This window comes from Amycolatopsis balhimycina FH 1894, assembly GCF_000384295.1.
Taxonomy (GTDB): Bacteria; Actinomycetota; Actinomycetes; order Mycobacteriales; family Pseudonocardiaceae; genus Amycolatopsis; species Amycolatopsis balhimycina.
This window is the reverse complement of sequence record NZ_KB913037.1, coordinates 7,623,315-7,849,730: the sequence shown is the minus strand read 5'-3', so window position 1 is coordinate 7,849,730 and position 226,416 is coordinate 7,623,315. Positions and strand designations below refer to the sequence as shown.

Annotated in this window: 201 protein-coding genes and 1 pseudogene (2 of these 202 running past the window's edge); 76 read left to right on the top strand and 126 right to left on the bottom strand. The window is 71.1% G+C overall.

The genetic code is table 11. From position 1 onward, the window contains the following. Positions 1-822 carry the 5' portion of an FAD-binding protein gene (locus A3CE_RS0136235; protein WP_020645001.1) on the bottom strand. Its footprint begins 780 nt before the window's first position, so 822 of the gene's 1,602 nt are visible here — the first part of the coding sequence; its start codon is at positions 820-822; its stop codon lies off the left edge, out of view. Positions 823-922: 100 nt separating this feature from the next. Between A3CE_RS0136235 and kstD the strand changes: the two genes are divergently transcribed. Genes kstD through A3CE_RS0136205 form a run of 6 tightly spaced genes read left to right on the top strand, consistent with a single transcriptional unit; the run spans position 923 to position 6,374 of the window. Then, on the top strand, positions 923-2,587 hold the full coding sequence (kstD, locus tag A3CE_RS0136230) for a 3-oxosteroid 1-dehydrogenase (protein WP_020645000.1): 1,665 nt from the start codon (positions 923-925) through the stop codon (positions 2,585-2,587). Next, a complete protein-coding gene (locus A3CE_RS0136225) occupies positions 2,584-3,720 on the top strand; it encodes a 3-ketosteroid-9-alpha-monooxygenase, oxygenase component (RefSeq protein WP_020644999.1) in 1,137 nt (378 codons plus the stop codon). The genes kstD and A3CE_RS0136225 overlap by 4 nt, the downstream gene beginning before the upstream one ends. Beyond that, a complete protein-coding gene (locus A3CE_RS0136220; RefSeq protein ID WP_020644998.1) occupies positions 3,717-3,992 on the top strand; it encodes a hypothetical protein in 276 nt (91 codons plus the stop codon). The genes A3CE_RS0136225 and A3CE_RS0136220 overlap by 4 nt, the downstream gene beginning before the upstream one ends. After that, positions 3,985-5,016, top strand: coding sequence for a ferredoxin--NADP reductase (locus A3CE_RS0136215; RefSeq protein WP_020644997.1), 1,032 nt, complete (start codon positions 3,985-3,987; stop codon positions 5,014-5,016). Before A3CE_RS0136220 ends, A3CE_RS0136215 begins: the two co-directional genes overlap by 8 nt. Before the next feature lie 8 nt (positions 5,017-5,024). After that, entirely contained in the window at positions 5,025-5,870 is an 846-nt protein-coding gene (locus A3CE_RS0136210) for a MaoC/PaaZ C-terminal domain-containing protein (RefSeq protein ID WP_020644996.1), read from the top strand. A gap of 51 nt (positions 5,871-5,921) precedes the next feature. Then, a complete protein-coding gene (locus A3CE_RS0136205) occupies positions 5,922-6,374 on the top strand; it encodes a riboflavin kinase (RefSeq protein ID WP_020644995.1) in 453 nt (150 codons plus the stop codon). Positions 6,375-6,592: 218 nt separating this feature from the next. On the opposite strand, the gene A3CE_RS0136200 is transcribed toward A3CE_RS0136205, so the two are convergent. The 6 genes from A3CE_RS0136200 to A3CE_RS0136175 form a co-directional block, all read right to left on the bottom strand. Beyond that, complete coding sequence (locus A3CE_RS0136200) at positions 6,593-7,156, bottom strand: DUF5134 domain-containing protein (protein ID WP_020644994.1); 564 nt, start codon at positions 7,154-7,156, stop codon at positions 6,593-6,595. Positions 7,157-7,242: 86 nt separating this feature from the next. Continuing rightward, a complete protein-coding gene (locus A3CE_RS0136195; protein ID WP_020644993.1) occupies positions 7,243-8,412 on the bottom strand; it encodes a lipid-transfer protein in 1,170 nt (389 codons plus the stop codon). Beyond that, positions 8,409-8,795: a MaoC family dehydratase gene (locus A3CE_RS0136190; RefSeq protein WP_020644992.1), complete on the bottom strand. Its 387-nt coding sequence runs from the start codon at positions 8,793-8,795 to the stop codon at positions 8,409-8,411. The genes A3CE_RS0136195 and A3CE_RS0136190 overlap by 4 nt, the downstream gene beginning before the upstream one ends. Further along, positions 8,792-9,700: a bifunctional MaoC family dehydratase N-terminal/OB-fold nucleic acid binding domain-containing protein gene (locus A3CE_RS0136185; RefSeq protein ID WP_020644991.1), complete on the bottom strand. Its 909-nt coding sequence runs from the start codon at positions 9,698-9,700 to the stop codon at positions 8,792-8,794. Before A3CE_RS0136185 ends, A3CE_RS0136190 begins: the two co-directional genes overlap by 4 nt. Continuing rightward, entirely contained in the window at positions 9,697-10,851 is a 1,155-nt protein-coding gene (locus A3CE_RS0136180; RefSeq protein ID WP_020644990.1) for an acyl-CoA dehydrogenase family protein, read from the bottom strand. The genes A3CE_RS0136185 and A3CE_RS0136180 overlap by 4 nt, the downstream gene beginning before the upstream one ends. A gap of 4 nt (positions 10,852-10,855) precedes the next feature. Beyond that, the gene (locus A3CE_RS0136175) at positions 10,856-11,905 is read right to left on the bottom strand and encodes an acyl-CoA dehydrogenase family protein (protein ID WP_020644989.1); all 1,050 of its coding nucleotides are present in this window, start codon (positions 11,903-11,905) and stop codon (positions 10,856-10,858) included. Between the two features lie 86 nt (positions 11,906-11,991). Between A3CE_RS0136175 and A3CE_RS0136170 the strand changes: the two genes are divergently transcribed. Next, positions 11,992-12,828 carry an alpha/beta fold hydrolase gene (locus A3CE_RS0136170; protein ID WP_020644988.1) on the top strand — a complete coding sequence of 279 codons (837 nt, stop codon included), beginning with the start codon at positions 11,992-11,994 and terminating at the stop codon, positions 12,826-12,828. 15 nt (positions 12,829-12,843) lie between these two features. Beyond that, a complete protein-coding gene (locus A3CE_RS0136165) occupies positions 12,844-13,341 on the top strand; it encodes a nitroreductase family deazaflavin-dependent oxidoreductase (protein ID WP_020644987.1) in 498 nt (165 codons plus the stop codon). On the opposite strand, the gene A3CE_RS0136160 is transcribed toward A3CE_RS0136165, so the two are convergent. Then, positions 13,325-14,710 (bottom strand): WS/DGAT/MGAT family O-acyltransferase, encoded by a 1,386-nt coding sequence (locus tag A3CE_RS0136160; RefSeq protein WP_020644986.1) that lies wholly within the window; start codon positions 14,708-14,710, stop codon positions 13,325-13,327. The genes A3CE_RS0136165 and A3CE_RS0136160 overlap by 17 nt on opposite strands. Positions 14,711-14,878: 168 nt before the next feature. On the opposite strand from A3CE_RS0136160, the gene A3CE_RS0136155 reads away from it, so the two are divergent. Next, positions 14,879-16,114, top strand: coding sequence for an alpha/beta hydrolase (locus A3CE_RS0136155; protein ID WP_020644985.1), 1,236 nt, complete (start codon positions 14,879-14,881; stop codon positions 16,112-16,114). A 54-nt stretch (positions 16,115-16,168) separates the two neighbouring features. Here the strand turns inward: A3CE_RS0136155 and A3CE_RS0136150 are convergent, their stop codons facing one another. The 3 genes from A3CE_RS0136150 to A3CE_RS0136140 form a co-directional block, all read right to left on the bottom strand. Then, a complete protein-coding gene (locus tag A3CE_RS0136150; RefSeq protein ID WP_020644984.1) occupies positions 16,169-17,329 on the bottom strand; it encodes an SWIM zinc finger family protein in 1,161 nt (386 codons plus the stop codon). Continuing rightward, on the bottom strand, positions 17,329-20,181 hold the full coding sequence (locus tag A3CE_RS0136145) for a DEAD/DEAH box helicase (RefSeq protein ID WP_026469197.1): 2,853 nt from the start codon (positions 20,179-20,181) through the stop codon (positions 17,329-17,331). Before A3CE_RS0136145 ends, A3CE_RS0136150 begins: the two co-directional genes overlap by 1 nt. A gap of 186 nt (positions 20,182-20,367) precedes the next feature. Next, a complete protein-coding gene (locus A3CE_RS0136140; RefSeq protein ID WP_020644982.1) occupies positions 20,368-22,425 on the bottom strand; it encodes an acyl-CoA dehydrogenase family protein in 2,058 nt (685 codons plus the stop codon). Between the two features lie 140 nt (positions 22,426-22,565). On the opposite strand from A3CE_RS0136140, the gene kstR reads away from it, so the two are divergent. Further along, positions 22,566-23,192, top strand: a complete 627-nt coding sequence (kstR, locus tag A3CE_RS0136135) for a cholesterol catabolism transcriptional regulator KstR (protein ID WP_020644981.1) — start codon at positions 22,566-22,568, stop codon at positions 23,190-23,192. An 8-nt stretch (positions 23,193-23,200) separates the two neighbouring features. Here kstR and A3CE_RS0136130 read toward each other — a convergent pair whose 3' ends face one another. Together A3CE_RS0136130 and icmF are read right to left on the bottom strand one after the other, a co-directional pair. Beyond that, entirely contained in the window at positions 23,201-24,031 is an 831-nt protein-coding gene (locus A3CE_RS0136130) for an LLM class F420-dependent oxidoreductase (protein WP_020644980.1), read from the bottom strand. A gap of 124 nt (positions 24,032-24,155) precedes the next feature. Beyond that, on the bottom strand, positions 24,156-27,389 hold the full coding sequence (icmF, locus tag A3CE_RS0136125) for a fused isobutyryl-CoA mutase/GTPase IcmF (RefSeq protein ID WP_020644979.1): 3,234 nt from the start codon (positions 27,387-27,389) through the stop codon (positions 24,156-24,158). 137 nt (positions 27,390-27,526) lie between these two features. Between icmF and A3CE_RS0136120 the strand changes: the two genes are divergently transcribed. Genes A3CE_RS0136120 through A3CE_RS0136110 form a run of 3 tightly spaced genes read left to right on the top strand, consistent with a single transcriptional unit; the run spans position 27,527 to position 28,951 of the window. Next, a complete protein-coding gene (locus A3CE_RS0136120; RefSeq protein ID WP_020644978.1) occupies positions 27,527-27,862 on the top strand; it encodes an ArsR/SmtB family transcription factor in 336 nt (111 codons plus the stop codon). Continuing rightward, a complete protein-coding gene (locus A3CE_RS0136115; protein ID WP_020644977.1) occupies positions 27,855-28,295 on the top strand; it encodes an SRPBCC family protein in 441 nt (146 codons plus the stop codon). Before A3CE_RS0136120 ends, A3CE_RS0136115 begins: the two co-directional genes overlap by 8 nt. After that, positions 28,292-28,951 (top strand): DUF899 domain-containing protein, encoded by a 660-nt coding sequence (locus tag A3CE_RS0136110; protein ID WP_020644976.1) that lies wholly within the window; start codon positions 28,292-28,294, stop codon positions 28,949-28,951. The genes A3CE_RS0136115 and A3CE_RS0136110 overlap by 4 nt, the downstream gene beginning before the upstream one ends. Positions 28,952-29,096: 145 nt before the next feature. On the opposite strand, the gene A3CE_RS0136105 is transcribed toward A3CE_RS0136110, so the two are convergent. The 4 genes from A3CE_RS0136105 to A3CE_RS0136090 are packed head-to-tail and all read right to left on the bottom strand — an operon-like array spanning position 29,097 to position 34,650. Next, positions 29,097-29,660: a GTP-binding protein gene (locus tag A3CE_RS0136105; protein WP_013224365.1), complete on the bottom strand. Its 564-nt coding sequence runs from the start codon at positions 29,658-29,660 to the stop codon at positions 29,097-29,099. A gap of 28 nt (positions 29,661-29,688) precedes the next feature. Further along, positions 29,689-30,411, bottom strand: coding sequence for a DUF742 domain-containing protein (locus tag A3CE_RS58895; RefSeq protein ID WP_020644975.1), 723 nt, complete (start codon positions 30,409-30,411; stop codon positions 29,689-29,691). 7 nt (positions 30,412-30,418) lie between these two features. Beyond that, positions 30,419-30,871, bottom strand: coding sequence for a roadblock/LC7 domain-containing protein (locus tag A3CE_RS0136095; protein ID WP_020644974.1), 453 nt, complete (start codon positions 30,869-30,871; stop codon positions 30,419-30,421). After that, positions 30,868-34,650 carry a sensor histidine kinase gene (locus tag A3CE_RS0136090; protein ID WP_020644973.1) on the bottom strand — a complete coding sequence of 1,261 codons (3,783 nt, stop codon included), beginning with the start codon at positions 34,648-34,650 and terminating at the stop codon, positions 30,868-30,870. The genes A3CE_RS0136095 and A3CE_RS0136090 overlap by 4 nt, the downstream gene beginning before the upstream one ends. Before the next feature lie 1,010 nt (positions 34,651-35,660). On the opposite strand from A3CE_RS0136090, the gene A3CE_RS0136085 reads away from it, so the two are divergent. Both A3CE_RS0136085 and A3CE_RS0136080 read left to right on the top strand, forming a co-directional pair. Beyond that, positions 35,661-36,158, top strand: a complete 498-nt coding sequence (locus tag A3CE_RS0136085) for a DUF485 domain-containing protein (protein WP_020644972.1) — start codon at positions 35,661-35,663, stop codon at positions 36,156-36,158. Further along, on the top strand, positions 36,155-37,747 hold the full coding sequence (locus A3CE_RS0136080; protein ID WP_020644971.1) for a solute symporter family protein: 1,593 nt from the start codon (positions 36,155-36,157) through the stop codon (positions 37,745-37,747). Before A3CE_RS0136085 ends, A3CE_RS0136080 begins: the two co-directional genes overlap by 4 nt. Before the next feature lie 7 nt (positions 37,748-37,754). On the opposite strand, the gene A3CE_RS0136075 is transcribed toward A3CE_RS0136080, so the two are convergent. Then, complete coding sequence (locus A3CE_RS0136075; protein ID WP_020644970.1) at positions 37,755-38,321, bottom strand: TetR/AcrR family transcriptional regulator; 567 nt, start codon at positions 38,319-38,321, stop codon at positions 37,755-37,757. 132 nt (positions 38,322-38,453) lie between these two features. Here A3CE_RS0136075 and A3CE_RS0136070 point away from each other — a divergent pair, with 132 nt between their 5' ends. Further along, complete coding sequence (locus tag A3CE_RS0136070; protein ID WP_020644969.1) at positions 38,454-39,887, top strand: MFS transporter; 1,434 nt, start codon at positions 38,454-38,456, stop codon at positions 39,885-39,887. Here the strand turns inward: A3CE_RS0136070 and A3CE_RS0136065 are convergent. The 5 genes from A3CE_RS0136065 to A3CE_RS57550 form a co-directional block, all read right to left on the bottom strand. Continuing rightward, the gene (locus tag A3CE_RS0136065) at positions 39,865-40,209 is read right to left on the bottom strand and encodes a DUF3817 domain-containing protein (protein WP_020644968.1); all 345 of its coding nucleotides are present in this window, start codon (positions 40,207-40,209) and stop codon (positions 39,865-39,867) included. The two genes, A3CE_RS0136070 and A3CE_RS0136065, sit on opposite strands and share 23 nt — an antisense overlap. Positions 40,210-40,219: 10 nt before the next feature. Beyond that, a complete protein-coding gene (locus A3CE_RS0136060; RefSeq protein WP_020644967.1) occupies positions 40,220-40,603 on the bottom strand; it encodes a hypothetical protein in 384 nt (127 codons plus the stop codon). A 240-nt stretch (positions 40,604-40,843) separates the two neighbouring features. Next, positions 40,844-41,761: a lytic transglycosylase domain-containing protein gene (locus A3CE_RS0136055; RefSeq protein ID WP_020644966.1), complete on the bottom strand. Its 918-nt coding sequence runs from the start codon at positions 41,759-41,761 to the stop codon at positions 40,844-40,846. A gap of 116 nt (positions 41,762-41,877) precedes the next feature. After that, positions 41,878-42,360: a hypothetical protein gene (locus A3CE_RS0136050; protein ID WP_026469195.1), complete on the bottom strand. Its 483-nt coding sequence runs from the start codon at positions 42,358-42,360 to the stop codon at positions 41,878-41,880. Positions 42,361-42,720: 360 nt separating this feature from the next. Further along, positions 42,721-42,888 (bottom strand): hypothetical protein, encoded by a 168-nt coding sequence (locus A3CE_RS57550; protein WP_020644964.1) that lies wholly within the window; start codon positions 42,886-42,888, stop codon positions 42,721-42,723. Positions 42,889-43,003: 115 nt separating this feature from the next. Here A3CE_RS57550 and A3CE_RS0136040 point away from each other — a divergent pair, with 115 nt between their 5' ends. Together A3CE_RS0136040 and A3CE_RS0136035 are read left to right on the top strand one after the other, a co-directional pair. Next, positions 43,004-43,777, top strand: a complete 774-nt coding sequence (locus A3CE_RS0136040) for a crotonase/enoyl-CoA hydratase family protein (RefSeq protein WP_020644963.1) — start codon at positions 43,004-43,006, stop codon at positions 43,775-43,777. Between the two features lie 212 nt (positions 43,778-43,989). Continuing rightward, positions 43,990-44,520 carry a GNAT family N-acetyltransferase gene (locus A3CE_RS0136035; RefSeq protein WP_020644962.1) on the top strand — a complete coding sequence of 177 codons (531 nt, stop codon included), beginning with the start codon at positions 43,990-43,992 and terminating at the stop codon, positions 44,518-44,520. Here A3CE_RS0136035 and A3CE_RS0136030 read toward each other — a convergent pair. Beyond that, positions 44,517-45,653, bottom strand: a complete 1,137-nt coding sequence (locus A3CE_RS0136030; protein WP_020644961.1) for a CaiB/BaiF CoA transferase family protein — start codon at positions 45,651-45,653, stop codon at positions 44,517-44,519. The genes A3CE_RS0136035 and A3CE_RS0136030 overlap by 4 nt on opposite strands. Before the next feature lie 11 nt (positions 45,654-45,664). Further along, entirely contained in the window at positions 45,665-46,816 is a 1,152-nt protein-coding gene (locus A3CE_RS0136025) for an acyl-CoA dehydrogenase family protein (protein ID WP_020644960.1), read from the bottom strand. A gap of 94 nt (positions 46,817-46,910) precedes the next feature. Here A3CE_RS0136025 and A3CE_RS0136020 point away from each other — a divergent pair, with 94 nt between their 5' ends. The 3 genes from A3CE_RS0136020 (at position 46,911) to A3CE_RS0136010 (ending at position 50,315) form a co-directional block, all read left to right on the top strand. Next, positions 46,911-47,528, top strand: coding sequence for a TetR/AcrR family transcriptional regulator (locus A3CE_RS0136020; RefSeq protein ID WP_020644959.1), 618 nt, complete (start codon positions 46,911-46,913; stop codon positions 47,526-47,528). 82 nt (positions 47,529-47,610) lie between these two features. Further along, positions 47,611-48,594: a hypothetical protein gene (locus A3CE_RS0136015; RefSeq protein WP_026469194.1), complete on the top strand. Its 984-nt coding sequence runs from the start codon at positions 47,611-47,613 to the stop codon at positions 48,592-48,594. A 110-nt stretch (positions 48,595-48,704) separates the two neighbouring features. Beyond that, entirely contained in the window at positions 48,705-50,315 is a 1,611-nt protein-coding gene (locus A3CE_RS0136010; protein ID WP_020644958.1) for a succinic semialdehyde dehydrogenase, read from the top strand. 105 nt (positions 50,316-50,420) lie between these two features. Here A3CE_RS0136010 and A3CE_RS0136005 read toward each other — a convergent pair whose 3' ends face one another. From A3CE_RS0136005 to A3CE_RS0135975, 7 genes are all read right to left on the bottom strand, one after another. Next, the gene (locus A3CE_RS0136005; protein WP_020644957.1) at positions 50,421-53,435 is read right to left on the bottom strand and encodes a helix-turn-helix transcriptional regulator; all 3,015 of its coding nucleotides are present in this window, start codon (positions 53,433-53,435) and stop codon (positions 50,421-50,423) included. A gap of 62 nt (positions 53,436-53,497) precedes the next feature. Further along, the gene (locus A3CE_RS0136000; protein WP_020644956.1) at positions 53,498-53,707 is read right to left on the bottom strand and encodes a hypothetical protein; all 210 of its coding nucleotides are present in this window, start codon (positions 53,705-53,707) and stop codon (positions 53,498-53,500) included. Between the two features lie 159 nt (positions 53,708-53,866). Next, positions 53,867-54,070, bottom strand: coding sequence for a DUF397 domain-containing protein (locus A3CE_RS0135995; RefSeq protein ID WP_020644955.1), 204 nt, complete (start codon positions 54,068-54,070; stop codon positions 53,867-53,869). Positions 54,071-54,082: 12 nt separating this feature from the next. Then, positions 54,083-54,985: a helix-turn-helix domain-containing protein gene (locus tag A3CE_RS0135990; protein WP_020644954.1), complete on the bottom strand. Its 903-nt coding sequence runs from the start codon at positions 54,983-54,985 to the stop codon at positions 54,083-54,085. A 380-nt stretch (positions 54,986-55,365) separates the two neighbouring features. Next, entirely contained in the window at positions 55,366-56,262 is an 897-nt protein-coding gene (tesB, locus tag A3CE_RS0135985) for an acyl-CoA thioesterase II (RefSeq protein WP_020644953.1), read from the bottom strand. A 36-nt stretch (positions 56,263-56,298) separates the two neighbouring features. Further along, positions 56,299-57,723, bottom strand: coding sequence for a pyruvate kinase (gene pyk, locus A3CE_RS0135980; protein ID WP_026469193.1), 1,425 nt, complete (start codon positions 57,721-57,723; stop codon positions 56,299-56,301). 91 nt (positions 57,724-57,814) lie between these two features. After that, positions 57,815-58,480 carry a DUF2461 domain-containing protein gene (locus A3CE_RS0135975; RefSeq protein WP_026469192.1) on the bottom strand — a complete coding sequence of 222 codons (666 nt, stop codon included), beginning with the start codon at positions 58,478-58,480 and terminating at the stop codon, positions 57,815-57,817. Between the two features lie 94 nt (positions 58,481-58,574). Here A3CE_RS0135975 and A3CE_RS0135970 point away from each other — a divergent pair, with 94 nt between their 5' ends. Next, positions 58,575-58,883: an ArsR/SmtB family transcription factor gene (locus tag A3CE_RS0135970; protein ID WP_020644950.1), complete on the top strand. Its 309-nt coding sequence runs from the start codon at positions 58,575-58,577 to the stop codon at positions 58,881-58,883. Between the two features lie 88 nt (positions 58,884-58,971). Here A3CE_RS0135970 and A3CE_RS0135965 read toward each other — a convergent pair whose 3' ends face one another. Continuing rightward, positions 58,972-59,304 (bottom strand): winged helix-turn-helix transcriptional regulator, encoded by a 333-nt coding sequence (locus tag A3CE_RS0135965; protein WP_020644949.1) that lies wholly within the window; start codon positions 59,302-59,304, stop codon positions 58,972-58,974. Positions 59,305-59,372: 68 nt separating this feature from the next. Between A3CE_RS0135965 and A3CE_RS52165 the strand changes: the two genes are divergently transcribed. Both A3CE_RS52165 and A3CE_RS0135955 read left to right on the top strand, forming a co-directional pair. Continuing rightward, a complete protein-coding gene (locus A3CE_RS52165; protein ID WP_020644948.1) occupies positions 59,373-60,011 on the top strand; it encodes a group II truncated hemoglobin in 639 nt (212 codons plus the stop codon). A 34-nt stretch (positions 60,012-60,045) separates the two neighbouring features. Then, positions 60,046-61,479 carry an aromatic amino acid ammonia-lyase gene (locus tag A3CE_RS0135955; protein ID WP_020644947.1) on the top strand — a complete coding sequence of 478 codons (1,434 nt, stop codon included), beginning with the start codon at positions 60,046-60,048 and terminating at the stop codon, positions 61,477-61,479. A 75-nt stretch (positions 61,480-61,554) separates the two neighbouring features. Here the strand turns inward: A3CE_RS0135955 and A3CE_RS0135950 are convergent, their stop codons facing one another. Next, on the bottom strand, positions 61,555-62,580 hold the full coding sequence (locus tag A3CE_RS0135950; RefSeq protein WP_020644946.1) for a 6-phosphofructokinase: 1,026 nt from the start codon (positions 62,578-62,580) through the stop codon (positions 61,555-61,557). 282 nt (positions 62,581-62,862) lie between these two features. On the opposite strand from A3CE_RS0135950, the gene A3CE_RS0135945 reads away from it, so the two are divergent. Then, complete coding sequence (locus A3CE_RS0135945; RefSeq protein WP_020644945.1) at positions 62,863-63,945, top strand: 3-deoxy-7-phosphoheptulonate synthase; 1,083 nt, start codon at positions 62,863-62,865, stop codon at positions 63,943-63,945. Between the two features lie 214 nt (positions 63,946-64,159). On the opposite strand, the gene A3CE_RS0135940 is transcribed toward A3CE_RS0135945, so the two are convergent. After that, on the bottom strand, positions 64,160-64,648 hold the full coding sequence (locus tag A3CE_RS0135940) for a polyadenylate-specific 3'-exoribonuclease AS (protein WP_020644944.1): 489 nt from the start codon (positions 64,646-64,648) through the stop codon (positions 64,160-64,162). A 73-nt stretch (positions 64,649-64,721) separates the two neighbouring features. Further along, positions 64,722-65,483: a lysophospholipid acyltransferase family protein gene (locus tag A3CE_RS0135935; RefSeq protein ID WP_020644943.1), complete on the bottom strand. Its 762-nt coding sequence runs from the start codon at positions 65,481-65,483 to the stop codon at positions 64,722-64,724. A 212-nt stretch (positions 65,484-65,695) separates the two neighbouring features. On the opposite strand from A3CE_RS0135935, the gene A3CE_RS0135930 reads away from it, so the two are divergent. The 3 genes from A3CE_RS0135930 to A3CE_RS0135920 are packed head-to-tail and all read left to right on the top strand — an operon-like array spanning position 65,696 to position 68,134. Next, positions 65,696-66,463, top strand: coding sequence for an alpha/beta hydrolase (locus A3CE_RS0135930; protein WP_020644942.1), 768 nt, complete (start codon positions 65,696-65,698; stop codon positions 66,461-66,463). Then, on the top strand, positions 66,460-66,984 hold the full coding sequence (locus tag A3CE_RS0135925; RefSeq protein ID WP_020644941.1) for a hypothetical protein: 525 nt from the start codon (positions 66,460-66,462) through the stop codon (positions 66,982-66,984). Before A3CE_RS0135930 ends, A3CE_RS0135925 begins: the two co-directional genes overlap by 4 nt. A gap of 10 nt (positions 66,985-66,994) precedes the next feature. After that, complete coding sequence (locus A3CE_RS0135920; RefSeq protein ID WP_020644940.1) at positions 66,995-68,134, top strand: glutamate--cysteine ligase; 1,140 nt, start codon at positions 66,995-66,997, stop codon at positions 68,132-68,134. Here A3CE_RS0135920 and A3CE_RS0135915 read toward each other — a convergent pair. The 7 genes from A3CE_RS0135915 to A3CE_RS0135885 form a co-directional block, all read right to left on the bottom strand. Further along, positions 68,131-68,973 (bottom strand): NUDIX domain-containing protein, encoded by an 843-nt coding sequence (locus A3CE_RS0135915; protein ID WP_026469189.1) that lies wholly within the window; start codon positions 68,971-68,973, stop codon positions 68,131-68,133. The two genes, A3CE_RS0135920 and A3CE_RS0135915, sit on opposite strands and share 4 nt — an antisense overlap. 123 nt (positions 68,974-69,096) lie before the next feature. Continuing rightward, positions 69,097-70,035: an ROK family protein gene (locus A3CE_RS0135910; RefSeq protein ID WP_020644938.1), complete on the bottom strand. Its 939-nt coding sequence runs from the start codon at positions 70,033-70,035 to the stop codon at positions 69,097-69,099. A 15-nt stretch (positions 70,036-70,050) separates the two neighbouring features. After that, a complete protein-coding gene (locus A3CE_RS0135905; protein ID WP_020644937.1) occupies positions 70,051-70,515 on the bottom strand; it encodes a hypothetical protein in 465 nt (154 codons plus the stop codon). After that, positions 70,512-71,639 (bottom strand): ArsA family ATPase, encoded by a 1,128-nt coding sequence (locus A3CE_RS0135900; protein ID WP_020644936.1) that lies wholly within the window; start codon positions 71,637-71,639, stop codon positions 70,512-70,514. Before A3CE_RS0135900 ends, A3CE_RS0135905 begins: the two co-directional genes overlap by 4 nt. Before the next feature lie 4 nt (positions 71,640-71,643). Then, positions 71,644-72,081 (bottom strand): SRPBCC family protein, encoded by a 438-nt coding sequence (locus A3CE_RS0135895; protein ID WP_020644935.1) that lies wholly within the window; start codon positions 72,079-72,081, stop codon positions 71,644-71,646. Positions 72,082-72,108: 27 nt separating this feature from the next. Further along, positions 72,109-72,903, bottom strand: coding sequence for a metallophosphoesterase family protein (locus A3CE_RS0135890; RefSeq protein ID WP_020644934.1), 795 nt, complete (start codon positions 72,901-72,903; stop codon positions 72,109-72,111). Between the two features lie 11 nt (positions 72,904-72,914). Then, complete coding sequence (locus tag A3CE_RS0135885; RefSeq protein WP_020644933.1) at positions 72,915-73,340, bottom strand: hypothetical protein; 426 nt, start codon at positions 73,338-73,340, stop codon at positions 72,915-72,917. Positions 73,341-73,467: 127 nt separating this feature from the next. Between A3CE_RS0135885 and A3CE_RS0135880 the strand changes: the two genes are divergently transcribed. Further along, entirely contained in the window at positions 73,468-75,264 is a 1,797-nt protein-coding gene (locus A3CE_RS0135880) for an AMP-dependent synthetase/ligase (protein ID WP_020644932.1), read from the top strand. A gap of 59 nt (positions 75,265-75,323) precedes the next feature. On the opposite strand, the gene A3CE_RS52160 is transcribed toward A3CE_RS0135880, so the two are convergent. Genes A3CE_RS52160 through A3CE_RS0135860 form a run of 4 tightly spaced genes read right to left on the bottom strand, consistent with a single transcriptional unit; the run spans position 75,324 to position 79,872 of the window. Further along, entirely contained in the window at positions 75,324-76,751 is a 1,428-nt protein-coding gene (locus A3CE_RS52160; protein WP_084641901.1) for a GH1 family beta-glucosidase, read from the bottom strand. A gap of 17 nt (positions 76,752-76,768) precedes the next feature. Further along, entirely contained in the window at positions 76,769-77,653 is an 885-nt protein-coding gene (locus tag A3CE_RS0135870) for a carbohydrate ABC transporter permease (protein ID WP_020644930.1), read from the bottom strand. Positions 77,654-77,662: 9 nt separating this feature from the next. Then, positions 77,663-78,592, bottom strand: a complete 930-nt coding sequence (locus A3CE_RS0135865) for a carbohydrate ABC transporter permease (RefSeq protein ID WP_020644929.1) — start codon at positions 78,590-78,592, stop codon at positions 77,663-77,665. After that, complete coding sequence (locus A3CE_RS0135860) at positions 78,592-79,872, bottom strand: ABC transporter substrate-binding protein (RefSeq protein WP_020644928.1); 1,281 nt, start codon at positions 79,870-79,872, stop codon at positions 78,592-78,594. Before A3CE_RS0135860 ends, A3CE_RS0135865 begins: the two co-directional genes overlap by 1 nt. 160 nt (positions 79,873-80,032) lie before the next feature. On the opposite strand from A3CE_RS0135860, the gene A3CE_RS53705 reads away from it, so the two are divergent. Beyond that, complete coding sequence (locus A3CE_RS53705) at positions 80,033-81,082, top strand: LacI family DNA-binding transcriptional regulator (protein ID WP_051183808.1); 1,050 nt, start codon at positions 80,033-80,035, stop codon at positions 81,080-81,082. 56 nt (positions 81,083-81,138) lie between these two features. Here A3CE_RS53705 and A3CE_RS52155 read toward each other — a convergent pair. From A3CE_RS52155 to A3CE_RS0135835, 3 genes and pseudogenes are all read right to left on the bottom strand, one after another. Then, positions 81,139-82,242 (bottom strand): annotated as a pseudogene (locus tag A3CE_RS52155) (FAD-dependent oxidoreductase); the annotation flags it as partial. Between the two features lie 78 nt (positions 82,243-82,320). Further along, on the bottom strand, positions 82,321-83,298 hold the full coding sequence (locus A3CE_RS0135840; protein ID WP_020644924.1) for a ferritin-like domain-containing protein: 978 nt from the start codon (positions 83,296-83,298) through the stop codon (positions 82,321-82,323). Between the two features lie 116 nt (positions 83,299-83,414). Then, positions 83,415-84,656 (bottom strand): aspartate aminotransferase type Ic, encoded by a 1,242-nt coding sequence (locus A3CE_RS0135835; protein ID WP_020644923.1) that lies wholly within the window; start codon positions 84,654-84,656, stop codon positions 83,415-83,417. Between the two features lie 63 nt (positions 84,657-84,719). On the opposite strand from A3CE_RS0135835, the gene A3CE_RS0135830 reads away from it, so the two are divergent. After that, a complete protein-coding gene (locus A3CE_RS0135830) occupies positions 84,720-85,199 on the top strand; it encodes a hypothetical protein (protein WP_020644922.1) in 480 nt (159 codons plus the stop codon). A gap of 9 nt (positions 85,200-85,208) precedes the next feature. Here the strand turns inward: A3CE_RS0135830 and A3CE_RS52150 are convergent, their stop codons facing one another. Continuing rightward, positions 85,209-86,129 (bottom strand): hypothetical protein, encoded by a 921-nt coding sequence (locus A3CE_RS52150; protein WP_020644921.1) that lies wholly within the window; start codon positions 86,127-86,129, stop codon positions 85,209-85,211. Further along, entirely contained in the window at positions 86,104-86,514 is a 411-nt protein-coding gene (locus A3CE_RS52145; RefSeq protein WP_020644920.1) for a peptidase inhibitor family I36 protein, read from the bottom strand. The genes A3CE_RS52150 and A3CE_RS52145 overlap by 26 nt, the downstream gene beginning before the upstream one ends. A 409-nt stretch (positions 86,515-86,923) precedes the next feature. On the opposite strand from A3CE_RS52145, the gene A3CE_RS0135815 reads away from it, so the two are divergent. From A3CE_RS0135815 to A3CE_RS0135805, 3 genes are read left to right on the top strand one after another with little or no spacing between them, the layout of a single operon-like run. Continuing rightward, positions 86,924-87,340 (top strand): helix-turn-helix domain-containing protein, encoded by a 417-nt coding sequence (locus A3CE_RS0135815; RefSeq protein ID WP_020644919.1) that lies wholly within the window; start codon positions 86,924-86,926, stop codon positions 87,338-87,340. Further along, positions 87,337-87,807, top strand: a complete 471-nt coding sequence (locus A3CE_RS0135810) for a hypothetical protein (RefSeq protein ID WP_020644918.1) — start codon at positions 87,337-87,339, stop codon at positions 87,805-87,807. Before A3CE_RS0135815 ends, A3CE_RS0135810 begins: the two co-directional genes overlap by 4 nt. Beyond that, entirely contained in the window at positions 87,800-88,891 is a 1,092-nt protein-coding gene (locus A3CE_RS0135805) for an MAB_1171c family putative transporter (protein WP_020644917.1), read from the top strand. The genes A3CE_RS0135810 and A3CE_RS0135805 overlap by 8 nt, the downstream gene beginning before the upstream one ends. Before the next feature lie 7 nt (positions 88,892-88,898). Here the strand turns inward: A3CE_RS0135805 and A3CE_RS0135800 are convergent, their stop codons facing one another. The 13 genes from A3CE_RS0135800 to A3CE_RS0135740 form a co-directional block, all read right to left on the bottom strand. Then, positions 88,899-89,381, bottom strand: a complete 483-nt coding sequence (locus tag A3CE_RS0135800; RefSeq protein ID WP_020644916.1) for a hypothetical protein — start codon at positions 89,379-89,381, stop codon at positions 88,899-88,901. Continuing rightward, the gene (locus A3CE_RS0135795) at positions 89,378-89,866 is read right to left on the bottom strand and encodes a hypothetical protein (RefSeq protein ID WP_026469187.1); all 489 of its coding nucleotides are present in this window, start codon (positions 89,864-89,866) and stop codon (positions 89,378-89,380) included. The genes A3CE_RS0135800 and A3CE_RS0135795 overlap by 4 nt, the downstream gene beginning before the upstream one ends. Then, complete coding sequence (locus tag A3CE_RS0135790) at positions 89,863-91,092, bottom strand: MCE family protein (protein ID WP_020644914.1); 1,230 nt, start codon at positions 91,090-91,092, stop codon at positions 89,863-89,865. The genes A3CE_RS0135795 and A3CE_RS0135790 overlap by 4 nt, the downstream gene beginning before the upstream one ends. Next, entirely contained in the window at positions 91,089-92,252 is a 1,164-nt protein-coding gene (locus A3CE_RS0135785) for an MCE family protein (RefSeq protein ID WP_020644913.1), read from the bottom strand. The genes A3CE_RS0135790 and A3CE_RS0135785 overlap by 4 nt, the downstream gene beginning before the upstream one ends. Next, positions 92,249-93,442: an MCE family protein gene (locus A3CE_RS0135780; protein WP_020644912.1), complete on the bottom strand. Its 1,194-nt coding sequence runs from the start codon at positions 93,440-93,442 to the stop codon at positions 92,249-92,251. Before A3CE_RS0135780 ends, A3CE_RS0135785 begins: the two co-directional genes overlap by 4 nt. Next, positions 93,439-94,440: an MCE family protein gene (locus tag A3CE_RS0135775; RefSeq protein ID WP_020644911.1), complete on the bottom strand. Its 1,002-nt coding sequence runs from the start codon at positions 94,438-94,440 to the stop codon at positions 93,439-93,441. The genes A3CE_RS0135780 and A3CE_RS0135775 overlap by 4 nt, the downstream gene beginning before the upstream one ends. A gap of 95 nt (positions 94,441-94,535) precedes the next feature. Then, positions 94,536-95,573, bottom strand: coding sequence for an MCE family protein (locus tag A3CE_RS0135770; RefSeq protein WP_026469185.1), 1,038 nt, complete (start codon positions 95,571-95,573; stop codon positions 94,536-94,538). Continuing rightward, positions 95,570-96,892 (bottom strand): MCE family protein, encoded by a 1,323-nt coding sequence (locus tag A3CE_RS0135765; RefSeq protein WP_020644909.1) that lies wholly within the window; start codon positions 96,890-96,892, stop codon positions 95,570-95,572. The genes A3CE_RS0135770 and A3CE_RS0135765 overlap by 4 nt, the downstream gene beginning before the upstream one ends. After that, positions 96,889-97,740 carry an MlaE family ABC transporter permease gene (locus A3CE_RS0135760; RefSeq protein WP_020644908.1) on the bottom strand — a complete coding sequence of 284 codons (852 nt, stop codon included), beginning with the start codon at positions 97,738-97,740 and terminating at the stop codon, positions 96,889-96,891. The genes A3CE_RS0135765 and A3CE_RS0135760 overlap by 4 nt, the downstream gene beginning before the upstream one ends. Further along, positions 97,740-98,528 (bottom strand): MlaE family ABC transporter permease, encoded by a 789-nt coding sequence (locus A3CE_RS0135755; RefSeq protein ID WP_026469184.1) that lies wholly within the window; start codon positions 98,526-98,528, stop codon positions 97,740-97,742. Before A3CE_RS0135755 ends, A3CE_RS0135760 begins: the two co-directional genes overlap by 1 nt. A 98-nt stretch (positions 98,529-98,626) precedes the next feature. Continuing rightward, the gene (locus A3CE_RS0135750; protein ID WP_026469183.1) at positions 98,627-99,388 is read right to left on the bottom strand and encodes a glucose 1-dehydrogenase; all 762 of its coding nucleotides are present in this window, start codon (positions 99,386-99,388) and stop codon (positions 98,627-98,629) included. Next, a complete protein-coding gene (locus A3CE_RS0135745) occupies positions 99,382-100,239 on the bottom strand; it encodes a 3-oxoacyl-ACP reductase (RefSeq protein WP_020644905.1) in 858 nt (285 codons plus the stop codon). The genes A3CE_RS0135750 and A3CE_RS0135745 overlap by 7 nt, the downstream gene beginning before the upstream one ends. 82 nt (positions 100,240-100,321) lie before the next feature. Further along, complete coding sequence (locus A3CE_RS0135740; RefSeq protein ID WP_020644904.1) at positions 100,322-100,513, bottom strand: ferredoxin; 192 nt, start codon at positions 100,511-100,513, stop codon at positions 100,322-100,324. A gap of 70 nt (positions 100,514-100,583) precedes the next feature. Here A3CE_RS0135740 and A3CE_RS0135735 point away from each other — a divergent pair, with 70 nt between their 5' ends. After that, a complete protein-coding gene (locus A3CE_RS0135735; protein WP_020644903.1) occupies positions 100,584-101,747 on the top strand; it encodes an acyl-CoA dehydrogenase family protein in 1,164 nt (387 codons plus the stop codon). A gap of 9 nt (positions 101,748-101,756) precedes the next feature. Next, positions 101,757-102,776, top strand: a complete 1,020-nt coding sequence (locus A3CE_RS0135730) for an acyl-CoA dehydrogenase family protein (protein WP_020644902.1) — start codon at positions 101,757-101,759, stop codon at positions 102,774-102,776. A 52-nt stretch (positions 102,777-102,828) separates the two neighbouring features. Here the strand turns inward: A3CE_RS0135730 and A3CE_RS0135725 are convergent, their stop codons facing one another. The 4 genes from A3CE_RS0135725 to A3CE_RS0135710 form a co-directional block, all read right to left on the bottom strand. After that, positions 102,829-103,965, bottom strand: coding sequence for a serine hydrolase domain-containing protein (locus tag A3CE_RS0135725; protein WP_020644901.1), 1,137 nt, complete (start codon positions 103,963-103,965; stop codon positions 102,829-102,831). Between the two features lie 2 nt (positions 103,966-103,967). Continuing rightward, entirely contained in the window at positions 103,968-106,649 is a 2,682-nt protein-coding gene (locus A3CE_RS0135720; protein ID WP_020644900.1) for a bifunctional acetate--CoA ligase family protein/GNAT family N-acetyltransferase, read from the bottom strand. Positions 106,650-106,651: 2 nt separating this feature from the next. Beyond that, positions 106,652-107,821 (bottom strand): acetoin utilization protein AcuC, encoded by a 1,170-nt coding sequence (locus tag A3CE_RS0135715; protein WP_020644899.1) that lies wholly within the window; start codon positions 107,819-107,821, stop codon positions 106,652-106,654. Between the two features lie 181 nt (positions 107,822-108,002). Next, positions 108,003-108,848 (bottom strand): sulfurtransferase, encoded by an 846-nt coding sequence (locus tag A3CE_RS0135710; RefSeq protein ID WP_020644898.1) that lies wholly within the window; start codon positions 108,846-108,848, stop codon positions 108,003-108,005. 214 nt (positions 108,849-109,062) lie between these two features. Between A3CE_RS0135710 and A3CE_RS0135705 the strand changes: the two genes are divergently transcribed. The 3 genes from A3CE_RS0135705 (at position 109,063) to galE (ending at position 112,049) form a co-directional block, all read left to right on the top strand. Then, positions 109,063-109,779, top strand: coding sequence for an iron-dependent transcriptional repressor DtxR (locus tag A3CE_RS0135705; protein ID WP_020644897.1), 717 nt, complete (start codon positions 109,063-109,065; stop codon positions 109,777-109,779). Beyond that, positions 109,776-110,960 (top strand): galactokinase, encoded by a 1,185-nt coding sequence (gene galK, locus A3CE_RS0135700; protein ID WP_026469181.1) that lies wholly within the window; start codon positions 109,776-109,778, stop codon positions 110,958-110,960. The genes A3CE_RS0135705 and galK overlap by 4 nt, the downstream gene beginning before the upstream one ends. 99 nt (positions 110,961-111,059) lie before the next feature. Then, complete coding sequence (gene galE, locus A3CE_RS0135695; protein WP_020644895.1) at positions 111,060-112,049, top strand: UDP-glucose 4-epimerase GalE; 990 nt, start codon at positions 111,060-111,062, stop codon at positions 112,047-112,049. 98 nt (positions 112,050-112,147) lie between these two features. Here the strand turns inward: galE and A3CE_RS0135690 are convergent, their stop codons facing one another. Continuing rightward, complete coding sequence (locus A3CE_RS0135690; protein ID WP_020644894.1) at positions 112,148-113,221, bottom strand: DUF4192 domain-containing protein; 1,074 nt, start codon at positions 113,219-113,221, stop codon at positions 112,148-112,150. 158 nt (positions 113,222-113,379) lie between these two features. Continuing rightward, positions 113,380-114,234: a M23 family metallopeptidase gene (locus tag A3CE_RS0135685; protein ID WP_020644893.1), complete on the bottom strand. Its 855-nt coding sequence runs from the start codon at positions 114,232-114,234 to the stop codon at positions 113,380-113,382. A gap of 108 nt (positions 114,235-114,342) precedes the next feature. Here A3CE_RS0135685 and A3CE_RS59400 point away from each other — a divergent pair, with 108 nt between their 5' ends. Both A3CE_RS59400 and A3CE_RS0135675 read left to right on the top strand, forming a co-directional pair. Then, the gene (locus A3CE_RS59400) at positions 114,343-115,455 is read left to right on the top strand and encodes a sensor histidine kinase (protein ID WP_020644892.1); all 1,113 of its coding nucleotides are present in this window, start codon (positions 114,343-114,345) and stop codon (positions 115,453-115,455) included. Beyond that, positions 115,452-116,093 carry a response regulator gene (locus tag A3CE_RS0135675; protein WP_020644891.1) on the top strand — a complete coding sequence of 214 codons (642 nt, stop codon included), beginning with the start codon at positions 115,452-115,454 and terminating at the stop codon, positions 116,091-116,093. The genes A3CE_RS59400 and A3CE_RS0135675 overlap by 4 nt, the downstream gene beginning before the upstream one ends. A gap of 4 nt (positions 116,094-116,097) precedes the next feature. On the opposite strand, the gene A3CE_RS0135670 is transcribed toward A3CE_RS0135675, so the two are convergent. Together A3CE_RS0135670 and A3CE_RS0135665 are read right to left on the bottom strand one after the other, a co-directional pair. Then, positions 116,098-117,495, bottom strand: coding sequence for an FAD-binding oxidoreductase (locus tag A3CE_RS0135670; protein ID WP_020644890.1), 1,398 nt, complete (start codon positions 117,493-117,495; stop codon positions 116,098-116,100). Positions 117,496-117,569: 74 nt separating this feature from the next. Beyond that, the gene (locus tag A3CE_RS0135665; RefSeq protein WP_020644889.1) at positions 117,570-119,375 is read right to left on the bottom strand and encodes a Xaa-Pro dipeptidyl-peptidase; all 1,806 of its coding nucleotides are present in this window, start codon (positions 119,373-119,375) and stop codon (positions 117,570-117,572) included. Between the two features lie 85 nt (positions 119,376-119,460). Between A3CE_RS0135665 and A3CE_RS0135660 the strand changes: the two genes are divergently transcribed. After that, positions 119,461-121,029 (top strand): DUF4139 domain-containing protein, encoded by a 1,569-nt coding sequence (locus A3CE_RS0135660; protein ID WP_020644888.1) that lies wholly within the window; start codon positions 119,461-119,463, stop codon positions 121,027-121,029. A 124-nt stretch (positions 121,030-121,153) separates the two neighbouring features. After that, positions 121,154-122,380, top strand: a complete 1,227-nt coding sequence (locus A3CE_RS0135655) for a helix-turn-helix domain-containing protein (protein ID WP_020644887.1) — start codon at positions 121,154-121,156, stop codon at positions 122,378-122,380. Here A3CE_RS0135655 and A3CE_RS0135650 read toward each other — a convergent pair. Continuing rightward, positions 122,377-123,039: a sigma-70 RNA polymerase sigma factor region 4 domain-containing protein gene (locus A3CE_RS0135650; protein WP_043791268.1), complete on the bottom strand. Its 663-nt coding sequence runs from the start codon at positions 123,037-123,039 to the stop codon at positions 122,377-122,379. The two genes, A3CE_RS0135655 and A3CE_RS0135650, sit on opposite strands and share 4 nt — an antisense overlap. A gap of 234 nt (positions 123,040-123,273) precedes the next feature. On the opposite strand from A3CE_RS0135650, the gene A3CE_RS53700 reads away from it, so the two are divergent. Then, entirely contained in the window at positions 123,274-126,831 is a 3,558-nt protein-coding gene (locus A3CE_RS53700; RefSeq protein ID WP_020644885.1) for a toll/interleukin-1 receptor domain-containing protein, read from the top strand. A 60-nt stretch (positions 126,832-126,891) separates the two neighbouring features. On the opposite strand, the gene A3CE_RS0135640 is transcribed toward A3CE_RS53700, so the two are convergent. The 3 genes from A3CE_RS0135640 to pdxR all read right to left on the bottom strand — a co-directional run bounded on the left by A3CE_RS0135640 (position 126,892) and on the right by pdxR (position 129,347). Continuing rightward, complete coding sequence (locus A3CE_RS0135640) at positions 126,892-127,323, bottom strand: CBS domain-containing protein (protein WP_020644884.1); 432 nt, start codon at positions 127,321-127,323, stop codon at positions 126,892-126,894. 102 nt (positions 127,324-127,425) lie between these two features. Beyond that, positions 127,426-127,935, bottom strand: a complete 510-nt coding sequence (locus A3CE_RS0135635) for a hypothetical protein (protein ID WP_020644883.1) — start codon at positions 127,933-127,935, stop codon at positions 127,426-127,428. Further along, a complete protein-coding gene (pdxR, locus tag A3CE_RS0135630) occupies positions 127,932-129,347 on the bottom strand; it encodes a MocR-like pyridoxine biosynthesis transcription factor PdxR (RefSeq protein WP_020644882.1) in 1,416 nt (471 codons plus the stop codon). The genes A3CE_RS0135635 and pdxR overlap by 4 nt, the downstream gene beginning before the upstream one ends. Positions 129,348-129,429: 82 nt before the next feature. Here pdxR and A3CE_RS0135625 point away from each other — a divergent pair, with 82 nt between their 5' ends. Further along, positions 129,430-130,002, top strand: a complete 573-nt coding sequence (locus tag A3CE_RS0135625) for a TIGR03086 family metal-binding protein (protein WP_020644881.1) — start codon at positions 129,430-129,432, stop codon at positions 130,000-130,002. Here A3CE_RS0135625 and A3CE_RS0135620 read toward each other — a convergent pair. Next, positions 129,995-130,975, bottom strand: a complete 981-nt coding sequence (locus A3CE_RS0135620) for a neutral zinc metallopeptidase (RefSeq protein WP_026469179.1) — start codon at positions 130,973-130,975, stop codon at positions 129,995-129,997. The two genes, A3CE_RS0135625 and A3CE_RS0135620, sit on opposite strands and share 8 nt — an antisense overlap. A 112-nt stretch (positions 130,976-131,087) precedes the next feature. Here A3CE_RS0135620 and A3CE_RS0135615 point away from each other — a divergent pair, with 112 nt between their 5' ends. Further along, complete coding sequence (locus tag A3CE_RS0135615; RefSeq protein WP_020644879.1) at positions 131,088-133,100, top strand: prolyl oligopeptidase family serine peptidase; 2,013 nt, start codon at positions 131,088-131,090, stop codon at positions 133,098-133,100. Here A3CE_RS0135615 and A3CE_RS0135610 read toward each other — a convergent pair. From A3CE_RS0135610 to A3CE_RS0135590, 5 genes are all read right to left on the bottom strand, one after another. After that, complete coding sequence (locus A3CE_RS0135610; RefSeq protein WP_020644878.1) at positions 133,090-133,788, bottom strand: ferritin-like domain-containing protein; 699 nt, start codon at positions 133,786-133,788, stop codon at positions 133,090-133,092. The two genes, A3CE_RS0135615 and A3CE_RS0135610, sit on opposite strands and share 11 nt — an antisense overlap. A gap of 64 nt (positions 133,789-133,852) precedes the next feature. Next, positions 133,853-135,043 (bottom strand): hypothetical protein, encoded by a 1,191-nt coding sequence (locus A3CE_RS0135605; protein ID WP_125592052.1) that lies wholly within the window; start codon positions 135,041-135,043, stop codon positions 133,853-133,855. 150 nt (positions 135,044-135,193) lie between these two features. Next, a complete protein-coding gene (locus A3CE_RS0135600) occupies positions 135,194-139,075 on the bottom strand; it encodes a vitamin B12-dependent ribonucleotide reductase (RefSeq protein ID WP_020644876.1) in 3,882 nt (1,293 codons plus the stop codon). 32 nt (positions 139,076-139,107) lie between these two features. Continuing rightward, the gene (nrdR, locus tag A3CE_RS0135595) at positions 139,108-139,602 is read right to left on the bottom strand and encodes a transcriptional regulator NrdR (protein WP_026469178.1); all 495 of its coding nucleotides are present in this window, start codon (positions 139,600-139,602) and stop codon (positions 139,108-139,110) included. Positions 139,603-139,879: 277 nt separating this feature from the next. Continuing rightward, a complete protein-coding gene (locus tag A3CE_RS0135590; protein ID WP_020644874.1) occupies positions 139,880-140,353 on the bottom strand; it encodes a LysM peptidoglycan-binding domain-containing protein in 474 nt (157 codons plus the stop codon). 360 nt (positions 140,354-140,713) lie between these two features. Here A3CE_RS0135590 and lexA point away from each other — a divergent pair, with 360 nt between their 5' ends. Next, positions 140,714-141,373: a transcriptional repressor LexA gene (lexA, locus tag A3CE_RS0135585; protein ID WP_051183807.1), complete on the top strand. Its 660-nt coding sequence runs from the start codon at positions 140,714-140,716 to the stop codon at positions 141,371-141,373. A 222-nt stretch (positions 141,374-141,595) separates the two neighbouring features. On the opposite strand, the gene A3CE_RS0135580 is transcribed toward lexA, so the two are convergent. The 3 genes from A3CE_RS0135580 to A3CE_RS0135570 are packed head-to-tail and all read right to left on the bottom strand — an operon-like array spanning position 141,596 to position 144,658. Then, a complete protein-coding gene (locus tag A3CE_RS0135580) occupies positions 141,596-142,615 on the bottom strand; it encodes an SdiA-regulated/phytase-like domain-containing protein (RefSeq protein ID WP_020644873.1) in 1,020 nt (339 codons plus the stop codon). Between the two features lie 53 nt (positions 142,616-142,668). Further along, complete coding sequence (gene hflX, locus A3CE_RS0135575) at positions 142,669-144,111, bottom strand: GTPase HflX (protein ID WP_020644872.1); 1,443 nt, start codon at positions 144,109-144,111, stop codon at positions 142,669-142,671. A 43-nt stretch (positions 144,112-144,154) separates the two neighbouring features. Beyond that, the gene (locus A3CE_RS0135570) at positions 144,155-144,658 is read right to left on the bottom strand and encodes an ArsR/SmtB family transcription factor (protein ID WP_020644871.1); all 504 of its coding nucleotides are present in this window, start codon (positions 144,656-144,658) and stop codon (positions 144,155-144,157) included. Between the two features lie 63 nt (positions 144,659-144,721). Here A3CE_RS0135570 and A3CE_RS0135565 point away from each other — a divergent pair, with 63 nt between their 5' ends. Together A3CE_RS0135565 and valS are read left to right on the top strand one after the other, a co-directional pair. Continuing rightward, entirely contained in the window at positions 144,722-145,975 is a 1,254-nt protein-coding gene (locus tag A3CE_RS0135565) for an MFS transporter (protein ID WP_020644870.1), read from the top strand. Between the two features lie 9 nt (positions 145,976-145,984). Beyond that, positions 145,985-148,501 carry a valine--tRNA ligase gene (valS, locus tag A3CE_RS0135560; RefSeq protein WP_020644869.1) on the top strand — a complete coding sequence of 839 codons (2,517 nt, stop codon included), beginning with the start codon at positions 145,985-145,987 and terminating at the stop codon, positions 148,499-148,501. A 53-nt stretch (positions 148,502-148,554) separates the two neighbouring features. Here valS and A3CE_RS0135555 read toward each other — a convergent pair whose 3' ends face one another. The 4 genes from A3CE_RS0135555 to miaA are packed head-to-tail and all read right to left on the bottom strand — an operon-like array spanning position 148,555 to position 152,575. Next, positions 148,555-149,766: a radical SAM protein gene (locus tag A3CE_RS0135555; RefSeq protein WP_020644868.1), complete on the bottom strand. Its 1,212-nt coding sequence runs from the start codon at positions 149,764-149,766 to the stop codon at positions 148,555-148,557. Next, positions 149,763-150,854 carry a CHAT domain-containing protein gene (locus A3CE_RS53695; RefSeq protein ID WP_020644867.1) on the bottom strand — a complete coding sequence of 364 codons (1,092 nt, stop codon included), beginning with the start codon at positions 150,852-150,854 and terminating at the stop codon, positions 149,763-149,765. The genes A3CE_RS0135555 and A3CE_RS53695 overlap by 4 nt, the downstream gene beginning before the upstream one ends. After that, entirely contained in the window at positions 150,833-151,663 is an 831-nt protein-coding gene (gene dapF, locus A3CE_RS0135545; protein ID WP_020644866.1) for a diaminopimelate epimerase, read from the bottom strand. The genes A3CE_RS53695 and dapF overlap by 22 nt, the downstream gene beginning before the upstream one ends. 9 nt (positions 151,664-151,672) lie before the next feature. After that, the gene (gene miaA, locus A3CE_RS0135540) at positions 151,673-152,575 is read right to left on the bottom strand and encodes a tRNA (adenosine(37)-N6)-dimethylallyltransferase MiaA (RefSeq protein WP_020644865.1); all 903 of its coding nucleotides are present in this window, start codon (positions 152,573-152,575) and stop codon (positions 151,673-151,675) included. Positions 152,576-152,792: 217 nt separating this feature from the next. Between miaA and A3CE_RS0135535 the strand changes: the two genes are divergently transcribed. Further along, positions 152,793-154,106, top strand: a complete 1,314-nt coding sequence (locus tag A3CE_RS0135535) for a DUF349 domain-containing protein (protein ID WP_020644864.1) — start codon at positions 152,793-152,795, stop codon at positions 154,104-154,106. 177 nt (positions 154,107-154,283) lie between these two features. Further along, positions 154,284-154,730 carry a hypothetical protein gene (locus A3CE_RS0135530; RefSeq protein ID WP_020644863.1) on the top strand — a complete coding sequence of 149 codons (447 nt, stop codon included), beginning with the start codon at positions 154,284-154,286 and terminating at the stop codon, positions 154,728-154,730. A 19-nt stretch (positions 154,731-154,749) separates the two neighbouring features. On the opposite strand, the gene A3CE_RS0135525 is transcribed toward A3CE_RS0135530, so the two are convergent. The 4 genes from A3CE_RS0135525 to A3CE_RS0135510 all read right to left on the bottom strand — a co-directional run bounded on the left by A3CE_RS0135525 (position 154,750) and on the right by A3CE_RS0135510 (position 158,815). Then, positions 154,750-155,223 (bottom strand): Rv2732c family membrane protein, encoded by a 474-nt coding sequence (locus tag A3CE_RS0135525; RefSeq protein WP_020644862.1) that lies wholly within the window; start codon positions 155,221-155,223, stop codon positions 154,750-154,752. After that, a complete protein-coding gene (gene miaB, locus A3CE_RS0135520) occupies positions 155,220-156,713 on the bottom strand; it encodes a tRNA (N6-isopentenyl adenosine(37)-C2)-methylthiotransferase MiaB (RefSeq protein ID WP_020644861.1) in 1,494 nt (497 codons plus the stop codon). Before miaB ends, A3CE_RS0135525 begins: the two co-directional genes overlap by 4 nt. Positions 156,714-156,743: 30 nt before the next feature. Next, a complete protein-coding gene (locus A3CE_RS0135515; RefSeq protein ID WP_125591457.1) occupies positions 156,744-157,043 on the bottom strand; it encodes a hypothetical protein in 300 nt (99 codons plus the stop codon). Between the two features lie 617 nt (positions 157,044-157,660). Beyond that, entirely contained in the window at positions 157,661-158,815 is a 1,155-nt protein-coding gene (locus A3CE_RS0135510) for a helix-turn-helix domain-containing protein (RefSeq protein WP_020644859.1), read from the bottom strand. Positions 158,816-159,330: 515 nt separating this feature from the next. On the opposite strand from A3CE_RS0135510, the gene A3CE_RS0135500 reads away from it, so the two are divergent. Both A3CE_RS0135500 and A3CE_RS0135495 read left to right on the top strand, forming a co-directional pair. Next, entirely contained in the window at positions 159,331-159,822 is a 492-nt protein-coding gene (locus A3CE_RS0135500; protein ID WP_020644857.1) for a glycine-rich domain-containing protein, read from the top strand. Further along, entirely contained in the window at positions 159,819-160,718 is a 900-nt protein-coding gene (locus A3CE_RS0135495; protein WP_020644856.1) for a phosphotransferase, read from the top strand. The genes A3CE_RS0135500 and A3CE_RS0135495 overlap by 4 nt, the downstream gene beginning before the upstream one ends. Positions 160,719-160,921: 203 nt before the next feature. Here A3CE_RS0135495 and A3CE_RS0135490 read toward each other — a convergent pair whose 3' ends face one another. The 3 genes from A3CE_RS0135490 to A3CE_RS0135480 all read right to left on the bottom strand — a co-directional run bounded on the left by A3CE_RS0135490 (position 160,922) and on the right by A3CE_RS0135480 (position 163,560). Further along, positions 160,922-161,239 (bottom strand): hypothetical protein, encoded by a 318-nt coding sequence (locus A3CE_RS0135490; RefSeq protein WP_020644855.1) that lies wholly within the window; start codon positions 161,237-161,239, stop codon positions 160,922-160,924. Between the two features lie 94 nt (positions 161,240-161,333). Continuing rightward, positions 161,334-162,347: a Rieske 2Fe-2S domain-containing protein gene (locus A3CE_RS0135485; protein ID WP_026469172.1), complete on the bottom strand. Its 1,014-nt coding sequence runs from the start codon at positions 162,345-162,347 to the stop codon at positions 161,334-161,336. Between the two features lie 97 nt (positions 162,348-162,444). After that, positions 162,445-163,560, bottom strand: a complete 1,116-nt coding sequence (locus A3CE_RS0135480) for an FAD-dependent oxidoreductase (RefSeq protein ID WP_020644853.1) — start codon at positions 163,558-163,560, stop codon at positions 162,445-162,447. Positions 163,561-163,632: 72 nt separating this feature from the next. On the opposite strand from A3CE_RS0135480, the gene A3CE_RS0135475 reads away from it, so the two are divergent. Beyond that, on the top strand, positions 163,633-164,301 hold the full coding sequence (locus tag A3CE_RS0135475) for a TetR/AcrR family transcriptional regulator (protein ID WP_020644852.1): 669 nt from the start codon (positions 163,633-163,635) through the stop codon (positions 164,299-164,301). Here A3CE_RS0135475 and A3CE_RS0135470 read toward each other — a convergent pair. From A3CE_RS0135470 to A3CE_RS0135460, 3 genes are all read right to left on the bottom strand, one after another. Continuing rightward, positions 164,298-166,049 carry a cellulase family glycosylhydrolase gene (locus A3CE_RS0135470; protein ID WP_020644851.1) on the bottom strand — a complete coding sequence of 584 codons (1,752 nt, stop codon included), beginning with the start codon at positions 166,047-166,049 and terminating at the stop codon, positions 164,298-164,300. The two genes, A3CE_RS0135475 and A3CE_RS0135470, sit on opposite strands and share 4 nt — an antisense overlap. An 80-nt stretch (positions 166,050-166,129) precedes the next feature. Continuing rightward, entirely contained in the window at positions 166,130-167,563 is a 1,434-nt protein-coding gene (locus A3CE_RS0135465; protein ID WP_245589638.1) for an RICIN domain-containing protein, read from the bottom strand. 21 nt (positions 167,564-167,584) lie between these two features. Then, a complete protein-coding gene (locus tag A3CE_RS0135460) occupies positions 167,585-168,937 on the bottom strand; it encodes a glycoside hydrolase family 43 protein (protein WP_020644849.1) in 1,353 nt (450 codons plus the stop codon). A gap of 289 nt (positions 168,938-169,226) precedes the next feature. Between A3CE_RS0135460 and A3CE_RS52125 the strand changes: the two genes are divergently transcribed. Both A3CE_RS52125 and A3CE_RS0135450 read left to right on the top strand, forming a co-directional pair. Next, positions 169,227-173,276, top strand: a complete 4,050-nt coding sequence (locus A3CE_RS52125) for a family 43 glycosylhydrolase (protein WP_020644848.1) — start codon at positions 169,227-169,229, stop codon at positions 173,274-173,276. Positions 173,277-173,376: 100 nt separating this feature from the next. Further along, entirely contained in the window at positions 173,377-174,123 is a 747-nt protein-coding gene (locus tag A3CE_RS0135450; RefSeq protein WP_020644847.1) for a protein kinase domain-containing protein, read from the top strand. Positions 174,124-174,144: 21 nt separating this feature from the next. Here A3CE_RS0135450 and A3CE_RS0135445 read toward each other — a convergent pair whose 3' ends face one another. The 5 genes from A3CE_RS0135445 to A3CE_RS0135425 all read right to left on the bottom strand — a co-directional run bounded on the left by A3CE_RS0135445 (position 174,145) and on the right by A3CE_RS0135425 (position 182,773). After that, positions 174,145-178,329 (bottom strand): glycoside hydrolase family 38 N-terminal domain-containing protein, encoded by a 4,185-nt coding sequence (locus A3CE_RS0135445; RefSeq protein ID WP_020644846.1) that lies wholly within the window; start codon positions 178,327-178,329, stop codon positions 174,145-174,147. Between the two features lie 7 nt (positions 178,330-178,336). Beyond that, a complete protein-coding gene (locus A3CE_RS0135440) occupies positions 178,337-179,647 on the bottom strand; it encodes an ABC transporter substrate-binding protein (protein ID WP_084641895.1) in 1,311 nt (436 codons plus the stop codon). A gap of 31 nt (positions 179,648-179,678) precedes the next feature. Further along, positions 179,679-180,518: a carbohydrate ABC transporter permease gene (locus tag A3CE_RS0135435; protein ID WP_020644844.1), complete on the bottom strand. Its 840-nt coding sequence runs from the start codon at positions 180,516-180,518 to the stop codon at positions 179,679-179,681. Positions 180,519-180,543: 25 nt separating this feature from the next. Then, positions 180,544-181,500, bottom strand: a complete 957-nt coding sequence (locus A3CE_RS0135430; protein ID WP_020644843.1) for a carbohydrate ABC transporter permease — start codon at positions 181,498-181,500, stop codon at positions 180,544-180,546. 163 nt (positions 181,501-181,663) lie between these two features. Next, positions 181,664-182,773: an ROK family protein gene (locus A3CE_RS0135425; protein ID WP_020644842.1), complete on the bottom strand. Its 1,110-nt coding sequence runs from the start codon at positions 182,771-182,773 to the stop codon at positions 181,664-181,666. A gap of 228 nt (positions 182,774-183,001) precedes the next feature. On the opposite strand from A3CE_RS0135425, the gene A3CE_RS0135420 reads away from it, so the two are divergent. The 3 genes from A3CE_RS0135420 (at position 183,002) to A3CE_RS0135410 (ending at position 187,133) form a co-directional block, all read left to right on the top strand. Further along, entirely contained in the window at positions 183,002-184,975 is a 1,974-nt protein-coding gene (locus A3CE_RS0135420; RefSeq protein WP_020644841.1) for a hypothetical protein, read from the top strand. Between the two features lie 78 nt (positions 184,976-185,053). Continuing rightward, on the top strand, positions 185,054-186,799 hold the full coding sequence (locus tag A3CE_RS0135415; RefSeq protein WP_026469167.1) for a hypothetical protein: 1,746 nt from the start codon (positions 185,054-185,056) through the stop codon (positions 186,797-186,799). Position 186,800: 1 nt separating this feature from the next. Beyond that, positions 186,801-187,133: a hypothetical protein gene (locus A3CE_RS0135410; RefSeq protein WP_020644840.1), complete on the top strand. Its 333-nt coding sequence runs from the start codon at positions 186,801-186,803 to the stop codon at positions 187,131-187,133. An 18-nt stretch (positions 187,134-187,151) separates the two neighbouring features. On the opposite strand, the gene A3CE_RS0135405 is transcribed toward A3CE_RS0135410, so the two are convergent. Further along, positions 187,152-187,733 (bottom strand): hypothetical protein, encoded by a 582-nt coding sequence (locus A3CE_RS0135405; protein WP_020644839.1) that lies wholly within the window; start codon positions 187,731-187,733, stop codon positions 187,152-187,154. 274 nt (positions 187,734-188,007) lie between these two features. Between A3CE_RS0135405 and A3CE_RS0135400 the strand changes: the two genes are divergently transcribed. After that, a complete protein-coding gene (locus tag A3CE_RS0135400; RefSeq protein ID WP_020644838.1) occupies positions 188,008-188,928 on the top strand; it encodes a TAXI family TRAP transporter solute-binding subunit in 921 nt (306 codons plus the stop codon). Here the strand turns inward: A3CE_RS0135400 and A3CE_RS0135395 are convergent. After that, positions 188,925-190,322, bottom strand: coding sequence for a sensor histidine kinase (locus A3CE_RS0135395; RefSeq protein WP_020644837.1), 1,398 nt, complete (start codon positions 190,320-190,322; stop codon positions 188,925-188,927). The genes A3CE_RS0135400 and A3CE_RS0135395 overlap by 4 nt on opposite strands. 5 nt (positions 190,323-190,327) lie before the next feature. After that, a complete protein-coding gene (locus tag A3CE_RS0135390; protein ID WP_020644836.1) occupies positions 190,328-191,002 on the bottom strand; it encodes a response regulator transcription factor in 675 nt (224 codons plus the stop codon). Positions 191,003-191,280: 278 nt separating this feature from the next. Here A3CE_RS0135390 and A3CE_RS0135385 point away from each other — a divergent pair, with 278 nt between their 5' ends. From A3CE_RS0135385 to A3CE_RS0135365, 5 genes are all read left to right on the top strand, one after another. Next, on the top strand, positions 191,281-192,009 hold the full coding sequence (locus A3CE_RS0135385; protein WP_185839777.1) for an amino acid ABC transporter ATP-binding protein: 729 nt from the start codon (positions 191,281-191,283) through the stop codon (positions 192,007-192,009). A 53-nt stretch (positions 192,010-192,062) separates the two neighbouring features. Beyond that, entirely contained in the window at positions 192,063-192,917 is an 855-nt protein-coding gene (locus A3CE_RS0135380) for a glutamate ABC transporter substrate-binding protein (RefSeq protein ID WP_020644834.1), read from the top strand. Positions 192,918-193,023: 106 nt separating this feature from the next. Further along, entirely contained in the window at positions 193,024-193,710 is a 687-nt protein-coding gene (locus A3CE_RS0135375) for an amino acid ABC transporter permease (protein WP_020644833.1), read from the top strand. Continuing rightward, a complete protein-coding gene (locus tag A3CE_RS0135370) occupies positions 193,707-194,612 on the top strand; it encodes an amino acid ABC transporter permease (protein ID WP_020644832.1) in 906 nt (301 codons plus the stop codon). The genes A3CE_RS0135375 and A3CE_RS0135370 overlap by 4 nt, the downstream gene beginning before the upstream one ends. Before the next feature lie 124 nt (positions 194,613-194,736). Further along, positions 194,737-195,474 carry an SDR family NAD(P)-dependent oxidoreductase gene (locus tag A3CE_RS0135365; RefSeq protein WP_020644831.1) on the top strand — a complete coding sequence of 246 codons (738 nt, stop codon included), beginning with the start codon at positions 194,737-194,739 and terminating at the stop codon, positions 195,472-195,474. A gap of 57 nt (positions 195,475-195,531) precedes the next feature. Here A3CE_RS0135365 and A3CE_RS55555 read toward each other — a convergent pair whose 3' ends face one another. Together A3CE_RS55555 and A3CE_RS0135355 are read right to left on the bottom strand one after the other, a co-directional pair. Continuing rightward, entirely contained in the window at positions 195,532-195,678 is a 147-nt protein-coding gene (locus A3CE_RS55555) for a DUF1275 family protein (RefSeq protein WP_020644830.1), read from the bottom strand. Continuing rightward, the gene (locus A3CE_RS0135355; RefSeq protein WP_020644829.1) at positions 195,671-196,711 is read right to left on the bottom strand and encodes a DUF4037 domain-containing protein; all 1,041 of its coding nucleotides are present in this window, start codon (positions 196,709-196,711) and stop codon (positions 195,671-195,673) included. Before A3CE_RS0135355 ends, A3CE_RS55555 begins: the two co-directional genes overlap by 8 nt. A 170-nt stretch (positions 196,712-196,881) precedes the next feature. On the opposite strand from A3CE_RS0135355, the gene A3CE_RS0135350 reads away from it, so the two are divergent. Both A3CE_RS0135350 and A3CE_RS52120 read left to right on the top strand, forming a co-directional pair. Then, positions 196,882-197,733 carry a helix-turn-helix domain-containing protein gene (locus tag A3CE_RS0135350; RefSeq protein WP_020644828.1) on the top strand — a complete coding sequence of 284 codons (852 nt, stop codon included), beginning with the start codon at positions 196,882-196,884 and terminating at the stop codon, positions 197,731-197,733. 3 nt (positions 197,734-197,736) lie between these two features. Beyond that, positions 197,737-197,922, top strand: coding sequence for a DUF397 domain-containing protein (locus A3CE_RS52120; RefSeq protein WP_043791261.1), 186 nt, complete (start codon positions 197,737-197,739; stop codon positions 197,920-197,922). A gap of 48 nt (positions 197,923-197,970) precedes the next feature. Here the strand turns inward: A3CE_RS52120 and A3CE_RS0135340 are convergent, their stop codons facing one another. From A3CE_RS0135340 to A3CE_RS0135320, 5 genes are read right to left on the bottom strand one after another with little or no spacing between them, the layout of a single operon-like run. Continuing rightward, positions 197,971-198,273, bottom strand: coding sequence for a hypothetical protein (locus A3CE_RS0135340; RefSeq protein WP_020644826.1), 303 nt, complete (start codon positions 198,271-198,273; stop codon positions 197,971-197,973). Between the two features lie 26 nt (positions 198,274-198,299). Beyond that, positions 198,300-199,052: a succinate dehydrogenase/fumarate reductase iron-sulfur subunit gene (locus tag A3CE_RS0135335; RefSeq protein WP_020644825.1), complete on the bottom strand. Its 753-nt coding sequence runs from the start codon at positions 199,050-199,052 to the stop codon at positions 198,300-198,302. Next, complete coding sequence (locus A3CE_RS0135330; RefSeq protein WP_020644824.1) at positions 199,049-200,965, bottom strand: fumarate reductase/succinate dehydrogenase flavoprotein subunit; 1,917 nt, start codon at positions 200,963-200,965, stop codon at positions 199,049-199,051. Before A3CE_RS0135330 ends, A3CE_RS0135335 begins: the two co-directional genes overlap by 4 nt. A gap of 47 nt (positions 200,966-201,012) precedes the next feature. Then, positions 201,013-201,837 carry a hypothetical protein gene (locus tag A3CE_RS0135325; protein ID WP_020644823.1) on the bottom strand — a complete coding sequence of 275 codons (825 nt, stop codon included), beginning with the start codon at positions 201,835-201,837 and terminating at the stop codon, positions 201,013-201,015. Continuing rightward, positions 201,834-202,121 carry a hypothetical protein gene (locus A3CE_RS0135320; protein ID WP_026469165.1) on the bottom strand — a complete coding sequence of 96 codons (288 nt, stop codon included), beginning with the start codon at positions 202,119-202,121 and terminating at the stop codon, positions 201,834-201,836. Before A3CE_RS0135320 ends, A3CE_RS0135325 begins: the two co-directional genes overlap by 4 nt. Positions 202,122-202,373: 252 nt before the next feature. Here A3CE_RS0135320 and edd point away from each other — a divergent pair, with 252 nt between their 5' ends. From edd to A3CE_RS0135300, 4 genes are all read left to right on the top strand, one after another. Further along, complete coding sequence (gene edd / locus A3CE_RS0135315) at positions 202,374-204,263, top strand: phosphogluconate dehydratase (RefSeq protein ID WP_020644821.1); 1,890 nt, start codon at positions 202,374-202,376, stop codon at positions 204,261-204,263. After that, positions 204,260-204,880, top strand: a complete 621-nt coding sequence (gene eda, locus A3CE_RS0135310) for a bifunctional 4-hydroxy-2-oxoglutarate aldolase/2-dehydro-3-deoxy-phosphogluconate aldolase (RefSeq protein WP_020644820.1) — start codon at positions 204,260-204,262, stop codon at positions 204,878-204,880. The genes edd and eda overlap by 4 nt, the downstream gene beginning before the upstream one ends. 216 nt (positions 204,881-205,096) lie before the next feature. Beyond that, entirely contained in the window at positions 205,097-207,064 is a 1,968-nt protein-coding gene (locus A3CE_RS0135305) for a PEP/pyruvate-binding domain-containing protein (RefSeq protein WP_020644819.1), read from the top strand. Positions 207,065-207,084: 20 nt separating this feature from the next. Then, positions 207,085-208,347 carry an MFS transporter gene (locus A3CE_RS0135300; RefSeq protein ID WP_020644818.1) on the top strand — a complete coding sequence of 421 codons (1,263 nt, stop codon included), beginning with the start codon at positions 207,085-207,087 and terminating at the stop codon, positions 208,345-208,347. 51 nt (positions 208,348-208,398) lie between these two features. Here A3CE_RS0135300 and A3CE_RS0135295 read toward each other — a convergent pair whose 3' ends face one another. The 4 genes from A3CE_RS0135295 to A3CE_RS0135280 form a co-directional block, all read right to left on the bottom strand. Beyond that, complete coding sequence (locus A3CE_RS0135295; RefSeq protein ID WP_026469164.1) at positions 208,399-208,926, bottom strand: regulatory protein RecX; 528 nt, start codon at positions 208,924-208,926, stop codon at positions 208,399-208,401. An 80-nt stretch (positions 208,927-209,006) separates the two neighbouring features. Beyond that, the gene (gene recA, locus A3CE_RS0135290; protein ID WP_020644816.1) at positions 209,007-210,053 is read right to left on the bottom strand and encodes a recombinase RecA; all 1,047 of its coding nucleotides are present in this window, start codon (positions 210,051-210,053) and stop codon (positions 209,007-209,009) included. Positions 210,054-210,289: 236 nt separating this feature from the next. Next, positions 210,290-210,484 (bottom strand): DUF3046 domain-containing protein, encoded by a 195-nt coding sequence (locus A3CE_RS0135285; RefSeq protein ID WP_020644815.1) that lies wholly within the window; start codon positions 210,482-210,484, stop codon positions 210,290-210,292. A gap of 45 nt (positions 210,485-210,529) precedes the next feature. Further along, a complete protein-coding gene (locus A3CE_RS0135280) occupies positions 210,530-212,362 on the bottom strand; it encodes an Hsp70 family protein (RefSeq protein WP_020644814.1) in 1,833 nt (610 codons plus the stop codon). A 195-nt stretch (positions 212,363-212,557) separates the two neighbouring features. On the opposite strand from A3CE_RS0135280, the gene pdxA reads away from it, so the two are divergent. The 3 genes from pdxA to def all read left to right on the top strand — a co-directional run bounded on the left by pdxA (position 212,558) and on the right by def (position 219,109). After that, positions 212,558-213,583 carry a 4-hydroxythreonine-4-phosphate dehydrogenase PdxA gene (pdxA, locus tag A3CE_RS0135275; protein ID WP_020644813.1) on the top strand — a complete coding sequence of 342 codons (1,026 nt, stop codon included), beginning with the start codon at positions 212,558-212,560 and terminating at the stop codon, positions 213,581-213,583. 201 nt (positions 213,584-213,784) lie between these two features. After that, a complete protein-coding gene (locus A3CE_RS0135270; protein ID WP_185839778.1) occupies positions 213,785-218,458 on the top strand; it encodes a DEAD/DEAH box helicase in 4,674 nt (1,557 codons plus the stop codon). A gap of 150 nt (positions 218,459-218,608) precedes the next feature. Further along, positions 218,609-219,109 carry a peptide deformylase gene (gene def / locus A3CE_RS0135265; protein ID WP_020644811.1) on the top strand — a complete coding sequence of 167 codons (501 nt, stop codon included), beginning with the start codon at positions 218,609-218,611 and terminating at the stop codon, positions 219,107-219,109. Between the two features lie 7 nt (positions 219,110-219,116). Here def and A3CE_RS0135260 read toward each other — a convergent pair whose 3' ends face one another. From A3CE_RS0135260 to A3CE_RS59970, 5 genes are all read right to left on the bottom strand, one after another. Next, entirely contained in the window at positions 219,117-220,178 is a 1,062-nt protein-coding gene (locus tag A3CE_RS0135260) for a GNAT family N-acetyltransferase (RefSeq protein ID WP_020644810.1), read from the bottom strand. A gap of 74 nt (positions 220,179-220,252) precedes the next feature. Then, positions 220,253-220,456 carry an alpha/beta fold hydrolase gene (locus A3CE_RS53690; RefSeq protein ID WP_020644809.1) on the bottom strand — a complete coding sequence of 68 codons (204 nt, stop codon included), beginning with the start codon at positions 220,454-220,456 and terminating at the stop codon, positions 220,253-220,255. A 46-nt stretch (positions 220,457-220,502) separates the two neighbouring features. Then, positions 220,503-221,234 (bottom strand): VOC family protein, encoded by a 732-nt coding sequence (locus tag A3CE_RS0135245; RefSeq protein WP_020644808.1) that lies wholly within the window; start codon positions 221,232-221,234, stop codon positions 220,503-220,505. 71 nt (positions 221,235-221,305) lie between these two features. Continuing rightward, positions 221,306-222,073, bottom strand: a complete 768-nt coding sequence (locus A3CE_RS0135240) for a maleylpyruvate isomerase family mycothiol-dependent enzyme (protein WP_020644807.1) — start codon at positions 222,071-222,073, stop codon at positions 221,306-221,308. Beyond that, positions 222,063-222,797, bottom strand: a complete 735-nt coding sequence (locus A3CE_RS59970; protein WP_020644806.1) for an SAV_6107 family HEPN domain-containing protein — start codon at positions 222,795-222,797, stop codon at positions 222,063-222,065. Before A3CE_RS59970 ends, A3CE_RS0135240 begins: the two co-directional genes overlap by 11 nt. 221 nt (positions 222,798-223,018) lie before the next feature. On the opposite strand from A3CE_RS59970, the gene A3CE_RS0135230 reads away from it, so the two are divergent. Next, positions 223,019-223,531 carry a YbaK/EbsC family protein gene (locus tag A3CE_RS0135230; protein WP_020644805.1) on the top strand — a complete coding sequence of 171 codons (513 nt, stop codon included), beginning with the start codon at positions 223,019-223,021 and terminating at the stop codon, positions 223,529-223,531. Further along, positions 223,528-224,100 carry a GNAT family N-acetyltransferase gene (locus A3CE_RS0135225; protein ID WP_020644804.1) on the top strand — a complete coding sequence of 191 codons (573 nt, stop codon included), beginning with the start codon at positions 223,528-223,530 and terminating at the stop codon, positions 224,098-224,100. Before A3CE_RS0135230 ends, A3CE_RS0135225 begins: the two co-directional genes overlap by 4 nt. A gap of 4 nt (positions 224,101-224,104) precedes the next feature. Here A3CE_RS0135225 and A3CE_RS0135220 read toward each other — a convergent pair whose 3' ends face one another. Then, complete coding sequence (locus A3CE_RS0135220; protein ID WP_020644803.1) at positions 224,105-224,977, bottom strand: DMT family transporter; 873 nt, start codon at positions 224,975-224,977, stop codon at positions 224,105-224,107. Between the two features lie 389 nt (positions 224,978-225,366). Next, a protein-coding gene (locus tag A3CE_RS0135215) for a DUF885 domain-containing protein (protein WP_185839776.1) crosses the window boundary here: on the bottom strand, positions 225,367-226,416 show its 3' portion. The gene runs 639 nt beyond the window's last position; 1,050 of the gene's 1,689 nt are visible here — the last part of the coding sequence; its start codon lies off the right edge, out of view; the stop codon is at positions 225,367-225,369.

The following is a 226,416-nucleotide window of genomic DNA, read 5'->3' as shown; positions in this document are numbered from 1 at the left end:
GGCGTGCTCGCGCACCATCTCGCGGTCGGCGATGAACCCGCCCGCGGCGAGCACGACCCCGCGCCGCGCGGAAATCCGCAGCTCACGGCCGTGCGCGCGCTCGAAGCGCTCGACCCGGCGGTGCAGCGACTTGCGCAGCGACGGGATGTAGATCCCGGGCTTCGCCGCAAACTGGGCGAAGCGCTGGTGCTGGGCCCGCACCCCCGCGGGGGCGTCGCCGAGGGTGTCGACGACGAGCCCGGTGACGCGGCCTTCGGCGTCGCGGATCAGGGTCCGGGCGGTCGTCTGCGTCAGCACGCGGATGCCGCGGGCGCGCACGGCCGCCTTGAGCCGGGCCATCAGCATCTTCCCCGAGGTCCCGGGGCCCTTGACGCGGTGGCCGCGCGGGGCCGGCTTCGCCGCGTCGCGGAACCCGCCGGCGGACTCGCTGCCGGAGTAGTAGAGGTAGTGGTCGTCACTGGGGTACGACGTCTTGTACGGGCAGAGGCTGCCTTCGAACGGCACGCCGTTGTCCTCCAGCCAGGTGATCATCTCCCGGCTGCCCTCGCAGAACCGGCGCAGCGTCGCTTCGGAGACGACGTCACCGGTTTCGAGCCGCAGGTAGGCGTACATCGCGTCGACGGAGTCATCGACGCCGGCGTCGAGCTGCTGGCGGGTTCCGCCGCCGGCGTAGACGACCCCGCCGCTGACCGCGCTGGCGCCCCCACCGGCGAAGCGCTCGACGACGACGACGTCGGCGCCCGCGTCGGCCGCCTCGAGAGCAGCACAGGCGCCGGCCGCCCCGAACCCCACGATGACCACGTCCGCGACGAGTGCGTCCATGGTCGCTACCCTAGAACTGAAACACGTTCTCGTCTATGGTGACCGAAAGCGGCTCTCAACTGGCTACTCAGTCAGTGGAACACGTTATAGGTGAGGTGAGATGACGGAGCAGTTCGACGTCGTCGTGGTCGGCAGCGGCGCCGCCGGGATGACTGCCGCGCTGGCTGCGGCCCACCATGGCCTGAGCGTAGTGGTCCTCGAGAAAGCAGCCTGCTTCGGCGGCTCGACCGCCCGCTCCGGCGGCGGCGTCTGGCTGCCCGGCAACCACGCGCTGCGCGCCGCCGGGATCGACGAGCCGCCCGAGCGGGCGCGCGAGTACCTGGCCTCGATCGTCGGCGACGTCGTCCCGGCCGTCCGGCGCGAGACGTTCCTCGCGCACGGCCCCGAAGTGCTGCGGTTCGTCTGCGACCACACGCCGCTGAAGTTCCGCTGGGTCCGCGACTACAGCGACTACCACCCCGAAGCCCCCGGCGGGCGCAGCGGCGGCCGGTCCGTCGAGCCGGTCGCCTTCGACGGCAACCTGCTCGGCGCCGAGCTGGCCCACCTCGAACCGCCGTACAGCGCTCCCCCGCTGGGCGTGCCGATCACCCAGGCGGACTACCGCTGGCTGAGCCTGCTGGCCCGCCACCCCCGCGGCGCCGTCCGGATGCTGTCGCTGGGCCGGCAGTGGCTCGTCGGCAAACTCCGCGGGCAGCGGCTGCTGAGCATGGGGCAAGCGCTTGCGGCCGGGCTCCGGGTCGGGCTCGCCCAGGCCGGCGTCGAGGTCCGGCTCAACACCGCGCTGACCGACCTGCGGGTCGACGACGACCGCGTGACCGGCGTCGTCACCGAAAACGGCGTCATCCACGCGCGGCGAGGCGTGATCCTCGGCAGCGGCGGCTTCGAGCGGAACCTGGAGATGCGCGAGAAGTACCAGCGCGCGCCGATCGGTGTCGACTGGACCGTCGGCGCTGAGGCCAACACCGGCGACGGCATCACCGCCGGCCTCAAGCTGGGCGCCGCTCTCGACCTGATGGACGACGCCTGGTGGGGGCCGTCCCTGCCGCTCACCGGCGGCCCGTGGTTCGCGCTCGCCGAGCGGTCGCGGCCGCGCTGCATCATGGTCGACGCGCACGGGAAGCGGTTCGCCAACGAGTCGGCGCCGTACGTCGAGGCCGTGCACGCGATGTACGGCGACGGCGACGGGCCGGGCGAGCACATCCCCACCTGGCTGGTGTTCGACCAGCGCTACAAGGACCGGTACATGTTCACCGGCATCGGGCCGCGCCAGCCGCTGCCCGGCCGCTGGTTCAAGGCCGGGATCGCGGCGAAGTCGTCGTCACTGGCCGGGCTGGCCGCGAAGATCGAGGTCCCGGCCGAAGCCTTGGAAGCGACCGTCGAGCGCTTCAACGGCTTCGCACGCAAGGGCGTCGACGAAGACTTCCACCGCGGGGTCAGCAAGTACGACCACTACTACGGCGACCCGCGCAACAAACCCAACCCCAGCCTCGGTCCCCTGGACAAGGCGCCGTTCTACGCGGTGAAGATCGTGCCCGGCGACCTGGGGACCAAGGGCGGGCTGCGCACCGACGAGCACGCGCAGGTACTGCGCGAAGACGGTTCGGTGGTGCCCGGGCTCTACGCCGCGGGCAACGCCAGCGCGGCCGTGATGGGCCGGACGTACGCCGGGCCGGGCGCGACCATCGGTCCCGCCATGGTGTTCGGCTACCTTGCGGCGACGCGGCTGGCGCACGAAGATCAAGGGACCACGGGAGGGCAGCGATGACGCAGGACTCGGTACGCACCATCTACGCCGGCGAGCCGCCGACCCGGTACGCCCGCGGCTGGCACTGCCTCGGCCTGGCGCGGAACTTCCGCGACGGGAAACCGCACGCGATCACGGCGTTCGGCACGAAGCTCGTCGTGTTCGCCGACTCGCGCGGCGAGCTGCACGTGCTCGACGGCTACTGCCGGCACATGGGCGGCGACCTCACCCAGGGCACGGTCAAGGGCGACGAAGTCGCCTGCCCGTTCCACGACTGGCGCTGGAGCGGCACGGGCAAGTGCGTCTCGATCCCCTACGCCAAGCGGGTTCCGCTGCGGGCGCGGACGCGGTCGTGGACGACGGAGGAGCGCAACGGGCAGCTGCTCCTGTGGCACGACCCCGAGGGCAACCCGCCGCCCGAGGAGCTGGCGATCCCGCGGATCGAAGCCGACGGCAGCGCCGAGTGGAGCAACTGGACCTGGGACGAGATCTTCATCGACGGCTCCAACTGCCGGGAGATCATCGACAACGTCGTGGACATGGCGCACTTCTTCTACATCCACTACGCCTACCCGACGTACTTCAAGAACGTGTTCGAAGGCCACATCGCCACGCAGTACCTCAACACCAAGGGCCGCCCGGACATGGGCATGGCGTCGAACTACGGCGGCGAGGAAAACCTCCTGCGGTCGGAAGCGTCGTACTTCGGGCCGTCCTACATGATCAACAAGCTGGTGAACTCGTTCCAGGGTTACGAGATCGAGAGCGTGCTGATCAACTGCCACTACCCCGTCACGCCGACGTCGTTCGTGCTGCAGTACGGGATGAAGGTGCGCAAGCCGCCGGGCATCTCCGACGAGCACGCGGACAAGATCGCCGCGAAGCTGGCCCGCGGGATCGGGGCCGGGTTCCTGCAGGACGTCGAGATCTGGAAGCACAAGACGCAGATCGACAACCCGCTGCTGTGCGAAGAGGACGGTCCGGTCTACCAGCTCCGCCGGTGGTACCAGCAGTTCTACGTCGACGTCGCCGACGTCAGCGAGGACATGACCCAGCGCTTCGAGTTCGAAGTGGACACTTCCAAGGCGAACGAGGCTTGGGCGGCGGAGGTGGCCGAGAACCTGGCGCGGCAGAAGACCGAGGCGGAAGTGTGACCACCGCCGAACGGGCTGCCTTCTCGGATGCGGCGGAGTTCCTGTCGGGCGGGCTGCGGCCGCACGAGTGCCGCAGCTGCGGCACGTGCGTGCTGGTGAAGAAGAACAGCATCCAGCACACGAGCATCCAGTGGACGTCCCGCCCCGCCGACACCTGCCCGGTGTTCGCGGATGTGGACGGCCCTTCGGCGTTGCTCGACACGTGCCCGAAGCTGGCCGACAGCATCTCCGACGCCGTGCGCGAGGGCACGCTGGCGGTGGCCGATGGCTGAGCGGTTCTACACGCTGACGGTCGCCGACGTCGTCGTCGAGACACCGGACGCGCGGTCGGTGGTGTTCGAAATTCCCGACGAGCACGCTGACGCGTTTTCCTATACGGCGGGCCAGTTCCTGACGTTGCGGATCCCGAGCGACCGGACGGGTTCGGTGGCGCGGTGCTACTCGCTTTCGAGCGCGCCGCACGAGAACCGCGTGCAGGTGACGGTCAAGCGGACCGACGGCGGTTACGGCTCGAGCTGGATCTGCTCGTCCTTGAAACCGGGGATGCAGGTCGACGTGCTGGCACCGGCAGGCGTGTTCTGCCTCACGTCGGTGGACGAGGACTTCCTGCTGTTCGCCGCCGGCAGCGGCATCACGCCGGTGATGGCGATCCTCAAGACGGCCCTGGAGGAGGGCTCCGGCCGGGTGGTCCTGGTCTACGCGAACCGCGACGAACGCTCGGTGATCTTCGCCGACGAGCTGCGGTCGCTGGCGAAGCGGTACGGCGACCGCCTGGTCGTCGTGCACTGGCTGGAAAGCGTCCAGGGGCTGCCGGACGTCGCGCAGCTGCGGGGGCTGGCCTCGGCGTACACGTCGCACGAGGCGTTCCTGTGCGGGCCGGCGCCGTTCATGGCCGCCGTCCGGGAAGCGCTCGGGCAGCTCGGCGTGCCGCGGGAACGGGTGCACGTCGAGAAGTTCACGTCGCTGACCGGGAACCCCTTCGAGTCCGGTGAGCCGGAGCCCGAGGTCGAATCCGATGAGGCACCGGCGTCGCTGACGGTGACCCTCGACGGGGACACGCGGTCGTTGGCGTGGCCGCGGCGGCGGAAGCTCCTGGACCGCCTCCTGGACGAAGGCATGGACGCGCCGTACTCGTGCCGCGAGGGACAATGCAGTGCGTGCGCGTGCCGGATCGTCTCGGGCGAGGTGAAGATGCTGCACAACGAGGTCCTGGACGCCGAGGACATCGCCGACGGCATCGTGCTGGCCTGCCAGTCCCTGCCGGTCACCGACGAGGTCTCGATCAGCTACGAATAGGAGCCCGCGTGCCCATCAACCCGGACGTCGCGATCGGCGCCGAGATCGGCGAGGTGAGCTTCGCCTGGACGTCGTCGGACGTGCTGCTCTACCACCTCGCGCTGGGCGCGGGGCCGGACGAGCCGCGGTACACCTACGAACAGGACCTCGTGGTGCTGCCGACGTTCGCGACGGTCGCGGCGAACCTGCGCGTGTTCGACCCGCCGGCGGTGTCGTTCCCCGGGGTGGAGATCGACCTGGCGAAGGTGCTGCACGGCAAGCAGGAAGTCACGCTGCACCGGCCGATTCCCACCGAGGGCAAGGCGGTGGCCCGGTCGCGGATCGCCGACGTCTTCGACAAGGGCAAGGCGGCGGTGGTGGTCCAGGAGGTCGCGGTCACGTCGTCGGCCGGCGATCCACTGTGGACGGCCCGGTCGAGCATCTTCGCCCGTGGTGAGGGCGGTTTCGGCGGGTCGCGGGGGCCTTCGGACCGGATCGAGTGGCCTACGCGTTCGCCTGATCTTGTTCTCGAGACGCCGACCTTGCCGCAGCAGGCCCTGCTGTACCGGCTGTGCGGCGACCGGAACCCGCTGCACGCCGACCCCGCGTTCGCCCGTGCGGCCGGGTTCGAGCGGCCGATCCTGCACGGGCTGTGCACGTACGGGATCGTGGCGCGGGTGCTGGTGAACGAGTTCCTGGACGGCGACCCGGCCCGGGTGGCGTCCTTCGCGGCGAAGTTCGCCGGCGTGGTGTTCCCGGGCGAGACGCTGCGGATCCGGGTGTGGCGCTCGGAGGACCGGCTGCTGGTCACGACGTCGGCGGTCGAACGGGACGACGCGCCGGTGCTGGCGGACACGGTGCTGTCCACGATCTGATCAGGCCGGCGCGCGCCCGCTACCGTAGGAGGCAGAACCTCGGGAGGACGGATGCCGGAATACTTCGTGGTGCGCGGAGCGGTCGAATCGGGCGACCAGCGGGGCCGCGAGCTGGGCTTTCCCACGGCCAACATCGCCCTGCGCGACCAGGACGGCTCCCTCGGCGACGGCGTCTGGGCGGGCTGGGTCCGCCGGGCGGACGGCACGCACGTGCCGGCGGCGATCTCGGTGGGCAGGCGCCCGACGTACTACGGCGCGGACGGGTACCGCCTGCTGGAGGCCCACCTCCTGGACTTCACGGGTGACCTGTACGGGGAGACGCTGGTGGTGTGGCTCGGGACACACCTGCGGCAGCAGGAGAAGTACGCCTCGGCGGAGGACCTGATCACGGCGCTGAAGAACGACATCGCGGCGGCCACCCGCTGGACGGCGGACCACCCGGCCGCTTCCCTCCCGGAGGCCGGCGAGAGCGCCTTGGGCGAGGTCCGGCGGATCACGGACTGAAGGGGCTTTGCGCGCTCGATCCAGTGGTCCTGAATGAGTCATTCAGGGCACCGGAGGTCCTGAATGACTCATTCAAGACGTCCAGGCTGCCCGCTTCCCGCCTACCCCGGCCGCCGCGTAGCGGGCTTCACCCAAGTCCGTGAATGGCACATTGAGGGACTTAGAGTCCCTCAATGTGCCATTCACGGACTTGCAGCGGACGTACGAACCGGCCGCGCTCACAGGGCCGAGGCCAGCAGCAGGTAGCCCATGCCGGCTCCCATCGCCGCCCGGCACACCGCGCGCGAAGCCTGCCCGGAACCAGAGCCCGAGACCGCTCCCGCGATCGGCGAGCCTCGCACCACCAGCACTCCGGACCACGCGGCGTCGACCACGAAGTACCCCGCCGCCGCCACCGCGATCAGCGGCAACGCCAACCGCGAGTCCATTGTGGACATGTTCAGCCACGGCCCGTGGCCCGCTCCGCCGTGGGGCATCGCCGTCACCATGTAGAACATCGCCGCCGCCGACAGGGCGTGGTGGGCGCAGCACGACCGGCCGCGCCACCAGGCGACGGCGAACCAGCCCGTCGTCAGCGCCAGCACCGCCTGCCAGCCCGCCGCCGGGATCGGGCCGCCAACCGGGGAGACCATCGCCACCATCGCCACCACCAGCAGCAGCTCCGCCAGGTCGCCGTGGCGCACTCCGTGGCCCAGCCGCGCGTAGTCGAGGCGGACCAGGCGCAGCACGCACGGCAGCACCAGCGCCGCGAACACCGCCGTGAGCGCCCAGTCGACCACCATCACAGCCGGCCTCACTCTCCGTCGTGGGTCATGTCTCTACCGTGACACCCACGCCGGTCGCGCACCAGCCGTCAATGAGGTGACACTCAGTCACCCGTCAGGACGAGTCCGCTCGTCGGCACGCCCGTCCCCGCCGTGACCAGCACCCGGGCCGCGTCCGGCACCTGGTTGGCCGCCGTGCCGCGGATCTGGCGGACACCCTCCGCGATGCCGTTCATCCCGTGGATGTACGCCTCGCCGAGCTGGCCGCCGTGCGGGTTGAGCGGCAACTTGCCGTCGAGCTCCAGCGCGCCGTCGGCGATGAAGTCCTTCGCCTCGCCGCGGCCGCAGAAACCCAGTTCCTCCAGCTGCATCAGCACGTACGGCGTGAAGTGGTCGTACAACACGGCAACGTCCACATCGGACGGTCCCAGCCCCGACTGTCCCCACAGCTGCCGTCCCACGACGCCCATCTCCGGCAGCGCGGCCAGGTCGTCGCGGTAGTAACTGGTCATCACGTACTGGTCCGGCCCGCTCCCCTGCGCCGCCGCCGCGATCACCGCCGGCCGCGCGGCCAGGTCACGCGCCCGTTCGAGGCTGGTGACGACCAGCGCCACCCCGCCGTCGCTCTCCTGGCAGCAGTCGAGCAGGTGCAGCGGCTCGGCCACCCAGCGCGACGCCTGATGCTCCTCGAGGGTGATGGGCCGCCCGTGAAACCACGCGTTCGGGTTGGTCGCCGCGTGCTTGCGGTCGATCACCGCGACGCGCCCGAAGTCCTCGCTCGTCGCGCCGTAGTCGTGGAGGTACCGCTGCGCGACCATGGCGACCGTCGCCGCCGGCGTCGCGATGCCCATCGGGTAGTGGAAGCCGTTGTCGACCCCGGACGAGTTGACCTGGCCCGCGGCCGCGGACGACACCTGCCCGAAGCGGTGCCCGGACCGCTCGTTGAACGCCCGGTAGGCGACGACGACGTCCGCGACGCCGGTCGCCACCGCCATCGCGGCCTGCTGCACGGTCGCCGCGGCCGCGCCACCGCCGTAGTGGATCCGGCTGAAGAACTTCAGTTCGGGGATCCCCAGTTCACGCGCCACCGCGATCTCCGCGTTGCCGTCCATCGTGAACGACACCAGACCGTCCACATCGGACGGCGAGAGTCCCGCGTCGGCGAGCGCGTGGGACACGCATTCGGCCGCCAGCCGCAGTTCGCTCCGGCCCGAGTCCTTCGAGAACTCCGTCGCGCCGATCCCGGCGATGGCCGCCTTGCCCGAGAGCGTCACGGAAGGGTCACCTCCACGGTGCCGGCGACGTGCTCACCGAGACTGTCCACACCGGACACGGACACCACGACGTCCTGCCCCGCGCGGGAGACCACCCGGCCGGTGAACGTCAGCGTGTCGTAGGCGTAGCACGGCACGCCGAGCCGGATCTTGATCGACCGGATCAGCGCCTCCGGCCCCGCCCACGCCGAGACGAACCGCTGCACGAGGCCGGTGTCGGTGAGGATGTTGAGGAAGATGTCCTTCGAGCCGCGCTCGACGGCCGCGTCGCGGTCGTGGTGCACGTCCTGGAAGTCACGGGTGGCCAGCGCCGTGCTGACGACGAACGTCGGCGTCGCCTCGATCGTCAGCGGCGGCAGCTCGGTCCCTTCGGCGACGGTCATCGGGCCACCTTCCACGCGGGCAGCGTCAGTTCGTCGTCGACGCGGACGAACGCGGCGACCACCGGCAGTCCGATGTGGACTTCGTCCGGGGACGCTTCGAGCAGCTCGGCCATCACGCGGACCCCTTCCTCCAGTTCGACCAGGGCCACGACGAACGGGAGCTCCTTGCCCGGCACCGGCGGGTGGTGGTGCACGACGTACGAATACACCGTCCCCCGGCCACTGGCCACGACGTAGTCGGGCTTGGTGTCCAGCGAACCGTCCGGCGGCATCGGGCCGGGCGGGTGGCGCAGCGTCTCGCCCCAGCGCTGGATCCGCAGTTCACCCTCGCGAAGGCCGTCCCAGAAGAACTCGGTGTCCCGGCTGATCACCGGCCGGAGCACCGGCGCCGGCGGCGGTTTCGGGGCCGGTGGCCGGAACTTGAGGACCCGGAACATCATCTCCGCGACCGCTTCGGACCCGACGGACCAGGTCGTCCGGGTGGTGACGAACCAGCCCTCCCCCAACGCCGTCTTCTTCGGGCCGACGACCTTCTCCAGGCGGGTCGCCGCCGCCACGTGCTCACCCGGCCGCAGGTACCGGTGGTAGGTCTGCTCGGAGTTCGTGGCCACCACGGAGGTGAACCCGGCCTCGTCGAGCACGGTCATCATCGCGCCGAGCGGGTCGTCGTCCGGCCGGGTGCCGTGCAGGCCGTTCATCGTCCACACCTGCGCCATCGCGGGCGGCGCGACCAATCCCTTGTGGACGCTCGAAGCGGCGTACCCGGGGTCGGTGTAGACCGGGTTGGCGTCCCCCATCGCCTCGACCCAGTTGTTCACCATGGCCTGGTTGACGGGGTCACGGGCGAGCCGCGGCGAGGACTCCCCGTTGGCGGCGATCTCCGCGGCGGCTTCTTCGATGGTCATCGCGGCACCCTCGGCAGGCCCAGGCCGATCGACGCGATCAGCTCCCGTTGGATTTCGCTGACCCCGCCGCCGAAGGTCAGCACGATGTTGCGTTTCGCGGCGATGTCCAGCCATTCCGCCAGCTCCGCGGTGTCCGGATCGGCCAGATCGCCGTGACGCGCGACGACTTCCTCCAGGTTCCGGCCGATCCGCTGGATGGCCTCGGAGCTGAACACCTTCGTCGCCGACGCGTCGGCGACGACCACGGGCGCGGCCGTCGAGGACACCGCGACCTGCCAGTTCAGCAGCTCGTTCACCCGCGTCACGGCGAGCGCGTCGGCCAGCACCGCCCGGACGTCGGCGAGGTCCAGCAGGCCGTGGGCGGCCGCCCAGGCGTGCACGCGGTCGTACAGCCCGCCGATGCGCCCGGCCGGGCCGAGCATCACGCGCTCGTGGTTGAGCTGGGTGGTGATCAGCCGCCAGCCGCCGTTTTCCTGGCCCACCAAGCGGTTCGCGGGGACGCGGACGTCCGAATAGTACGTCGCGTTGACGTGGTGGGCGCCGTCGCAGGTGATGATCGGCGTCCACGAGTACCCGGGATCGCTCGTGTCGACGACGAGGATCGAGATGCCCTTGTGCTTCGGCGCGTCGGGCGCCGTCCGCACGGCGAGCCAGATGTAGTCCGCGTCGTGCCCGCCGGTGGTGAAGATCTTCTGCCCGTTGACGACGTACTCGTCGCCGTCGCGCACCGCGGTCGTCCGCAGGGACGCCAGGTCGGTGCCGGCTTCCGGCTCGGTGTAGCCGATCGCGAAGTGGATCTCCCCCGCCAGGATCTTCGGCAGGAAGAAGGACTTCTGCTCGTCCGTGCCGAACTCCTGCAGCGTCGGGCCGACCGTCTGCAGTGTCACCGACGGCAGCTGAACATCGGCGCGGGCGGCCTCGTCGACGAACAGGTGCTGCTCGATCCCGCCGAACCCCTGCCCGCCGTACTCGACCGGCCAGCCGACGCCGAGCCTGCCGTCGCGGCCCATCCGCCGGACGATCTCGCGGAACACCGGCCCGTGCCGTTCGCGGCGCATCGCGCGCCGCTCCTCGGGACTGATCAGCCCCGAGAAGTACTCGCGCAGCTCGGCGCGCAGTTCCCGTTGCGCCGCGGTCAGTTCGACGTGCATCCGCTCACCCCGCCACTCGTTCGCCGAGCCTGCCGAGCCGGTGCGCGGCGCCGCCGAGCGCCCGGCCGAGATCCTTGACCGCCGACGAATACCGGTGCAGCGGATAGGTTTCGTCGACGCCGACGCCGCCGTGCAGGTGGTGGCAGGTCGCGAGCGCCTTGGGGGCCTCTTCGGCGAACCAGTAGGCGGCGACGTCCAGTTCGGCGTCCGCGTCGAGGCCGGCGGCCAGCCGCCACACCGCGGACGTCACGGCGAGGTGCACGGTCCGCGCGGCCACGTAGACGTCGGCGATCTGCCCCGCCACGGCCTGGAACGTCGCCAGCGGCCGGCCGAACTGGGTCCGCTCGCCGACGTGCTTCACGGTCAGCGCCAGGGCCCCGGCGAGGAGACCATCGCCCTGCGCGAGGGTCCCGGCCAGGGCGAACCGGTGCAGGACCGCGACGGCGCCCCGGTCGAACAGGAGGTCGGCCTCTTCGACGGCGACGTCTTCGAGCCGCACGGTGCACTCGGGCGTCCCGGCCGAGTTCCGGGTGGGGACCAGCGTGACGCCGTCGGCGCGCGGGTCGACCAGGTAGACGGCGGTGCCGTGCGGAGTGCTCACGGGCGTCAGGATCCGGGTGGCCTGTTCGGCGTACGGGACGGCGGTCTTCACGCCGTTGAGCAGCCACTTCCCGTCGGCCGCCCGTGCGGTCGTGGCCGGTTCGCCGACGAGCGGGGCGGACGGCTCGTGCAGGGCCGCGGTGAGCAGCGCCTCCCCCGCGGCGACCGGCGGCAGGAGTTCCGCGCGCTGCGCCGGGGTCCCGAGGGACTCGACCGGCAGGACGCCCAGCGCCAGGGCCGCGTAGGCGGGGACCGGCGCGGCGGCGCGGCCGACCTCGGTGAGGACCTGCGCGACCTCGGCGACGCCCAGGCCGTCGCCCTCCAGGTCCGGGGGCAGGGCCAGGGCGAGGAGGCCCGAAGACGCGAGGGCGCGCCAGGGGTCGTCTTGCGACCCGAGCACCTTCGCGGCGAGAGCGGCGATCTCGGTCTGCGTATCGTCAAGGGCGAAGTCCACGCCTGTCCTCCGGATCGGCGCAATAGTGAAACATGTTCTAGTCTTAGCCGGAAAGGACCCGCTCGGCAACCCCCGGAGGAGGCTGGATGGCGGCGACGCGGCGGCTGGTCACCGTGCCGCCGACCGCCGGCGTACCCGACCCGGTCCCCCTCGACCTGCCCGGCCGCGGCCGCACCGTGGTCACCGACGTCGGCCCGCGTGACGCGCCCGCCCTGCTCCTGCTGCATTCGGTGGCCTGCACCGGCCTCCTGACCTGGTACCCCGCCCTCGACCTGCTGGCGCGCCACCACCGCGTCGTCGTGTTCGACCAGCGCTGGCACGGCCGGGGCATCCGCTCGCCCGAGTTCCGGCTCGCCGACTGCGCCGCCGACGTCACCGCGGTCGCCGACGCGCTCGGTATCGGGCGGTTCGCGCTCGCCGGGTACTCGATGGGCGGCATGGTCGCCCAGCTCGTCGCCCGCGCCGAACCAGAACGTGTTACCGGACTGGTGCTCTGCTCGACCGCGAGCACCTTCCGCCGCGGGCTGCGCCAGCGGGTCGCCCTCGACGTGTTCGGCCGGACCCTGCGGCAGCTGCGCGAGCGCGTGAAACCGCCGGCCGCGCCGATCGCGGTACCGCGCGCACGCGTCGAAGACCACCGGTGGGGGCTGCGGGAGTTCCGGTCGACCAAACCGTGGGAGATCGCGGTCGCCGTCGACGAGATCGGCCGGTTCGACTCGACGCCGTGGCTGCACACGCTGCGGCTGCCGGCCGCGGTCGTCGTGACCACCCGGGACCGGTTCATCGCCCCCGGCCACCAGCGGTCACTGGCCCGCCGGATCCCCGGCGCGGCGACCTACGAGGTCGCGGCCGGGCACGCGGCCTGCGTCCTGGCCGCCGGCCGCTGGGTGCCCGCCCTGCTCGCCGCGGTCGGATCCCTTTGAGGAAAGGAACTCACGATGGGACGGTTCAGCCTGCCCGACCAGAAACCCGGCGGCCTGGACTCGCCCGTGACGGCGAAGGCCATGAAGTACCTGGCGAAGGCCCAGGTGGCGGTGTTCCGGCTGACGAACGGCCGCGTCGGCAGCACCTGGCGCGTCGGGGCCGGGTTCCGCAAGCCGGTGCCGACACTGCTGCTGGACCACCGCGGACGCAAGTCGGGCCGGCTGTTCACGACTCCGCTGCTGTACCTGGAATCCGGCGGCGACGTCGTCATCGTCGGTTCCCAGGGTGGCCTGCCCCGGCACCCGCAGTGGTACTTCAACCTGCTGGCGCACCCGGAGACCCGCATCCACCTCAAGGGCCGTCGCGACGTCCCCGTCCAGGCGCGGGTCGCCGGACCTTCGGAGCGCGCCGACCTGTGGCCGCGGCTGGTCGAGCTGTACGCCGATTTCGCGAAGTACCAGGCCTGGACCGAGCGGGAGATCCCGGTGGTGGTGCTCAGCCCGCGGCCTTGACCAGCTCGGCCATGACGTCGGGCAGCGCGTCGGCGAGCGGCCACAGGTCCTTGACCAGTTCGCGGGCGCCGAGCAGGCCGACGTGCACCTTGCCCGCGTTGGACAGCACGGTGACGTTCAGCCCGGCGCCGTGGAAAACCGGGCCGAGCGGGTAAAAGCCGGTGATCCGCGCACCGAGGAAGTACAGCGGCATCGGCGGCCCGGGCACGTTCGAGACGACCAGGTTGTGCACCACCGGGTGCTTCTCCGCCAGGCGCAACGCGGAGTACGCGCGCACGGCGAGCCCGAACGCCGTCGCCGCGGAGAACTGGGCCCAGTCCTGCAGCATGTCGGCGTCGATGTCGTAGTGGTGGTCCTTCGACCGGCGGTTCGCCTCGGCGAGGAAGAACACCCGCGCGGCCGGGTCGGCCAGGTGCGTCGGCAGGGAGGCGAAGAACGCCGAAACCTTGTTGCTGCCGTGCTCGCGCGCGGTCCGGTCGTGCACCGACACCGGGACGGTCGCCACCAGCGGGTCCTGCGGCAGTTCACCGCGCGCGGCGAGGAACTCCCGCAGCGCGCCGGCGACGAGCGCGAGCACGACGTCGTTCACCGTGACCCCGAAGGCGTTCTTGACGTTCTTGATCTCGGCGAGGTCGAGCTGGGCGAAGGCGACGCTGCGGTGCCCGGTGATCGTGCCGTTCAGCGACGTCCTCGGCGCGGTGAAGGGCACCGGCATCCCCTTGCCGCGCATCGCCTTCCCGAGCCACCGCGGCACCAGCCCCAGCAGGTCCGGCAGCAGCCGGACGACCTCGCCGGGCCGCTTGGCGACGCTCTCGACGCTCGCACGGACCAGGTCCAGCATCGACGGTGTCGGCCAGGTGCGGCCCTCGTCGATCTCCGGCATCGGGCCGTCCGGTTCCAGGCCGGCCAGGTAGGTGATCAGGCTGGCGCCGCTCACGCCGTCGACGCTCGCGTGGTGCATCTTCAGCAGCACGGCGATCTGGCCGTCGGCCAGGCCTTCGATGACGTACAGCTGCCACAGCGGGTGCGCGCGGTCGAGCTGCTGCCCGGCGATGTGCGCGCACAGCGCGGCCAGCTCGGCGCGGTCGCCGGGGGCGGGCACGCCGATGCGGTGCACGTGGTGGTCGAGGTCGAAGTCCTCGTCCTCGATCCACACCGGATGACCGATGTTCCAGAGCGGGTTGTGCAGTTTGCGGCGGAATGCCGGGATCCGCCGGACCCGTTCGTCGAGCTTTTCCGCGAGTTTCGCGAAGGTGTAGCCGCCGGGGACGGTCGAGCCGTCGAGGACGAGCAGCCCGCAGACGTGCAGGACCTGCGACGACGTCTCGAGGTAGAGGAAGCTCGCGTCGAGGCCGCTCAGTCTCTGCATGGCGCCCAGGGTACTGATCCGGCCAAAAGCAGGCCGCCCTCCGCGCGGCACGTAACCGTCCCACGAAGTCATGCGGCCGTGGCTGTGGTCGGATTAGTACCGACCAGCGCAGCGCAAGCCACTTCCGGTGAGCGGCGCGTCATCCTACTCGCCGGTATCATCGCGCTGGTGCAGCCGAACTTCCTGATCCGCCGCGCGGTCCAGCTCGGGCTCACGGCCAACGCGCTCCGCCCGCTGAGGGCTCGGTCCACGACGATTCCGGCGTTCTTCGCCGGCTGGCTGACCGGCGAGCTGGCGCCCCAGTTCCTGGCGCTGACGGCGGCGGACGCGCTGGTCCACACGGCCCGCCACGGCGTCGGCGACCGGTCGACGAAGGCGGGTCTGGCGATGGCGGCCGCGTCCGCCGCCGGCCTGGCCACGCTGATCCGCACCGGGCACGGCGCCCGCGACGAGATCGAGAAGGCGCTGACGTCGGCGTTGGGCGAGGACTACGCGTCGGAGCTGGGCCGTTCCGACCTGGGCCTGCCGTGGAGCGAGCTGGCCCTGCCGTTCCGGATGGGCGCACCGGACGTCCGCGTCGACCGCAACATCGCGTACGCGCCGGGTGGCAAGCGGTTCCTCCTGGACGTGTACCGGCCTTCGACGCCGGTCTCGGGCGCGCCGGTACTGCTGCAGGTCCACGGCGGCGCGTGGGTGATCGGCAACAAGGAGGAGCAGGGCAGGCCGCTGATGCGCTACCTGGCCCGCCGCGGCTGGGTGTGCGTCGCGATCAACTACCCGCTGTCGCCGGCGCACCGGTGGCCGGCGCACATCGTGGCGGCGAAGCAGTCGCTGGCGTGGATTCGCTCTTCGATCGCTTCGTACGGCGGCGACCCGCGTTTCGTGGCGGTGACGGGCGGATCGGCGGGCGGACACCTGTCGGCGTTGCTGGCGTTGTCGCAGAACGACCCGGCGTTGCAGCCATCGTTCGAGGACGTGGACACGAGCGTCCAGGCGTGCGTGCCGCACTACGGCGTGTACGACTTCGCGGCGACTTCGGGATCGCAGGCGAGCAAGTACCGGCTGGAGAGCCTGATCGCCCGGCGGGTGTTCGCGCCGGGCCGGGACCCGGTGCAGCACCTGGACGACTACGTCGCGGCCTCGCCGTTGGACCGGATTTCCTCGGAGGCACCGCCGTTCTTCGTGATCCACGGCCGCGACGATTCGCTGGTCCCGGTCCGCGAAGCCCGCGAGTTCGTCGGGCGGCTGAGGGAGAAGTCCCGGCAGCCGGTGGCCTACGCGGAGCTGGCGGGGGCTCAGCACGCGTTCGACGTGTTCACGTCCGTGCGGAGTGCGCACGTGGTGCGCGGGGTGGCGCGGTTCCTGGACTTCACGTACAACGCCTGGAAGGCCGAGAACCGGTAGCCGGGCGGGGCCGCGGCTCCCACCTCGAGATTCGCTCGGGCCGGCGACCGCTGGTCAGTAGGCCAGGTCCACCGGGCTTGCCGAAGGTGGGCCGTCGAGGCGCCACTCCGTCCCCGCGCGCACGAAGCGGTACCAGCGCGCGTCGCGGCCGTAGCGCAGTTGCAGCTCCCCCTGTGTGAGGCGGTTGCGCCAGACCTTCGGCTTCCCCGGGAGACCCGCGTCGGCCAGGACAGCCTGGGCTTCCGAGAGGGGGCCCGGTCCCGGCTGCCAGCTCTCCCGCAGCGCCGCCAGGCCGCCCCGGCCGGCTTCGCGCCAGGACTCCGCCCAGCGAGCCAGGTCTTTCGGGGACACCCCCGCCGCCGTGGCCAGCGTGGTGATCTCCGCGCCGGAACGGCCGGCCGCGCGGCGGGCGAGGTCTTCCTCGAACGTCAGCTCCGCCGCCGTCACTCCGCCGACCAGGAGGTCGCGAGCGAGCGAGGCCGCGTCCGCCGCGAGAACGGACAGTGCCGCCGCCGTCCAGCCCGTGGCCGGTGGCGGGTCGAGGTCCAGGACCGCCGGTGGCCCGGCCACCCGCGGCGGCGGTGGCAGCGCCGGGATCGCCCCCGGCCGCCGGGCATAGGCCGCGCGCGCGGACAGCCCCTCGTCCGAGGGCTTCGGCAGCTTCGGTTTCTCGCCGCGCGCCGGCGAGCGGCGAGCCCGCAGCTCCGCCAGGACGTCCGCCCGCGGGCGCCCGCGCAGCAGGAACAGCGTGAACGGGTCGCGGTCCACCTCGTCGGCGACCAGGTAGTACACCGCGGCGACGTGCTTGCACGGGTTCGCCGAGTCCGGGCACGAGCACCGCGGCCGCAGGTCGCCCGGCCCCGGCAGCAGGTCGGCGCCCGCCTCACGAGCCTGCTCGGCGAGCGCGCCCGGCAGCTCGCCGTCGAGCAGCGCCGCCGCGTGCCCGAGCTGCGTGCCGACCACGCCCAGCAGCGTGTCCCACTCGCCGTCGCTGAACGTGCGCATCGTGATCGACACCTTGTAGGGCTGCGGCCGGCTGCCGCGCACCCGGGCGGTCACGGCCCCGGCGCCGACGTGCAGCTCGCTGACCGTGCCCTGGCGCGCGTACGTCCGCCCGCGGGGCAGCCGGTTCGGGTCGAGTTTCGCGCGCTGCTCCAGCGCGTCGACCCAGGCGCGGCCCCACCACGTCGTGCCGAAGTTCCGCCTCGGGGGCATCAGCCGCTCCCGAGCCGGACCAGGTCGGCGAGCGCGTCGTCGGACAGTTCGGTGATCCAGTCCTCCCCCGCGCCGACGATCGACTCGGCCAGCCCGCGTTTCTTCTCGAGCACCTGCGCGATCCGCTCCTCGAGGGTGCCCTCGGCGATCAGCCGGTGGACCTGGACCGGCCGGTCCTGCCCGATGCGGTAAGCGCGGTCGGTGGCCTGGTCCTCCACCGCCGGGTTCCACCAGCGGTCGTAGTGGATGACGTGGGTGGCCCGGGTCAGGTTGAGCCCGACCCCGCCCGCCTTCAGCGAAAGCAGGAACACCGGGATCTCGCCGGCCTGGAACCGGTCGACCATGTCCTGCCGCTTCGCCGGTGAGCTGTCGCCCGAGAGCAACTCCGTCGGCAGGCCGCGCTCTTTGAGACGCCGTTCGAGCAACCGGCAGAGCTGGACGTACTGGCTGAACACGAGCACGCTGTCGCCCTCGTCGAGGATCACGTCCAGGAGTTCCTCGAACGCCGCGAGCTTGCCGGACCGGCCGGTGAGCGCGCCGTGCGGCTCCTTCAGGAACTGTGCCGGGTGGTTGCAGATCTGCTTGAGCTCGGTCAGCAGCTGCAGCACCTGCCCACGCCGCTGGATGCCCCGCGTCTCCCGGATCTCGGCGAGGTTCTCCCGAACCACGGCCTCGTAGAGCGTGGTCTGCTCGGCGGTGAGCGGGACGAACCGGTCGGTCTCGGTCTTGCGCGGCAGCTCCGGGGCGATGTCCGGATCGGTCTTGCGGCGCCGCAGCAGGAACGGCCTCACGGTGGCGGCCAGCCGTTCGGTGACGGCCTTGTCGCGGTCGCGCTCGATCGGCCGCGCCACCGTGCGGCGGAAGCGGTCGAGCGGGCCGAGCAGCCCGGGTGTCGTCCAGTCCACAATGGACCACAGTTCGGTGAGCCGGTTCTCCACCGGGGTGCCGGTGAGGGCGACCTTGGCTTGCGCGGGGATCTTGCGCAGTTCCTTCGCCGTGGCGGACAGCGGGTTCTTGACGTGCTGCGCCTCGTCCGCCGCGACGAGTCCCCAGTCCACTTCGGACAGCGTTTCGCGGTCGCGCCGGAGGACGCCGTAGGTGGCGAGCACGACCTCGTCCGGCGCGAGGTCGTCGAGGTGGCGGCCGCCGCCGTGGAAGCGGCGGACCGGGATGTCCGGCGCGAACCGGGCGAACTCGCGCTCCCAGTTGCCGAGGAGGGAGGTCGGGCAGAGCACCAGGGTGGGACCGCCGCCGGCGCGCGTGGGCTCGGTGTCGGCAACCGGAGCCGCACGGTCGGCGGAGAGAGGCGCCGCCCCGGCGGCCGGCAGGCCGGCCCCGGGCTCGGGCCGCGAGCGGGCCGCCCCAGCCAGTGCGTGCCGATGCAGGTGGAGGGCGATCAGCTGGATCGTCTTGCCCAGGCCCATGTCGTCGGCCAGGCACGCACCGAGGCCGAGCCCGGTCATCGTCGCCAGCCAGGCGAGCCCGGCCTGCTGGTACGGCCGCAGGGTCGCGTGCAGCCCCGGCGGCGGCGCGACCGAAGCCTCCGCCCGGTCGCGGATCCGCTCGGCCAGCCCGCCCAGCACCGGTGGCGCGGCGAACTCCACACGTTCGCCGTCCAGCTCCAGCTCGCCGGTGAGCGCGGCGGCCAGGGCCTCGCCGGCGTCGAGCTTGCGGGTGCGGCCGCGTACCCGGGCGAGCAGCGCCGGGTCGACGCGCACCCACTGGCCGCGCAGCCGGACCAGCGGCCGCTTCGCCTCGGCGAGCGCGGCGACCTCGGCCTCGGTCAGCTGCTCGCCGCCCAGGCTGAGCTGCCAGCGGAACTCCAGGAGGCTCCGCAGCGCGAACTCCGGCCCCGCGACGCTCGCCGGCGCCTGGGTCGCGCTCGCCTTCGCCTTCACCTCGCCGGCGAACAGGCCCTTCGCCCACAGCACCTCGATCCCGGCGCCGCCGAGCTCGCGCGAGCCGTCGGTGAGGAGGTCGACGACCTCGTCGTCCGACAGCGGCAGCTCCGCCGGCGCGGGCTCCGCCAGCACCCGGCCCAGCGGTGCCCAGGCCCGCGCGCCACGGCGCAGGCCGAGCAGCAGCTGCGTCTCCACCTGGTCGCCGAGCCGGTTCAGCACCGCGTCCGGCGCGTCCCACAGCGTCGCCGCCTCGACCACCAGGCTCGGCTCCGCGATGCTGCGCACCGCGAGGACGCCGGCGAACGAGTCGTCACCCCGGCCTTCGACGCGGAGCAGCACCTGCACGCCACGCGGTTCGCGGGCCTCCAGCTCGGCGAGCCAGGCGGCGCCGTCCGGACCCAGCAGCGCCGGTTCGCGTGCCGCGAACGCCGGGTCACCGGCCCCGACGGGCGCCGCCGGGCTGCGCACCAGCAGATCGGCGGTCGCGTCCCAGAGCGCGCGCACCAGGGAGTCCGGCGAGTGCAGCCGGATGCGTTTCAGCCCGGTCAACGGCAGCGCGTACGCCTCCGGCGGCAGGGCACCGGCCAGACCCCGCAGCAGTTCCTCGTCCGCGGCGTCGAGCGGGCCGATCCGCCACGCCGCCGCGCCCGCCGGGGACGCGGCAGGCCGCAGCCGCCCCCGCGCGACGAGGTTCACCCCGGCGTTGACGGCGGCCGACCAGGCCGCGACGGCCGGGCTGGCCTCCTCCCCCACCGCCAGCAGGCGGGGCAGCGCGCGTTCCAGCGGGACGAGCTCTGCGTCGACCTTCGTCCGCGCGAACTTGGCGCCGCGGGGCAGCACGAGCTCGATCGTGGTCCCGCCGGCCACGTCGTCGCCCCACAAGGCCAGTACCCCGTCCCGCGGGGGATCCGCGGGGAGGTACGTGGCTTGGGTGTCTGCGCTGAACTCCACGACCGCAACGCTAGAACACGACCCCGACAGTTTTGCCCGCGGCGGCACGAACGGTCCTTTCGCACCGCGTCCGCCGCCCGCAGCCGCGTGCTCAGACCCGGATCTCGCGTGCTCGAAAACGTAACTCGCGTGATCAGACCCGGATCTCGCGTGATTGGACGCGTAACTCGCGTGATGGGCGGGGCGTCAGCCGCGGGGGAGGCCCAGCAGGCGTTCCGCGGTCAGGGACCGCAGGACCTGGGTCGTGCCGCCCGCGATCGACAGGCAGCGTGTCACGAGGAACTCGTGCTGGGCCGGGCCGTCCGCGGCCAGAGCTCCGGCGCCGGCCAGCTCCAGCGCGAACTCGGCCACGTCCTGCCGGTGCTGGACCCCGAGCAGCTTCCGCACGCTCGACTCCGCGCCCGGGTCCTGCCCGCCGAGCCGCCGCAAAGCCGCGCGCAGGTCCAGGACCGAACCCGCGACCCCGTCGGCCACCAACGCGCCGAGCCGGTCCAGGGCGACTTCGCCCAGCGAAGCAGCGTCCACTGTGGACACCAACGACTGCACGCTCTCCCCGACCGCCGACCCGCTCCCGATGGCCACCCGCTCGTTCGCCAAGGTCGTGCGCGCGAGCCGCCAGCCAGCGCCCGGTGCCCCGACGACGTCGGCGTCCGGCACGAACACGTCGTCGAGGAACACCTCGTTGAACACCGCCTCGCCGGTGATCTCCCGCAGCGGCCGCGTCGTGATGCCCTCGGCGCGCATGTCGACCAGGAAATACGTGATGCCCTTGTGCTTGGGCGCGTCCGGGTCGGTGCGGGCCAGGCAGATGCCCCAGTCGGCTTCGCGGGCGAGCGACGTCCACACCTTCTGCCCGGACAGCCGCCAGCCGCCCTCGACGCGCCGGGCCGCCGTCCGCAGCGCGGCCAGGTCGGACCCGGCGCCGGGCTCGCTGAACAGCTGGCACCACGTGAGCTCGCCCCGCAGGGTGGACCGGGCGAACCGCGCCCGTTGCTCGTCGCTGCCGTGCTCGAGGATCGTCGGCACCGCCCACGCGCCGATCACCAGGTCGGGACGGCGGACGCCGGCCGCCGTCAGCTCGGCGTCGATCCGCAGCTGCTCCGCGGCATCGGCGCCGCGGCCGAACGGCGCCGGCCAGTGCGGCGTCAGCAGGCCGGCGTCGGCCAGCGCGACACGCCGCCAAGCCTCGGGCAGCGCGGCGATCCGCTCGACCTCGTCGCGCAACGCCGGGTCGTCCCCGACGTCGACACCCATCGTGCGTTCGGTCCCGGCGAGAGCCAGCGACGCCGCCTGCCGCCGCCACGGCGCCGAGCCACCGAGCCACTGCCGCAGGGCCACCGCCCGGCGCAGGTACAGGTGCGCGTCGTGTTCCCAGGTGAACCCGATGCCGCCGAGGACCTGGACGCAGTCCTTGGCGTTGGCGACGGCCGCGTCGAGGGCGACGACGGCGGCGCTCGCGACCGAAAGCGGGTCCTGCCCGCGCGCCGCGTCCCAGGCCAGCGCTTCGGCGGCTTCGGCCCGGCAGAGCATCTCGGCGCACAGGTGCTTGATCGCCTGGAACGCGCCGATGGGCTTGCCGAACTGCTCGCGGACCTTGGCGTATTCGACGGCGATGGTGAGACACCGCCGGGCCACGCCCGCCGCCTCGGCCGCGGCCAGGGTCGCGGCCAGCGGCCGGACCGGCGGCAAGGTGAGCAGGTCGGCACGGACACCCGAGAACCGGATGCGCGCCAGCGGTCGCGAGAAGTCGAACGGCGCGAGGGGCTCGACGGTCACCCCCGGCGTGCCCGGTGCGAGCAGGACGTGGCCGCCGTCGGCCGGCACCAGCAGCCAGGCGCCCGGGTGCGCGCCGGGGACGGGTCCGGTGACGCCGTCCTCGAGCGACGGCGCGTCCAGCAGGACCGCGACCGTGGCCTCCCCCTCGGCGAGGGCGGGGAGCAGTTCCTTCGCCGCGGGAACGTCCGCCAGCAGGAGTCCGCCCAGCGCGGTGCCGAGCACCGGTCCTGGAACGAGTTCTTCGGCCGCCGCGGCGAGCCCGGCGGCGAGATCGGCGACACTGCCGCCACCACCGGTGGTATCGGGCAGGGCGACGCCCATCAGGCCGAGGTCGGCGAAGCCCGCGGGAATCCCCGCGCCGGACCCGGTTTCCGCCGCCCGCACCGCCTTTCGCGGGTGGTGCGCGGCCGACCAGGCGTGGATCGCCTCGGCCAGCGCGGCCTGTTCCTCGGTGAGCGCGACCGGCATGAGGCCTCCTCGCATAGCTGGACGCTACTCGCGAGTGTAGAACGTGTTATAGTTTTTCGGCCAGTGGGTCGATCGTTGAACGTTTCGCCAGGACAGGTATTCTACGTCGTGAACTGGAACAAGTTCCGAAGGACGGGGGAATGCCGATGCCAGGCAAGACCAAGGCCCGCGGCAACGGCCTGAGCGCGATCGGCGCCGACGAACTCGGCTCCGCCGCGCAGCGTGACCGCCGCCGCCGGATCATCGACGCGACCCTCGCCCTGGCCTCGAAGGGCGGCTACGACGCCGTGCAGATGCGCGCCGTCGCGGAGAAGGCCGACGTCGCCCTCGGCACGCTGTACCGGTACTTCCCGTCGAAGATCCACCTGCTCGTCTCCGGGCTGGCCCGCGAGTTCGAGCGTGCGCAGGAGAAGCTGGAACGCCAGGCCATCCCCGGCGACACGCCCGCCGAACGGCTGATGTTCGTGCTCGGCCGCAACACCCGCATGATGCAGCGCGACCCGCACCTGACCGAAGCCATGGTGCGGGCCTTCATGTTCGCCGACACCTCCGCCGCGGCCGAGGTCGAGCAGGTCGGGCTGCTGATGGAGAACATGTTCGCCAAGGCGATGGGCATCGCCGAGCCGACCGAGGCCGACCGCGACATCTTCCACGTGGTCGCGGACGTCTGGATGGCCAACCTGGTGGCCTGGGTGACCCGCCGCGCCTCGGCCGCCGACGTCGCCAACCGCCTCGAACTGTCGGTGCACCTGCTGCTGGACAAGTAGCCGCCGGCTCAGCGGTGGGCGGTGGCCACCTTCGCCAGTTCGTCGAGCGCCTTCAGCGTCTCCGCTTCCGGCAGCGTGTCCAGCAGGAACGTGTACCGCTCGACGCCGGCCTCGCGGAACCCGTCGATCACCTTCGGCGTCGTCGGCCCGCCGAAGACCGCGAACTGGACGTCTTCGCGGCCCTGTTCGGCCAGCCAGCGACGGACCCGCTGAGCCTCCTGGTACTTCGTGTAGCCCCGGAGCAGCCAGCCGTCACCGTACTTGGCCAGGCGGTTCAGAGCGGCCTCGCTCTCGCCCCCGATGTAGATCGGGACGTGCGGCTTCTGCACCGGCTTCGGCCAGCTGAAGATCGGGTCGAGGTCGATGTGCTCGCCGTGGAACTCGGCCTCGTCTTTCGTCCAGATCTCCTTGAGCGCGGCCAGCTGCTCGTCGATCAGCGCGCCACGCGTCGCCGGGTCGGCGCCGTGGTTGCGCATCTCCTCGCGGTTCCAGCCGACGCCGACGCCGAACAGCGCGCGGCCGTCCGAGATGAGGTCCAGCGACGCGACCTCCTTGGCGGTGTGGATCAGGTCGCGCTGGATCAGCAGCGCGATCCCGGTGCCGAGCAGCAGCTCGGACGTCGCGGTCGCGGCGGCGGCCAGCGCCACGAACGGGTCGAGTGTGCGGTAGTAGACGCGGGGCAGGTCGCCCCCGCCCGGGTAGGGCGTCTCCCGGCTCACCGGGATGTGCGAGTGCTCGGCCAGGAACAGCGAGTCGAACCCGCGCTCCTCCAGCGCCGCGCCCAGCACGTCCGGCCGGATGCCTTCGTCGGTCACGAACGTCGAGATCCCGAATTTCATACCCCACGTCTACCACCCGGGTCGCCCCCCGGCCACGAGTACCACGCCGATCAGGAGGACGGCGCCGGCCTGACCGGCTGGACACCGACGCGAACGGCCGTGTCCTGGCGCCGAAAGCCGGCCGCTAGACGTTGCGCCGGTATTGACCCCCGACCTCGAAGAACGCCTCCGTGATCTGGCCCAGCGAGCACACGCGCGCGGCATCCATCAGCACCCCGAACAGGTTGCCGCCGCGGGTGGCCGCTTCGCGCAGGGCCTTCAGGGTCTGCTGGGCCTCCTCGTGGTGGCGGTGCTGGAAGTCCGCCAGCCGGTCCAGCTGGGACTTCTTCTCGTCCTCGGTCGCGCGGGCCAGCTCGACCTCGACGTCGTCCTCGCCCGCGCGCGGGTTGCGGAACGTGTTGACGCCGATGATCGGCAGCGAGCCGTCGTGCTTCTTGCGCTCGTACAGGATCGACTCGTCCTGGATCTTGCCGCGCTGGTAGCCGGTTTCCATCGCACCGAGGACGCCGCCGCGCTCGGAGATCCGGTCGAACTCGGCCAGCACGGCCTCCTCGACCAGGTCGGTCAGCTCGTCGATGACGAACGAGCCCTGCAGCGGGTTCTCGTTCTTCGACAGGCCCCACTCCTTGTTGATGATCATCTGGATGGCCATCGCGCGGCGCACCGACGACTCCGACGGCGTCGTGATCGCCTCGTCGAACGCGTTGGTGTGCAAGGAGTTCGCGTTGTCGTACAACGCGCAGAGCGCCTGCAGCGTGGTGCGGATGTCGTTGAAGCTCATCTCCTGCGCGTGCAGCGACCGGCCCGACGTCTGCACGTGGTACTTGAGCTTCTGCGACCGCTCGTTCGCGCCGTAGCGCTCGCGCATCGCCACCGCCCAGATCCGCCGCGCCACCCGGCCGAGCACCGTGTACTCCGCGTCCATGCCGTTGGAGAAGAAGAACGACAGGTTCGGCGCGAAGTCGTCGATGTCCATGCCGCGCGCCAGGTACGACTCGACGTAGGTGAAGCCGTTGGACAGCGTGAACGCCAGCTGCGAGATCGGGTTCGCCCCGGCCTCGGCGATGTGGTAGCCGGAGATCGACACCGAGTAGAAGTTGCGGACGCCGTGCTCGATGAACCACTCCTGGATGTCGGCCATCATCCGGAGGCTGAACTCGGTGGAGAAGATGCAGGTGTTCTGGCCCTGGTCCTCCTTGAGGATGTCGGCCTGCACCGTGCCCCGGACGTTGCGAAGCACCCACTCGCGCAGCTCGGCGGCTTCGGCGTCGGAGGGTTCGCGGCCGTGCTCGCCGCGGAACTCCGTCAGCTTCTGGTCGATCGCCGTGTTGAGGAAGAAGGCGAGGATCGTCGGCGCGGGGCCGTTGATGGTCATCGACACCGACGTGTTCGGCGCGGTCAGGTCGAAGCCGTCGTAGAGGACCTTCATGTCGTCGAGCGTCGCGATGGACACGCCCGAGGTGCCGACCTTGCCGTAGATGTCGGGGCGGGTGTCGGGATCGTGGCCGTAGAGCGTCACCGAGTCGAACGCCGTCGAGAGCCGCTTGGCCTCCGAGTCGGCCGACAGCAGCTTGAACCGCCGGTTGGTGCGGAACGGGTCGCCCTCGCCGGCGAACATCCGCGCCGGGTCCTCGCCGTCGCGCTTGAAGGGGAAGACGCCCGCGGTGTAAGGGAAGTAGCCCGGCAGGTTCTCGCGGCGCAGGAACGACAGCAGCTCGCCGGACTCGGTGTACCGCGGCAGGGCGACGCGCGGGATCCGGTTGCCGGACAGCGTGTCGCGCCACAGCTGCGTACGCAGCTCCTTGTCGCGGACCTTCACGACGAGTTCGTCCTGACGGTATTCCTCCGCCAGCGAGCGGAACCGCGACAGGAGCTTTGCCGACTCGCCGTCCACATCGGACTCGGCCGCGGCGAGCAGGCCGTCGAGCGCGTCGGTCGAGGCGTCCACCTTGGACAGTTCTTCGCGCGCGACAGCCAGCGCGTCGCGCTTGCGGATCGCGGCGACCTGCGCTTGCGTCTTCGCGTGGTAACCGCGCACGGTCTCGGAGATCTCGGCCAGGTACCGCGAGCGGTTGCCCGGGATGATCGTCGACGCGTCGGTCGAGACCTTGCCCTCGACCCGCGGCAGCGTCCCCGCGGACACGCCGAGGCCCCGCTCGGCGAGCAGGCCGCGCAGGTGCTGGTAAAGCGCGGTGACGCCGTCGTCGTTGAACTTCGCCGCGCTCGTGCCGTACACCGGCATGTCCTCCGGCGCGGACGAGAAGGCTTCACGGTTGCGCACGAGCTGCCGCGCGACGTCCCGGCGGGCGTCCTCCGCGCCGCGGCGCTCGAACTTGTTGATCGCGACGACGTCGGCGAAGTCGAGCATGTCGATCTTCTCCAGCTGCGACGCGGCGCCGAACTCCGGCGTCATCACGTACAGCGACTCGTCCACGAAGTCGACGATCCCGGCGTCGCCCTGGCCGATGCCCGGCGTCTCGACGATCACCAGGTCGAACCCGGCGGCCTTGCAGGCCAGGATCGACTCGCGCAGCCCGGCCGGGATCTCCCCCGACGTCGTGCGCGTGGCCAGGGAGCGGAAGTACACCGGGGAGCCGTCGAGGCAGTTCATCCGGATGCGGTCGCCGAGCAGCGCGCCGCCGCCCTTGCGCCGTGACGGGTCGACGGCGAGCACCGCGATCCGCAGCTTGTCCTCCTGGTCGAGGCGGAAGCGGCGGATCAGCTCGTCGGTGAGCGACGACTTGCCCGAGCCGCCGGTGCCGGTGATGCCGAGGACCGGCACCTCGCGCTTGCCCGCTGCGTCGGTGATGCCGCCGAGCAGGTCACCCGGCAGCCGCTCCGCCTGCAACTGGGTGATGACGCGCGAGAGCGCGGCGACGTCGCCGGAGAGCACCTTGTCCAGCGAAGGCGCCTCGGCCGCGAGGTCGACGTCGCAGGCCTCGATCATCAAGTTGATCATGCCCGGCAGGCCCAGCTCGTAGCCGTCCTCGGGCGAGAAGATGCGGGCGACGCCGCGCGAGTGCAGCAGCTCGATCTCCTCGCGCACGATCACCCCGCCCCCGCCGCCGAAGACCTTGATGTGCCCGGCGCCCCGCTCGCGCAGCAGCTCGACCAGGTACGAAAAGTACTCGACGTGCCCGCCCTGGTAAGCGGAGATGGCGACACCCTGGACGTCCTCGGCGATGGCCGCGGTGGCGACCTCGTCGACCGACCGGTTGTGGCCGAGGTGCACGACCTCCGCGCCCTGCGACTGCAGGATCCGCCGCATGATGTTGATCGACGCGTCGTGGCCGTCGAAGAGGCTCGACGCGGTGACGAACCGGACGGGGTGCCCAGGGCGGTACAGCTCGCTGCTCATCCCTCCAAAATACTTTGCCTTCCTACTATTGGAAACCCGAGGACCAGTGACGCGGCTCTCAGGACAACCCGGGAGAACTTGACAAGCCGCAGCTCGCACCTATATTTAACGACTACGTTAATTAACAGGATGGTGAAATGACGGACACGCTGAGCCGGACGTTCTCGGCCCTCGCCGACCCCACCCGGCGCGCCATCCTCGCCCGCCTGTCCGCGGGCGAAGCGACGGTGAACGAGCTCGCCGAACCGCTCCCGATGAGCCTGCCCGCGGTTTCCCGGCACCTGAAGGTGCTGGAACAGGCCGGGCTGATCACCCGCGGCCGCACCCGTCAGTGGCGGCCCTGCCGGCTGGAGGCGAAACCCCTCGAAGACGTCGCCGGCTGGGTCGCGGCCTACCGCCGGTTCTGGGACGACGGGTTCGACCGCCTCGAGGAGCACCTGCGGACCCTGACCGGGGGCCCCGGCGATGCCTGAGCTGGCCATCACGCGCGTGTTCGACGCCCCGCGCGAGCTCGTCTTCGCCGCGTGGACCGACCCCGGCCAGCTGGCGAGCTGGCTGGGGCCGCACGGCTACACCGGCGCGGCGGTCACCCTCGCCACCCGGCCCGGCGGCGCCTGGCGGGCGTGCATCCGCTCCCCCGAGGGCGACGAGCACTGGATGCACGGCGTCTACCGCGAGGTCAGCGCGCCCGAACGGCTGGTGTTCACCTTCGCCTGGGACACCGAAGGCGACCTGCGCACCGAGACCGTCGTGACGATCGACTTCGCCGACCTCGGCGGCAAGACCGAGATGACCTTCGTCCAGACCGGCTTCCCCACCGTCGCGGACCGCGACGGCCACCACGAGGGCTGGACCTCCAGCTTCGACGACCTGACCGGCTTCATCCGAGGAAAGGACGACCGATGACCGCCACCCCGCACACCCTGCCCGAGGTCGTTTCGCCGGAAGAGTGGCAGGCCGCGCGCGACGCGCTGCTCGCCAAGGAGAAGGCGCACATGAAGGCGGCCGACCACCTCGCCGCGGAACGCCGCCGGCTGCCGATGGTGCCCTTCACCAAGCCGTACGAGTTCGATTCGGCCGACGGGAAGAAGAGCCTGCTCGACCTGTTCGACGGCCGCCGCCAGCTGATCGTCTACCACTTCATGCTGCACCCGGGCGACGACGCGGGCTGCCCCGGCTGCTCGCTGATCGTCGACAACCTGCCGCACCTGGCGCACCTGCACGCCCGGGACGTCACGCTCACGGTCGTCGCGCCCGCCACCCTCGGCGAGATCGGGCGGTACCGGACCCGGATGGGCTGGGACGTGCCGTGGGTGTCCGCGCACGGCACCGGCTTCACCGAGGACTGCGGGGTCGGCCGGGGCTTCGGCGTCAGCGTCTTCCTCCGCGACGGCGACGACGTCTACCGGACGTACTTCACCTCCGGCCGCGGCGGCGAGATGTTCCTCGCGTCACACCGCTACCTCGACATCACGCCGCTGGGCCGCCAGGAGGCGTGGGAAGAGGAGAGCCGCGGCGACGACGCGCCGAGCTCCTGGTGGCGGCGGCACGACGAGTACTGAAGAAATCGACGGCTGCGTCCAGGGCACCGCGCGGCTCGGCCTGGAGCTGGTGGAGTCGCGCACGTTCGACGGACAGGCCGTGCTGCTGCGCTTCCGCCGCGCGTGAGCGGCGCCGGGCCCGGGCGATCCCCGGGCCCAGACGGCGTCAGCGCGCGTTGGCCGCCCGCAGCGCGATCCACTGCCGCATCGCGTACTCGACCAGCGTGATCAACGTCTGCTTCGTCGACTCGCGGTCCCGCGCGTCACAACGGACGATCGGGATGTTCGGGTCGATCGACAGCGCCTCTCGGACGTCGTTGATGTCGTGCTCCAGCACACCATCGAACGTGTTGACCCCGACGATGTACGGCAGGCCCCGGTCTTCGAAGAAGTCGATCGGGGCGAACGAGTCGGCCAGCCGGCGCGTGTCGGCCAGCACCACCGCCCCGATGGCGCCGCGGACCAGGTCGTCCCACATGAACCAGAACCGCTGCTGCCCGGGCGTGCCGAACAGGTAGAGGATCAGGTCCGCGTCCAGCGACACCCGGCCGAAGTCCATCGCCACCGTTGTCGTCGACTTGTTCGGGGTGTGGTCGAGGTTGTCGACGCCGACGCTGGCGTCGGTCATCATCGCCTCGGTGGTCAGCGGCACGATCTCCGACACCGACCCGACGAACGTCGTCTTCCCCGCACCGAACCCGCCCGCCACCACGATCTTGGCGGAAGTCATGGTGGGGGGCGCGGTGTCCCGCGGTGCCTTAAAGCCGACGGAGTCCACTCAAAACCCTTTCCATCAACACCAGATGTGCCTCGGCGCCGTCATTGCCCGTAACCGTCTTGTGCACCGTGACCAGCCCCGCGTCGGCCGCGTCGCTGATCAGCACCCGGGCCACGCCCAGAGGCACCCGCAGGGCCGCCACGATCTCGGCGACCGAACGCGGGGTCCGGCACTCTTCCATGATCGAGACGCACTCGATCTGCTCCGCGGCCACCTCGGGGAAGCCACCGGTGGCAGCGTAGTCCTTCGCGGAGATCAGTGTCTCCAGCTCCAGGGCATAATTGGCCCGGGTTCGCCCGCCGGTCAGCGCGTACGGCCGGACGATCGCCGTCTGGTCCTCCAGCGCGGCCGGCTGCTCGAACACCGCGGGCATCACGAACTCGCCGCTGGGCGGGCCCGGGTCGAACAATCCCCCTGGCCGGGGACCGTCGGAGTCGGTACTGCCGGGTGGCGAGACTAAAGAGGTCACACGATCTCCTTGGTCGGCCGACGGCGCGGACGCCGGCGGTTCCGCGGCCGGGTACGCACCGGCGGCCGGGGGTGGCGGGGACTCCTTGCTCTTCTTGCGCTTCCGGCGGGCACGGCCGGAATCCAGGGTGAAGCCGTTGAGGACGTCGGCGAACGTGCCGTCGTCCCGCTGACCGAAGGCGGCGTCGTGCGCCGTCTCCGGTGGCTCACCGAAAGATCCGGACCCCGTGCTCATCGCGCCATCATCCCACCGGTTCACCGATCAGCGACCCACCCGATCCCTGCAGCTGGGCGCGCAGCTCCGGGGTCAGGATCTGGCCGACCCGGTCGACGAGCATCGTCATCTCGTAGGCGACCTGGCCGATGTCGCAGTTGGGGGCGGCGAGCACGGCCAGGCACGAACCGTCGCTGATCGACATCAGCACCATGATGCCCAGCTCCATCTCGACGACGGTCTCGTTGACCGCCCCGGCCTCGAAGCAGCGGGCGGCGCCCTGGGTGAGACTGACCAGGCCCGAAGCCACCGCGGCGAGCTGGTCGGCCCGGTCCAGCGGAAGCCGGTTCGACGCGGTCAGCAGCAGGCCGTCCGCCGAGACGACCACGGCGTGCGCCACACCCGGCACCCGCTCCGCGAAGTCGTTCACCAGCCAGCCGAACTGATTCTGCGTCGGCTGAGCGTTACTCGGCGAGGTCATTCACCCTCCAGTGTCTCGTGGTTGGTCTCGGCCGCCTGTGCGGTGCGGTGGCGTCCGCGCTCGATGCCCTGCTGGAAGCTCCGCAGGCGGCCCCGCACGTCGTGTGCGTCCCGTTGTGGTCGGGGGGCCGTGGCCCCGGTGGACGGTCCGGCGCTGCCCGGGAGCAGCTGCTCCCCGCGACGGCGACGGGGCAATCCTGCCGAAGTGAATGTCGCGGGTGCCGACTGGGACACCGCTTGCACCGCGCGCCAGCCCTCGTCCGTGCCGAAGTTCCACTCCGCGGTGGCCTCCACCACGGACTCTTCGCTGCGCGGCGCGGGGGTTTCCGGAGCGGCGGGCCGGCGGGAGGGCAACGCGGACGGCGGGGTGGCGGGACGGCCGTCCGCGACCGGCAGCCGGCCCGACCAGGTCTGCTGGAGGGGATCCGGGGCGTGCGGGCCGTTCGGCGACCCGGCGTCGCCCGGCTGGGGCAGGACACCGGACTCGGAACCGGTCTGACCACGACGCGGAAGGACGCCGGACTCGGCCTGCCGGCGCTGCGGCAGGACGCCGGGCTTCGCCTCGGCCTGGCCGGGCTCGGGCAGGACACCGGACTCCGAACCGGCCTCAGGTGACTCCTGCTCCGGCGGCCCGGACGTCTCCGGCGCAGCCTGATCCGCACCCGGCGCCCGCGTGTCCGGCTCCTGCGCGGAAGCAGTCCGCGATGCCTCAGGAGCGCTCGATCCTTGAGGTGTCTCAGCCTGCTGCGAGGCTTCGGACGCTCCCGCGGCCTGACCGGCACCCGGCGCCGGCGTGCCCGGCTCCTGGCCGGAACCGGCCTGCTGCGGCTCGAACGGGGTCTGGCTGGTGCCCAGCCCGGGCACGCCGGGCTGCTGAGTACCCGGCTGCCCCACCGCCGTCCGGGGGGCCTGCGGCTTGGCCGGCCGGCTGGTCTGGCGGCGGCCGCGGGTCACGCCCTGCTGGAAGCTGCTGAGCCGGCTGCGGACGTCCGCCGGGTCGCGGGCCGGGAGCTCCTGGCCCGCCGGGGCCGGCTCGGGGGCCACCGGCGCCGGGATCGCGCTGCCGGGCAGGAGCTGCTCGCCCCGGCGGCGGCGCGGGAGCCCGGCCTCGGTGAACGTCGTCGGCGCGGCTTGCGTGACCGCCTGGACCGTGCGCCAGTTCTCGTCGCTCGCGAAGTCCCAGCTGCGCCGCTCCTGCGGCCCGGCTTCCGCGGCCTTCTCGTCCGTCGCCGCTTCTGCTTCCGAAGCAGCGGGCTTCTCCTCGGCGGCCGGCTTGTCCTCGCGGAACCACGCCGAAAGCATCTCGTCGAAGATCGGCGTCGTCTCCGAGCGGTCCGGGGCCGGGGCGGGCGGAGCCGACGCCGGGTGCGCCGCGGTCGTCGCCTGCTGCCACCAGTCGCTGAGCGTGGTCTCGTTGGCGGAGAACAGGTCCTTGCACGCGGGCAGGTCGCCCGCCCGCGGCGGCGGCTCCGGCTGCCGGTCCGGCTGCCGCTGGGGCAGTGGCAGCACCGCGGGCACCGGCGGCACGGCGGGACGCTGCGGCGGGACGTCGCCGTCCTTCGGGAGGGGGGCGAACAGCGCCGTCCCGGAGATCTCCAGGTCCGACGGCGGCCGCGCGGCGGGACCGCGCCCGCCCGACAGCCCGGCGAGATCGCTCGCCGACGGCCACCGCTCCTCCCCCATCGCCGGCTGCGGGGGCACCATCGGCCGCGGGCGGGTGCTGCCGTTGACCGGACGGCGCGGCAGCTGGTTGCCGGCCGCGGGACTGGTCGGGTGCTGCTGCACCGCGCCGATCGGGCCGGTCACCGGGCCGTCGGTCACCGGCATCACCAGCTCCGCCGGGACCACGACGGTGGCGCGGACGCCGACGATGTCCTTGCCGCCGTGCAGCGACACCCCGATCCGGTGCCGGCTGGCCAGCCGGCCGACGACGAACAGGCCCATCCGGCGCGAGGTGACCAGGTCGACCGACCCGGCCTCGGTCAGCCGGGTGTTCGCCTCGATGACCTCGCACTCGTTCATCCCGATGCCCTTGTCCAGGATGTCGATGTGGAGCGAGCCGTCCTCGCCCAGCCGCGACGCCACGGTCACCGACGTCTCCGGCGCGGAGAACGCGGTGGCGTTGTCCAGCAGCTCGGCGACCAGGCGCATCAGGTCGCTCGCGGCGTACCCGACGATCCGGGCCGGGGGCGGCGGCTGGACCTGGACCCGCTGGTACTGCTCGATCTCCGACACCGCGGCGCGGAGCATGTCGGTCGTGCCGACCGGCTTCCCGGACCGGCGGCCCGGCTCGGCGCCCGAAAGCACCATGAGGTTTTCGTTGTTGCGCCGCATCCGGGTGGCGAGGTGGTCGAGCTGGAACAGCGTCGCCAGCTGGTCGGCGTCCTCTTCGTCCCGCTCGAGCTGCTCGATCAGCTGCAGCTGCCGCTGCACCAGGCTCTGGCTGCGCCGCGAGAGGTTGACGAAGACGCTGCCGTAGCCGGTGCGCATCGCCGCCTGCTCGGTCGCCAGCCGCAGCGCCTGGTGGTGCACCTTGTCGAAGGCCCGGGCCACCTCGCCGATCTCGTCGTCGGTCTGCACCGGGACCGGCCGGACGTCGGTGCCCTGCGCGCGGCCCTCCTGGATGTTGCGGACCGCCTCCGGCAGCGCGGTCTCGGCGACGTCGAGGGCACTGCGGCGCAAGACCTTCAGGGAGCGCAGCAGCTGGCGGGTGATGAGGAAGACGACCGCGACCGCGAGCACCATCGTGGCGAACAGCAGCACCGCGAGCAGGCCGGCACCGCTGCTGGACTCGTCGACCAGCTCCGCCGACCGCTGCGCCGCCGACGCGCCGAGCCGGTCGGCGACCTGGCCGATCTGCGTGCGCAGCGCCGCGGAGGCGGCGTTCCAGTCGGGGGCGGACAGCGCGCGGAACGCGTTGTCCGTCGCGCCGCCCGGCGCGTTCAGCACCGTTTCGACCATCCGGGCCCGGCTCTGCGCCTGGGTGCCCTCGGCGATCGCCGCGAAGTCACGCTGCAGCGTGTCGCCCGCCGCGGACCGGAAGTCCACGAGCCGGTCGGCGAGCCGCAGCTCGGCGGCCCGCAGCGTGGCGAGCTCGCTCGGCGTCAGCCCGGCGCGCCCGATGCCGTAGGAGACCAGCGCCTGGCTGAGCGACACCTGTTCGCCCGCGACGAGGAGTTCGTGCAGCCCGGCGGGGGTGCCGCCGAGGGTGCCGTCGCCGGCGCCCGCGGTGGCCGCGGTGTCGAGGCTGATGAGGGAGCCGGTGAGGGCGGCGTACGCCGTGACGGCCTGGCTGGGGCCGAGCTGGCCGCCGTCGACCTGGCGGCGCAGGAAGGCGAGGTTGCCGACCTGCGCGGTGACCGCGCCCGCCGCCCCGGCCACGCCGGGCTCGGCTTCGGCCGCCCGGGCCTGCTCGGCGGTGAACGGGCCGATCGCGGTGTCCGTGGCCTTGCGGGCCGCGGCCAGTTCGGGGGTGCCGCCGACGGTGCCGTCGGTCAGCATCGCCGAGGTGACCGTGCGCTCCTGCTGCAGCGCGCCGGTGAGCGCGCGCACCCCGCCGCCGAGCGCGACGAGCCGGTCGAGCCGCTGGTAGTCGTCCGAGCGGCCGACCTGCGCGGCGATCGTGGTGATGCCGAGCACCAGCGCGAGGGCGATGGGTACGACCGTGACGGCCGAAAGCTTGACGGGCAGGCTCCAGTCGCGCCATTGCACGAGCGCGCGCCACAGGGCCTTCCCCTTCGACCGCCGGGGTGCTCGGCCGAGCAGTTCCCCGACGGGCACCTGACCTTCTCCTGCAACGGTCACGTAAGTGACTCCCTGTCCGGCGTCATGGATCCGCGTCGGCGGCGCGGCGTCCCGGCTCGCGGCGTGCGGGCGGACGGCCGTGCCGTCCCCACCCTGCCGCTTCCCGCGCGCTCGCGCTCGTCCCCGGCTGCCCCGCCGTCCACGCGCCCGTCGCCGGGCGAACACCACCTCGCCGTCCCCTGCCCGGGACTCTGCACGTGCATGTCGCAAGTTGCGTTGTGCACGGGGGTCGAGATCAACTTAATCGGTGCCAATCGATCGCTGCGGTCAGCTGGGCCAAAGAATCGTACCCCCGGAGCACGGCCGGTCAATTGCGTTCCCCATCCGGGCGCTGACCTGCGAAAAGTGCTTTCGCGACCGGACACGGGCCATGCCATTCCGCCTCACCGCGCCCGAAGAGGGAATTCCGGTTACCGGACGCGTGGGCCAGGAGCATCCGGTCGTCACCCGATTAGTCCATCAAGCGTAGCAGCATCCCTCGGACGATCTACCCTCCGTACCTCCAACGAGTGGGTCAAGTCCCAAGGTGTGCCCGATGTTGTGGCGTTGCGCCACAACCCGCCCCGACCCGGTGATTTCTTTCGAAACCCGGCGTTGACCAGTGGATCTTCCCCCATTTACCCGCGTTGGGCAACCCTCATGGCCGCCACCCGGGAGCGAATTCGGACACCCTCCGTGACCAGCCGAAGAGGCCAAACGGCGCAACTAACCCATTCGTCGCAGTACGCACCGCTTCCGGCGACATCCCGTCACAATTCTTTTCGCATTGCCGGTGTTCCGCTCACAGTCTTGCCGCCGGGTGCGCATTCGACGGGGCCGACAGGAAAACGAATACCACCTTTCGGCCCGGACGGCACGGCCAAGGGCGCCTTCGGTACCCGCCAACCGGCGTAGTTACGATGTTCCCTCGCAGTCCGCAAGGGCGGCCCGCGGCCCTGTCCGCAGGTGCCGGGCCCGCCGCCACGGAGGCACCTGCCGGAGGCACCATGTACGACGTCGCGCGCCCCGCGACGGGCAACGCCCTCGAGGAGACCGGCCAGCTGCCGGCCCTGTTCACCGGGGACCGCCCGTCCGGCGTCCAGTACCGCCAGCCAGCCGCCCGCACGGGCCCCGACTACCCGGCGATCCAGGCCAGCCCCGAGTTCGCCGCCCTGCGCCGCCGGTTCCGGTGGTTCGTCTTCCCGATGAGCTTCGCCTTCTTCGCCTGGTACATGACGTACGTGCTGCTGGCCGCCTACGCGCACGACTTCATGAGCCGCAAGGTGTTCGGCGAAGTCAACGTTGCCATCCTGCTGGGCCTCGGCCAGTTCGTCAGCACCGCGCTGGTCACGTGGCTCTACCTGCGCTACGCGCGCCGCCGCCTCGACCCGCGAGTCGCCGAGCTGCGGGTCCGCGCGGACAGTGACAACCGAGGCTTCGCCTCGGGCCAGGGGCTTCGCCACCCGGACCCCCGAAAAGCAGGCCTGCCGAAAGAGCGCCGATGACCGCGCTCGCGGCCGGCGGGGCGTCCGTGAGCGACCCGATCATCAACACCGTCGTGTTCGCCCTGTTCGTGGCGATCACGCTGTTCATCGTCTACCGGGCCGGCGCCCGGAACTCCTCGACGGCGGACTACTACGCCGCGGGCAGCGCCTTCACCGGCCGCCAGAACGGGATCGCCCTCTCCGGGGACTTCCTGTCGGCGGCGTCGTTCCTCGGCATCGCCGGCGCGATCGCCGTCCACGGCTACGACGGCTTCCTCTACTCCATCGGCTTCCTGGTCGCGTGGCTGGTCGACCTGCTGCTGATCGCCGAGCTGCTGCGCAACACCGGCCGGTTCACGATGGGTGACGTCATCAGCTTCCGGATGAACCAGCGCCCGGTCCGGGCCGCGGCGGCGACGTCGACCCTGGTGATCTCGCTGTTCTACATGCTGGCGCAGATGGCGGGCGCCGGCGGCCTGGTCGCCCTGCTGCTGAACATCCACACCCGGCTGGGGCAGGCGCTGGTGATCGGCGTGGTCGGCCTGGTCATGGTGCTGTACGTGCTGGTCGGCGGGATGAAGGGCACCACGTGGGTGCAGATCGTCAAGGCCGGTGTGCTGATGCTGGCCGTGGTGCTGATCGCGGTGTTCCTGATCGGCAAGTACGGCTTCAGCTTCTCGAACCTGCTCTCGGCCGCGACCGAGAAGAGCCCGCTGGGCGAGCACCTCCTGGAACCGGGCGGCTCGTACGGCAAGGACGACACAACCAAGCTCGACTTCGTGTCGCTCGCGCTGGCCCTGGTGCTGGGCCTGTCCTCGCTGCCCCACCTGCTGATGCGCTTCTACACCGTGCCGAACTCCATGGAGGCGCGGCGCTCGGTGGTCTGGGCGACGGTGTGCATGCTCATCTTCTACCTGTGCACGCTGGTGATCGGCTTCGGTGCGGCCGCGCTGGTCGGCTCGGACGAGATCAAGAGCGCGCCGGGCGGGGAGAACTCGGCGGCACCGCTGCTGGCCCTGCACATCGGCGGGACGCTGCTGCTGGGCGTCATCGCGGCGGTGGCGTTCGCGACGATCCTCGCGGTGGTGGCCGGCCTGACGATCACCGCGTCGGCCTCGTTCGCCCACGACGTGTACGCGAACATCTTCAAGCGCGGCAAGGCCGAACCGGAGGACGAGGTCCGGGTGGCGCGGCTGACCGCGGTCGTGGTCGGCGCGCTGGCGATCGTCGGCGGGGTGCTGGCGAACGGGCAGAACGTCGCGTTCCTGGTGGCGCTGGCGTTCGCGGTGGCGGCGTCGACGAACCTCTCGACGCTGCTGTACTCGTTGTTCTGGAAGCGCTTCAACACGACGGGCACGCTGTGGGGCATGTACGGCGGCCTGATCGCATGCCTGGTCCTGGTGCTCTTCTCGCCGGTCGTCTCGGGTGCCCCGGACTCGATCCTCAAGAGCGTCGACTTCGCCTGGTTCCCGCTGAAGAACCCGGGGCTGGCGTCGATCCCGTTCTCGTTCCTGTGCGGGTTCGTCGGCACCCTGGTCGGCAGGCCGAAGGCGGACGCGGAGAAGCAGGCGGAGATGGAGGTCCGGTCGATGACCGGCATCGGGAGCTGAGCCGCGGTCAGGCGCGCAGGCCGTCCAAGATCACGTTCAGCACGCGCTTGCCGTCTTCGGGTGTGCAGTTGCGGACCGCCATGCCGGCGCCGTGGCCCAGGCGCAGGACGTCGGTGCCCGTGACGTCCTTGCGGACCAGGCCGGCGTCCTGCGCGGCCTCGACGAGCGTGCCCGTCGCCTCCCGCAGGCTTTTCTGGCAGTAGAGGAAGGTCTCGGAGCCGGCGTCGATGGACTCCTTGAGGATCGTCGCCAGCTTGTGCCGCTCGACCACCCAGGTCACCTGGGCGAGCAGCCAGGCTTCGAGTGCCTCCCACGGGCCCAGCTCGTCGTGCAGGACGAACGCGCGGTCGGCGAGCACCGTGATCTCTTCGCGGTAGACCGCTTCGAACAGCTTCTCGCGCGTCGGGAAGTGCCGGTAGAGCGTGCCCGCGCCGACGCCGGCCTTCTTGGCGACGTCGTCCAGCGGCACGTCGGCGCCGTGCGTGGTGAAGAGGTCCTTCGCCGTCGCGACGATCCGTTCGTAGTTGCGGCGCGCGTCCGCCCGCATCGGACGCTCCGTGGTCCCACCCGGCATCCCGGCCTCCTCGCCACTAACCGGAGAGATTCTCCGAATTAACTTGCGCATCCGGAGACACTCTCCATATTATCGGATCGCACGCAAGCGGAGAACATCTCCGCTTCTTCTTACTCCGTGGGGGAGTATCCCTTGTCGCACCAAACGCTCGACCGTGCGCCCGCACCGGCCGCACCCAGGCGCAGCGGGCTGGTCCTCGCGATCATCCTGACCTGCCAGCTCATGCTCATCCTCGACGCGACGGTGATGAACGTCGCGCTCCCGCGCATCCAGTCCGACCTGGGCTTTTCCGCCACGGGCCTGTCCTGGGTGATGACCGCCTACAGCCTGGTCTTCGGCGGCCTCCTGCTGCTCGGCGGCCGGGCGGGCGACCTGTTCGGCCGGCGCCGCATGTTCGTCGCGGGCACCGCGCTGTTCACCCTCGCCTCACTGGCCGGCGGCCTCGCCGACTCGGCCACGCTGCTCATCGCCGCCCGTGCCCTGCAGGGCGTCGGCGCCGCCTTGGCGGGCCCGAGCACCCTGGCGCTGGTCACCACGACGTTCACCGAGACCAAGGCCCGTGTCCGGGCACTGGCGCTGTTCTCCGCCATGTCCAGCGGCGGGTTCGCGATCGGCCTCATCGTCGGCGGCCTGCTCACCGAGTGGATCTCGTGGCGCGCCGCGCTGTTCATCAACGTCCCGTTCGGCCTGGCGATCGTCCTGCTCGCGCCGCGTTTCGTCCCCGAACCGCAGCGCCGCCGCGCACACCTCGACCTGCCCGGCGCGATCACCGGCACGCTCGGCGTCGGCTCGCTGGTGTTCGCCTTCACCCACGCCGCGTCCGACGGCTGGGGCAACCCCGTGACGCTCGGCTCGCTCGCCGCCGGCCTGGCGGTGCTGGCCGGGTTCGTCGCCATCGAAGCGCGCAGCGAGATGCCGCTGGTCCCGCTGCGGCTTTTCGCCGACCGCAACCGCAGCGCGGCCTACGTCAACTTCTTCCTCGGCCCGATGGCGATGATGTCGATGTTCTTCTTCCTCACCCAGTTCATGCAGGACATCCGGCACTTCGCAGCGCTGGCCACCGGGTTCGCGTTCCTCCCGATGGCGGCGCTGATCTTCACGATGAGCCGGCTCGTGCCGCGGCTGCTCCCCCGCTACGGGCCGAAGCCGCTGGCCATCACCGGGTCCCTGCTGATGGTCACCGGCCTCGCCTGGCTGGCGCTGCTCACCACGGACAGCGCGTACTTCCCGGCACTGTTCGGGCCGCTGCTGCTGATGGGACTCGGTGTCGGGCTGTCGTTCGCCCCGCTCAACGTGATCGTGATGGCCACCGTGCCCACCGACGACGCGGGCGCCGCGGGCGGCGTCCTGCAGACCATGCAGCAGGTCGGCAGCACGCTCGGGCTGGGCGTCCTGATCACGGTGTTCGGCTCGGTGACCCGCTCGTCGGGCTCGACCGGGGCTCAGCTCACGGTCGACGGGATGACCGCCGCGTTCACCACGTCCGCGGTGTTCGCGGTGTGCACGGTCCTGGTGGCCCTGACCTTCCGCCGTCAGATCGCGGCTACAGCTTCTGCCCGGCCTTGACCTTGTGCGTCACCCGGCGCTCGACGAGGAACGAGACGAACGGGACACAGCCGGCCAGCAGCACGAGCACGGTGCCCTTGATCGACCAGCGGGCCTTGATCGCCAGGTCGATGGTCAGCACCAGGTAGATCATGTACAGCACGCCGTGGATCGGCGAGTAGATCGCCGACGGCGTCGGGTTGCCGAACGCGTAGCGAAGCACCATCACGAAGCACAAGCCGAGCAGGCCGACGCCGGTGACGTAGGCGGCGGTGCGGAACCGGACCAGGGGGCCGGAAAGCGGCACCGCGGTCTGCGCGGCACCTTCGGTGCTGGTGGTCATCGGGTCGTCCTCACTCTGCGGCCTGCTGGTCGCGGGCGTTCAGCTCGCGCAGGTAACGGTTGTACGCGGCCAGCTCCTCGTCCTCGTCCTGTTCCTGCTTCGGAACATCGGGACGGGGACGGGGGGCGGGCACCTCGGCGACGGGGACCGGGGCCGGGCGTTCGTTCGCGGTGCCGTCGGCCTCGGCCTTCTGCCGGAGCTGGCGGATCCGCCAGAACATGAAGGCGGGGAACAGCCCGAACAGCGGCCACTGCAGGACGTAGCCGAGGTTCTGGAAGGTGCCGTTCGCCGAGGTGAAGCGGTCCCACTGCCACCAGGCGAGCCCGCAGCAGACGAGCAGGCTCACCAGGCACGTCGCGACGATCGCGATCCGGCGGCCCCAGGGGGATCCCACGGGCGGAGGGGATGCTGGCACGGCTTTGACGCTAGCACTGAGCGGCCGAGCGGACCCCGGCCCCCGCCCTCTCCGGGGGGCGTCCCCGAGTCCAGTCTACCGGCGGCTGCCGACAACCCGGGCCTCGGCGACCGGGCAGCGCCGAGTTGTCCACATTCGACCCCGCCTGTGGATGGACTGTGCCGCCTGGGCACAACCGTCGGCCAGGTCGCCGGCATCCGGCCACCCGCGAAGAACCGCTCAACCCTGTTTGCGCACCGACTGGGCCGCCTTGGCATACCCGTCCGCCAGGCCGAACACCTTCTGCGCGTACTCGGTCGAGTTGTTGTACGACAGGATGCCCGCCCACCAGCCCGACGAGCTCGCCATGTCCCGCCCGCCCGCGCAGAGGTAACGGGCCGCCGCCAGGGCGGCGTCGTCGATCTGCTGGGGGTCGCCGAGGCCGTCGCCGTTGCCGTCGGAGGCCCACTTGCGCCACGTACCGGGAATGAACTGCATCGGCCCGACCGCCCGGTCGACGCCCGCGTCGCCGTCGTAGCGGCCGCCGTCCGTGTCGCCGATCGCCTGGACGCCCGCGGAGCCGTCGAGCGGGACGCCGACGATCGGCTTGGACGGCCGCCCGTCCGCGCCGAGCACCGCGCCGGCGTACTGGCCGTGGTTGGACTCGATCCGGCCGATGCCGGCCAGCGTCGCCCACGAGATCCGGCAGTTCGGCTGGCCCGCGCGCATCGCCAGCTCGGCGTTGCCGTAGGCCGACAGCGCCCGCGCCGGGACGCCGGTGACCGCGGCGACCCGGCTCGCCCACTGCGCGAGCGTCGCCGGGCCGGTGTCACGCGAGCGGGCCTGCTGCGGGGCGGTCTGCTGGTCGGCTCCACCGGCCACCGCGCCGCCGGCCGGGGCGACCGACCCCGGGCGGACGTCGGCCGCCTTGACCTGCAAAGCGGGGATCTCGGTGGTGGTCGGGCTCGCCTCCGGCGTCGATGCGCGGGTGACGAGCCAGACGCCGCCGCCGGCGACCGCCAGCACGGCGAGGACGACGATCAGCCGGGTGAGGACGGCCACACCCGCGGAGCGCGGCGACGGTGCCGGGGCGGCGGGGGCGGCTTGGTCGACGGCGTCGATCCGGTCGTCCTCGGTCTTTCCGGTACTCCTGCGCACGAAACTCCGGTCCTCCGGCGTGATTGTCGACGAATGCTCAACGAGCCCGCGCAGGTTAGCGTTACGCGGGACGTCGAGATCCTCTCACCACGCCGGTTCACCCGGCCGTGCCGAACTCAAGCGGACTTCTGCTGGCGCGAAAGCCGCGCCACGCACCAGGCCGGGGCGCTGCCTCGGCGCAGGTGCTGCAGGACGGTCATCGGCCCGAGCCGGCGGCTCAGGTCGGACGGCGCGAGCCCGGCCGCCCGGTAGTCGAGGGCCCGCTGGTCGAGCGGGCTGATGCCGGCGTCCCACCACTCCTCGGCCTCGGCGACGCCGCCGACCATCTGCCACCAGCCCGCGGCGGCCGTGAGGAGCTCTTCGGGCACCTCCGGCAGCCGGCTGCGCATCGCGGCGAGGTAGCCGGGGTCGGCCGACTCGACGGGGACGAACCGCGACGATCCGGTCCGGGCGCGCTGGCCGGGGATGCCCGGGGCGGCTGGGGGAGCGTCGGCCAGCCACGCGGACGCGATGCGGTCGACCTCTTGCTCCTCCGGGGTCCTCTCGCGCTCGGCGGCCCACTGCCGGATCAACGCGTCCACTCCGGGATCTCCGGTCATCCCTGCCTCCTTGGTAGGTCCCCGACGGACAGGCCCTGACGCCTGTCCCACGCGGTGGTGCCGCACGCACCAACCTGCACCTTGCTGAGTGGAAACTGCCTGCGTATCGGGGTTCTCCGAGGGGGTGGCGAACCACCCGATCACGCAATGTGAGCACCGTAGGGCCGGGGTGGTCTTCTTCGCCAGACCCCGGCTGCCACGAATTCGCCGACCTGCGCGTTTTGGGGCGCAATCCACCCGGATGGTCGAGCGTGGAGTCCGAAATCCGAGATCGGTGACGCTGGGTGATTTACCGTCCGCTAACACGCACGGTAGCCACCGGCGCCGCCCGAAGCGGGGCCGGCGCGCGGGTCCGGCAGGTCAGGAGAAGAGCGCCCGGACGAACGTGACGATCGCTTCGGCGCCGTCCTTGAGCCAGCCGAGGACGCGGTGCACGAAGTCGGCGGACTGGTGGGGCTGGGTGATGAGGAAGAACAGCACGAGCGCGACCACACCCACGATGAAGATCTTCTTCACGCCGCCCGACATGTGCGTCCTCCCCGGCTCGCCGTCCCCGTCCTGGGAGTGGCCACCCCAATACTCTAGGGAAGGCTTGCCCGGAAGACACCTCGATCAACCCCGGTCGATCAACCCAGGAGCGGCGATGGCCCCCAACGTGCTGGTCCGGCGCGACGGCGTGGTGACCACGATCACCATCGACCGGCCGTCCGCGCGCAACGCCGTCGACAGGCCCACCGCGGCGGAGCTGGCCGCCGCCTTCCGCGCCTTCGACGCCGACCCGGACGCCGCGGTGGCGGTGCTGACCGGGGCCGCCGGCACGTTCTGCGCGGGCGCGGACCTCAAGGCGATCGGCACTGACCGGGTGAACCGGACCCACCCGGACGGGGACGGCCCGATGGGGCCGACCCGGATGACGCTCGGCAAGCCGGTGATCGCGGCGGTGCACGGGCACGCCGTCGCGGGCGGGCTCGAGCTGGCCTTGTGGTGCGACCTGCGCGTCGCGGACGCCACGGCCGTGTTCGGCGTGTTCTGCCGGCGCTGGGGCGTCCCGCTGATCGACGGCGGGACGGTGCGGCTCCCGCGCCTGATCGGCCAGTCCCGGGCGATGGACCTGATCCTCACCGGCCGCCCGGTCGAGGCCGCCGAGGCCCTGGACATCGGCCTGGCGAACCGGCTCGTGCCGGCGGGCGAAGCCGTCTCGGCGGCGCAGGAGCTGGCTCGGCAGCTCGCGGCGTTCCCGCAGGCCTGCCTGCGCGGCGACCGGCTTTCGGCACTCGGCCAGTGGGGAAAGTCCGAAGAGGACGCCCTGGCCGCGGAGTTCGGCGCGGCGATGGGCACCGGGACCCTGGCCGCGGAAGCGGTCGACGGCGCGGCCCGCTTCGCCGGCGGCGAAGGCAGGCACGGCAGTTTCGCGTGACGAAAGAGGCATCACGCGTGATCAGCGGGTCATCTCGCGTGATTGAAGAGGCATCACTCGTGCTTGAGGGGTCGACACGGCGAAACCTGTGGGCCCGGTCGTGTCGTCGCCTCAATCACGCGTGTCGACCCCTGAATCACGGGTGATGCCTCTTTCGGCGCGGGTTCCGCGTGGCGTCGTGGTTCCGGTCAAGCGGCCGATAAGGTCTCCGGATGGACGACGAGGTCTCCGGAGTCGTGCTCCGGCCCGTGGCCGAGGCCGATCTCGACCTGCTCGAACGGCTGACCAACGATCCCGCCGCGACGGGCGAACACCAGTGGTTCGGCTGGCACGACCCCGGTTACCTGCGCCGCCGGTGGCAAGAGACCGGGATGCTCACCACCGAGAACGGCATGCTGGTGCCGACGCTCGGCGGCCGCGTGCTCGGGCTGGTCTCCTGGTACCGCAGCCGCACCGGGCCGACGTCGTTCTGCTGGACCATGGGCCTGGTCCTGGCGCCGGAAGCCCGCGGCCACGGCTACGGCACCGCGGCCCAGCGGCTGCTCGTCGAATACCTCTTCGCGCACACGCAGCTGAACCGCGTCGAAGCGACGACCGAGATCGGCAACCGCGCCGAACAGCGCTCGCTCGAAAAGGCCGGCTTCACGCGCGAAGGCGTTCTTCGCGGTTACGGCTTCCGTGACGGCGAGTGGCGCGACAGCGTCGTGTACTCGGTCGTGCGCTCCGACCTCGCGAAGAGCTAGGCGATCACCCCGGCTTCGCGCAGCGCTTCGAGGTCCGTGACGCCCAGTTCCGCGAGCACCGCCTCGGTGTCGGATCCCTTGGCGCGCGGGGCTTCCGGCGTGCCCGGCGGCGTCCGGTCGAACCGCGGCGCCGGCGCGGGCTGGACCATGCCGCCGATTTCGACGAACGTGCCGCGGGCGGCGTTGTGCGGGTGGGACGGCGCTTCGGTGGGCGAGAGCACCGGCGTGAGGCACGCGTCGGTGCCTTCGGCGCGCGCGACGAGGTCGTCCCGGGTGTGCTGGGCAATGGCCTCGGCGACTATTTCGCGCAGCTTCGGCCACTGCGTTTTGTCGACGTGCAGCGGCAGTTCATCGCTGTTGAGCCCCAGCACGCGGACCAGGTCGCCCCAGAACCGCATCTCGATCGCGCCGACGGCGACGTACTTGCCGTCCGCGGTTTCGTAGGTGTCGTAGAACGGCGCACCGCCGTCGAGCATGTTTTCGCCGCGCTCTTCCGACCAGAGACCGGCCGCCTTGATGCCGTGCAGGCTCGTGGTGAGCAGCGCGGCGCCGTCGACCATCGACGCGTCGACCACCTGGCCGCGGCCCGAGGTGTTCCGTTCGTACAGCGCGGCCAGGATGCCCATCGCGAGCAGCAGCCCACCGCCGCCGAAGTCGCCGACGAGGTTCAGCGGCGGCACCGGCCGCTCCCCCGCGCGGCCGATGGGTTCGAGGGCGCCGGCGATGCCGATGTAGTTGATGTCGTGCCCGGCGGCACGGGCCAGGGGGCCGTCCTGCCCCCAGCCGGTCATCCGGCCGTAGACGAGCCGCGGGTTGCGGGCGTGCACGACGCCGGGACCGAGCCCGATCCGCTCGGCGACGCCCGGGCGGAAGCCCTCGATGAGCACGTCGGCGGTGTCACACAGCTTCAGCACCAGCTCGACGCCCTCGGGCGTCTTGGTGTTGATGCCGACGGACCGGCGGCCGCGCGCCAAGGGGTCGGCGCCGATGCCGAGGATGTCCTCTCCCGGCGTCGCGCGGTCGACGCGGACGACGTCGGCGCCGAGGTCGGCGAGGATCATCGTGGCGAAGGGCCCGGGCGCGAGCCCGGCGAGCTCGACCACCTTCAGGCCGCTGAGCGGACCTGCCTTCATGAGCGCACCTTTCAGAGCGAGCGGGAGATGATTTCCTTCATGATCTCGCTGGTGCCGCCGAAGATCCGGGAGATCCGGACGTCGGCCCAGGCCCGCGCGATCGGGTACTCGGTCATGTAGCCGTAGCCGCCGAAGAGCTGCACGCAGTCGTCGATGACCTTGTTGACCCGCTCGGTGGTCCACAGCTTCGCCATCGCCGCGCCCTGGACGTCGAGCTCGCCCTTGAGGTGCCGTTCGAGGCACTGGTCGAGGAACGCCCGCGCCACCGCGGCCTCGGTCGCCGCCTCGGCGAGGGTGAACTTGGTGTTCTGGAAGGAGAAGATGGGCCGGCCGAACGCCGTGCGCTCCTTGGTGTACTCGAGCGTGAGGTCGATCGCCGCCTCCATCCCCGCCACCGCCGTGACGGCGATGATCAGCCGTTCCTGAGGCAGCTGCCGCATCAGCTGGACGAAGCCCTGGCCTTCGGCGTCGCCGAGCAGGTTGGCGACCGGCACGCGGACGTCGTCGAAGAACAGCTCGGCGGTGTCCTGGCCCTTCATGCCGACCTTGTCGAGGACGCGGCCGCGGCGGAAGCCCGGCGTGGCGGTCTCGACCACGAGCAGCGAGACGCCCTGCGCGCCGGCGTCCGGGTCGGTCTTGCAGGCGACGATCACCAGATCGGCGTGGAAGCCGTTGGTGATGAAGGTCTTCGCGCCGTTGAGGACGTAGTGGTCGCCGTCGCGCACCGCGCGCGTCTTGATCCCCTGCAGGTCGGAGCCGGTGCCCGGCTCGGTCATCGCGATCGCGCCGACCATCTCTCCGGTGGCCAGCTTCGGCAGCCACTCCCGCTTCTTCTCTTCCGAAGCGTAGGCGAGCAGGTAGTGCGCGACGATTCCATTGTGGACGGTGACGCCCCACGCGCTGTCGCCGGCGCGCGACTGCTCTTCGTAGAGCACGGCCTCGTGCGCGAAGGTGCCGCCGCCCCCGCCGTACTCCTCGGGGATGGACAGGCAGAGCAGGCCGACCTCGCCGGCCTTGGTCCACAGCTCGCGGTCGGCCTTCTTCTCCGCCGCCCAGCGTTCCTGGTGCGGGACGACCTCCTTCTGCAGGAACGACCGCGACAGCTCGCGGAGGTCTTCGAGCTCGGTCGTGCTCCACGAGCTCTTCGGGAGTTGCAGCGGCACGGGACCCTCCTGCTGGAAAACATGACGATCGGCATGTAAGTTCTGATCGGAATGTACATCCGTTCCGGCCGGTAGGTAAAGCAGGGAGGCCGCGGTGACCGAGACGGCGCACCGGACGCAGGCGCAGCGGCGCGAACAGACCCGCACGGCGCTGCTGGACGCGACCATCGACTCACTGGTCGAGGTCGGCTACGCGCGCACCTCGGTCCAGGAGATCTGCGCCCGCGCGGGCGTGTCGAAGGGCGCGGTGCAGCACCACTTCACCGCGAAAGCCGAGCTGATGGCGGCCGCGGTCGAGCACCTGACGACGAAGCTGCGCCGACGGCTCGCGGCCTCGCTGGACGATCTGCCCGGCGGCGGCACGGGCGTCGCCGCGGCGATCGACCTGCTGTGGGCCGGCTACTCCGGCACGCTCTCGACCGCCGTCACCGAGCTGTGGGTCGCCGCCCGCACCGACCCCGAGCTGCGCGCGGCCATCCGCCCGGTCGACCGCGCGCTCGGCCGCGCCACGCTCGAACACGTCACCCAGGTCGCCGGCGAGCTGCCGCCCGAACGCGCCGAACTGCTGTTCTGGCTCACCGTCAACCTGACTCGCGGGCTGGCCCTGGACGCCGAACTCGGCGGCGACCCGGCCCGGCGCCGTCAGCTGCTGGACGAGTGGAAGCGCATCGCCGTCCTGCTCTACCAGGACGCCGTCACTGAGCCGAGTTGACCAGCACGGCAGCACAACGCTGTTTTGCCCCTTATCCCGCGGGCGGATTCGTGGTCCAATCCCCCGGAACGAGGGGAGTTCCATGACTGCCACGCCGTATCCGTACCCTTACGGCCCGCCCCCGGCGCAGCCGCGGCAGCCGGCGCCCGCCGACCCGGGCGCACTCTTCCGGCTGCTCGCCGGCATCCTCGGCATCCTCGCCGCGGCCCTCGTGGTGGCCGGGTCGTTCCTGCCCCAGACGTCCTTCGAGCAGATCATCAACGGCAAGACCGACAGCAAGCAGACGATCAGCGCGTGGTCGCGCTCGTTCGACGTCGAACCCGGCGACGAGGCGAAGAAGTTCTACGACAACACCCACGTCGCGCGCTACGGGATCCCGCTGACCACCGGCGCGGTGGTGCTGCTGGCCGGCGCCGGGCTGGCGTTCGCCGGCGCCCGGCGCTCGGCGGGGAGCAGGGTGCGCTCCGGTGCGCGGACGGCGCTGGTCGCCGGCGGCGCCGGGGTCGCCGCGGCGGTGTGGATGCTCGGCATGGACGTCTCGGCGACGTTGAGCTACGAGTCCGACGACGGCGGGCTGAAGTCGCACTACGCCACCGGGACCGGGTTCTGGGTGCTGCTCGGCGGCGGGGTCGTCGCCCTGCTGACGCTGGTGTTCGCGGTGCTGGCCGGACGGCGGGCGCCCGCCGCGGCCCCGCCCGGGCCGTACCAGCAGCAGCAGTCGCGCCCCTACCCTGGACCGCCCCAGCAGTTCGCGGGGGCGCAGCCGTACCCGGGCGCGCAGCCTTACCCGCCGTCGCAGCCCTTCCCCGCGCAGGCCGGCGGGGCGCCGTACCCCGGTGGGACGCCGCCCTACGCCGCACCGCCGTCCCAGCCGTTCCCGGCGCAGTCCGGCGAGGCGGCACCGCCGTCGCAGCCTTTCCCCGCCCAGCCCGGCAGCGTGTCGCCGCGGCCCGACGACCCCTACGGCGGCGTCACGCAGGCGCAGTCGCCGCCGGCGCAGCAGCCGCCCACGTCGCCGACCGAACCGAACTACCAGCTGCCGCCCCTGCACCCACCCAATACGTGAATCTTATTCACATCAAGCTGGACATCTGACGTACCGACGGTATGGTGAACTCGTCGGTAACCCCTGCGCGGCGTTCGCGCGGACTCCGGACGCCGCGGAACGGAGACGTCATGACCAGCACGACCCCCGCGAACGCGAGCGAAACCACCCCGTTGCCGCCGACCGTCGGCGGAGTCGCCGGGGCGCCGGACTCGGCGCGGGCGGCCCGGCTCGTCGCCCGCGTGGCGGGCGGCGCCGACTCGGCGCCGATCCGCATGCGCGCGCCCTTCACCGGGCAGCCGATCGCGACCCTGCCCCAGGCCACCGACGCCGACGTCCGCGCGGTGTTCGGCCGCGCGCGGGCCGCCCAGCGGGCGTGGGCGGACCGCTCCCCCGCCGAGCGCGCCCGGGTGCTCACGCGCCTGCACGACCTCGTGCTCGACCGGCAGGACGAGGTGCTCGACCTGGTCCAGGTCGAAGCGGGCAAGGCCCGGCTCGACGCGTTCGACGAAGTCAGCGCGACCGCGCTCGTCGCGGCCTATTACGGCAAGCACGCCGCGAAGATCCTCGCCCCGCGCCGCGTCGCCGGCGTCATCCCCGGCCTGACCCGCGCGGGCGAGATCCGGCACCCGAAGGGCGTCGTCGGGATCATCTCGCCGTGGAACTACCCCTTGGCGCTCACCGCGATGGACGTCCTCCCGGCGCTGGCCGCCGGCAACGCCGTGGTGCAGAAGCCGGACAACCAGACCGCGCTCTCGGCGCTCTGGCTGCACGAACTCGCCGAGGAGGCCGGGCTGCCGGCCGGGACCTGGCAGATCGTGCTCGGCCGCGGGTCCAAGATCGGCACCGCGCTGATCGAGGAGTCGGACTACCTCTGCTTCACCGGCTCGACGCCGACCGGCAAGGAACTCGCCGGGCAGGTGGCGAAGCGGCTGACGTCGTACTCGCTTGAGCTCGGCGGCAAGAACCCGATGGTCGTGCTGCCCGACGCCGACGTCGCGAAGGCCGCGACGGGCGCGGTGACGGCGTGCTTCTCCTCGGCCGGGCAGCTGTGCGTGTCGGTCGAGCGGATCTACGTCCACGAGGACATCCGCGACGAGTTCACCCGGGCGTTCGTGGCCCGCACGGCCGCGCTGAAGCTCGGCGGCGCCCTGGACTACCAGGCCCAGATGGGCTCGCTGACGTCGGAAGAGCAGCTCGCGGCGGTGTCGGCGCACGTGGAAGACGCCCGCGCGAAGGGTGCTTCGGTGCTCACCGGCGGCCGCCCCCGGCCGGACCTCGGCCCGCTGTTCTACGAACCGACAGTGCTTTCGGACGTCACCCCGGACATGCTGCCGTTCGCGGCGGAGACGTTCGGGCCGGTCGTGTCGATCTACGGCTACACCGACGTCACCGACGCCATCGACCGCGCCAACGACACGCCGTTCGGGCTCAACGCCAGCGTCTGGTCCCGCAACGGCCGCGCGGGCTGGGAGGTCGCGGCCCGCCTCAAGGCCGGCACGGTCAACGTCAACGAGGGCTACGCGGCGACGTTCGGCAGCGTCGGCGTCCCGATGGGCGGGATGAAGGACTCCGGCGTCGGCCGCCGCAACGGCGCCGAGGGCCTGCTGAAGTACACGGAGTCCCAGTCCATCGCCCTGCAGCGCGGCCTGGCCCTGCGGCCGCCGCGCGCGATCCCGGGCTCACTCTGGTCCCGCGGCATGACATTCGGCCTCAAGGCCCTCCGCCGCCTCCCCCGCTGACGTAACCCGTAACTCGCGTGATCCGGGCCGGATCTCGCGTGATTGAAGCCGTAACGGCTTCAATCACGCGAGTTACGGCTTCAATCACGCGAGTTACGGATCTGATCACGCGGTGGGGGCGGTCAGGAGGCCGCGGTCGTAGGCGATGGCGACCGCTTCCGCGCGGCGGCTCGCGCCGAGTTTCGCCATCACGCGGGACAGGTGCACGCTCACCGTTTTTTCGCTGATGTACAGCTCTTCGCCGACCTGGCGGTTCGTGCGGCCCAGGGCGACGCGCTCGAGGACGTCGCGCTCCCGGTCGGTCAGCGGGTCGGTGACCGACCGGACCGGGGCCTGCGGTTCGGCGCCCGCCAGCTCGACGCGGGCGCGGTGCGCCAGGTCCCGGACGGCGTCGCGCAGCGGGATCGCGCCCAAACGGACCGCGACCGCGTGGGCCGACTCCAAAGCCTCGCTCGCGTCGGCGTCCGCGCCCAGCAACGCTTCGGCCTCGTGCCAGCGGCAGATCGCCTGCTCGTACACCGCGCCGTAGCCGAACGCCTCCGCCGCGGCCGCCCACTTCGCCGGGTCACCCCGGCCGGGCAGGCAGGACGCCGCCGCTTCCAGGCGGGCCAGCCACGCCCGGCCCTCCGGCCCGAGCGTGCCCGACCGCGGCTGCCCGACGACCGAACACATCCGGCCGTGCGCCAGCATCCGCTCGCCCGCCGCCACCGCGGCGTCGGCCCCGGCCTGGTCGCCGCGGACCCGGGCGTCGGCGGCCAGCGCGGCCGCGGCGGACACGCCGAGCGCGGCGGCCCGGATGCCGGCCAGCAGGGCGGGTTCGATGCGCTCCAGCCAGCCGATCAGGTCTTCGGCCTGGAGCACGGCCTCGGCGTGATTCCCTCGCCAGTACGCCAGCTCGATGCCGGCACCCCCGGCCGACAGCGGGATCTGCATGTCCGCCGCCCAGTGCTGCCGCAGTCCGACGAGCAGCTTCGCGGCCTCGTCGAACCGGCCGCGGGCGACGACGAACAGCGACCAGATGGCCAGGATCCGCGCGGCGACCGCGCTGGACACCCCGCGCCCGGCCCGGCCGGCGCTCTCGTCGGGCCAGTCGCCGATCAGGTAGCGCAGCAACAGCTGCCGCGCCCGCAGCTCCAGCCCGTAGACGCTCCAGCTCAGCCCGGCTTCTTCGGCTCGCGCGACGCCTCGCCCGGCGTGCTCCAGGGCTTGGGTGAACTCGGCCTGGTCGTCGTAGCTCAGTGCGAGGAAGTAGACCGCGCGGATCTCGGTGTTCGGCGCCTCGGCTTCCCGCGCCGTGCTCTCGGCCTGGCACAGCCGCTCCCGCGCCTCGGCGGCGTTGCCCGCGGAGTCGGCCAGCGTGCCCAAGGTGACCAGCGCCGAAGCCTCCGCACCCGCCGCGCCGACCGCCTGCGCGTCGGTGACCGCGGTGAGCGCGCTGTCGAGCGCCGCTTCCGGCTGGTCGAGCACCCGCAGGAACCCGGCGCGGCTGGCCAGCACCCACGCCCGCGTCCCGCTCGGCTCGGCGTCCTTCACCAGGTCCCAGGCACGGTCGATGGCCGCGGTCGCCTCGTCGAGCGTGCCCTCCAAGGCGAGCAGCGCTTCCGCCAGCCGCCGCCACGTCCTCGCCGCGCGGTCGGCCGGGGTGTCCGGCCGCAGGGCCTGGGTGGCCGACCGCGCGAACGCGGCGGCGCGCTCGGGCTCGCCGGACGTCCCCGCGAAGTACGACGCCTCGTGCAGCAGCCGCAGCTCGTCGAAGCCTTCGGGCCGGTCCGCCGGGGCGACGGCGTCCCAGATGGACAGTGCCTGTTCGACGTGCTGCAGCGCCGACCCCGGCGCGCCCAGCTTCTCGGCTTCGGTCATCGCGCGCAGCAACGCCGGCAGCGCGGTGACCAGGTCGCTGCTCTGCAACGAGTGGTAGGCCAGCTTCGCGTCGTGCCCGCGGCCCTGCGGCCGCGCCTTGATGCGGGCGGCATAAGCCGCGTGCGTGCGCGACCGCTCCCCCGGCAGCAGGTCGCCGTACACCGCTTCCTGCAGCAACGCGTGCCGGAACGTGTAGGAGCCGTCGGAGAGCACCACCAGGACGTGGTGCTGGACGGCTTCGCGCAGTGCCTCGTCGAGTTCGAGGTCGCCCAGCCCGGAGACGTCGGCGAGCGCGGCGTGCATGACCGGCTCGTTGGCCACCGAGATCACCCGCGCCACCCGGCGGGCGTCCGAGGAGAGCCGCTCGAGCCGGGACAGCAGCACCTCGGCGAGCCCGGCGGGCAGGTCGTTGCACTCGGTCTTGGTGGCGAGCAGCTCTTCGGCGAAGAACGGGTTGCCCTCGGAGCGGCTGACGATGTCGGCCACGACGTCCGGCGGCAGCGGCTCGTCGGCCAGCGCTTCGACGAACTTGCGGGCGTCGACGGCGCCGAAGGGGTGCAGGTCGACGCGCTCGACCGTGGCGAGCCGGACCAGTTCCGAGAGGAGCCCGCGCAGCGGATGGCGCCGGTGGACGTCCTCTTCGCGGTAGCTGCCCACGACCAGGAGCCGCTGCGCCCGCAGCCTGCTGAGCAGGAAGGACAGCAGGTTGCGGGTCGAGGCGTCGGCCCAGTGGAGATCCTCCAGGAGGATCACCACCGGGCGTGACTCCGCGACCTCGGTCAGCACCCCCAGTACCGCGTCGAACAACTGCAGCTGACCGAGATCCTGCTCCAGCCGGGGACGCACCATGGTCTCCCGGTCGTTGGAGGTCATCGGCGGGTGTTCGGCCGCCCGGGGCTCCTCGAAGCCTTGCCCCTGCGGCAGCAGCCGCCCGAGCGCGGGCCGGGCGCGCACCGCGGCGGCGATCACCGGGTCCGCCGAGCTGCCCAGCGGGGCGAGCGCTTCGGCGAACGGAAGATAAGGAAGACCGCCCTCGCGGACGTCGATGCAGCGGCCGGTGAGCACCAGCCCACCGCCCGCCTCGGCGTGCTCGCCGAGCGCGGTCAGCAGCCGGGTCTTGCCGACCCCGGCGTCCCCCGAGAGCAGCACCGCGCCGGCTTCGCCACGTTCTGCCCTGGCGAAGGCGGCGCGGAGCCGCCGCATCTCGTGGGTACGGGCGACGAGCGGGATTCCGGAGCCGAGTCGGGGCACGAGGAGCATTGTTGCCTACCCCACCGACAGTTTCCGACCGCTTATCGCCTTCGACACCATCACCGGCCCCCTTACCGGGCGGTCTCGCCGACGCCCGCGGCCTCCCGCGCGGCTTCGCGGCGCTGCTGCGCCGGTACCTCGACATCCGTCCTCGCGGCCCTGAAGTGGCGGGCGGCGCGGCGGGCGCGGACGGCCCAGGCGCTGCGCCCGGCCTTCCGCATTTCCTCGGCCCGGTAGGCGGCTTCGGCCCGGACCGCGTCCAGAAGCAGATCGCTGTGCATCGTGTTCCCCTGTCCCTGAGTTCTCTTGTTCGGTAGCACTCAGGTTCGTCCTGAGGGGGCACCTCAGGCATCGGGTGATCACGTAGGCCTGACCGCGAAAAGACCCCTTACTCCCGGCCGAGCCCAGCTCGGCGGGGGTAAGGGGTCTTTTCAAAGGCCTCAGTCGTGCGCCGGGCCGCCGGTCCGCACCGCGGCCAGCAGCCCCCGCCAGCCCGACGAAGGCAGGCGGAACGCACCCCCTTCGGGGTCCTTCGAGTCGCGCACCGCGGCACCACCGGCGACGAACGCGACTTCGACGCAGTCGTTGCCGCCGCCGCTGTGGCTGCTCTTGCGCCACCGCGCCCCGGACAGTTCGGCTTCCATGGTCCCCACTCCTTACTGTGTCCTCGGTTCCAGTTGGTGCACCGGAGCCGGTACGGCCGCCTGTTCGGCGAACCGTCCGGCGGCCTCGGCGATCAGTGCCACCGAGTCGTCCGGCTTCAGTGCGGCCGCGCGCAGATGGTCGAACATCAGCCCGTAGCGCCGGACGTCTGTGGGTTCTTCCAGGTAGAGGCCGCTGGACGTGCTGTCGTCGACGTAGACGACGTCCGGGTCGGCCTGCTCGGGGAAGCCCATGATCAGGAAGGGACCTTCCATGCCGGGGTGGGCGCCGGCCCCGAACGGCACGACCTGGACGGTCACGTTCGGCTTCTCGGCGACCGCGACCATGCGGTAGAGCTGCTCGGCCATCACCTCGGGGCCGTCGACCACCCGGCGCAGCACGGCTTCGTCCATCACCGCCCAGTACTCCGGCGGCGGTGTGTCGGACAGCAGCTCCTGGCGCGCCATCCGGGCGGCGACGCGGCGCCGGATCTCGGCCTCGTCGGCGTCCGGTCGCAGCGCGCGGATCACCGCGCGGGCGTACCGCTCGGTCTGCAGCAGCCCGGGCACCAGCAGCGCCTGGAAGGCGCACAGTGAGCTCGCGTCGGCTTCCAGCCCGACGAAGGTGCCGGTGAAGACCTCGTTGTAGGCGTGCCACCAGCCACGCTTGCGGGCCTCCCTGGCCAGCTGGACGAGCGCCTCCTGCTCGTCACCGGTGATCCCGTAGAGGGCCAGCATGTCCCGGGCGTCGCGGGGGGTGACCCCGACGTGGCCGGTCTCGATGCGGCTGATCTTCGAGGCGGAGCACTCGAGCTTCTCGCCCACCTCGTCGATGGTGAGGTCGGCGGCTTCGCGGAGCCGGCGCAGCTCGCCGGACAGCCTCCGGCGGCGGACCGTGGGGCTCTGTCCCCTTGCCATCGCGGTACCTCCGGATGTCGACGGCGTCGTGGCCGTTCGCTTGCTTCCTGCATCTAACCAGCCGGGCGCGAACCCGGTGGAGCATTAACGGGCGTCGATTCCCGGGTCGGATCTGCAATTTGCAGAATGCTTCTGTATCCTCGCAGCCTGCACTGCGAAGGACGGCGTGACCACAACGGACAGTTTTGTCCCCTGTGGTCACGACCGGCCTCTGAGCAGGGTAGACGATGATCGCCGGAAGTGCCGTCCGGTCATTCGGCGAAGGGGTCCGGGGCTGTCCCCCGATCGGTCCCGGCCCCCGACGCCCGAGCCGGATGCCCTATTCCGGTCATGAATATGCTCGGTATTCGTCGCACGAAAGGGTGATTACCCGGCGAACTTCACAAGACGCGCAGCAGTCCTTCTTGGACGACCGTGGCGATGAGCGTGCCGTCCTCGGCGAAGAACCGGCCGGTGGCGAGACCGCGGGCCCCGGACGCGGTGGGTGACGCGCTGTCGTAGAGGAACCACTCGTCGGCGCGGAACGGCCGGTGGAACCACAGCGCGTGGTCGAGGCTCGCGCCGAGCACCTTGTCGGTGTCCCAGTAGACGCCGTGGCGCGCGAGCACCGAGTCCAGCAGGGTCATGTCCGAGGCGTAGGTGAGCACGCAGACGTGCAGCAGCTGGTCCGCGGGCAGCTTGCCGTCGGCCCGCATCCACACCTGGTTGCGCGAGGGCCGCTCGCCGGTTTCGCGGGTGACCCACGGCGGCTCGTTGACGTACCGCAGGTCGATCGGCCGCGGCCGGGCGTGCGCGCCGATCGCGTAGCCCTCGGCGCGTTCCATCAGCGTCGGCAGCGTCTCCGGCGCCGGCACGCCCTCCGGCATGGCTTCGGCGTGCTCGATGCCCGGTTCGTCCTTCTGGAACGACGCCGAGAGCGAGAAGATCGCCTTGCCGTGCTGGATGGCGACGACCCGGCGGGTGGTGAACGACCGGCCGTCCCGGATCCGGTCGACCTCGTAGACGATCGGCACGCTGGGGTCGCCGCCGCGGATGAAGTAGGCGTGCAGCGAGTGGACGCGGCGTTCCTCGGGGACCGTGCGCCCGGCCGCGACCAGCGCCTGGCCGGCGACCTGTCCGCCGAACACCCGCACCGGCGAGTGGGCGGGCGAGACGCCGCGGAAGATGTTCTCTTCGATCTTCTCCAGGTCGAGCAGCGCGATCAGGCGGTCCAGCACGGGCTGGCCGCCACCGGGGAGCTCCAGTTCGGTGGCGGCCGTCCTGGCCAATTCAGTCATGCCAGGACCTTACGTCCATACTGAGCGGTCGGTCTCTCAAGCGTGGTCGTCTTCACCGAGCCGGTGCACCCGGATCAGGTTGGTCGACCCGACGGTGCCCGGCGGGGAACCGGCCACGATGACGACCAGGTCGCCCTTCTGGTACTTGCCCATCTCCAGCATCGCGTGGTCGACCTGCTGGATCATCTGGTCGGTGGACTCCACCCGCGGCACGATGTGGGTGTTCGTGCCCCAGGTCATCGACAGCTGGCTGCGCACGCAGTCCTCCGGCGTGAACGCCAGGAGCGGCAGCCGCGTGTGCAGCCGCGCGAGGCGGCGCACGGTGTCACCGGACTGCGTGAACGCGACCAGGGCCTTCGCGTTGAGCCGCTCGCCGATGTCGCGGGCGGCGTAGGAGATGACGCCGCGCTTGGTGCGCGGGACGTGCGAGAGCGGCGGCACGATCGGCGAGTCGGTCTCGACCGCCTCGATGATCCGGCCCATGGTCTCGACGACCTCGATCGCGTACCGGCCGACCGAGGTCTCACCGGACAGCATCAGCGCGTCGGCGCCGTCGAGCACCGCGTTCGCGACGTCGGAGGCCTCGGCGCGGGTCGGCCGGGAATTGTTGATCATCGACTCGAGCATCTGCGTCGCGACGATGACCGGCTTCGCGTTCTCGCGGCAGATCTGGATGGCGCGCTTCTGCACCAGCGGGACCTGCTCGAGCGGCAGCTCGACGCCCAGGTCGCCGCGGGCGACCATCACCGCGTCGAAGGCCAGCACGATGGCCTCGAGGTTGTAGACGGCTTCGGGCTTCTCGATCTTGGCGACGACCGGCAGCCTGCCCTTGCCGACCCGGTCCATCACCTGGTGGACCAGGTCGATGTCGGCCGGCGAGCGGACGAAGGACAGGGCGATGAAGTCGACGCCCAGCGCCAGCGCGAACTCGAGGTCCTCGATGTCCTTTTCGGACATCGCGGGCACCGAGACGTCCATGCCGGGCAGCGAAACACCCTTGTTGTTGCTGACCGGGCCGCCTTCGGTCACCTCGCAGACCACGTCCGGGCCCTCGACGCCCTTGACCACCAGGCCGACCTTGCCGTCGTCGACGAGCAGCCGGTCGCCGGGCTTGGCGTCCTTGGCCAGGCCCTTGTAGGTCGTCGAGACGCGGTCGTGGGTGCCGGCGACGTCTTCGACGGTGATCCGGACCACGTCGCCGTTGTGCCACTCGACCGGCCCGCCGGCGAACGTGCCCAAGCGGATCTTCGGGCCCTGCAGGTCGGCGAGGATGCCGACCGCCCGGCCGCTCTCGGCGGCCGCGGCCCGGATGAGGTCGTAGACCTCCTTGTGGTCACTGTGGCTGCCGTGGCTGAAGTTCATTCTGGCCACGTCCATGCCCGCGTCCACGAGCGCACGCATCTTCTCGGGCGTGGCAGTGGCGGGGCCCAGGGTACAAACGATCTTCGCGCGTCGGCTCACGTCCGCACAGCGTAGTCTCTCTTCGCGCGTTCGTCTGTACCGATACCGAATGTTCAAGAAAGTGTTCAGAGAGTCCCCAGGTCAACTCACACTAACGGCGCGGCCGTTCACTTGGCCCGATCCGGTCGCGGGCCCATTCGTTGAACTCGCGCAGCTGCCGCCAGGCCTTGCGGACCCGGTCGAGGGCGGCGCGCTCGTGGAGCACGTCGTCGGGCTCCCAGCCGCGCACGGCGTAGACCGACCGGTGCCGCAGCAGGTCGAGCCGGGGGTGGCCGGCGTCGAACCCGCGGGGCTTCGACTTCAGCCGGTCGCCCTTGACCTCCCAGCCGGCGCGTTCGAGCTTCGCGAGGATCTTCCGCAGCGCCTCGCCGTGCAGCTCGGTGTCGACGGCCTGCCGGAACCGGATGAGCTGGTCGGACTCCAGGTGGAAGCAGCCGCCGCCGACGCGCAGGCCGTCCGGGCCGACCTCGACGTAGTACGCGCCGCCGCCGCGGCCCTGCTCGATCACCGCGCCGCAGTGCGTCTTGTACGGCGTCTTGTCCTTGGCGAAGCGGACGTCGCGGTAGGGGCGGAACACCTTGGGGTCGCCGAAGCCGTCGGAGAACTCGGGGGCCAGCTCGGCCAGCAGGGCCTCCATGGGTGCCCGGACGTCGTTCTTGTACGTCTCGACGTGGTCGTCCCAGTAGGGCTTCGAGTTGTCCTCCACGAGGCCGTCGTAGAAGTCGATGGCGTACTCGCCGAATCCGCTGAACTTCACGCCCGCGACCATAAACGGAGGCACCGGCAAGTTCCGCCGCGGAGGTCGACATTCCTTGACAGGAATATGCCCCGCGGAGCACATTCCAGGGGTGATGCGGACCTTCGACGTGCTGGCCGAACCCCGGCGCCGGACCATCCTGGACCTGCTGCGGGACGGCGAGCGCTCGGTGGGCGAGCTGGTCGACGAGCTGAACCTGAGCCAGCCGGCGGTGTCGAAGCACCTGCGCGTGCTGCGCGAAGCGGGGCTCGTCACGGTGCGGGTGGCGGCGCAGCGCCGGTGCTACGCGCTGCGGCCGGAGCCGCTGGCGGAGGTCGACGCCTGGCTGGCGCCGTACCGCCGCTTCTGGTCGGACCGGCTCGACGCGCTGGAGCGCCGCCTGGACGCCACCGACCCGCGCTGACGGGCCCGGGATGTCATGAACGACTCTTTCCTGTCATCCGACGACAGGAAAGAGTCGTTCATGACGTTCGGAGAGCCGCTGGTCGCGCTCAGGGGTGGTCGAAGGTGATGCCGCGGTCCGCCGCGCGACGCTCGCCCCATTCGTACAGCGCCTGCAGGGCCGGGCGGAGCTCCTCGCCGACCTCCGTCAGGTGGTACTCCACGTGCGGGACCCGGCCGTCGAACTCCTCGCGGCGGACGATGCCGTCCGCCGCCAGCTCGCGCAGCTGCTGGGTCAGCATCTTCTCGCTCACACCCGGCATCCGGCGCCGCAGTTCGCCGTAGCGGTGGGCGCCTTCCTTGAGGTGCGCGAGGATCACCGGTTTCCACTTGCCGCCGATCAGGTCGACGGCCAGCTCGGCCGCGCAGTGGTAGCGCTTCATCCCGTTCTCCCCTACGCACCGGAAAGTACGTGGTTGCCCGGCCGGGCCGCCGCTGGTTGCCTGGACCGGTGATCGTCGAATACCTCCGCTACACCGTGCCAGAAACCGCGCGGGCGGACTTCGAAAAAGCCGCCGCCGGGCACCGGTTCGAGCGGGGCGCCGGCCGGTACCTCGTGCGAGCCGAAGCCCCCTTCGCCGACATCGAGGGCTTCACGCCCGACAGTGAACCCGAGCGGTACGAGACCACCACTCCCACGCTCTACGAGTGGGCAGGCGGCCGCGAGGCCCTCGTCAGGCTGCTGACGATCTTCTACGGCCACGTCCTCGAAGACCCGCTGCTCGAACCGGTGTTCCGCCACATGGACGCCCACCACGCCGAGCACGTCGCGGTCTGGCTCGGCGAGGTCTTCGGCGGGCCGTCCGGCTACTCCGCGGGTCACGGCGGGCACGCCCACATGATCGGCCGCCACCTCGGCCGCGGGATCACCGAGCAGCAGCGCCGCCGGTGGGTGAGCCTGCTGCTCGACGCCGCCGACGAGGCCGGCCTGCCCGGCGACCCGGAGTTCCGGGCCGCGTTCGCGGGCTACCTCGAGTGGGGCAGCCGGCTCGCCGTGCTCTTCTCGGCGCCCGGTGCCGAGCCCGACCTGCACGAACCCGTGCCGCACTGGGACTGGACGGTACCGCCCTGGCAGCCACCGGCGCCCTAGCCGCATAGTGAGGGCAGTCGGAAGGAGGCTGCCCTTGATCCGGGTCGACGGCCGGACCCTGCGGTGCGCGGACGTGGTGACCGCCGCGCGCACCGGTCCGCTGGATATCGACGTCTCGATCGCCGCCCTGCGCGCGGCCGAGCACGCGTGGAAGCTCGCGGACGAACTCAGCACCCGGCGGGTGGTCTACGGCCGGACCACCGGCGTCGGGGCCAACAAGGACGACACCGTCGCGCACTCGACCGAACACGGGCTGCGGCTCCTGCGCAGCCACGCGGGCGGCAGCGGAGACCCGATGCCGGACGGCCAGGTGCGGGCGATGATGCTGATCCGGCTCAACCAGCTGCTGACCGGCCGGTCGGGGATCAGCCCCGAGCTGATCGGCGCGCTGGCCGACGCGGTCCGGACGGGCGCGCTGCCGCTGGTGCACCGGCTCGGCTCGATCGGCACCGGTGACCTGGCGCCGCTGGCCGAGACCGCGCTGGCGCTCACCGGCGAGCGGCCGTGGGTGACCGGGCACGTGCCGCCGGTCCCGGTGCAGGCGGGTGACGCGCTGGCGTTCATGAGCAGCAACGCCGCCACGCTCGCCGAAGCGACGCTCGCGGCGATGCGGCTGAACACGCTGACCCGGGCGAGCCACGCCGTCGCGGCACTGACGTACGTCGCGCTCGACGGCAACCCCGAGGCGTACGCGACTCCGGTGCACGAAGCGCGTCCGCACGCGGGGCAGGTCGCGTGCGCGGCGGAGATGCGGCGGCTGCTGGGCATGCACCACACGCCGAAGCCGGGACGCCGGGTCCAGGACCCCTTCGGGTTGCGGGCGTTCCCGCAGGTGCAGGGCCCGGCACTGGACGCGATCCACTACCTGCGGGACGTCCTCGCCGTGGAGATCAACGCGAGCACCGAAAACCCGATGATCTCGACGGTGCACGGCGACGCCTACCACCACGCGCACTTCCACACGGCGTACGTGTCGACGGCGCTGGACCAGGCCCGGGCGACCGTCCACCAGGTGGCGGAGCTGTCGGTGGCGCGGCTGGGCGACCTGGTCGAGCCGGAGTTCACCGGGCTGCGGCCGTTCCTCGCGGCGGGCCCGCCGGGCAGTTCCGGCGTGATGATCCTGGAGTACGTCGCCCACGACGCCCTGACGGAGCTGCGGCAAGCGGCCCTGCCGGCGACGCTCGGCACGGCGGTGGTGTCCCGCGGCATCGAGGACCACGCGAGCTTCTCGACGCAGGCGGCCCGCGCGGCGACGGCGGCGTGCTCGGCCTACCAGCAGGTGCTGGCGTGTGAACTGGTGGCGGCGGTCCGCGCGCTGCGCATGCGGGAGGCCGATCTGGTGGACCTCCCGGTGCGCGACGCTTTCGAAGCGGCGTCGGCGGTGCTGGACGGGAGCGTCGACGACCGTCCGCTGACCGGCGACATCGCCGCCGCGGTCGGCATCCTCGACCGGCTGGCCCGCATTTAGCGCCCTGACCGGAAAGACGTGAAGGCCACCTTGAGGAACTTCAAGTTCCTCAAGGTGGCCTTCACGAACCTTGGCTCAGCCGAAGAAGACTTCGGCTTCCTGGTAGCGCTCGACCGGGACCGTCTTCAGCTCGGCCGTCGCCTCGGACAGCTTCACGCGGACGATGTCCGTGCCCTTGAGGGCGACCATGACGCCGAAGTCGCCGTCCGCGACCGCGTCGACGGCGTGGAGGCCGAAGCGCGTGGCCAGGACGCGGTCGTAGGCAGTCGGGGTGCCGCCGCGCTGGACGTGGCCCAGCACGACCGCACGGGACTCCTTGCCGGTGCGGTGGGCGATCTCGTCGGCCAGCCAGGTGCCGATGCCGCCGAGGCGGACGTGCCCGAAGGCGTCCTTCTCGCCGGTGAGCAGCTTCTCCTCGCCACCCTCGGGCAGCGCGCCCTCGGCGACGACGATGATCGGCGCGAACTCCTTCTCGAAGCGGCGCTCGACCCAGGAGACGACCTGGTCGACGTTGAAGTGCCGCTCCGGCACCAGGATGACGCTCGCGCCGCCGGCCAGGCCGGAGTGCAGCGCGATCCAGCCGGCGTGCCGGCCCATGACCTCGACCACGAGCGCGCGGTGGTGCGACTCGGCCGTGGTGTGCAGCCGGTCGATCGCCTCGGTCGCGATGGAGACCGCGGTGTCGAAGCCGAAGGTGTAGTCGGTGGCGCCGAGGTCGTTGTCGATCGTCTTGGGTACACCGACGACGCCGATGCCGTCGTCGGTCAGCCGCTTCGCGACGCCGAGGGTGTCCTCGCCGCCGATCGCGATCAGCGCGTCGACGCCCTGGTCGGCGAGGACCTGCTTGATCTTGTCGACACCGCCGTCGACCTTGTACGGGTTGGTGCGCGAGGACCGCAGGATGGTGCCACCGCGGGTGAGGATGTCCTCGACGTCGTTCAGGCCCAGCGGGCGGCTGTCGCCGGTGAGCGGGCCGTTCCAGCCGTTGCGGAAGCCCACGAAGTCCCAGCCGTGCACCTCGATGCCCTTGCGCACCACCGCGCGGATCACCGCGTTGAGCCCCGGGCAGTCGCCGCCGCCGGTCAGCACACCGACACGCATGAGAAGCCTCCGTCTGTTCTCGGGAGATGACAGTCACATTTCGTCGTCCGCCAGCGTAGCGGCTCCCGTCTTGATCGGTGCAGGCCGTACCACCTGCCGGATCGGTCCCCGGTGACCCTGTGCTACGTTGAGCCCGTGCAGCGCTATTTCTGGTTTACGAAGCCGGCCCCGGGTGGGCACGGCGGCGTGAACCTGCGCTGACCACCACCCCCGAGCCGGATCTCGAAACCGGCTCGGCGAGTCCCCCGCGGGTCGGTGTCCACCAGGAAGGACCACCCCGCGATGACACTCTCCGTCGGACCGGCCACCATCGGTGACCTCGACGCCGCGCGCACGAAGTCGATCAGTCCGCTCATTTCGCCCGCGCTGCTGCGCGAAGACCATCCGGCCGACGCCGCCGTCGCCAAGGTCGTGCGGCAGGGCCGCGCCGACACCGTCGACATCCTCGAAGGCCGGGACGACCGGCTGCTCGTCGTGGTCGGCCCGTGCTCGGTGCACGACCCCGAAGCCGCGCTCGACTACGCCCGCCGGCTGGCGTCCAAGGCCGACGAACTGCGCGACGACCTGCACATCGTGATGCGCGTGTACTTCGAGAAGCCGCGCACGACGCTGGGCTGGAAAGGCCTGATCAACGACCCGGACCTCGACGGCACCTTCGCCGTCAACAAGGGCCTGCGGATGGCACGCAAGCTGCTGCTCGACGTCTCGGAGCTGGGGCTGCCGGTCGGGTGCGAGTTCCTCGACCCGATCACGCCGCAGTTCATCTCCGACATCGTGACGTGGGGCTCGATCGGCGCGCGGACGGCGGCGAGCCAGGTGCACCGCCAGCTGTGCAGCGCGCTGTCGATGCCGGTGGGGATCAAGAACTCGACGGAGGGCGACGTCCAGGTGGCGGTCGACGCGACCCGCGCGGCGGCGGCGAGCCACGTGTTCCCGGGCATCAACACCGACGGCCTCGCGGCGCTGCTGACGACGTCGGGCAACCCGGACTGCCACGTGATCCTGCGCGGCCACAACGGCGGCCCGAACTACGACACTTCGACTGTTGCCGGCACGCTGGCCCGGCTGGCGAAGGCGGGCCTGCCGGAGCGGGTGATCATCGACGCTTCGCACGGGAACAGCGGCAAGGACCACGTGCGGCAGGGTGCCGTGGTGCGGGAGCTGGCTTCGCGGATTTCCGCTGGTGAGCGCGGGATTTCCGGGCTGATGATGGAGAGCTTCCTGGCCGGTGGGCGGCAGGAGCTTTCGCTGGGGAACGCAGCGCAGCTCACTTACGGGCAGTCGATCACGGATGCGTGCCTGGCGTGGGATGACACCGCGCCGCTGCTGGACGAGCTGGCCTCGGCCGTGCGGGCGCGCCGCTGAGAGGTCCCCGGCCTGGGGGTCCCCCGGTTTTCACGTTACCGGGGACCCCCGACAGTTCCGGGGCTTGCGGCAGGACCGGCTGGCGCGAATGACTCATTGGGGACGTGCGAGGTCCCGAATGAGTCATTCGCGACGTTCGAACCGGGGCAAGCCGCGGGAAGTGTCGGTACCTGCCGGTAGCGTGGATGACGGGGGCGCCCCCGCGGCCCGCAGGTCAGCGGCGCGGGAAGTAGCTCTCGATGACGTCCCACCGCGCCAGGTTGTGCTTCGCGTCGGCCAACGCGTCGTGCTGGTCGGTCGGGGCCGCCGGGAGCTTCGGCTTCCCCGCGTCCTCCCAGCGCTGACGCAGGTCGCGCGTGAAGCGCGGCAGCTGCCTCGGCAGGGCCGGCATCGGGCCCCACAGCTGGGCGAGCGCGACGTGGTCGTACGCGGCGAACCAGGCCCACAGCTCGATGCCGCCCGGTGGCTTGCCGAAGAACTCCAGCAGGTCGGTGCGGATCTTCTCGCGGCTGCGCCAGGCCGGGTCCGCCGGCGAAGGCAGCTTGTCCAGGACGTGGTCGCGGACCCACGCTCCCGCGCGGGCCGGGTCGAACTCGGTCGAAACCGCGTAAAACTCGCGGCCCCGCTCGTCCACCACTCCGATCGACACCAAATCGATCGTCACGCCGTCTTCGATGAACTCGGTGTCGTAGAAAAAACGCACTTCGGGAAGGTAGCAGCGGCGCGAAGCGCCTCCGTTGAGGGTGGTGGCGGGGAGGAAGGCGGAGCGTAGTCGGTCAGCCGACCTTCGAGTCCGGCACCCGGGCGGCGTCACGCGCGGCGGGCTGCGAAGGCACTTCGGGCTTCACGCCCGCGGCCTCGGCGGCGAGGAGTTCCTTCGCCTTCGCCGCGTAGATGTCGACGTACTCCTGGCCCGACAGCTCCATCAGGGCGTACATGATCTCGTCGGTGATGGACCGCTCGATGAAGCGGTCGCCCGCGAGGCCCTCGTAGCGCGAGAAGTCGAGGGGCTTGCCGAACCGGACCTCGAGACGGCGGGGCCACCACATCTTCGAGCCGATCGGGTTGACCTTGTCCGTGCCGATCATCGCCACCGGGACCACGACGCCGCCGGACTCCAGGGCGATCCGGGCGACGCCCGTCTTGCCCTTGTACAGCCGTCCGTCCGGGGACCGGGTGCCCTCCGGGTAGATGCCCAGGAGGTGGCCCTCGCGCACCAGGCGGGTCGCCGTGTCGAGGGCGGCCTGCGCGGCGTTGCCGCCGGACCGGTCGATCGGGAACTGGCCGACGCCGGTGAAGAACCACTTCTTGAGCGTGCCCTTGAAGCCGGGCTCGGTGAAGTACTCGGACTTGGCCGGGAAGGTCACCTTGCGCTTGACCCGCAGCGGCATGAAGAACGAGTCCGCGACCGCCAGGTGGTTGCCGGCCAGGATCGCACCGCCGGTCTCGGGGATGTTCTCCGCGCCGACGACCTTGGTCGGCCAGAGCGCCTTGAGCAGCGGTCCGAGGAACACCCACTTCATGAGCAAGTACAGCACCGGTGCCTCAGTCCTCCATCGCAGCCGCAGCCCCTGTTCACCCGCGTCGGACAGCCTACGAAGCCGGGTGGCCGCCGCACAACGCAGACCACCCGGTTACCACTTCGGCAGCGATCGATCTCACAGCGAATTCCGGGCCCGGGCGGAGCCCCACAACGCTCGCCGGGCGTGAGAGCATGGACAGATCCACCGCTCACACGGAAGGCGATCGCATGGGCGTGCTCGCCGGCGCGGAACCGTTCGGCCACACCGGTTCGGCCGAAACCGGGTTCCTGCTCTGCCACGGGTTCACCGGTACCCCGGCGAGCATGCGGGCCTGGGGTGACCACCTGGCCGGGGCCGGGTTCACGGTGCGCTGCCCGCTGCTGCCCGGCCACGGCACCCGGTGGCAGGACCTCAACCGCACGACGTGGGAGGACTGGTACGGCGCGGTCCGGGAGGCGCTGCTCGCGCTGCTGGCGACGTGCAAGAACGTCTTCGTCGGCGGCCTGTCGATGGGCGGCACCCTCACGCTGCGCCTCGCCGAGGAGTTCGGCGACCGGATCGCCGGGATCGTGCTGGTCAACCCGTCCGTGACGCGGCTGAAGTGGGACACGCGGCTGCTGCCGGTGCTGGGCCGGGTGGTGCCGTCGGTGCCGGCGATCGCGAACGACATCAAGAAGCCGGGCGAGACGGAGCTGGCCTACCCGCGGACCCCGGTGCGCGCGGCGGCGAGCCTGGCGAAGCTGTGGGCGATCGTGCGCGCCGACCTGGCCAAGGTGACCCAGCCGGTACTGCTGCTGCACTCGTCGGTCGACCACGTCGTCGAGCCGGTGAACTCGCAGCTGGTGGCCGGCGGCGTCTCCAGCACCGACGTCACCGAGGTCGTGCTCGAAAACAGCTACCACGTGGCGACGCAGGACAACGACGCCGAGGTGATCTTCACGCGCAGCGTCGAGTTCGCGAAAGCACACGCCACCCAGCCGGAGGAGACCGCATGAGCCGCGGGAAGGACGGGCCGGAGGACGTCGACGCGACGTTCGCCGAGATCGTCGCCGACCTGCGGGCCGGCGGGTTCGGGCTGCCCGAAGAGGACACCGCGGACACCGGCACCGGAGCCGCCACCGCGCCCGGGGTGGGCGCGGAGAACGAGTCGCGGAAGACGCCGGAGCGGCCCGCCGAGCCGCCGGTCGTGGACACCCCGCCGGAGCCCGGCTGGCGGTCCGGCGGCACGTCGTGGGACGCCACGATGTTCTCCGACGACCCCGCGGACGACGACGAGCACTACGTCCCGCCGGAGCCGCCGCCGCTGCCGCGGCCGAAGATGGGCGCGTTCCTCATCCTGCTGCTGTTCCTGGCCGGGCTGTTCCTGCTGATCCTGCCCGGCGCGATCGGGGTCGGCCCGACGGTGGCGACACCGCTGGGCATCCTCGCGCTCGCGACGTCCATTGCGCTGCTGCTGCTCCGCGTCCGGCAGGGACCGCCGCCCGGCGCCGACCCCAGCAACGGCGCCCAGGTCTGACGCGCACGCGATGCACATCGAGTTCAGCCCTTCGCGGCGATCGACCGTCGGCGCGGAGTGGGAGCTCGGCCTGGTGGACCGGCGCAGCGGCGAGCTGTCCTCGGTCGCCGAGCAGATCCTCGACGCGGTCCGCCCGGACGGTGCGGCCGAGCACCCGAAGATCAAGCAGGAGCTGCTGCTCAACACGATCGAGATCATCACCGGCGTCTGCGACACGATCGCCGAGATCAAGGCCGACCTGAACGACTCGCTCGACGTCGTGCACGGCGTCGCCGACCCGCTCGGCGTCGAGATGTTCTCGGCCGGGACGCACCCGTTCTCGAACTGGTACCAGCAGAAGGTCACGGACAAGGAGCGCTACGCCAAGCTCATCGACCGGACCCAGTGGTGGGGACGGCAGATGCTGATCTACGGCGTCCACATCCACGTCGGGGTCGACCACCGCGAGAAGGTGCTGCCGATCCTCGACGCGCTGCTCAACTACGCGCCGCACCTGCAGGCGCTGTCGGCGTCGTCGCCGTACTGGGGCGCCGAGGACACCGGGTACGCGTCGAACCGGGCGCTGATGTTCCAGCAGCTGCCGACGGCCGGGCTGCCGTTCCAGTTCCGGAAGTGGGCGGAGCTGGAGAGCTACGTCGAGGACATGTTCACCACCGGCGTGATCGACCACTTCTCGGAGATCCGCTGGGACATCCGGCCGTCGCCGAAGCTCGGCACGATCGAGATGCGCGTCTGCGACGGGCTGCCGACGCTGGAGGAGGTCGGCGCGATCGCGGCACTGACGCAGTGCCTGGTCGACGACTTCAGCGAGCGCCTCGACGACGGCGAAATCCTGCCGTCACTGCCGCCGTGGCACGTCCAGGAGAACAAGTGGCGCGCGGCCCGCTACGGCACCGACGCGATCGTCATCCTGGACGCGGCGGGGCGCGAGCGGCTGGTCACCGACGACGTCGCCGGCCTGCTGGACCGGCTGGAGCCGGTGGCGCGGCGCCTCGACTGTGTGGCCGAGCTGCGCGACGTCGAGACGATCCTGCGGTACGGGCCGAGCTACCGGCGGCAGCGGGCGGTTCGCGAACGGCACAAGGGCAGCCTCAAGGCCGTGATGGCGTCGCTGGTCGCCGAGATGCGGGACGGGATCGCGAAGGACTAAAGCTCGTCGAGCCGGGTCCGGAGCGTGCCGGGGCCGAGGATCGACGCGCCATGCGCTGCCACGCGGCGGCGCAGCTCGCGATCGGCCGTCGCCACCAGGACCTTGGCCTTCTGCCGCGCGACGACTTCGACGATCTTCGAGTCGCCGTCGGTGTCCGCCGCGACGACCTCGACACCGGGGACGGACTGGACGTTCCTGGCCCGCCCTTCGACGACCAGGATGATCCGGGGCCACCAGGTCACGGCCGGGTCGTCCGGGTCCGGCACGCCGGCTTCGGCGAGCTTCGCGAGCTGGTCGCGGAGGCGCTCGGCGGCACCGTGCCGATCGCGCCACCAGCCGTCCGGCCGCGAGCCGACGACGTTGGCCGCGTCCACGACGAAGACCAGCTCCTGCCCCACCCGGTCGCGCAGGTCCGGCCAGGCGGCCGCGAAGTCGCGGTGCAGCCGGTACCCGGGCACGTCGTCGGGGTCCACCCAGCGCACCTCCGCACTTTCGGTGTTGGCGGCCCGCGCTTCGGCTCCGTCGGCGAGGGCGAGCACGGTCGTGTAGCTCCAGTCTCCATGGTCCACCACGGACGCGGCGACCGCGCGGAAGGCGTCGACGGGGACAGCGGCCTCTTCGAGCGCTTCGCGGGCGGCCGCGTTTACGGCCGTCTCCCCGGCTTCGATGGCGCCGCCGGGCAAGGCCCAGGTGCGGCCGTGGTGCACCCACCAGGCGCGTCTTTGCAGCAGGACGCCGCGCGCGGGGTCGGCGAGCAGCAGGCCGGCGGCGCCGTAGCGGCCCCAGTGCAGCCGCCCGCAGGAGCAGCGGACGAACACGCTCGCGGACGCCTGGCTCACCCGCCCAGCCTGGCACAGTTCGAGGCCGGGAGCGGCGCGCTCGGTGGCCCGCCGGAACGCCGTGAACGACCCTTTCCTGACGTCCGGCGACAGGAAAGAGTCGTTCATGACGTCCGGGGCCGGTCAGACCGGGGTTTTGGCTGCTTCCAGGGCGAGGGCCGCCGCGCCGACGATTGCCGTGTCGTCGCCGAGGTGGGCCGTGCGGATCCGGGCCAGGGGCCGGTGGCGGGCTCCCGTGATCGCGCCCGCGTAGTGCTCGCGGGCCTCGTCCAGGAACAGGGGCGCCGACTCCGACACGCCGCCGCCGATCACGATGATCTCCGGGTCGAACACGTCCGCCACCAGGGCCAAGCCTTCGCCGAGCCACTTCGCCAGCTCCGCCATCGCCAGCTGGGCGATCGGGTCGCCGTCGCGGGCCGCTCCGGCCACCCGGCGGCCCGTCACCGAGCCCGGGTCGCCCGCCACCTGCGGGGCCAGCACCGTCGACCGGCCCGGGTGCCGCGCGAGCAGCTCCACCGCCGTCGCCGCCAGGGCCGTTCCGCTGCAGTACCGCTCCCAGCAGCCGTACTTGCCGCACGGGCAGGGGCGCCCGCCCCGGACCACCGTCAGGTGGCCCAGCTCCGGCGCCACGCCGTAGGCGCCCCGGTAGAGCTTGCCGTCCAGCAGGAGGCCCGCGCCGATGCCCGTGCCCAGCGCGACCAGCGCCGCCACCTGGGCGCCGCGGGCCGCGCCGAAGCGGTGCTCGCCGACGATCGCCGAATTGACGTCGTGCTCCAGCAGCACCGGCAGGCCGACGCGCTTCTCGATCCGGTCGGCGACCGGTGCGCCACGCCACGCCAGGTGTGGCGCGAACATCACCGACCGGCGGTCGCGGGCCACGAACCCGGCCACGGCCAGGCCGACCCCGGCCACGTCGTGCCGGTTGCGCAGGTCCTCGACCACGCCGGCGATGGCGTCCTCGAGGGCGCCTTCCTCGCTCGGTGTCGCGACGCGGGCCGTGTCGAGCAGGGAGCCGCGTTCGTCCACCACGCCGGCCCGGATGCTCGTCCCGCCGACGTCCACCCCTATCGTCCGCACTCAGCTCTCCCACTCGTCGCGCCTGCGGACGGCGATGTGCTGCACCCTGGTCGGCACCGTGGCGTCCGCCGCCGGCCGCGCCGCGGGCCGGAACCCGGGCATGTGCACGCCCTCCTCCGGCTCCCAGCGGTCCGCCAGCACCGCGCGCAGCAGGGCCACCAGCTGCGCGAGCTGCTCGGCCAGCCGCGCGACCAGCTCGGGCCGTTCACCCCGCACCACCGCGACGATCGCACAGAGCGGACACCAGCCGCACGCCGAGCCGTCCGGTTTCGCCTCGTCAGGGGTCCCGTAACCACCGGTGCTTCGCCCCGGGCCGGGGGCTTCGCCACCCGGAACCCCCGAAAAGAAGCTTCCGTGGCCGGCCGCGAGCACGCCTTCGAGCCACGGCGCCGCCTTCTCCGCGACCATTTCGGCGAGCAGGCGGATCTCCTCCGTCAGGCGCGGCCCGTGTTCCTCTTCGCTCACCCGCGTCCCCGGTTCCCGGCCAGGCTCACGACCAGGCCGTCGGCGTCGGATTCCGCGCCGGTGATCCGGCACGGCCGCAGCGACTCCGGCAGGGCGATCAGCCTGCGGAAGCCGTCCACGGTGATCGCCAGGTCGTCGTCGACGCGGGCGAGATCGACCTCGGCGTCCCGCGCGAGCGGGATCGCGACGCGCAGGGTGTACCCGTCCGGGGCGCGCCGCACGCGCAGCAGCGGGGTCACGGGCATCCCGTTGCCGTCCAAGGGATCGCCGCCGCGGTACAGCTCGGCGGCGATCTCCAGCAGCGCGGGCAGCCCGACCGGTTCGGCGGCGCGGTGCTCGACCCGGGCGACCGGCGCGATCCCGGTGGCGGCGAGTTCGGCGAGCACGGCGTCCTGCTGCGCGCGGCGCGTGCGCAGCCACGTCGCGGCGCCGCCGCGCCAGAACCCGGGCGCGGGCATCAGCCGGTTCGCGATCAGGCCGTCGACGGCGATGCCGCGCAGGGCCAGTGAGCTGAGCGTGCGCCGCGCCTCGGCGACGACCACCCGTTCCGGCGTCAGCACCAGCCGGACCGTCGTCACCGACGGGTCGGTGAGCAGTGCGCGCAGGCCGTCGAGGTGGACGCCGAGCCGGCGCACCGGCTCGGCGACGCGGCGCCCGAACACGCGGGGCAGGTAACCCGACACGGCCTCGGGCAGGGCGAGCAGCCGCAGCGTCTCGGCCGTCGGCCCGCAGTCGACGACGAGGGTGTCCCACCGGCCGTCCTCGGCCAGCCGGCGGACCTCGGTCAGGGCGAGCAGCTCGTCGACGCCGGGCAGCACGGTGAGCTCTTCGGCGTCCAAGGTATCGAGTCCGGCGCCGGCCAGGACGGCCTGCAGCTCCACGCGCAGCCGGTGCCAGGTGGTGTCGACCAGCGTCCGCGCGTCGACCTGCACACCGGCGAGCAGAGTGTCCACTTCGGACGGTTCCGCGCCCAGCGGGTGCCCGTACGCGTCGGCGAGCGAGTGCGCCGGGTCGGTGGATACGACGAGCGTCTTCCTGCCGCGGGCGGCGAGGGCGGCGCCGGTGGCCGCGGCCAGCGTGGTCTTCCCGACACCCCCCTTGCCGGTGAACAGCAGGATCCGCACCCGCCTACCCCTCGGCCCGCTTCTTGAGCTCCTTCAGCGCGGTGTCCATGACCATCTTTTCGGCCTTGCGGCGCAGCAGGCCGATCATCGGCAGCGCCAGCTCGACCGACAGCGTGTACGTCACGCGGGTGCGGCCGCCGCCGAGGTCCGCCAGCGCGTACCGGCCGTTCTGCGCCTTCTGCATCTGACCCTTGACCAGGTGCCAGCTGACGCCGAGGCCGTCGTCGTCCCAGTCGTATTCAAGGGTGTAGACGTCCTTGATCGGGCCCGCGTCGAGGGTCAGCTTGACCTGCTTGGCCCGCCCGCCGTCGTCGGTGTCGAGGACCTCGGTCTGCCGGACGGCCTTGGCCCATTCCGGGTACGCGGGGAAGTCGGCGATCACGGCCATCACCCGGCTGGGCTCGGCGTCGACCTCGATGGACTGTGTGGACTGCTCGGCCATGGGTCGAAGCGTAGCCGCCGCGGTTGGTCACCAGCGCAGCACGTAGGGCTGCCCGGTCTCCTTGAAGTGACCCACGTTACGGCACTCGGTCAGGCCGACCCGGGCGCGGGCGGCCAGGGGCTGGTGCACGTGCCCGAACACCGACCAGCGCGGCCGCTGCGCCCGGATCAGCTCCAGCAGCGCCGTCGAACCGATCTCGCTGCGGCGCGCCACGACGTCGTAGGTCAGCTCCGGCAGGGCGGGCGGCCCGTGCGTGCAGAGGACGTCGACGTCGGTGAGCGCGGCCACTCCACGGTCGTAGTCCTCGCGATCCCGCAGGTAGGGCCGCCAGGCGGCGCCCTTGCGGCGGCGCGGGACGACGCCGTCGGGCAGCAGCGCGCCGCCGACGAACCCGAACCGCAGGCCGCCGATCTCGGCCACCTCGCCGTCCAGCACCCGGACGCCCTCGCCGGCGAACTCCGGCCACAGCGCCGGGGTGTCGACGTTGCCGGGAGTGGCGTAGGTGGGCGCGGTCATCGCCGCGAACAGCGTCGCGTACTGGGCCCGGATGGCCTCGTCGACCGCGGCGCCCGGGTCGTCGAGGGTCGCCCAGAGCGTCCGCGAGTAGGCAACGGTTTCGTCACGGGTGCCCTCGCGGCGCAGGCGCGCGAACTCGCCGACCTTCTCTCCGCCGAACAGGGCGCCCATGATGCCCTTTTCGTAGTCGTGGTAGTCGACGAAGTCGATCAGGTCGCCGAGCACGACCAGGGCGTCGGCCCCCTCCCCCGCCCGCTTCAGCGCGTCGGCGTTGCCGTGCACGTCCGAGACGACGTGAACTCGCACCCCAGGTCCCCCTAGCTTTCGACCGAACTGCCCTCGCCGCGCGGAGGAACGCCGGGCTCGCGCCCGTCCTCCAGGATCTCCTTGAGCCCGAGGGCGATCGCCTTCGCCGCACGGGCCCGCCGGTCGAACTCCCGGCGCAGGTCACGCGGCGCCAGCGCGCAGGGCGTCCCCGCCGCGTCAGCGGGCGTCGCCCGCAGGAAGTAGTGCAGCAGGGTGCCGTCGAGCACCGGCTCGAGCCAGACCTCCATCGTACCGACGAGGGCGCCCCGCACCGTCCAGCGCAGGCCCCGGTCGCCGCGGTCGGTGTAGACCTCGAGGACCAGGTCGGGCCAGTAGCGCGTCCAGGACGCGGGATCGGCGAAAGCGGCGGCCACGGTCGACGGCGGAACCACGAGGAACGTCTCGTCGACGATGTCGAGTGAAGGTGGCGCGTTCACGTGCGAAGAATGTCACGCCCTCGCCGTGCGACGGCGATCAGCATGGTCTTAAGGTGCTCACCACGCTAAGTTGACTGGCGGGTAACAGCGGTGTCACCTGCCGCACGCGTTGAACACGGAGGTCCACGTGCGCGAATACAGCGCTCCCGCCGGGAAGCCGGTGGCCGACGACGAAAACATGTCCGACGTCGTCTGGGCGAATGCCGAGCGGTTCTCCGACGTGGTGAGCTTCCGCCGCCAGGTCGAGGGCAGCTGGCTGGACGTCACCGCCAAGGAGTTCGCGGCCGAAGTGCTGGCCGTGGCCAAGGGGATGGCGAAGGCCGGGATCGGCCGCGGCGACCGCGTCGCGATCATGTCGAAGACCCGCTACGAGTGGACGCTGATCGACTTCGCGATCTGGGCGGCCGGCGCGGTGACCGTCCCGATCTACGACACGTCCTCGCCCGAACAGGTGTGCTGGATCCTCTCCGACTCGGCCGCCAAGGCCGTCTTCGTCGAGACGAACGGGCACGTCGGCGCGGTGGAGCAGGTCCGGGACCGGCTCACCGACCTGAAGAACACCTGGCAGATCGAGGGCGACAACCCGGCCGTCGAGATGCTCGCCGCCCTCGGCGGTGAGCTGTCCGACGACGAGCTGCACGACCGGCGGCGCGAGGTCACCGCGGACGAGCTCGCCACGATCGTCTACACCTCGGGCACCACCGGCCGCCCCAAGGGCGTCGAGCTGACCCACCGCAACCTGCTGGCCGAGATCCGCGCCGACATCGAGGCGTTCCCGCAGCTCATGGAGCAGGGCAACTCGCTGCTGTGCTTCCTGCCGCTGGCGCACGTGCTGGCCCGCGCGATCGCCGTCACCGCGCTGACCGCCCGCGTCACCCTCGGGCACACCCCCGACGTCAAGAACCTGGTCGCCGACCTCGGCACGTTCCGGCCGACGTTCGTCGTCGCCGTGCCGCGCGTGTTCGAGAAGGTCTACAACTCGGCGAAGCAGAAGGCCCACAGCGAAGGCAAGGGCAAGATCTTCGACGTCGCCGAGGCCACGGCGGTCGCCTACAGCGAGGCGCAGGACAAGGGCGGCGCCGGGCTCGGGCTGAAGCTCAAGCACCTGGTCTTCGACAAGCTCGTCTACGGCAAGCTGCGCGCGGCCCTTGGCGGCCGCTGCGTCGCGGCGGTCTCGGGCGGCGCCCCGCTCGGCGCGCGGCTGGCGCACTTCTTCCGCGGCATCGGCGTCCCGGTGTTCGAGGGCTACGGCCTGACCGAGACGTCCGCGGCGGCGAACGTCAACACGCAGACGGCGTTCCGCGTCGGCACGGTCGGCAAGCCGGTCAACGGCACGTCGGTCCGCATCGCCGGCGACGGCGAGGTCATGCTCAAGGGCGACGTCGTGTTCCGGGCGTACTACAACAACCCGCAGGCGACGAAGGAAGCGCTCACCGACGGCTGGTTCCACACCGGCGACATCGGCGAGCTCGACGCGGACGGGTTCCTGAAGATCACCGGCCGCAAGAAGGAGATCATCGTGACGGCGGGCGGCAAGAACGTCGCCCCGTCCGGCCTCGAGGACACGATCAAGGCGTCCCCGCTGGTCAGCCAGGCGATGGTGGTGGGCGACCAGCGACCGTTCATCGCGGCGCTGGTGACGGTGGACGAGGAGTACTTCCCGTCCTGGAAGTCCCAGCACGGCAAGCCCGCTTCCGCCACGGTCGCCGACCTGGCCACGGACACCGACCTGCTCGCGGAGATCCAGGCGGCGGTCGACGAGGCGAACAAGTCCGTGTCGCAGGCCGAGGCGATCAAGAAGTTCACGGTCCTGGCCAACGACTTCACCGAGCAGGGCGGCGAAATCACGCCGAGCCTGAAGCTGAAGCGCAACGTGGTGACGAAGAACTACGCCAACGACATCGAAGGCCTGTACAAGAAGTAGCCCAAGTCCGTGAATGGCACATTGAGGGACGTAGAGTCCGTCAATGTGCCATTCACGGCTTAAGAGGTGTGCTGGGCGGCGATGAAGTCGCGGTACCAGCGGTAGCTGGCTCGCGGGGTGCGCTGCTGGGTCTCGTAGTCGACGTGGACCAAGCCGAAGCGGGGCTTGTAGCCGTGGGCCCACTCGAAGTTGTCCAGCAGGGACCAGCAGAAGTACCCGCGTAGGTCGACGCCCGCCGCCGCCGCTGTGCGGGCCGCCTCGATGTGCTCGTTCAGGAAGTCGATGCGCTCGTGGTCCGCGAAATCGCTGCGGTCCGGGTACACGCAGCCGTTCTCGGTGACGTACACCGGGGGGAGCGACGGATAGCGGTTGTGCAGGCCGACGAGGGCTTCGGTCAGGCCCTCCGGCTCGACCGGCCAGCCCATTCCCGTGCGCGGGACGTCCGGCAAGCGCGAAGTGTCCACCCCGATGTCGGCCGCGGTCCGCAACGCCGGGTCCGGCTCGCGGTACGGCGCCTCCGCCACGTGCAGCCGGTAGTAGTAGTTGACGCCCAGGTAGTCGAGGGGCGCCCCGATGATCTCGAGGTCGTCGTCGTGGCGGAACGAGAAGTCCGAGACGCCGTCGAACATCGCGGCGAGCCCGGGTGCGTACCGGCCGCCGAACAGCGGGTCGGTGAACTGGCGGCGCAGCAGCGTGTCCTGCCGGGCCGCCGCGGCGGCGTCCGCGGGCGACGGCGACACCGGCACGACGGGCGACTGGTTGAGCACGATGCCGAACTGGTGCGGCAGCGCCGCCCGCTCGCACATCGCCCGCACTGCCAGGCCGTGTCCGAGCAGCAGGTGGTGGGCGGCCGCCAGCGCGCCGTGCCCCTCCCGGGCTCCCGGCGCGTGGCGGCCTTCGCCGTAACCCGCGACCGCGCACGGGTACGGCTCGTTCAGCGTCGTCCAGTGGTCGACGACGTCGCCCAGCTCCTCGTGCACCAAGGCCGCGTACTCGGCGAACCGGAACGCCGTGTCGCGGGACCGCCAGCCGCCCGCGTCCTCCAGGGCCTGGGGCAGGTCCCAGTGGTACAGCGTGAGGAACGGCTCGATCCCCCGCTCCCGCAGCCCTTCCACCAGCCGCCGGTAGAAGCCGAGGCCCCGGTATTCGACACCGCCGCGGCCGGAAGGCTGGATCCGCGGCCACGACACCGAGAACCGGTACGAGTCGACGCCCAGTTCGGCGAGCAGGTCGAGGTCGGCGTGCCAGCGGTGGTAGTGGTCGGCCGCCGGTTCCCCGGTGTCGCCGCCGGCCACCGCGCCGGGCTGCGTCGCGAACGTGTCCCAGATGGACGGTCCGCGCCCGTCGGCAGTGGTGGCACCCTCGATCTGGAACGCCGAGGTGGCCACGCCCCAGCGGAAACCGGGTGAGAAGCCCGCTTTTCGGGGGTCCGGGCGGCGAAGCCCCTGGCCCGGGGCGAAGCCCCGGTTGTCACAGCTGGAAGTCACGGTGAGCTCCGGGTGGTTCAGCCCTTGAGCGCGCCCTGCATGATGCCGCCGACGATCTGGCGGCCGAACAGCAGGAACACGAGCAGGACGGGGACGGTGCCGATGGTCGCGGCGGTGAGCACGAGCGTGTAGTCGGTGGTGTAGCCACTGGCCAGAGTGGACAGTGCGGTTTGGACGGTCGGGTTCTCCGGCACCAGCACGACCAGTGGCCAGAAGAAGTCGTTCCACGCCTGCATGAAGGTGAACAGCCCGAGCACGGCCGCGGCCGGGCGGGCGGCGGGCAGGGCCACGTGCCAGAACAGCCGCAGCGACCCGCAGCCGTCCATCCGCCCGGCCTCCAGCAGCTCGAGCGGCAGCGCCCGCTCGAAGTACTGGCGCATGAAGAACACGCCGAACGCGGTGACCAGGCCGGGCACGATCACCGCCTGCAGCTGCCCGGCCCACCCGAAGTCGGCCATCATCATGTACAGCGGCACGACACCCAGCTCGGTCGGGATCGCCTGGGTGGCGACCACGAGGAGCAGCAACGCCGTCCGCCCGCGGAACCGCATCTTGGCGAAGGCGAACCCGGCGAGCGTCGAGAACAGCACCACCGAGACGGTGATCGTGCCCGCGACGATCAGCGAGTTGCCCAGCGCCAGCGCGAAGTCCGTCTCGTCGAAGACGCGGGCGATGTTCTCGAACAGGTGCCCGCCGGGCACCAGGACCGGCGGCACGCTCCCGACCGCCTCCGTCGTCTGCGAGGAGACGACGAACGACCAGTACACCGGGAACGCCGAGCCGGCCAGGATCGCGATCAGCGCGGCGTAGGTCCATGGGCTCGCGACCCGGCGCACGATGCGCCGGGCCCGCCCGGGGGCCGCCGGCGGCGCGGGCGCGGCCGGGGTCAGCACGGTGGTCATGTCCGCTCCTCAGTCCGTCTGGATGCGCCGGGTGACCAGGTACGACAGCCCCGCGACGAGCATCGTGGCCACGGCCAGGATCAGCGCGATCGCCGAGCTGTAGCCGAAGTCGTACTTGGTGAAGCCCTGCTCGTAGAGGTAGAGCGCGGCGGTCTGGAACTGCCGGTCCGACCCGCCGGTGGCGGCCGCGGTGCCGGGGTTGAACAGCAGCGGCTCGGCGAGCAGCCGCATGTTCCCGGTCGTCGCGATCACCGTGGAGAAGATGATCTGCGGCCGCAGCAGCGGCACGGTGATCCGCCAGAACTGCTGCCACCCCTTGGCACCGTCGAGGGTGGCGGCCTCGTACATGCTCGACGGGATCGCCTGCATCGACGCCAGGAAGATCAGCGCGTGGTAACCGGTCCAGCGCCACACCACCATCGACGCGATGGCGGTGTGCGAGCTGGCCGTGCCGGCCTGCCAGTCGACCTGCCCGGCGCCGAACCAGCTCAGCACCCAGTTGATCAGCCCGAAGTCCCGGCCGAACAGCTGCGCGAAGATGATCGTCACCGCCGCCACCGAGGTGATGTTGGGCAGGATCATCCCCATCCGGAACATCGTCCGCCCGCGCAGCCGCCGGTTGAGCAGGTGCGCGATGCCGAGCGCGAACAGGATCTGCGGGATCGTGGTCAGCAGCCACAGGCTGACCGTGTTCCCCATCGCGTTCCAGAAGTACGGGTCGTGGAACAGCAGCTGGTCGTAGTTGCCGAGGCCGATGAACGTGGCCGCGTCGGCGTCGATGAGGTTCCGCTTCTGCAGCGACACGAACGCCGTGTAGAGCAGCGGGAACAGCCCGAAGACGCCGAAGATCAGGAAGTACGGGCTGATGAAGCCGAACGGCGACAGCTTGACGTCCCACTTCTGCCGCCGCTCGGCGAAGGTCAGCGTTTCGACCGCCATCACTTGATCTTCGCGACGTCACCGACCAGCTGCTGCCACGCCGCCGCGCCGTCCTGCTTGCCCTGCTCGACGCGCTGCATCGCGTTGCCGAACTCCGTCTGGACGTCGCCGGCCTTCGGACCCTGGTACTGCGGGTTCAGCTTCTTCGCCGCTTCGGTGAAGAGCTTGCCGACGGGAGCGTTGTTGAAGAACGGGTTCGTGTAGCCGGTGATCTTCGGGTCGTCGTAGAGCGACGGCGTCGAGGGCAGCAGGCCCTTGCTGGTGAAGACCTTCGCCTGCTGTTCGGGCGCGGTCAGCCACGCGGCGAGGTCCGCGGCTTCCTTGGTGTGCTTGCCCTGCTTGGGCACGGTCAGGTAGGAGCCGCCCCAGTTGCCGCCCCCGCCGGGCACGCTCGCGATGTCCCACTTGCCCGCGGTGTCCGGCGCCTGGTCCTTGATCTTGGTCATCATCCACGCCGGGCACGTGACGGTCGCGAACTGTCCCTTGGTGAAGCCGGTGTTCCACGGCGGCGTGCTGTAGAGCAGCCCAGCGCTCAGGTTCGCCTTGACCGCGTCGGCCACGAGGTCCCAGCCCTGGCGCAGCGCCGGGTTGGTGCCCACGACGATCTGGTCGCTCTGGTCGTAGTACCCGACCGGGGCCTGGCCGACGATCGCGTTGAGCACGGTCGGGCCGCCGTCCATGAACTTGACGCCGTTCGGCGCCTTGGCCTGGAAGCGCTTGCCGGTCTCGAAGAACGCCTGCCAGGTGGGCCAGAGCGCGGAGACGGCGTCGCGGTCCGCGGGCAGCTGGGCCTGCTCGAACAGGTCGCGGCGGTAGCAGATGGCCAGGCCGCCGACGTCGGTGCCGTAGCCGATCTGCTGCCCGCCCTTGCCCAGCGACGCGGCCCACTTCCAGTCCAGCCAGCGGTCCTTGAGCTTGTCGCCGCCCACGGTGTTGAGGTCGACGAACTTGTCCGGCGTCGCCTTGAACTGGGCGACGTACCCGGTGTCGACGGCTTCGATGTCGGCGGCGCCGGCGCCGGTGGCCAGGTGCGCGGCGATGTTCTTGTGGTGGTCGGAGTAGGCGGCGGTCCGCTCGGTGATCTCGATGTCCGGATGTGCCGCCTGGTACTCCTTGATCAGGTCGGTGTAGCCGAAGTTGCCGAACAGGCCGAGGCTCAGCTTGATCTTGCCGCCGGCGGCGCCGCTGTCCCCGCAGGCGCTCAGCGCGGTGAGCGCGACCAGGGTGGCACCCACCCCGGCGAGCAGGCGGATCCGGCGGTTTCTCGTTTTCGGGCGCATGAGATCTCCGTTGTTCTGCTGGCCGGTCGGAAAACGCGGGTCCCATGAGAGCGCTCCCAGCACGGTGTCGTCAAGTAACGAAGTGATAACGCAGTTTGCCGTTTACGCAGTCAGAGGTCGTGTGCTAGAGATGTAACCGGTTACAAGAACGGAGGTCGCCATGGTCACCGCCCGCGAGGTCGCGCAGCTCTGCGGGGTTTCCGTCGCCACCGTGTCACGGGTCTTCAACCGCCCCGCCACGGTCAGCGCGACGACGCGCGAACGCGTCGAACGCGTCGCGCGGGACCTCGACTTTTCGCCGAACGAATCGGCGCGGGCGCTGTCGCGGCAGCAGTCGGCGATGGTCGGGCTGGTCTGGGACACCGACCACCGGCGGCCCGGCTGGCGACACCCGTTCCTGCAGGACCTGTTGCTGGGCCTCAAGTCCGCGTTGAGCTCGCACGGCTACCACCTGCTGCTGCTCGCCACGAGCGACGACGCCCGCGACCGTCGCCCGGGCGTGTCGCTGGCCGACCCGATCGGCTACGTCAGCATGACCCGCCGGCACCACCTGGCCGGGCTGGTGCTCATCGACAGCGGGACGGACGCCGACGCCTTCACCGCGTTCGCCCAGTCCGGGTTGCCGTGCGTCGCGCTCGACGTGGCCCTGTCCGGCCCGCGGGCGACGCACGTGACCTCGGACAACGCCGGGGGCGCGGCGGAGGCCGTCCGGCACCTGGCCGCCCTCGGTCACCGCCGGATCGCGACGATCACCGGCCCGCGCGGCAACGCGCCCGCCGCCGCCCGCACCGAGGGTTACCTGCGCGGCCTGGCCGAAGCGGGGTTGACGGCACGGGAGGACCTCGTGATCACCGGGGACTACTACCGCGAGAGCGGGTTCGTCGGCATGCGGCGGCTCCTGGCCCGCAAGGACCCGCCGACGGCGGTGTTCGCGGCCAGCGACGAGATGGCGGTCGGCGCGCTGCTCGCGGCCCGCGCGGCCGGCCTGCGGGTGCCCGGCGACCTGGCGGTGGTGGGCTTCGACGACATCGAGGTGGCGTCCCTGGTGGACCCGGCACTCACGACGGTGGCCCAGGACAAGCCGGGCTTCGGCACGGCGGCGGCCGGCGCGATGCTGGCGATGATCGAGAACGCGGGGGCGCCGGAACCGGTGCTGCTGCCCACGAAACTGGTGGTCCGCGACTCCTGCGGCGGGCACCCGCGTCGCTGATCGCCCAGGCGGTCATGCGCCCCACAGTGGGGCGTTTGGGGCCCGGGTCGACGTCCGGCGGTGATCTTGGCGGTCCAGTCGATGTGGTGCGAGTACAGCCAGTCGCGTTCCTCGCCGACGTCTCCGCCCGCGCTCGCCGCCACCAGCTTTTCGACGCGTTCGCGGCGAAGTCCTTCGTACGCAGCGAAAGCCGACGCCGGGTCCGGCAGATCGCGCAGGCACTGGGCGAGGATCACGCTGTCTTCGAGGGCCATCGACGCGCCCTGGCCGGCGGCCGGGGACGCGGCGTGGGCGGCGTCGCCGGTCAGGACCATCTCGGGCGTCGACCAGACCCGGGTTTCCGGGACGTCGTAGGAGTGGCCGCCGAAGACCTCGTCGCCGGTGGCGGCGACGATGTCCGCGCAGGGCAACGGATCGCCGTCGAACGCCGCGTGCGCGAACGCCCGCCAGCCCGCCGGTGTGACCGTGGCGATCTCCTCGCGCGACCGCTCGGGGTCCGGGATGCGGGCGAACCAGAACGTGGCTCCGCCGGGGTCGGTGGTGAAGCCGAAGGCCGCCTTGCTGCCGCGGATCATCCGGTAGATCCCGGGCGCCGCGGGCAGGCCGCCGGCCCGCGTATAGCCGTAGACCACGGTCAGTCCGGTGTAGCGCGGTTCGTCCGCGGCCGGGTCGATCAGCCGCCGGACGGTCGAGCGCAGGCCGTCGGCGCCGACCAGGACGTCGCCGGTCGCGGTGGTCCCGTCGGCGAACTCCGCCGTGATGCCGTCCGGACCCGTCGTGGCGCCCACCAGCTGCCGCCCGCGCTCCAGCGGAACGCCTCGGCGCGCGGCCGCGTCCTGCAGGACGCGGTAGAGCGTCGCGCGGGTCAGGGTGCGCGGCCCGTCGAGGCCTTCGGTGTCGAACTCACGCCGCCCCACGGTTTCCCCCGTAGGGGCGACGAGCTCGACACCGTACGCGGCGAAGGACGCGTCGATCACCGGCCGGTCCGCGTCGATCGCCCGCAGCGCGTCCATGCCGTTGTGCATGATCGTGAGGAACGCCCCGATGTCGTCCCCGCCGGCGGGATAGGCCTCGAACACGCGGGGCTCGTGCCCGGCGAGTCTCAGCGCCATCGCCGTGACCGTGCCGGAGATCCCGCCACCCGCGACCAGTACCCGCATCTCGCGTCCCCCACCCCACACCCCATCGACTCCGCGTGCCGCCGCCTGTGACGTTACCGTGGCGGCGGCACGCGGTGCCTACTTCTCCTTCGCACCGCTCGTGGCGATTTCGCCGTTGAGGCCGCGCGGGTAGAAGCCACCCGAGGTCACCTTGTCCGGGTTCAGGTAGGCGATGTTGAGCACGCGGTCAGCCGAGCGGCCGAACGCGATGCCGTTGGCGTCCGCCGGCACGAGGTTCGCCTTGCCGTCCTTCAGCACGCCTTCGTCGTCGTCGGCCTTGCCGTCGAGGCTGTCGCGGGCGTCGGAGATCTTGTTCGTGATGTCGCCGAGGCCGCGCTCGAACAGCTGGCTACGCACGATGCCCGCGTGGTAGGCCTCGACCGCGAGGATGCCCGCCGCCGCGTCGAGGAACGTCTTGTTGTTCACCAGCGGCGCCGCGCCCTTGTAGGCCGACACGCCGACGTCCTCGAACAGGAACGCGGCGAGCAGGAAGTTGTTCTCGCTCGCGAACGGGTCGAACGTCTGACCCTTCTGGATCACCCCGGCCGCCTGCATGGCCGCGGTGAAGCTGTTCTGGAAGTCGATCTCCGGCTGCGCGACGGCGGCCTTGTCGAGCGCCTTGCGCAGGAAGGTGACGTGGGCGACCTCGTCGCCGGCGATCTCCTGGACGATCTGCTTGGTGTGCTCGCTCTTGAACTTCACCGCGTGCCCGCCGGAAACCTTGCCCAGGTTGCCGATGCCGTTGACGTACTTCTCGTTCAGCCCATAGCCGGAGACGGCGAACGAGTACAGGTTCGCCTCGAGGTACTCGAGGTTCAGCGCGAAGTTCAGCACGGCGGCATCGCTCGCCGCCTCCTTCGCCTTGTCACCTCCCTGCGCACCGTACTGCGATGTGGCACCAGCCGAGCCGAGGCCCAGCGACAGCGCCGTGCCAAGCGCGCCGGCACCCGCGACGCCGAGCCCCGCCGCTCCCGCAGCCTTGAGGAAGCGGCGGCGGTCGGTCGCGTTCTCCGCGCTGCGCTCGATCAGCTGCTCTGTGTAGCGTTTTCCGAACACCGGGGGACGTCCTCTCGTGACGAGTTCGTCCACCTCACCCACCGGTCATACGTATCTCGACGGCCCCCGGCTCGGTCAAAACGGAAGAATTTTTGATCGACTTCCGTTTTCCCAGGTCAGCTGCGCTGCGCAACCGCGAGCCGGACGCACACGGCGAGTGCGCGCACGGCCTCTTCGACCTCTTCCAGCTTCGGGAAGGTCGGCGCGATGCGGATGACGGCGTCGGCCGGGTCGTCGCCGTGCGGGTGGGTCGCCCCGGCGGGGGTCAGCGCGACGCCGGCCTCCTTCGCCAGCCGCACGACCTCCTTCGCGGTGCCCTGCGGGACGGTCAGCGTGATGAAGTACCCGCCGGTCGGCTTGGTCCAGGACGCCAGGTCCGCGAGCTCCTCGGTGAGGATGCGGTCGACGGCCGCGAACTTCGGGCCGATGATCTCGGCGTGCTTGCGCATGTGCGTGCGGACGCCGTCCTCGTCCTTGAGGAAGTGGGCGTGCCGCAGCTGGTTGACCTTGTCCGGGCCGATCGTGCGCTTGCCGATGTTCCCGGTCCACCAGGCGAGGTTGGCTTCGGACGCGCCGAAGAAGCCGACCCCGGCGCCGGCGAGGGTGATCTTCGACGTCGAGCCGAACACGAACACGCGGTCGGCGTTCCCCGCCTCGGTCGCCAGGGCGAGGAGGTCGGCCAGCTCCGGCTCGTCGTCGGTGAGGTGGTGCACGGTGTAGGCGTTGTCCCAGAAGATCCGGAAGTCGGATGCCGCGGTGCGCATGGTGGCGAGCCGCCGGACGACGTCGTCACTGAACGTGACGCCGGTGGGGTTGCTGTACTTCGGCACGCACCAGATGCCCTTGACGGCGGGGTCCTCGGCGACCAGCGTCTCGACGGCGTCCATGTCGGGGCCCTCGTCGGTCATCGCGACCGGGACCAGCTCGATGCCGAAGCGCTCGGTGAGCGCGAAATGGCGGTCGTAGCCCGGGACGGGGGCGAGGAACTTCACCTGCGGCTCGTCGGCCCAGCGGCGCTCGGCGCCGGGCAGCTTGCTCAGCAGGGCCTGGACGACGGCGTCGTGCATCAGCTCGAGGCTGGAGTTGCCCGCGGCGAGCAGCTGCCCGGCGGGCACCTGCAGCGCGCCGGCGAAGATGCGGCGCAGTTCCGGCAGGCCCTGGAGGCCGCCGTAGTTGCGGACGTCGGTGCCGTCCTCCGCCTTGAACGTGCCGTCGCCGGGGAGGCTCAGCAGCGCGTTCGAAAGGCCGAGCTGCTCGGGGGACGGCTTGCCGCGGGTGATGTCCAGGGAGAGGCCTCGGCCGACCAGGGCCGCGTAGTCGCTGCGGGCCGTGTCGACGTCGACGGAAGCAGTGGTCATGGCGTCAACGCTAACCCCGGTGTCGATACCATTTCGGGGCGGGTCCTGGCTAGGGTGGTTCGTGTGCATCTCGTCGTCCACGCCGACCAGCGGCAGTTCTCCGTGCGGGACGCCGCTTCCCGCCTGACGGGCAGCGGCTGGACCCCGGAAGCCGTGGAAACTCACCGGATCGGGGCAGAGCCGTCCGGGATCGCGATCGCGACGGCGCGCTCGGACGTGGTGGAGTCGTCGGTGACGCTGCTGCCCTCGGCGCCGGCCCTGGCACCCGACGCCGAGCACGTGGTGGAAGCGGATCTTCCGGTTCCGAGCGGGAAGCTCGTGATTTCCGGGCCTTCGGACTACCCGTCGCAGGAAAGGTTCTTCTCGGTGCTTCCCGGGCTCTACCGGGCGCGGGTGTCGTACGTGCCCGCCGATCCGCCCCCGACCACCTGGAACGAGCACGAATTCGGCGAGCACTACCGGTATGTGGTCGAGCTGTGGCCGGTCGCCACACCGTCCGATGTGGAGGTTCTCCGCCAGGGCGCCGCGGTCTGGGACGGCTAGCTCCGGAGCTCAAGGCGCCGCCAGGGTTTTCCGTGCGAGCGCGAGCTGATCGTTCTTCACGCGTTGGGCGACGGTCAAGGCGCTCTGGTTTCGTTCGACCAGCTTCCGCTGCACGGCGACTTCGGCCGCGTACCAGATCCCGGTGGTGTTCGTGGCCGTCTTGCACGCCACGTCCGCCCGGGCCACGCCGATTTCCCGCGGTGCCGGCACTCCGGTGAACCGCCGGTCGTTCATCGCGGCCATCGGGTCCGGATAGTCGGCGCCGGCCTTCTTCATGCAGGCGGACCATGCCCGGAACGCGGCGGTCACCACCGGATGCGTCCGGGACAGCTCCCAGGACCGGATGTTGATGTCCTGAACCAGATCGGCTGCCCCGGGTTTCGCCCCAGCCCCGAGTTCGGCGGCGGCTTGTCCCGCACAGCCACCGGCTGGGACCACGCGTCCCCTGACCCGGCCGGTCGAGCCGTGCAATGCCGCCGCGACATCGGGATCGGCCGGTGGTGGTGCCGGCCGGGGACCGGCGTCCATCGCCGCCTTGAGCCGGTAGCCGCTCGCCGCGGCCTCGGCCGCGGAGGTCAGGCCGTACCGGCGCGCGGTCACCGACGCCGGTCCGACGTCGGGCATCGCCGGCACGACCGGCATGGCCAGCCCGAACCCGGCGAGGCAGCGCCCGGCCGCCCGGTCCAATGCCCGGCCCATCGCCCGTGTGTCGCTGTCGCTCCACTGGTAGGGATCGATCGGCAGCGTCAGGTTCGTGCTGTCGCCGATCTGCCGGATCCCGTCGACCACGATCGAGGCCGGCGAAGGCAGCGCGAGCGGGTCGGCCGCGGGCGGCGTGGCGGAACAGGCGGTCAGGAGGACCAGCAGGCCCGCGGAGGCGAGGCGCCTCCGCGAGCCCGGCCGGTCAGCTGTGCCAGTCGAACGAGGCATTTTCGTTGTACGTCGCGGTCAGGTTGCGCCAGTTGCTGCGGAGCACGACGTCGTGCGCACCACCGAAGTTGCTGTTGAACCACACCCACGCCTCGAGGCCGGTCTGGTTGTTCTGCGCCGAGGCCGCGTTGTTCTTCACGACCTGCCCGCGTCCGGCGCCGCTCCCGGCGAAGTAGTCATCGGCGAAGTTGGCGTCCCGGTTGAAGAAGGTCGCGATCGCGCCGGCGCGGTTCGAGTTGTAGTACAGGCAGAAGTACAGGCGCGGACAGGTGTTGTCGATGGTCTCGGTCGCGCCGGCGGTCCCGGCGGTGGCGACCAGCCCGGTCGCGACGGCGGCCAACGCGGCCCCCGCCGCGACGGTCTTGCGCAAGAAATGTGCGGACATGGTTTTTCCTCCCTCTGACTAATGCTGACTAATGCTGACTAATGCTGACTAATGCTGATGAATGACAAATCCGGCCATTCCCCGGAATTTCCGCGCACGCCCGGCCCCCGCCCGGCGAAAACGCCGGGCGGACGGGGAACACGCGAGGAATGACGCTGCTTGCTCCCAGGCGGCGTCTCGGCGTAAGCCGGCCGCCCGGCCGGTGTCAGACGATGGGCGCGCCTCCAGCGCCCACAACCGGCTCAGGCTGAACTACGAGCTCCACGAGGCCCCCTCGTCGTCGCGGTCACTTCATATCAGCTGATGAAGACGAGCATGAGCATAAGCTGACCTGAAAGAACCGTCAACTCCGGTGCTCCTTGTGGTGCTTACCGGCTTCACGTCAGCTGATGACCGGTAAACTGGCCCCATGCCGGAGACGCTCGCCGCGAAGGTGGACCACCTGTTCAGCACCGTGCGGCCGCGCACGGGCAACGAGTACTCCTTCGAAGAGGTCGCCGAGGCCATCCGCGCCAAGGGCGGCCCCACCATTTCGGCGACCTACCTCTGGCAGCTGCGCAAGGGCCTGCGGGACAACCCGACCAAGCGGCATCTGGAGGCGCTGGCGAGCTTCTTCGGCGTCCCGGCCGCCTACTTCTTCGACGACGCCGAAGCGGAGCGCATCAACGCCGAACTCGCGGTGCTCAGCGTCCTGCGCGACGCGCCGGTGCGGCAGATCGCCCTGCGCGCCAACGGGTTGTCGCCGAAGAGCCTGGAGGCCATCGCGGAGATGGTCGACCGCGTGCGCGAACTGGAAGGGCTGCCCGATCCGGACGCGCGGCAGTGAGCGACCGGCGACTGCGCAAGCGCTGTGAAGCGCGCCTGCGCGACCTGCCGATGCCGGTCCCGTTCGACGCCCGAACCCTGTGCGAGCAGGTCGCCCGCGAGCGCGGGCGGCCGATCCGGCTGTTCCCGATGGCCGGGCTGAGCGGGGTCTGCGGGCTCTGGGTGGCGACCGCCACCACGGACCTGATCTTCTACGAAGAGGTGACCACGCCGCCGCACCAGGAGCACATCATCCTGCACGAGCTGAGCCACGTGGTGTGCGACCACTACCCCGGGTCGCTGTCCGCCCAGGCCCTGCTCCCCAGCCTGGATCCCGAGATGGTGCGCCGGGTTCTCGGCCGGTCCGGCTACTCGACGGCGGAGGAGCGCGAGGCCGAGATGCTCGCGTCGCTGATCCAGCAGCGGGCACGCGGGGGCGCGGGCCCGCTCGACCGGCTCCGCGACGCGCTGGGGGACGGCGATGGGTGAATGGCTGGTCCGGTACGGGCCGCCGATCCTGGCCTGGAGCCTGTTCGCGGTCCGGCGGGGCGGGCAGGACCGCGGCCGCCGGTCGGTGCGGTGGGTGTTCGGCGGCCTGGCCGTCTCGCTGACGGCGTTGACCCCGGCCGGGCACGCGGTGATCAAGGAGCTGACCGGTGCCGTCGACCTGCCGCGGCTGGTGGGGCACGCGGGCGTGCTGTTCGCGGCATGGGCGGCGCAGCGGTGCCTGGCGCACCTGAACGGGACGCCGGCCGGATTTCGCCGGCAGAGCTGGTGGATCGCCGGGATGTTCGTGGTGATGTGCGTGTTCTTCGCGCTCACGCCGAACCTGATGCCACAGTCGCCGTGGGTGATGGAGTACTGCTTCGCCTACGCCGCCGCGCAGATCCCGGCGTTCGCCGGGGTGATCGTGCTGTGCCTGCGCTACGCCCGGATCGCCGGTGACCCGGCGTTGCGGACCGGCCTGTGGCTCGTCGTCGCGGGTACCGCCGCGGCCATGCTGTATCTGGTCAACAAGACGATCCTGGCGGCGTCCCCGCGGTGGGACTTCGACTATCCGCTGGGCCGCGAGTTCCTGGTCGGCAAGATCCTCCCGATGGTGGCCCACGTGCTGGTCCTGTCCGGCGTCGCACTGCCCGCGGTGGCCGGCTGGCTGTCGCGCTACCGCCTCTACCGCCGCCTGAGCCCGCTGTGGACGGACCTGTACCGGGCCGACCCGGAGATCGCCCTCGACCCGCCCGGCGCGGTGGCGCTCGGGAACCTGAAGCTGCGCCTGTACCGGCGGGTGATCGAGATCCGCGACGGGCTGCTGGCGCTCCACCCGTACCGGGACCCCATGGTGGCCGTCGCGGCGAGAAGAGGGGCGCAGCGAGCGGGGCTGGCGGGCCGGAGCTTGGAAGCGGAGGTCGAGGCCGCGGTCGTCGCCGAGGCCCTGCTTGCCCGTGCCCGCGGGGCGGCACCGAGGGAGCCGGCGGCCGTGGTGTCCGGCGGCGGCGACCTCGCCAGTGACACGACCTACCTGCGTGACGTCGCGGATGCCTACCGGCGGAAGATCGGTGACCGGAACGGCTGACGCGGCACTAGAGCGCCGTCAACGTCGCCAGTTTCCAGCGGCCGTCGACCCGTTTCGCCGTCACCGACAGCTGGGCCACCGACGACGACGGCGCTCCCCCGCCCTGGGCCACCGTCTGCTGGTCCAGAAACAGGAGCAGATCCGCGGAGTCGCCCCGCAACGATCGGACCCCGATCGCCCGGACCGTGGTCGTGCGGATCAGCTTTTCCGACGTCGCCCGGGTTCGGGCCGACGCGAACTGGGCCTGGTACTGGCGGACCGCGTCGCCGGTCAGGACCTCCGCGGCCGCCCGCTCGGTGCGGGCCAGGTTCGCGTAGTCGTAGGAGAACACCGCCTTCACCGCGTCACTCACCTCCGACGTCACTTCGGAAGTCGCCGCCGGGTCCACCAGGGCCTGGTTGTCGCCCGGGGACAGGGACGCCGTCTCGATGCCGAGCCACACCGCGCACCCCAGGGCCAGCACCACCACCGCCGCCAGGACGCGCGTCATGAGCCCGCCGCCTGGACGCCGGCGATCTTCCACCCCGCGTCGGACCGGGCCACGTCCACGGTCAGCCGGTTCATCTTCGGGGTGACCGCGCCGCCTCCAGCGGAAACCCGGACGTCGAGCACCGCCAGGAGGCGCGCCGTCCCGTGGGAAACGTCGATCTCCGTCACCGCCGCCTGCACCAGCGAGGCCGAAGAAACCGTGCGAGCTGTGGAAGCACGGTCGATCTGCAGCTGGCGGTCGCCTTCGAGGTCCTTCCCGTACTGCCCCGTCGTCGCCGCTATCCAGCGGTCCACGTCCGCCGCCGCCGTGCGGTAGTCGATCGTGTTCAACGTGACGAGTGAAGGCCCCGCCGCCGCCAGCACCGCGTCCCGCTCGCGTCCGCGCGCCGACGCGTCGTCGGTGGCCGCGCGCCACCACGACCAGCCCGAGAAAGCCGCCGCCAGCACGGAAACCACCGCGGCCGCCACCAGGAGACGGAACCTCACGGCGCGCCCAGCAGCTTGCCCAGTCCGCCCGCCGACGGCCCGGTGAGCAGGCTCAGCATCCCCGGAAGCTGCTGAGGAGCCGACGCGGCCTGCTGCTGCGGCGCCGCGGGAACGGCCGGCGGCTTGCCCGCGTAGGGCGCGTTCTGCGCCCCGCGCACACCGGTCGGGCTGCCCGGCGGCTCGGCGCAGTAGGCCTTCGTGTTCACCGGCGCTTCGGTGGTGTCGTTGGCCGGACGCTCCTTCGTGCCTTCGTAGCCCTTCGTGCACGAAGCCGGGTCGAAGAAGTTGAACACCACGCCGAGGTGACCCGTGCCGTCCGGGGACGTCGACGGCGAGAACGCCGAGATGATCGGGTACGCCACCAGCAGTTCCTCGATGGAGTCCTTGCGGGACGTCGTGATCTGCGCGGTCGTCAGCAGGTTGGCGAACAGCACGCCCAGGTCGGTCCCGGACGCGGCGAGCACGTCGCTGATCTGCCTGCTCAGCCGCGGTGCCTGCGCGATCACGCGCCGCAGGTCCGGATCGGACTTCTTGAGCTGACCCGCGATCGCGCGAAGGCCGGAGGCGAAGTCGGTGATGTTCGCCGCCTGCCGTTCCTGGGTGCCCAGCACGATCCGCGAGTTCGCCAGCAGCCCCTGCGTCTGCGGCACGTACTGCGCGGCCACCGCGGTCAGCGAACCCGTGCTGTCGAGCAGCTGCTGCAGCTCCGGTCCCGCGCCCGCGAACGCGTCGTACGTCTCGTCGACGACCGTCCGCAGCGAATCCGGGTGCACACTCGCGACGAGGTCGTCGAGGTGGCTGAGCACCGTGTCCGGCGACGGCGGCAGCGACGTCTTGTCCGCGGTGATCACCGAGCCGTCCGTCAGGAACGGGCCGCCGTTGTGCTGGGGCAGCAGGTCGACGAACTGCTCCCCCACCGCCGACCGGTTCGCCACCTGCGCGTGCGCGTCGGCCGGGATGTCCGGCGCGCCCGCGTCGATGTCGAGGGCGACGTCGACGCCGTGCTCGGTGAGCGTCATCGACGTCACCCGGCCGACCGTGACCCCGCGGTAGGCGACCTCGGAGTTGACGAAGATGCCGCCGGAGTCGGTCAGCTGCGCGGTGACGACGTAGCCGCGGTTGCCGAAGAGCCGGTCCAGCCCGGCGTAGTGGCCGCCGGCGTAGACGACGGACACCACCGCGATGACGACGAACGCGAGCAGCTGGACGCGGATCTTGCGGGTCACCGGCCACCCCCGATCAGGCCGAGCAGCCCGCCCAGCAGGTCGGGGCCCGCGGCCTGCGGACCCGAGCCGAGGTCGGGCAGCGGCAGCGGCGGCGCGAGCGGGGTCTGCTGACCGCCGATCCCGGACGGCAGCGCGATCGGCGGCTGCGACGAGTTCGTGAAGTTCTGGATCAAGACGTCCAGATCGAGGTTCACGTTCGCTTCGACGTTCGCGTAGTCGCCCTTGATCACATTGCCCGCGTAGTCCGGGAACGGGTAGGTCAGCAGGATCTGCAACGCGTTCGGCAGGTTCTGGCCCGCCTCGCCGAGCTTCGTCAACGTCGGCTGCAGCGCCTTGAGGTTCGCCACGAGCTGGTCGCGGCTCTTCGTCACGGTCTCGACCGCGACGCCGGACAGCGTGTTCAGCGCGTTGAGCATGCTCACGAGCTGGTCGCGCTGGTCGGTGACGATCTTCAGGCCCGGCGCGAGGTTGTCGAGCGCGTTCGTCAGGTTCTGCGTCTGCCCCGTCAAGGTCTTCGAGAGCTTTCCGAGCCCGTCGATCGCGCGCAGGATCTCCGTCTTGTGCCCGTCGAGCTGCGTCGCCAGTTCGTCCACCCGGGACAGCAGCGCCCGGATCTCCGGCTCGTTGCCCGACAGCGCGTCGTTCAGTTCGTGGCTGATCTTCTGGATCTGCTCGACGCCGCCGCCGTTGAGCAGCAGGGAAAGCGCGCCGAGCACCTCTTCGACCTCGGGGTTGCGGTTGGTGCGCCCGAGCGGGATCTGCGCACCGCCGGCCAGTTTCCCGGTGGCCGGTTCGGTCGTGGGCACGCTCAGCTCGACGAACTTCTCCCCCAGCAAGCTGGACTGCTTCAGCTCGGCGCGGGCGTTCGCGGGCAGCGCGATGTCGCCGTTGACGGTCATCGCCACCAGCGCGGACCGCGTGTCCGGCGTCAGGGTGATCTTGTCGACCCGGCCGACCGCGACGTCGTTGACCTTGACGCTCGACTGCGGCACCAGGTCCAGCACGTCGGTGAACAGCGCGGTGACGTGGTACGGGTGGTCGCCGACGTCGGCGCCGCCCGGCAGCGGCATGCCGTAGAGGCCGTTGAACCCGCCGTCGCTGCAGCCGGCCAGGACGAGCACCCCGGCCAGCGCGCCGGCGATCCGCTGCCGCCGGTTCACTTCGCACCACCGGAAAGCTGTTCCATCACGTCGACCAGCGGGAGCGGCAACGGCGGGAGTGTCCCGTTCTGCAGGGAGTTGAGCACCTGCGGGATCGTCGGCAGCTTGAGCGCGCCGTCCAGGATCGGCGCGAGCTGCTTGCAGATGTTCCCGAGCGCGTCGGGGACTTCCTTCGGCGTGACCGCGCTGATCAGCCGGCACACGGTGAGGATCGGCGGGTTGGTCAGCTCGTTCAAATTGTCGCGGACGGCGATGGTGCCCGACGCCGCGTCGTAGGAGTTGATGAAGTTGGTGGCGCCGGTCGGGGCGATGTCGAGCACCTCGGCGAGCGCGGCGCGCTGGTCGACGAGCACCTTCGACAGCGACGCCAGCTTGTCCACATTGGACTCCAGCGCGGCCTTGTTGTCGTTGACGAACTGCTGGACGTCGCCGAGCGCGCCACCGAGGGACTGCAGCGCGGCCCCGACGTCGGCGGAGTCGGCGGCGAGGAACCGGCTGACGTCGGCGACGCGGCCGTAGAACTCGTTGAGCTGCTGGTCGCTCTGGGCCAGGGCGCCGGTGAACGAGTTCAGGTTCCGCACGGTCGAGAACAGGTCGTCCTTCGAACCGTCGAGGGTCTTCGCGAGCTGGGCGAGCTGCCCGACCGTCGAGTTCAGCGAAGCACCGTTGCCCTTCAACGTGTTCGCCGCGGTGTCGAGCACGCCGGACAGCGCGCCGTTCTTGTTGGCGCCGTTCGGCCCCAGCGCCGTCGAGAGCTTGTCCAGGCTCGAGTAGAGGTCGTCCAGCTCGACGGGCGTCGCCGTGCGCTCGCGCGGCAGGACCGTGCCCGTCGCCAGGACCGGCCCGCTGTCGTAGGCCGGCGTCAGCTGGACGTACCGGTCGCTGACCAGGCTCGGCGCGACGACGACCGCGCCGACGCCGGCCGGCAGCGGCACGTCGTCGACCCGCATGTCGACGCGGACCGCGTCACCCTCGGGCGTGACGTCGGTGACCCGGCCGACCGGCACGCCGAGCACCCGCACCGACGAACCCGCGTACAGCCCGACGGTCTTGCCGAAGTACGCGGAAAGCTTGGTGCCGCTCGACGACCGGAACACCAGGTAGAGCCCGGCGGTGACGATCAGCGCGAGGACGCACGCGAACGCCAGCCACGTCACGAGGCTCCGGCCGCGGTAGGTGCGGATGGTCATCGGCCGCCCACCCCCTGGTTCGGCGCGGCGATCGGCGGGGTGCAGCCTTCGGGGTTGATGTGCAGCCCACCGATGGTGATCGTCGGCGGCAGCAGCCCGCACAGGTAGCCCTCGAACCAGCGGCCGTTGCCGGTGGCGTTGGCGCCGACGCGGGCGAACGGCGCCATCAGCCGCAGGCTCTTGTCGAGGTTGCCCTGGTTGCGCTGCAGGATGTCGGTCACCTTCCCGAGCTTCTCCAGCGTCGGCCTGAGCTGGTCGCGGTTGTCCTGGACCAGCCCGGTCAGCTGCTGCGACAGCTGCCGGGTGCCGGTGAGCAGGGCGTTGATCGCGGCCTTGCGGTTCTGCAGCTCGGTGAGCAGCAGGTTGCCGTCGCTGATCACGCGTTGCAGCTGGGCGTTGCGGTCGGACAGTGTCTTCGAGACCTGACTCGTGTTCGCCAGCAGCGTGTGGAGGTCGGCGTCGCGGTAGGACACCGTCTTCGCCAGGGACGACAGCCCGTTGAGGGTGTCCTTCAGGTACTGCGGGCTGTCCTTGAGGCTGTCGGAAAGCGCGTTGAAGCTGTCCGCCAGTTGTTTCGTGTCGATGTCGCCGACCGTCGTCGACAGCTGCTCGAAGGCGTCCTGCAGCTGGAACGGCGTGCGCGTGCGGGCCTGGGGAATGGCCGAGTTCGGCTCCTGCGCGCCGCCGCCCTTCGGGTCGAGCGCGAGGTACTTCTCCCCCAGCAGCGTCTTGATCTCGATGGACGCCGTCGTCGCGTCGCCGACCCGGACGTCCTTGACCCGGAATCTGACCAGGACCTGCTTGCCCGCGAGCTTCACCGACGACACCGTGCCGACCTTGACGCCGGCGACCTCGACCTCGTTGTCCGGCGCCAGCCCCGCGGACTCGCCGAAGTACGCCGAGTACGTCGTGCCGTTGCCGAAGAACGGGAGCTGGTCGGAGAAGTACGTCGTGGCCGTGACGAGCACGATCAGCACGAGCGCGACCGCGCCGACCATCGCTTGATTGCGTTCCTTCAGCGGCTTCCATGTCTTCTGGGGCCGAGCCCCAGACCCCGGCCGGGGGACAAGCCCCCCTGGACCCCCCAAACGGCTCATGGCCCACACCTCTCCGCGCGCTGGGTGCCGGGGATCGGGATGATCGGCAGCGTGATGTCGAGCGAGGAAATGCCGATGGTGCCGGTGATCCCGCACAGGTAGTAGTTGAACCAGCTGCCGTAGCTCAGCGTCCGGGTGAACTTCTGCAGGTTGCCCGGCAGCACCTCGAGGAGGTGGTTGAGCAGCACGCCGGAGTCGCCGAGGTTCTGCGAGAGCGTGCCCAGCTTCGCGACGTCGTCCTTCAGCGCCGGGCGCGCGTCGGCGAGCAGGCCGGTGGTCGACACCGCGAGGTCGCCGAGCGCGCTGACCGCGTCCCCGATCGGCTTGCGCTGCTCGGCCAGGCCGCTGACGAGTTTCTGGGTCTGTTCGATGAGGTCGCCGAGCTGGGCGCCGTGGGCGTTGACCGTGCCGAGCACGGTGTTGAGGTTGGCGATGACCTGGCCGATCACCTGGTCCTTGCTCGCGATCGCGGTCGTCAGTGACGCGGTGTGCTGGAGCAGGCTGGTGATCGTGCCGCCCTCGCCCTGGAAGACGCTGATGATCTCGGCCGAGAGCTGGTTGACGTCCTTCGGGCTGAGCGCCTTGAACAGCGGCTTGAAGCCGTTGAACAACACCGTGAGGTTCAACGCGGGCTTGGTGCGCTCGGGCGGGATCGTGCCGCCGTCCGGCAATGTCTTGTCCCCTGGGACGTCGGTACCGAGCGCGAGGTAGCGCTGCCCGACGAGGTTGCGGTACTTGATCGTCGCGGTCACCGTCTCGGGCAGCCGGTAGGCGTGTTCGATGTCGAACCGGACCTGCGCGAGGTTCCGCTCCCCCTCGACGACCTCGATCGTGTCGACCTGCCCGACCTTGACGCCGGCGATGCGGACGTCGTCGCCTTCCTTGAGGCCGGACGCGTCGGTGAACTTGGCCAGGTAGCCGGAGGTCTCGCCGAAGTTGGTGTTCGCGATGGTGGCCGCGAGGATCCCGGTGAGCAGCACGGTGACCACCGCGAAGATGCCCAGCTTCACCAAGGACGGGACGAAACTCCTCACTTCAGCTCCACCTCCGCCCCGCGGTAGAGCGGCCCGACGAGCAGGCCGGCCCAGCCGGGCACGTCGCCGGGCGAAGTGCCGAGGGCGGGCGAGGCGAGCAGGTCGATCAGGTCGTCCTCGTAGGCCGACCCGACGATCGTGCCGTTCCCACCGACGGCCCCACTGCCCGCGGGCAGTGTCTCGGGCGGGTTCTTCGGCGGCGCGGGCTTGCTCGAGCCGTCCTTGATGGCGCCGTCGGGCGGGTATTGCGGCCACACTCCCGGCTTCGGGACTTGCGGGTAGCAGCGCGGGCCGCGCTTGTCCTCGTACTTCGGCTCGTCGACGCCGGGCAGGTACTTGCCGCGGCTGGCGGCGAACTCGATGGTGACCCGGCTGACCTCGGGGTGCGCGGTGCCCTTGCCGAAGGCCAGCTCGGCCGGGGCGACCTCGCCGGCCAGCTGCTTCAGCAGGCACGGGTACTCGGGCGCGTACTTGGCCAGGACGTCGAGCGTCGGCTGGATCGCCGTGGTGAGCCGGATCAGGTTGTCCTTGTTGACCTGCAGGAAGTTCGTGAGGTCGACGGAAGCGGCGGTGACCGTCGCGTAGAGGTCGCTCAGCTGGGCGCGCTGGTCGACGATCGTGCGGCTCGTGGTCGTCAGGTCGGACAGCGCCTGCAGCAGGTCGGGCGCCGCCTTGTCGTAGGTGTCCGCGACGTTCGCCAGGCCGGTGATGTCGGCCTTGATGTCCGGGAGCGACGGGTTGAGCTTGCCGAGGTAGCCGGACAGGCCGGCGAGGGTCTGGCCGAGTTGCTTGCCGCGGCCGTCGAGCGCGGTCGCCACCGCCGTCAGCGTGCTCGACAGCTTTTCCGGCTGGACCGCCTGCAGCAGCGGCATCACGTCGTCGAGGACCTTCTGCAGCTCGATCGCGGCGCTGCTGCGGTCCTGCGGGATGACGTCGCCGGCCTTGATCGGCCGTTCCTTCGTGGCCGGCAGCTGCAGGGCGACATAGCGCTCGCCGAAGAGCGTCTTCGGGAGCAACCGCGCCGACACGTTCGCCGGGATGACGGCCGTCTTGTCCGGGTCCAGGGCCAGCTCCAGCTCGGCGTGGTCGCCCTTCGCGAGCACCGACCGGACTTCGCCGACGAGCATGCCGCGGACCTTGACGTCCCCGCCGGTGCGCAGCTGGCTGCCGACGCGGTCGGTCTCGAGCTTCACGAGCGTCACGGGCGTGAAGGCCTTGTTGTAGACGGCGAGCGTGGACGCGATGAACAAGGCGGCGACGAGCAGGAAGGCCAGCCCCAGCACCTGGTACCGGAGCCGCTGCCAGAGCTCGCGCCTCATCCCGAGATCCTCACCGTGGTGTTCGCGCCCCAGATCGCCAGGCTGAGGAAGAAGTCCAGCACCGAGATCAGCACGATCGACGTCCGCACCGCGCGGCCCACCGCGACGCCGACGCCGGCCGGGCCGCCGCTGGCGTTGAAGCCGTAATAACAATGGGAAAGGATCACGAGCACGCTGAACACGATCACCTTCCCGAACGACCAGAGGACGTCGCCGGGGGGCAAGAACAGCGTGAAGTAGTGGTCGTAGGTGCCCGCGGACTGGCCGTAGAGCCAGATGGTGATCTGCCGGGACGCGAGGTAGCTCGACAGCAAGCCGACCGCGTACAGCGGGATCACCGCGGCGACGCCGGCGAGCACCCGCGTCGTCACGAGGTACGGCATGCTCGGCACGCCCATGACTTCGAGCGCGTCGATCTCCTCGGAAATCCGCATCGCGCCGAGCTGCGCGGTGAAGCCGCAGCCGACGGTCGCGGACAGCGCGAGCCCGGCCGAAAGGGGCGCGACTTCGCGGGTGTTGAAGTAGGCGGAGATGAACCCGGTGAGCGCGGCCGTGCCGAGCTGGTTGAGCGCGGAATAGCCCTGCAGGCCGACGATGAGCCCGGTGAACAGCGTCATCCCGATCATCACGCCGAGCGTGCCGCCGATGACCGCGAGGCCGCCGGTGCCGAAGCAGACCTCGGTGAGCAGCCGCAGGGTTTCCCGGCTGTAGCGGCGGATCGTCCGCGGCGACCAGGCGAGCGCCTTGGCCGCGAACGAGAGCTGCTTGCCGAGGCCTTCCAGGCTCTGCCCCGGGCGCGCGAGGTACTCGAGCGTCCGGTCGGTGGTGTCCAGGGGTTCCGCCGTCATCACATGGCCTTCGGCGGGACGATCCGCAGGTAGATCGCGGTGAGCACGACGTTGATCAGGAACAGCAGCAGGAACGTGATGACGACAGCTTGGTTGACCGCGTCGCCGACGCCCTTCGGCCCAGGCGGCGGGTTCAGCCCGCGGAACGCCGCGACGACCCCGGCGACGAAGCCGTACAGCAGCGCCTTGATCTCGCTGACCCAGAGGTCCGGGACCTGCGCGAGCGCGTTGAAGCTGGCCAGGTACGCCCCCGGCGTGCCGCCCTGCAGGACGACGTTGAAGAAGTAACCGCCGAGCACGCCGACGACGCTGACCAAGCCGTTGAGCAGCACCGAAACCACCATCGCGGCGAGCACCCGCGGCACGATGAGGCGCTGGATCGGGTTGACGCCGAGGACTTCCATGGCGTCGATCTCTTCGCGGATCTTGCGCGCGCCGATGTCCGCGCAGACCGCGCTGCCGCCGGCGCCCGCGACCAGCAGCGCGGTGATCAGCGGGCTGGCCTGCTGCACGATGGCCAGCGCGCTGGCCGCGCCGGTGAACGACTGGGCGCCGATCTGCGCGGTCAGCGAGCCGAGCTGCAGCGCGATCACCGCGCCGAACGGGATGGCCACCAGCGCCGTCGGGAGAATCGTGACGCTCGCGAAGAACCAGCACTGCTGGATCCACTCCCGCGCCTGGAAGGGGCGCTTGAAGATCGCGCGCAGGACTTCCCAGGAAAGCGTCGCCAGGCGGCCGACCTGCGTCAGGGCCGCGGTTCCCGGGAGCGTGCCAGTGCTGTCGCTCACCACACCTCCCAGTACGTCGTCATTGACTCCCGAGTCTTGCGCAACCCCGATATCCGCTTTTGTTAGCGGTGTTCACTCAGCTCTTCGGCAGTGCTCCTTCAGAAGTTGAGGGCGTGCGTCGCCGTGGCGCCGCCGTCCGCGACGAACTCCGCTCCCGTGCAGTACGCGCTCTCGTCGCTGGCCAGGAACAACACCAGCTTGGCGACGTCCTCGGGCTGCCCGACCCGCCGCAGCGCGACCTTCTTCCCGACGTACGACATGTCGACTTTCTGGCCGCCCGCCGCGGTCTCGACCATCTTGGTGTCGATCGCGCCGGGGTGCACCGAGTTGACGCGGATGTGCTTCTTGCCCAGCTCCATGGCCGCGACCTTGGTCATCCCGCGGATGGCGAACTTGCTCGCGGTGTAGGCGACGAGGTAGGGCATCCCGGCCAGTCCCTCCACAGAGGACACGTTGACGATGGAGCCACCGCCGGCGGCGGTCATCGGTTCAACGACCGAACGCATCCCGAGAAACGCCCCGATCTGGTTCACCCGGATCACGCGCTCGTAATCGGCCAGCGTCGTCTTGCCGAGCTCCGAGAAATGGAGGATGCCCGCGTTGTTGACCAGCACGTTCGGGGCGCCGAACTCGGTGGTCGCGCGCTCGACCGCGGCCGTCCAGCCGTCCTCGTCGCCGACGTCGAGGTGCTGGTAGACGGCCTGCTCGCCGAGTTCGGCGGCCAGCTGCTTGCCCTCGTCGTCGAGGATGTCGGCGATGACCACCTTCGCGCCCTCGGCGACGAACGCGCGGGCGGCGGCCTCGCCCTGCCCGCGGGCGGCCCCGGTGATCAGGGCGATCTTCCCGTCCAGCCTCACGATTCCTCCACGATCTCAGAGACGGCGAACATCCGTGCGGGATCGCGTTCGGCGAAGAACGCGCTCACGGTGGTTTCGAGTTCGTCGAGCCCCCAGCGGCGCTCGATCCGCGGGGGTTCGACCAGGGCGACCTCCCCGCCGTGCACCACGAACACCTGGCCGTTGACGTGCTCGGCCGCGGGTGACGCGAGGTAGGCGACGAACGGGGCGACGTGCTCGACCGAGAGGGGATCGGCGCCGTCGGCAGGGGCAGCACCGAACACGCCTTCGGTCATCGCCGTCCGCGCGCGCGGACAGATTGCGTTCGCGCGGACGCCGTATTTGGCCAGGCCGCGGGCGGCCGAGACGGTGAGCGCGACGATGCCCGCCTTCGCGGCGGCGTAGTTGGGCTGGCCCGGCGAGCCGAAGAGGAACGCCTCGGACGCCGTGTTGACCAGGCGCCCGTACACCGGCTTCCCGTCCGCTTTGGACCTGTCGCGCCAGAACTTCGTGGCGTTGCGGGACAACAGGAAGTGCCCGCGCAGGTGGACCCGGAGCACGGTGTCCCAGTCGTCGTCGGACATCGAGAACAGCATCTTGTCGCGCAGCACGCCCGCGTTGTTGACCACGATGTCGAGCCCGCCGAGGTCCAGCGCGGCCTGCACGAGCGCGTCGGCCGTGGCCCGCTCCCCGACGTCGCCGGCCACCGCGACGGCCCGGCCGCCCGCCGTCTCGATCTCGTCGACGACGTCCTTCGGCTCGCTGATGTCGTTGACGACGACGGTGGCGCCCCGCGCGGCCAGTGCGAGCGCTTCGGCCCGCCCCAGCCCGGCGGCCGCCCCCGTTACGATCGCTGTCCTGCCGGTCAGGCTCACCGCGGGACCTCCTCGTCGAGTCCTGGATCTGGCCTACAGTAGAATCTGTTCTCGTTCAGAGCAACCCTCTGAGTGAACACTGCTAACTAGTAATGAACAGGGCGTTCTTCGGGCAGCCCTTGATCGCGTCGGAAACACGTTCTACCTGGTCGTCGGGTACCGCGCCCGGCCGGATGACGAGTTCTTCGTCGTCGTCCAGGTCGAAGATGTCCGGCGCGAACCCCAGGCACACCGCGTTCGCCTCGCAGAGCGAGCGGTCGACCCCGATCTCCATGCTTCCTCCGCCACGTGAGTCCTGGTACAACTAGAACAGGTTCTAGTGTAACGCCGGATCGGGGTGACGGGTGCGGATCGACTACACGCCGGAGCAGCGCGCGCTGGCGGCCGAGCTTCGGGAGTACTTCGCCGAACTGATGACGCCCGAACGCCGTGCGGGCCTCCGCTCGGGCGGCGGCGAATACGGCGACGGCCTGGCGTACAAGGAGATCGTCCGGCAGCTGGGCAAGGACGGCTGGCTCGGGCTGGGCTGGCCCCGCGAGTACGGCGGGCAGGGCAGGCCGATGCTCGACCAGCTCATCTTCACCGACGAGGCGGCCGTCGCCGGGGTGCCGGTCCCGTTCCTCACGGTCAACACCGTCGGGCCGACCATCATGCGCTACGGCACCGACGAACAGAGGGCGTTCTACCTGCCGAAGATCGCCGCCGGCGAGCTGCACTTCTCGATCGGCTACTCCGAGCCGGAGGCCGGCACCGACCTGGCGTCGCTGCGGACGCGCGCCGAGCGCGACGGCGACGAGTACGTCGTCACCGGGCAGAAGATGTGGACCAGCCTGATCGAGTACGCCGACTACGTCTGGCTGGCGGTGCGGACCGATCCGTCGGCGAAGAAGCACCGCGGGCTGTCGATCCTCATCGTGCCGACGTCGGCACCCGGGTTTTCGTGGACCAAGGTGCACACGGTCGCGGGTGCCGGGACCAGCGCGACGTACTACGACAGCGTGCGTGTGCCGATGTCGGCGCGCGTCGCCGAGGAGAACGCGGGCTGGCCGCTGATCACCAACCAGCTCAACCACGAGCGCGTCGCGCTGACGTCGTCGGCGCCGATCCGCAAGGCGCTGGCCGACGTGCTGGACTGGGCGAAGGAGACCGGCGCCATCGACCACGAATGGGTGCGGCTGCATCTCGCGCGGGTGCACGCGGGCGCGGAGTACCTGAAGCTGCGGAACTGGCGGATCGCCTGGGCGGCCGCGGCCAGCAACCTCGGCCCGGCGGAGGCGTCGGCGACGAAGGTGTTCGGCACGGAGTTCGCGATCGAGGCCTACCGGCTGCTGATGGAGGTGCTCGGCGCGGCCGCCGTCGTCCGCGAAGGTTCACCGGGTGCGCTGCTGGCCGGGCGCATCGAACGGCTGCACCGCTCGGCGCTGATCCTCACCTTCGGCGGCGGCACCAACGAGATCCAGCGGGACATGATCGCCGCCACCGCCCTCGGCCTGCCCGTCACGCGCTAGGAGCGTCCAGTGGACTTCACCCCTTCCGAGGCGTCGGCCGACCTCGCCGCGCTGACCCGGCGGATCCTCGCCGACAAGATCACCCACGAGCCCCACGGCACCGGCGGCTTCGACGCTCCCTTGTGGACGGCACTCGGCCAGGCGGGCGTGCTGGACGCAGCCCTGCCGACGTCGCTCGGCGGTGGCGGGTTCGGGCTGCTGGAGCAGTGCGCGGTGCTCACCGAGATCGGCCGCGCGGTGGCGGCCGTCCCCTACCTGTCCTCGATCACGATGGCGGCGTCGGCGCTGGCCGAGTTCGGGACGCCGCAGCTGGTGGACCGCTGGGTGCTGCCGGTGCTGCGCGGAGAACGTGTTCTCGCGGTGGCCCTGTCCGGGTTCACCGCCTCGGACGGCCGGGTGTCCGGCAGCCGGCCGGCGGTGGCGGCCGGCGCGTTCGCGCACGGCTTCCTGGTCGCCGCGTCCGGAGAGGTGTTCCTGGTCGACGCGGCCGCTTCGGGTGTGTCGGTGCGGCCGGAGCAGACGACCGACCACGCGGACGCCTGTCTGCTGGAACTGTCCGACGTCCCCGGGATCTCGCTGGGCGACATCGGCGAGTGGCTGCGCCTGCGCGGGACAGTCGGAGTCTGCGCGCAGCAGCTCGGCGTGGTCGAGCGGTCTCTCGAGCTGACGGCGGCGTACGCGGCCGAGCGGAAGCAGTTCGACCACGTCATCGGCGGGTTCCAGGCGGTGCGCCAACGCCTCGCGGACGCCTACCTCGACGTCGAAGCAGTCCGGCTGACGACGCTCCAGGCCGCGTGGCGGCTGTCGTCGGACCTCCCGGCCGCGGAAGCCGTCGCGACGGCGAAGTTCTGGGCGGCCGAGGCGGGCCACCGGGTGGCCCACACGACGGTCCACGTCCACGGCGGCGTCGGCATCGACGTCGACCACGTCGTGCACCGCTACTTCGCGGCGGCGAAACGCCTGGAGTTCGAACTCGGCTCCGCAACTCCCCAGCTCCTGGCCCTGGGCAACCTCCTCGCTCTCGACTAGGCGAAGTCCGTGAATGGCACATTGAGAGACTTCAAGTCCGTCAATGTGCCATTCACGGCTTTGCCGCGTAGGTCCAGAAGTCCTGCATCAGCGGGGTCGGGCCGGGGCTGGTCAGCTCGACCTGGGTCAGCAGCACCGTGGCCGTGCCCGTCGAGGGGACCAGGTGCCAGGCCGTTCCCGCGCCGCCGATCCAGCCGTAGCGGCCGGGCACCTCCCAGGGCTCCTCCGCCTCGACGTCGACCGAGCCACCGAACCCCCAGCCCTGGCCCTGCAGGAACGTCCGCCCGGCTTCGCGCTGGGCCGGCGTCAGGTGGTTGGTGGTCATCCGGTGCACCGACTCCGGCGTCAGCAGCCGACGGCCACCCACCGTGCCTTCGTTCAGCAGGAACCGGGCGAACGCGAGCAGGTCGTCCGCCGTCGAGACGAGCCCGCCCGCCCCGGACGGGAACGGCGGCGGGTTGCTCCATCGCCCTTCAGGCGAGTCGATCAGCCGGAGCCCCTCCTCGCCGCGGCGGTACGCGCTGGTGAACCGGCCCAGGGCGGCGGTGGGCACGGCGAACCCGGTGTCGGCCATGCCGAGTGGCTCGAACAGCCGCTCCGCCAGGAACTCCGGCAACGGACGGCCCGCCACCCGCGCGACCAGCACGCCCTGGAGGTCCGAGCCGGTGTCGTAGAGCCACGCGTCGCCCGGCTGGTGCAGCAGCGGCACCTGCGCCAGCGCCGCGAGCCACTCGTCCGGCGCCATCGCCCGGGGTGCCGCGGCCGGGTGGCCGAGGACCTGGAGCAGCAGGTCGACCGCGGGCAGCGTCATGTCCGCCGTGAGGCCGTACCCGCAGCGGAAGGTCAGCAGGTCCGCCACCGTGATCGGGCGGAGTGCCGGCACCACGTCGTCGACCGGCCCGGACGGCGTCCGGACGACCACCGGCGAGGCCAGCTCCGGCAGCCACCGCGCGACCGGGTCGGCCGGCGCCAGTTCGCCTTCGTCGACGAGCAGCAGGACCGCCGCGGCGGTGATCGGCTTGGTGAGCGACGCGATGCGGAACAGCGAATCCCGCGCCATCGGCACGGTCCCCTTGGCGTCGGCCGAGCCGGCGGCCGCGGCTTCGACCTGGTCGCCGTGCGCCACCAGCGCCACCGCACCCGGCACGTCGCCGATGTGCCGGGCCAGCACCTCGTTCAGCACGGTCATGATCAGTCCTGGGGGTTGATCGCGCGCAGCCGGCGCGGGCCGGTGTCGGGTCGCGACGGCGGCGCCCCCAGCACCAGGCGCGCGTTGGCGACGAAGGCGCCGTCCGGCGACGCCAGGATCGGGTCCAGCACGAGCGAGCGCACCTCGGGGTTGTCCTCCGCGAGCGTGGCCACCCGCAGCACCGTGTCCTGCAGCGCGGCGAGGTCGGCGGGCTCGTCACCGCGGTAGCCGGTGAGCAGCGGCGCCGTCCGCGGCTCGCGCAGCAGGGTCGCGGCGTCGACGTCGGTGAGCGGCACCGCCCGGTAGGCGCGGTCGCCGAGCAGCGTGCTGACCAGCCCGGACAGCCCGAACGACACGAGCGTGCCGAACGACGGGTCGTCCTGCAGCCCGATCACGCACGACAGGCCCTTCGGGGCCATCCGCTGGACGTAGACGTCGTCGTCGCCGGAGACCTCGCGCAACATCTCGTACGCGGTGCGCACGGCGTCCTCGGAGGCGAGGTCGAGCCGTACCCCCGCCAGGTCGGGCCGGCCGCGCAGCCGTTCGTCGACCGCCTTGAGCGTCACCGGGTAGCCGAGCTCGCCCGCCGCCGCGACCGCGTCGTCCACAGTGGACACGATGCGGAACGGGACGACGTCGATGCCGTAGCAGCCCAGCAACCGCACGACGTCGGCGTCCGAGAGCAGCGTCGTCTTGCCGCTCTCGCTTTCCAGCAATTCGCGCACGAGTCCCTGCGCCTGTTCGGTGTGGATCCCGGCGGGCCGGACCAGCGTGCCCTGCGGGCGCTGCCGCCAAGCCGCGTACCGGATGACCCGGGCGAGGGCGATCACCGCGCGTTCCGGGCTGGGGTACGACGGGATCGATCCGCGCGTCGGGACGCCGTCGCCGGACAGCACGGCCAGTTCGTCCGGAACGCCTTCGGCGGCGAGGAACGTCGAGACGATCGGCTTGCGCTGCCCCAGTTCCACGACGGTCTCCCGCAGGGCGCGCGCGTACGCGGTGCCGGGGATCGCCACCGGCGGCGCGAACACGACGACCAGCGCGTCGGTGTCCGGCGAGGTCAGGGCCTCGCCGACGGCCTTGGCGAACTCTTCCGGCGCGGCCTGCGGGCCGACGTCCACCGGGTCCGAAGCCAGCCGCAGCCCCTGCATCCGCGCGGTGTCGGCGGCCAGCAGCCCGATCGCGCTGGAGTTGCCGACGATGCCGACCCGCGGCCCGGCGGGCAGCGGCTGGTGGGCGAACACGAGCGCGGTGTCGAACAGCTGCGCCAGCGACTCCACCCGCACGACGCCGGCCTGCTCGAACAGCGCCTGGACGCTGGCCTCGTCGATCTCGGTCGACGTCGCGGCCAGCTGCGGGCGGACCGCGTGCCGCCCCGACTTCACCGCGACGATCGGCTTCGTGCGGGCCAGCCGGCGGGCCAGCCGCGCGAACTTGCGCGGGTTGCCGAAGGACTCCAGGTACAGCAGCACGAGATCGGTGTCCGGGTCGGTCTCCCAGTACTGCAGCAGGTCGTTGCCGGAGACGTCGGCGCGGTTGCCGGCCGAGACGAACGTCGACAGGCCGAGGCCGCGTGCTTCGGCGTCGGCGAGGATCGCCGTGCCGAGCGCGCCGGACTGGCAGAAGAACCCGGTGCGGCCACGGGCGGGCAGCCGCGGCGCGAGCGTGGCGTTCAGCCGGATGCCGGGCGCGGTGTTCAGCACACCGAGCGCGTTCGGGCCGACCACGCGCATGCCGTGCGCCCGCGCCTCCCCGACCAGCCGCAGCTCGGCGTGCAGGCCGTGCGCGCCCGCCTCGGCGAACCCGCCCGAGACGATCAGCAGGGTCTTCACGCCCTTCGCCAGGCAAGCGTCCAAAACGGACTCGACGGCCTCGGCCGGCACCGCGACCAGCGCCAGGTCGACCGGGTCCGGGATGTCCAGCACCGACGGGTACGCGCGGACCCCGCGGACCGAGTGGTGCTCCGGGTTGACCGGGTAGACGGTGCCGGTGAACGCGGCGGCCAGGAGGTTCACGAAGGCGACGTGGCCGACCTTGCCCGGCTCGGTGGAGGCACCGATCACCGCGACCGAGGAGGGGTGCAGCAGGTTGTGCACGCTGCGTGCCTCGGCCGCCTGCTCCCGCGAGCGCGCGACGGCGAGGGACTCCTCGGTCGGGTCGATGTCGAACTCCAGGTGCAGCACGCCTTCCTCGATCTCGCGGCTGACCTGGTAGCCGGCGTCGCGGAAGACGCGCACCATGGCGGCGTTCTCGGCCAGGACCTCGGCGACGAACCGGCGCAGCCCGCACTCCGACGCGGCCGCGGCGAGGTGCTCGAGCAGGATGGAGCCGAGCCCGCGGCCCTGGTGCGCGTCGCTCACGACGAAGGCGACCTCCGCCGACGGCCCGTGGTCGAGCCGTTCGTACCGGCCGACCGCGACGATGTCGTCGCCCAGGAACGCGGCGAACGCGACCCGGTCGTGGTGGTCGACCGTGGAGAACCGCTTCAGGTCCCGCTCCGGGATCCGCGGGTAGGCACCGAAGTAGCGGAAGTAGCGCGTGCGCTCGGAGAGTTTCGCGTGGAAGGCGACGAGGCCGTCGGCGTCGGTGGGCACGACCGGGCGCAGGTGGACGGTGCCGCCGTCGGACAGCACGACGTCGGCCTCCCAGTCGCGGGGGTAGTCGAAGGGGTCCCGTCCGGCCATGGTCAGTCCCTGGGATCGTCCGGGTCGAGGCCGTGCAGGGGGAAGACGGCGCGGCGCGTGTCCCGGACGGCGATGTCGACCGGGTCGTCCTCGCCGTCGCCCCACGGCTTGAACTCCGTGTCGCGGTCGTCGGTCATCGCGCGCGGCAGCTCTGCGTGCGGAGCCGCCTTGCTCACGGTCGAAACCCAGCCGGGCGGCAGTGGCGTCGCGGGGTCGACGTCCCGGTCGAGGACGGTGGCGATCAGGTGCGTCCACGACCGCGGCACGACGCGGATCAGCTGGTAGCCCCCGCCGCCGACGGCGATCCACTTGCCGCCCGCGTAGGTCTCGGCGAGGTCGCGGAGGGTGGCGTAGATGGTGCGGTGACCGTCGACGGACAGCGACAGGTCGGCCAGGGGGTCTTCTTCGTGCGAGTCGACACCGCACTGGGTGAAGAGCAGTTGCGGTTCGAAGTCGGCGAGCAGCGAGGGGACGACGGCGTTGAACGCGCGCAGCCACCCGGGGTCCCGGGTGCGCGGCGGCAGCGGGACGTTGACGGCGGTGCCGTCGGCCTTCCCGCGGCCGGTCTCGGCGGAGTAGCCGGTGCCCGGCCAGAGCGTGAAGGGGTGCTGGTGCAGCGAGATGGTGAGGACGCGCGGGTCGTCGTAGAAGGCGGCCTGGACGCCGTCGCCGTGGTGGACGTCGGTGTCGAGGTAGGCGATGCGGTCGAAGCCGTGGTCGAGCAGCCACGAGATGGCGACGGCGCAGTCGTTGTAGACGCAGAAGCCGGACGCCTGGTCGCGCATGGCGTGGTGCAGGCCCCCGGCGATGTTGACCGCCCGGCTGGCCTCGCCCTCGGCGACCTTCCGGGCGGCGAGCAGCGTGGAGCCGACGACGAGCGCGGACGCGTCGTGCATGTCGGAGAAGACGGGGTTGTCGGCGGTCCCGAGCCCGTGCCCGACATCCCACCCGACGAGCGGCGCCTCCCGCACGGCGGCGAGGTATTCGGGGGCGTGGATCCGCAGGAGCTCCTCGTCCCCGGCGCTCGTGGGAACGAGCAGCTCGACGCCGTCGAGCACGCCGAGCTCCGTGGCCAGCCGGACGGTGAGCTCCAGCCGGACGGGGTTGAACGGGTGCTCCCCACCCAGGTCGTAGCCCAGCAGGGCACGGTCCCAAACAACGGCCGGCGACATACCGTCCGACTGTAGTGCCGATCGCGCGGATGCGTGGACTCGAAAGCCCGGCCGGGTGGCGGCGGTCTGGCGTGAAGGCCACCTTGAGGAACTCTATGTTCCTCAAGGTGGCCTTCACGGACCTCGAAACCGGGTCGGCCGAGGTGTCGGCCGGGGCCGGGAGCCGGCGTGGCGGTGGCGGTCAGCCGGGGAGGGCGCCCGTCGCCGCCGGGCGGCCGGGGTTGCGGGACCAGTGGGACCACGAGCCCGCGTACAGGCCCGCGCCCGGGTGGCCCGCCAGCTCCAGGGCCAGCACGACCGAGCTGGCCGTGACCCCCGAGCCGCAGTACGCGCCGACCGGCTCGCCCGGACGCAGGCCCAGGTCCGCGAACCTCGCCGCCAGCTGCTCCGGCGTGCGCCAGCGGCCGTCGTCGTCCGTGTGCCCCGCGAACGGGGCGTTCACCGCGCCCGGGATGTGCCCCGCGCGCGGGTCGACCGGCTCGGTCTCGCCCGTGTAGCGCGGGTTCGCCCGGGCGTCGAGCAGCAGGCCGTCGCGGGCCAGCGCGGCCGCCTCGTCCGCGTCGAGGACCGGCATCCCGCCCGGCCGGACCGTGAGGTCGCCCGGCTCCGGCCGCGCCGGTTCGGTGCTCACCGGGTGACCGCCGGCCGTCCACGCCGCGTAACCGCCGTCGAGCACCGCCACCTCGTCGTGGCCGGCCCAGCGCAGCAGCCACCAAGCCCGCGCGGCCACCGAGCCGTCGGCGTCGTCGTAGGCCACCACCGGCGCCCCCGCGCGCACTCCGGCCGCGCGGAGGTCACGCTGCAGGGCGGCCGGGTCGGGCAGCGGGTGCCGGCCGCCCTCGCCCGGCTCGCCGGCGAGCACCCGGTCGAGATCGGCGAACACCGCGCCGGGCACGTGTCCCTCCCGGTAGGACTCGGCGCCGGGCGGGCCGGCGAGCCGCCAGCGGACGTCGAGGACGACGGGCCGGTCCCCGGCCGGGCCGGCCAGTGCGGCGGCGAGGTCGGTGGTGCTGATCAGCGGACGCATGCCTCCCATCTTCCAGCGGCCGCGCACCCGGCCGCGCCGGGGTGCGGACATATCCCCCACCGGCGAGTTGTCACCGATCCGGCCAAAAGCGGGCCGTCCCCCGCTCGGCAGGTAACCGTCGCCACGAAGTCTTCGGCCGTGGCTGTGGCCGGATCGGTAACCATCGGCGCGGTATCCCCGGCGCCCGCCGCCGCAGCCAGGCGCAACGACTACGATGAGCAACGCGGACGAAGGGGACAGCGTGAACGATCTCATCGACACCACCGAGATGTACTTGCGTACGATCTACGAGCTCGAAGAAGAGGGTGTCGTCCCGCTGCGTGCCCGCATCGCCGAGCGCCTGCAGCAGAGCGGCCCGACCGTGAGCCAGACCGTCGCCCGGATGGAGCGCGACGGGCTGGTGGTGGTGGCCGACGACCGGCACCTCCAGCTGACCGACCACGGCCGCGAACTGGCCATCGCGGTGATGCGCAAGCACCGCCTGGCCGAGCGCCTCCTCGTCGACGTGATCGGGCTCGAGTGGGAGCACGTGCACAACGAGGCGTGCCGGTGGGAGCACGTGATGAGCGAGGCCGTGGAGCGCAAGCTGGTCAAGCTGCTCGACCACCCGACCACCTCCCCCTACGGCAACCCGATCCCCGGCCTCGACAAGCTGGGCGACGGCGACCCCGCACCACCCGCCGAAGCCGACCTCGTCCGGCTCGACGAGTTCGCCCGCACCGGCGGCGGCCGCGTCGAGATCCGGCGCATCGCCGAGCACGTCCAGCTGGACGAGTCGCTGATGACCGAGCTCAAGTCCGTCGGCATCGTGCCGGGCGGCACGGTCACCGTCGGCAAGGCCAACGGCGGCACCATCGAGGTCACCGGCGGCGACACCACCGCCCAGGTCGCCAGCTCCGCGCTGCACGCCGTCCTGGCGCAGGCCCGATGAGCCCCGCTACGGACGCCGTGGCGGCGTTCCGCACGGTCCACGGCGTCGCGCCGGCCGGCGTCTGGTCGGCACCGGGCCGGGTCAACCTGATCGGCGAGCACACCGACTACAACGACGGCTTCGTGCTGCCCTTCGCCTTGCCGCACCGCCTGGCCGCGGCGGCGTCGCCCCGCGAAGACGGCATCCTGTCCGTGGCCACCCTGGGTGACGACGGCCAGATCCAGCGCTCCGGCGAGCTCAAGATCGCCGGCCTGGCGCCGGGCGCGGTCGACGGGTGGGCCGCGTACCCGGCCGGCGTCGCCTGGGTAATGCGTGACCAGGGCTTCACCGCCGGCGCCGACCTGGTCGTCGCCGGGGACGTGCCGTCGGGGGCGGGCCTGTCCTCCTCCCACGCGCTCGAGTGCGCGGTATCGCTGGCGTTGCTCGGCCTGGCCGGCCTGGAGCTGGACACTCCCGGCGACCGGGTCCCGACGCGGCCCCAGGTGGCGCGGTGGGTGCAGCGCTCGGAGAACGACTTCGTCGGCGCGCCGACCGGACTGCTCGACCAGACGGCGTCCCTCTGCTGCACCGAGTCCCACGTCCTGTTCCTCGACGTGCGTTCGGGCGAGCAGGAGCAGGTGCCGTTCGGCCTGGCCGAGGCCGGGCTGCAGGTGCTGATCATGGACACCCGCACCAAGCATTCGCACGCCGAGGGCGGGTACGGCGAGCGCCGCCGCGGCACCGAGCGGGCCGCCGAGCTGCTCGGGGTGAAGGCGCTGCGCGACGTCACCGTCGAAGACCTCGCCGAAGCCCTCGACCGGCTGCCGGCGGACCTGGCGCCGCTGGTGCGGCACGTCGTCACCGAAAACCAGCGAGTGCTCGAGACGGTCGAGCTGCTGCGCGCCGGCCGGCTGGCCGACATCGGGCCGTACCTCGACGCCTCGCACGTCAGCATGCGCGACGACTACCGGATCTCCACGGCCGAGCTGGACCTCGCGGTCGACTCGGCGCGGGGGGCCGGCGCGCTGGGCTCGCGGATGACCGGCGGCGGCTTCGGCGGCTCGGCGATCGCGCTGGTCCGCGACGCCGACCTGGACGGGGTCAAGGCGGCCGTCGAGGCGGCGTACGAAAAGGCCGGCTACCGGCGGCCGCGGATGTTCACGGCGGTGCCCTCCCGCGGTGCCGGCCGCGACGAGCTCTGAGGCCGCGCGGGTCCGCTGGGGGCAACCCCCGCGCGGACCCGCGCGTCGCCGAGGGGGAAGACTGTCGAGCACAGTCACCCTCGGCAGAAAGGCCTGGATGTGTCGGAGCAGAGCAACGCCCTGAAGCTGGTCGTCACGGGCGGAGCCGGGTACGTCGGCAGTGTCTGCGCCGCCCGGCTGGTCGAAGCCGGGCACCAGGTCACGGTCGTCGACGACCTGTCCACCGGGCACGCCGACGCCGTCCACCCGGACGCGCGGTTCATCGAGGGCGACGCCGCCGAGGTGGCGGGCAGCCTGCTGCGCGAGGGCTTCGACGGCGTGCTGCACTTCGCGGCCAAGTCGCTGGTCGGCGAGTCGATGACGGATCCGGCGAAGTACTGGGAAGGCAACGTCGTCACGTCGTTGCGGCTGCTGGAAGCGATGCAGGAGCACGGCACGCCACGGCTGGTGTTCTCCTCGACCGCGGCGACCTACGGCGAGCCGGAGCAGTCGCCGATCCCGGAGTCCGCGCCGACCCGGCCGACCAACACCTACGGCGCCACCAAGCTCGCCATCGACGCCGCGATCACGAGCTTCGCCACCGCGCACGGCCTGGCCGCGGTCAGCTTGCGCTACTTCAACGTCGCCGGCGCCTACGGCGCCTTCGGCGAGCGCCACGCCACGGAAACCCATCTCATCCCTCTCGTTCTCCAGGTCGCCTCGGGCGACCGTGAGCGCATCCAGATCTTCGGCGACGACTACCCGACGCCGGACCACACCGCGGTCCGCGACTACATCCACGTCGTGGACCTCGCGGACGCGCACCTGCTGGCGCTCAAGCACGCCACCGCCGGCGCGCACCGCATCTACAACCTGGGCAACGGCACCGGGTTCTCCGTGCTCGAAGTGATCGAGGCCTGCCGCGAGGTCACCGGCCACCCGGTGCCGGCCGCGGTGGCCCCGCGCCGCGCGGGCGACCCGTCGGTGCTCGTGGCGGCCAGCGACCGGGCCCGCGAGGAACTGGGCTGGAAGCCGGAACGCACCGAACTGACGGGAATCGTGCGCGACGCCTGGGAATTCACCCAGGCACGGCGCGCGGCCCAGGGCTGAGCCGGACAGCGTGGGCGGGCCTTCGCGGCCTGCCCGCGCTCACCCGCGGACCGTCCTTTCGCGACACCGCACCAGGCTGAGCCTGTCACCACGGAACCTCACCCGGCTCGCCTCAGGCCGACGTCGGGTGGTGCCAGGCCGAATCCCGCCACGCCCGCCGGGTCGGCGGCCGTGGCCAGGCCGCGGAGCCGCTCCGGGGGGAAGCCCAGGCGCAGCACCGTCCTCAAGAGCCCGGCCAGGACGTCGTCCGGGTTCGCGTCCAGCGCGTTCTCCAGCGCCATGCCCGCGAACGTGCCGTCTCCGCGCAGGTAGGCCGTGTATCCCAGGAGCGCCGCCGCTTCGGCGCGTTCGGGGGCCGGCAGCTCGCGGACCAGCGTGAGCCAGAGGCGCTCGGCCGCACGCGCCACCGGGGTGCAGGGTGGGACGGCCATTCCCAGGCACTCGTCGCGGATCTCGGGAAGCGTCAGCGCATTCGCCAGCAAGACGGCTTCCTCGTCGGTCGGTGGGCCCTCGTCGCGGCGCTGGCGGTCGAAGGCGGCCCGGATTTCCGAAGCCGCCTCGGCGAAACAGGTCGCTTCGGGCCACGGGAGGTCGGGCTGCCGCACTAACAAGTCCGCTCGGCGGGCGAGTGCTTCCGGCGAACGCGGGGCCAGCAGCGCCGCCAGTTCGTCGCGGCTGGCGAAGTACACCGCGCCGCCTTCGGTGGCGACCGCGGCCGCCACGGTCGCGCGGGGATCCGGCAGCTCGCCGCCGCAGTCCGCGTCGGCGTAACACGCCCACGGCGCGCCCGCCGCGATGTCGGCCGCCCAGATCGCGTGCAGCACCGGGAGGCCGAACTCGGCCAGTGCCGCCGACAGTTTCTCGATGAAGCCCGCGTGGGGCGGCGGGCTGCCGGATCTTCGCCGGCCGCCGACGATCACCAGCGTCACGCCCGTGTGCGGTTCGGCGGCGAGCTTCGGCGCGAGTGCCCGCGCTTGACGGGCCCGGTCCTCGCGGCGCGGCAGATCGCCGCGCAGCGTCAGGCCCAGCCGGTTGCCCGCGGGCGCCCGGTGGCCGAGCAGGAGAACGGACTTCTCGGGCCGGAACCCGATCAGGTAAGGGAGCGCGGCCAGCAGCTGCGCGGGGCTTCGGAGGTCGACCGGCGAGCGGCCGGCCGGGGTGGCAGTGGTCATGCCTCCACCGTGGGCCAAGACGAGCCCGGATGGGGCGGTGGCGGCAAATCTGTGGACAGGTGGGGCCGATGTGGACGAATCCCGCCCGGCGGCGGCCGGGCGGGGCGGTTTTGTCGGTGGGGCGGGCTATGCTGCCCGGCCCCACCGACCGGCCCGGCTCAGTCGCAGTGCTCGAAACCGCTTTCATAGGTGTTGCTGCCCACCGAGCCGCCCCACTTCACGCAGGTGGAATCGGCGGTCTTCTTCACCGGCCCGGCGTAGTAGGTGAAGCTGCCGGAATCGGTCACCCGGGCCGAACCCTGGACCTCGAGGAACGCCGAAACCGCGCTGGCCGTGCCGAGCGACGTCGCCTTGAGCGTGGTCACGCAGTTCGCCTTGGTGGAAGCGTTGTACAGCAGGTAGGCCGTGCCCGACGAGTTCGCCAGCGCCTGCTGGTCGACGACGGAGAAGCCGTCGCCGCAGACCTCTTCGGCGGAGTACGGGTTGCCACCGCAGTCGTTCTTGCTCGTGAAGTTGGTGTGCGCGTAGTACGGCACGGAAACCCCGTTCAGGACGGCGCGCTGCGTGACGCCGTTGAGGTTTTCTTCGAAGTGCAGGTGCGGACCGCTGACGTTGCCGGTCGCGCCTGCCGTGCCGATCTGCTTGCCGCCGACGACCGACTGCCCGACCGAAACCGTCTGGGTCGACAGGTGCGCGTAGAGGGTCTTCCAGCCGCTGCCGTGGTCGACCTCGATGAACCGGCCGTAGCTCTCGCTCCCCCTGTTCTCCACCCGCGTCACGGTGCCGGACGCCGACGCGAGCACCGGCATCCCCGTGATGCCGGACTTCTGGAAGTCGACGGCGTTCTGCGGCCGGTGGTCGTCGAAAGTCGCCGCGGTCACGGTGACGCCGCACTTGAACGGCACCTGGAAGTTGGGCGCGGCGGACGCGGGCGCCTGGCCGGCGAGGGTGAGGCCGAGCGCGGGCAGCGCCGCGGCGGCGGCGAGCAGGGCGAGCCGTCGCAACCTGGACATGGGGAAACCTCCTGACAAACGGGACATCTTGACGCCACCCAGCGAAGCCCGCGTCGGTACATTTTCCGTACAAGCACCCCGTACAAGCACCCCGTGGAGGAGCCGGAAATGACGACCGGACGAGCCCGGCTTCCCCAGGCCCAGGCCTGGTTGCGCTGGGCGTTCGTCGCGGTGCCGATGTTCGCCGCGATGCCCCGGGCGAACACGCTCGCGTGGATCCTGATCGGGATCACCCTCGTCCTGTCGGTCCCGCTGCTGTGGCTCTACGACATCCGCGAGCGGACCCTGCCGCCGGTACTGCTGCTCGCCGTGCTCCTCTGCGCGGGGGTGCTCTGGGCGCTGGTGCCGAACAGCTGGGCGTCGGTGACGATGTTCAGCTGCACGTTCTTCATCGTCCTGCGGCAGGCGATCGTCCCGATCGTCCTCGCGGTGGCGCTGGACCTGGCCACGATCGCGTTCTGGGCGGCCTACCACGACGTCTGGGAAGGCGCCTTGCCGACGTGCACGATCCTCGCCATCGTCGTGCTGCTCGGCATCAACCGGCGGACGCGGCTGGCCCGGATCGAGCAGACCGAGCTGGCACTCGCCCGCGCCCAGACGGCCACCGAAGAGCACACGCGCGCGGCCGCCCTCGCCGAACGCGCCCGCATCGCCCGCGAGCTGCACGACGTGCTGGCGCATTCGCTGGCCGGGCTGTCACTCAACCTGCAGGGCGCGCGGCTCATGCTGGTGCGCGACGGGGCGAGCCCGGACGCCGTCGCGCAGATCGAACGGGCCCAGAAGCTGGCGTCGGAAGGCCTCGCCGAGGCCCGCAAAGCCGTGGCCGCGCTGCGCGAGGACGCCGTTCCGGTCGAACGCACGATCGCCGACCTCCTGGCCGCCTACCGGCTGGACAGCGGGGCCCGGGCGGACCTGACGGTCGAGGGCGAGCCTCGCGAGCTCGACCCGGCGGCCGGCACCGCGCTGGTCCGCGCGGTGCAGGAGGCGCTGGCCAACACGCGCAAGCACGCGGCACAGGCCGACGTCGACGTCACCCTCGGCTACCGGACCGGGGAGGTCGCGTTGACCGTGGCCGACCGGCAGGGCAGGCGCCCACCCGACGCGCCGGCGGCAGGCTACGGTTTGCGCGGGATGAGCGAGCGGGTCGCGCTGCTCGACGGACGGTTCGAGAGCGGGCCGGGGGAGGACGGATGGCGGATTCACCTGACGGTGCCGGCGTGACGCTGCGCGTCGTGCTGGCCGACGACCAGGCGGTGGTCCGGGAGGGCCTGGTCACGCTGCTCGGGCTGCTGCCCGGCATCGAGGTGGTCGGCGCCGCGGCCGACGGGCTGGCCGCACTCGGCCTCGTCGCCGAGCACCACCCCGACGTCGTGCTGGTGGACCTGCGGATGCCGCGCTGCGACGGCGTGGAGACGACCGAGCGCATCCGCGCCGAGCACCCGGACACCGAGGTCGTCGTGCTCACCACCTACGCCGACGACGAATCGCTGCTGGCCGCGCTGCGCGCCGGCGCCCGCGGGTTCCTCACCAAGGACGCCGACGCCGAGTCCATCGCGCGGGCGCTGCGCTCGGCCGCCGCCGGGCAGTCCACAGTGGACGGCGAGCTGCAGCGGCGGCTCGTCGAAGCCGCCACCCGCAGCATTCCCCGGCGCGTCAAGGAGGTCGAAGGCCTGACCGCCCGCGAGATCGAGGTGCTGCGGCTGATCGCGGCCGGGCTGTCCAACACCGAGATCGCCCGCACCCTGGTGGTCAGCGAAGCGACCGTGAAGACCCACGTGAACCACCTGTTCACCAAGGCCGGGCTGCGCGATCGCGCGCAGGCGGTCGCCTTCGCCTACCGGGCGGGCCTCGCCGGCTGACCGGTCACGTCGCGGGCGGGATGTTCGCGTTGTGGTGAAAGACGTTCCGCGGGTCGTAGACGGCCTTGATCCGGGCGAGGCGCTCGTACTTCGCGGGCCCGTACGACGTCCGGACGCGGTCCGCTTCGTACTCGGCCATGAAGTTGACGTACCCCGCCGGGTTGGACGAGAACGGCACCAACGCCGCCCAGAACTCGCGCACCCACGCGCGGTCCACGGCGAACGGCTCCGGCTCGGGCGCGATCGAGTCGATGTTGATCAGGATGCTTTCCCGCCGCGGCCCGCCGAACGCGCTCGCGTCGTCGTCGACCTCGGTGAACGCGCCGCGCATCGTGAAGATCGGCATGAGCGACATCGGGGACGTCTTCCGCGGCAGGAAGTCCGCGATGACCTCGATGACCTCGTCGGTGAACCCGTCGGTGTAGGCGGCCTTTTCGTAGCCGAGGATGCCCCACGGCGCCGCGTCGTCGAGCATTTTCTGCAGCTCGACGTACGGGATCGGGGAAACGAACTCGAACAGCGGCGCCGGACCCGACCGCGCCGCCCGGATCGCCTCGGCGTGCTGCTCCTCCCCCGAGAACCCGGCGATCAGCAGGGCGTAACCGGGCCGGAAGTGGTGCTGCTCCGGAACGAACGGCGCCGGCGGCGCGTTCAGCCCGGCAACGAGCACGCCCATCTCGGCGGGCAGCGTCGCGAGCACCTCGCGAGCCTGGCGCAACGCGGCCACGCCGTCCTCGAGACCCCAGAAGAACAGTCCCAGGTGGACGATTGGGCCCACCGGGTGCAGCCGGAACTCGAACTCGGTGACGACGCCGAAGTTGCCGCCACCGCCCCGCAGCGCCCAGAACAGGTCGGGGTGCTCCTCGGCGGACGCGCGCAGCACCTCGCCGTCCGCGGTGACGACCTCGGCGGAGAGCAGGTTGTCGCAGGAGAGCCCGTGCTTGCCGGTGAGCCAGCCGAAGCCGCCGCCGAGGGTGAGACCGCCGACGCCGGTGTGGCTGATCGTGCCGCCCGGCACCGCGAGCCCGTAGGCCTGCGTCGCGGCGTCGAGCTGCGCCCACGTGGTGCCGCCGCCGCAGCGCGCGGTGCGGCCGTCCGGGTCGACGCTGATCGCGTCGAGCGAGCTCAGGTCGACGACGAGGCCGCCATCCACCACCGCGGCGCCACCGTAGTTGTGGCCGCCGCCGCGCACCGAGACGTCGAGTCCGGCTTCGCGGGCGTACGCGAGCGCCGTCGCCACGTCCCCGGGACCGGCGGGCCGCACGACGACGGCGGGACGGCGGTCGATCTCCCCGTTCCAGACCGCCCGGGCGACGTCGTAGCCGGGATCACCGTCGGTGAGCACCGCGCCGGACAGCCGGGCGCGCAGGCTCTCCAGGGTGGGTTCGGCGGTCGAGGTCATGGCGGCTCTTCTCGCAGGGTGCCCCCATGTGTCGCCTGACCTGCGACGATCGTTACATCGCGTGATCGCCGCCGTCAGCCGAACGCGGCTCGCAGCGCCGGCTTGCCGCCCGTGACCGGGAGCGTCACCGACGTCTTCGTGAGGTCTAGGGCCAGCCCGGCGCCCGGCTTCGGACGCAGTGTGTAGTCGTGGTCGCTGGACGCGAGCAGGAACTCCAGCCGGTGCCCCGCCGCGAGGACGTAGTCCTTCGGCATGAGCTCGACGCCGATCCGGTAGGTCTGCCCCGGCGTGATCGGTTCGGTGCGCGCCGGTGACGTGCGGTTCTGCGGGTCGGTCCAGCCGCGGCTGATCACGTGGGACGTGCCGTCGGGCGCGCGGTCCAGCAGGATCGCCGAGACGTTCGCCGCGGGCCGGTCGAACGCCAGCGCCAGGTCGGCTTTCGCGGTACCGGAGAGGCGTACGGCCTGCTTCGCCGCCGGCGTCGCGTAGAGCAGGCGGTTGCCGGACGACGCGAGCCCGGCGAGCTGCTCGATCGTCTTCGCCGAGTCGTCGGCGAGGGTTTCGACGGCCGCCGTGCCCGGGACCGGGTTGCGGGTGTCGATGGTGCCCTTTGCCCGGCCGCCCGGCCACGGGTACACGCGGACGTCGGAGGTGCCCGGCGCCGGCCAGTCGGCCTCGTCGGTCCACGACTTGTCCTCGCGCTGGATCGTCGCCTTCGGCTCGTTCTGGACGCCGTTGTCGATGCCGTAGAGGTAGTGCGACATCCACTTGTTCAGCGTCGCGAGCCAGGCGTCGCGCCGCAGGTTGTACGGGTCGGCGTGCGCAGCCTGGTGCAGCCAGATCTTGTGCTCGACGCCGTGCGCCTTCAGCGCGTCGTACCACTCGGCGACCTGGTCGGTCTTGACGTTCCAGTCGTTGAGGCCGTGCACCGCGAGCACCGAGGCGTGCACCTTCGCGACGTCGTTGCGATAGTTGCGGACGTCCCAGAACGGCGTGTAGTCGCCGGTCACCCGGTCCTGGTCGCGGGCCAGCCCGTCGATCACCGGGCGGCAGACCTGCCGGTCTTCGCGGGTGTAGACGTACTCGGCGAGCACGTCGGCGTCCTCGCCCTGGAACCCGCCGGCCGCGACCACCGCGCCGTCGTTGCGGTAGTACTGGTACCAGCTGGAGATGGCGGCGATCGGCACGATCGTCTCGAGGCCTTCGACGCCGGTACTCGCGACGGCGTTGGGCAGCGTCCCGTTGTAGGACACGCCCATCATGCCGGTCTTGCCGGTGCTCCAGTCCGCGTTCGCCGCCGCGCCCGCGGCGTCACGCGCCGTCGTCCGGCCGTTGAGCCAGTCGACCACCGAGCGGGCGCCGATCGTCTCGTTGACGTCACCGGTGGTCGGGCAGCCGGTCGAAAGGCCGGTGCCGAGCGATTCGCCGTAGACGACGGCGAACCCGCGTGCGGTGAAGTAGTCCTGGTACCGCCAGCCGATCGGGGTGGCCGGGCCGACGCCGTGCGCGGCGACGCGCGGGCCTTCCGGGCCACGGGCGTGGCCGGGTGCGTACAGCTCGACGTCGACGTCGTGGTTGGCGATGTCGTTGCCGCCGGCGTAGTACGGGCTCGCCTGGTAGACGACCGGCACCTTCAGGCCCTGCTGGGTCGCGCGCGGGCGCACGACCTGGGCGTGCACGAGGTCGTCGGCGCCGTCGTGGTCGCTGTCGACCGGCGCGGTGACCCAGACGTCCTCGCGGACGACGTCGGCCGGGTCGAACACCGGCTGCGCCTGGCCGCCGGTGAACACCGGGGCGGGCGGCGCGGCTTCGGCGGGCGCCGCGGTCAGCGGCAGGGTCGCCAGTGCGAGGAGCAGGACTGCGGTTCGTGCGGCTTTCACTCAAACCCCCAAAGCCGGGCGAAGCGGACGAGTTTCGAGACTTCCGTCCCGGCCGCGGGGGTGTCAAGAGACTAACGTCGGAGGCATGCCGACCGTGGAAGCGCCGATCGCCGCCGTGACCGTCTACCCGCAGCAGGCCCGGATCACCCGCCGGGGCCGCGTGCCGCTCGACGGCGGATCGCGCCTGACGTTCGCCGGGCTGTCCCCGGCCCTCGACGCGCAATCGGTGCGCGTCACCGGAACCGGGCCGGCGCTGATCACCGGCGTCGACGTCCGTAGCGAGCAGCACCCTTCGCCGGCCGACGCGGCGCTGCGCGCGCTCGTCGAGCAACGGCGTTCGGACCAAGCCACGCTTGACGGCGTCGTGGACGACGAAGCGGCCGAAGTGATGAAGGTGGATCTGCTGACTTCACTCGCGAAGCGCAGTGGCGGCAGCTTCGCGAAGGCACTGGCGGCCGGGACGGCCGAGCCGTCACGCGTGGCCGAAGTGACCGACGCGCTGAGCGAGCGGCTGGCCTCGGCGTTGAAGGCGCGGCGGGTGTTGACCGAGCGGATCGCCCGGCTGCGCGAAGACCTCGACGCGCTCGACCGGCGGATCGAGGCGCACCGCGGGCAGCTCTGGCAGGACAGTACGTCAGTGGTCGTGGAGCTGGAAATCACGGATCCGTCGGGGACGGCCGAGCTGGAACTGTCCTATGTGGTCCTCGGCGCGAGCTGGACGCCGGGCTACGACGTCCGCGTGCGCGGCACCGACGTCACGGTGGTGTCGTACGGACTGGTCAGCCAGCAGACGGGCGAGGACTGGCCGGAGTGCGAGCTGGCGCTGTCGACGGCCCGGCCGGCGGTGTCGGTGGTGGTACCGGAACTGCGGCCGTGGTACCTCGACCGCGTCCGCCCGGTCCCGGTGGCCTCCGCGGCGCCCGCGGCGGCGTACGGCGGGGAGGGCGGCGGAGCGGGCGGCGGAGCTTCGAAGAGCGCCTGGCGGGGGGCCGCGGCGCCGGCCCTCGCACCGAAGTTCGCCGCGGTCGAACAGGGCACGACGGCGGTCACGTACCGGCCGTCGCGCCCGGTGGCGGTGCCATCGGGCGCTTCGGGACACCGGACGACCCTGGCGCAGCTTTCGCTGACGGCGGTCCTGGGTCACGTGACGGCGCCGGTACTGGCCGAGGAGGCGTACCTGCGCGCCACGGTGGTGAACACTTCGGAGCACGCCTTGCGGCCCGGGCGGGCTTCGGTGTTCCACGACGCGGAGTTCGTCGGGACGACTGTCCTCGAGCCGTGGGCGCCCGGGGAGGAACTGGAACTGGCCCTGGGCGTCGACGACCGGATCCGCGTCGAGCGGGAGCTGGTCCGCCGCACGGCTTCGAAGGCGACGCTGTCCGGCCAGAAGCGGCGGGAGGCGGAGTACCGGATTTCGGTGGGGAACCACGGGCCGCGTCCGGCCGAGGTGACGGTGCTGGATCAGGTGCCGGTCTCCCGGGACGACACGATCTCGGTGAAGGACGTGAAAACGTCGCCGGAGCCGGTGGAGACGTCGGAGCTGGGCGAGGTGACGTGGAAGCTGACGTTGGGGCCGGGTGAGACGGGAGTGGTGACGCTTTCGTACCGGGTGGATGTCGCGAAGGGCGTGGAACTGTCGGGCTGGCGGGAGTGAGAGATTCACTCGAGCGCGCGTTCCGCATGAGGCAAGCGGGTGACGGCCGGATTACCCGAACCGGTGCGGTGTCGTTCTCCCCTACCATGCGAACGCTCAACTCACGCTCGCGCGGAGGACGACGATGACGAACGGAATCGAAGCCGATGATGCCGCCGACGATCTTCCGCAGGATTTCGGAGCCCGGCTCCGTGCTCTTCGTCTCGCCCGCGGAATAGGCCTCGGCCAGTTCGCACACCTCCTGCACTACAGCAAGGGCCACGTCAGCAGGATCGAGAACGGAATCCGAGCGCCCACGGTTCAGTTCGCCCGTCAATGTGACGCCGAACTCGAAGCCGAGGGGATACTGGCCGCACTGGTTCCACTGCCCACGCCCGGCCGCGAACCACTCCTGAATGCATTGTCGCTCCTCCCCACGCAGCGGTTCACGAAGACCGGATACGACTCCGCCGCGGTCGAAAAGCAGCTCGAGCAGCACCTCGAGATTTTCGGGGCGGTGCGCGAACTGGGGCAGATCGCGCCTCCGTCGACGATACTTCCGATGGTAACCGCACAGGCGCAGGCACTGCGTGCCTTACTGAGCGGGAGCGGAGACAAGCCGCCGATCGCCGTCGCGACCTTGGCCGCGCGAGTAGCGGAGTACGCGGGTTGGATGGCCCAGGAATCCGGAGACGACCGTAAGGCGGTCTGGTGGACCGACTGCGCCGTCGAGGTGGCCTCCGCCGCAGGCGATGGCCATGTCGCGAGCTATGCTCTGCTGCGGCGCGGGCTGATCGCACTCTACCGAGGTGACGCCGCGGATACCGTGGCACTCGCCCGCGAGGCACAGTCCAGGATCGGGACTCCGCGACGTATTCTGGGCTTGGCCGCCCAGCGAGAAGCCCAAGGGCACGCGTTGGCCGGAGATCACGACGCCTGCATGCGGGCCCTCGAACGGGCTCGCGAATTCCTCGCGAGGGCATCAGACGACCAACCTCCAGGTCCGGTGATCGGTACCACGCACGTACTCGATCCGGTCGGAGTCGTAACCGGATGGTGTTTGTACGACCTGGGACGTCCCCGCGCTTCCAGCGAGATCTTCGCCCGGGAGATACCTCGGATCTTGCCCGGCGCCATCCGCCTTCGCACGCGCTTCGGGGCCAGGCAAGCATTGGCATGCGCAGCCGCAGGAGAGCTGGAGCAAGCCTGTTCGCTGACGCGTGCCGTCGTAGCCGACGCAATCTGCATCGACTCCGCGACCATTCGTTCCGACATCGGCCGGCTGGCGAGAACCCTCCGGCGGTGGCACAGTCATCCCGCGGTGCGGGCACTGGAGCCGGCGTTGTGCCTGGCTCTCCATCCGGCCCGCTAATGCCGACACCGACGAGCAGACCAGTCGCCAGTCCGCTGGACGTACTCGATCAGCTTGCGCGCGGCATGGCTCCGCGCCGATTCTCCTTGCCCCGGAGGGAAGCCGAGTTCCCGAGCTACGACGGACAGGGCGAGACCTTCGATGTATGTCCGGGCAATGAGCTCCGCTTCGGCACGAGTAAGGAAATGGTGTGCGACGGCATCCGCGAGCACCAGATCGACATGCCCGGTCGGGGGCGCCAACGGAACTGCGCGCACTGCCGGTACGGCGCCGTAGCCGGACGGGCGACCGGCCAGAGGATTCGCCACCCTGGCCCGCGCCACGCGCTTGAGGTGGCCGAGCAGCCTGTTCATGCCAGGATCAACGCCACGCAGCGCCTCGAGGACGCCGAGAAAGAGGTCCCCCACGACGTCTTCGGATTCTGCTCCGCTCTCGTCGACGAACTGCCGGACAGTGAAGGAAAGTTCCGGAGCCATCAAGGCCACGATCACCGTGAGCCAGAGCTGGGGGTCCGCCTGCGCGAGACGTACGGCTTCAGCCCAGATTGCCGCCTTCGCCTCCGGCGATGTCGTAGACAGCTGAGCCAGTTCGACGAGCTCAGTCAAGGACAGGGATCGGTCCGGCAAATCCTCTGAGAGCAACCACCCCTCCAGTTCCACGCCTGAAGCGGAAATGGCCGCCAGACAACGGGACTGAATCTCCCGCAAGGACCGGTACCGGGATTTTGATCTCACAGCGGACTCCTCCGAAGCCAGTGAACACCCTCCGTCCAGGATTCCGCGGACCTTCGGGTGACTGCAGGTGTTTCCCGTTGCCGACCGGTCAGTAAGGTAGCGGCCTTCCGCCGGTTGCATCGACCATGAGTCGACCGATCGAGCTCTTGGAGGAAACCGATGAGCGGGTTCCAAGGAACCGTCTTCGTGAACTATCGAGTCGGCGACGAGGCAGCGTTCGCGGCTGCCCTGGCTGAGCAACTGAAGGCCAGGTTCGGGCGATCCGAGGTGTTCCACGTATCTCAGGAAGCCGCGGCCGGAAGCTTGTTCGCCGAGGAGATCGAAGGAGCGATCGCCCGGTGCGCGGTCCTGATCGTGGTCATCGGGGAACGGTGGCTCAACGAAGCCAACCGCCGAAAGCTGCACGAGCCCACCGACTGGGTTCGCCGGGAGATCCGGCTCGCGCTGGACGCGGGAAAACGAGTCGTGCCGCTCCTCGTCGACACGCCCATGCCCGTTCGCGAGCACCTGCCCACCGACATCCGGGGTTTGCTCGATCGCCAGTACCGCCCGGTCAACCGGCGTAGTTCGCCCCAGGACATCGAGCGCGTGGTCACCGAGCTGATCCACACCGTTCCCGAGCTGGGAACCACCGGTCTTCCAGGCACACAGGAGCTCGCCGCCTGGTGGGAGGAATGGTCTCGCCGCACCGATCCGGCCCTTCCGGCCGGCGTTCTGCTCGCCGGACGCGCCGCGGAGGCCGGCACCGTTCGGAAACCGGCGAGTGAAGTCGCCGGCGCCACCGTCATCCAGGGTGAATCCGAAGAACTCGCGCTGGCCTTCATCGCCGCGGTCTTCACCGACAGCACACCGGATGGCCTGCGGACGATCCTCGTGCACGACGCGGACGCGTGGACTCGGTGTATCGCCATAGCCCGGTCCTGCGTCCTGGTTCCCTGGCACAAGGACCCCGACATCAAAGGAGCCGTTGCCCGAGGACACCGGGTACTGCTGCCGGTGGGACCAGGCCGCCGCCTGGACTCGGAGCCGGTGCGGCTTCCGCACCTGCAGCAGGATGATGTGCGCGCGGCATTCGAGGCCTCCGGCGCGACCTCCGCGTTCTCGCAGGCGTACGCCCCGATCATCTGTCGTTCGGTGACAGAGTTCCGCAGCAGGTTTTCAGCACACATCCGACCCGCCTCGGACGCGGAGCCGTTGCCCAAGACAGAACGCGAAGTCCTGTCCAACGCGGTCAACCAAGGACCCTTACGACATCTCGGGGTCGAGCAGGACAACGTCACGGCCGACGCGATGGCGAAAACGGATCCGGCCCGTGCCGCCACCGGGTACCGCAAGGTGGCCGATGTCCTCAGCGAGGCCGGCTTCGACGTGCATGCCCGTGACATCCGCGCGAAGCAGGCACAAACCTTGCTTCAGGCCGGCTTCCTCGACGAGGGCGCGGCGGTCCACCTCACCCTGATGTGGAAGTCGATGAATGAAACCGGGGACACGATCGGGCATGTTTCCCCCTTCGAGCGACAGAACGAGGGACATGCCGACGACTGCAAGTTCGGCCGTGCCCTCGCCGTCGCCCGAGCCGCGGAACGTGTCTGTACCGGACTCACGGGAATCGGTGACCAGCTCGCGGCTCCTTTCGACGCGCTGCGGCAGGATGATCCGCACTTACTCGACGCGGCCGTCTTCCTGGCGGAGCACGCGATCGCGGAAGGTGAAACCGAGGTGGTCGAGCAGCGCCTCGAACGGTTGACGTCGTTGTCCCTTCCGCTTCCTCGGCGGGGATCACGCGAAGAAGACCTGGCAGTACGATTGAGCATGTGTGTCGCGGACGTGACCGGGGAGTGGGCGGAACTGCACGACCGGGCGCTGCAGTTCGGTCCTGAGCATCGAGCGTGGATCCTCGCCCGCAAAGCGCGCTCCCTGTCCTTCACGGACGACTTCGTTGGAGCGATCCGCACCTACCAGGACGCGATCGCCCGGGCACTTACCGAGAGAATGAACGACGAGGCAGCCGACTGGCTCTATGCGCTCAGGGCGCTTCGCGTGCGCGAAGGCACATTCTTCGCGACCGGCGACACGGAGCATCCGTTCGCGCAGCACCTACGTAACGGAACCTGGTCGCATCGCTTGCCGGGCAGCCCGACACTCGAAGAGCGAGCTCTCCGGAGCATCGCCGAGGGCAAGGGCCGGCAAGCGGTCAGGCTGCTCACGCAATGGCGATGGAAGGCCTGCGTCCGAGGCGACCTCGTCGGAGAGATGGGGACCTCCGAAACCCTCGGTTCGGTGCTGAAAGACAACGACGAGCCGCTCGCCGGCCTGCGAGAACTGGTTCGCGCGGAGGCCGGGAAAATCGCCTCGCTCGCCGCTGCCGAGCTGCCTGAAGCAGCGCTGCGCTGGCCGGTCGGCGTCGCCGAAAGTACTGCCGGCCAGCTCGGCGCAGCGCTCGAGGTCGCGGCGGTGGTGGGCGACCTCCTCGGTGCGGAAGACGCGGCTGCTTGGATCGCTGTCGCGCTCGACCTGATCGAGGGACGCGGTCCGCGCCCCACCTTGTTCAGTCACCTGGTCACGCGCGCGACCAAGGCACTCGTGGCCCTCGGTCCACGGTTGGACGAGTCTCAGGCTCGCCGCGTCCTGACCGCGACAGAACCGTGGATTCCCCGCGACGAAAGCACGGGCCGACATACCGACACCGATCACGCTCGGCTGTTGATCGGCATCGCCGGACGGCACCCCGGTTTGGCCGGGTTGGCCGTTCAGCAGTTGCTGGAGGGTGCCGTCTTCAACGACGACTTCGGCGGAAAAGCGTTGTGCTCCGGGCTGTCGCTGCTGGAAAAACACAAGGAGTGCGCCGAAGCCATCCTGCTCGGCCCGGCCGAGGCGGGAAACCGATGGGCACGGTCCGTCCTCGTCAGAATCGGCGTGGCGACCGACCGGATTCGCGAGCGCGTGGCCGCGACAGCGCGGGCGGTCATCGATCGCGAGCGCCCGCAGCCGGGCGTCATGTCGATTTGGGGTTACAACACTTGGCTGGTCGCCACATCGGATCTGCTGGACGACGAGCTCAGGGCCGAGCTCGTGGCGGCCTTGCTGCGCCAAGCCCTCGACCCGGCCGAGGGGATCGCCAACCGACGGGACACTCTGGACGAACTTGCCGGCATCGCGCCGGACCTCTCCTCCGAAGAACGCAAGCGCGCATTCGACGCGGTGCTCCCGCTGATGGGTGACGACCAGCCGTTGAGCGGGCATGACCTGATGATGGTGGGAATGCAGCACCCGCTGAGTTTCATGCGAGTCAACTTCGGCCCGAACACCACAACCGATACAGCAGTTCGAGCGTGTGCGTACCTCGCGGATACGGAAGAAGAACGAAACGTGGTCCGGAGGCAAGCGATTCGGCTGCTCGCTCGCCCGGACGAGATCGAGGTGAAGAAGATCGTGCAGACGCTGCTGGTCCTGAATTCTTCGGCAGACGACTTGCCACCCGATCTCCTGGCCACCCACATGAACGAACATGTCCGGGCGCTCGCCGCAGTCCTGTGGGCCCAGTCACCGACAGAGCCGGAGCCGGGATTGTCGTTGGCTCGTGACCCGGCCCGGATCGTGCGAGCCAGCCTGGCCGATGCCCTCACCGACCGACTGGAACATGCACCGATCCGGGACATCCTGGCCGCCGATCCGCGCCTCAGCATCCGTGAGAGGGCCGCCCCGCAGATGCCGTGATCGTGTGGGGGGTCTGTGGCCGACGACGGTGCCGTCGTCGGCCACAGACCCCCCACACGATCAACCCTGCGAGATGTAGGCCTGGAGCTGTTCCTGGCTCTGCTCCAGCTGTTCCATCCGGTTCTTCACGACATCCCCGATGGAGATGATCCCGGCCAGCCGTCCGTCGACGAGGACCGGGACGTGGCGGATCCGGCGTTCCGTCATCAGGACCGACAGCTGGTCCACCGAGTCGTCCGGGCCGCAGCTGGCCACCAGTTTCGTCATGATCTCCGACACCGGCCCGTCGAGCAGGCCGGGGCCGTGCTCGTTCAGCCGGCGGACCACGTCGCGTTCCGAGACGATTCCCGCGATCGAACCGTCCGGGGCGACGACCACCATCGCTCCGACGTTGTGTTCGGCCAGTCCGGCCAGCAGCGTGGTCACCGTGGTCTCCGGGGTGACCGTCGCGACCGCCGACCCCTTCTTGCGCAGCAGATCCGCAATCCGCATGGCGATCCTTCCCGTCGGTGAGCTGGATCACCACAGGTTAGGGCCACCCGGGCCAGTGCGAAAGTCCGGCAAACGGGGCGTCTTCGTGGTATTCAAACCGATTCAGGCGAGACGTCCGGCCAGGTCCTCCACCGCGAGCCGGATCCCGGCGGCGTAGTCGTCGTCGCCCAGAGCGGCTTTTCGGGGGTTCCGGGTGGCGGAGCCCCCGGCCCGGGGCGAAGCCCCGGATGTCACAGCGTCGAGGCGGACGCGCGCCAGGGCGAGCTGTTCGCGGGCCGCGGCCAGGTCGCCGAGCTTGCGGTAGTCCTCGCCCAGGTTGAGGTGCAACGACGGGTAGAACCCGCGCACCGCCAGCGACGAGTGGTACTCCTGGGCCCGCGAGTCGGTCAGTGAATCGGCCGCTGCCAAGGCCCTCAGGTCCCACTCGAGCTCCTCCGCCGGGTCGTCGCAGACGTCCGCCATGTGGTGCGCCAGCGCGACGCGGTGCAGCGGGTCACCGTCCGGGCCGATCGAGGCCCACAACGTCGTGAAGGTCGCGTACGCGCCCGCGCGGTCGCCGCCGATGTGCTGCCGCAGACCGGCGTCGATCGCCACCATCACGTCGTCGGTCATGCCGCTCCTTCGTCCGCCAGCGCCCGCAGCCGGGCCAGTCCCGGCCCGATCCGCTCGGCCGTGACCGAACCGTAGCCGAAGACGAGCCCGTGCCGCCGGTCCTCCCCCACGCCGAAGTCGCCCAGCGAATACAGCCGCACGCCGCGACGCCGCGCGGCGCGGACGAGCCCGCCGCAGTCGGCCGGCGAGACCGCGCTCAGGTGCAGGCCCGCGGTCGACGGCAGCGGCGTCAGGAAATCCGCGAAGTCCCGGGCGAGCGACGCGGACAGGACTTCGTGCCGCTCGCGGTAGATCTTCCGCATCCGCCGGACGTGCCGCGCGAAGCCGCCTTCGGCCATGAACGCCGCGAGGGCCGCCTGCTCGACGTTCGGGGCGTGCCAGTCCGTCAGGTAGCGGGCCTTGACCAAAGCGGACACCAGCGAGAGCGGCGCGACGAGGAACCCGAGCCGCAGCGCGGGCGAGAGCACCTTCGAGAACGACCCGACGTACACGACGCGGCCCCGGGAATCCAAGCTGTGCAACGGCTCCAATGGCCTGCCGGTGTAGCGGAACTCGCTGTCGTAGTCGTCCTCGACGAGCACCGCGTCGTTCCGCTCCGCCCAGTCGAGCAGCTCGAGCCGGCGCTCCAGCGACATCGGCAGGCCCAGCGGGTACTGGTGCGACGGCGTCACGTAGACCAGCCGCGTCCCCGCCGGGATGGCGCCGACGACGATCCCTTCGGCGTCCACCGGCACCGGCGCGACGCGGACACCGCGCGCACCGAGCACCAGCCGCGGCGGCGGGTACCCGGGGTTCTCGACGGCGGCCAGGTCGCCTGCCCGCAGCAGCACCCGCGCGACCAGGTCGGTCGTCTGCTGGGCGCCGGCGGTGACGACGACCTGCGCCGCGCTCGCCCGCACGTCGCGCGACACCCCGGCGTGCCGGGCGATCTCCTCCCGCAACGGTGCGTGGCCCTGCGGGTCGCCGTAGGTCATCAGGCCGGCCTGGCCCGCCCGCAACCGCTGCGTGACGAGGCGGCGCCAGGTGTCGAACGGGAACAGCGTGAGATCGGGGACGCCGGGCCGGAAGTCGAACTCCGGTGCCGGGGCGAAGGGCGCGGGTGGCGGCGGGACGGCGTCCCATTCCGGCAGCGGCCGCACGCCGGAGACGGGCGACGGCTCGGGGCGGCCTGCCGGGGAAGCCGTGACGAACGTGCCCGCGCCGACGCGGCCGGCGAGGAAGCCCTCGGCGGTGAGCCGGTCGTAGGCCGCGCTGACCGTCGTCCGGGAGACCGCCAGCCGCTGCGCGAGCTCACGGGTCGGCGGCAGCGCCTCGCCGGGCCGGACGCGGCCGTCCAGGATCGCCGCGCGGAGCTGCCGGTAGATCGCGTCGCGGTGGCCGCGCGTCCCGGTCAGGTCGATGTGGATCTCCACCCGCGCAGTCTAGATTGGCCCACGAAGGTTGCGCAGGATTTGGCACTTCTCGTGGTCCGCTCGGCTGCCTAGCGTGCGAAGCATGGATCTCCGCGAACTCGACCGCCGTACCCTGCTCGTCCTCGACAAGCTCGTCGCCGCCGCGACACCGACCGACCTCGCCCGTCCCACGCCGTGCGCCGGCTGGACCCTGGCCGACCTGCTCCGCCACCAGGTCAGTGAGAACCACGCCTTCGCGATCGCCGCCCGCGCCGGCTCGGCCCCGGACTGGCACGCCGGCGACCTCGGTGACGACGCCTACGCCGCGTACCAGGCGTCCGTCGACGACTTCCTCGACGCCTTCGCCGACGACGCCGTGCTCGACCGGAAGCTGACCATCAACCACTTCGGCACGTTCCCCGGTGCGATCGCGGCGCACATGCACCTGGTCGACACCGTCGCGCACGGCTGGGACCTGGCCCGCACGCTCGACCTGCCCTACGAGCCGGACGCCGAAGCCGTCCGCGTCGCCTTGAAGCTGGCCGAGCGCATCCCGGACGAGGGCCGCGAGGTCAACGGCTCGTTCGCGCGCCGCGTCGACGTGCCGGCGGACGCGAGCGACCTCGACCGGTTCCTCGCCCTGCTCGGACGTGATCCGGCTGGGCCGGTCAGGTGACCTCGCCGGCCTGGGCGCTCCACGTGTCGCACGCCTTCGTGGCCTTGCTGTCGTAGCCCGCCTTCGCCCAGGACAGCTGGTGCTCGCGGGAACCGTGCGTGTCGCTGTCGTTGGCCCGGCCGTAGTCGGCGACGGCGGCGTTCGCCAGCGAACGGCTGATCGAGCCCGAGCCGGCGACGGCCGCCAGGAACAGCGCGCCGAAGCAGTTCGCCTGCAGCTCGATCCGGCGGACGACCTCCTTGTCGGCCGTGCTGTGCTCGTCCGGCGAGGTCATCTTGTCCGCCGCCGCGGACAGGATGCCGCTCTCGCGCTGCACGTGGTGGCCGTACTCATGGGCGATCGTCGCGATGTGCCGCGCCTTGTTGAGCCCGGCGTCCGACAGCATCCAGTCGGTCGGGGCGTAGATCGTGGTGTCGCCACCGCAGTAGTAGGCGACGGCTTCGTTCTCCGTCGGCGCTTCGCCGCAGGCGCTGTGGCCGGGCAGCGTCACCGAAATGGCCGCGGTCAGCGTCGGCTCGTTCGCCTTCTCCAGCGCCGGGCGCCACGACTGCTCGAGGCATTCGGCGAGCGCGCCGTAGTAGGCCTTGAGCTGCTCGGGCGCCCGGCCGAGGTCGGGCAGGGAGCACGTGGCGGGCCCGGGGCTGATGCCGGCGCCGAGCAGCGGGTTGCGGGCCAGCTCCGGCACGGCCTTCGGGGGCTTCTTGTCCGAGCCGCCGTAGGCGCGGCCGGTGTCGGCGCCCTGCGCGACGACGGCGTGCCCGTCGACCCGGCGCGGGATGGTGGCGGCGATCAGGGAAAAGGCCACCACGATGACCAGCACCCCGCCGACGGCGCCCCAGAGCCGGCTGCGCGGCGGGGCGATCGGGACGGGCGGGGCGGCGGCCCAGTTCGGGGCCCACGGATTCGGCTCCGGCACCCACGCGGGTTCCGGTGGCCGGGCCGTCCCCGGCCATGGCGGTTCGGCGTCGTTCACGTTCTCCCCCTGCTGTGTGGCACCAGCATACGGACACCCCGGGAGGCAGGGATCACGAAACGAAAACGCCACGGGGTGGCCGCCGAGCCCTCGACCAGGCGAGACTGAACGCATGAGTGTCGAGGATCCCTACCTGTGGCTCGAAGACGTGACCGGCGACGACGCACTCGGCTGGGTGCGCGCCCGCAACGACGAAACGCTGGCCGAGCTGACCGCCGGCGCGCGTTTCGCCGAGCTGCGTGACGAGCTTCGCCAGGTGCTCGACGCCGACGACCGGATCCCGTACGTGCGCCGCCGCGGCGAGTTCCTCTACAACTTCTGGCAGGACGCGAGCCACCCGCGTGGTCTGTGGCGGCGGACGACGCTGGAGTCCTACCGGCAGGCCGAGCCCGAGTGGGAGCTGCTGCTCGACGTCGACGCGCTGGCCGAGGCCGAGGGCGAGAACTGGGTCTGGCAGGGCGCCACCGTGCTGCGGCCGGGCTACCGGCGCGGCCTGGTCGAGCTGTCCCGCGGCGGCGCGGACGCCACGGTGGTCCGCGAGTTCGACCTCGACGCGCACGAGTTCGTCGAGGACGGGTTCACGGTGCCGGAGGCGAAGACGCGGATCGGCTGGATCGACGCCGACCGTGTCTACCTCGGCACCGACTTCGGCCCGGGCTCGCTGACCAGCTCGGGCTACCCGAGGCTGGCAAAGGAGTGGCGCCGCGGCACCCCGCTCGCCGACGCCGTCACGGTCTACGAGGGCAAGCCGGACGACGTCTCGATCGGCGCGTCCCACGACCCGACCGAAGGCTTCGAACGCGACTTCGTCAGCCGCGCGATCGACTTCTACCGCTCGGAGCTGCACCTGCGGACGCCCGGTGGGCTGGTCAAGATCGACGTCCCGGACGACGCGAGCGCGTCCCTGCACCGCGAGTGGCTGCTGGTGCGGCCGCGGACGGCGTGGACCGTCGGCGGCACGGAACACCCGGCGGGCTCGCTCATCGCCATCGGTTTCGACGCCTTCATGGCCGGCGACCGGTCCTTCACCACGCTCTTCACGCCCGACGACCACACCTCGCTCGAGTACTGGGCCTGGACGCGCAACCACCTGCTCCTCGGCACGCTGCGCGACGTCCGCAGCGAGCTGCGCACGCTGACTCCGGGTCCGGACGGCTGGCACGAGGAGCCGCTGGCGGGCGGGCCGGAGTTCGGCAGCGCGGACGTCTTCGACACCGATCCCGACGTCAGCGACGAGTACCTGCTCGACTCCAGCAGCTTCCTTCAGCCGTCCACGTTGAGCTACGGCCACGTCGGCGAAGAGGTCGAAGTGCTGAAGCAGGCTCCGGCGTTCTTCGACGCTTCGGGCATGAGCGTCGCGCAGTACTTCGCGACGTCGGAAGACGGCACGAAGATCCCGTACTTCGTCGTCCGGCCGTCCGGCGCCGAGAGCGGCCCGACGCTGCTGACCGGTTACGGCGGCTTCGAGGTCTCGCTGACGCCGTCCTACAGCGGGATGATCGGCCGCGGCTGGCTCGCGCGCGGCGGCACGTACGTCGTCGCGAACATCCGCGGCGGCGGCGAGTACGGGCCCGGCTGGCACACCCAGGCGATCAAGGCCGAGCGGCACCGCGTGTACGAGGACTTCGCCGCGGTGGCCGCGGACCTGGTTTCGCGGGGCATCACGACGCCGTCGCGGCTGGGGATCCAGGGCGGCAGCAACGGCGGCCTGCTGATGGGCGTCATGCTGACGCGCTACCCGGACCGGTTCGGGGCGATCGTCAGCCAGGTCCCGCTGCTGGACATGCACCGCTACCATCTGCTGCTGGCCGGCGCGTCGTGGATGGCGGAGTACGGCGACCCGGACGACGCCACGGAGTGGGCGTACATCGGCGCGTATTCGCCGTACCAGAATGTCCACAGTGGACGCAACTACCCGCCGTCGCTGTTCGTGACGTCGACGCGCGACGACCGCGTGCACCCCGCCCACGCCCGCAAGATGGTGGCCCGGATGCGCGAGCAGGGCCACGACGTCCGCTACCACGAGAACATCGAAGGCGGCCACGGCGCCGCGGCGGACAACGAGCAGCTGGCGTTCAAGTGGGCACTGGTCTTCGAGTTCCTGTGGGAGCAGCTCACGAAGTGACGCGCCCGCGGATCCGCGCGAGGGCGGCCTCGAAGGCGGTGAGGACGTCGGCGACGAACACGAGCCGTCCGACGCCGAGCTCGCGCAACGCCGGGCCGTGGTCGGCGGCGACCGTGAGCGCGACGCCGAGCAGCAGCACCCGCCACCCGCCGAACACCGCGGCGCGCCCGGGCCCGGGGACGTTCTCGAACCCGATCCGGAGCCGGTGGCAGTGGAAGGGCACGTGCCGCTCTTCGTCGGCGAGGATCCAGGCCGCGACCTGCGTGACGAGCGGGTCGTCCGTGCCGTCGCGCAGGGCGCGGTAGTAGCGCAGGGCCACGACCTCGGCGATGAGCAGCACCATGAGTTCGAGCCGCAGCCCCAGGGCCCGCCGCAGCTTGACGAAGACGGTGTCCGACCAGTGCTTGCCGATGGTGGGCACCCCCGCGGCGGCGAGCAGTCCGGCGAGCATCCGCGCGTGGTTCTGCTCCTCGGCGACGAAGAGCTTCACGGCGGCGAGGTAGGTGTCGTCACCGGCGGCCTTGGCGACGAGATTGGCGCCATCGCCGGCCTCGCCGACCTGGAACCGCTGCACGCTCCGTACGAGGGCGGGGTGCAGGCGCGCCCCGCGCGACCATGGCGGATCTTCGCGACGGCGTCGGCGTTCGGCCTCGGTTTCGAAGTCCTGGAGCCAGCGTGCGTAGGTCATCGCGTCGATGATGCCGGGCGGCCGTGGACATCGTGGGGCGATTCCGTGGAGATCCGATGAGGGATCAACGCCGCCGCCGGTACCCGCGCGCCACGAACACCACGAGGACCACCGCGAGCACGGCCGCGATCCCGGCGAAGACCAGCAGCCATCGCACGCTGTCCGCGTTCGCCGGCTGGAGGTCCTGCTGGACGAAGACGCGCAGGCTCGCCGCGGTCGAAACCGCGCTCAGCAGCGTGAAGACCACGAGAAAGTAGGAAAGCCGGCGGCTGCGCCGCGTCCCGATGCGGTTCGCGAGTTCGGAGTAGGAGCTCCTGAGCGTGCCGAGCCGCCCGGTCAGCCCGTCGATCTGGTCCTGCAGACGCCACGATTCGCGCACGGCGACCCACAGCTGCTGGTCCAGCCGGGACAGGTGCACCGGGGTGGCCGAGACCTTCGACGCGAAGTCGCTGATCTTCCGCTGCACCCGGAGCAGCTCGTCGAGTTCCTCTTCGAGCCGGCGCACCCCTTTTCCCGCGGCCTCCTGGGCGAGCACCCGGAACAGCTGCCGGTCGTATTCGATCGCCGTGGCCCACAACGCCTGATGGGCCTCGATGACGCGGATCGCGGCCTTGCGGCAGTCGGCGTCGTCGGTCACCAGGCACGCCGTCAAACCGAGCCGGAGCGGCCAGCGGTGCCGCTCCATCGTGAGTTCGTGCCGGGCGCCCCCGTCCGAGTAGTAATCGGCGATCTCTTCCCCGGCACGGGCGGCGAGCCCGCTGAAGATCAGCGTGTCGTGCACCCACACCGTGGTGGGCTCGCTCCTGCCGCCACCGAGATTCGCCGCGAAGTGGTCCGCACACCGCGCGGCGGTTTCGCTCCACCGCTCGGGGGCGAGTTCGTGCAGCCGGTCGATGGCATGGCGCAGTTCCTGGCAGGACATGCCGGCGACGTCGACGTCGTAGCCGATCTCCAGCACGCAGGCGCCGGAGTCCCACAGCCGGCACTTCGCCGACCGCAGCCGGAACCGCGGCTCCCCGCCCCCCGCTTCGACATCGGTGACGTCGAAGGTCGCCACCCGGTGCGGCAGGTACCGGCGAAGCTCCCCTTCCAGCGCCGGGGTGTACATCTGGAGGTCCAGGCCCGGCTCGGAGCTCTCGATGCGCGCCGGCACCGCGTCGAGGCTCGTCAGGAACGGGATGTGCTGCACCAGTCTCAGCCGGCATTCCGGCGGCACCATCCGATGGGCCACCGATGCCCGCATCGAGTCCGTCATGATCACCTCATCGCCGCGTCGATCGGCGTGAGATCGTCGGCGCCGGGGCCGGCGTTACATCCGCGGCGACCTCAGGCGCCTTGTCGACCGGATCCTGGCAGGCGTTCTGCTGACCCGGGTGGTGGGACCCACCCGGGTCAGCGTCAGCTGTCAGCTACAACCGGACGTCGCGCCACAGCCTTCGCACGCGTAGCACGAGCCTGCCGGGCGCATCTTCGTTCCGCATGTCATGCACAGCGGGGCGTCCGCCGCCTTGCCGAGGCGGAGCTCCATCAGCTCCGTCGTCGTCTGGGCTTCGCGGTGCGGGTGCCCGGTTTCCTCGGCGTGGGGCTCCGGCGAAGAATCCACTGTGGACCGCAACGCCTCGATGTCCACACTGGAGCCGCCGTAGTTCGCTTCGACCTCCGCCGACCGCTCGTCCGCGGACAGGATGCCCAGCTGCGAACGCTTGTCGTAGGGCAGGTAGTCCAGCGCCAGCCGGCGGAACAGGTAGTCCATCACGCTCGTCGCGATGCGGATGTCCGGGTCGTCGGTCATGCCGGCCGGCTCGAAGCGCAGGTTCGAGAACTTCGAGACGTAGAACTCGAGCGGGATGCCGTGCTGCAGGCCCACCGAGATCGACATCGAGAACGCGTCCATCACGCCGGCCAGCGTCGAGCCCTGCTTGCCGAGCTTGACGAAGATCTCACCGAGGCCGTCGTCGGGGTACGAGCCCGCGGTCAGGTAGCCCTCCGCGCCGCCGACGGTGAACGACACCGTCTGGCTCGGGCGCTTCTTCGGCAGGCGCTTGCGCACCGGCCGGTACTCGACGACCTTCTCGGGCTGCGCCGCGGCCGTCTCCTTCTTCGCCGTCGACAGCGGCTGGCCGACCTTGCAGTTGTCGCGGTAGATCGCGAGGGCCTTCAGGCCGAGCTTCCAGCCCTGGAAGTAGATCTCCTCGACCTCTTCGACCGTCGCCGTCTCCGGCATGTTGACCGTCTTGGAGATCGCGCCCGACAGGAACGGCTGCACCGCGGCCATCATCCGGACGTGCCCCATCGGCGCGATCGAGCGTTCGCCGACCGCGCAGTCGAACACCTCGTAGTGCTCCGGCCGCAGCCCCGGCGCGTCGACGACGTGGCCGTGCTGCGCCACGAACTCGACGATCGCCTCGACCTGCTCGTCCTGGTAGCCGAGCGCGGTCAGCGCGCGCGGCACCGTCTGGTTGACGATCTGCATCGAGCCGCCGCCGACCAGCTTCTTGAACTTGACCAGCGAGAAGTCCGGCTCGATCCCGGTGGTGTCGCAGTCCATCATGAAGCCGATGGTGCCGGTAGGAGCCAGCACACTGGCTTGCGCGTTGCGCCAGCCGTGCTTCGTCCCGATGTCGACGCCCTTCTTCCACTCCTCGGTCGCCAGCGCGCGCACGGCGGCGTCGTTCGAGTGGTAGGTGCGGACGAGCTCGTTCGCCGCCGCGTGCTTGCGCATGACGCGCTGGTGCGCTTCGGCGTTGCGCGCGTAGCCCTCGTACGCGCCGACCGCGCGGGCCAGCTCGGCCGAGCGCCGGTACGACACGCCCGTCATCAGCGACGTGATCGCCGCTGCGAGGGCGCGGCCGCCATCGGAGTCGTACGCGTGGCCCAGCGCCATCAGCAGCGCGCCGAGGTTGGCGTACCCGATGCCGAGCTGGCGGAACTTCCGCGTGGTGTCGGCGATCGGCTCGGTCGGGAAGTCGGCGAAGCAGATGGAAATGTCCATCGCCGTGATGACGAACTCGACGGCGCGGGCGAACAGCGGCGCGTCGAACGTGCCCTCGGGCGTGACGAACTTGAGCAGGTTCAGCGAGGCCAGGTTGCAGCTCGAGTTGTCGAGGTGCATGTACTCGGAACAGGGATTGGACGCGGTGATCCGCCCGGACTCCGGGCAGGTGTGCCAGTCGTTGATCGTGCCGTCGTACTGGATGCCCGGATCGGCGCACTCCCACGCGGCCTGGGCCAGGCTGCGGAAGAGCTTCTTCGCGTCGGTCCGGTCGATCACCTCGCCGGTGAGCCGGGCACGCAGGCCGAAGTCGGTGCCGTTTTCCACCGCCTGCATGAACTCGTCGGTCACGCGGACGGAGTTGTTGGCGTTCTGGTACTGCACCGAGGAGATGTCGGCGCCGGAGAGATCCATGTCGAACCCGGCGTCGCGGAGGACTTTGATCTTCTTCTCTTCGCGCGCCTTGGTCTGGATGAACTCCTCGACGTCCGGGTGGTCGACGTCGAGCACGACCATCTTCGCCGCACGCCGCGTCGCGCCGCCGGACTTGATGGTGCCCGCCGACGCGTCGGCGCCGCGCATGAACGAGACCGGGCCCGAGGCCGTGCCGCCGGAGGTGAGCAGTTCCTTGGAGGAGCGGATGCGGGAGAGGTTCAGCCCGGCGCCGGAGCCACCCTTGAAGATGAGGCCCTCTTCGCGGTACCAGTTGAGGATCGACTCCATCGTGTCGTCGACCGCGAGGATGAAGCAGTTGTGGACACGGAGGTTCCCGGAGAGGTACTCGCCCGATTCGGTCTGGATGTCGTAGACCGGCATCTCACCGCGGCTTTCGATCGCGGCGATCTTCAGCCGCTTCGTGTCGCGGGCGGGCAACCCGGGCTGCTCGAAAGACGCCTCCAGTTTCGCGGTCTTCACGGGGTCGATGAACCCGATTTCGTCCGCGAAGATCCGCCGGTCGCCGGCGTTCTGGATCCGGATGCCCCACAGGTCGTGCCGATCCGGCCGGCTCTCCTTCTTGCGACCCACCCGGGCGAAGATGCCGAACCGGGCCAGGAGCTGCTGAAGGCCACGGACCAGGTCTTCGCCGATCATGTCCAACGCGACCAAAGTGGACCGTTCGCGCGCGGAGACGTAACCCTCGGCCTGGAAGATGCTCCGCAGGTAGGCGGCGACCACGGGGAGCGGAGCCGTGTGCAGGTGCTCCGGCACCTCCATGTCGGTCCCGCGAGCACGCAGGCCCCAGGCTTCGACGAAGTTCTCGAGACCTTTGCCGTAAAGGCGGGTGCGGCGGCAGTCGAGGGTCTCGTCCTTCGTCTCGACGGCACGTTCGTGGCGGTGAACGTCCGGGAAGACCCGGTCGAGCGCGTCGCGCACCCAGGCCAGCTCGGCATCGTTCACGGTCATCGCTTCGATGGTGAGGGAACGGTTCGTCCCCTGGTACTGGCCGACGAAGCCGTCGGACTGCAACCAGCCGGCGAGTGCGGCTTCGGCGACATCGGTCTCCCTGATCTCCTCCTCACCGAACGCGCCGCGGCGGTGCCATTCGAGCGTGTCGCCCACACGGAGCTCTCCGGCGGGCACGAACTTGCCGCCGTTCGAAGCGGCGCGCCACACGAGGTGATCGGCCGTGACATCGAGGACGTGGCCCGACTTCGTGGTGACGCGCAGGACTTCCTTGACCCCGTTCGCCTTGGTGGCGACGACCTTCGTCAGCCCGTGAGCGTCATAGACCTTGGCGCCCACGGCGTTCAGCTCCACAAAGCGGCCGATCGGCACGGCTCCGCCGGGAGTGCTCACCAGGGCGTCGTACGGCTGGCAGGCGCTGACCTGCTGCTTCGACGGCGTGCCGACGTTGAACCAGACCGGGGAGTTGAAGCTGAAGACCTGGTGCAGCAGCATCCAGGTGAGCTCGTGCTCGAAGATCTCCAGGTCCTGCGGGGCGGCGAAGTAGCCGTGGTCACGCGCGGCCTGGACGTATGTCATCACGACGCGGTCGATGAGCTGCTTGAGGCTGCGCTCACGCTGGGGGCTTCCGACGGCGCCGCGGAAGTACTTGCTCGTGACGATGTTGGTCGCGTTGACCGACCAGAAGTCCGGGAACTCCACGCCGCGCTGCTCGAAGTTGACCGTGCCGTCGCGCCAGTTCGTCATCACGACGTCCCGCTGTTCCCAGGTCACCTGGTCGTACGGGTGCTGCCCTTCGGTCGTGAAGACGCGCTTCACGCTGAGCCCGCCGGCTGTCTTGCTCTTCTTGCCGGTGGCCGCGCCGGCCCCCGTACCCACGGTTTCGGTCATCGGTCGCACCCTCACTCCCGCGGCGGGACGGCTCAATCGCCGTCTTCGCGCTGATCGCTCTCCTGGGGGGCAGCTGCACCCGCCATGGCCTCACGAAGGTCGGCGATCTCCTTCTCGAAGTCTTCGACCGACGAGAAGGACCGGTAGACACTGGCGAACCGGAGGTAGGCGACCCCGTCGAGCTCACGCAGCGGGCCCAGGATCGCCAGGCCGACTTCGTGACTCGGGATCTCCGCCAGCCCGGCGGAGCGGATCGACTCCTCCACGCGCTGCGCGAGCTGCTGCAGCGCGTCGTCGTCGACCGGCCTGCCCTGGCAGGCGCGGCGGACGCCGCTCACCACCTTGTCCCGGCTGAACTGTTCGGTGACCCCGGACCGCTTGACGACGGCGAGCACCATCGTCTCCGAAGTCGTGAACCGCCGTCCGCACGACGCGCACGAGCGCCGCCTGCGGATCGCCTGGCCTTCATCCACCTCTCGGGAGTCGACGACCCGAGAGTCCGCATGCCGGCAGAACGGGCACCTCATCCGCCGATCACCTTCCCCTCCGCGCCGGCCGCCCCGGTCGACGTCCCCGCGGCCACCACGCAGCCCCTGCACCTGGTGATCGACTTGTGGACATCCGGTGGGTAAAGGCCGACCAGCTGTGGACAACTGCTGCCCAGTCTACCCCAACCTGTGGACCAACTACAGCGGTGTAACTACTACATATAGCGGCGAAGGGTAGAACTCGAGAGGTGGACGCGCAAGCGGCACGCCGGGCCGGATTCCCACCCGGGTGAGTGCGGTTGACGGCTCCGGCAGATCAGGGGGAGGGCGCGGCGGACGGGTCGGCGACCGGGACCGTGAGCGACAGCCCGGGCACCAGAACGGTCTGGTCCAGGCGATTCAGCTCCTTGATCCGGGCGACAACCGCGCCAGGGTCGCTGTCCGGCGCGAATCGCGCGGCCAGCGAGGCGAGCGTGTCGCCCTGCCCGACCGACACCGCGGCCGTCCGTTCCGGCACCGGAGCGCCCGCGGAACCGCCGCCCAAAAGACCCAATCCGGTGATCACCAGGCAGCTCGCGACGGCGAGCGCGGCGAGCCACGGCCACCGCACCGGAACCCGCCGGGGCGCCGCGCACGGCGCGCCGGCCGGACGGCGGCCCGCCACGACCCGCGCGCGCGTCGGCGGGCGGTGCACCTCGCCGCGGCGGCCGCGCAGTACGCGCACGGGACGGGGTGGCGCCGGGACCGGGATCGCCGGGCGGGCTTGCCCGCGTTCGGCCAGAATGGACATCCGAACCTCCTCGAAACCCTGGTGTCCGCCCGATTCCCGGACCGGGGCGGCCCGTGGATCAAGGTCGAACAGGCGTTCTATCGAACGCCCGTGCGAAGGTCTACCACCTACCACCGACAAAATCGAGCGGACACGGCGTGTCGATCGAACAGATGTTTGAAATCGTCGTGCCCGGGGGCTAACGTCGGTGACCAGGGCATCTGCCGGGCAGATGCCGCCGGCGAGGCTGCCCGCACCCCCGCGGGCGGCAGCCGGCGCGCAGATACGTGCAGCGAACGTCTGGGAGGCGACGCAGTGGCGAAGGAGAACAAGGCGGGCAGGACCAGTGGGTCCCCCGGTGGCTCGGGCAAGGTGCACGCCATGCCCGAGGTGTATGAGGTGGACGACGCTCTCACCGTCCGCCAGCAGCAGGTCCTCGACGTGATCCGCTCGTGGGTGAGCCGGTTCGGCTACCCGCCGAGCGTCCGCGAGATCGGCGAAGCGGTGGGGCTGACGTCGACGTCGTCGGTCTCGCACCAGCTGCGCGCCCTGCAGCGCAAGGGTTACCTGCGGCGGGACGCGAACCGGCCGCGCGCGGTCGGCGTGCTCTCGGCGACCGACGACAACCCCATGGGCATCGAGATGGACCAGCAGCCGGTCATGCCGAAGGCGGCGTACGTGCCGCTGGTCGGCCGGATCGCCGCCGGTGGCCCGGTGCTGGCCGAGCAGTCCATCGAGGACGTCTTCCCGCTGCCGCGGGAGATCGTCGGCGAGGGCGAGCTGTTCCTGCTGAAGGTCACCGGCGACTCGATGATCGACGCGGCCATCACCGACGGCGACTGGGTCGTGGTCCGGCAGCAGCCGGACGCCGACAACGGCGAGATCGTCGCGGCGATGATCGACGGCGAGGCCACGGTCAAGACCTTCAAGCGCAAGGGCGGCCACATCTGGCTGATGCCGCACAACGAGGCGTACGAGCCGATTCCCGGCGACGACGCGACGGTGCTCGGCAAGGTCGTGGCGGTATTGAGGCGGTTGTAGCGAGTCGGATGGGGCGAGGTGTGTCCGCGGAAAGCGCGGACCACGGCCGCTCGCTCCAAGTGTCTTCTGGGGGTGCAACCCCCCAGACCCCGCCCGGGGGCGAGCCCCCGGGCCCCCACCTCGGTCACCTTGGGCGTGAACGCCCGGGTTTCGCACGGCTGATGTGGGTTCTTGGAAGTTCACTGGATCGGGTGGTCTTGGCCGTGGGGAGCCGAGGCTGCCTCAGCGGGTTCGGCGGCGCAGCCTGGTGATGCCGAACCAGCCGATCCCGACCACCGCCAGCGTGATCCCGGCGGCGGGGAGGATGGGGAGCCCGGCCCCGTCCCCCGCCGAACCGGACGACGCGCCGGTGCCTGCCGAGGACTTCCCGTCCGCCGACGCCGACGCCGACTGCGCGGCCAGCGCGGCCGCGCCCCGCACCACGCGGAGCGGCTGGCCCACCCCTTCGCTGCCGGACACCAGCGTCCCGTCGGGGTCGAACGCGATCGCCTCGCCCTGCTTCTCCCCCGGCAACGGAATCCGGACCGGGGTGCGCTGCAGCGCGGCCAGGACGTCGCCGTCGGGCACGGCGTAGAGGTAAGCGTCGGTGTAGGTGCGCAGCGCGACGACGCTGCCGTCGGCCGTCGAGGCGCCGCCGGTGACCAGCACCGAGCCGATCGACCCGACCGGGCCGCCCTGGGTGTCCGTAGCGGAGATCTTCAGCGAACCGACCTTCTCAAGGTTGGTCGGCCCCGGACTCGCCAACGGGCCCGAAGGCCGGTAGACCTTCGCCTCACCGAGGATGTCCTTGGTGATCAGGTACGGCGTCCCCGACTTGTCCATGATCAGCGCTTCGGTGTCGTGCTGGCCATCGGGGTAGGTGAGCCGGTGCATCGTGACCTTGCCCTGGGGACTCAGCTCCTCCAGGGCGACCGTCAGCCGGCCCTTGTTGTTGTCGCCGGTGTCGGACAGCCACAGCGTCCCGTCGGCCGTGCGGGCCAGGTCCTCGGGGTCGAACGGGTCCGTGCGATCGGTGAGGACCTTCTGCACCTTGCAGTCCCGGCCCAGCACGAACACCTGGATCTTGGTGCCGCCGTCGTTCATCGCGTAGAGGTGCTCGCCGTCGGACACCAGGCCGGACAGCTCGCCGATCCGGGAGTCCTTGATCGTGCACAGCGTCTGCGGCGCTTCGGCCGCCGACGCGGGTACCGGCCCGCCGAGCACCGCGACAACCACCGCCGCGAAAGCGACCACCCAGCGCACCCAGCCACCTCCGTAGTGTGCGGTTCCCTCGAACCGCACACTACGGAGACGTGTCAGGCCCTGGTCGAGTTGGTCTCGAACTCGCGCAAAGCGGCCGCGAGGTCCGGGCGGACCCGCACCAGCAGGCGCGTGCCGTCCTCGACGTGCTCCTCTTCGAGGACTTCGCCGTCCGCGTGCGCCCGCGCGACCAGCTCGCCGCGCGAGTAGGGCACGAGGGCGTCGACCGTGACCTCCGGCCGCGGCAGGCGGTCGGCGATCACCTCGACGAGCTCGGCGATGCCCGCCCCGGTGCGCGCCGAAACCGGCACCGACCCGGCCAGCGCGTGCCGCAGCCGGGCGAGGGTGACGTCGTCGGACGCGTCGATCTTGTTGATCACCAGCAGCTCCGGCGGGAGCGGCTCCTTGCGCTTGCGCGTGATCTCGCCGAGCACTTCGCGCACGGCGCTGACCTGCTCCTCGGGTGCGGGGTCGGCCCCGTCCACCACGTGCAGCAGCAGGTCCGCGTCGGCGGCTTCCTCCAGCGTCGAGCGGAACGCGTCCACCAGCTGGTGTGGCAGGTGCCGCACGAACCCGACGGTGTCGGTCAGCGTGTAGCCCCGCCCGTCCGCGGTCTGCGCGCGCCGCGTGGTCGGGTCGAGGGTGGCGAACAGCGCGTCCTCCACCAGCACCCCGGCCCCGGTCAGCGCGTTGAGCAGGCTCGACTTGCCGGCGTTGGTGTAGCCGACGATCGCCACGCTGGGCACCTCGTTGGCCAGCCGCCGCCCGCGCTTGGTCTCGCGGATGGTGTCCATGGCGACGATCTCCCGGCGCAGCTTCGACACGCGCTTGTTGATCCGCCGCCGGTCGGTCTCGAGCTTGGTCTCACCGGGACCGCGCAGGCCCACGCCGCCGTTCGCGCCGCCGGCGCGGCCACCGGCCTGCCGGGACAGCGACGTACCCCACCCGCGCAGCCGCGGGATCAGGTACTGCAGCTGGGCCAGCTCGACCTGCGCCTTGCCTTCCTTCGACCGGGCGTGCTGGGCGAAGATGTCGAGGATCAGGGCGGTCCGGTCGATGACCTTGACCTTGACCTTCTCCTCGAGCTGCCGCAGCTGGCCCGGCGAGAGCTCGCCGTCGCAGATCACGGTGTCGGCGCCGGTGGACCCGACGATGTCACGCAGCTCCCGCACCTTGCCCGAGCCGATGTAGGTGGCCGGGTCCGGTTTGGTCCGCCGCTGGATGAGACCTTCGAGGACCTCCGAGCCCGCCGTCTCGGCCAGGCGCGCCAGCTCGGCCAGCGACGCCTCGGACTGCAGGGCTGTGCCCTCGGTCCACACGCCGACCAGCACGACGCGCTCGAGCCGCAGTTGCCGGTACTCGACCTCGGTGACGTCGTCCAGCTCCGTGGACAGTCCCCTGACCCGGCGCAGCGACGCTCGGTCTTCGAGTTCCATCTCGCCGGTCGACGGGTCGTACAGGTCGTCGTCGTGGTCTTCGGTGTGTGTCAGTTCTGTCATCGTGCCTCCATGTTCCCACGATTCGCCGCGGGAACCGAACTCATTAGCTGCTGGGATAGGTGGCGAGGTAGACCGCGGTGCGTTCCGCGCCGGGACGGCGCGGTCGCGCACGGAACTCCTCGAGCAGGGCGTTCAGCCGGGTTTCCAGCTCCGCCCGCTCCTCGGGGGCCACCTGGACGACCAGGCGTGTCTGGTGCACGCCCTCGAATCCGGTCTCGGCGATCTCGGCCAGGTAGGCCTCGAGAACCGCCTGTTCCACGCCCTTGTCACCGCATGAGTCGAGTGTCCACGAGAGCCCCGTCGAAAGATACGGAATTTCCTTCGCCCCCCGGGCGCCGCGGCGCGGCGGCTGCGCGGCGAGGAAGCCGGTGTCGACGAGTTTGCGCACGTGGTGCAGCGTGGTCGCCGGATCCCGGCCCAGCCGTTCGGCCAGCTCCTTGTTCGTGAGCGCCTCCGAGAAAGTCAACCGGATGATGCGCAGCCGTATTCCGGAGGCCAGCGCGGCGGCCTCGGCTTCGGTCGCGGCACGTCGTTTCGCAGGGAGCACGGCGGACAGCCTAGAGCGAACAGTGATTGACACTTTCCAATCACTCACGCCAGACTCGTCGCCATGTCCAGGGGGTCACTCTTCTTCCACGCCGACTTCAGGCGGCTGTGGGCCGGCGACACAGCCAGCCAGTTCGGCGTGTTCGTCGGCACCACCGCCGTCCCGCTGCTCGCGGCCGTGACGCTGGCCGCGACGCCGTTCGAGATGGGCCTGCTCACCGCGGCCGAAACACTCGCCTTCCTGCTGATCGGGCTGCCCGCGGGCGTGTGGGTCGACCGGATGCGCCGCCGCCAGGTCATGCTCACCGCCGACTTCACGCGTGCGGCGCTGCTCCTGAGCGTGCCGGTCGCCTGGTGGGCGGGGGTGCTGACACTCGCTCAGCTGCTGGTCGTCGTGCTGTTCGTCGGCATCGCGACGGTGTTCTTCGACATCGCGTATCAGTCGTACCTGCCCTCGCTCGTCGGCCGGGAGCACCTCCTGGAAGGCAACGCCAAGCTGCAGGCCGTCCAGTCGACCGCGCAGATCGCCGGACCGGGCGCCGCGGGCGTGCTGGTCCAGCTGGTGACCGCGGCGAACACCGTGCTGGTCACCGGCTTCGGCTTCCTGACGTCGGCGCTGTGCCTGCTGCGCATCCGTACGCCGGAACCGACGCCGGAGCACGACGGCCACGCCCGGCTGCTCCCGCAGATCGCCGAGGGGCTGCGGTTCGTCTTCTCCGACAAGCCGTTGCGGGCGATCGTGGGCACGACGGCGACGGCGAACTTCTTCGGCGGCGCGTTCATGGCCGTGCAGGTGCTGTTCCTGACGCGGACGGTGGGTCTGCCGCCGGTCGCGGTCGGCGTGCTGATGGCGTTCGGCGGCGCGGGCGGGATCCTCGGCGCGCTCTGCTCGGGCGCGGTCACCCGGCGGCTCGGCCAGTCGCGAGCGATCTGGCTGGTCCCGCTGGTCACCGTGCCCGGCCACCTGCTGATCCCGCTCGCCGCGCCGGACTGGCGGCTCGGGCTCGCCGGGTTCGGGCTCGTCGCCGGCGGGTTCGGGATCATCGTCTACAACGTCGCGCAGGTTTCCTACCGGCAGGCGATCTGCCCGGACCGGCTGCTCGGCCGGATGAACGCCAGCGTGCGGTTCGTCGTCTGGGGCACGCTGCCGCTGGGCGGTCTGCTGGGCGGCGGGCTCGGCGAAGGACTCGGGCTGCGCGGCGCGATGTGGGTCGCGGTCGCCGGCGAAGCGGCCTCGGTGCTGTGGGTGGTCTGCTCGCCGCTGCGGAAGATGCGTGACCTGCCGACCGAGGCGAAAAGCGGTTCCGCGGCCGCCTAGAGTTGCTTCATGAGTACCCCATACGAGCGCCCCCAAGTCCCGGACAAGGTCGGTGTCGACGGTCTGGAGGCCAAGTGGGTACCCGTATGGGAAACCAGCGGCGCCTACCGATTCGACCGCACCAAGACCCGCGAAGAGATCTACTCGATCGACACCCCGCCGCCGACGGTCAGCGGGTCGCTGCACATCGGGCACGTCTTCTCCTACACCCACACCGACGTCCTCGCGCGGTTCAAGCGGATGCGCGGGCTCGAGGTCTTCTACCCGATGGGGTGGGACGACAACGGCCTGCCGACCGAACGCCGGGTGCAGAACCACTTCGGCGTCCGCTGCGAGCCTTCGCTGCCCTATGACCCGGAGTTCCGGCCGCCGGAGAAGCCGGGCAAGGACGTCGTCGCCATCTCGCGGCGCAACTTCGTCGAGCTGTGCGAGTCGCTGACCGAGACCGACGAGAAGGTCTTCGAGCAGCTGTGGCGGCAGCTCGGGCTGTCGGTCGACTGGACGATGACCTACCAGACGATCGGGCGCGACTCCCGGCTGATCTCGCAGCGCGCGTTCCTGCGCAACCTCGACCGCGGTGAGGCGTACCAGGCCGAAGCGCCGACGCTCTGGGACGTGTCGTTCCGGACTGCCGTCGCCCAGGCCGAGCTGGAGGACCGCGAACGCCCGGGCGCGTTCCACGACCTCGCGTTCACCGGGCCGGACGGCGCCGACGTCGTGATCGCGACGACCCGGCCCGAACTGCTGCCCGCGTGCGTCGCCCTGGTGGCGCACCCCGATGACGAACGGTTCAAGCCGCTCTTCGGGAAGTCCGTGCGGACGCCGGTGTTCGGCGTCGAGGTGCCCGTCGTGGCGCACCACCTCGCGGATCCGGAAAAGGGCCGCGGGATCGCGATGGTGTGCACGTTCGGCGACACCACCGACGTCACGTGGTGGCGCGAGCTGCGGCTGGCCACCCGGGTGGTGCTCGGCCGCGACGGCCGGTTCCTGCCCGCCGCACCCCATGGCGTGCCGTCGGACGCCTACGCGCCGCTGGTGGGCAAGACCGTCCACACGGGACGCGAGATCATGGTCCGCTTGCTGCGCGAAGCCGGTGCCCTGCACGGGGAACCGCGGCCGATCACGCACTCGGTGAAGTTCTACGAACAGGGCGACAAACCCCTGGAGATCGTCGCCAGCCGGCAGTGGTACCTGCGCAACGGCGGGACCGACGCCTCCTTCCGGGAGAAGATGCTCGCCCGCGGCGAAGAGCTGAACTGGGTGCCGAAGCACATGCGCGTCCGGTACTCGGCGTGGGTGGAGAACCTGGCCGGTGACTGGCTGGTCAGCCGGCAGCGGTTCTTCGGCGTGCCGATCCCGCTGTGGTACCGGCTCGACGACCGGGGCGAGCCGGACTACGACGCGCGCCTGCTGCCGGACACCCTGCCGGTGGACCCGAGCAGCGACGTCCCACCGGGATTCACGCCGGAACAGCGTGGGGTGCCGGGCGGGTTCGCCGCCGACCCCGACGTGATGGACACCTGGGCGACGTCGTCGCTCACGCCGCAGATCGTCGGCCGGTGGAGCCTCGACGACGACCTGTTCGAGCGGGTGTTCCCGATGGATCTGCGGCCGCAGGCGCACGAGATCATCCGCACCTGGCTGTTCTCGACGGCGGTGCGCGCGGAGCGGGAGCACGGCATGCTGCCGTGGCGGGAGACGTCGATCGCGGGCTGGGTGCTCGATCCGGACCGCAAGAAGATGTCGAAGTCCAAAGGCAACGTGACGACCCCGGCCGGCCTGCTGGAGCGCTTCGGCTCGGACGCGGTCCGCTACTGGGCGGCGAGCGCGCGGCCCGGCGTCGACACAGCGGTGGACGAGGGCCAGATGAAGGTCGGCCGCCGGCTGGCGACGAAGCTGCTCAACGCGAGCCGCTTCGTCCTCGGCCTCGGGGTGCCCTCTCCGGACGCGGTCGCGACCGAGCCGCTGGACCGCGCGCTACTGGCCTCGTTGGCGGCCGTCGTTTCCCAGGCCACGGCGGCTTTGGAGGCCCTCGACTACGCCCGGGCGCTGCAGGTGACCGAGACGTTCTTCTGGACGTTCTGCGACGACTACGTCGAGCTGGTGAAGGGCCGCGCGTACGGCGACCTGGGGCCCGCGGCGGCTTCGTCCGCGCAGGCCGCGCTGGTGACGGCGTTGTCGGCGGTGCTGCGGCTGTTCGCGCCCTTCCTGCCGTTCGCGACCGAAGAGGTCTGGTCGTGGTGGCAGCAGGGCTCGGTGCACCGGGCAGCGTGGCCCTCTCCCACGGCTGTCGACGGCGACCCGGAGCTGCTTTCCCTGGCCGGTGCGGTGATCGCCGCGGTCCGCCGGGCGAAGACCGACGCGAAGGTGTCGATGCGATCCGCCGTCGAGACGCTCACCCTGACCGGCCCGGCCGAGCTGCTGGCGCGCTTCGCGGACATCCAGGCGGACATCCGCGTCGCGGGCGCGATCACCAACATCGAGACACGCGAAGGCGACTTCGCGATCGAAGCCAAGATCGGCTGATCCGAAAGCCGTGAATGGCACATTGAGGGACTTGAAGTCCCTCAATGTGCCATTCACGGACTTGGGGTGTCGATGTGACGGTGCGCTTCGGGGAAGCGTCGTAAGTAGGCGAGCTGAAGGCCGGTGCAGTCGTCCGAGAACCGGCATCCATGGCAGGCCTCGAGTTTGGCCGACATCTCCCCGCGCGGGGTCGACAGGGCGGCGAACGGGGAGACAGCCAGCATCGATCGCCGTTGCCGAAGGGCGTAGGTGTTGGCCAGGCCGAGCTTCGACGAGACGCACGGAGGAACGTTCGCGACGCTGATCGTCCCCGTGGTTCTGGACCGTGCTCTCGCGACCAGATCGGCGAACAGCGGCAGCGGCGGCAAGGTCGTTTCGACGTTGTCGTACGCGGCGCCTTCGACGATCGGGAACGAGTAACGTATCTCGGCGGCCGGGGCGACGCCGTGAACCAGATCGGGAAGGCTTTCCGCTTCGTGCGCGTTCTCACGGCAGACGACGAAATTGACCGAAACGAGACATTTTCCCCGATCGGACATCGCCCGCAGCGCCTCGAGCGCGAGCGCGAAACTGCCCTTTCTCCGAGCTATGCCGTCATGGGTTTCGGACCGCACTCCGTGCAAGGACAACAACACCGTCGCCACCCCGGCGTCGAGAATCTCGTCCAGGTACGCGGGTTCGGCGAGGCGATGCCCATTGGTCTGCAACCCGACGACCTTGAAGCCGTTGCCCGAAGCGTGCCGGACCAGTTCCGGCAGATCCTTCCTGATCGTGGGTTCACCACCGGTGAAGACGACCGTTTCGAGGCCGGCGATCGAGGCCGCCTCGTCCAGCGCGCGGATCGCCTGATCGAAGGTCAGGCTCGGCTGATGGCGAATCCACTCGGTGAAGCAGAAAACGCACCGGCTGTCACATTTTCCGCCGAGTGACACCGACAGCCAGTCCGGGTCGACGAGGTTGCCGAAGAACGGCGTGGCCCTGCGGTCCTCGGGCAGCATGGGACTGTCCGCGGGCTGCAGGCCGGTCACGCCGAACGCGGTCAGCACGTCCGCCACCGCACGGTCGGGCACCACATGCGGGGATATCTCGTCGAGGTCCACCCACATCGCCTGCCCGGACGGCAGTGCCGTGCATTCCGCCGTCCGCTGCCGGTGGTGCGCAGGTCCGGGGTCGAGCAGCAGCACCGAACGAAGCGCGTCGAGCGGAACGAGGTGAAGCCGTCCACCGGAGTTCTCCAGGAGGAGAAGCCCGGTCCGGCGCGTCATCGCATGTCCGGGGCCCATTCGGGCCGGAGGTGGTTGCCGACCAGCTTGACCTGATCACCGGATTTCAGGCCGGCCATGACCAGGCTGAGTTCGGCGGCCAGCGCGACCTCGTCGGCCACCAGTGTCCAGGCATATCCGTAGCTGGTCCGAGGAAGCAGCCGGTGCGCCAGGGCGGCCGCCACGTCTTCGACCGTGGCGTATCGGTCGACCTCGGCGACGAAGACCGCTTTCGACTGACGCATTCCGAGTTCGAGGAAGATCCGGTTCTCCTCGTCGGACGCGCCGGTCGGCAACCGCACCGATTCGTTCTTCACCAGCAGGAATTCGCACCCGTCGTGCAGCAGGCTGCGCAGCCTCGCCGGAACCCGGGGGTCTTCCGCCCGCCGGACGGACAAAGCGACATCCGATGTTCCGGCGAGGACGAGCTTGGCCGGGTCGACACCGGCACGGTGGATCAGCTTCGGCGTATCGGCGTCGGGAAGGCCGTCGACCTTCACCATGGCCACGCCTTGCGCGAAGGCGTCCCCCACGGACCGGCCGAAGCCGAGTGCCCGGTAGAAGCCGGCGGAGAATTCGATCGCCGCCGCGTCGCCGACCCGGTCGGTCATCCCGATCACGGCGTCGGCCCGCTGCGCGAGCGTCTCCGCCTGGACAGCCGAGTAACAGGCGTTCAGCACGACCACCTGGAGCCATTGCTGGAAGTGGGAGAAAATCGTGCTCAGCGCTTCTTGGGTCAGCGGCCTGCTCAGACCGCCGGTTGTTTCCAGCACGATCTGCCCGCCCGCTCCGTGCCCGACGAAATGCACGACGTTCGGCTTGAACGCGTTGAGCTGATACATCAACTCGTCGACGGTGACCGCCCAGGCGGACCGGAGGGAAAACTGGCTCGCGCCACTGCTTTCCCGGATCTTCTCGTCGATCCTGCGAGTTTCCTCCCCGAGCCGCAGCGGGTCGGTGTCACGAGGGTTTGCGGCCAGGATCAGGAGATTGATCAAGATCGGGCTCCGTACGGTCGATTCGGTCACCAAAGAATCGCGGCAGTCGATCGAGCCGTTACAGGCCGTTGTCAGGAACCGGCGGCGGCCCACCAGGCTTCGTCGAGCTCGCCGCGTGCCACGATCTCCGCCGGGCCCGACAGCGTCGACGCGCCGCCGCGGGACACCGTCACCTCGACGCGGCCGCCCGGGATGTCCACAGTGGACCTTCCGGTGTCCGTGCCCGCCAGGTGGAACGCCGCCGCCACCGCGGCGACCGTGCCGGTGCCGCACGACCGCGTCTCGCCCACGCCGCGCTCGTGCACGCGCATCCGCAGCGCGCCCTCGCCGAGGCAGTTGATGAACTCGAGGTTCACGCCGTTCGGGAAGACGTCGTGGTCGAAGTCGGGCTGGTCGCGCAAGTCGAGGTCCGCGACGTCGTCGTCGAGCAGCGACACCAGGTGCGGGTTGCCGACGTTCACCGCCACGCCGGAGAACGGGCGGCCGGCCACCACCGTCACCGAGGTGCCGGTGATCGTCGCCGGCCCCATTTCGACGGTCACCGACCGGTCCGGGTGCACGACCACCGGGCGGTCGCCGGCGCGGGTGCCGACGACGAACTCGCCCTCGGTGGCCAGGCCCGCTTCGACCAGGTAGCGGGCGAAGACGCGGACGCCGTTGCCGCACATCTCCGCGATCGACCCGTCGGCGTTGCGGTAGTCCATGAACCACTCGCCCGCGGACGGCTCGTCCAGCGCGGCGGCGCGGACGACGCGCAGCACGCCGTCGGCCCCGAGGCCGCGGCGGCGGTCGCACAGCGCGGCGACCCTCGCCTCGGTCAGCTCGAGGCAGCCGGCCGGGTCGGGGAGCAGCACGAAGTCGTTCTGCGTGCCGTGCCCCTTGAGGAATTCGATTCCGCCCATGGGTGAAGATTACCGGCCCAGGGTATCCAGGACGCGCGCGGCCAGCCCGGAATCGGCGCCGTCGAACCACTGGATCCGCTGGTCGCGCCGGAACCAGGACCGTTGCTTCCGGACGAAGCGCCGCGTGGCCTGCGCCGTCGCCGCGGCGGCCGCCTCGAAGTCGCCTTCGCCGTCCAGTTCGGCGAGCACCTGCTGGTACCCGAGGGCTCGCGACGCCGTCTTCCCCTCGCGCAGGCCACACTTCTCCAGCGCGCGCACTTCGTCGACCAGCCCGGCCTCGAACATCCGTCGCACGCGCTCGTTCACGCGCTCGTCGAGCTCCTCGGGCGCCCGGTCGACGCCGATCACGACCGTGCCGTAGCGGGCCGGACCGGGCTTGGGCAGGTTCGCCGAGAACGGCTCGCCGGTGATCTCGATGACCTCGAGGGCGCGCACGATCCGGCGGGTGTTGGTCGGCAGGATCGCTGCTGCCGCGGCCGGATCGAGTTCCCCCAACCGGGTGTACAACGCGGCCGTCCCCGACGAGACCGCCTCCGCGTCCAGCCGGGCGCGCACCGCCGGGTCGGTGCCCGGGAACCGCAGGTCGTCGAGCACCGCCTGGACGTACAGGCCGGACCCGCCGGCCAGCACCGGCACCCGGCCGGCGGCCAGCAACCGCTCGATCGTGGCCCGCGCCTCGCGCTGGTAGGCCGCGACGGACGCCGTCTCGGTCACGTCCAGCACATCGAGCAGGTGGTGCGGGACGCCGCGGCGCTCGGCCTCGGTGGCCTTGGCGGTGCCGATGTCCATGCCTCGGTAGAGCTGCAGCGCGTCGGCGTTGACGACCTCTCCGCCGAGCTTCAGGGCCAGCTCCACGGCCAGCGCGGTCTTGCCGGTGGCCGTCGGCCCGACTACCGCGACTGGGCTGCTCACGACGGCTGACGATACCGGCGGGCCGACACGGAGCGTCCACCGGAAGTAGGATCACGAGCTTCGGGTGGCCCATCCAGTACCACGGTGCGCGCTGAGCTGCTTGAATGCCGCTTGGGGCCGTAGCATCCGAGCACGGCCCGTGACGACCGCATTACCCGGCCCCGCTCCACGGCGGGGCGCCCGCGCGAGCGGGCGTACAGGCGATAAGGAGCCTGCGATGGCCCAGGAGAACACTTCCACCGGTACCCCGGCCCCGCACCCGGTGCCGCACGCGCTGCACGCCGGGCACGCCGCCCCGCCCGTGCCGCCCGCCGAGCCCACGCCCGCGACCTGGGGCCGGATCGACGACGAGGGCACCGTCTACGTCATCACCGCCGAGGGTGAGCGTGCCGTCGGCGTCTGGCAGGCAGGCAGCCCCGACGAGGGTCTGGTGCACTACGCCCGCCGCTTCGACGACGTGCGCACCGAGGTCGAGCTGCTGGAAACCCGGCTGATCTCCGGCGCGGGCGACCCGAAGCACGCGCTGTCGAGCGCGACCCAGATCCGGGACGGGCTGGCCGAGGCCGCGCTGGTCGGCGACCTCGCGGCGCTCGCCGCGCGGCTGGAGTACGTCATCGGTCACGCCGAGAAGGCGCTGGCCAGCGCGAAGGCCGAGCGTGAGGAGGCCCGCGCGGCCGCCATCGCCCGGAAGCAGGAGCTGGCCGAAGAGGCCGAGAAGATCGCCGCCGAGTCCACGCAGTGGAAGGCGGCGGGCGACCGGCTGCGCACGATCCTCGACGAGTGGAAGACGGTCAAGGGCGTCGACCGCAAGACCGACGACGAGCTGTGGAAGCGGTTCTCGAAGGCCCGCGAGGCGTTCAACCGCCGTCGCGGCTCGCACTTCGCCGAGCTCGACAAGCAGCGCGCGGCGGCCAAGCAGCGCAAGGAGGAGCTGATCGCCGAAGCGGAGGCGATCAGCGAGTCCGACGACTGGGGCGACACCGCCGGCCGCTACAAGGACCTGATGACCGAGTGGAAGGCCGCCGGCCGCGCGCCGAAGGACAGCGACGAAGCGCTGTGGCAGCGGTTCCGCGCGGCGCAGGACAAGTTCTTCGCCCGCCGGTCCACGGTGTTCTCCGAGCGCGACGCGGAGTTCACGCAGAACGCCGCGCGCAAGGAAGAACTGCTCATCGAGGCCGAGAAGATCGACGCGGCCGCCAACCTCGAAGCGGCGAAGGGCGCGCTGCGCCGGATCCAGGAGCAGTGGGACGAGCTCGGCAAGGTCCCCCGCGAACGCATCCGCGAGCTCGACGGCAGGCTCAAGGCGGTCCAGGACGCCGTCAAGTCGGCCGAGGACTCCCGCTGGCGCCGCACCGACCCGGAGGCGCAGGCCCGCGCCGCGCAGTTCCGCGAGCGCGTCGAGCAGCTCGAGTCCCAGGCGGCGAAGGCCCGTGCGGCCGGGGACGAGCGTCGCGCGAAGAAGGCCGACGAGCAGGCCGCGCAGTGGCGTGAGTGGCTGGAGGCCGCCGAGGCCGCCGTCGCGGACCGCTGAGGTCGCTGAGGTCGCTTCAAGTTCGTGAAGGCCACCTTGAGGAACTTGAAGTTCCTGAAGGTGGCCTTCACGTACTCGGCAAGCCGACGGTCGGCGATTCGCCCGAAGAGGGCCCGTCGTCCCCCCGACCGGGGGTTTCCGCGCGCCGTCCGCCACGGCCGGTGCTCCACTCTGATCATGACCAGGACACCGTTCAGTGCCGGCAGGCTCCTCTCCGCGCTGGTGATCAGCATCGCCGTCGCCGGGCTCGCTCCGGCTCTCGCCGCGCCGGCCGGGGCCGCTCCGCTCGTCTCCTCCGTCGAAGCCGGCAAGGGGAAGGTGAAGGTCGACGGGAAGCTCGGCAAGGACCACGTCAAGGTCAACGAGAAGGTCGACCTCAAGGGCAACCTCAAGGTCCTCGACGCGGCCCGAGCCGAAGAAACCGTCGAGACCGTCTTCGTGCAGCAGCTGCAGGCCGGGACGTGGGTGAACCTCGCCGACACGACCTGCCGGCCGAACGGCGGCTTCACGTTCAGCCTCAGCTTCAGCCTCAGCGCCACGGTCTCGCTGCGGCTCTACCACCCCGAGACGACGTTGTACGCCGCCGCGTACTCGGCGAGCACCCTCACCCTGCGAGTCGGCTGAGCCTGGTCCCCACCGGCCCTCAGGACCGCGAGAACGCCGTCCGCATCCACTGCACCGCAAGGCAGATCATCGCGATCCAGGCGATGACCAGGCCGATCCCGGGACCGCCGCCCGCGGAGCCGGGAGCGTGCGACGACTGCTGCGACCAGATGGCCAGCAGCCCGTCCACCGAGGCGAACCAGCCGCCGGCCGCGCACACCCAGGACAGCCACCAGCGGCGCGTCACCAGCGCCAGCGCCGAGGCGAGGATGCCGACGCCGGTCGACGTCGCCGCGAACAGCTGCGGGATGCCGCCGCCCTCACCGGCCAGCACCTGCCAGCCCGCGTGGTCGCCGACCCACGGGAGGATCTGGCAGATCAGCAGCACGAACGTGAACACGGCGATGGTGAACCCGCGGCGGCCCAGCTCCACCGTGCGGGACGCGTGCTCGCCCACCTCGTCGATCTCGGCGGCCAGCGCGGCCACCTCGCCGTTGCCCTCGGACTCCGTCACAGCGCACACCCACTCACCGGCTCCGGCCGGGCGGCCGGGGCACCGAAGCCCGGCAGGCCCAGCGTGACGCCGCTCGTCTTCGGCCGCAGCCCGGCCTCCGCGTTGTCACCGGCCCGCGTCCGCCGGTGCAACAGCAGGTCGCCGTCCGCCACCAGGTGGTGCGGCGCGCCGTAGGTGACGACCGTCTCGACGACGTCGCCCGGGCGGACGGCGCGATCCACGTTCGCCCCGGTCGGCGTGAAGTGCACCAGCCGCCCGTCGCGGGCGCGGCCGCTCATCCGGTGGGTCTCGGCGTCCTTGCGGCCCTCGCCCTCGGCGACGAGCAGCTCGACGCGGCGGCCGACGATCTTCTTGTTCTCTTCCCAGGAGATCGCGTTCTGCAGCGCGACCAGGCGCTCGTAGCGCTCCTGCACGACCGCCTTCGGCAGCTGGCCGTCCATCGTCGCGGCCGGCGTGCCCGGGCGCTTCGAGTACTGGAAGGTGAACGCGCTGGAGAAGCGGGCCTGCGCCACGACGTCCAGGGTCGCCTGGAAGTCCTCCTCGGTCTCGCCGGGGAAGCCGACGATGATGTCGGTGGTGATCGCCGCGTCCGGCATGACCGCGCGGACCTCGTCGAGGATCTTCAGGAAGCGCGCCGAGCGGTACGAGCGCTTCATCTCGCGCAGCACCCGGTCCGAGCCGGACTGCAGCGGCATGTGCAGCTGGTGGCAGATGTTCGGGGTCTCCGCCATCGCCTCGATGACGTCGGAGGTGAATGCCGCCGGGTGCGGCGAGGTGAAGCGGACGCGCTCGAGCCCGTCGACCGTGCCGCACGCGCGCAGCAGCTTGCCGAACGCCAGCCGGTCGCCGAACTCGACGCCGTAGGAGTTCACGTTCTGGCCGAGCAGGGTGACCTCGAGCACGCCTTCGGCGACGAGCGCCTCGACCTCGGCGAGGATCTCGCCGGGCCGCCGGTCGCGTTCCTTGCCGCGCAGCGCGGGGACGATGCAGAAGGTGCAGGTGTTGTTGCACCCGACCGAAACGGACACCCAGCTCGCATAGGACGACTCACGGCGCGCGGGCAGCGTCGAGGGGAAGGTCTCGAGCGATTCGAGGATCTCGACCTCGGCCTCGGCGTTGTGCCGGGCGCGCTCCAGCAGGGTCGGCAGCGAGCCGATGTTGTGCGTCCCGAACACGACGTCCACCCACGGCGCCCGCTTGACGATCTCGCCGCGGTCCTTTTGCGCCAGGCACCCGCCGACGGCGATCTGCAGGTCCGGGTTCGCGACCTTGTCCGGGCGCAGGTGCCCGAGGGTGCCGTACAGCTTGTTGTCCGCGTTCTCCCGGACGGCGCAGGTGTTGAACACGATCAGGTCGGGCTTCGCGCCTTCCTGGACGGGCGCGTACCCGGCTTCCTCGAGCTGCCCGGCGAGCCGCTCGGAGTCGTGCACGTTCATCTGGCAGCCGAAGGTGCGGATCTGGTACGCCCTGGGTGCCTGTGTCTCGGTCATCGCCCTTCAGGGTAGACCCGGCTTCACCTGCTACCGAGTCGTCCCCTCACGTCGGGGATCCAGCGCGTAGGCGCCGACCCAGTGCGCGCCCGGCTGGCCGCCGTACTCCCCGCCGATCTTGTACCGGACCCACCCCGCCCAGTAGCCCGTCGTCGTCCGATGCCACTGCTGGAGCATCCCGGGCACGACGCACTGGAGATCGAGGCCATCGGGGAACACGCCGAGCGGCTCTCCGAACGGGTACACCTTGGCCAGGTCGCCCCAGACAGGCTTCGCCCGGCACACCGCGCGGGCCTCCTGCAGGCTCGGGTGCGGAACACCCCGGTCCACGTTATCGAACCTGCGTTCGAGCATGCGGCAGGTCGACACGCGACACCACCCGTCGCCGAGGCTGCGACCCGTGCGGTAAGGTCATCGTCAGAACTCCCCCTTAGGCGGAGGGCTGGATCGGCTGAATCGCCGAAGGTGCCCTCTGCGAGCGGGAGTCGATGTGTACAACTTTTTAGTGGACGACGATTTGCTCCACTGCGTGACTGTTCGACCCTGTCTGCCTGAGTACACCCCAGGCACCCGAGGACGGGGTCCGATCGATTTTCGCCGCGATAGTTTAGCGTGGCTCGAAAGACGCCAGCCCCCTAGCCGGCCGGCGCTGTAAGCCTCGGGGGCACGCTGGCGGTCTGGGACGCTTGTGTCTGCTGAAGCCATCGTCACCCGCGTCGCGGAGATGTCAGCCGGGAGCATCTGGGCGTTGGTCGCCTTGGTTGCCGTGATCTTCATCGGCGTCTACTTCCTCGCACGACAGTTCCTGAAGAACCGCCAGCCGGGCGACCGCGTTCGAGTCAAGGCGCCCTTCTTCGAGATCGAGGCCGGTCCACCGCAGGCGTCCGACAAGCAACTGCCGTCCGCCTCCGAAGACGCCGACGGATCGCCCAGGCCGAAGGCGCCGGCTAGCTCACCAGCCGTTCGATCTCCTCGACGCGCCGGCCGAGGCGGGCAGAGTTGATGCCAGCTGCCGCGCCACGCGCGGCGCCGATGACTTCGCGGGCCGCGTCCAGCTCTCCGGCGCGAGCGTACGACTCGGCGAGCCAGGTCTGGTACAGCGCCACCTCGCGCGCGTGCTCTGCGTCGTAAGCGTCGATGGCCCGGGTCAACAAGGGGGCTGCCTTCACGGGCTGGCCGACCTCGATCAGCACCCGGCCTGCCATGACGTCGATCTCGTCTCGGCTCATCCAGTAGACCCACTCCGGCTCGGGAATCCCCGGTGAACGCTCCTCGTAAGTGTCGTCGACCAAGTCGAGGGCCCGCCGGGCGCCCTCGACGTCGCGCGCCCGCGCGCCCGCCCAGGCCACCCGCTCCAACAGCAGCGTCTTCGCGACCGGAGTCGCGTCGCGTGCCCCCTTCACCGCGGTTTTCGCCAGCAGTGCAGCGTCGGCTGGGTCGCCGACGTTCGCCATCTGATACGCCAGCGACGACAGAAGCTGGCCAGCAAGGGTCTGGTCGCCCGCGTCCTGGGCTGCCGCGACCCCGGCCAGGTATGTCTGCTGCGCTTCGAGGTAGTACCCGGCGTCGCTTGCCACCCAGCCGGCAAGCTGCGACAGCTCTCCCACGGCGACCAACAATCGACGCCCGACGGACTCGGAGTAGCTGGCGCACCGGACCACAGCCGAAGTTTCGGCCAGCTCCCGGCGTACGAGGGGGCTGAGGTCTCCCCCGCCAATGGTGTCGTCCAGCTGCCGGAGGTCAATGACACGCTGCTCGACCTCGGCAGCGAAGCTCTCGCCGACGCGCCTGCCGGATGATCGGTGTACCGAGGCCGACGTGTCGGCCACCAGCCACTCGTGAGCTACGCGCAGCGGATCCTGCGGCGGTCCGTACAAGGACTCGACGGACACGTTCAGGGCGCGCGAGTACGTGATGACGTGCTCCCGCTTGACGTCCCGGGTCCCGGTCTCCAGGTGCCCGAGCAGGGCCTTGCTCCAGTGGGTCTTCGCGGACATCGCAGCGAGGCTCAGACCAGCGGCTTCACGCGCCGCGCGCAGTCTCGCGCCTAGGTCGCTCACATACCTCACCGCCTTGTAGACGCCCGTAGACGGCTGATCCATTCCAATGACGCCGTGTGACGACCAGGCTACCTGAGTGGGCGGCCTCGGCCGGAGTTCGGAGTTCTGTCCTCCAGACTCCACGAATTCCGGTCGGGGTGGCCCGCCCAAGGCGACTGAGGGCCACAGGATCATCTGGAGGGGAACGAGATTGAGCGCCTTGATCTACATCGACTTGGAACACGTTCACCCCGTGATCGACGGGGTGTGGCACCAAATCGATCTTCTTCGGATGCCCCTGCCGGGGCAGGCGCTCACGATGCTGTGTGGCCGCGCTGCGGCGGCCGAGTACGCCACCAAGGACGAGGTCCGCCAGTGCAACGGGTCACTCCGGATGTGCCCCGACTGCGACGCCGTTTACCGAGTGCGGCGCGGCTGGCTCCCCAGCCCGCGGCCTCGTCCGCAGCGGCACCCCCGATAGCCCCCGGCCAGCGCGCTTGCTTATCCCCCTCGGCGGCGCGCTGGCCGGGCCCCACCGGCCCGTCATTACAGGAGGGGCCAACACGAAAGGCAGCGACGTGACAATCGCCGTCGAAGAACTCACCGGACAGGACCTGATAGACGAAGACTTGTTCCACCGGTTCGTAGAGCGGATCGTTCGTGAGCACCAGCTCGGCCGCGAGTACGCCGCGCGGATCATGGACCAGGCGCTCGCCTTCCTCGGAACGTGCGCCCACACGTCCGGCCCGTTGTCGCCCAGCAAGGCAGTGGACATCGGGTGGCACACCTTCATCCTGTACACCCGCGAGTACGCCGAGTTCTGCGACCGGGTGGCCGGTCGCTTCATCCACCACGAGCCGACCGACACCGGCCTCATCCCGGTGTCCCAGGCTCCGCCAGAATCCGCGGACTTCACCGTGGCGGCCCTGCGCCGCGCCGGGTTCGCCGTGGACCATGACCTCTGGGCAGTCTCGGCGGATTGCCACCAGTGCACGGATGGGTGCACGCACTCCGGCGGCGACACTGGATGCCACCAGCTCGCCGCGCACGTTGGTACGGTCCCGGCGTGATCGAGCGATACTCCTGGGACACCCTGCCGGAAGCGGCGCGCCTCGCGGTTTGGCAGCACCTGGGGCCGACCACTGTCATCCGTGACGTCGAGCAGGGCCAGAACTGCAACCTGGCGCTTGTGCTGCGGACCGACGACGATGGCGACGTCTTCCTGAAGGGCGTCCGAGGAATTGGCCCGCGGATGCGGTGGCTCCGGAATGAGGCCGAAGCGAGTGCGCTCGCCCCAGGGATCGCTCCGGTGACTCGGTTCAGCACCGACGTCAGGACGGACGAGCAGTGGTTCATCGTCGGGTTCGAATATGTGAACGGCCGCCCGGCTGACCTGTCCCCGGACTCGGACGACTTGGGGATCGTCAGCGCCACACTGAAGCAGCTCGGCGCGTTCCCGGGAGGGTCGGTCCAGCCGCTCAGCAAGCGGTGGGCGTCCGCGGACTGGTGGGAGAAGCTTGCCACGGAGGACTCCAGCAGGGTGGAGGGCTGGAACGTCGGCATGCTGACAGAGTGGTGTCAGTCCGTGCCCGCTCATGTCGAAGGGTGCGCGCTGCTCCACACCGATCTCCACGAGCACCAGTTCATGATCGACGACGCCAGCTCGTCAGTGCGAGTCATCGACTGGGGCCGGCCGGCCTCCGGCGCCCCGTGGGTGGACACAGCCTTCCTCGTCGTCCGGCTCATCGCGGCGGGGCACGCCCCGGAAATCGCGGAGACCTGGGCCACGGCGGTGCCCGCCTGGTCCGCTCGGACCGCCGAGGGCATCACGGCGTTCGCCTGTTACGTCGCCGGCCTCTGGAGTTACCGAGCCGCCACAGCTCCATTTCCTGGTGCGACGAAATTAAGCACCGCAGCGCGCACCTACGCGCAATACCGGCTGCGGCAGGTCGCCTCTCCGGTCTGATCTCGTAGCGTCGGCCCCCTCGCGGTTCCTACGCCTCATTCGACCCGCGTGGGGTCACCCGCGGCACAGTGAAAAAGGACCTCCTCCCCCCTCCGTCCGGAGACCAGGGGAGGAAGCCCTTTTGTTGCTACTGAACAGGTGGAACCTGTTCGACGCGGCTACGGCATTTCCGGGCACCCTGCCCTGTCCTCGGCCGAGGCGGCTCACTGATCCGTTGTCACCTCGAAGGCGACCACACGCTCCCAACCGCCGCCCAAACCGCCGAGTGGTCCCACGGAATCACCTTTGATGAGCCGGACCTCAGAGCGCGTTGCCGTGACAACCGAAGTCGAAAATACGACAGGGAAGAACTCCGCGGTGGCACCGTTCGGTCCACCTGCCGTGAACGGGGCGAATCCACTGAAGGCTTTCGCCTCGATTCCGTGCAACCAGTCGACGTCAGCGTAGACGCAGATCCACCCGTCAGCCACGTCGATCCGCACGTCCTCAGCCCCGCTGAGGATCGCCTCGAGGACGATCATCGATGCCACCTCTTGTGGACTGTAATGTCCACTTCGAAAGAAGCGACACTGCTCCCTTCGCGCGTATTCGAACGGGTCGTCGGCCTTGATGTCCTCAGGGCGAAACACTGATCTCACTTTCCGAGCCGGGCGTTTCCCGGTAGAACTGGGCGTACCAGCGGCGCAGCGCCTTGATGCCCTTCTCGTGCGGCAGCAGGACCGGCCGGGCCTGATGGATCTTGTGGTCCCAGATCCCGATTTCCTCGCGGACCTCGCCGAACGCCTGCGTCCGGAAGGCCAGCTTGAGGATGGGCGCGAGGAAGGGCAGCCTGGCCGGTTTGCGGACGTAGTAGAGCATCCTCAGCTCGCTGGTGCGGTCGTCGATCGGGTTCGTGAGCGCGACGGCGGTCAACGACAAAAGGGCGCCGTGTACGCGCACCACCATGACGCCGGGGCCGTACATGAACACGTCGAAGGTGTTGTCGATGTCCCAGCGCAGGATCCGTCGCTGAATGCGTCCGCGGACCTCGGCGAACGGCCCGTCCGTGACCAGGTTCTGCACCGGGGGCTCGCTCTGCCCGTGAATGAAGTGGAAATGGGACTCGTCCACGATGTTCTCGCGCATCTCCTGGATGTGGATCCGCGCGGTGTTCACGTCGTCGATCGGACGGGTGAACTGCCGGGACGTGGTTTCCGGGATCTCCGGCACTTCCCAGGCGGGCGCCGCCGGCCCGGTGTGGACGAAGATCAGCCCGCTGTGCTCGCGGACCAGGAACCCGCCGATGGACACTTTCGGCGGCCGCGCGGCGAACGGCGCGTGCGTGCACCGGCCGTCCGCACCGAATCGCCAGCCGTGGAACGGGCACTCCACCGTCCCGTCCACCACTTTCCCGCCGGCACCCAGATGCGCGCCGTAGTGCGGGCAGTAGGCATCACGCACCGCGGGACTTCCGTCCGTCCCGCGGAAAGCGATCAGGGCGCGGCCGAAGTAATGCAGTGGCACGACCTCGTCGCGTGGCAGCCGGCTACTCCGCAGAAGCGCATACCAGCCGTGCGGCACCGAGGACATGGGATACTCGTCGGCGCGCGGATCAAGGGGGACCGCGGCCATCCGGCCGTCACGAACCATGCCGGAAGTTAACGATGTTTACCGGCGCTCGTCGACCTCCTCCAGCCGAGATCCGAGTCACATTCGGGAACGCCGTGTTCACGATCGACGGGGCCGGCTACTTCGCAGCCCCTTCGGCTCCGGCCAGCAGGGCGAGCATGCTGTGAGGGGCGTCGTCGCCGAACAGGATCTCGTAGATGTCGTCTTCCGCTTCCGCCGCCGCGCGCTCCGACATGCCCTGCTCGAACTCGGCCAGCGCCGTCTCCACGTCGTCCGGGTGCGCGGCGAGGGCCCGGCCCAGTTCGGCGCCGTCCTGCATGGCCAGGTTCGCGCCTTCGCCGTTCGGGGGCATGAGGTGGGCCGCGTCGCCGAGGAGGGTCACTCCCGGCACCCGGTCCCAGCGGTGTCCGGCCGGCAACGTGCAGAGGCGGCGCAGCACCGGCGGGGTGTCGCTGTCGGTGATCAGGGCCGTGAGCTCGGGCGCCCAGCCGTCGAACTCCTCGGTGACCCGGGCCGTCATGGTCGCGGCGTCGGCGCCTTCGAGCCAGTCCTGGGGCTTGAACAACTGCGCGTACGTGTGCAAGGTCCCGTCGCCCTCCCGATGAGCCACGATTCCCTTGCCCGGTGCGAGCGCGTAAAGCGCACCGGCTCCCACGGCCTTCGCGGCGGCCGGATGGCGGGCGTCGCCGTCGAACAGGAACGTCTCGACGACCGAGACGCCGACGTACTCCGGGGTGGCGCCGGAGAGCAGCGGCCGGACCTTCGACCACGCGCCGTCCGCGCCGACCAGCAGGCTCGTGACGAACCTGGTGCCGTCGGCCAGGCTCACCTCGTGGCCGCCGTCGCCGAGGGTCCGCACCCCGGTCACCTTGTGTCCCCAGTGGACAGTGGCGGGCGGCAGTGAATCGAGCAGCAGCTGCCGCAGCTCGCCGCGCTGCACCTCGGGACGTTCGCCGGTGCCGTCGTCGGGCCGGTCGAGCAGCACGGTGCCGTCGCGGTCGACGACGCGGGACGACTCGCGGCCCGGCAGGACGAGCTTCCGGAACCCCTCGGTCAGGCCGGCCGCCTCGAGCGCCTGCTGCCCGTTCCAGGGGTGGATGTCGAGCATGCCGCCCTGGCGGCGGGCGGCCGGCGACGCTTCCGCCTCGTAAACCCTGGCCGGGATGCCGTGCCGGTGCAGGACGCGGGCCAGGACCAGCCCGCCGAGGCCGGCTCCGATGATCGTGACTGTCATGGTTTCCTCCGATTGGATCGTCGTTCCAATCGCCAGGCTAGCACGAGTTTGGATCGCCGTTCCAAACGTGCGATGATCGAGCCCGTGACGAAGAGGCGCACGGACGGGCTGTCCAAGGAAGTGATCGTGCGGGCGGCGGCCGCGATCCTGGACGACGGCGGCGAGGCCGCGCTCACGTTCCGCGCCCTCACCGCCCGCCTCTCGACCGGCTACGGCGCGATCTACCACCACGTCGCGAACAAGAGCGACCTGCTCGCGGCGGCGACCGACGCCGTCATCGCCCGCGTCATGCGGGACGCGGTCGTCGGGGCGGAGCCGCGGCAAGCGCTGCGCACGGTCTCACTGGGCCTGTTCGACGCGATCGACGCCCACCCCTGGGTCGGCGCCCAGCTCTCCCGCGAGCCGTGGCGGCCCGCGCTCCTGGAGGTCTACGAGCGCATCGGCGGGCTGCTCGTCGCGCTCGACGTGCCCGCGGAAGCGCTGTTCGACGCCGCGGGCGCGCTCGTGAACTACGTGCTCGGCGTGGCCGGGCAGAACGCCGCCAACGCCCGGCTCCTCACCTCCGACGAGGCGGACCGCGAGGCTTTCCTGGGCGCGGTCGCCGCCCGGTGGGCGGCACTCGACCCGGACGAGTACCCGTTCGTCCACCAGGCCGCGACCCAGCTGCGGGAGCACGACGACCGCGAGCAGTTCCTCGCAGGCGTCGACATCTTCCTGGCCGGGATCGCGACCCTGCGCTAGCGGACCGCCGTGGGCGCCCAGGCCGCGAGTTCCGCGCGGGCAGCCGCCAGCTGAGCCGCCGTCGGCGCCGTCGCCGGTTCCGCGATCAGCGCGTAGTGCAGGCCCGGTGTCGCGGCCAGGCGCAGGCGGTCGCCCACCCGGCTGACCGAGGCCACGTCGGTGATCACCGTCGGCGTCATCCCCGCCGGCACGTGCAGCTCGGTCGGCGCGCCCGCGTCGGTTCCCTGCCACACCAGGACTCCATAACGACCCGTGCCGGTCAGCGCCGCCGTCGCCGGCATCGTCGACGGGATCTGGTTCCACGTCAGCGTCTGGCTGCCGTCGCGCGAGCGGTCCTCGTACGTGAACGCCAGCGTGTGCCCCGCCACCGCCGCCGGGTAGAGGCGGTCGAGCAGGCGCGCGTCCTGGCGGAGCTGGACCGTTCCGTCGTCCGCCGTGCGCGCCGACGAGAAATCTTCCCCGTTCCAGGCGTCGCCGTCCGTCTTGACCTTGTCCGGGTTGTCGTTCATCAGCTCGTGGTGCCGGCCGCTGTAGGTGTCCCACTGCCACTGCGTCGCCGACAGCACCGGGCCCGACTGCGCCGGCTGCCGCCACCAGTTCGCGCCCGACACGCGCGAGTCCAGGGCCTGGTACATCGCCTTGTCCACGGTCGGCGTCTTGTCGGAGGTGTACCCCGTCATCGGGTGGCCGAACTCGGTGACGATCGCCGTCGTGCCCAGCGCGGTCGCGCGATCCCGGACCGTGCCGAAGCTCCCGCTGTACTGGCCGTCACCCGCCTTGCCCGGCATGAACACGCCGGACTGGGCGAGCTGGTCGTAAAAGTGCGTGTTGAACACGTACCGCGGACCCATGACGCCGGTGTCCTGGAAGCCGCCGGGGTGGAGCTGGAAGGAGATGTTGGCGTTCCAGAACATGTTCGGCTCGACGAACGCGGGCTTGTCCTGCCAGCCGGCGGTGTCCATTGCGGCCCGGAACTGCTTGAAGAACGGCCAGAGCACGTTCTGTTCCCAGGCCTTGCTGTCCTGGCCCTGGTCGTACCGCCCGGCGAACGGTTCGTTGTACGGGTCCATGCCCGCGATGCCCGCGAACTGGGCGGCGCTCAGGTTCGTCCGCAGGTAGGACATCGTCTGGACGGCCTGGCCGACGAACTCGTCCTGGACGCCGCGGGCGTTGTGCCAGAAGTCCTTCGTGGCGTCCTGGACCGCGCCGTTCTGAGTGATGTTCTGCCCCCAGTGGGCGCAGATGCCGCAGCTCTCCGCCGGGTAACCGCCGAGGTCGACGACCCACTTCGGCGCGCCGTCACCGGTGTACCAGCTGCCGCGGTTGAACAGGTAGCGGGAGAACAGGTCCTGGTGGAAGTCGGGCAGAACCGTGAAACCCTCGTCCAGGAACGCCTTCATCTGGTCGGTCAGCGCGGCCAGGTACTGCGTGTTCACCGGCCCGCGCACGGGCTGCGTTCCGGCCCACGCGATCGGGATCCGCACGGCGTTCGCGCCGGTGAGCGCGCGCATCGACTGCGCGGAGCGGCGCGCGTCGGCCGCGTTGGCGAACGGCAGGAAACCGTTTTCTGCCAGCTTCACCTCGCCCGAGACGTTGAACCCGCGCAAGACCACTTCGCGGCCGTACTCGTCGACGAAAGCCGAACCGCGCACGGTCAACCGGTGCTGCGGAACGTCTTCGGCGACGGCGGAGGCGACGACCCCGGAGGTCATCGCCACGGCGGTGAGCAAAGCCACGAGCATGCGCATGACGGCGGCCCCAAACGTGAAGGAGTTTCGCAAAAAGTTACCGAGCAGTCACCCCGTCGTCAAGGGCCGAAAGGAGCCGTTCAGGCCGCCTTCCGCTGCCATTGCTGGTTCGTCACGCCGGTACACGGGTACTGCTTGACCGCCGCGCCGTCGGCCGTCGACGCGGACACGACGTCGAGGCACTTCCCGCTGTGGCTCGCCACCCACCGGACGTACCCGCCGACGGACTGGGCCTGCCACTGCTGGTTCGCACCCGAAGTGCACGTGCCCTGCCCCGCCGCCGCGCCGTCCGCCGTCGAGCCGCCCGCGATGCCGAGGCACAGCCCGCTGTGCCGCGCGATCAAGTTGACGTAGCCGTCGCCGAGGTCGAGCACGCTCCACTGCTGGTTCGCGCCGTTGTTGCACGTGTACTGCGTGAGCGCGACGCCGTCGTTCCGGGACGAACTCGGGATGTCCGCGCACTTCCCGCTGTGCCGAGCCACCATCGTCTCGTACGCGCTGCCGGTGCCGACGCCCGCGACCACGCCGGTCGCCGCGTCGATGCTCACCTTCGGGTACCAGCTCATCGACATCGTGGTGGCACTCGGGAAACTCAGCGGCAGCCACACGTACCGCGACTCGTTGACCGGGCGGTTCCAGGCACCCGCCCATCGATCGCCCAGGTAGAGGTACGAGGTCGCCTGCGAGCCTTGCAGGGGAAGCACATACGCGGTCTGGCTGCCGTAGCCGGTGGAGTCACCGACGTTCGTCAACCCGCTCCACGTGCCCGTGACGCTGGTGGCCGTGGCGTACTTCTGCTGGTTCGGCTGCCAGCTCGTGGCGCCCGAGGTGAGCAGGAAGTAGACGCCGTTGCGCTTGAACATCGCCGGCGCCTCGCGGTACGAGCCGGGCCACAGCGTCTGCACCAGCGCCGCGACGCCGGTGTAGTCGGCGGCGAGCCGGTAGACGTTGAGGTCGGCGTTCTCGCGGGCCGCGGAGGCCATGTACGCGGTGCCGTCGTCGTCCTTGAACAGCGTGATGTCACGCGACATGTGGGCACCGAGCGGGCGGAAGCTGCCGCGGTAGGTGTAGCCGCCGTCGACCGTCGAGGAGGTGGCCACGGCCGCGCGCGCTTCGGCGTAGTCGTCCCCGTTTTCCTTGTGCATCCACATCACGTACTGCCCGGTCGAGCTGTTGTAGATCACCTTGGGCCGTTCGATCTTGGCCCGGCCCAGCTCGGCCGCCGACGACTGCGTCAGCACGTCGCCCCGGAACTCCCACGTCTTCAGGTCGGTCGAGCGGTAGGCCGAGACCGCGCGGAAGGTGTCGTCAGCGTTGCGGTTCTCGCCGAACCAGTAGTAGTACGCGCCCACCTTGAGCATCCCGCCGCCGTGCGCGTGCACCAGAGCGCCCGCCGGGTCGGTGAACTGGCTCCCGTTGGCCACCGTCACCGGCGCGGCGTGCACACCGGGCGCGCCGAGCAGGACGGCGGCGAACACCAGCAAGGACAACACCGCGCCACGTCGTCGTAGCATGACGGATCCTTCCGCGAGCGCTCAGTAGCCGACGCGGAAGGTCGCGTCCTGCTTGTCCACAGCGGACGATGTACTGCCGAGGGGGTCGATCCGCAGCACGTAGGAGTAGTGCCGGACGTATCGGTCCGGGTAGTTGTGCGAGCGGAACGACGACCAGCTCGAGTCGGCGAGCCCCGGCGTCTGGTGGAAGGTGGCGTCCGCCTTGAACGTCGCCGAGCCGTCGTCGGCCACCAGGTGCAGCTCGTAGTCGCTGTGCCGCAGGTACCGGCCCGGGTAGTTGACGGATTCGAACGACACGCCGGCGGCGTCCGCCAGCCCGGGCACCAGCTTCCACAGCTGGTCTTGGTACGGGTCGAAGGGATAGGGGTCGATGCGGCCCACGGAGTCGGCGTGCCGGACGTAGCGGTCCGGGAAGTTGTAGGACTTGAGACGTCGCCACGCCGGCGCACCCCACTGCGCGACCAGGCCGGACATCTCCGCGGCGGTGATCGGCGTGATCCCGGGGTGCTTGGAGTTCAGCGGCTGGGTGTAGGCGCGGTCGTTGAGCAGCGTCCAGTTCCCCGCGGCCACGTCGGTGGTCTCCCAGCAGAAGAACCGGCCGTTGGGGCTCCACGTGTCACCCCAGAGGTACCAGCGGTTCCCCGACAGCGCGGGCACGATCTGCGGCGCCTCCACCCCCCGCCCGGGTGAGATTCCGGTCTTGTAGGTGGTGAAGCTGCCGGGGGCCAGGGAGCCGGAGCGCTGGCCGACCAGGGTGCTGTTGGTGTTGTTCTTGACGTACAGGTAGTTGACGCCACCGATGGTGGCCATCGTGCCGTCGATCGTCGCGTGACCGGGGTCGAAGAACACCTGCGGCGCACTCACCGTCGCGAAGTCGGTGGTGTAGTTGACCATGATGACGTCGTGGCCGCCGGACGCCGCCGAGTAGATGATCGCGTACTGGTTGCGCGACGGGTCCCAGAACGCCTCGGGCGCCCAGCTGTGCGTCGCCATCGAGTGCAGCTTGATCCGGCGGTAGCCGGTGAACCCACGCAGGTCCGCTGAGTCCCAGACGTGCACGTACTGGTTCTGTAGCGACCAGTCGGTGCCCTTGAGGTCGGTCGCCAGCACCACGAACCGGCCGTCCTGCTTGCGGAGCACGAACGGGTCGCGCAGCCCGCCGGTGCCCGCCGTCGGCGTCACCACCGGGTTGTTCTGGTTGAGCGGCATCCAGTCGAGGCCGTCCGCGCTGACCGCCAGGTGCAGCCCGTAGTCGGCACCGGTCATGGACGGCGACTCGGTGAAGTACGCCATGACGTAGGCGCCGGAGGCGGCCTGGGCGGAGGCTTTGCTGCCGAGTACGCCGGCGACCGCGACGCCCGCCGCCCCCGCCATCAGTCCTCGTCGACTGATCATCGTCCACCCATCTCGTCATCGAGTGCCGGGCATCCAAGAATTGTTAGCGCTAACAAGCCGTCGTAGTGTAGGTGACCCGCGCCACACGATGTCAAGGGTCCGATCGTCGGGGGTCGGACACCACCAGGCAAAACAGCCAATTGACCCCGCGCGGATCGGGAGCTATGTTAGCGCTCACTTCGCGCTCGGCCGCCGGTTGCGGCTTCGGAAACTCCCTCGCGTTGCCCCTCTTCCCGCGCCGTCGGCGCCCACCTCTTGGAGAGCCGGTATGCCCGTTCGACTCTCGGCGACGACGCTGTCGCCGAAGTTCGCCCGGCGGCCTCGACCGCTGACTGCGATCGTCACCACCCTCGCCATCGCCGCGGCGTCCACCACCGTCTGGGCCACCTCCGGCCACGCGGCGACCCTCGACGACGGCCTGGTCGTGCGCTACGACCTCACCGGCGGCGCCGGGACCACCGTGCCCGACGCGTCGGGGCACGGGCGGAACGCCACCGTCAGCGGCGACACCACGTGGCAGGGCGACGAGGGGCTGCGCCTGGGCGGCACGAACGGGCACGTCCGCCTGCCCGACAACCTGATGCGAGATCTCACGGACATCACGGTTTCGGTACAGGTGAACGTCGCGGCCGACCAGGGCACGCCGTATTTCCTGTGGGGCCTCGGCAACACGACCGGCGGCGCGGGCAACGGCTACCTGTTCACCACGGGCGACTCGTTCCGCGCCTCGATCGCCTCCGGCAACTGGTCCACCGAGCAGACCGCCGACGCGGGACGCACCCTCTCGCGCGGCAGCTGGCGCACGATCACCTACACCCTCGCCGGGGGGACCGCGGTCCTGTACGAGGACGGCATCGAAGCCGTCCGCAAGACCGGCATCACGATCACACCCGGCTCGATCGGCAATGGCACCACGACCGCCGACTACCTGGGCCGGTCGGTCTACGACGGCGACAAGTACCTCAAGGGGAGCGTCCGCGACTTCCGCGTCTACAACCGCGCGGTGACCGCCGACGAAGCCCGCGCCCTCGGCGAGCGCACCGCCGCCGGGCGCGCGGCGGCCGACGCGGCGGCTCTCACCCTCGGCGACACCTCGGCCGTCACCGACAACCTCACCCTGCCCAGGACGGGCACCGGCGGCTCGGCGATCGCCTGGACGTCGAGCAACCCGGCCGTGGTGTCCGCGACCGGCGTGGTGACGCGGCCCGCGCCCGGCGCCGGCGACGCGAAGGTGACCTTGACGGCGGCCGTCTCCTACGCCGGCCAGACCGCGAGCCGCTCCTTCACCGTCACGGTGCTGCAGGACATCACCGACCGGCAGAAGGTCGACAACGCGCTCAAGGACATCGTCCTCCCCGACCAGGACGCGATCCGCGGGAACATCACCCTGCCGGCCAAGGGCGCCCGCGACGTCACGCTGACCTGGTGCAGCCAGGACCCCCGCGTCGTCACCGCCACCGGCGAGGTGACCCGGCCGGCGGCCGGAGCGCGGCCCGCCAAGGCCCGCCTCACGGTTCGCGCGACGAAGGGCTCGGCGACGGCGGAACGCTCCTTCACCCTCACCGTCCTGCCGCTGCCTAAGAAGGAAGCGCTCGAGGGGTACATGTTCGCCTACTTCACCGGGGAGGCGACGCAGGACACCGAGCAGATCCACTTCGCGGCCAGCCGCGGGAACGACGCGCTGCACTGGGACGAGCTCAACGGCGGCCGTCCCGTCCTGCGCTCGAACTACGGCGAAACCGGCGTGCGCGACCCGTTCATCGTCCGCAGCCCGGAGGGCGACCGGTTCTACATCGTCGCCACCGACCTGCAGATCAACGACGGCCGCGGCTGGGACCAGGCGCAGCGGCACGGCAGCCAGTACCTGGAGATCTGGGAGTCGACCGACCTGGTGACCTGGTCGAACCAGCGGCACGTCCGGGTTTCCGATGACACAGCCGGCATGACGTGGGCCCCCGAAGCGACCTACGACCCCACGATCGGCGCCTACGTCGTCTACTGGGCCACCAGCCCCTACGCTCCCTCCGACGTCAACCACACCGGCGCGACGTACCCGCGGATGATGTACGCGACCACCCGCGACTTCCGGACGTTCAGCAAGCCCCAGGTGTGGAACGACCCCGGCGAAGGCGTCATCGACTCCACCGTCATCAAGGACGGCGACTACTACTACCGGCTCACCACCGACGGCAAGGTGATCGGGTCCTGCGAGCGCGACATCGTCCTGGAACGGTCGAAGAACCTGCGCGCGGTGGACCTGCCGACGACCAAGCCGCGCAACTGGCAGCTCGTCTCCGACTGCATCCGCACCAAGCTCGGCACCGACTGGGTCGAGGGCCCGACGGTGTTCAAGGCGAATGACAGCACCAAGACCTACGCCTTCATGGACGAGACGCCGCGTCGCGGGTACGTCCCGTTCGTCACCGATTCGCTGGCGAACCCGAACTGGACGATCCCGGCCGAGTACCAGCTCCCGAAGAGCCCGCGCCACGGCACGGTGCTGCCGGTGACGAAGGCCGAGCTCGCCAAGCTGCGGCAGGGACCGCCGCCGATGACCACCGACAAGAAGGGCGTCGTCGCGGACTACGACCTCGCGGCGGCGGGCTCGGGCGACACGGTCACCGACGTCTCCGGGAACCGGCGGGACGCCACGATGCACGGCGGTGTCACGCGTTCGGCGGACGGGCTCGCCTTCGCGGGCAAGGACGGGTACGTCGCGCTGCCGAACAACCTGATGAGCGGCCTGAGCGGGATCACGGTGTCCGCGCAGGTGTGGGTCGACCCCGGCCAGCAGACGCCGTACTTCCTCTGGAACCTGGGCAACAGCACTGACAACGCCGGTGACGGTTACATGTTCGCGACCGGGGACACCTACCGGGCCGCGATCGCGGCCGGCAACTGGTCGACCGAGCAGAACGCCGACAGCAAACGGGCACTGACCCGCGGCGCCTGGCACACCCTGACGTACACGCTGGCGAACGGGACAGCGCGGCTCTACGACAACGGCGTCGAAGTGGCGCATGTGGACGGTGTCACCGCGAAACCCGGTGACCTCGGCGCGGGCATCACGACGTCGAACTACCTCGGGCGGTCGGCCTACGGCGCCGACAAGTACTTCCAGGGCAAGATGCGGCGGTTCACCGTGTGGAACCGCGGCCTGACCGCCAAGGAGGTGCTCGGCACGCCGGGCAACGAGACGGCCGTCGGCTCAGTCACCCTCGACTCCCTCAAGGTGCCCGCGATCATCGACAGCGCGAAGGGCACCATCGTACTGCCCGTGAAGCCGGGCACCGACGTGCGGCGGCTCGCACCGGTGCTGCAGGTGGCCGACGGTACGCAGGTGTTCCCCCACAACGGATCGCGGCAGGACTTCACCGGGCCGGTGGGCTACTCGGTCGTCGGCGCCGGCTGGCAGCGGCGGACGTGGACGGTCAGCGCCGTCGTGATGAACAGCCCGGTCCTGCCCGGCTTCAACGCGGACCCGAACATCGTCCGCTTCGGTGACACCTACTACATCTACGCGACGACCGACGGCTACCCCGGCTGGTCGGGCACGACGTTCGACGCGTGGTCGAGCAAGGACCTCGTCACCTGGACCCGGCACCCGAAGATCCTCGACCTCGGCCCGGACGTGTCCTGGGCGGACAGCCGGGCGTGGGCGCCGACCATCACGCAGAAGAACGGGAAGTACTACTTCTACTTCTGCGCGGACGCCAAGATCGGCGTCGCGGTGTCGGACTCCCCCACCGGCCCGTTCACCGACGCGCTGGGCAAGCCGCTGATCGCGGCGAACCCGGGCGGCGGCCAGGCGATCGACCCGGCGGTGTTCACCGACGACGACGGCCAGACCTACCTGTACTGGGGCAACGGCAACGCCTACGTCGTGCCGCTGAACGCCGACCTGACGTCGTACGACCCGGCGAAGATCAAGCAGCTCACCGGGCTGGACGGGTTCCGCGAGGGGCTCTTCATGACGAAGCGCCAGGGCACCTACCACCTCACGTGGTCGATCGACGACACGGGCAGCGAGAACTACCGCGTCGGCTACGCGACGGCCACGAGCCCGCTGCTCGACGGGCTGGTCAACCGGGGCGTCATCCTGGAGAAGGACCCGTCGCTCGGCATCCTCGGCACCGGCCACCACAGCATCGTCCAGGTGCCGGGAACGGACGACTGGTACATCGCCTACCACCGCTTCGCCATCCCGGGAGGCGACGGTACCCATCGGGAAGTGACCATCGACCGGCTGCGGTTCGCCGCGGACGGCACCATCGCCAAGGTGGTGCCGACGCTCGGGAGCGTCCGGCCGCTCAAGTGATCCCACCCGGCCGGGGGAAATCGAGTCGATCAAGCGAACCGGATCCGCGTGGCGGCCGTATCTCCAAGCAGGACGGTGGACTACGCGGAGGGACAACGACGTGGCGCGCGAAGGGACACTGATCGGCGACCGGTACCGGCTGCTCGGCCCGGCTGGGCAGAGCACGGTGGTCTGGCACGCCCAGGACGAACGGCTCGACCGGATCGTCGCCGTCAAGCCGTTGTTCGACGAGCCGCCCGCGGCGCCGGCCATCCCCGCGCCGCGGGCGGCAGGCAGTGCGGCAACTGCGGCAATTTGTGACGTCGTCGACGAGAACAGCACCACCTACCTGGTGCTGGAGTACCCGGGGGCGCGGACGCTGACCGAGCTGCTCGACGAGCACGGCACGCTCGCCCCCGGGCTCGTCGCCCGGTTCGGCGCCCAGCTGGCCGCGGCGCTGGCCGCCGCGCACGACGAGGGCGTCCTGCACACCGCCGTCGATCCGGACCACGTCGTCGTCTCGGCCGAGAGCCGCGCGGGGATCACGAGCGGCGCGGGCGGCTCCGGCGCCCGCGCCTACCTCGCCCCCGAAGTGCTCGACGGCGGCTTCCCCGACTTCCCGGCGGAGGTGTTCTCCCTCGGCGCCACCCTCTACACGGCGCTGGAGGGACATCCTCCGTACGACGGCGCCGGGATCGTCCGCCCCCGGACGGACGGCCCGGTCACCGAGGCCGTGCTGCGGCTGCTCCACCTCTACCCGACGGCCCGGCCCACGATGGCGGCGGCCGAGGAGCTGCTGAGCGTCTTGCTGGGCGGTACGGACGGCGGGGCGAAACGTACCGCCTCGAGCGACTACCGCTGCGTGTAGGGCGCGGTCGACGGCCCGTGCTCAGCCGGTGATGCGGACTTCGATCGCCGGGGTGTAGATCAGCCGTCCGTGGGCGGTGACGCGGACCAGGGCCCACCAGTGCGCGCCGGGGCGGGCCGTGGTTGCCGCGTGGATCGTGATCGGGGCCGTCGCGCGTCCGTCCGCCGCCAGGTGGAACGGCTGGACCCGTGGGCCGATCGTCAGCTCGCCCGCCCAGGTGCCGAACGGGCTGATCACCGCCACCCCGCCCCGGATTTCGCTCTGGGCCCGGTTGGCCAGCGACACCACCAGCTCCGCGCTTCCGCCCGGTTCCACCGCGATCGCCTCGGTCGCGAACTCGACGTCGACCAGGTCGTCGCACGCCGGTGGCGCCCCCACCAGGATTTCGGCCGTGTCTTCGAGAGTCTGGCCGTGGTCGTCGGAAATCCGGGCGGCGAGCAGGTACCGGCCCGGTGCCGCCGGTCCCCGCACCTCGACCGCCATCCGGGCGTGCTCTCCCGGCTCGAGGTCGTAGCCCAGATCCGGGGCCTGCTCGATCCGCCACCGCGGGGGCAGGTCCAGCTCGACACGCCCGCGCGCCTGGCGGCCGCTGCAGCCGACCGTGACGTCGAACCGGGCCCGGCCGTCCTCGCCGAGTTTCAGCCGGGGCGGGGTGACGTGCACGCTGACCGGCAGGTTGCCAATCGGCGCCGGCCCTTCGTTGTGCAGCCAGTATCGCGTGTGGATCGGCTGCACCGGCTCCACCACGCGAACGATGCCCCGGCCGGTCTCCGCGCCGCGGAGGGCGGGATCCAGCCGGAGGGTCGCCACGTCGGCGGCCCCCAGGTCGACACGCGCGCGTCCGTCGTCGACCGGAAGTGGCTCGCCGCGCTCCTCGAGGAGGTCGGTGCGCCACGCCGACCGGACCCCGCCGTGCAGCGAGACGAACGCCGTGGCCGGTGTCCCGGCCGGCTCGTACACCCGCAGCGTGATCGCGTCCGAGGGGGCGATCACCGCTCCCGAAGCGAGCGGGTTGCCCGCCGATTTCGCCGCCGTCAGAAGGACTTCGGCCGGTTCGACGGCGATCAGGCTCAGTGTGGGCGGCAGCGCGCCGCCGCCGGCGGGCACCTGCCGGGCCCGGAGCGGGTGGGCGGCTTCCTGCGCGCCGCGCGGGAAGCCGGCGTCACGCCAGTCGCCTTCCCCGGCGATGACGGCGAAGTCGAAGGTGTGGGTCCAGTGCTGCCAGGCGAAACTCGAGCCGTCCGGCGCGGTCCGGCGTTCGCCGTCGATCCACACCCCGCTGGGCCAGCCGCCGCACGAGCGCATCAGCGACAGGTGCAGAGTGCCGCCCGGGTCCACGACGAACCCGGGTGTGCCGTGGTTGACGACCGCGACGGAGTAGCCGTCGACGGGTTCGGCGGTGCCCGCCAGCCCGTCGGGGACCCGGACTTCGAGGGTGGCACCGGCGCGTAGCTCGTCGGTGGCCGCCGTGACGTCCCCGATGACCAGCACCGGCAGGTCGCGCGGTCCCCGGAGGTCGGCGTCGGGCACCCAGGCTTCGCGCCGGGTCCGGGTCGCCGGGACGAACACCCGGCCGTGGCGGTCGAACGCCTCGCGGTAAGCGGGCTCGGCGCCGGCGAAAACCTCGGCGGCGTACGGGTTGTCCCCACCCAGCACGATCCGGACGTCGGGCAGGTTCGAGTCGGCGTCCAGGGCGCCGTAGCGCGGGCCGCCCGGGCGGGTGCACGTGGCTGTCACGCCCTTCGCGGCCAGCGCCGCCACCAGGGCCCGGACCTCGGGCCCGGGGTCGACGGGCTCGACGACTTCGGCGACGCCGATGGCATGCGCGGTCCGGGTGCCGTCGTCGCCGACGAGGGCGACACGCGCTGTCGCCGACAGCCCGGCCCAGGTGTGGGCCGGGGTGTCCAGGGTCCACAGGTGCTCGGCCGCGTCCACGTCGGGGAAGCCGAACGACCGGCCGATCGCCCCGAAGCCGACCTCGGCCACCGGGAGCGCTCCGGGCACGGCGAAGTCGAACCTGGCCCGCAGGAGCCGGTCCCGGCCCACCGATCCGTCGACGTGGGTGCGAACGTCCACACGGGACACTCCGCGCCACAACGTCGTGCACTGGGTGATCCGCAAGCCGTCCAGCGACGTCGTCGCGACGAGCCGCTCCCCCAGCGGGCTGGTCTCGACGACGACCTCCGCCGCGCCGGGGCCGTGGCCGGGTCCCTTGGGCAGCAGGTGCCACGGTCCCTCGCCCCACACCGGGTGCTCGGCGTGCTCGTCCTGGACCACCAGCCCGGCCGCGAGGCCGCCGTCCCGCAGCAGTGCCCGGCCGGCCCGCCGGTCGTGGACGCGCTTGAGCGCACCCCCGCGCGCCGGGTCGGCTTCGACGGCGAAGACGTCGTTTTCGATCGACGGCGGCCCTGGCCGGACCGTCCACCCCGGCGGCACGGCGTCCGCGTTGACGACCCGATAGACCCGGTAGCCGAGCGCGGGTACCTCGGAAGCGAGAAAGGTCAGCGTGATTTCTTCTAGGGAGCCGTCGCGGTGCCGCACGGCCGCGTCCGCGACCGCGGGGACCGCCCGGCCGTCCGGGTCCACCACGCGCGCGCCCGCCATCCCGGGCTCCAGGTGCACGGTCACCGTCGTCACCGCGTCACGGGCCCAGGACAGCGTGTTGAGCACGAAGACGGCCACGCCGTCCCCGGACGTGTCGGCGTGCCGGGCCAGTTCGGCGATCGCGCCGTCCAAGACCTCGCCGCCGCGCTCGGCCGCTTCACGCCAGCCCGTGAGCAGGTCCAGGTAGACCTGGTCGGACTCGGTGCCGGTGATCGCGTCGTGGTGGGCGCCGTAGACCAGCTGCCGCCAGGCCTTGTCGAGGGCTTCGTGCGGGTACCGCGCGCCGAGCAGGGCGGCGAGGGTCGCCGCGCGCTCCCCGTCGAGCACCACGACCTCGGCGGCGCGCTGGGCCTGCTTCGTGTCGATGTAGGAGACGTCCTTGCCGGTGTAGACCGGGTTCATGTCCCGGGTCTGCACGCTGATCGCCGTGCCACGCGCCGCCGCGTCCGCGCGGACCGCGGCGAAGAAGTCCCGGGGCAGGCCGACGACGAACCGCGGCCAGACGTAGCGGGCGTTCCAGGTGCGGTGGATCTCGGTGCAGAACCGCGACGGGATGTTGTGGTCGTGCCCGACCGGCAGCAGCACGTTGCGCGTGGCGGCGACCTGCCGCAGCGTGCTGAACTGCCGGTAGGCCTCCGCCATCGCCTCCTCGAGAGTGTCCTGGCGCTCGATGCCCCACCCGGCGACATAGTGGTCGGCCATGTAGGCGGTCAGCAGGCCCCGCCCGCTCGGCGAGATCCACTCGAACTCCGACGGGAACTGCATCCGGCCGATGTCGCCGGTGTGCCGCTTCGCCCCTACGTGGTGCCACGGTCCGCGCGCCCAGGCGCTCGAGTCGAGACCGGCGTCGGCCATCAGCCCGGGGTAGGCCGGGTCGTGGCCGAACACGTCGAGCATCCACGCCGAACGCGGCTCGCCGCCCAGGACGTCCCGCTGGTAGCCGACGCCGTAGACGGCGTTGCGGATCGTCGACTCCGGGTGGGTCAGGTTCGTGTTGGCCTCGTTGTAGTTGCCGCCCACCAGCTCGATCCGGCCGTCGCGCAGGAACCGCCGCAGGTCGTGGCGGTCGCCGGGGAAGGTGTCCCAGTGCGGCTTGAGGTAGTCGACCTCGGCCAGGACGAACCGGTAGTCCTCGTCGTCGCGGGCGGCTTCGAGGTGCGCGCGGACGAGGTCGAACGCCGAGCGCTGGAAGTGCATCCGCTTTTCCTGCGCCAGCGGCAGGTCGAGCCAGGTGTCGGTGAAGCCGGCCTGGGTGTTCCACCACACCGGGTCGTAGTGGAAGTGCGACACCATCCACATCGTCCAGCCGGTTTCCGCCACGACGAGGTCCGCCTCCGCCGTGACGCGCTCCCCGGCCGACTCCGCGACCACGGTGACCCGGTGCGTGGAGCCTTCCGGCGCCTGGAAGGCAACGCCGACTTCCACCGTCACGCCGTCCGGGTGGACGTCGGCGGTGACGGGTTCGGGCGTGACCACCCGCTTGCCCTCGACGCGGATCCGCACCGGAGCCCGCGGCCCGCTCAGCGTCACCCGGACGACTTGGCGGGCCGCGGCGGCGGAGCCGATGAACAGGTCGGTGCCCCGCACGGCGGTGATGCGCACTGCTCTCCTACTTGGCGTTGGCGAGCGCCGTCTTGGCGTCGCTGAAGAACTGGGTCACGCCGGCGGCGATCGACATCTTGCCGAACGCGATCTGCTTGGCCGCCGAGTCGAGCGCGGTCTTGACGTCGCCGTAGCCCGGCGGCGCGGTCGGCGCGGTGGGCAGGGCGTCCTTGGCAACCTGCGCGGCCACGTACTCGCCGAAGTCCATGTCCGCCTTCTCGGGGACGGTGGCGGTCGGCGCGAGGAGGTTCTTCGCCTTGTCCGACGGCGGGAGCCCGCGCTGCAGCTTCATCGTCTTGATCGCGTCGTCGTCGTTGAGGAAGAAGTTGATCAGCTTCGCCGCGCCCTCCGGGTTCTTGCTCTTCACCGGGATGCACAGCAGCACGCCGCCGGACAGCGCCTGGCCCGTCTTGCCGTTCGCACGCGGCACGACGACCAGCTTCAGCTCGTGCTGGGTCAGCGGCTGCATCTGGGCGAGACCCCAGCCGGTGGTCATCGCGATCTGGCCGGTGATGAACGGGTGGTTGCCGGTCGCCGCGTCGGTGTTGCTCAGCAGTGTCGGCGGGCAGATCGCGCCCGCCTTGCGCAGGCCGTCCCAGAAGGTGAACCACTCGGTCAGGTCGTCCGGACCGAACCCGAGCGTCTGGTCGGCGGTGTAGAGGTCCTTGCCGCGCTGGCGCAGCCACGGCTGCAGCGCGCCCGAATCGTCCTTCGACGCGTCCAGTGCACCGTACTTGTTCGGGCCCCACGCCTTGGAGACCTCGGTGGCGATTGTGCCGAAGTCCTGCCACGTCCAGTCGTTGGTCGGGGCGGTGATCTTCAGCTGGTCGAAGACCGTCTTGTCGTAGAGCACCGGGGCGTTGCCGGAGCCGGAGGGGACACCGAAGGTCTTGCCCTTCACCGCGCCCGCCCCGCGCACCGGCGCGTACAGCGTGTCCAGGCCGATCGTGCCGGGGATGTAGGTACCCAGGTCGGTGAGCACATTCCGGTTCGCGTAGGTGCTGACGTAGGCGGTGTCCATCTGGAAGATGTCGGGCGGGTTGCCGCCGGCGAACTCCGTGTTCAGCTTGTCGAAGTAGCCGTCGTAGCCGGAGTACTGGGTGGTGACGGCGATCCCGGTCTTGTCGGTGAAGATCTTCACCGCTTTCTGGTAGGCGTCGTTGCGGGCGTTGCCGCCCCACCAGCGGAAGGTCAGCGCGTTGCCCGCGGGGCCCGACCCGGTGCTGGGCGGCGCGAACCCGCAGCCCGCGAGCGCGGCCGAGGCCACTCCCGCCCCGGCGATCCCGAGAAATCCCCTCCTGGACACCTGTTGTGCCATGACGGTCTCACTTTCTGCTGGAGTGTGGGTTTCAGCCTTTGATGCCGGAGTTGGCCACGCCGTCGACCAGGCGTTTCTGGCAGACCAGGAACACCACGACCGTCGGGACGAGGGTGACGACCGACATCGCGAGCATGCCGCCGTAGCTGGACCCGCTCGCCCGGTCGATGAAGGAGTTGAGTCCCAAGGGGACGGTGTAGCGCGACTTGTCGGACAGGTAGACCAGCTGGCGCAGGAAGTCGTTGAACGTCCAGATGAACGTCAGGACCCCGGTCGTCAGCAGGGCCGGCCGCAGGAGCGGGAGGATCACCGAGAAGAAGATCCGGCCGTGCCCGGCGCCGTCGATGGCCGCCGCTTCGTCCAGTTCGCGGGGAATGCCCCGGATGAACTGCACCATCAGGAAGATGAAGAACGAGTCGAACGCCAGCAGCTGCGGGACCACCAGCGGCAGGAACGTGTTGATCCAGTTCAGCTTGTAGAAGATCGTGTACTGCGGGATCATCGTGGCCTGGAACGGCAGCATCAGCGTCCCGAGCATCAGCCCGAACCACAGCTTGCGGAAGGCGAAGTCGAGCCGGGCGAACGCGTACGCGGCGAGCGAGCAGGACGCGATGTTGCCGATCACCACGCAGATCGCGATGGTCGCCGAGTTCGTGAGGTAGACGGTGAACGACGTCCCGGTCGCGGTCCAGCCACTGAGATAGTTCTCGAAGGTGAAGTGCCACGGGATCGGGTTCAGCGTGCTGAAGATCTGGTTCTCCGGCTTGAACGACGCCCCGACCAGCCACACCAGCGGGTAGATCATCACGACGACCCCGGCGAGCAGCACCGCGTGGGCGCGCCAGTGGTGCTTCGTGGTCTTGATGGCCATCTCGGTCCTTTCGGCCGTGGTGCGTTCAGTCCGCGTAGGTGACCCAGCGCCGCGACGAAGCGAAGTACAGGGCGGTGAAGAGGCCGATCACCAGGAACAGGACCCACGCCATCGCCGACGCGTAACCCATCTGCAGGCTCGTGAACCCCTTGCGGTAGAGGTAAAGCGTGTACAGCATGGTCGAATCGATCGGCCCGCCGAGGCCGCCGCTGACCACGTACGCCGGGGTGAACGTCTGGAACGCGTTGATCGTCTCCAGGACCAGGTTGAAGAAGATCACCGGGGACAGCATCGGCACGGTGATCCGGAAGAACATCCGGATCCGGCCGGCGCCGTCCAGCTCCGCCGCCTCGTACAGGTCCTTCGGGATCTGTTTCAGCCCGGCGAGGAAGATCAGCATCGGGGTGCCGAACTGCCAGCCCGACAGCAGGATCAGCGTCCACAGCGCGAACCGCGGGTCGCCGATCCAGTCCGCGCCGCGGACGCCGAAGAAGCCCAGCACCTGGTTCAGCAGGCCCTGCTGCGAAAAGATCTGGCGCCACATCACCGAAACGGCGACGCTCGCCCCGAGCAGTGAGGGCAGGTAGAACACCGAACGGTAGAACCCCAGCGCGCGCAGGCCCCGGTTCAGCACCGCGGCGACGACGAGCGCGGCCGCGAGCTTGAGCGGCACGGAGAAGACGACGTAGGTGAGCGTGACCTTGACCGAGTGCAGGAACTTCTCGTCCTGCCACATCGCCAGGTAGTTCTGGAAGCCGATCCACTGCGGCGAGCTCAGCAGGTCGAACTTCGTCAGCGAGAGGTAGAGCGAATACCCCATCGGGATCAGCACGAACCCGAAGATGCCGAGGAACCACGGCGACAGGAAGGCGTACGCCGCCAGGTTGTCCCGGTGCCGCTTCCGGCGGCGCCGGGCGGGCGCGGTCTTCGCCGCCGGCGGGATCCCGGTTTCGACAGGGTGCGTTGCTGCTTCGGCTGACATCGGCTGCTCCCGGGACTCCAGCGTGGACCGGCGGCACCTCGAGAGGCGCGCTGCCGTGGCACATCTTCCGACGCACGCGGTTCCAGTGGTTCCGTCCCAGGGAGCTGGAAGCGCTTTCTCGGCACTCTAGGCAGGGCCGTCCGCCGCTGTCAACGCCCGCCGGTCACCCCTCGGCCACCACCGCGCCGATGCCTCTCTCCCTGGCCAGGTGCGCGGCACCGAGCACGGTCGCGCGGGCGCCCAGCTCGCTCACGACGACCTCGACCGGCCAGCTCAGCCGGTCGACGGTGGCGACGACACCGGGCAGGAGCAGCCGGTTGCGGCCCACGCCGCCGCCGAGCACCACCAAGCCGGGGTCGACGACCGCGCAGAGCGACGCGGCGAGGTTCCCCACGGCTTCGGCGTGTTCGCCGACGATCTCGAGCGCGACCGGGTCCCCCTTCTCGGCCAGTGCGAACAGCGCGGCGGCCGTCCGCGGCGCCGGATCCGGCCGCCCTTGCCAGCGGCCGCGGGCCCGGCGCAGCAGCGCCCGCGAACCGAGCCGCGCTTCGAGGGCCTCCGGGGCGGGCGACCGGTCGTCCGCCCACGGGTACGCCAGGCGCGCGACTTCCCCCGCCGCGCCGCTGGCCCCGCGGACGAGCCGTCGCCCGATCACCACCCCGGCCCCGATCGCCACGCCGACCTGCAGGTACACGAAGCTGTCGTGGTCCGTGCCCGCGCCTTCGGCCAGTTCGGCGATCGCCGCGCAGTTGACGTTGTTCTCGGTGCGGACGGCCGCGTCCGCGGGCAGCCCGAGCGAGGCGACGGCGTCCCGGACCCGCGCCATGGTCGCCGGATCACCCCGTCCGGGCGGGGAAACCACTTCGGACACCGCCACGACCACGGCGCGAAGCGGACCCCGGCCGGCTCGGCGCCCGAGCACCGCCTGGACCATCGCGGCCGCGGAGGCGGGCCGCGTGGTGTGGTCCTCGTCGAGGAGCTCCCCGTCGAGCCCGGTCGCGCGCAGCGCCACCTGCGTCGATCCCCGGTCCACCGCCAGCACGTACCCGGCCCGGGGGCCCAGCCGGTAGACCGCCGCCGTCCGCCCGGTGGCCCCCGACGAGCTGCCGCTGCGTTCGGCGAGCCCGGCGGCCTCCAGTTCGGCCATCACCAGGGACACGGTCGGTTTCGACAGCCTGCAGGCCACCGCGAGCTGTGGCCGGGTGGCCTGGCCGGCGGCCGCCAGCGCGGCGAAGACCTCGCCCGCGCGGTCACCGATGCCCGTTTTCGCCATCTGCACCCACTTTCCCCCGGTGAAACTGTCGAATGCCGGCTGCCTCCCGCACGTCCGGGAGCCGGTCCGTTGACAACGCGGACGTTCGTTTGTTTACTACCTAACCAAGTGCGGGTCCCAGCCGCATCATCGCTTTTCCGGTCTGCAATGGGCAAGTTTTCCGGGAAAGCGCTTCCTGACCACATCGACCGGTCCGGCGCCCAGGGCGGCAGGGAGGTTGCGAAGCGGATGAACCCGATCCTGCTGCCGAGCCAGCACGCGAGCGCGCACGACCTTCCCCACGATCCGGAGCACCTCGACGCGGTCCTCGCGGACGCGGTCACCGCCGCGCTCGCCGCCCAGCAGCCCGACGGCAACTTCGAGGACCCCGCGGCCAACGACGACATCGGGGACATGGCCCTCGGGGTGATCTCCCTGCTCTGCCTGGCCTGGCGGCGCCGATCGCCGGACGATCCGGCGTTCCCCGGCGCGGTGCGGCGCGCGCTCGATTTTTTTCTGGCGAACCGGGTGTACCGGCACGACAACCCCGGTGAGCCGTTCCTCCGCGTCCGCGACAGCGGCCTGCCGTATGCGCGGTACATGCCCGGGGACGGCGAACACCCGTTCGGCGACTGGCCGAGCACGGTGTGGGCGATGCTGCACGCCGTCAACGTCCTGGAGCTCGGTGAGGGCCTGCTCACGGACGCCCAGTACGCCGAGGTGACCGAGCTGGCGCTGGGCTACTGGCGATGGCTGACCGAGGCGAGCATGGTCAACCCCCAGCAGACGGCGAACCAGGCGATCGGCGCGGTCGTCGCGGGCCTGATGCTCGGCCGCCACCTCGGCACCGTTTCCCGCGCCCGCGAGGGCAACCGCGTCACCACGGCGGCCATGCGGCTCTACACCGAAGTGATCCGGCCGGCGCGGCTGACCGACCGCGGCTTCGCGCTGCCGGCGGAGCACGGCGCCGGCCACGACCAGAACTACCTGCCGATCTCGCTGTCCTTCCTGGCGCAGGCCCACCGGGTCACCGGCGACCGGCTGTTCCTCGACGACGGCGCGGAGATCGCCCGGCACCTCGACTGCCGGCTCTCCGCACGGGGCTTCGACTACGGCGGCCCGCGCTACAGCGAGCAGCACTGCGGCGCCGAAGGCACGTTGGGCCTCCGGTACTTCAGCTCGCACGTGGGGAGCGACCTGGGCCGCTACCTCGCCGACCGCCGCGTCGCCTACTACCCGGTGGCGAAAACCGGGGCACCGAGCGGGCATTTCGCGTTCACGACTGTCTGGTTGTACCAGGACGAAAGCAAGTGGCACCGAGCCTCGCCGTCGCCGGTAGCGACGGAGTACTCGCTACGCCACGAGGCCGCGTCCGTGTCGCTGACGGGCAGCCACACGCCGTACCTGATCGACGCCGGGCGGGCCGTGGTGCTCGAGTCCGTGGTGGCCGGCCAGCACGGCATCGGGCCGCTCCTGCGCTACGCCGACGGCCACCGGACACTGCTCACCCGGCCGCTCGGCCCGGTCCGCGTCCGCGACGCGCGAGACGGCGGCCTCGTGGCCCGGCTGGTGACCAAGGCGGTGGTCACCCGGGACCAGGTGATGCTGAGCGTCCAGCAGCTGTTCGTGTCCGACGGCCGCCGGATGATGCTCTTCGGCGTCGTCCCGTCGGCGGACGCCGAATGCTTCTTCCTCGCCGGGCTGCCCTACGCCGAGGAGACGGCGGCAGGCCAGCGCAAGATCGTCACCGTGGCCGAACCCGGCGGAGCGTCGTTCGACCTGAGCACGCCGGACGCCGTGCTGCGCACACGCGGCACGCTCCTCGCGGGCCGCCTGGCGATCACGTCGGCGGCGGGGCTGAGCGTCGTCAACCCCCCAGCGGGCCGGACCGCCTTCAACAGTCCCGAGACGATCGGGCTGACCCAGGAGCAGCTGGCCTTCTCCCTGGCCGACGACCCGCGCGGCTACGGCAACCCGGACACGGGCTGGCACCGCGTGATCGACACGAACCACCTCCTCGCCGAGCCGCTGCCCGGCTCCCCACCGGGGTTCGCGGTGTTCGCCGTCCGGTACGGCCCCTACCCCGACGTCGCCTTCGCCGTCGAGGTCCGTGCCACGCCCGACGGCCTGCTCGTCGAGGCGCCGGGATTTTCCGTCCTGGTCGGCGATCCCGCCGGCGACGCGAGCGGAGAACCGGTCCTGCGCCTGACGGCGCGGCCGTGAACGGCGTCGCGCCGATTCTGTAACGCGGCACTGCCGGCCGGACGACTCCCGGGTGGGGTCGGACCGGAAAGGAATTCCATGGCTGTCGGTGTCGAGGCCGAACGAAGCCGGCATTGCCGGCGCTGCCGGTCCGTCAATCAGGCCGGTGACAAATACTGCCAGCGTTGTGGCGCTTCCCTGTCGATCCGGGACATCACCACGCGCTACCTCTGCGCGGCGGCGCAGCTCAGCGAGAAATTCGCCGATCTGGCGATCAAGGAATTCCTCGTCGAGCCTTATCGCGCCGTTCCGCAGACGCCCGGTGTGGACTCCACCGCCGTTCTGCGCGAAGCCGTGGCGGCCCGTACGCGGCGGCGGATCCGCGACGGAGTGCTGCTGGTGCTGCAACTGGTGCTGCTGGTCCTGAACCCGGTGGTGTTCTTCTCGTGGCTGGTGGTCGCCGTGGGGCTGACCGTCGCCATCGGCCGGCGGGAGCTGGGCAAGCGGGGCGGCGTGCTCGTCGCCGTGCTCCTCCTCTTCGTCCTCGTACCGCTGGCGGTGCTCGGCGTGTTCGGCCTCGGGCTGGCGGCGATGCTGGGCTCCGAGGCCGGCTCGGATTTCGGCTCGACCACGGCTTCGGCCGTGGGCGCCGGGGTGGGCGTGGCCACGATCGTCCTCCCGGTCGTCGCCGTGCTGCTGATCGCCGGTGTGCTGGCCTTCGACGAGTTCGCCGTGCACTTCCTGGTCTTCGACCGGTTCCGCGCGAACACCTTCGTCCCGAACCGGGTGATGAGCGGCGACGAACGGGAGCGGCGGCTGCGCGGGCTCGGGCAGGACCAGTTCGCCGGGCCGCTGGGCGACATCGCGCGCGTGGAGCAGGAATGGGCCCAGCACCCCGGCAAGGTCGACGTCGTCGTGCACCGCGGGTTCTCCCCGTTCGTCGGGGCCGGAATCCCGTTGCACCAGCAGGTGATCACGCTGCCGCTGGAGCCGGCCGACGACGACGCACCGACCACCATCAGCGTCCTGGAGCTGCAGGCCCAGGTGAGCGAGGCGATGCTGCGGCTGCGCGGGACGTCGTCGCTGGGTCCCGGCCGGCGCCTCGAAGACCTGACGCTGCGCGAACAGGTCCTCATCCCGGCGGATCGGCTCGTGGCCGATCCGGAGGCGGTGCCCGGCGTGTTGCCCGGCTGGTACGACCGGCCGGCCGCGCAGCTCGACCCGGAGGTGGCCCGCGACCTCGCCGACGCCTCGGTCGAGTGGGCGCGGTACTACCGGTGCTACCGCATCGAATCCTGGGACCGCGACCTGACCACGTCGTGCTACCTCCACGTCGGCACGAACCAGCGGATGCTCTTCCTCGAGTGGCAGTTCTTCGCCCTGCTGCCGATCGATCCGCGGTACCGGACGATCGACCAGCACCGCGCCCCGGTCCTCGGCCCGCTGCGCAGCACCTTCGCCGAGCTGTGCGTGCTGCCGGCGACGATCCTCCAGCGCGCCGCGAGGGTGTTCCGCCCGTTCAAGGCCCTGCCGCAACGGCCCGGCGAGATCGTGCCCGCCAAGTACGGGGCCGACCGGAGCCTGCGGGAACTGGCCCAGGCCGACCGGGTGCAGAGCTACTTCCAGGACGTCGACGTGGAACGGTACGTGCGGATCCTCGACTCGACGCTGTTCCGCGCGGTCGGCGCCTACCTCCAGGAGCGCGGCTACTCCGTCGTCGAGTTCACCAAGCTGGCCGATCCGGTCCACAACTCCTACGACCTGCGGGGCAGCACCCTCATCGACTCGGCCGTCGGCACGCACAGCAGCGCCGGCGGCCGCGCCAAGACCACGAAGGAGAAGTGAAATGGGTGACCGGTTCGACCTGCGCGGCGCGCACGTCAGCGGCAGCGCCGTAGGCTCGCATTCGCGCGTCTACCACCAGTCCGGACCGGGGCTGCCGGTGGCGGATCTCCTGGCCGCCCTCGCCGCGGCGCGGGCGGACATCGTCGCCGCCGCACCCGAAGCCGACCGCGACGAGGTCCGTGCCGAAGTCGGCAAGATCGAAGAAGAACTTCAGCGGGACACCCCGCGCGGCACGGTCGTGGCCAACCGCTGGCAGACCGTCACGACCGTCGTCGGGGCCATCAGCGAGCCACTGGTGAAGATCACCGAGCTCATCACCAAGCTCTTCGGCTGACGACCCGCCACTGCGGCGTCAACGCGGCTTGGAGTTGCCGGCCGGGCCACCCGTGTGGGTGAGCCGGCCGGCGTGGCAGTCCTCCGGCGCGAAGCCCTGCTGGTCGCACCAGGCGTTGGCCTGGTCGGCGCTGCCGAAGGTTTCCGCCTTCAGGGTGACGAAGAAATCCTTGCGGGAGAAGTTGTTGTAGTCGCCGGAGTCGACCATGACGGCGTCGGGATAGCTCGCCTGCAGCCGCCGGAAGTCTTCCATGATGGCGGGGTAGTCGTAGGTCACGCCGTGGACCACCAGGCCGACGTTCTTCGACGACAGCTGCGGAACCCAGCTGCCGACCAGGCCTTCCGCGACGGCGTGGTCGTGCGCGACCTGGCTTCGCACGTCGGCTTCGGTGACGGCCGTACTCGGGGTGACCGACGTCGGCGTCGTCCAGGTCGGGTCTGTCATCGTCGTCGGCGGCGGCGCCCATTCCTGCGTGGTGACGACGATCGGCTCGGGCGTCTGCTGCGCCGTGGGCGTCTCCTTCGAGCGCGAGACCGCGAAAACCACGGCCCCCGCGGTGATCAGCGCCACCACCGCGCCCCCGGCCGCCAACGGTGTCATGACATTCCGCGACGGCGGTGCGGTGGTGGGCCCGGGCGACGCCGGGGAAAGCGGATCGACCGGCGTTCCGCAGGTTCCGCAGAATCGCGCCTCGGGGCTGAGTTCTCGTTCGCACGCCGTGCAGGAGCTCATGGTCTTAAGTCCTCGTCGTGCCGCGGCCTGTTACAACCGAACGAAAAGAACGACGGCGCCGGAAATACGATCTTCGCGGTCGTTTCCGCACATTCCCGGCCCGGAATTCCCGGGCGGCCGCGAAGTCTGGCACGATCGGCCCATGACCAGGACCCGGCGGACGCGCGGACTCGCGATGGCGGCCGCCCTGCTGCTGGTCCTCTCCGCCTGTACCGGCGGCTTCGGGAACCTGCATCTGCGGATCGCCGCCGGCAACCCCGGCGGCGTCTACGACGGGCTCGCCCAGACCCTCGCCACCGCCTGGCAGGCCGACCTGGACATCGCCCGGCCGGAGGTGCTGCAGACCGACGGCTCGCTCGACAACGTCAAGCGGGTGCTGGCCGGCCAGGTCGACGTCGCCTTCGTCGCCGCCGACGTGGCCGAGGACAAGTACAAGGCCAACCCCGAACTGGCCGCGCTCGCGCGGATCCACGACGACTACCTGCACGTCGTGGTCCGCAGGACGTCCGACATCCGGTCGGTGGGGCAGCTGCGCGGCCGTCGCATCGCGATCGGCTCGCCGGCCTCCGGCGTCGAGTTCATCGCGGACAAGCTGCTCGACGCGGCCGGCCTGACCGGCTCGGTCACCAGGAGCAGCCGCGGCCTCAACGAATCCATCGCCGCGTTGCTGCGCGGCGAGGTCGACGCGTTCTTCTGGTCCGGCGGGCTGCCGACGCCGAGGATCCAGAAGTACCAGGACGAGCTGCGGCTGGTCGACATCGCCGACCAGATGCCGAAGATGCGGGCGCTCAGCGAGGTCTACGGCACCGCGACCATCCCCGCGAGCACTTACAACCAGAGCGCGCCGGTGACCACGCTGGTGGTCCCGAACTTCCTGGTGGTGCGGCAGTCGATGAACGCCGACGTCGCGGAGGCGCTGGTCCGCGGCCTGTTCGACGCCCGGCACCAGCTCGCCCAGGCCAACTCGGCGGCGCTGTCGATCGACGTGCACCCCGGCATCGAGACCCAGCCACTCCCCCTCCACCCCGGGGCGCTCCGCTACTACCGGGCGGAAAAGACCTAAACCGCGGGGAACGTCATCGTGATCCGGAGGCCGCCGCCTTCGGGGAGGTCGAGCTCGAGTTCGCCGCCGGAGTGCGCGACGAGCTCGCTGACGATCGCCAGGCCCAGCCCCGAGCCGGGCACGTTCTGGTGGGCGGGGCTGCGCCAGAACCGGTCCCGCGCGCGCTCGAGCTCCTCGGGCCGCAGGCCCGGCCCGTGATCGCGGACCGACAGGCGCACCCGGTCGCCGTCGCGCTCGACGGCGACCCGGATCTCGGTCCCGGACGCGGTGAACTTCAGCGCGTTGTCGAGCAGCGCGTCCAGGATCGTCTCGGCGCCGCGCGGCGGCACGCACACGCGCGCGCCACCGCCGTCGGTGTCGACGACCAGCCGGACGTCCCGCGCCTGCCCGACCACCGACCAGTCGGCGACCCGCTCGGCGACGACGTCGTCGAGCACCACCGGGTCCAGCTCGCCACCGGACGCCTCGGCCCGGGCCATCGAAAGCAGGCCGTCCAGGATCTGGTGCAGCCGCCCGGCGTCGACCCGCGCGGCCTCCAGGTCGGCGGCCGCCGGCTCGTCGTCGACGTGCCCTTCGAGGTTGCCCAGCCGGATCTTCAGCGCCGTCAGCGGGTTGCGCAGCTGGTGGGAGGCGTCGGCGACGAACGCGCGCTGCGCGGCCAGCGCGCCGGACACGCTTTCGGCCATCCGGTCGAAGGACCGGCCGAGCTGCCGCAGCTCCGGCGGCCCGCCGCTCTCCCCCACCGGCTCGGCCTCCCGCCCGCTGACCACGGACGCCACGAGCGCGCCGGTCGCGTCGTCGAGCCGGTGCACCGGCCGCAGGATCCACCGGACCACCGGAATCGCCACGGCCAGGGCGAGGGTGAACGCGAGGATCCCGCCCGCGGCGAGCAGCAGCCACCACCACAGCACGTCGGCCCGCTCGCTCCCGGTGTCGGACACGGTCACCACCGCGCCGTGCACCTCGCCGTCGGCGAGCACCGGTTCGGCGAGCACCAGCGGCGTGGCGTCCCACGGCATCAGCACGCCACCGGGCTGCGAGCGGCGCCCGGCCAGTGCCTCGTGGACCGGCCCGTCGATCCGTTCGGCGTGGCTGTCGAGCCGCGCGCCGTTCGGCCCCACCGAGCTGGCCACCTGCTTGCCGTCCTGGTCGAAGACCAGCACCTGGACGCTGTACACCTCGGTGTAGCGGTGCAGGTCGGGCTCGATCAGCCTCGGCTTGTTGTCCAGCAGCGGCCGCTGCGCCAGCGACGCGAACCGGGCGGTGTCGGTCAGCCGGTCGAGGAACAGCTTCTGCTGCGCCCCGGCGGCGATCGTGATGGCCAGCGGGATGCCCAGGCCGAAGACGAGCAACGCGACCAGCGTCAGCACGATGCCCTGCAACCGGACGCGCACGGCCCTCAGCTCCGGGCGACCTGGCCGCCGAGCCGGTACCCGACTCCGCGGACCGTCTCGATCAGCGCCGGGCGGCCCAGCTTCGTCCGCAGCGTCGCGACGTGGACGTCCAGTGAACGGCTCTCGGCCGGCCCGCGGTGCCCCCACACCTCGGTGAGCACGTGCTCACGCGAACACACCGCGCCGCGGGCGCCCGCCACCAGCGCGAGCACCTGGAACTCCTTGCGCGACAACGCGACCGTCCGCCCGTCGACCAGCACCTCGTGCCGGGACAGGTCGACGCTGACGTCCCCGACGCGGATCACCACCGGCTCGGCGGCCGGGTGCTCCCCGCGGCGGCGGCGCACGGCTTCGACCCTGGCCATCAGCTCCTCGACGTCGTAGGGCTTGACGAGGTAGTCGTCGGCGCCCGCGCGCAGGCCCTGGATCCGGTCGTCGACCTCGCCGCGCGCCGACACGACGATGATCGCGACGTCACTGACGGCCCGGATCTGGCGGCAGAGCGTGACGCCGTCGATGTCGGGCAGGCCGAGGTCGAGCAGGACGACGTCGACCTCGTGCACCCGGTCGAGGACGCCGGCGCCGGTGGCCAGCCGGGCGATCGCCAGGCCGCGGCGGGTCAGCGCCGGGATGAGCGCACCCGCGACCCGGTCGTCGTCCTCCACCAGCAGCACCCGCACCCGTCCGCCTCCCATGGTGACCTGCTCCACCGGCCGGTAGCGCGAACTCTAGGACGTCCGGGCGGGCCCCGCACCGGCCACCCGGACGGTCACTCCCCGTGACTTCGGGTGGACACCCCCCAAAAAGGACATCGATACTCAGTTGAAACCCTAAGTATTGCTCAAGCGGCCTTGCCAGCCGGTACGACAACGGTAGGTTCTCGCCATCGCGTGGTGACCCATGCCCGATTTGCACGAACGACCCGGGAGGCCAGATGACCGCGGAGGTGGCGGCGCCGATGATCAAGGCGTCCGCCGTGAACAAGTACTTCGGCGACCTGCACGTGCTCAGGGAGATCACGCTCGAGGTGCCTCGCGGCCAGGTCGTCGTGGTGCTGGGCCCGTCGGGGTCGGGCAAGTCGACCCTGTGCCGGGCGATCAACCGGCTGGAGCCGATCAACTCGGGCGAGATCGCCGTCGACGGCGTCCCGCTGCCCGCCGAGGGCAAGGCCCTGGCGTCGCTGCGGGCCGACGTCGGCATGGTGTTCCAGTCGTTCAACCTGTTCGCGCACAAGACCATCGTCGAGAACGTCATGCTCGCGCCGATGAAGGTCCGCAAGCTCGGCCAGGCCGAAGCGCGCAAGACGGCGATGGAGCTGCTGGAGCGCGTCGGCATCGCCAACCAGGCCGACAAGTACCCGGCGCAGCTTTCGGGCGGCCAGCAGCAGCGCGTCGCCATCGCGCGGGCGCTGGCGATGCGGCCCAAGGTCATGCTGTTCGACGAGCCGACCTCGGCGCTGGACCCGGAGATGGTCCAGGAGGTCCTCGACGTGATGACGGGCCTGGCCAAGGACGGCATGACGATGCTCGTCGTCACCCACGAGATGGGCTTCGCCCGGCGGGCAGCCGATCGGGTGATCTTCATGGCCGACGGCGAGATCGTCGAGGACACGACGCCGGAAGCCTTCTTCACCGCGCCGAAGAGCGAGCGCGCGAAGGACTTCCTCGGCAAGATCTTGACCCACTGAGTGCTTCGCACCGGCCCAGGCCGGAACAGATTCGGAAGGAAACCTGAGAGACGATGCGGTTGAGTCGAGTTCTGCAGACGGGCGCGATCGTGATGGCCGCCGGGCTGGCGCTGACGGCCTGCGGCGGCGGGTCCGGCAGCAACGGCGCGAGCGGCGACAAGAACCTGGTCCAGCGGGCCAAGGACAACAAGAAGCTGACCATCGGTATCAAGTTCGACCAGCCGGGCCTCGGCCTGAAGAAGCCGGACGGCACCTACGCCGGCTTCGACGTCGACGTCGCGAAGTACATCGCGAAGCAGCTCGGCGTGGACGAGTCGGGGATCACCTGGAAGGAAGCGCAGTCCGCGCAGCGCGAGGACCTGATCAAGAAGGGTGAGGTCGACTTCATCGTCGCCACCTACTCGATCACCGACAAGCGCAAGAACGAAGTGTCCTTCGGCGGCCCGTACTTCGTCGCGCACCAGGACCTGCTGGTCCGGTCGGACAACACCGACATCACCGGCCCCGAGTCGCTGACCGGCAACAAGAAGCTGTGCTCGGTCAAGGGCTCCACCCCGGCGCAGAACGTCAAGACGAAGTACGCCAAGGAGGTGCAGCTGCAGGAGGTGGGCAAGTACACCGACTGCGTGACCTCGCTCCTCAACGGCACCGTGGACGCGATGACCACCGACGACGTCATCCTCGCCGGTTACGCCGCGCAGCAGCCCGGCAAGCTCAAGCTGGTCGGCAAGGGCTTCACGGACGAGAAGTACGGCGTGGGCCTGAAGAAGGACGACGCGGACAGCAAGGCCGCGATCAACAAGGCCATCGAGGCGATGGAGCAGGACGGCTCGTGGGAGAAGGCACTGCAGACCAACGTCGGCCCGTCGGGCTACAAGATCCCGGCCGCGCCGGCGATCGCCCCGTGACAATGTGACAACCGGAGCCCCCGAAATCCGGATCGGTTCCTGAAGTCGGACGGTGCGCCGTGCAAGCGGCGCACCGTTCCCATACCGAGGCCAGGTTGGACAACAAGTGTTCGATTTCCTCAGCAATCCTGATTACCACCTCGTCGACGCGTTCTGGATGACGATCAAGCTCACGTTCTTCTCGGCGATCGGGGCACTCATCTGGGGGACCATCCTCGTCGCGATGCGCGTCAGCCCGGTCCCGATCATGCGCGGGTTCGCCACGGTGTACGTGAACATCTTCCGGAACACCCCGTTGACGGTGATCATCGTCTTCACCTCGCTGGGGCTGTCCTCGACGCTGGGCATCAACCTGGCCTCGGCGAACTCGTCGACTTCGCTGGCCGACAACGCGTTCCGCCTGGCGATCCTCGGGTTCGTGGTCTACACGGCGACGTTCGTGTGCGAGTCCCTGCGCTCGGGCATCAACACGGTGCCCGTCGGCCAGGCGGAAGCGGCCCGCGCGCTCGGCCTGAACTTCGTCCAGGTGCTGCGCCTGATCGTGCTGCCCCAGGCGTTCCGCTCGGTGATCGCCCCCCTGGCGAACGTCCTGATCGCCCTCCTGAAGAACACGACGGTCGCCGCGGTGATCAGCGTGGCCGAGGCGGCGGCGCTGATGTCGACCATGGTCGAAAACGAGTCCGACTCGCTGTTCCTGGTCTTCCTGGTGTTCGCCGCGGTGTTCGTGGCACTGGTGCTGCCGCTCGGCCTGATCCTGGGCTGGGTGGCCAAGAAGGTCGAGGTCAAGCGATGAGCACCCAGTCCGTTCTCTACGACGCCCCCGGTCCGAAGGCCCGCGCCCGCAACTGGATCTACACGGTCCTGTTCGTGCTGGTACTTCTGCTCGTGGCGTACTTCGTCTACCGCGGTTTCGACGAAAAGGGCCAGTGGGCGGGTGCGCTCTGGAAGCCGTTCGTCGAAGGGTCGACGTGGACCCAGTTCCTGCTGCCCGGCCTGCTGAACACGCTCAAGGCGGCGGCGCTGTCGATCGTGATCGCGTTGCCGATCGGCGCGCTGCTCGGCATCGGGCGGATGTCCGAGCACAAGTGGGTGCGGATCCCGGCCGCGGCCGTGGTGGAGTTCTTCCGCGCGATCCCGGTCCTGCTGCTGATGGTGTTCGCGGCGTCGTTCTACGCCTACTACACCGGGCTCGAGGCGGACACGCGTCCGCTGTTCGCGGCGGTGACCGGCCTGGTGCTCTACAACGGCTCGGTCATGGCCGAGGTGTTCCGGGCGGGCATCCTGGCCCTGCCCAAGGGCCAGACCGAGGCTTCCTCCGCGCTGGGCCTGCGCAAGACGCAGACGATGACGAACGTCCTGCTGCCCCAGGCTGTCACGCTGATGCTGCCGGCGCTGGTGAGCCAGCTGGTCGTGATCCTGAAGGACACCGCGCTGGCCGGCCAGCTGACCATCGGCTACGACGAGCTGATCCGCGGGTCCGGCCCGATCACCGGCAACTTCAACAACACGATCCCGACGCTGATCGTCATCGCGATCATCTTCATCGTCTTCAACCTGCTGCTGACGCGGCTCGCGTCGTACCTGGAGCGCAAGCTGTCGCGGCGGAAGAAGGCGCCTCGCGGAGCCAAGCCCCTCGACGCGGCTCCCTCGTCGATCGTGGCGGAGACGGACCTGGCCAGCGGTCGCGGAGTCTGAGTTCGCAGGACCGGAAGCGGGTGAGTGCGGCGGCGTCGCACTCACCCGCTTTTTCGTCCCTGCCTGTGTTCACCCGATCGAGCGGGGTTGTCGTGATCCGCCGAGTTCCGTAGCGTCGGCGTCCATGGGTGTCGCACTGGTGACCGGCAGTTCCCGCGGCCTGGGCCGGGTGATCGCACGACGGCTGGCCCGCGACGGGTTCGCCGTCGCGGTCAACGGCCTCCACGACGACCCCGACCTGAAGACCGCCGCGGAGGGAATCCTCGCCGAAGGCGGCCGGGCGGCGGCGTTCGCGGCGGACGTGACAGACCGGCGTCAGGTCGGCGAGCTGATCGACGCCGTCACGACGCTGCTGGGCCCGATCGGCGTGCTGGTGGTCAACGCCACCGGCCCGCAGCCCGACGCGCCGGTGTCCCAAGTGGACTGGCCGGACCACCTGGCGCAGCTGGACTTCTTCGTCCGGTCGCCGGTGCTGCTCGGGCACGCGGTGCTGCCCGGGATGCGCGCCCGCGGCTACGGGCGCATCGTGCACGTGGATTCGGAGGTCGCGGACCGTCCCCCGCCCGGCCGTTCGGCGTACGCGACGGCCAAGAGCGCCCAGATCGGCCTGGCCCGGGCGTGGGCACGCGAACTCGCCCCGGACGGCATCACGGTCAACACGGTCGCACCGGGGTTCGTCCCGGTGGAGCGGCACGCGGACGTCCCGGCGGCCGAGCGGGAGGAGTACCGGGCCTCGGTCCCGGCGGGCCGCCTGGGCACCCCGGAGGACGTCGCGGCGGCGGTGAGTTTCTTCGCGTCGGAGGAGGCGGGCTTCATCACCGGCCAGCGACTCCTGGTCGACGGCGGCCGCTCACTCGGCTGACCTGGTGCAGCCGAATCCTTTTGCGGCGGCAGCCGCGCCCGGCGGAGATCACCGGGGTCAGGCGGAGTCGTGCTCGGCAACGCCCGTCATGTTGGCCACGAAGACCCGGCCCAACCCGAGAAAGCTGACCGCGTCGACCACCCCCGTGACGACGGTCAGCGCCAGCAGCAGGGCGGCCAGGTCCCGCGGTTTCGTCTCAGCCACGCCGCAAGTCAACCACCCCGCGGGTGAACGCGCGGTCCCCGAGCGCGTCCGTGCTGTCGACGAACTGGTCGATCGCCCCGGTCAGCGCCCGCAGCGGCGCCCCCGCGAGCAACGGCGTCACGAACCGGCCGGCGTGGATCACCTGGAACGGCCGGTCGTAGTAGCCGCTGGTCCGCGGCTCCACCGGCTCGGTCAGGCCCAGCTCGTTGTGCAGCCGGGCGACACGCTCGTACGCCGCCCCGAGGTGCCGCTCGCGCTCCCTCCAGGCCGTCGACGCGAGGGTCGCCGTGAAGAGCGGAGTCAGCTCCGCGGCAGCGGGCAGCTGCGCGAACGCGCTACCGAGCCACTTGCCGTACGGCGGATACCGGCGCGCCATGAGCAGGCACAGCCGCATCAGGTCACGGACGAGCCGCGCGGCGACCACCGCGGACCCCAGTTCGTCCCCGGCCTCACCACACCGGCCGACGAACGCTTCTTCCTCGCCGATGCGCTGCCATTGGCACGCGAGGACGTACCGCCAGACGTCGTCCGGGTACCAGGCGACGTTCCGCCGCAGGGTTTCGAGGCCGAGGTCGTCGTGGAAGACCGCGCCGCCGGTGAATTCGGCGAAGAGCTGGGTGGGGGTCGCCAGCCAGTCGGTGAGCTCCGGCCGGCTCGGGTCGAAGCCGAGCGTGCCGCGCGTCCAGTCGGCGAGCGCCGCGACGACGACGCCGTGGTCGGGACGGCCGGCCGTCGGAGCGAGGTGCCGGGTGCCCTCCGCATCGGTGACGAAGTGTGTCGGATACCCGAGGAACGTCCGGGGCAGGTGGTCCGCGAGCAGCTCCGGGATCCGCTCGCCGTCGTCGGTGAACAGCAGCAGCCGCGGCCCCCAGTTGTGGTCGGTCGAGCGGGGCGAGTCGAAGCCCAGCACTTCGGAGCCGTAGCCGATGAGGGCGGCGGCGTACCGGAGGCCGGGAAGCTCGCGGCGCAGGATCGGCCGGACCGCTTCCGCGTGGAAGCACCGGGCCAGTTCGATTCCGGGGACGAATTCCATAAGCTCCATTGTGACGCGCGAAAGCGCGAAGCGCGCTTCATTATGCGAAGCAGCTTCGCAGCACTCACAGGCGGATTCCGTTGTCACACAGGCAGAACAACGACCTCCTTGCGGTGAATCCGCGCGCGGCCTGCCCTGTTTTGTCGGAGGTCGCCTCTAGCGTGCGGGGCATGACCGAAAAGAGCACGGTGCGCACGCGGGAAATGGCCTTCGAACTGAAGAGCCAGCGTGAGCAGAAGGAGATGACCCTGCGCGAGGTGGCGCGGCGCGCGGACTGGTCGGCGTCGAAGGTGTCGGCCTGGGAGAACGGCCGCCGCATCTCGGCGATCGACGCGGCGATCTACCTCGCCCACTGCGGCACGAAGGCCGCCGAACGCGCGCGGCTCCTCGAACTGACCAAGCCGCCCGGCGACCTCTACTGGGTGCGCCCCTACTTCGACAAGCTCGTCGACCCCATGCGGTCGCTCATCATCCAGGAAAATCTCGCCGACAGGATCGTCTCGCACAGCCCGACCGCCATCCCGGGCATGCTGCAGACCGAAGATTACGTCAAGGAGCTGCACGAACTGGCCGGGCGCTACACCGCGGACCGTCTCAAGATCCTCGTGCACGCGCGGGTCGACCGGCAGCGGCTCCTGCAGCGGCGGAATCCGCCGCGCTGCCTCTACTTCCTCTACGAGCGCAGCCTGCGCACGATCGTCCGTGATCCGGCGCTGATGCACGAGCAGCTGCAGTACCTGGTGCTGTCCACCAACCTGCCGCACTGCTCCATCCGGATCCTGCCGGATTCCGCACTGCCCTACCACCTCGTCGGCAGCCGGTTCACCCTCATGGAGTTCGCCGAACATCCGCCGGTCGTCTACGAGGAAACCTTTGCCGCGGGCCTGTTCATCGACGATCGGATCGCGGTGGAGGCGTTCTACGTCCTGGCAACACGACTGGAACAAGCCGCCCTGTCCGAGGGAGAATCGAGGGAGGTCCTCATCCGGCTGGCGGATGAGTACGAACACATGAAGGAGTGACCGATGGCGGCCCGCGATCTCGTTTGGTTCAAGAGCAGTCACAGCGATGCTGACACCGAACACAGCACCTGCGTCGAAGTCGCGCTCGATACCGGAAGCACCGCGGTTCGCGATTCCAAGGCGCCCGGCGGCGGGCACCTCACCGTCCCCCACCCCGCATGGAGCGCGCTCCTCAGCTCGCTTCGCTGACCCGTTCCCCGTCGTGCCAGACCGCCCGGATCCGGCCGGGCAGGTCGGTCACGTCGAGGTCCGGGCCGTCGAGCAGCACGAGGTCCGCGCGCAGGCCCGGCTCGAGGCGGCCGCCTTCAGGGCGGCCGCGTCGCCGAGCACCGCGGCGAGCAACCGCAGCTCGGTCGCCAAGTCGACATGGGGACGCGGGGCGAGGTCCGAGCCCGCGGCGATGCCGACGCCCGCTTCCACCGCGAGGTGGAGCGAGCGCCGGTGCGTCTCGGCGAACTCGCTTTCGCTGATCGGCGAAAGCGTCGGCACGGGTCGTCTCGGGTGCGGCCGCTCCCGCGGCACCAGCAGCTCCAGCTGCATCCATGCCGGCCAGGCAGGAAGGAGCGTTACTTGTCCCGCCGGAAGAGCTTGTTGCCCAGCCAGACGATCGGGTCGTACTTGCGGTCAGCGACACGCTCCTTCATCGGGATCAGCGCGTTGTCGGTGATGTGGATGCCCTCCGGGCACACCTCCGAACAGCACTTGGTGATGTTGCAGTACCCGAGGCCGTGCTCGTCCTGCGCGGCGTCGCGGCGGTCCGCGATGTCGAGCGGATGCATCTCCAGTTCGGCGATGCGCATCAGGTACCGCGGCCCGGCGAAGGCTTCCTTGTTCTCCTCGTGGTCACGCACCACGTGGCAGGTGTTCTGGCAGAGGAAGCACTCGATGCACTTGCGGAACTCCTGCGAGCGCTCGACGTCGACCTGCTGCATCCGGTACTCGCCCGGTTTCAGGTCCGCCGGCGGGGTGAACGACGGGATCTCGCGCGCCTTCGTGTAGTTGAACGACACGTCGGTGACGAGGTCTCGGATCACCGGGAACGTCCGCATCGGCGTCACCGTGATCACCTCGTCCTCGGTGAACGTCGACATCCGCGTCATGCACAGCAGGCGCGGGCGGCCGTTGATCTCCGCCGAGCACGAGCCGCACTTGCCCGCCTTGCAGTTCCAGCGCACGGCGAGGTCCGACGCCTGCGTGGCCTGCAGCCGGTGGATGATGTCGAGGACGACCTCGCCCTCGTTCACCTCCACCGTGAAGTCCTGCAGCTCGCCGCCGGCGTCGTCGCCACGCCAGACCCGGAAACTCGCCTTGTAGCTCATGCCTTGCTCCCGGGGTGCGTCTCGAGCTCCGCATCGGTGTAGTACTTCCCGAGTTCGCCGAACTCGAACAGCTCCAGCAGGTCCTGCCGCAGCGGCACCTGCTCTTTCACCTCGACGTCGATGTCCGGGACGACCGGGTTGTCCCCCGGCGAAGCCGCGCACACGAGGAGCTTGTTGCGCCACTCGGCGTCGAGGCCCGGGTAGTCGTCGCGCGTGTGCCCGCCACGGCTTTCGGTCCGCGTCAGCGCGGCCTTCGCGACGCACTCGCTGACCATCAGCATGTTGCGCAGGTCGATCGCGAGATGCCAGCCCGGGTTGAACTGCCGGTGCCCTTCGACGGTGACGCGCAGGATCCGCTGCCGCAGCTCGTCGAGCTTCGCCAGCGCCTGCGCCATCTCCTCCGCCTTGCGGATGATGCCGACCAGGTCGTTCATCGACTGCTGCAGCTCGGTGTGCAGGGTGTACGGGTTCTCCGCCGAACCACCGTCGGGCGGGTCGAACGGCGCCAGCGCCATCTTCGCGGCGGCGTCCACATCGGACTGCTCGACCGCCGGCCTGCCGTCGAGCCCCAGCACGTACTCGGCGGCGCCGAGTCCCGCGCGGCGGCCGAACACCAGCAGGTCGGACAGCGAATTGCCACCGAGCCGGTTGGACCCGTGCATGCCGCCCGAGCACTCGCCGGCCGCGAACAGGCCGGGCACGCTCGCCGCGGCCGTGTCCGGGTCGACCTCGATGCCGCCCATGACGTAGTGGCAGGTCGGGCCGACCTCCATCGGCTCCGCGGTGATGTCGACGTCCGCCAGCTCCTTGAACTGGTGGTACATCGACGGCAGCCGCTTGCGGATCTCCTCGGCCGGCAGCCGGCTGGCGATGTCGAGGAAGACGCCGCCGTGCGGGGAGCCGCGGCCTTCCTTGACCTCGGAGTTGATCGCGCGGGCCACCTCGTCGCGGGGCAGCAGGTCCGGTGTGCGCCGGTTGTTCTCCTGATCGGCGTACCAGCGGTCGGCTTCTTCTTCGCTTTCGGCGTACTGGCCCTTGAAGACGTCGGGCACGTACTCGAACATGAACCGCTTGCCGTCGGAGTTCTTCAGCACGCCGCCGTCACCGCGCACGCCCTCGGTGACGAGGATGCCCTTGACGCTCGGCGGCCAGACCATCCCGGTCGGGTGAAACTGGACGAACTCCATGTTGATCAGCTTCGCGCCCGCCCGCAACGCCAGCGCGTGGCCGTCGCCGGTGTACTCCCACGAGTTCGACGTCACCTTGAACGACTTGCCGATGCCGCCGGTGGCGAGCACGACCGCGGGCGCCTCGAAGAGGACGAAGCGGCCGCTCTCGCGCCAGTAGCCGAACGCGCCGGCGATCTTCCCGTCGGTGGTGAGCAGCTCGGTGACCGTGCACTCGGCGAAGACCTTGATCTTCGCTTCGTAGTCGCCGGTCTCGGCGAAGTCCTCCTGCTGCAGCGAGACGATCTTCTGCTGCATCGTGCGGATCAGCTCGAGGCCGGTGCGGTCACCGACGTGCGCGAGCCGCGGGTAGGTGTGCCCGCCGAAGTTGCGCTGGCTGATCCGGCCGTCCGCGGTGCGGTCGAACAACGCGCCGTAGGTCTCGAGCTCCCAGACGCGGTCCGGCGCCTCCCTGGCGTGCAGCTCGGCCATCCGCCAGTTGTTGAGGAACTTCCCGCCGCGCATGGTGTCGCGGAAGTGGACCTGCCAGTTGTCGTTCGAGTTCGCGTTGCCCATCGACGCGGCGCACCCGCCCTCGGCCATCACCGTGTGCGCCTTGCCGAACAGGGACTTGCACACGACGGCAACGCGGAAGCCGCGTTCGCGAGCTTCGATCACGGCGCGCAGACCGGCGCCACCGGCACCGATCACCACCACGTCGTAGCTGTGCCGTTCGACCTCGGTCATAAAAGAATTCCACCTCGGAACTGGGGATGCGTTGTGGGGAGCGGAGACTAGTTCACGAACCTCAGGTCCGAAATCGCGCCACTGGCGACGAGCATGACGTAGAAGTCGGTCAGCACCAGGGTGCCGAGCGTCGTCCAGGCCAGCGCCATGTGACGGGTGTTGAGCTTCGAGACCTTGGTCCAGATCCAGTACCGCACCGGATGCTTGGAGAAGTGCTTCAGCCTGCCCCCGGTCACGTGCCGGCACGAGTGGCAGGAAAGCGTGTAGGCCCAGAGCAGGACCACGTTGCCGAGCAGGACGATGTTGCCCAGCCCGAACCCGAAGCCGCCGGTCTTCCCGTGGAACGCCGTGATCGCGTCGTAGGTGTTGATCAGCGAGACGATCAGCGCGACGTAGAAGAAGTAGCGGTGGACGTTCTGGATGATCAGCGGGAGCCGCGTCTCGCCGGTGTACTTGGCGTGCGGTTCCGCGACGGCGCAGGCGGGCGGGGAGAACCACACCGACCGGTAGTACGCCTTGCGGTAGTAGTAGCAGGTCAGCCGGAACCCGAGCAGGAACGGCAGCACGACGAAGCCGAGCGGGATGAACCCGGGCAGGTCGCCGAACCAGTGGCCGAAGTGGCTCGAACCTTCGACGCAGGACGTGGACAGGCACGGCGAGTAGAACGGCGTCAGGTAGTGGTAGTCGGGCACCCAGTAGGCGGTGCGCACGAACGACCGGACCGTGGCGTAGACGATGAACGCCGACAGCCCGAGCACGGTCAGCAGCGGCTGGAGCCACCACCGGTCCGTACGGAGGGTGCGTTCGGCGATCCGGGCCCGCTTGGGGGCCTGGACGCCCGTGCCGACGCCGTTGTCAGCGGGAGCGCTCACCGCTGGTCGCGCTTGTAGCCGCCGACGCCTTCGTCATCGGCGCCGTGCCAGAGCGCCGGGTCATAAGGGGTGTCGGGGACGGGGACGCGCTCCGCGGCCTTCGCCTGGGCGGGCACCGCGGGGGGCACGCCGTCGAGGTCCGCGGTGTCGATGTCGAGGCGCTCGACGTCGTTGGCGAGCCGGCGCACCGCCGACGCGTCGCCGTAGCGAGAGCGCAGTGCGCCGACGCACTGCCGGAGCTGGCCGATGGTTCGCCGCAGCTCGGCGATCTCGGAGGTGGACATCATGCCTCCCGGGTCGTGGGGGCCGGCGGGGCCGGATGGCGATCAACTCGCCGCTACCGACTCTGCCGCGCGTCGTGCAGTGTGACAAGTAGCACATTAGCCAAGGAGAAGCGTGACCCGGCTCACGGGGGACCATCTTCTGAATCGATTTTGATTCGCGGTTCGCGGCAGGTACTGTGGCCAGGGTCACGACCCAGAGGCGCCAGTGCTGCCGTCCCGCGGACCACCCACACCAGTGATCCGGAGCCGGACATGAGCACCGTCCCCACCCCATCGTTGCACCCGGTCGTCGCCGAAGTCACCGCCCGCATCGCCGCGCGCAGTGCCGCCACGCGCACCGCCCACCTTGACCGCGCGGCCGCCGCGTACGCCGAAGGCCCCGTCCGCCGTGGCCTCGCGTGCAGCAACCTCGCCCACGGTTTCGCCGCCATGGAAGGCGCCGACAAGGAAGCGCTGCGGGCCGCGCGCGCTCCCGGCGTCGCGATCGTCTCGTCCTACAACGACATGCTGTCGGCGCACCAGCCGATGCAGGAGTACCCGGCCTGGCTGAAGAAGTCGGTGCGCTCCGCCGGTGGTGTCGCCCAGTTCGCCGGTGGCGTGCCCGCGATGTGCGACGGCATCACGCAGGGCCGCGCGGGCATGGAGCTGTCCCTGTTCAGCCGCGAGGTGATCGCGATGTCGACCGCGATCGCGCTTTCGCACGACATGTTCGACGCCTCCCTGCTGCTGGGCGTCTGCGACAAGATCGTGCCCGGCCTGCTGATCGGCGCGCTGTCGTTCGGGCACCTGCCGGCCATTCTCGTGCCGGCCGGCCCGATGAACTCCGGGCTGCCGAACAAGGAGAAGGCCCGCGTCCGCCAGCTGTACGCCGAAGGCCTCGCGACCCGCGAAGACCTCCTCGACGCCGAAGCGGCGTCCTACCACTCGGCCGGCACCTGCACGTTCTACGGCACGGCCAACTCCAACCAGATGGTCGTCGAGGTGATGGGCCTGCACCTGCCGGGTGCCAGCTTCGTCCAGCCGGGGTCGTCCTTGCGTCGCGCCCTGACCGAAGAGGCCGGGCGGCGGGTCGTCGCGATCTCGCGCGGCGAGGAGTACACGCCGGTCTCGCGGATCCTCGACGAGAAGGCGTTCGTCAACGGCGTCATCGCGCTGCTCGCCACAGGCGGCTCGACCAACCACACGATGCACCTGGTCGCCATCGCCGCCGCTGCGGGCATCGCGCTGACCTGGGACGACTTCTCCGACCTCTCGGCGATCGTGCCGCTGCTGGCCCGGGTCTACCCGAACGGCAGCGCCGACATCAACCACTTCCACGCCGCCGGCGGCATCCAGTTCCTGGTCGGCACGCTGCTCGACGCCGGGCTGCTGCACGAAGACGTCCACACGGTGGCCGGGTTCGGGCTGCACCGCTACCGCGCCGAGCCGATCCTGTCCGACGGCGAGCTGGTCTGGCGCGACGTGCCCACCCGCAGCCTCGACGAGGAGGTGCTGCGCCCGGCGTGGCGCCCGTTCGCCGCGGACGGCGGGCTGCGGATGGTCGAGGGCAACCTCGGCCGCGCGGTCGTCAAGGTGTCCGCGGTGGCACCCGAACACCGCGTCGTCCAGGCGCCGGCGCGGGTGTTCACCACCCAGGAGGCCTTCACGGCCGCATTCGAAGCCGGCGAGCTGGACCGCGACGTCGTCGTGGTGATCCGGCAGCAGGGCCCGCGGGCCAACGGCATGCCGGAGCTGCACGGCCTGACCCCCGCGCTGGGGGTCCTGATGGACCGCGGGCACGCGGTGGCGCTGCTCACCGACGGCCGGATGTCGGGCGCGTCGGGCAAGATCCCGGCCGCGATCCAGGTGACGCCGGAGGCCGCGGCGGGCGGCCGGATCGCCCGCGTCGCCGACGGCGACGTCATCCGGCTCGACGCGTCCGCGGGCTCGCTCGACGTGCTCGTCGGTGACGAAGAACTCGCCCGGCGTGAGCTTGTGGATTCGCCGCCGTCCGAAGCATCCTGGACCGGCACCGGCCGGGAGCTGTTCGCCGCGTTGCGCCGTGCCGTCGGCTCCGCCGACCAGGGCGCATCCGTGTTCGGCGGTTTGACGCCGGAGCACTTCGGAATGCCCGCTTTCAACACCCAGGAGGTCGGTCAGTGACCACCGGTCAGGACCTGCTCGAGCTGTCCCCCGTGATGCCCGTCGTGGTGATCGACGACGCCGCCGACGCGGTGCCCACGGCGCGGGCCCTGCTCGCCGGCGGGATCGGGGTCATCGAGCTGACCTTGCGCACCCCGGCGGCCCTGTCGGCGATCGAGCGCGTCGCCGCCGAGGTGCCGGACATCGTCATCGGCGCCGGCACCGTCACCTCGCCGGACCAGGCGAAGCAGGCGGCCGACGCGGGCGCGAAGTTCCTCGTCACGCCGGGCTGCACGGACGCGGTCGTCGACGCGTGCTTCGAGTCCGGGCTGCCGTTCCTGCCCGGCGCGAGCACGGTGTCCGAGGCGATGCGGCTGGCCGAGCGCGGGCTGTCGGCGTTGAAGTTCTTCCCGGCGGAGGCCGGCGGCGGGGTCGCGTACCTGAAGTCGATCGCGGGTCCGTTGCCTTCCCTCAAGTTCTGCCCGACCGGCGGGATCACGGTGGCTTCGGCGCCGTCGTACCTGGCGCTGCCGAACGTCGGCTGCATCGGCGGCTCCTGGCTGACGCCGAAATCCGCGGTGGCGGCGGGTGATTTCGCCGCAATCGAAAAACTGGCCGCGGAAGCCGCGAAACTGTAGCGCAGATCACCCCGGGCGCTTGCTCCGCCCGAACGGCCGAACAAGACGTCCGCATTCCGGGAGCACCGTTCCAGCGCGCTGGAACGGTGCTCCGAGCGGGTGTGGTGGCGGTCATGGATTCCGCCGAATGTGCCAGTGAACGGGCCAATTGCCCGGTACTGGGTGATTTACCGGCCTGTTATCGTTCCTCCTCGCTGTTCCGAGCGAGGAGAACCGGTGTCCCTGACCGATGTGGTCGCCCCCAGTCCCGAGTCCGTCGCCGCCCTGGTGGGCGAGCGTCTTTCCCTGTCCGCCCTCCACCAGCTGGGCGGCACCCTCGGCGGCTATTCCTTCGTCAAGATCGTGGTGGACCGCGAGAATTCTGTCATCCACTTCCTGAACGACGCGCACCATTCCTTTCACGCGATCTATATCGGCGAGGAGATCCTCGGCGTGCCCGGAGAACGGGTGCGCGCCGAGATCGATTCGTACAACGAGGCCTTCTACCACGCGCCGGACCGGCGGTTCCTGCTCGGCATTCTCGCGCTGCACCCGCAGCTGCTTTCGCTGGAGACGGTCGAGGTCGACACGATGCCGGCCGCGCTGATCCGCGAGTTCCACGCCTTCGTCGCGCAGTACGTCGACCCGGCGCTGCCGCTGCTGTTCAAGCCGGCCAACCAGCTGCAGGAGCGGCTCGTCCGGGCGATCCCGGCGAGCGAGCTGCCCCGCGTCTTCGCGCACGAGCTGTTCTCCACGGCGCCGTTCGTGGCGCTGAACCCGGGCACGGTCACCGGACGGCTGCGCGCGTTCCGCACCGAGGCCGAGTACCGGGCCGCGACGCCGGCCTGGACCGACATCATCGTGATGGACCGCGTGCCCGACGACATCCCGCGCCTGTCGGGCATCGTCAACGCTCGGCACACGACGCCGTTGTCGCACACCAACGTCCTCGCCACCGGCTGGCAGATCCCGAACGCCGTCCAGCTCGGCGCCTTGGCCGAGATCGAGCGCCGCGGGCTCGACGGCAAGTGGGTCGAGTACACAGTGGACACCCAGGCGTCGTCGATCTCCCTGACCGAGGTGGCGGCACCCGCCGAAGCGGCGCCGCCGGCCTGGTACGCCCAGCGCGTCACCCTGGAGGAGCCGGAGGCCGGCCACAGCCCGATCGTGAACCTCACCCGGCTGCGCGCGTCCGACCGGCACCGCTACGGCACCAAGGCGGCCAACCTCGGCGAGCTGCACCACGTCCTGGCGCACGGTTCGCAGCGGCTGCTCGGCTTCTACCAGGTGCCGCGGCCGCCGCGGGACAACCTGCTGCCGTACCTGGCCCGGCTGCTGGACGTCGCCCCGGAGGCCGACCTGGCCGCGGCGGCCCGCCGCCTGCTCGACGAGCACATCCGCGTGCCGCGTGGCGTCGCGCTGCCGTTCTCGCTGCAACGGCGGTTCCTGGAGTCGTCACCGCGGATCCAGCAGGCCATCGGCAAGCTGAAGATGGCCCTCGAGCTGGACGGGCGGGAGATCGAGCCCCTGTGCGTCGAGCTGCAGGGCCTGATCCGGTCGGCTCGCCTGCCGGGCGCGCTCGCCGGCGAAATCGACTCCGCGCTGGTGTCGCAGCTGGCCGGGGTGCGAGCGTTCGTCGTGCGCAGCTCGTCGAACGCCGAAGACCTCGCCGGGTTCTCGGCCGCCGGGATCTACGAGTCCCTCAACCACGTCACCACCGCCGAGCGGATCTTCGCCGGCGTCAAGGAAGTCTGGGCTTCGCTGGTGTCGGTGCGCAGCGTGCGGCTGCGGCACCAGGCCGGGATCTCCCTCGACGAGTGCTTCATGGGCGTCGTGATCCAGGAGCAGGTCCCGGCCGACTTCGGCGGGGTGCTGGTGACGACGAACCCGATGAACCGCGCGGACTTCCGCTCGGTGTACGTCAACGTGTCACCGGAGGTCACCGACGTCGTCGACGGCTCGGCGCTGCCGATGCAGTACCTGTACTCGACGGTCGAAGGCGGCGGCCGCACGGTGTCGCTCGGCGACGCGGCCGCGGACCTCGACGAGCGGGCCCACGAGCAGCTGCAACGGCTCGCCGTCGCCGGCCGCCTGCTGCAGGGGCACTTCTCGCCCGACTACACGTTCGGCTCGCCGGTGGACGTCGAGTGGCTCGCCGACCGCGACCACGTCCACATCGTCCAGCTGCGCCCCTATTCGGCCTGACCTTCCCGGGAGACACGACCATGCTGGGCCTTCGCCTGCCCGCGAAACCCGACGTTCAGCGCGCCGTCCGGCTGACCTACGGGTTCCAGTTCTTCTTCGGCCTGCTGCTGTGGGTACCGATCTTCTACCAGTACCAGAAGCTCGCCGGGCTCTCCGACGGGGAGATCTTCGGCATCCAGAGCATCTACTACATCGTGTTCTGCCTGCTGGAGATCCCGACCGGGATGCTCGCCGACCGGTTCGACTACCGCACGTCACTGACGGCGGGCGCCGGCGTGCTGGTGGTGGCGAACCTGGTGCCAGTGGTCCTGGGCGCCTACCCCGGGTTCCTGGTGCACTTCGTGCTGATCGCCCTGGCCCGCTCCCTGGTGTCCGGCGCGCAGAGCGCGTACCTGTACGAGTACCTGCACGCTTCCGGTTCCGGCGAACACTACCTTCGCGTGGAAGGCGTCGGCCGCGCGTACAGCCTGGTCGGCAAGATCGTGTTCTGGCCGGTGATCGGCCTGCTGATGACGTGGAACCTCCCTTCCCCGTACTGGCTGACGGCGATCAACGCGGGCATCGCGCTCTGGTTCGCGCTGAAGCTCCCGCCGATCCCCGGCGGCCGTCGTGTCTCGGACAAGACGGCATCGTTGCTCGCGGGCGTCGGCGGCGCGCTGTCGGCGCTGCGCTCGTCCCGCTGGCTGGCGCTGCTGATGGTGCAGGGCGTCGCGATGTTCACGCTGGTCCGGATCTGCCAGGTGAACCTGTTCCAGCCGATCCTGGAGTCGAAGTCGCTCTCGGTGAACTGGTACGGCGCCGTGCTGGCCGCGATGACGGTCTTCGAGGCGCTGGGCGCGGCCCGCCCCCACCGGCTCCGCCGCGCGATCGGCCCGGTGGGCTCGGTGTTCACGCTGACGATCGTGATGGCGCTGTGCCTCGGGGTGATCGTGTTCGTCGGCTCCTTCCCGGCGGTGGTGCTGCTGTGCGTCTTCGCGGTGGCGACGGGCATCGCGTTCCCGGTCCAGAAGCAGCTGCTGAACGACTCCATCCCGGATTCCCGGTACCGCGCGACCCTGCTGTCGATGGAGTCCATTGTGGACCGCGCGGTGTGCGCGCTGGCCGCGGTGGCGCTGGGCGCGTACCTGGCCGCCGGGCAGCTGAACGAGTTCCTGGTCCTGACGGCGGTGGTGACGTGCGTGGCGATGGGGTTGCTGGCGGTGCTGCTGCTGGCGGTCCGCAAGCACCGCTCGGACCGGCGGCGGCCGGTCCGGCGGGAGACGGTGTCCGCCACGTCCCCCTGAGGTACGGACCACCGCACCGCCGTCAGCGCGTGGTGCCCGGCGGTCCGGCCGTCAGTCGATGACGGCGTCGTCGAGCAGGGTGGACTCCGCGCCGTACTCGCGGAGTTCCTCCCTGATCACCGTGTACGCCAGCCCCTGCGGGTAGCCCTTGCGCGCCAGGAACCCGAGCAGCCGCCGCAACGCCGTCTGCTCGTCGACGTTGCCCAGCGACCCGAGGCGCTTGCGGACCAGTTCCCTGGCCATCTGCTCCTCGGACTCGCGGTCGACCTCTTCCACCGCCTGCGCGGCGACCTCGCCGTCGACGCCCTTGCGCCGCAGCTCGGCCACCAGCGCCGTGCGGGACAGACCCTGGTTCGCGTGGCGGGACTTCACCCACAGTTCCGCGAACTCCGCGTCGTTGACCAGCCCCGCCCGATCGAGCTTGCCGAGCAGCGTTTCACAGGTCTCCTCGTCGAACCCCTTGCGGTGCAAAGCCTGCCGGAGCTCCTCTTGGGTGCGTGCACGCACGGCCAGGAGATCGAAGCAGATCTCCTTGGCCTTCTTGTACCGCTCCTCCGGAGGCAGCTCGGCCGGCGGCACCTTCGGCGCCCTGGCCACCTGGGTCTCTCCTCGTCTTCACGCCCACCGCGGACCGCGATGGGCTCACCCTCGCAGGACGATCAGAAGTCGACCGGCGCCGGGACGGCCTCGATGGCTGCCGCGTCGAGCTGCGGGCCGATGCCGAGCTTCTCCTTGATCCGCTTCTCGATCTCGTTGGCGATGTCCGGGTTGTCGCGCAGGAACTTCCGCGCGTTCTCCTTGCCCTGGCCGAGCTGGTCGCCCTCGTAGGTGTACCAGGCGCCGGACTTGCGCAGGATGGCCTGGTCGACCCCCATGTCGATGAGCGAACCCTCGCGGGAGATGCCGTGGCCGTACAGGATGTCGAACTCGGCCTGCTTGAAGGGCGGGGCCATCTTGTTCTTGACGACCTTGACGCGGGTACGGTTGCCGACCGCCTCGCCGCCGTCCTTCATCGTCTCGATGCGGCGCACGTCCAGGCGAACCGACGCGTAGAACTTCAGCGCCTTGCCACCGGTGGTGGTCTCCGGGGAGCCGAACATGACGCCGATCTTCTCGCGCAGCTGGTTGATGAAGATCGCGGTGGTGCCGGAGTTGCTCATCGCACCGGTCATCTTGCGCAGCGCCTGGCTCATCAGGCGGGCCTGGAGGCCGACGTGCGAGTCGCCCATCTCGCCTTCGATCTCGGCGCGGGGCACGAGCGCGGCCACGGAGTCGATGACCAGGATGTCGAGCGCGCCGGAGCGAACCAGCATGTCCGCGATTTCCAGGGCCTGCTCACCGGTGTCCGGCTGGGAGACGAGCAGCGCGTCGGTATCGACGCCGAGCTTCTGGGCGTAGTCCGGGTCCAGCGCGTGCTCCGCGTCGATGAACGCCGCGATGCCGCCGTTGCGCTGCGCGTTCGCCACCGCGTGCAGGGCGACCGTGGTCTTACCGGAGGATTCCGGCCCGTAGACCTCGATGACCCGGCCCCGGGGCAGGCCGCCGATGCCGAGCGCGACGTCGAGGGCGATCGAGCCGGTGGGGATCACGGCGATGGGCGGCCGGGTGTCCTCGCCGAGGCGCATCACCGAGCCCTTGCCGTACTGCTTGTCGATCTGCGCGAGCGCGAGCTCGAGCGCCTTGTCCTTGTCGGGTGCTGCAGGCATGGAAGTCCACCTCGCTGGTCGGAGCCCCGTCGAGGGGCTCTGTGTCGGTTCTTCAGCTGTCCGGTCCGACGCTAGCGGCGGGGACCGACAATTCCAGGCGCGGCGCCCCATCTGTGGATCGCTGGACCCGATGTGGACAACACCTTAGACGAACACCTGTTCGAGGTCGGCGGCGACACACCCTTGCGCTAGGATTTTCGCCCGCCCGGGTCAGGACCCCTCGGTATTCGCCCAGGTCAGCGTCGTTCGAAGGGGACTTCGAAGGCGTCGCAGACCTCGCGCCAGACCTCTTTCGCCGGAATTCCCGCGGTCAGCGCCTGGTCGATGGTGCGCCCGCCGAGCCCGCTGAGGACGTGGTCCCTGGCCAGCACCTGGGCCCGCCCCGGCCCGAACTCGTCGGCCATCAGCCGCCGGAAAACCGTGATCCGCATCGAAGCCACTCTAACCGGGCGGCGCGAACGGTCCGTTCGCGCCCGCTACTCGCCGGGCTGGACGCTCTGCTCGAAGTAGTCGGCCAGCGTGCCCGGCGTCGTCGCCTGGGCCTGGTCGCTCGTGTTCAGCTGGTAGATGAACCCGGCCAGCGGCCGGTCCGACACGGTGAACACGAGCACCGCCGACGTCTTGCCCGCGGCCGAGGAGTAGTGCCCCTCGAGCCCGTTGCCGCCCCAGCCGGCCTCGGTGCGGTCGCCGCCCGCCGAGGCGAGCAGGCCGTCGGTGTACTGCTTGAGCGTGGCGGCGTCGCCGCCGTGGACGTAGGTCACCTGGGTGCCCGCCCGGCCCGGCGCGGAGCAGGTCGAGGACACCCCGATGTTCTGCGCCGGCGCCGCCGGGCCGTTGCCCATGCCCGGCTTGCAGTCGCCGGTGCCGGCGATCTTCCCGGCGAGCTGGCGCAGGCAGCCGGTGAAGCCCTGGTCGTCCGCCTGGCCGGGGGTCCTGCACTGGTCCGCGGTGTAGGTGGTCACCGAAGACGACGACGTCAGGAAGAAGGTCAGGCCCGCGACGAGCACCACGACGACCGCCGCCGCGATGCCGATGAGCAGCTTCTTCTTCCCGCCGGGCTTCGGCGCGGCCTTCTCCGGCGCGGGCGGGTACGCCGGGAAGTTCGACGGCATCGGCTGCGGGCCGCTGGGCGGGAAGTTCCCGTAGTACTGCGGCGGCGGAGGCGGCGCGTACTGCGGACGACGTGGCGGAGCGCCCGCGGCCACGGCCCCCTCGACGTTCTGGGTGCGCACGGACAGCCCGTCGCGGGCGACGTGCTGCGCGCCGAGCGCGACGGCGGTCTCCGGCTGGTCGAGGCTGCCCGGCACGACACCGAGCTTCTCCGCGATCATCGTGCCGACCAGCGGCAGCCGGCTCGACCCGCCGACGAGGTAGATGCCGGCCAGCCGGTCCGGGGTCAGCCCGGACGAGCGCAGCGTCCGCGACAGCAGCTCGACGCTGCGCAGCATCGCCGGCCGGACCAGGCCCTCCAGCTCGCCGCGGGTGACGAGGACGTCCTTGAACGGCTCGGGCATCGGCACCTCGGTCTGCGGGTGCCGCGACAGCGCCTCCTTGGCCGCCTTGACGTCCTCCTGCAGCGCGCGCCGGGTACGCCGGTCGGCGGTCGACTCGGGCCGCAGCAACCGCTGCCAGTGCTGCGGGTCGGAGTGCGAGACCTCGCGCCCGACGTGCACCATCAGCGCCTGGTCGACGTCGAGGCCGCCGAGGTCGGGCAGGCCGTCCTCGGCGAGCACGGTGAACCCGGTCTGCGTGGCGCCGACGACGGCGACGTCGAAGGTGCCCGCGCCGAGGTCGTAGACGGCGAGCGCCTGGCCGGGGGCCAGTGCCTTGCCGGGGAACGACGCGAAGTGCGCCGCCGCCGCGACCGGTTCGGGCACCAGCAGGATGTTCGGGCCCATCCCGGCGAGCCGGGCGGCGGCCATCAGGACGTTGCGCCTGGTCTGCCCCCACTGCGCGGGGTGGGTCAGCCGGACTTCGTCGGGCTGTTCGCCGCCGAGCTGGCGGGAGGTCTCTTCGAGCACGCGGCGCAGGACGGCGGCGAGCGCGTCGGCTACGGGGACGACGTCGGTGCCCAGCAGCAGGGTCTGCTCGTCGATGCGGCGCTTGGGGTTCGGTTCGAAGCGCGTCGGGTCGAGGCGGGCGCGGCGCTCGGCGTCGCGGCCGACCATGATCGTGCCCTCTTCGGAGGCGAACACCGCCGACGGCATGGTGGCCGAGCCGTCCACCTCGACGACCCGGGGCGGCCTGCCGTGCGCCGAAAGCACGGCGACGGTGTTGGACGTCCCCAGGTCCACCGACAGGATCCGCACAGAACTCCCCTTCGCGAACACACGCCCCGACGGCGTTCGCCGTGATGCTGCCATGCGCGTGGTCACCGTGCGTGCGGACCCGGGAAAGTCACAGCCCGATCACCCGGGTCGTGCGGAAGAAACGATCGACGCGGCGGCGATCTGGGTACCCGGCACACACCGAACAGGCAGTTCCGCCACCGGAAGGAAGAACCCTTGAGCGACCTCCCGATCCTCGCCGTCACCCTCGGCGATCCCGTGGGCATCGGCCCGGAGATCACCCTGAAGACCCTCGCCGAGCCCGAGTCGCTCCAGCTCGCGCGCGGGTTCGCGGTGGGTGACGCCATCGTGCTGGAACGCCTGGTCCGGCACCTGGGCCTGCACCTGGAGGTCAACCCGATCGCGACGGTCGCCGACGCGCGCTTCACCACCGGCGTGATCGACGTGCTCAACCTCGGCGTGGTCCGGGAGGACCTGCCGTGGGGCGAGGTGAACGCGACCGCGGGCGCCGCGGCGGTCGGGGCGATCGAGGTCGCCACCCGGCTCGCGCTGGCCGGCGAGGTCGACGCGATCGTGACCGCGCCGATCACCAAGGAGGCCATCTGGGCCGCGGGCTCGCAGCACCTCGGGCACACCGAAATGCTCGGCGAGCTGACCGGGTCGACCCGGTTCACCACGATGTTCTGGGTGTCCGGGTTGAAGATCTTCTTCGCCACCCGGCACCTCTCCCTGCGCCAGGCGATCGACCAGATCACGCGGGAAAACATCGAGTACGCGATCCGCGAGGCGTACACCGCGCTCGAAGTGTTCGGCACGGAGAAACCGAGGCTGGCGGTGGCGGCGCTGAACCCGCACGGCGGCGAGAACGGCGAGTTCGGTGACGAAGAGATCATCGCGATCACCCCCGCGGTGGCCGCCGCGCGGGTCGCCGGGCTCGACGTCGTCGGCCCCATCCCGGCGGACTCCGTGTTCCACCAAGGGATCCAGGGCCGGTTCGACGGCGTGCTCTCGCTCTACCACGACCAGGGGCACATCGCGTCGAAGACGTACGACTTCGACGGCACGGTGTCGGTGACGGTCGGCCTGCCGATCCTGCGCACGTCGGTCGACCACGGCACGGCGTTCGACATCGCCGGCACCGGCCGGGCGTCGCACAACACCATGCGGGCGGCGTTCAAGGCCGCGGCGACCCTGGCGCCGTACGCGCGGAAACTGCCCGTCGTCTACCCACCGGGCCGGTGACGACCCGGCGCGCGCAGGTGCCACGCATCTCACCCGATCGGGTGGTCCCGGGGGCGACTGTGCCGTCCGTCGATTCCCGGCTGGGCCAGGCGTTTCATCGCCGCCGGACCCCGTCGGTGCTCGACGTCCGGTTCCCGTCGAGCGTCGAGAGCGGAGGGGTGCTGCCCGCCGGTCCGCCGGAAACTGTCGGTGGTGCCGCGCATGATGGGTGACGTGGCAGCTGACGTTCTCGACCTCTTCTCCCCCGCGACCCGGGACTGGTTCGCGGGGGCCTTCGCCGCGCCCACCGCGGCGCAGGAAGGGGCCTGGCGGGCCGCGCACGCGGGCGAGCACGCCCTCGTCGTCGCGCCGACCGGGTCCGGCAAGACGCTGTCCGCGTTCCTCTGGGCGCTGGACCGGCTCTCGGTGGAACCGCCACCGGCGGAAGCGACGAAACGCTGCCGCATCCTCTACGTCTCGCCGCTGAAGGCCCTGGCGGTCGACGTCCAGCGGAACCTGCGCGCCCCGCTCGCCGGGATCTCGCAGGCCACCCGGCGGCTCGGGCTGCCGGTGCCCCAGATCGAAGTCGGCATGCGCACCGGCGACACCACGGCGGCCGAGCGCCGCACGTTCGGCAAGACCCCGCCGGACGTGCTGGTGACCACGCCGGAGTCGCTGTTCCTCATCCTCACGTCGTCGGCGCGGGAGTCGCTGCGCGGCGTCGAAACCGTGATCGTCGACGAGGTGCACGCGGTCGCCGGCGGCAAGCGCGGCGCGCACCTCGCGCTCTCGCTGGAGCGGCTGGACGCGTTGCTCCCGAAGCCGGCGCAGCGGATCGGCCTGTCCGCGACCGTCCGCCCGGTCGACGAGGTGAGCGCGTTCCTGGCCGGCGGCCGTCCCGTGCGCGTGGTCCAGCCGAAGCCGGCGAAGACCATCGAAGTCCGCGTCGAGGTCCCGGTCGAAGACATGAGCAACCTCGACGCGCCGCGCGGCGGCCCGGCGCCGAGCCCGCTCGACGCGCTGGAATCACTGGAGTCGCTGACCGAGGCGTTCCCACCCGGCAACATCGCGCCGGGTGGCCTGGGCACGCTGGAGGAGATGGCAGGCAACCCCGTGCAGCGGCCGTCGATCTGGCCGGCGGTCGAGGAGCGGGTGCTGAGCCTGATCCGCGACCACCGCTCGACGATCGTCTTCGCCAACTCGCGCCGGCTGACCGAGCGGCTCACCGCCCGGCTGAACGAGCTGGCCACCGAGCAGACGGAGCTCACACCCGCCGACGCGTTCCCCGCGGAAGCCGTCGGGCAGGCCGGGGTGAGCACCGGCGCGCCGCCGGTGATCGCCCGGGCGCACCACGGGTCGATGTCGCGGGAGCAGCGCACGCACGTCGAAGAGGCGCTCAAGTCCGGGCAGCTGCCGTGCGTGGTGGCGACGTCGTCGCTGGAGCTGGGCATCGACATGGGCGCGGTGGACCTGGTGGTGCAGATCGAGGCGCCGCCGACGGTGGCGTCCGGGCTGCAGCGGGTCGGCCGGGCCGGGCACCAGGTCGGCGCGGTGTCGACCGGGGTGATGTTCCCCAAGTTCCGCGGTGACCTCGTCTCCTGCGCGGTGGTCGCGGAGCGGATGGCGACCGGCGCGATCGAGGCGGTGCGCTACCCGCGCAACCCGCTGGACGTCCTGGCACAGCACGTCGTGGCCATGGTCGCGCTCGAACCGTGGACGGTGCCGGACCTGGCGTCGCTGGTGCGGCGCGCGGCCCCGTTCGCCGCGCTGCCGGACGACGCGTTGCACGCGGTGCTCGACATGCTCGCGGGCCGGTACCCGAGCGAGGAGTTCGGCGAGCTGCGGGCGCGGATCACCTGGGACCGCATCAGCGGCGAGCTGCGCGGGCGGCCGGGCGCGCAGCGCCTGGCGGTGACCTCGGGCGGCACGATCCCGGACCGCGGCCTGTTCACCGTGATGACCCCGGGCTCGGACGACAAGCCCGGCTCGCGCGTCGGCGAGTTCGACGAAGAGATGGTGTACGAGTCCCGCGTCGGCGACACCATCCTGCTGGGCACGTCGTCGTGGCGGATCACCGACATCACGCACGACCGCGTCATCGTGGTGCCCGCGCCGGGCGAGCCGGCGCGGATGCCGTTCTGGAAGGGTGACGCGCCGGGCCGTCCGCTGGAACTCGGCCGGGCGCTGGGGAAGTTCGTCCGCGAACTGTCCACATCGGACGATGCGAAAGCCCGCGAGCGGGCCGAGGCGGCGGGGCTGGACGAGCGGGCGTGCGACAACCTCCTCACCTACCTGGCCGAGCAGAAGTCCGCCACCCGGCACGTGCCGAACGACCGGACGATCCTGCTGGAGCGCTACCGCGACGAGCTCGGCGACTGGCGGATCATCCTGCACTCGCCGTTCGGCGCGCAGGTGAACGCGCCGTGGGCGCTGGCGATCGCCGCGCGGCTGCGCGAAAACCGCGGGGTCGACGCGCAGGTGGCGCACTCCGACGACGGCATCGTCCTGCGGCTGCCGGACGCACTGGACGCCGAAGGCGCCGACATCACCATCGGCGCGGACGACGTGCTGCTCGATCCCGAAGAGGTCGAGCAGCTGATCGTCGCCGAGGTGGGCGGCTCGGCCGTGTTCGCGGCGCGGTTCCGCGAGTGCGCGGCGCGGTCGCTGCTGCTGCCGCGACGGGACCCGCGGCGCCGCACCCCGCTGTGGCAGCAACGGCAGCGCGCGTCGCAGCTGCTGTCGGTGGCGGCGAAGTACGAACGGTTCCCGGTCGTGCTGGAGGCGATGCGGGAGGTCCTGCAGGACGTCTACGACGTGGGCGGCCTGCGCGAGCTGATGGCCGACGTCCGTGCCCGCAAGGTCCGGCTGGTGGAGGTCGAGACACCGGCCGCGTCGCCGTTCGCGCGCAGCCTGCTCTTCGGGTACGTCGGGATGTTCCTGTACGAGACCGACGCGCCGCTGGCCGAGCGGCGGGCGGCGGCACTGTCGCTGGATTCGGCGCTGCTGGCCGAACTGCTCGGCACCGAGGCGATCCGCGAGCTGCTCGACCCGGAAGCCGTCCGGGAGGTGGAGCGGTCGCTGCAGCGGCTCGAGCCCGACCGGCACGCGCGGTCGGCCGAGGACGCCGCCGACCTGCTGCGGTTCCTCGGGGACCTGACCGTCGAGGAAGCCGGGGCACGCGGGATCCGGCCGGAGTGGCTGACCGAGCTGGAAGCGGCGCGGCGGGCGATCCGGGTGCGGATCGGCGGCACGGAACGGTTCCTGGCCATCGAGGACGCCGGACGGGTACGGGACGCGCTCGGCACCGCGCTGCCGGTGGGCGTGCCCGAGGCGTTCACCGAACCGGTCGCGGACCCGCTCGGGGACCTGCTGTCGCGGTACGCCCGGAGCCGGGGGCCGTTCGCGGCGGCGGACGCGGCCGCCCGGTTCGGGCTGGGCACGGCGGTCGTCACCGGGCTCCTCGACCGGATGACCGGGGAAGGCCGCCTGGTCCGCGGCGAGCTGAGCCCGGTCGGGCATCCGGACACCCACGGGGTGGGCGTCGAGTACTGCGACTCGGCGGTGCTGCGAAGGCTGCGGCGGGCGTCGCTGGCGAAGCTGCGCGCCGAGGTGGAGCCGGTCGAGCCGGCGGCACTGGGCCGGTTCTTGCCGGCGTGGCACGGGTTCGGCGGGCGCGTCCGGGTGGCACCGACGGCGGACGACGTGCTGTCGGTCGTCGAGCAGCTGGCCGGGGCACCGCTGCCGGCGAGCGCGGTGGAGTCGCTGATCCTGCCCGGGCGGCTGCCGGGCTACTCCCCTGCGCTGCTGGACGAGCTGACGACCGCGGGCGAGGTCACGTGGGCGGGCTGCGGCGCGCTGTCCGGCGGGGACGGCTGGATCGCCCTCGCCCCCACGGACGTCGCCGACCTGCTGCTGCCCGAAGTCGTCGAGGACATCCCGACCGGCCCGCTGCACGAGGCGATCGTGTCCACTTTGGAGGGTGGTGCGCTGTTCTTCCGGCAGCTGGTGGACCGCGCGACCGTCCTGGTGGACAAGGCGCCGGACGACGCCGAAGTCGTGGCCGCGCTGTGGGACCTGGTGTGGGCCGGGCTGGTCACGGGCGACACCCTGGGGCCGCTGCGGGCCCAGGTCGCCGGGCGCGGCGCGCACAAGCCCCGCCGGCAGGCGCCCCGCGGCCGGTACGCACGGCTGCGGGCGGGGCGGCCGCAGATGCCGTCGCGGTCCGGGCCGCCGACCGTCGCCGGGCGGTGGGCGCTGACGCCGGCCCGGGAGACCGACGCGACCCGGCGGGCCCACGCGCGGACCGAGGCGTTCCTGGAGCGCCACGGCGTCCTGACCCGCGGTGCGCTCGACACCGAACGCGTCACCGGCGGGTTCTCCGGGATCTACAAGGTGCTCCGCGGTATGGAGGACACCGGCCAGGTGATCCGCGGCTACGTCGTCGAGGGGCTCGGCGCGGCGCAGTTCGCGGCGAAGGGCGCGGTGGACCGGCTGCGCGCGCTGTCCGGCCCCGGCCGTCCGGCGCCCGGCCGCGCGGTGGTGCTGGCCGCGGCGGACCCGGCCCAGCCCTACGGCGCGGCCCTCCCCTGGCCGGCGGCGACAGGCGACACGAAGCACCGTCCCGCCCGCAAGGCCGGCGCCCTGGCGGTGCTGGTCGACGGCGTGCCGGCGCTCTACGTCGAGCGAGGAGGCCGGTCCCTGCTGAGCTTCACGGAGGAGCGGCAACCCCTGTCGGAGGCGGCCCAGGCGTTGTCGGCGGCAGTCCGGGAGGGCTGGCTGGGCCAGCTGGCCGTCCAGCGCGCGGACGGCGAGCAGGCGCTGACCTCGGAGCTGGCGGAAGTACTGCGGGAGGCGGGTTTCCGGGCGACGCCGTCCGGCCTGCGCCTGCGTGCCTGAGCGCCCGGCCGGCTTCCTGCCGCGACGGCACGCCGCTTCGCGGGCCGTTCGGCCGGGCCTGCTGGTCCGGCGGGTTGCCGATTCACCGACGGGGGCTTTCCGGCCTGGCCTAAGCTGCCAGTCCGACACCGCACGAAGGATGTTCTGCTCATGGCGATGCGCGAACTGCGCTATTTCGGGGACCCGATCCTCAAGTCCGTCTGCGACCCGGTCACCGTGTTCGACGAGAAGCTCGAGGCGCTCGTGCGGGACCTGCTCGACTCGGTGAAACCGGCCGGGCGCGCGGGGCTGGCCGCGCCGCAGATCGGGGTGGGGCTTCGCGTTTTCAGCTACGACGTGGCCGGGCTCACCGGGTACGTCGTCAACCCCGAGCTCGTCGAGCTGTCCGAAGAGACGCACGAGATCGGCGAGGGCTGCCTGTCGGTGCCGGAGCTGTGGTTCCCCACGAAGCGGGCGAAGCACGCGAAGGTGCGGGGCGTCGACGTCCACAACAAACCGATCGAGGTCGAAGGCGAGGACGTGCTGGCGCAGTGCCTGCAGCACGAAACCGACCACCTCGACGGCATTCTCTACCTCGACCGGCTCACCGCCGAGCGCAAGAAGTCCGCCCTGCGTGAAGCGCGGGACAAAGACTGGTTCTGGAAGCGCTGATCCTCGCTCAGGCGGGCAGGAACAAGCGCAGCTTGGCACCATCGTCGACCGCGCGTTCCGTGCGCAGGCCGGCGCGGGCCGCGGTGCGGGGCAGCGCGTCGTCGCCCGCGAGGGCGTTCGCCGTCAGCTCCGTGATGCCCTGAGCCTCCGCGAGGACCGCGAGCCGCGCCAGCAACGCCGTGCCGATTCCCTGCCGCTGCCACGCGTCCTCCACCAGGAGCGAGATCTCGGCGCCGCCCGACATCAACGGGATCAGCTGTCCCAGACCGATCACCTCGCGGCCGAACACGGCGAGGACGCTCGTGCCGCGCGGTGGCACCAGCAACCGGTGCAGCCGTCGGCGTGGCATCGTCCGCACGCCGGTGTGGTAGCGCTGGAAGAGCGTCGCCATCGAGCAGCGGCGGTGCAGCTCGGACACCGCGTCGGCGTCGCCGGGAACGCCCTTGCGCAGGACGATCGCCGCGCCGTCCGGACGGTCGAGGACCACCGGGCCGGCGACGTTCCGCGCCGCCGCGGTGAGCAGCACCACCAGCGCTTCGGCGCGAGTCAGCTCCAGCTGCACGAACGGCGCCCACTGGCGGCGCGCCACCAGTGCGCTGCCGGAGCCCAGCTCGAACACCGCCCGGTGCCCGCTCTCGGTGCGGGCCGGGTTCGCTTCGGCGGCCGGGACGAGCGTGACGACGTCCGCGCCGAGGACGTCCTTCAGCACGTCGGCGAGGCGAGCCGGGTCGTCGACCGCCCGGCGGGCCGCCAGCAGCGTCGACGAAGACGGGTCGACCAGCTCGTGGACGTCCGCGTCGATGATCGCGGTGCATTCGCAGCCCTCGGCGCGGATGGCCTCGGCCAGGTGCCGCCGGGGCAGGCCGGTCGCGGGGCGCAGCACGATCTCGTCGAGCACCCCGCCGGGCACCGGCAGCACGCTCAGGCCGAGGATGTTGCACTCGAGGTCGGCGAGCCGGATGGCGATGCGGGCCAGCGTGCCCGGGTGATCGTGCATCCGGATCCGCACCCGCCACGCCGACGGGGTGGCGGGCTCCTCGACGGCGGCCGTCCGGCCGGGCTGGGGCAACGCTCTGGAGGTCTCCATGCCTCCACGGTGCCCCGCGGTTGTTGCCGCTCCAGGGCGCCGATGTTTCGCGCAGGTCAGCGTTCGACGCGCTCCGGCAACCCCGGCGAAACACTCAGCCACGACCGCAGCTCGGTGGCCGGCGCGACCGGGTCGTCCAGCTGGACGAGGTGGCCCGCACCGGCGACCGGGGTGAAGGTCGCGCCCCGGATGCCCGCGGCGAGCCGCTCGCCGATGGCCGGCGGGATCCACGTGTCCTCGGCACCCCACCGGACGCGCACCGGCAGGTCGACCTCGCCCAGCTGCTCAGCGCTTCGGCGCCCTAGGTCAGCGCGGGGTCAGCACGCAGAACTCGTTGCCTTCCGGGTCCGTCAGTACACGCCACGGAAGCGCGGGACCGTCCAGGTCCGCCGGCGCCGCGCCGGCCGCGATGACCTCCGCCACCGCCGCGGCGTGGTCGGCACCCGCCGGCGGCGCGACGTCGAGGTGCACGCGGTTCTTGACGCGCTTGACGTCGTCGTTGCGGAGGAACTCCAGCCACGGCCCGCGGCCCGAGGGCGCGCGCAGGCCCACCAGCACCTCACCCTCGCGGACCTCGACCGGCCGGCCCGTGACCCGCGCCCAGAAGTCCGCCAGGAGCGCGGGGTCGTGGGCGTCGACCACGATCGAGGCCACCGCCCCCGTCTCCGCGTACCGGTCGCGGGGCTCGAGCACACAGAACTCGTTCCCCTCCGGGTCCGCCAGCACCACCCACGGCACCGCGCCCTGCCCGAGGTCGACCTGGCGGCCGCCCAGCTCCAGGGCGCGCGCCACCAGCTCGGCCTGGTGCGCGGGAGCCGTGCTCGCCAGGTCCAGGTGGATCCGGTTTTTGACCTCCTTGGGTTCCGGAACCGGCACGAAGACGAGATCGAGGTCCCAGCCGTCGGTCTCCGGGGCGCGGACGTCGACCTCGCCGGATTCCTCGACGGCGACGTGCCAGCCGAGCAGCGCGGCCCAGAAGTCCGCCAGGACCCTCGGCCGCGCCGAGTCGATCACGACATTCACCAAGCGCGTGCTCATGCGCCGCAGGCTAGCTGTTATTCCCGACAGCCACCCCCGACAGTTCCGGTTCGGCTTCCCCACCGGCCGGGTCATCGGGTCGCGAGCCGCAGCAGCGCCCAGAGCTGGGCCGCCTGGTCGTGCACTCCCCGCACGGCCACCGAGGTCAGGGACGCGCGGCCCCAGAGCCACAGGTAGATCTGCGCGGGTTTCGCCGTGACGACGTCGTCGGCGTTCTCGGCCTCCTCGGCCGAACAGCGCCACGCTTCCGTGGTCTCCGGTCCGGCCCGCGCGATCCAGCTGTGCGCGCCGGCCCGCACGCCGACCGAGCCCGCTTTCGTGCCGGTCAGCCCGAGCATCGGCAGCTTCTGCCCGAACCACAGGGTCAGCGCTTCGTCGATGCCGTCGAGCGCGAGGTCTTCGGGCACCCCGCGCGATTCCGCGCCCGCGGCCTGCTCGACGTCGACGCGGTGGACGAGCGTCTCGTGCAGCATGCGCCGCCGCCAGAACCCGTACGTCGGGTCCGCCGGCCACCAGGTGTCCGCGCGCTCCTCCGGGTCGTGCGCGGCCAGTTCGTCGAGCAGCTCGGCGAGGCCCGTCTCCAGGAACTCCCGCAGGCTCTGGCCCGGTTCGGGGTCGCGCTGCCAGTCTTCGGGGCTCCGGCCGTCCGCCAGCCGGCGCCGGACCACCCGGTAGAGGCTTCCGACGTGCCGGGCCACCTCGCCGAGCGACCAGCCGGGGCAGGCCGGCACCGGGGCCTCGACCGGCGCCGCGTGCACGGCCTCGGCCAGCACCCGGCCTTCGATCCCCAACGCCGTGAGCAGCCGCCCGGAGTCGACCAGGCCGTGCTCACGCGACATGGGCTTCCCCAGTGATCGGCAGGCCGTGCACCAGGCGGCGGACCAGCTCCAGGAACGGCGTGGCGGCCCGCACCAGCCCCGCGGCCGACTCGGCGGTGACCTTCCCGGTGATCCCGGCCTGCGCGGCGGCGCGTGTGGCCGAGTTGCCCGCGAAGAAGGCGGACCACTCCCGCAGTTCGGGCGCGACGGAGTCGAGCAGGACCCAGGTGCTGGCCGGCCGCGCCCGGCCCCGGTGCGGACGCCCACGGGCGGCGAGCACGGCGGCGGCACCGCGCAGCGCGGCGAGGTAGGCGCCGATGAACCGTTCCGCGGGATCGGTCTCCCACTCGGCCTCGGCGAGCCCGCGCCGCGCCTGCGCGAGCAGGCCGGCCGCCACCGGCGGAGCGGGCGGGCGCACGGCCATGGGGAGCAGGGACTGGTCAGGCTCGGTGCCGGCGGCCGGCGGACGCGGCGGCAGCTGGGGCTGGCCGGACACTGTCTCGGCGGCGGACGAGCGCGGCGACATCGGCGGCTGAGGCTGGTCAGACTCCAGCTCGGCAGCGGAACGGCACGGCGGCATCGGCAGCTCGGGCTGCCGCGAATCCACCACCGGAGCCGAGGCCGGCGAGTGCCGCCGGGGGCGGACGTGGTGGGTTCCGGCCGCCGCCGGGGTCACCGGCGGGCGCAGCGACATGGGCAGCTGTGGCTGCCCCGGATCCGTGGGGGACACGACCTTGACGGACATGGCGACCCTCCTCCTGCGCGGGGTGAGCCCGATCGGGGGCCCGGTGCCGAGACGCTTCCCCCGTCCCGGTACCGGGCACCTGACCGGTGCGCGCTCACCGATGTCGAACGCCTGTTCGAACAATTTCCAGAGTAACCCCCGACCCGGCGTCCGCTCAACCCCACCGGGCGATCCCGGACGTGGTGCGGGACACCAGGTCGGTGGCGTGATCTCATAGGTTCATGAGTTCGCTGGACCACCCCGCCGTCGCCAAGGTGGCGGCCGCGCTGGCCGAAGCCGGGCAGCACGCCGCCGCCGAAGGCATCCGCGTGCTGCCCGCCGAGGTCCGGACCGCCGCTCAGGCGGCCGAAGCGCTCGGCGTGCCCGTGGGGGCCATCGCCAACAGCCTCATCTTCCGCTTGGGGTCCGACAAAAACGCGCTCCTCGCGCTGACCTCCGGCGCCCACCGCGCCGACCCGGCCACCCTCGCCCGGCTGGCCGGCGCCGAGATCGGCAAGGCCGACGCCGACTTCGTCCGGACGCACACCGGCCAGCCGATCGGCGGGGTCGCCCCCACCGGGCACCCGCGGCCGTTGCCGACGCTCGTCGACACCGCGCTGCGGGACCACGACATCGTCTGGGCCGCCGCCGGGCATCCGAAGACCGTCTACCCCACCACCTTCGCCGGGCTGGTGGCCTTGACCGGGGGCACCCCCGGCGCGCTCGGCGGCGCGGAGGAGGATGGACAGCCGTGACCGCGATGCCCGCCGGCTACTCCCGCTACGTCCAGCTCTCGTCGGACGAGTTCCGCGCACGCCTGCCCGAAGCGCTCGACATCTACGTCCGGGCGATGCGGTACCCGGCCGGCACCGCCGAGCAGCGCGCGCCGATGTGGCTCACCCACGCGCTGCGTGAGGGCTGGCGCTGCATGGCCGCCCTCGACGCCGACGACGTCCTGCTCGGTGTCGCCTACGGGTACCGCGGGCGGGCCGGGCAGTGGTGGCACGAGCAGGTGCGCCACGGCCTGAGCCGCCGGTCCGGGCCCGCCGAGGCCGACCGCTGGCTGTCGGACTACTTCGAGCTGACCGAGATCCACGTCCGGCCCGAGAACCAGGGCCACCAGATCGGCGAGGACCTGCTGCGGGGCCTGCTCAATGGCGTGCCGAGCGCGAACGTGCTGCTCTCGACGCCCGAGGGCACCAGCCGGGCGTGGAAGCTCTACCGCCGCACCGGGTTCGTCGACGTCCTGCGCGACTACCACTTCGCCGGCGACCCGCGGCCGTTCGCGATCCTGGGGCGCGCACTGCCCCTCGAACCGCGCTGAACCTTCAGCGCGGCTCCGGGCGCCAGTAGCCGACCACGAGCGCCGCGACCAGCACGGCGGCGCCGCACCACGCCGTGACGCTCAGCCGCTCGCCGAACAGGACCGCGGACAGCATCGCCGCCGTCAGCGGCTCGAGCACCGCCGCCAGCGCGCCCAGGAGCGGGTGCGCGTTGGTCAGGCCACGCAGGTACGCGGCGTAGGCGAGCGCGGTCGGCACCGCGCCGAGGTAGCACGTCACGAGGAGGACGTCCGCGTGCAGCGGCAGCGCCATGCCGGACCAGCTCGCCACGGGGGTGAGCAGCAGGCCACCGGCCAGGCAGCCGAACGCCGTCGTGGACAGCGGTTCCAGGCCCTCGACCGGCTTGGCGGTGAGCAAGGTGAGGGTGGCGAAGCCGGCCGCCGCGAGCAGCGCGAAGCCGAGCCCGGCGAGGGAGGTCGCTTCGCCCGGTGACCAGCGGAGCAACACCAGGCCGGCGAGGGTGCCGGCCAGCGAGACCAGCGTCCAGCGGTGCGGTTTCCGCCGCCCGGCGAGGGTGACCACGACAGGCGCGGCCCCGATGGTGGTCATGGTCGCGACGCTCACCGAGCTCAGCGCGACGGCGGCGAAGTAGCTCGCCTGGAACAGGGCGAACAGCCCGCCGACGGCGATGATGCGCTTCGCCGCTTCTGCCGTGCGCGGGAGGGTGACGCCTTTGAGGAGGACGAAGAGGGTCGCCGCGGCGCCGCCGACGAGCAGCCGGTAAGCGGCGACGGCGAGCGGGTGAAGGCCGGCGAGGTCGCCGAGCAGCGAGCCGGCGAGACCGCCGGTGCCCCACAGGACACCGGCGAGAACGAGCGCGGCCGACGAACGGGCGCGCGTGGGTGTGGCGATGGACATCGGAAGAACGCTCCTGCGTCGAAGGAAAAGGGAGTTCGACGACGCGGGGCGGTGCGCAAGACAAATCAGCCGCGGGCCTTGAAGACCACGCGGCTAGGGACCACCCCGCTCAGGCGCGAGGCGGTGGGGTGACGAGGAAGATCCGGTGCACGAGAGGAAACCTAGCGGTCAGAGCGGGTGGACGCGACGGGTTTTCCCCAGGCCCGCCGGGTTGTGGACAACTGCGCTCCGGAGCACTCGCCAAACGACATGAACGACTCTTTCCTGTCGTCGGACGAGATGAACGAGTCGTTCACGACATCGCAGCGGCGAACCGCCACGCACTCCGGCGAGAGCCCTGCCGGGGAGGGTGGGGGCCGGCCTCCGGCGGCGAGGCCCCGGCCCACACCTCAGTCCAGCTGGGAAAGCTGTTCCCGCAGCGTGTCCAGCCCCATGCCGCCCAGCTTCAGCGCCTCCGTGTGGAAGTGCTTGATGTCGAACGACTTCCCGGCCCGAACCTGGGCCTCCGCGCGCGCCGCCAGCCAGAGGCGCTCGCCGATCTTGTACGCCGGGGCCTGGCCCGGCCAGCCCAGGTAGCGGTCGATCTCGTCGTGGACGTGGGCCGGGTCCGTGATCGTGCGGCTCAGCACGAACTCCAGGCCCAGCTCCGGCGTCCAGCGCTCGCCCTCGTGGAAGCCGGTCCCGGACGGGATCGCAAGCTCCAGGTGCATGCCCAGGTCGACGATCACCCGGGCCGCGCGGAACAGCTGCTCCGAAAGCATGCCCAGCAGGTCGCCGTCGTCCGCGAGGTAGCCCAGTTCCTGCATCAGGCGCTCCGCGTACAGGGCCCAGCCCTCCGCGTGGCCCGACGTGAACGCCATCATCCGCTGGTACTTGTTCAGCCCGTCCGACTGGTCCACCGCCGTCGCGATCTGGAGGTGGTGGCCCGGGGCTCCTTCGTGGTAGACGGTGCTCGTCTCGCGCCACGTGACGAACTCGTCGCGGCCTGCGGGCAGGGACCACCACATCCGGCCCGGACGGCTGAAGTCCTCGCTCGGGCCCGTGTAGTACGCGCCGACGCCGCCGCCCGGCGGGGCGATCTTGCACTCCAGGGCCATCACGCGGTCGGAGATGTCGAAGTGCTTGCCGCGCAACGACTCCAGCGCCTGGTCGGACAGGCGCTGCATCCACGCCTCGAACTCGGCGCGGCCGCGGACGCGGTAGCGCGGGTCGGCGTCCAGCACCGCCGCGGCTTCCGCGGGGGTCGCGCCCGCCTTGACGCGGTTCGCGACGGCGCGCATCTCCTCCTCGATCCGGGCGAACTCCGCCCAGCCCCATTCGTAGGCCTCGCGCAGGTCCAGCGTGGCGCCGACGAAGTACCGCGACCACAGGCGGTAGACGTCCTCGCCGACGGCGTCCTTGACCGGGGCCTTCGGTGCCAGCTCGGCACGCAGGAACCC

What these genes read in the sequence shown, in the direction of transcription:
- A3CE_RS0135270 (WP_185839778.1), top strand. Translation starts at nt 213,785, where the DNA reads ATGATGGGTGACGTGGCAGCTGACGTTCTCGACCTCTTCTCCCCCGCG.
- A3CE_RS0135615 (WP_020644879.1), top strand. Translation starts at nt 131,088, where the DNA reads ATGAGTGTCGAGGATCCCTACCTGTGGCTCGAAGACGTGACCGGCGAC.
- A3CE_RS0135465 (WP_245589638.1), bottom strand. Translation starts at nt 167,563, where the DNA reads ATGCTACGACGACGTGGCGCGGTGTTGTCCTTGCTGGTGTTCGCCGCC.
- A3CE_RS0135240 (WP_020644807.1), bottom strand. Translation starts at nt 222,073, where the DNA reads ATGTCGCGTGAGCACGGCCTGGTCGACTCCGGGCGGCTGCTCACGGCG.
- A3CE_RS0135440 (WP_084641895.1), bottom strand. Translation starts at nt 179,647, where the DNA reads ATGGCACAACAGGTGTCCAGGAGGGGATTTCTCGGGATCGCCGGGGCG.
- A3CE_RS0135510 (WP_020644859.1), bottom strand. Translation starts at nt 158,815, where the DNA reads ATGGATCAGCCGTCTACGGGCGTCTACAAGGCGGTGAGGTATGTGAGC.
- A3CE_RS0135925 (WP_020644941.1), top strand. Translation starts at nt 66,460, where the DNA reads ATGAGCCGCGGGAAGGACGGGCCGGAGGACGTCGACGCGACGTTCGCC.
- nrdR (WP_026469178.1), bottom strand. Translation starts at nt 139,602, where the DNA reads ATGAGGTGCCCGTTCTGCCGGCATGCGGACTCTCGGGTCGTCGACTCC.
- A3CE_RS0135490 (WP_020644855.1), bottom strand. Translation starts at nt 161,239, where the DNA reads ATGATCGTCCTCGAGGCGATCCTCAGCGGGGCTGAGGACGTGCGGATC.
- A3CE_RS0135775 (WP_020644911.1), bottom strand. Translation starts at nt 94,440, where the DNA reads ATGGTCGGCGCGGTCGCGCTCGTGCTGATCGTGCTCGTCACGGCCACG.
- A3CE_RS0135350 (WP_020644828.1), top strand. Translation starts at nt 196,882, where the DNA reads ATGACCGAAAAGAGCACGGTGCGCACGCGGGAAATGGCCTTCGAACTG.
- A3CE_RS0135435 (WP_020644844.1), bottom strand. Translation starts at nt 180,518, where the DNA reads ATGGCCATCAAGACCACGAAGCACCACTGGCGCGCCCACGCGGTGCTG.
- dapF (WP_020644866.1), bottom strand. Translation starts at nt 151,663, where the DNA reads ATGGGCGGAATCGAATTCCTCAAGGGGCACGGCACGCAGAACGACTTC.
- A3CE_RS0135400 (WP_020644838.1), top strand. Translation starts at nt 188,008, where the DNA reads ATGACCAGGACCCGGCGGACGCGCGGACTCGCGATGGCGGCCGCCCTG.
- A3CE_RS0136000 (WP_020644956.1), bottom strand. Translation starts at nt 53,707, where the DNA reads ATGCACAGCGATCTGCTTCTGGACGCGGTCCGGGCCGAAGCCGCCTAC.
- A3CE_RS0135970 (WP_020644950.1), top strand. Translation starts at nt 58,575, where the DNA reads ATGCGGACCTTCGACGTGCTGGCCGAACCCCGGCGCCGGACCATCCTG.
- A3CE_RS0135965 (WP_020644949.1), bottom strand. Translation starts at nt 59,304, where the DNA reads ATGAAGCGCTACCACTGCGCGGCCGAGCTGGCCGTCGACCTGATCGGC.
- A3CE_RS0135410 (WP_020644840.1), top strand. Translation starts at nt 186,801, where the DNA reads ATGGGTGACCGGTTCGACCTGCGCGGCGCGCACGTCAGCGGCAGCGCC.
- A3CE_RS0135815 (WP_020644919.1), top strand. Translation starts at nt 86,924, where the DNA reads ATGCCGGAGACGCTCGCCGCGAAGGTGGACCACCTGTTCAGCACCGTG.
- valS (WP_020644869.1), top strand. Translation starts at nt 145,985, where the DNA reads ATGAGTACCCCATACGAGCGCCCCCAAGTCCCGGACAAGGTCGGTGTC.
- A3CE_RS0136080 (WP_020644971.1), top strand. Translation starts at nt 36,155, where the DNA reads ATGACCGCGCTCGCGGCCGGCGGGGCGTCCGTGAGCGACCCGATCATC.
- A3CE_RS57550 (WP_020644964.1), bottom strand. Translation starts at nt 42,888, where the DNA reads ATGTCGGGCGGCGTGAAGAAGATCTTCATCGTGGGTGTGGTCGCGCTC.
- A3CE_RS52145 (WP_020644920.1), bottom strand. Translation starts at nt 86,514, where the DNA reads ATGTCCGCACATTTCTTGCGCAAGACCGTCGCGGCGGGGGCCGCGTTG.
- A3CE_RS0135475 (WP_020644852.1), top strand. Translation starts at nt 163,633, where the DNA reads ATGATCGAGCCCGTGACGAAGAGGCGCACGGACGGGCTGTCCAAGGAA.
- edd (WP_020644821.1), top strand. Translation starts at nt 202,374, where the DNA reads ATGAGCACCGTCCCCACCCCATCGTTGCACCCGGTCGTCGCCGAAGTC.
- A3CE_RS0135720 (WP_020644900.1), bottom strand. Translation starts at nt 106,649, where the DNA reads ATGGCCGGACGGGACCCCTTCGACTACCCCCGCGACTGGGAGGCCGAC.
- A3CE_RS0135945 (WP_020644945.1), top strand. Translation starts at nt 62,863, where the DNA reads ATGACACTCTCCGTCGGACCGGCCACCATCGGTGACCTCGACGCCGCG.
- A3CE_RS0136085 (WP_020644972.1), top strand. Translation starts at nt 35,661, where the DNA reads ATGTACGACGTCGCGCGCCCCGCGACGGGCAACGCCCTCGAGGAGACC.
- A3CE_RS0136035 (WP_020644962.1), top strand. Translation starts at nt 43,990, where the DNA reads ATGGACGACGAGGTCTCCGGAGTCGTGCTCCGGCCCGTGGCCGAGGCC.
- A3CE_RS0135930 (WP_020644942.1), top strand. Translation starts at nt 65,696, where the DNA reads ATGGGCGTGCTCGCCGGCGCGGAACCGTTCGGCCACACCGGTTCGGCC.
- galK (WP_026469181.1), top strand. Translation starts at nt 109,776, where the DNA reads ATGAGCCCCGCTACGGACGCCGTGGCGGCGTTCCGCACGGTCCACGGC.
- A3CE_RS0135485 (WP_026469172.1), bottom strand. Translation starts at nt 162,347, where the DNA reads ATGGTTCGTGACGGCCGGATGGCCGCGGTCCCCCTTGATCCGCGCGCC.
- A3CE_RS0136170 (WP_020644988.1), top strand. Translation starts at nt 11,992, where the DNA reads ATGGCGGCGACGCGGCGGCTGGTCACCGTGCCGCCGACCGCCGGCGTA.
- A3CE_RS0135610 (WP_020644878.1), bottom strand. Translation starts at nt 133,788, where the DNA reads ATGACCTACGCACGCTGGCTCCAGGACTTCGAAACCGAGGCCGAACGC.
- A3CE_RS0135860 (WP_020644928.1), bottom strand. Translation starts at nt 79,872, where the DNA reads ATGCGCCCGAAAACGAGAAACCGCCGGATCCGCCTGCTCGCCGGGGTG.
- A3CE_RS0135370 (WP_020644832.1), top strand. Translation starts at nt 193,707, where the DNA reads ATGAGCACCCAGTCCGTTCTCTACGACGCCCCCGGTCCGAAGGCCCGC.
- A3CE_RS0135950 (WP_020644946.1), bottom strand. Translation starts at nt 62,580, where the DNA reads ATGCGTGTCGGTGTGCTGACCGGCGGCGGCGACTGCCCGGGGCTCAAC.
- A3CE_RS0136150 (WP_020644984.1), bottom strand. Translation starts at nt 17,329, where the DNA reads ATGCCCCCGAGGCGGAACTTCGGCACGACGTGGTGGGGCCGCGCCTGG.
- A3CE_RS52150 (WP_020644921.1), bottom strand. Translation starts at nt 86,129, where the DNA reads ATGCCTCGTTCGACTGGCACAGCTGACCGGCCGGGCTCGCGGAGGCGC.
- A3CE_RS0136205 (WP_020644995.1), top strand. Translation starts at nt 5,922, where the DNA reads ATGCCGGAATACTTCGTGGTGCGCGGAGCGGTCGAATCGGGCGACCAG.
- A3CE_RS0135530 (WP_020644863.1), top strand. Translation starts at nt 154,284, where the DNA reads ATGACCAGGACACCGTTCAGTGCCGGCAGGCTCCTCTCCGCGCTGGTG.
- A3CE_RS0135670 (WP_020644890.1), bottom strand. Translation starts at nt 117,495, where the DNA reads ATGACCTCGACCGCCGAACCCACCCTGGAGAGCCTGCGCGCCCGGCTG.
- A3CE_RS0135415 (WP_026469167.1), top strand. Translation starts at nt 185,054, where the DNA reads ATGGCTGTCGGTGTCGAGGCCGAACGAAGCCGGCATTGCCGGCGCTGC.
- A3CE_RS0135725 (WP_020644901.1), bottom strand. Translation starts at nt 103,965, where the DNA reads ATGACCGTGCTGAACGAGGTGCTGGCCCGGCACATCGGCGACGTGCCG.
- A3CE_RS0135760 (WP_020644908.1), bottom strand. Translation starts at nt 97,740, where the DNA reads ATGACGGCGGAACCCCTGGACACCACCGACCGGACGCTCGAGTACCTC.
- A3CE_RS0135245 (WP_020644808.1), bottom strand. Translation starts at nt 221,234, where the DNA reads ATGAGCACGCGCTTGGTGAATGTCGTGATCGACTCGGCGCGGCCGAGG.
- A3CE_RS0135590 (WP_020644874.1), bottom strand. Translation starts at nt 140,353, where the DNA reads ATGTCCATTCTGGCCGAACGCGGGCAAGCCCGCCCGGCGATCCCGGTC.
- A3CE_RS0135380 (WP_020644834.1), top strand. Translation starts at nt 192,063, where the DNA reads ATGCGGTTGAGTCGAGTTCTGCAGACGGGCGCGATCGTGATGGCCGCC.
- A3CE_RS59970 (WP_020644806.1), bottom strand. Translation starts at nt 222,797, where the DNA reads ATGTCCGTCAAGGTCGTGTCCCCCACGGATCCGGGGCAGCCACAGCTG.
- tesB (WP_020644953.1), bottom strand. Translation starts at nt 56,262, where the DNA reads ATGACTGAATTGGCCAGGACGGCCGCCACCGAACTGGAGCTCCCCGGT.
- kstD (WP_020645000.1), top strand. Translation starts at nt 923, where the DNA reads ATGACGGAGCAGTTCGACGTCGTCGTGGTCGGCAGCGGCGCCGCCGGG.
- A3CE_RS0135635 (WP_020644883.1), bottom strand. Translation starts at nt 127,935, where the DNA reads ATGACCGACGACGTGATGGTGGCGATCGACGCCGGTCTGCGGCAGCAC.
- A3CE_RS0135335 (WP_020644825.1), bottom strand. Translation starts at nt 199,052, where the DNA reads ATGAGCTACAAGGCGAGTTTCCGGGTCTGGCGTGGCGACGACGCCGGC.
- A3CE_RS0136215 (WP_020644997.1), top strand. Translation starts at nt 3,985, where the DNA reads ATGGCTGAGCGGTTCTACACGCTGACGGTCGCCGACGTCGTCGTCGAG.
- A3CE_RS0136010 (WP_020644958.1), top strand. Translation starts at nt 48,705, where the DNA reads ATGACCAGCACGACCCCCGCGAACGCGAGCGAAACCACCCCGTTGCCG.
- A3CE_RS0136130 (WP_020644980.1), bottom strand. Translation starts at nt 24,031, where the DNA reads ATGAAATTCGGGATCTCGACGTTCGTGACCGACGAAGGCATCCGGCCG.
- recA (WP_020644816.1), bottom strand. Translation starts at nt 210,053, where the DNA reads ATGCCTGCAGCACCCGACAAGGACAAGGCGCTCGAGCTCGCGCTCGCG.
- A3CE_RS0136225 (WP_020644999.1), top strand. Translation starts at nt 2,584, where the DNA reads ATGACGCAGGACTCGGTACGCACCATCTACGCCGGCGAGCCGCCGACC.
- A3CE_RS0135600 (WP_020644876.1), bottom strand. Translation starts at nt 139,075, where the DNA reads ATGACCGAAACCGTGGGTACGGGGGCCGGCGCGGCCACCGGCAAGAAG.
- A3CE_RS0135285 (WP_020644815.1), bottom strand. Translation starts at nt 210,484, where the DNA reads ATGCGGATCACGGTTTTCCGGCGGCTGATGGCCGACGAGTTCGGGCCG.
- A3CE_RS0135385 (WP_185839777.1), top strand. Translation starts at nt 191,281, where the DNA reads ATGATCAAGGCGTCCGCCGTGAACAAGTACTTCGGCGACCTGCACGTG.
- hflX (WP_020644872.1), bottom strand. Translation starts at nt 144,111, where the DNA reads ATGACAGAACTGACACACACCGAAGACCACGACGACGACCTGTACGAC.
- A3CE_RS0135230 (WP_020644805.1), top strand. Translation starts at nt 223,019, where the DNA reads ATGAGTTCGCTGGACCACCCCGCCGTCGCCAAGGTGGCGGCCGCGCTG.
- miaB (WP_020644861.1), bottom strand. Translation starts at nt 156,713, where the DNA reads ATGACCGAGACACAGGCACCCAGGGCGTACCAGATCCGCACCTTCGGC.
- A3CE_RS0135300 (WP_020644818.1), top strand. Translation starts at nt 207,085, where the DNA reads ATGCTGGGCCTTCGCCTGCCCGCGAAACCCGACGTTCAGCGCGCCGTC.
- A3CE_RS0135865 (WP_020644929.1), bottom strand. Translation starts at nt 78,592, where the DNA reads ATGGCGGTCGAAACGCTGACCTTCGCCGAGCGGCGGCAGAAGTGGGAC.
- A3CE_RS0135625 (WP_020644881.1), top strand. Translation starts at nt 129,430, where the DNA reads ATGGATCTCCGCGAACTCGACCGCCGTACCCTGCTCGTCCTCGACAAG.
- A3CE_RS0136120 (WP_020644978.1), top strand. Translation starts at nt 27,527, where the DNA reads ATGACGGACACGCTGAGCCGGACGTTCTCGGCCCTCGCCGACCCCACC.
- A3CE_RS52120 (WP_043791261.1), top strand. Translation starts at nt 197,737, where the DNA reads ATGGCGGCCCGCGATCTCGTTTGGTTCAAGAGCAGTCACAGCGATGCT.
- A3CE_RS0135705 (WP_020644897.1), top strand. Translation starts at nt 109,063, where the DNA reads ATGAGCAACGCGGACGAAGGGGACAGCGTGAACGATCTCATCGACACC.
- A3CE_RS58895 (WP_020644975.1), bottom strand. Translation starts at nt 30,411, where the DNA reads ATGAGCACGGGGTCCGGATCTTTCGGTGAGCCACCGGAGACGGCGCAC.
- A3CE_RS0135405 (WP_020644839.1), bottom strand. Translation starts at nt 187,733, where the DNA reads ATGACACCGTTGGCGGCCGGGGGCGCGGTGGTGGCGCTGATCACCGCG.
- A3CE_RS53705 (WP_051183808.1), top strand. Translation starts at nt 80,033, where the DNA reads ATGGTCACCGCCCGCGAGGTCGCGCAGCTCTGCGGGGTTTCCGTCGCC.
- A3CE_RS0136005 (WP_020644957.1), bottom strand. Translation starts at nt 53,435, where the DNA reads ATGCTCCTCGTGCCCCGACTCGGCTCCGGAATCCCGCTCGTCGCCCGT.
- A3CE_RS0135565 (WP_020644870.1), top strand. Translation starts at nt 144,722, where the DNA reads ATGTCCAGGGGGTCACTCTTCTTCCACGCCGACTTCAGGCGGCTGTGG.
- A3CE_RS0135460 (WP_020644849.1), bottom strand. Translation starts at nt 168,937, where the DNA reads ATGGCGGGGGCGGCGGGCGTCGCGGTCGCCGGCGTACTCGGCAGCAAA.
- A3CE_RS0135685 (WP_020644893.1), bottom strand. Translation starts at nt 114,234, where the DNA reads ATGTCCAGGTTGCGACGGCTCGCCCTGCTCGCCGCCGCCGCGGCGCTG.
- A3CE_RS0136160 (WP_020644986.1), bottom strand. Translation starts at nt 14,710, where the DNA reads ATGCAGAGACTGAGCGGCCTCGACGCGAGCTTCCTCTACCTCGAGACG.
- A3CE_RS0135710 (WP_020644898.1), bottom strand. Translation starts at nt 108,848, where the DNA reads ATGCGTCCGCTGATCAGCACCACCGACCTCGCCGCCGCACTGGCCGGC.
- A3CE_RS0135470 (WP_020644851.1), bottom strand. Translation starts at nt 166,049, where the DNA reads ATGCGCATGCTCGTGGCTTTGCTCACCGCCGTGGCGATGACCTCCGGG.
- A3CE_RS0136140 (WP_020644982.1), bottom strand. Translation starts at nt 22,425, where the DNA reads ATGCCGGTCGCGCTCACCGAGGAACAGGCCGCGCTGGCCGAGGCGATC.
- A3CE_RS0135535 (WP_020644864.1), top strand. Translation starts at nt 152,793, where the DNA reads ATGGCCCAGGAGAACACTTCCACCGGTACCCCGGCCCCGCACCCGGTG.
- A3CE_RS0135920 (WP_020644940.1), top strand. Translation starts at nt 66,995, where the DNA reads ATGCACATCGAGTTCAGCCCTTCGCGGCGATCGACCGTCGGCGCGGAG.
- A3CE_RS0135835 (WP_020644923.1), bottom strand. Translation starts at nt 84,656, where the DNA reads ATGACCACTGCTTCCGTCGACGTCGACACGGCCCGCAGCGACTACGCG.
- A3CE_RS0135895 (WP_020644935.1), bottom strand. Translation starts at nt 72,081, where the DNA reads ATGGCCGAGCAGTCCACACAGTCCATCGAGGTCGACGCCGAGCCCAGC.
- A3CE_RS59400 (WP_020644892.1), top strand. Translation starts at nt 114,343, where the DNA reads ATGACGACCGGACGAGCCCGGCTTCCCCAGGCCCAGGCCTGGTTGCGC.
- A3CE_RS0136040 (WP_020644963.1), top strand. Translation starts at nt 43,004, where the DNA reads ATGGCCCCCAACGTGCTGGTCCGGCGCGACGGCGTGGTGACCACGATC.
- A3CE_RS0136075 (WP_020644970.1), bottom strand. Translation starts at nt 38,321, where the DNA reads ATGCCGGGTGGGACCACGGAGCGTCCGATGCGGGCGGACGCGCGCCGC.
- A3CE_RS52125 (WP_020644848.1), top strand. Translation starts at nt 169,227, where the DNA reads ATGCCCGTTCGACTCTCGGCGACGACGCTGTCGCCGAAGTTCGCCCGG.
- A3CE_RS0135425 (WP_020644842.1), bottom strand. Translation starts at nt 182,773, where the DNA reads ATGGCGAAAACGGGCATCGGTGACCGCGCGGGCGAGGTCTTCGCCGCG.
- A3CE_RS0136200 (WP_020644994.1), bottom strand. Translation starts at nt 7,156, where the DNA reads ATGGTGGTCGACTGGGCGCTCACGGCGGTGTTCGCGGCGCTGGTGCTG.
- A3CE_RS0136030 (WP_020644961.1), bottom strand. Translation starts at nt 45,653, where the DNA reads ATGAAGGCAGGTCCGCTCAGCGGCCTGAAGGTGGTCGAGCTCGCCGGG.
- kstR (WP_020644981.1), top strand. Translation starts at nt 22,566, where the DNA reads ATGCCGATGCCAGGCAAGACCAAGGCCCGCGGCAACGGCCTGAGCGCG.
- A3CE_RS0136185 (WP_020644991.1), bottom strand. Translation starts at nt 9,700, where the DNA reads ATGACCATCGAAGAAGCCGCCGCGGAGATCGCCGCCAACGGGGAGTCC.
- A3CE_RS0136180 (WP_020644990.1), bottom strand. Translation starts at nt 10,851, where the DNA reads ATGCACGTCGAACTGACCGCGGCGCAACGGGAACTGCGCGCCGAGCTG.
- lexA (WP_051183807.1), top strand. Translation starts at nt 140,714, where the DNA reads ATGCCCGAGGTGTATGAGGTGGACGACGCTCTCACCGTCCGCCAGCAG.
- A3CE_RS0135355 (WP_020644829.1), bottom strand. Translation starts at nt 196,711, where the DNA reads ATGGAATTCGTCCCCGGAATCGAACTGGCCCGGTGCTTCCACGCGGAA.
- A3CE_RS0135365 (WP_020644831.1), top strand. Translation starts at nt 194,737, where the DNA reads ATGGGTGTCGCACTGGTGACCGGCAGTTCCCGCGGCCTGGGCCGGGTG.
- A3CE_RS0135220 (WP_020644803.1), bottom strand. Translation starts at nt 224,977, where the DNA reads ATGTCCATCGCCACACCCACGCGCGCCCGTTCGTCGGCCGCGCTCGTT.
- A3CE_RS0136165 (WP_020644987.1), top strand. Translation starts at nt 12,844, where the DNA reads ATGGGACGGTTCAGCCTGCCCGACCAGAAACCCGGCGGCCTGGACTCG.
- A3CE_RS0135655 (WP_020644887.1), top strand. Translation starts at nt 121,154, where the DNA reads ATGACGAACGGAATCGAAGCCGATGATGCCGCCGACGATCTTCCGCAG.
- A3CE_RS0135330 (WP_020644824.1), bottom strand. Translation starts at nt 200,965, where the DNA reads ATGACCGAGGTCGAACGGCACAGCTACGACGTGGTGGTGATCGGTGCC.
- A3CE_RS0136065 (WP_020644968.1), bottom strand. Translation starts at nt 40,209, where the DNA reads ATGACCACCAGCACCGAAGGTGCCGCGCAGACCGCGGTGCCGCTTTCC.
- A3CE_RS0135990 (WP_020644954.1), bottom strand. Translation starts at nt 54,985, where the DNA reads ATGGCAAGGGGACAGAGCCCCACGGTCCGCCGCCGGAGGCTGTCCGGC.
- A3CE_RS0136015 (WP_026469194.1), top strand. Translation starts at nt 47,611, where the DNA reads ATGACTGCCACGCCGTATCCGTACCCTTACGGCCCGCCCCCGGCGCAG.
- A3CE_RS0135340 (WP_020644826.1), bottom strand. Translation starts at nt 198,273, where the DNA reads ATGCAGCTGGAGCTGCTGGTGCCGCGGGAGCGGCCGCACCCGAGACGA.
- A3CE_RS0136050 (WP_026469195.1), bottom strand. Translation starts at nt 42,360, where the DNA reads ATGACCGGAGATCCCGGAGTGGACGCGTTGATCCGGCAGTGGGCCGCC.
- A3CE_RS0136190 (WP_020644992.1), bottom strand. Translation starts at nt 8,795, where the DNA reads ATGACCGTCGCCGAAGGGACCGAGCTGCCGCCGCTGACGATCGAGGCG.
- A3CE_RS0135320 (WP_026469165.1), bottom strand. Translation starts at nt 202,121, where the DNA reads ATGTCCACCTCCGAGATCGCCGAGCTGCGGCGAACCATCGGCCAGCTC.
- icmF (WP_020644979.1), bottom strand. Translation starts at nt 27,389, where the DNA reads ATGAGCAGCGAGCTGTACCGCCCTGGGCACCCCGTCCGGTTCGTCACC.
- A3CE_RS0135430 (WP_020644843.1), bottom strand. Translation starts at nt 181,500, where the DNA reads ATGTCAGCCGAAGCAGCAACGCACCCTGTCGAAACCGGGATCCCGCCG.
- A3CE_RS0135765 (WP_020644909.1), bottom strand. Translation starts at nt 96,892, where the DNA reads ATGAGGCGCGAGCTCTGGCAGCGGCTCCGGTACCAGGTGCTGGGGCTG.
- A3CE_RS0135605 (WP_125592052.1), bottom strand. Translation starts at nt 135,043, where the DNA reads ATGACGGACTCGATGCGGGCATCGGTGGCCCATCGGATGGTGCCGCCG.
- def (WP_020644811.1), top strand. Translation starts at nt 218,609, where the DNA reads ATGGCGATGCGCGAACTGCGCTATTTCGGGGACCCGATCCTCAAGTCC.
- A3CE_RS0135780 (WP_020644912.1), bottom strand. Translation starts at nt 93,442, where the DNA reads ATGACCATCCGCACCTACCGCGGCCGGAGCCTCGTGACGTGGCTGGCG.
- A3CE_RS0135480 (WP_020644853.1), bottom strand. Translation starts at nt 163,560, where the DNA reads ATGACAGTCACGATCATCGGAGCCGGCCTCGGCGGGCTGGTCCTGGCC.
- A3CE_RS0136115 (WP_020644977.1), top strand. Translation starts at nt 27,855, where the DNA reads ATGCCTGAGCTGGCCATCACGCGCGTGTTCGACGCCCCGCGCGAGCTC.
- A3CE_RS0135870 (WP_020644930.1), bottom strand. Translation starts at nt 77,653, where the DNA reads ATGACCACCGTGCTGACCCCGGCCGCGCCCGCGCCGCCGGCGGCCCCC.
- A3CE_RS0136105 (WP_013224365.1), bottom strand. Translation starts at nt 29,660, where the DNA reads ATGACTTCCGCCAAGATCGTGGTGGCGGGCGGGTTCGGTGCGGGGAAG.
- A3CE_RS0135715 (WP_020644899.1), bottom strand. Translation starts at nt 107,821, where the DNA reads ATGTCGCCGGCCGTTGTTTGGGACCGTGCCCTGCTGGGCTACGACCTG.
- A3CE_RS0135640 (WP_020644884.1), bottom strand. Translation starts at nt 127,323, where the DNA reads ATGCGGATTGCGGATCTGCTGCGCAAGAAGGGGTCGGCGGTCGCGACG.
- A3CE_RS0136095 (WP_020644974.1), bottom strand. Translation starts at nt 30,871, where the DNA reads ATGACCTCGCCGAGTAACGCTCAGCCGACGCAGAATCAGTTCGGCTGG.
- A3CE_RS0135740 (WP_020644904.1), bottom strand. Translation starts at nt 100,513, where the DNA reads ATGGAGATCGGGGTCGACCGCTCGCTCTGCGAGGCGAACGCGGTGTGC.
- A3CE_RS0135660 (WP_020644888.1), top strand. Translation starts at nt 119,461, where the DNA reads ATGCCGACCGTGGAAGCGCCGATCGCCGCCGTGACCGTCTACCCGCAG.
- A3CE_RS0135690 (WP_020644894.1), bottom strand. Translation starts at nt 113,221, where the DNA reads ATGACCACTGCCACCCCGGCCGGCCGCTCGCCGGTCGACCTCCGAAGC.
- A3CE_RS0135800 (WP_020644916.1), bottom strand. Translation starts at nt 89,381, where the DNA reads ATGACGCGCGTCCTGGCGGCGGTGGTGGTGCTGGCCCTGGGGTGCGCG.
- A3CE_RS53700 (WP_020644885.1), top strand. Translation starts at nt 123,274, where the DNA reads ATGAGCGGGTTCCAAGGAACCGTCTTCGTGAACTATCGAGTCGGCGAC.
- A3CE_RS0135805 (WP_020644917.1), top strand. Translation starts at nt 87,800, where the DNA reads ATGGGTGAATGGCTGGTCCGGTACGGGCCGCCGATCCTGGCCTGGAGC.
- A3CE_RS0135555 (WP_020644868.1), bottom strand. Translation starts at nt 149,766, where the DNA reads ATGACGCGCCGGACCGGGCTTCTCCTCCTGGAGAACTCCGGTGGACGG.
- A3CE_RS0135420 (WP_020644841.1), top strand. Translation starts at nt 183,002, where the DNA reads ATGAACCCGATCCTGCTGCCGAGCCAGCACGCGAGCGCGCACGACCTT.
- A3CE_RS0136110 (WP_020644976.1), top strand. Translation starts at nt 28,292, where the DNA reads ATGACCGCCACCCCGCACACCCTGCCCGAGGTCGTTTCGCCGGAAGAG.
- A3CE_RS0135995 (WP_020644955.1), bottom strand. Translation starts at nt 54,070, where the DNA reads ATGGAAGCCGAACTGTCCGGGGCGCGGTGGCGCAAGAGCAGCCACAGC.